Annotated in this window: 221 protein-coding genes, 3 tRNA genes and 5 pseudogenes (2 of these 229 cut by a window edge); 111 read left to right on the top strand and 118 right to left on the bottom strand. The window is 64.6% G+C overall.

Translation table 11 applies throughout. The features are described 5' to 3' along the window. From J2X38_RS13425 to J2X38_RS13415, 3 genes are all read left to right on the top strand, one after another. Positions 1 to 1,214: the 3' portion of a PAS domain S-box protein gene (locus tag J2X38_RS13425; RefSeq protein ID WP_310254866.1), read on the top strand. The gene continues 661 nt to the left of window position 1, outside the view; only the last 1,214 of its 1,875 coding nucleotides appear in the window; the start codon falls outside the window, past its left edge; its stop codon occupies positions 1,212 to 1,214. Continuing rightward, positions 1,204 to 1,818: a response regulator transcription factor gene (locus tag J2X38_RS13420; protein ID WP_054733988.1), complete on the top strand. Its 615-nt coding sequence runs from the start codon at positions 1,204 to 1,206 to the stop codon at positions 1,816 to 1,818. The genes J2X38_RS13425 and J2X38_RS13420 overlap by 11 nt, the downstream gene beginning before the upstream one ends. A 72-nt stretch (positions 1,819 to 1,890) precedes the next feature. Continuing rightward, positions 1,891 to 2,214, top strand: a complete 324-nt coding sequence (locus tag J2X38_RS13415; RefSeq protein ID WP_310254788.1) for a LuxR C-terminal-related transcriptional regulator — start codon at positions 1,891 to 1,893, stop codon at positions 2,212 to 2,214. Here the strand turns inward: J2X38_RS13415 and J2X38_RS13410 are convergent. Genes J2X38_RS13410 through J2X38_RS13395 form a run of 4 tightly spaced genes read right to left on the bottom strand, consistent with a single transcriptional unit; the run spans position 2,211 to position 5,466 of the window. Continuing rightward, positions 2,211 to 3,530, bottom strand: a complete 1,320-nt coding sequence (locus tag J2X38_RS13410; RefSeq protein ID WP_310254787.1) for a divalent metal cation transporter — start codon at positions 3,528 to 3,530, stop codon at positions 2,211 to 2,213. The genes J2X38_RS13415 and J2X38_RS13410 overlap by 4 nt on opposite strands. Positions 3,531 to 3,590: 60 nt before the next feature. Then, entirely contained in the window at positions 3,591 to 4,868 is a 1,278-nt protein-coding gene (locus J2X38_RS13405; RefSeq protein WP_310254785.1) for a DUF4010 domain-containing protein, read from the bottom strand. A 20-nt stretch (positions 4,869 to 4,888) separates the two neighbouring features. After that, positions 4,889 to 5,218 carry a TraR/DksA C4-type zinc finger protein gene (locus tag J2X38_RS13400; protein ID WP_310254863.1) on the bottom strand — a complete coding sequence of 110 codons (330 nt, stop codon included), beginning with the start codon at positions 5,216 to 5,218 and terminating at the stop codon, positions 4,889 to 4,891. Then, positions 5,218 to 5,466, bottom strand: coding sequence for a YdcH family protein (locus J2X38_RS13395; protein WP_062185537.1), 249 nt, complete (start codon positions 5,464 to 5,466; stop codon positions 5,218 to 5,220). Before J2X38_RS13395 ends, J2X38_RS13400 begins: the two co-directional genes overlap by 1 nt. 264 nt (positions 5,467 to 5,730) lie before the next feature. Here J2X38_RS13395 and J2X38_RS13390 point away from each other — a divergent pair, with 264 nt between their 5' ends. Both J2X38_RS13390 and J2X38_RS13385 read left to right on the top strand, forming a co-directional pair. After that, positions 5,731 to 6,414 carry a Crp/Fnr family transcriptional regulator gene (locus tag J2X38_RS13390; RefSeq protein ID WP_310254782.1) on the top strand — a complete coding sequence of 228 codons (684 nt, stop codon included), beginning with the start codon at positions 5,731 to 5,733 and terminating at the stop codon, positions 6,412 to 6,414. A 43-nt stretch (positions 6,415 to 6,457) separates the two neighbouring features. Continuing rightward, positions 6,458 to 7,396: a L,D-transpeptidase family protein gene (locus tag J2X38_RS13385; protein ID WP_310254780.1), complete on the top strand. Its 939-nt coding sequence runs from the start codon at positions 6,458 to 6,460 to the stop codon at positions 7,394 to 7,396. A 24-nt stretch (positions 7,397 to 7,420) separates the two neighbouring features. Here J2X38_RS13385 and J2X38_RS13380 read toward each other — a convergent pair whose 3' ends face one another. Next, on the bottom strand, positions 7,421 to 7,549 hold the full coding sequence (locus J2X38_RS13380; RefSeq protein WP_310254779.1) for a hypothetical protein: 129 nt from the start codon (positions 7,547 to 7,549) through the stop codon (positions 7,421 to 7,423). Positions 7,550 to 7,628: 79 nt separating this feature from the next. Beyond that, positions 7,629 to 8,114: an Hsp20/alpha crystallin family protein gene (locus J2X38_RS13375; RefSeq protein ID WP_238586763.1), complete on the bottom strand. Its 486-nt coding sequence runs from the start codon at positions 8,112 to 8,114 to the stop codon at positions 7,629 to 7,631. 284 nt (positions 8,115 to 8,398) lie between these two features. Here J2X38_RS13375 and J2X38_RS13370 point away from each other — a divergent pair, with 284 nt between their 5' ends. The 3 genes from J2X38_RS13370 (at position 8,399) to J2X38_RS13360 (ending at position 10,542) form a co-directional block, all read left to right on the top strand. Continuing rightward, the gene (locus J2X38_RS13370; RefSeq protein ID WP_310254776.1) at positions 8,399 to 9,058 is read left to right on the top strand and encodes a BON domain-containing protein; all 660 of its coding nucleotides are present in this window, start codon (positions 8,399 to 8,401) and stop codon (positions 9,056 to 9,058) included. Between the two features lie 139 nt (positions 9,059 to 9,197). Next, the gene (locus J2X38_RS13365; RefSeq protein ID WP_310254774.1) at positions 9,198 to 9,992 is read left to right on the top strand and encodes a universal stress protein; all 795 of its coding nucleotides are present in this window, start codon (positions 9,198 to 9,200) and stop codon (positions 9,990 to 9,992) included. A 136-nt stretch (positions 9,993 to 10,128) separates the two neighbouring features. Beyond that, complete coding sequence (locus J2X38_RS13360; RefSeq protein ID WP_054733980.1) at positions 10,129 to 10,542, top strand: response regulator; 414 nt, start codon at positions 10,129 to 10,131, stop codon at positions 10,540 to 10,542. Between the two features lie 22 nt (positions 10,543 to 10,564). Here J2X38_RS13360 and J2X38_RS13355 read toward each other — a convergent pair whose 3' ends face one another. From J2X38_RS13355 to J2X38_RS13345, 3 genes are all read right to left on the bottom strand, one after another. Next, a complete protein-coding gene (locus tag J2X38_RS13355) occupies positions 10,565 to 10,765 on the bottom strand; it encodes a hypothetical protein (RefSeq protein WP_310254769.1) in 201 nt (66 codons plus the stop codon). Between the two features lie 65 nt (positions 10,766 to 10,830). After that, positions 10,831 to 11,847, bottom strand: coding sequence for a zinc-dependent alcohol dehydrogenase family protein (locus tag J2X38_RS13350; RefSeq protein ID WP_310254768.1), 1,017 nt, complete (start codon positions 11,845 to 11,847; stop codon positions 10,831 to 10,833). 51 nt (positions 11,848 to 11,898) lie between these two features. Further along, positions 11,899 to 12,444 (bottom strand): GNAT family N-acetyltransferase, encoded by a 546-nt coding sequence (locus J2X38_RS13345; protein WP_310254767.1) that lies wholly within the window; start codon positions 12,442 to 12,444, stop codon positions 11,899 to 11,901. Positions 12,445 to 12,779: 335 nt separating this feature from the next. Between J2X38_RS13345 and J2X38_RS13340 the strand changes: the two genes are divergently transcribed. Then, positions 12,780 to 13,589: a universal stress protein gene (locus tag J2X38_RS13340; RefSeq protein ID WP_058538802.1), complete on the top strand. Its 810-nt coding sequence runs from the start codon at positions 12,780 to 12,782 to the stop codon at positions 13,587 to 13,589. 31 nt (positions 13,590 to 13,620) lie between these two features. Then, a complete protein-coding gene (locus J2X38_RS13335; RefSeq protein WP_310254764.1) occupies positions 13,621 to 14,310 on the top strand; it encodes a Crp/Fnr family transcriptional regulator in 690 nt (229 codons plus the stop codon). 25 nt (positions 14,311 to 14,335) lie between these two features. On the opposite strand, the gene J2X38_RS13330 is transcribed toward J2X38_RS13335, so the two are convergent. After that, complete coding sequence (locus tag J2X38_RS13330) at positions 14,336 to 15,007, bottom strand: OmpW family protein (protein WP_058538804.1); 672 nt, start codon at positions 15,005 to 15,007, stop codon at positions 14,336 to 14,338. Between the two features lie 171 nt (positions 15,008 to 15,178). Between J2X38_RS13330 and ccoN the strand changes: the two genes are divergently transcribed. From ccoN to J2X38_RS13275, 11 genes are all read left to right on the top strand, one after another. Next, a complete protein-coding gene (gene ccoN / locus J2X38_RS13325) occupies positions 15,179 to 16,837 on the top strand; it encodes a cytochrome-c oxidase, cbb3-type subunit I (RefSeq protein ID WP_310254762.1) in 1,659 nt (552 codons plus the stop codon). A gap of 12 nt (positions 16,838 to 16,849) precedes the next feature. Continuing rightward, positions 16,850 to 17,614, top strand: a complete 765-nt coding sequence (ccoO, locus tag J2X38_RS13320; protein WP_058538806.1) for a cytochrome-c oxidase, cbb3-type subunit II — start codon at positions 16,850 to 16,852, stop codon at positions 17,612 to 17,614. Next, positions 17,611 to 17,769, top strand: coding sequence for a cbb3-type cytochrome c oxidase subunit 3 (locus J2X38_RS13315; RefSeq protein ID WP_054731544.1), 159 nt, complete (start codon positions 17,611 to 17,613; stop codon positions 17,767 to 17,769). The genes ccoO and J2X38_RS13315 overlap by 4 nt, the downstream gene beginning before the upstream one ends. Then, the gene (ccoP, locus tag J2X38_RS13310) at positions 17,762 to 18,688 is read left to right on the top strand and encodes a cytochrome-c oxidase, cbb3-type subunit III (protein ID WP_310254756.1); all 927 of its coding nucleotides are present in this window, start codon (positions 17,762 to 17,764) and stop codon (positions 18,686 to 18,688) included. Before J2X38_RS13315 ends, ccoP begins: the two co-directional genes overlap by 8 nt. Continuing rightward, entirely contained in the window at positions 18,675 to 20,132 is a 1,458-nt protein-coding gene (ccoG, locus tag J2X38_RS13305) for a cytochrome c oxidase accessory protein CcoG (RefSeq protein WP_310254754.1), read from the top strand. Before ccoP ends, ccoG begins: the two co-directional genes overlap by 14 nt. After that, positions 20,129 to 20,599, top strand: coding sequence for a FixH family protein (locus J2X38_RS13300; RefSeq protein ID WP_310254752.1), 471 nt, complete (start codon positions 20,129 to 20,131; stop codon positions 20,597 to 20,599). Before ccoG ends, J2X38_RS13300 begins: the two co-directional genes overlap by 4 nt. Then, complete coding sequence (locus J2X38_RS13295; RefSeq protein ID WP_310254750.1) at positions 20,596 to 22,710, top strand: heavy metal translocating P-type ATPase; 2,115 nt, start codon at positions 20,596 to 20,598, stop codon at positions 22,708 to 22,710. The genes J2X38_RS13300 and J2X38_RS13295 overlap by 4 nt, the downstream gene beginning before the upstream one ends. Beyond that, positions 22,707 to 22,859, top strand: coding sequence for a cbb3-type cytochrome oxidase assembly protein CcoS (gene ccoS / locus J2X38_RS13290; RefSeq protein ID WP_310254748.1), 153 nt, complete (start codon positions 22,707 to 22,709; stop codon positions 22,857 to 22,859). The genes J2X38_RS13295 and ccoS overlap by 4 nt, the downstream gene beginning before the upstream one ends. Next, positions 22,856 to 23,086 (top strand): hypothetical protein, encoded by a 231-nt coding sequence (locus tag J2X38_RS13285; RefSeq protein ID WP_310254746.1) that lies wholly within the window; start codon positions 22,856 to 22,858, stop codon positions 23,084 to 23,086. The genes ccoS and J2X38_RS13285 overlap by 4 nt, the downstream gene beginning before the upstream one ends. A gap of 58 nt (positions 23,087 to 23,144) precedes the next feature. Further along, positions 23,145 to 24,440, top strand: coding sequence for an oxygen-independent coproporphyrinogen III oxidase (gene hemN, locus J2X38_RS13280; RefSeq protein WP_310254744.1), 1,296 nt, complete (start codon positions 23,145 to 23,147; stop codon positions 24,438 to 24,440). A gap of 158 nt (positions 24,441 to 24,598) precedes the next feature. Next, positions 24,599 to 25,234, top strand: coding sequence for a glutathione S-transferase (locus J2X38_RS13275; protein WP_310254742.1), 636 nt, complete (start codon positions 24,599 to 24,601; stop codon positions 25,232 to 25,234). 153 nt (positions 25,235 to 25,387) lie between these two features. On the opposite strand, the gene J2X38_RS13270 is transcribed toward J2X38_RS13275, so the two are convergent. Next, positions 25,388 to 26,467, bottom strand: coding sequence for an AraC family transcriptional regulator ligand-binding domain-containing protein (locus J2X38_RS13270; protein ID WP_310254740.1), 1,080 nt, complete (start codon positions 26,465 to 26,467; stop codon positions 25,388 to 25,390). Positions 26,468 to 26,610: 143 nt separating this feature from the next. Here J2X38_RS13270 and J2X38_RS13265 point away from each other — a divergent pair, with 143 nt between their 5' ends. From J2X38_RS13265 to J2X38_RS13240, 6 genes are all read left to right on the top strand, one after another. Then, positions 26,611 to 29,253, top strand: a complete 2,643-nt coding sequence (locus tag J2X38_RS13265; RefSeq protein ID WP_310254738.1) for a TonB-dependent receptor domain-containing protein — start codon at positions 26,611 to 26,613, stop codon at positions 29,251 to 29,253. A 125-nt stretch (positions 29,254 to 29,378) separates the two neighbouring features. Beyond that, positions 29,379 to 31,409: an acetoacetate--CoA ligase gene (locus tag J2X38_RS13260; RefSeq protein WP_310254736.1), complete on the top strand. Its 2,031-nt coding sequence runs from the start codon at positions 29,379 to 29,381 to the stop codon at positions 31,407 to 31,409. After that, entirely contained in the window at positions 31,406 to 32,251 is an 846-nt protein-coding gene (locus tag J2X38_RS13255) for a 3-hydroxyacyl-CoA dehydrogenase family protein (RefSeq protein WP_310254734.1), read from the top strand. The genes J2X38_RS13260 and J2X38_RS13255 overlap by 4 nt, the downstream gene beginning before the upstream one ends. A 23-nt stretch (positions 32,252 to 32,274) precedes the next feature. Continuing rightward, positions 32,275 to 33,609 carry an MFS transporter gene (locus tag J2X38_RS13250; protein ID WP_310254732.1) on the top strand — a complete coding sequence of 445 codons (1,335 nt, stop codon included), beginning with the start codon at positions 32,275 to 32,277 and terminating at the stop codon, positions 33,607 to 33,609. Then, positions 33,609 to 35,261: a tannase/feruloyl esterase family alpha/beta hydrolase gene (locus tag J2X38_RS13245; RefSeq protein WP_310254730.1), complete on the top strand. Its 1,653-nt coding sequence runs from the start codon at positions 33,609 to 33,611 to the stop codon at positions 35,259 to 35,261. Before J2X38_RS13250 ends, J2X38_RS13245 begins: the two co-directional genes overlap by 1 nt. A 7-nt stretch (positions 35,262 to 35,268) precedes the next feature. Continuing rightward, positions 35,269 to 36,333: an alpha/beta hydrolase-fold protein gene (locus tag J2X38_RS13240; protein WP_310254861.1), complete on the top strand. Its 1,065-nt coding sequence runs from the start codon at positions 35,269 to 35,271 to the stop codon at positions 36,331 to 36,333. 90 nt (positions 36,334 to 36,423) lie between these two features. On the opposite strand, the gene J2X38_RS13235 is transcribed toward J2X38_RS13240, so the two are convergent. Beyond that, the gene (locus J2X38_RS13235; RefSeq protein ID WP_310254728.1) at positions 36,424 to 36,879 is read right to left on the bottom strand and encodes a hypothetical protein; all 456 of its coding nucleotides are present in this window, start codon (positions 36,877 to 36,879) and stop codon (positions 36,424 to 36,426) included. Then, a complete protein-coding gene (locus tag J2X38_RS13230) occupies positions 36,876 to 37,847 on the bottom strand; it encodes a hypothetical protein (protein ID WP_310254726.1) in 972 nt (323 codons plus the stop codon). Before J2X38_RS13230 ends, J2X38_RS13235 begins: the two co-directional genes overlap by 4 nt. A 266-nt stretch (positions 37,848 to 38,113) precedes the next feature. Between J2X38_RS13230 and J2X38_RS13225 the strand changes: the two genes are divergently transcribed. The 3 genes from J2X38_RS13225 (at position 38,114) to J2X38_RS13215 (ending at position 42,051) form a co-directional block, all read left to right on the top strand. Further along, positions 38,114 to 38,449 (top strand): response regulator, encoded by a 336-nt coding sequence (locus J2X38_RS13225; RefSeq protein WP_310254724.1) that lies wholly within the window; start codon positions 38,114 to 38,116, stop codon positions 38,447 to 38,449. Positions 38,450 to 38,533: 84 nt separating this feature from the next. Continuing rightward, positions 38,534 to 40,048 carry an ATPase domain-containing protein gene (locus J2X38_RS13220; RefSeq protein WP_310254722.1) on the top strand — a complete coding sequence of 505 codons (1,515 nt, stop codon included), beginning with the start codon at positions 38,534 to 38,536 and terminating at the stop codon, positions 40,046 to 40,048. Next, on the top strand, positions 40,045 to 42,051 hold the full coding sequence (locus J2X38_RS13215) for a response regulator (protein ID WP_310254720.1): 2,007 nt from the start codon (positions 40,045 to 40,047) through the stop codon (positions 42,049 to 42,051). The genes J2X38_RS13220 and J2X38_RS13215 overlap by 4 nt, the downstream gene beginning before the upstream one ends. A 270-nt stretch (positions 42,052 to 42,321) precedes the next feature. On the opposite strand, the gene J2X38_RS13210 is transcribed toward J2X38_RS13215, so the two are convergent. From J2X38_RS13210 to J2X38_RS13195, 4 genes are all read right to left on the bottom strand, one after another. Continuing rightward, on the bottom strand, positions 42,322 to 43,317 hold the full coding sequence (locus J2X38_RS13210; RefSeq protein WP_310254718.1) for an ionic transporter y4hA: 996 nt from the start codon (positions 43,315 to 43,317) through the stop codon (positions 42,322 to 42,324). Between the two features lie 148 nt (positions 43,318 to 43,465). Continuing rightward, positions 43,466 to 43,888, bottom strand: a complete 423-nt coding sequence (locus tag J2X38_RS13205) for an NADH dehydrogenase ubiquinone Fe-S protein 4 (protein ID WP_310254716.1) — start codon at positions 43,886 to 43,888, stop codon at positions 43,466 to 43,468. A gap of 67 nt (positions 43,889 to 43,955) precedes the next feature. Then, the gene (locus J2X38_RS13200; protein ID WP_310254714.1) at positions 43,956 to 44,471 is read right to left on the bottom strand and encodes an Hsp20/alpha crystallin family protein; all 516 of its coding nucleotides are present in this window, start codon (positions 44,469 to 44,471) and stop codon (positions 43,956 to 43,958) included. 75 nt (positions 44,472 to 44,546) lie between these two features. Next, positions 44,547 to 45,026: an Hsp20 family protein gene (locus tag J2X38_RS13195; protein WP_310254713.1), complete on the bottom strand. Its 480-nt coding sequence runs from the start codon at positions 45,024 to 45,026 to the stop codon at positions 44,547 to 44,549. Positions 45,027 to 45,439: 413 nt separating this feature from the next. Between J2X38_RS13195 and J2X38_RS13190 the strand changes: the two genes are divergently transcribed. Beyond that, positions 45,440 to 46,036, top strand: coding sequence for a response regulator transcription factor (locus J2X38_RS13190; RefSeq protein ID WP_197411472.1), 597 nt, complete (start codon positions 45,440 to 45,442; stop codon positions 46,034 to 46,036). Here J2X38_RS13190 and J2X38_RS13185 read toward each other — a convergent pair. After that, on the bottom strand, positions 46,022 to 48,271 hold the full coding sequence (locus tag J2X38_RS13185; protein WP_310254711.1) for an ATP-binding protein: 2,250 nt from the start codon (positions 48,269 to 48,271) through the stop codon (positions 46,022 to 46,024). The genes J2X38_RS13190 and J2X38_RS13185 overlap by 15 nt on opposite strands. Before the next feature lie 351 nt (positions 48,272 to 48,622). On the opposite strand from J2X38_RS13185, the gene J2X38_RS13180 reads away from it, so the two are divergent. Continuing rightward, entirely contained in the window at positions 48,623 to 54,574 is a 5,952-nt protein-coding gene (locus tag J2X38_RS13180; protein WP_310254709.1) for an autotransporter domain-containing protein, read from the top strand. Between the two features lie 217 nt (positions 54,575 to 54,791). Here J2X38_RS13180 and J2X38_RS13175 read toward each other — a convergent pair whose 3' ends face one another. Further along, positions 54,792 to 55,238: a hypothetical protein gene (locus J2X38_RS13175; RefSeq protein WP_238586604.1), complete on the bottom strand. Its 447-nt coding sequence runs from the start codon at positions 55,236 to 55,238 to the stop codon at positions 54,792 to 54,794. Between J2X38_RS13175 and J2X38_RS22975 the strand changes: the two genes are divergently transcribed. Then, the gene (locus J2X38_RS22975; protein ID WP_405053454.1) at positions 55,218 to 55,364 is read left to right on the top strand and encodes a DUF1993 family protein; all 147 of its coding nucleotides are present in this window, start codon (positions 55,218 to 55,220) and stop codon (positions 55,362 to 55,364) included. The genes J2X38_RS13175 and J2X38_RS22975 overlap by 21 nt on opposite strands. A gap of 7 nt (positions 55,365 to 55,371) precedes the next feature. Here J2X38_RS22975 and J2X38_RS13170 read toward each other — a convergent pair whose 3' ends face one another. The 4 genes and pseudogenes from J2X38_RS13170 to groEL form a co-directional block, all read right to left on the bottom strand. Beyond that, positions 55,372 to 55,719, bottom strand: coding sequence for a response regulator (locus J2X38_RS13170; protein WP_310254705.1), 348 nt, complete (start codon positions 55,717 to 55,719; stop codon positions 55,372 to 55,374). 43 nt (positions 55,720 to 55,762) lie between these two features. Further along, a complete protein-coding gene (gene trpB / locus J2X38_RS13165; RefSeq protein WP_310254703.1) occupies positions 55,763 to 57,037 on the bottom strand; it encodes a tryptophan synthase subunit beta in 1,275 nt (424 codons plus the stop codon). 115 nt (positions 57,038 to 57,152) lie between these two features. Further along, on the bottom strand, positions 57,153 to 57,752 hold the full coding sequence (gene folE, locus J2X38_RS13160; protein WP_310254701.1) for a GTP cyclohydrolase I FolE: 600 nt from the start codon (positions 57,750 to 57,752) through the stop codon (positions 57,153 to 57,155). A gap of 281 nt (positions 57,753 to 58,033) precedes the next feature. Beyond that, positions 58,034 to 58,198, bottom strand: a pseudogene (gene groEL / locus J2X38_RS13155) (chaperonin GroEL); the annotation flags it as partial. Between the two features lie 182 nt (positions 58,199 to 58,380). Here groEL and hemH point away from each other — a divergent pair. Next, positions 58,381 to 59,370: a ferrochelatase gene (gene hemH, locus J2X38_RS13150; RefSeq protein WP_310254699.1), complete on the top strand. Its 990-nt coding sequence runs from the start codon at positions 58,381 to 58,383 to the stop codon at positions 59,368 to 59,370. A gap of 60 nt (positions 59,371 to 59,430) precedes the next feature. Here the strand turns inward: hemH and J2X38_RS13145 are convergent, their stop codons facing one another. Then, a complete protein-coding gene (locus J2X38_RS13145; RefSeq protein WP_171013724.1) occupies positions 59,431 to 59,985 on the bottom strand; it encodes a fasciclin domain-containing protein in 555 nt (184 codons plus the stop codon). Positions 59,986 to 60,204: 219 nt separating this feature from the next. Here J2X38_RS13145 and J2X38_RS13140 point away from each other — a divergent pair, with 219 nt between their 5' ends. Continuing rightward, on the top strand, positions 60,205 to 60,627 hold the full coding sequence (locus J2X38_RS13140) for a nuclear transport factor 2 family protein (RefSeq protein WP_310254696.1): 423 nt from the start codon (positions 60,205 to 60,207) through the stop codon (positions 60,625 to 60,627). Continuing rightward, positions 60,624 to 60,962: a putative quinol monooxygenase gene (locus J2X38_RS13135; RefSeq protein WP_310254694.1), complete on the top strand. Its 339-nt coding sequence runs from the start codon at positions 60,624 to 60,626 to the stop codon at positions 60,960 to 60,962. The genes J2X38_RS13140 and J2X38_RS13135 overlap by 4 nt, the downstream gene beginning before the upstream one ends. Before the next feature lie 18 nt (positions 60,963 to 60,980). On the opposite strand, the gene J2X38_RS13130 is transcribed toward J2X38_RS13135, so the two are convergent. From J2X38_RS13130 to J2X38_RS13120, 3 genes are all read right to left on the bottom strand, one after another. Continuing rightward, entirely contained in the window at positions 60,981 to 62,354 is a 1,374-nt protein-coding gene (locus J2X38_RS13130; protein WP_310254692.1) for a deoxyribodipyrimidine photo-lyase, read from the bottom strand. Positions 62,355 to 62,583: 229 nt separating this feature from the next. After that, entirely contained in the window at positions 62,584 to 64,146 is a 1,563-nt protein-coding gene (locus J2X38_RS13125) for a phytoene desaturase (protein WP_310254691.1), read from the bottom strand. Then, complete coding sequence (locus tag J2X38_RS13120; protein ID WP_310254689.1) at positions 64,143 to 65,087, bottom strand: FAD-dependent oxidoreductase; 945 nt, start codon at positions 65,085 to 65,087, stop codon at positions 64,143 to 64,145. Before J2X38_RS13120 ends, J2X38_RS13125 begins: the two co-directional genes overlap by 4 nt. Before the next feature lie 201 nt (positions 65,088 to 65,288). Here J2X38_RS13120 and J2X38_RS13115 point away from each other — a divergent pair, with 201 nt between their 5' ends. Together J2X38_RS13115 and J2X38_RS13110 are read left to right on the top strand one after the other, a co-directional pair. Continuing rightward, positions 65,289 to 65,876, top strand: a complete 588-nt coding sequence (locus J2X38_RS13115; protein ID WP_062179426.1) for a PAS domain-containing protein — start codon at positions 65,289 to 65,291, stop codon at positions 65,874 to 65,876. A gap of 100 nt (positions 65,877 to 65,976) precedes the next feature. Next, positions 65,977 to 66,702, top strand: coding sequence for an SDR family NAD(P)-dependent oxidoreductase (locus J2X38_RS13110; RefSeq protein WP_062179430.1), 726 nt, complete (start codon positions 65,977 to 65,979; stop codon positions 66,700 to 66,702). A gap of 253 nt (positions 66,703 to 66,955) precedes the next feature. On the opposite strand, the gene J2X38_RS22970 is transcribed toward J2X38_RS13110, so the two are convergent. Next, positions 66,956 to 68,842 (bottom strand): PAS domain-containing protein, encoded by a 1,887-nt coding sequence (locus J2X38_RS22970; RefSeq protein WP_405053453.1) that lies wholly within the window; start codon positions 68,840 to 68,842, stop codon positions 66,956 to 66,958. Between the two features lie 102 nt (positions 68,843 to 68,944). Next, positions 68,945 to 69,430, bottom strand: coding sequence for a GAF domain-containing protein (locus J2X38_RS13095; protein WP_310254685.1), 486 nt, complete (start codon positions 69,428 to 69,430; stop codon positions 68,945 to 68,947). A 205-nt stretch (positions 69,431 to 69,635) separates the two neighbouring features. On the opposite strand from J2X38_RS13095, the gene J2X38_RS13090 reads away from it, so the two are divergent. Then, positions 69,636 to 71,333, top strand: a complete 1,698-nt coding sequence (locus J2X38_RS13090; protein ID WP_310254683.1) for a histidine kinase famiy protein — start codon at positions 69,636 to 69,638, stop codon at positions 71,331 to 71,333. A 429-nt stretch (positions 71,334 to 71,762) separates the two neighbouring features. Here J2X38_RS13090 and J2X38_RS13085 read toward each other — a convergent pair whose 3' ends face one another. Further along, complete coding sequence (locus tag J2X38_RS13085) at positions 71,763 to 72,209, bottom strand: carboxymuconolactone decarboxylase family protein (RefSeq protein ID WP_056350192.1); 447 nt, start codon at positions 72,207 to 72,209, stop codon at positions 71,763 to 71,765. A gap of 566 nt (positions 72,210 to 72,775) precedes the next feature. On the opposite strand from J2X38_RS13085, the gene J2X38_RS13080 reads away from it, so the two are divergent. Continuing rightward, positions 72,776 to 73,150: a glycine zipper 2TM domain-containing protein gene (locus J2X38_RS13080; protein ID WP_056350194.1), complete on the top strand. Its 375-nt coding sequence runs from the start codon at positions 72,776 to 72,778 to the stop codon at positions 73,148 to 73,150. 89 nt (positions 73,151 to 73,239) lie between these two features. Here the strand turns inward: J2X38_RS13080 and J2X38_RS13075 are convergent, their stop codons facing one another. Next, entirely contained in the window at positions 73,240 to 73,521 is a 282-nt protein-coding gene (locus J2X38_RS13075; protein ID WP_056350196.1) for a DUF1153 domain-containing protein, read from the bottom strand. A gap of 238 nt (positions 73,522 to 73,759) precedes the next feature. Between J2X38_RS13075 and J2X38_RS13070 the strand changes: the two genes are divergently transcribed. From J2X38_RS13070 to J2X38_RS13060, 3 genes are all read left to right on the top strand, one after another. Next, positions 73,760 to 74,215 carry a hypothetical protein gene (locus tag J2X38_RS13070; RefSeq protein ID WP_310254677.1) on the top strand — a complete coding sequence of 152 codons (456 nt, stop codon included), beginning with the start codon at positions 73,760 to 73,762 and terminating at the stop codon, positions 74,213 to 74,215. Positions 74,216 to 74,573: 358 nt separating this feature from the next. Next, complete coding sequence (locus tag J2X38_RS13065; protein WP_310254676.1) at positions 74,574 to 75,554, top strand: hypothetical protein; 981 nt, start codon at positions 74,574 to 74,576, stop codon at positions 75,552 to 75,554. A 172-nt stretch (positions 75,555 to 75,726) separates the two neighbouring features. Further along, entirely contained in the window at positions 75,727 to 78,552 is a 2,826-nt protein-coding gene (locus J2X38_RS13060) for a CHAT domain-containing protein (protein ID WP_310254674.1), read from the top strand. A gap of 186 nt (positions 78,553 to 78,738) precedes the next feature. On the opposite strand, the gene J2X38_RS13055 is transcribed toward J2X38_RS13060, so the two are convergent. The 4 genes from J2X38_RS13055 to J2X38_RS13040 all read right to left on the bottom strand — a co-directional run bounded on the left by J2X38_RS13055 (position 78,739) and on the right by J2X38_RS13040 (position 82,182). Beyond that, positions 78,739 to 79,206 carry a hypothetical protein gene (locus J2X38_RS13055; RefSeq protein ID WP_310254672.1) on the bottom strand — a complete coding sequence of 156 codons (468 nt, stop codon included), beginning with the start codon at positions 79,204 to 79,206 and terminating at the stop codon, positions 78,739 to 78,741. 244 nt (positions 79,207 to 79,450) lie between these two features. After that, the gene (locus J2X38_RS13050; RefSeq protein ID WP_310254670.1) at positions 79,451 to 79,858 is read right to left on the bottom strand and encodes an NAD(P)H-dependent oxidoreductase; all 408 of its coding nucleotides are present in this window, start codon (positions 79,856 to 79,858) and stop codon (positions 79,451 to 79,453) included. Between the two features lie 404 nt (positions 79,859 to 80,262). Next, positions 80,263 to 81,054: a BON domain-containing protein gene (locus J2X38_RS22965; RefSeq protein ID WP_405053452.1), complete on the bottom strand. Its 792-nt coding sequence runs from the start codon at positions 81,052 to 81,054 to the stop codon at positions 80,263 to 80,265. Between the two features lie 195 nt (positions 81,055 to 81,249). Continuing rightward, positions 81,250 to 82,182, bottom strand: coding sequence for an ATP-grasp fold amidoligase family protein (locus J2X38_RS13040; protein ID WP_310254669.1), 933 nt, complete (start codon positions 82,180 to 82,182; stop codon positions 81,250 to 81,252). A gap of 838 nt (positions 82,183 to 83,020) precedes the next feature. On the opposite strand from J2X38_RS13040, the gene J2X38_RS13035 reads away from it, so the two are divergent. The 3 genes from J2X38_RS13035 to J2X38_RS13025 all read left to right on the top strand — a co-directional run bounded on the left by J2X38_RS13035 (position 83,021) and on the right by J2X38_RS13025 (position 84,281). Further along, positions 83,021 to 83,581 carry a type 1 glutamine amidotransferase domain-containing protein gene (locus tag J2X38_RS13035; RefSeq protein WP_252170996.1) on the top strand — a complete coding sequence of 187 codons (561 nt, stop codon included), beginning with the start codon at positions 83,021 to 83,023 and terminating at the stop codon, positions 83,579 to 83,581. Positions 83,582 to 83,743: 162 nt separating this feature from the next. After that, on the top strand, positions 83,744 to 83,926 hold the full coding sequence (locus J2X38_RS13030) for a hypothetical protein (protein ID WP_310254666.1): 183 nt from the start codon (positions 83,744 to 83,746) through the stop codon (positions 83,924 to 83,926). A gap of 151 nt (positions 83,927 to 84,077) precedes the next feature. Continuing rightward, positions 84,078 to 84,281, top strand: coding sequence for a hypothetical protein (locus tag J2X38_RS13025; protein WP_054727962.1), 204 nt, complete (start codon positions 84,078 to 84,080; stop codon positions 84,279 to 84,281). Positions 84,282 to 84,346: 65 nt separating this feature from the next. On the opposite strand, the gene J2X38_RS13020 is transcribed toward J2X38_RS13025, so the two are convergent. From J2X38_RS13020 to groES, 3 genes are all read right to left on the bottom strand, one after another. After that, positions 84,347 to 84,529, bottom strand: a complete 183-nt coding sequence (locus J2X38_RS13020; RefSeq protein WP_137892609.1) for a hypothetical protein — start codon at positions 84,527 to 84,529, stop codon at positions 84,347 to 84,349. A gap of 72 nt (positions 84,530 to 84,601) precedes the next feature. Further along, positions 84,602 to 86,221 (bottom strand): chaperonin GroEL, encoded by a 1,620-nt coding sequence (gene groL / locus J2X38_RS13015; RefSeq protein ID WP_310254662.1) that lies wholly within the window; start codon positions 86,219 to 86,221, stop codon positions 84,602 to 84,604. A gap of 46 nt (positions 86,222 to 86,267) precedes the next feature. Further along, positions 86,268 to 86,582: a co-chaperone GroES gene (groES, locus tag J2X38_RS13010; RefSeq protein ID WP_310254660.1), complete on the bottom strand. Its 315-nt coding sequence runs from the start codon at positions 86,580 to 86,582 to the stop codon at positions 86,268 to 86,270. A gap of 260 nt (positions 86,583 to 86,842) precedes the next feature. On the opposite strand from groES, the gene J2X38_RS13005 reads away from it, so the two are divergent. Next, a complete protein-coding gene (locus tag J2X38_RS13005; RefSeq protein ID WP_252170992.1) occupies positions 86,843 to 87,070 on the top strand; it encodes a hypothetical protein in 228 nt (75 codons plus the stop codon). Continuing rightward, on the top strand, positions 87,067 to 87,336 hold the full coding sequence (locus J2X38_RS13000) for an usg protein (protein WP_252170991.1): 270 nt from the start codon (positions 87,067 to 87,069) through the stop codon (positions 87,334 to 87,336). The genes J2X38_RS13005 and J2X38_RS13000 overlap by 4 nt, the downstream gene beginning before the upstream one ends. A 90-nt stretch (positions 87,337 to 87,426) precedes the next feature. On the opposite strand, the gene J2X38_RS12995 is transcribed toward J2X38_RS13000, so the two are convergent. Continuing rightward, the gene (locus tag J2X38_RS12995; protein ID WP_252170990.1) at positions 87,427 to 87,906 is read right to left on the bottom strand and encodes an Hsp20 family protein; all 480 of its coding nucleotides are present in this window, start codon (positions 87,904 to 87,906) and stop codon (positions 87,427 to 87,429) included. 226 nt (positions 87,907 to 88,132) lie between these two features. After that, complete coding sequence (locus J2X38_RS12990; RefSeq protein WP_054733396.1) at positions 88,133 to 88,318, bottom strand: YdcH family protein; 186 nt, start codon at positions 88,316 to 88,318, stop codon at positions 88,133 to 88,135. A gap of 419 nt (positions 88,319 to 88,737) precedes the next feature. On the opposite strand from J2X38_RS12990, the gene J2X38_RS12985 reads away from it, so the two are divergent. Beyond that, positions 88,738 to 89,541 carry a class I mannose-6-phosphate isomerase gene (locus J2X38_RS12985; protein WP_310254654.1) on the top strand — a complete coding sequence of 268 codons (804 nt, stop codon included), beginning with the start codon at positions 88,738 to 88,740 and terminating at the stop codon, positions 89,539 to 89,541. Between the two features lie 130 nt (positions 89,542 to 89,671). Here J2X38_RS12985 and asd read toward each other — a convergent pair whose 3' ends face one another. Together asd and J2X38_RS12975 are read right to left on the bottom strand one after the other, a co-directional pair. Next, positions 89,672 to 90,394, bottom strand: coding sequence for an archaetidylserine decarboxylase (gene asd, locus J2X38_RS12980; RefSeq protein WP_310254652.1), 723 nt, complete (start codon positions 90,392 to 90,394; stop codon positions 89,672 to 89,674). Positions 90,395 to 90,695: 301 nt separating this feature from the next. Further along, on the bottom strand, positions 90,696 to 91,580 hold the full coding sequence (locus J2X38_RS12975; RefSeq protein ID WP_310254650.1) for a GNAT family N-acetyltransferase: 885 nt from the start codon (positions 91,578 to 91,580) through the stop codon (positions 90,696 to 90,698). A gap of 123 nt (positions 91,581 to 91,703) precedes the next feature. Here J2X38_RS12975 and J2X38_RS12970 point away from each other — a divergent pair, with 123 nt between their 5' ends. Continuing rightward, on the top strand, positions 91,704 to 91,946 hold the full coding sequence (locus J2X38_RS12970; protein WP_310254648.1) for a KTSC domain-containing protein: 243 nt from the start codon (positions 91,704 to 91,706) through the stop codon (positions 91,944 to 91,946). Between the two features lie 38 nt (positions 91,947 to 91,984). Here J2X38_RS12970 and J2X38_RS12965 read toward each other — a convergent pair whose 3' ends face one another. The 4 genes and pseudogenes from J2X38_RS12965 to ligD form a co-directional block, all read right to left on the bottom strand. After that, positions 91,985 to 92,869 carry a Ku protein gene (locus tag J2X38_RS12965; RefSeq protein WP_310254646.1) on the bottom strand — a complete coding sequence of 295 codons (885 nt, stop codon included), beginning with the start codon at positions 92,867 to 92,869 and terminating at the stop codon, positions 91,985 to 91,987. Between the two features lie 182 nt (positions 92,870 to 93,051). Continuing rightward, positions 93,052 to 93,429 carry a hypothetical protein gene (locus J2X38_RS12960; RefSeq protein ID WP_310254644.1) on the bottom strand — a complete coding sequence of 126 codons (378 nt, stop codon included), beginning with the start codon at positions 93,427 to 93,429 and terminating at the stop codon, positions 93,052 to 93,054. After that, positions 93,426 to 94,229, bottom strand: coding sequence for an exodeoxyribonuclease III (xth, locus tag J2X38_RS12955; protein ID WP_310254642.1), 804 nt, complete (start codon positions 94,227 to 94,229; stop codon positions 93,426 to 93,428). The genes J2X38_RS12960 and xth overlap by 4 nt, the downstream gene beginning before the upstream one ends. Next, positions 94,229 to 95,950, bottom strand: a pseudogene (ligD, locus tag J2X38_RS22960) (non-homologous end-joining DNA ligase); the annotation flags it as partial. The pseudogene ligD and the gene xth, both read right to left, overlap by 1 nt. Positions 95,951 to 96,210: 260 nt before the next feature. Between ligD and J2X38_RS12940 the strand changes: the two are divergent. Further along, positions 96,211 to 96,474, top strand: coding sequence for a DksA/TraR family C4-type zinc finger protein (locus J2X38_RS12940; RefSeq protein ID WP_293644102.1), 264 nt, complete (start codon positions 96,211 to 96,213; stop codon positions 96,472 to 96,474). Positions 96,475 to 96,505: 31 nt separating this feature from the next. On the opposite strand, the gene J2X38_RS12935 is transcribed toward J2X38_RS12940, so the two are convergent. Beyond that, complete coding sequence (locus J2X38_RS12935) at positions 96,506 to 97,537, bottom strand: sugar phosphate nucleotidyltransferase (protein ID WP_310254639.1); 1,032 nt, start codon at positions 97,535 to 97,537, stop codon at positions 96,506 to 96,508. 350 nt (positions 97,538 to 97,887) lie between these two features. On the opposite strand from J2X38_RS12935, the gene J2X38_RS12930 reads away from it, so the two are divergent. Next, positions 97,888 to 98,112, top strand: coding sequence for a hypothetical protein (locus tag J2X38_RS12930; RefSeq protein WP_054727930.1), 225 nt, complete (start codon positions 97,888 to 97,890; stop codon positions 98,110 to 98,112). Between the two features lie 36 nt (positions 98,113 to 98,148). Here the strand turns inward: J2X38_RS12930 and J2X38_RS12925 are convergent, their stop codons facing one another. Together J2X38_RS12925 and J2X38_RS12920 are read right to left on the bottom strand one after the other, a co-directional pair. Continuing rightward, the gene (locus J2X38_RS12925) at positions 98,149 to 98,445 is read right to left on the bottom strand and encodes a hypothetical protein (protein WP_056350235.1); all 297 of its coding nucleotides are present in this window, start codon (positions 98,443 to 98,445) and stop codon (positions 98,149 to 98,151) included. A 190-nt stretch (positions 98,446 to 98,635) separates the two neighbouring features. Continuing rightward, positions 98,636 to 99,463: pseudogene (locus J2X38_RS12920) on the bottom strand (SDR family oxidoreductase). A 319-nt stretch (positions 99,464 to 99,782) separates the two neighbouring features. On the opposite strand from J2X38_RS12920, the gene J2X38_RS12915 reads away from it, so the two are divergent. The 4 genes and pseudogenes from J2X38_RS12915 to J2X38_RS12905 all read left to right on the top strand — a co-directional run bounded on the left by J2X38_RS12915 (position 99,783) and on the right by J2X38_RS12905 (position 101,760). Further along, the gene (locus J2X38_RS12915; RefSeq protein WP_293644108.1) at positions 99,783 to 100,448 is read left to right on the top strand and encodes an alpha/beta hydrolase; all 666 of its coding nucleotides are present in this window, start codon (positions 99,783 to 99,785) and stop codon (positions 100,446 to 100,448) included. A gap of 166 nt (positions 100,449 to 100,614) precedes the next feature. Then, a pseudogene (locus J2X38_RS22955) lies at positions 100,615 to 100,830 on the top strand (DUF1206 domain-containing protein); the annotation flags it as partial. Positions 100,831 to 100,931: 101 nt separating this feature from the next. Then, a complete protein-coding gene (locus J2X38_RS12910) occupies positions 100,932 to 101,405 on the top strand; it encodes a DUF1206 domain-containing protein (protein ID WP_310254857.1) in 474 nt (157 codons plus the stop codon). Positions 101,406 to 101,484: 79 nt separating this feature from the next. Then, positions 101,485 to 101,760, top strand: coding sequence for a hypothetical protein (locus J2X38_RS12905; protein WP_310254635.1), 276 nt, complete (start codon positions 101,485 to 101,487; stop codon positions 101,758 to 101,760). Positions 101,761 to 101,891: 131 nt separating this feature from the next. Here the strand turns inward: J2X38_RS12905 and J2X38_RS12900 are convergent, their stop codons facing one another. From J2X38_RS12900 to J2X38_RS12865, 8 genes are all read right to left on the bottom strand, one after another. Beyond that, positions 101,892 to 102,038: a hypothetical protein gene (locus J2X38_RS12900; RefSeq protein ID WP_310254633.1), complete on the bottom strand. Its 147-nt coding sequence runs from the start codon at positions 102,036 to 102,038 to the stop codon at positions 101,892 to 101,894. A 60-nt stretch (positions 102,039 to 102,098) separates the two neighbouring features. Beyond that, positions 102,099 to 102,758 carry an alpha/beta fold hydrolase gene (locus J2X38_RS12895; protein ID WP_310254631.1) on the bottom strand — a complete coding sequence of 220 codons (660 nt, stop codon included), beginning with the start codon at positions 102,756 to 102,758 and terminating at the stop codon, positions 102,099 to 102,101. A gap of 27 nt (positions 102,759 to 102,785) precedes the next feature. Next, positions 102,786 to 103,328, bottom strand: a complete 543-nt coding sequence (locus J2X38_RS12890; RefSeq protein WP_310254629.1) for a PRC-barrel domain containing protein — start codon at positions 103,326 to 103,328, stop codon at positions 102,786 to 102,788. Between the two features lie 7 nt (positions 103,329 to 103,335). Then, entirely contained in the window at positions 103,336 to 103,818 is a 483-nt protein-coding gene (locus J2X38_RS12885; RefSeq protein ID WP_310254627.1) for a GFA family protein, read from the bottom strand. A 114-nt stretch (positions 103,819 to 103,932) separates the two neighbouring features. Next, complete coding sequence (locus J2X38_RS12880) at positions 103,933 to 104,364, bottom strand: pyridoxamine 5'-phosphate oxidase family protein (protein ID WP_310254624.1); 432 nt, start codon at positions 104,362 to 104,364, stop codon at positions 103,933 to 103,935. Positions 104,365 to 104,455: 91 nt separating this feature from the next. Further along, a complete protein-coding gene (locus J2X38_RS12875; RefSeq protein ID WP_310254622.1) occupies positions 104,456 to 104,995 on the bottom strand; it encodes a DUF1543 domain-containing protein in 540 nt (179 codons plus the stop codon). After that, entirely contained in the window at positions 104,992 to 106,644 is a 1,653-nt protein-coding gene (locus tag J2X38_RS12870) for an FAD/NAD(P)-binding protein (RefSeq protein ID WP_310254620.1), read from the bottom strand. The genes J2X38_RS12875 and J2X38_RS12870 overlap by 4 nt, the downstream gene beginning before the upstream one ends. A 146-nt stretch (positions 106,645 to 106,790) precedes the next feature. Beyond that, the gene (locus tag J2X38_RS12865; RefSeq protein ID WP_310254618.1) at positions 106,791 to 106,967 is read right to left on the bottom strand and encodes a hypothetical protein; all 177 of its coding nucleotides are present in this window, start codon (positions 106,965 to 106,967) and stop codon (positions 106,791 to 106,793) included. Between the two features lie 259 nt (positions 106,968 to 107,226). Between J2X38_RS12865 and J2X38_RS12860 the strand changes: the two genes are divergently transcribed. The 5 genes from J2X38_RS12860 to J2X38_RS12840 all read left to right on the top strand — a co-directional run bounded on the left by J2X38_RS12860 (position 107,227) and on the right by J2X38_RS12840 (position 109,508). Beyond that, on the top strand, positions 107,227 to 107,409 hold the full coding sequence (locus J2X38_RS12860) for a DUF3606 domain-containing protein (RefSeq protein WP_152682330.1): 183 nt from the start codon (positions 107,227 to 107,229) through the stop codon (positions 107,407 to 107,409). Further along, positions 107,406 to 107,969 (top strand): hypothetical protein, encoded by a 564-nt coding sequence (locus J2X38_RS12855; RefSeq protein WP_310254615.1) that lies wholly within the window; start codon positions 107,406 to 107,408, stop codon positions 107,967 to 107,969. Before J2X38_RS12860 ends, J2X38_RS12855 begins: the two co-directional genes overlap by 4 nt. Continuing rightward, positions 107,969 to 108,451, top strand: coding sequence for a DUF421 domain-containing protein (locus J2X38_RS12850; RefSeq protein WP_056350254.1), 483 nt, complete (start codon positions 107,969 to 107,971; stop codon positions 108,449 to 108,451). Before J2X38_RS12855 ends, J2X38_RS12850 begins: the two co-directional genes overlap by 1 nt. 69 nt (positions 108,452 to 108,520) lie before the next feature. After that, positions 108,521 to 109,021 (top strand): hemerythrin domain-containing protein, encoded by a 501-nt coding sequence (locus J2X38_RS12845; protein ID WP_062179512.1) that lies wholly within the window; start codon positions 108,521 to 108,523, stop codon positions 109,019 to 109,021. A 1-nt stretch (position 109,022) separates the two neighbouring features. Beyond that, on the top strand, positions 109,023 to 109,508 hold the full coding sequence (locus tag J2X38_RS12840) for a nicotinamide-nucleotide amidohydrolase family protein (protein WP_310254610.1): 486 nt from the start codon (positions 109,023 to 109,025) through the stop codon (positions 109,506 to 109,508). Between the two features lie 68 nt (positions 109,509 to 109,576). Here the strand turns inward: J2X38_RS12840 and J2X38_RS12835 are convergent, their stop codons facing one another. Next, positions 109,577 to 109,792, bottom strand: coding sequence for a DUF2945 domain-containing protein (locus J2X38_RS12835; RefSeq protein WP_056350261.1), 216 nt, complete (start codon positions 109,790 to 109,792; stop codon positions 109,577 to 109,579). A 125-nt stretch (positions 109,793 to 109,917) separates the two neighbouring features. Between J2X38_RS12835 and J2X38_RS12830 the strand changes: the two genes are divergently transcribed. Beyond that, positions 109,918 to 110,175, top strand: coding sequence for a hypothetical protein (locus tag J2X38_RS12830; RefSeq protein WP_310254607.1), 258 nt, complete (start codon positions 109,918 to 109,920; stop codon positions 110,173 to 110,175). Positions 110,176 to 110,194: 19 nt separating this feature from the next. On the opposite strand, the gene J2X38_RS12825 is transcribed toward J2X38_RS12830, so the two are convergent. Then, positions 110,195 to 110,548 carry a response regulator gene (locus J2X38_RS12825; protein WP_310254605.1) on the bottom strand — a complete coding sequence of 118 codons (354 nt, stop codon included), beginning with the start codon at positions 110,546 to 110,548 and terminating at the stop codon, positions 110,195 to 110,197. Between the two features lie 261 nt (positions 110,549 to 110,809). Here J2X38_RS12825 and J2X38_RS12820 point away from each other — a divergent pair, with 261 nt between their 5' ends. From J2X38_RS12820 to J2X38_RS12810, 3 genes are read left to right on the top strand one after another with little or no spacing between them, the layout of a single operon-like run. After that, positions 110,810 to 112,312: an ATP-binding protein gene (locus J2X38_RS12820; protein WP_077029163.1), complete on the top strand. Its 1,503-nt coding sequence runs from the start codon at positions 110,810 to 110,812 to the stop codon at positions 112,310 to 112,312. Continuing rightward, the gene (locus J2X38_RS12815; protein WP_056350270.1) at positions 112,305 to 112,751 is read left to right on the top strand and encodes a response regulator; all 447 of its coding nucleotides are present in this window, start codon (positions 112,305 to 112,307) and stop codon (positions 112,749 to 112,751) included. Before J2X38_RS12820 ends, J2X38_RS12815 begins: the two co-directional genes overlap by 8 nt. Then, a complete protein-coding gene (locus J2X38_RS12810; RefSeq protein ID WP_310254602.1) occupies positions 112,748 to 113,821 on the top strand; it encodes a response regulator in 1,074 nt (357 codons plus the stop codon). The genes J2X38_RS12815 and J2X38_RS12810 overlap by 4 nt, the downstream gene beginning before the upstream one ends. On the opposite strand, the gene J2X38_RS12805 is transcribed toward J2X38_RS12810, so the two are convergent. The 3 genes from J2X38_RS12805 to J2X38_RS12795 form a co-directional block, all read right to left on the bottom strand. Then, positions 113,818 to 114,828, bottom strand: coding sequence for a cation diffusion facilitator family transporter (locus J2X38_RS12805; protein ID WP_405053457.1), 1,011 nt, complete (start codon positions 114,826 to 114,828; stop codon positions 113,818 to 113,820). The two genes, J2X38_RS12810 and J2X38_RS12805, sit on opposite strands and share 4 nt — an antisense overlap. 158 nt (positions 114,829 to 114,986) lie before the next feature. Further along, a complete protein-coding gene (locus J2X38_RS12800) occupies positions 114,987 to 116,330 on the bottom strand; it encodes a sorbosone dehydrogenase family protein (protein ID WP_310254599.1) in 1,344 nt (447 codons plus the stop codon). Continuing rightward, a complete protein-coding gene (locus J2X38_RS12795; RefSeq protein ID WP_310254597.1) occupies positions 116,327 to 116,773 on the bottom strand; it encodes a DUF2231 domain-containing protein in 447 nt (148 codons plus the stop codon). Before J2X38_RS12795 ends, J2X38_RS12800 begins: the two co-directional genes overlap by 4 nt. Before the next feature lie 92 nt (positions 116,774 to 116,865). Here J2X38_RS12795 and J2X38_RS12790 point away from each other — a divergent pair, with 92 nt between their 5' ends. Both J2X38_RS12790 and J2X38_RS12785 read left to right on the top strand, forming a co-directional pair. Continuing rightward, entirely contained in the window at positions 116,866 to 117,579 is a 714-nt protein-coding gene (locus J2X38_RS12790) for a cytochrome c oxidase assembly protein (RefSeq protein WP_310254595.1), read from the top strand. Beyond that, a complete protein-coding gene (locus tag J2X38_RS12785) occupies positions 117,576 to 118,238 on the top strand; it encodes a cytochrome b (protein WP_077029166.1) in 663 nt (220 codons plus the stop codon). Before J2X38_RS12790 ends, J2X38_RS12785 begins: the two co-directional genes overlap by 4 nt. Positions 118,239 to 118,272: 34 nt before the next feature. Here the strand turns inward: J2X38_RS12785 and J2X38_RS22950 are convergent. Further along, positions 118,273 to 118,650, bottom strand: a pseudogene (locus J2X38_RS22950) (c-type cytochrome); the annotation flags it as partial. On the opposite strand from J2X38_RS22950, the gene J2X38_RS12780 reads away from it, so the two are divergent. From J2X38_RS12780 to J2X38_RS12755, 6 genes are read left to right on the top strand one after another with little or no spacing between them, the layout of a single operon-like run. After that, the gene (locus J2X38_RS12780) at positions 118,546 to 118,863 is read left to right on the top strand and encodes a hypothetical protein (protein WP_171013845.1); all 318 of its coding nucleotides are present in this window, start codon (positions 118,546 to 118,548) and stop codon (positions 118,861 to 118,863) included. The pseudogene J2X38_RS22950 and the gene J2X38_RS12780 overlap by 105 nt on opposite strands. Before the next feature lie 26 nt (positions 118,864 to 118,889). Beyond that, complete coding sequence (locus tag J2X38_RS12775; RefSeq protein ID WP_310254855.1) at positions 118,890 to 119,225, top strand: c-type cytochrome; 336 nt, start codon at positions 118,890 to 118,892, stop codon at positions 119,223 to 119,225. Continuing rightward, the gene (gene coxB, locus J2X38_RS12770; protein ID WP_310254591.1) at positions 119,218 to 120,165 is read left to right on the top strand and encodes a cytochrome c oxidase subunit II; all 948 of its coding nucleotides are present in this window, start codon (positions 119,218 to 119,220) and stop codon (positions 120,163 to 120,165) included. Before J2X38_RS12775 ends, coxB begins: the two co-directional genes overlap by 8 nt. Continuing rightward, positions 120,162 to 122,693: a cbb3-type cytochrome c oxidase subunit I gene (locus tag J2X38_RS12765; RefSeq protein ID WP_310254589.1), complete on the top strand. Its 2,532-nt coding sequence runs from the start codon at positions 120,162 to 120,164 to the stop codon at positions 122,691 to 122,693. Before coxB ends, J2X38_RS12765 begins: the two co-directional genes overlap by 4 nt. Further along, complete coding sequence (locus tag J2X38_RS12760; protein WP_310254587.1) at positions 122,690 to 122,980, top strand: hypothetical protein; 291 nt, start codon at positions 122,690 to 122,692, stop codon at positions 122,978 to 122,980. The genes J2X38_RS12765 and J2X38_RS12760 overlap by 4 nt, the downstream gene beginning before the upstream one ends. 60 nt (positions 122,981 to 123,040) lie before the next feature. Further along, positions 123,041 to 123,424, top strand: coding sequence for a nuclear transport factor 2 family protein (locus tag J2X38_RS12755; protein ID WP_310254585.1), 384 nt, complete (start codon positions 123,041 to 123,043; stop codon positions 123,422 to 123,424). A gap of 283 nt (positions 123,425 to 123,707) precedes the next feature. Here the strand turns inward: J2X38_RS12755 and J2X38_RS12750 are convergent, their stop codons facing one another. Both J2X38_RS12750 and J2X38_RS12745 read right to left on the bottom strand, forming a co-directional pair. Further along, complete coding sequence (locus tag J2X38_RS12750) at positions 123,708 to 123,866, bottom strand: hypothetical protein (RefSeq protein WP_187140414.1); 159 nt, start codon at positions 123,864 to 123,866, stop codon at positions 123,708 to 123,710. A gap of 14 nt (positions 123,867 to 123,880) precedes the next feature. Further along, positions 123,881 to 124,795 carry an endonuclease gene (locus tag J2X38_RS12745; protein ID WP_310254582.1) on the bottom strand — a complete coding sequence of 305 codons (915 nt, stop codon included), beginning with the start codon at positions 124,793 to 124,795 and terminating at the stop codon, positions 123,881 to 123,883. Positions 124,796 to 125,137: 342 nt separating this feature from the next. Between J2X38_RS12745 and J2X38_RS12740 the strand changes: the two genes are divergently transcribed. Next, positions 125,138 to 125,560 (top strand): VOC family protein, encoded by a 423-nt coding sequence (locus J2X38_RS12740; protein WP_310254580.1) that lies wholly within the window; start codon positions 125,138 to 125,140, stop codon positions 125,558 to 125,560. Between the two features lie 9 nt (positions 125,561 to 125,569). Here the strand turns inward: J2X38_RS12740 and J2X38_RS12735 are convergent, their stop codons facing one another. The 9 genes from J2X38_RS12735 to J2X38_RS12695 all read right to left on the bottom strand — a co-directional run bounded on the left by J2X38_RS12735 (position 125,570) and on the right by J2X38_RS12695 (position 129,723). Further along, on the bottom strand, positions 125,570 to 125,845 hold the full coding sequence (locus J2X38_RS12735; protein WP_310254578.1) for an HU family DNA-binding protein: 276 nt from the start codon (positions 125,843 to 125,845) through the stop codon (positions 125,570 to 125,572). Positions 125,846 to 125,925: 80 nt separating this feature from the next. Beyond that, positions 125,926 to 126,516: an alpha-ketoglutarate-dependent dioxygenase AlkB gene (locus J2X38_RS12730; protein WP_310254576.1), complete on the bottom strand. Its 591-nt coding sequence runs from the start codon at positions 126,514 to 126,516 to the stop codon at positions 125,926 to 125,928. After that, complete coding sequence (locus tag J2X38_RS12725) at positions 126,513 to 126,692, bottom strand: DUF6961 family protein (protein WP_293644166.1); 180 nt, start codon at positions 126,690 to 126,692, stop codon at positions 126,513 to 126,515. The genes J2X38_RS12730 and J2X38_RS12725 overlap by 4 nt, the downstream gene beginning before the upstream one ends. After that, positions 126,692 to 127,366 carry an SOS response-associated peptidase family protein gene (locus J2X38_RS12720; RefSeq protein WP_310254574.1) on the bottom strand — a complete coding sequence of 225 codons (675 nt, stop codon included), beginning with the start codon at positions 127,364 to 127,366 and terminating at the stop codon, positions 126,692 to 126,694. The genes J2X38_RS12725 and J2X38_RS12720 overlap by 1 nt, the downstream gene beginning before the upstream one ends. A 60-nt stretch (positions 127,367 to 127,426) precedes the next feature. Continuing rightward, positions 127,427 to 128,086 carry an SOS response-associated peptidase family protein gene (locus tag J2X38_RS12715; RefSeq protein WP_310254572.1) on the bottom strand — a complete coding sequence of 220 codons (660 nt, stop codon included), beginning with the start codon at positions 128,084 to 128,086 and terminating at the stop codon, positions 127,427 to 127,429. Positions 128,087 to 128,096: 10 nt separating this feature from the next. Then, a complete protein-coding gene (locus J2X38_RS12710; protein WP_310254570.1) occupies positions 128,097 to 128,372 on the bottom strand; it encodes a hypothetical protein in 276 nt (91 codons plus the stop codon). A gap of 239 nt (positions 128,373 to 128,611) precedes the next feature. Beyond that, the gene (locus J2X38_RS12705) at positions 128,612 to 129,232 is read right to left on the bottom strand and encodes a TIGR02281 family clan AA aspartic protease (protein WP_310254568.1); all 621 of its coding nucleotides are present in this window, start codon (positions 129,230 to 129,232) and stop codon (positions 128,612 to 128,614) included. A gap of 42 nt (positions 129,233 to 129,274) precedes the next feature. After that, a complete protein-coding gene (locus J2X38_RS12700) occupies positions 129,275 to 129,541 on the bottom strand; it encodes a hypothetical protein (protein ID WP_310254566.1) in 267 nt (88 codons plus the stop codon). Next, positions 129,538 to 129,723 carry a DUF3606 domain-containing protein gene (locus J2X38_RS12695; protein ID WP_310254564.1) on the bottom strand — a complete coding sequence of 62 codons (186 nt, stop codon included), beginning with the start codon at positions 129,721 to 129,723 and terminating at the stop codon, positions 129,538 to 129,540. The genes J2X38_RS12700 and J2X38_RS12695 overlap by 4 nt, the downstream gene beginning before the upstream one ends. A gap of 366 nt (positions 129,724 to 130,089) precedes the next feature. Between J2X38_RS12695 and J2X38_RS12690 the strand changes: the two genes are divergently transcribed. Then, positions 130,090 to 130,260, top strand: coding sequence for a DUF1328 domain-containing protein (locus J2X38_RS12690; RefSeq protein ID WP_077029184.1), 171 nt, complete (start codon positions 130,090 to 130,092; stop codon positions 130,258 to 130,260). A 469-nt stretch (positions 130,261 to 130,729) separates the two neighbouring features. Here the strand turns inward: J2X38_RS12690 and J2X38_RS12685 are convergent, their stop codons facing one another. From J2X38_RS12685 to J2X38_RS12660, 6 genes are all read right to left on the bottom strand, one after another. Further along, the gene (locus tag J2X38_RS12685) at positions 130,730 to 131,224 is read right to left on the bottom strand and encodes a hypothetical protein (protein ID WP_310254561.1); all 495 of its coding nucleotides are present in this window, start codon (positions 131,222 to 131,224) and stop codon (positions 130,730 to 130,732) included. Between the two features lie 70 nt (positions 131,225 to 131,294). Then, on the bottom strand, positions 131,295 to 132,419 hold the full coding sequence (locus J2X38_RS12680; protein ID WP_310254559.1) for a GGDEF domain-containing protein: 1,125 nt from the start codon (positions 132,417 to 132,419) through the stop codon (positions 131,295 to 131,297). 278 nt (positions 132,420 to 132,697) lie between these two features. Then, the gene (locus J2X38_RS12675; RefSeq protein WP_187140408.1) at positions 132,698 to 133,141 is read right to left on the bottom strand and encodes a glycine zipper 2TM domain-containing protein; all 444 of its coding nucleotides are present in this window, start codon (positions 133,139 to 133,141) and stop codon (positions 132,698 to 132,700) included. A gap of 112 nt (positions 133,142 to 133,253) precedes the next feature. Next, the gene (locus tag J2X38_RS12670) at positions 133,254 to 136,574 is read right to left on the bottom strand and encodes an error-prone DNA polymerase (RefSeq protein WP_310254555.1); all 3,321 of its coding nucleotides are present in this window, start codon (positions 136,572 to 136,574) and stop codon (positions 133,254 to 133,256) included. Positions 136,575 to 136,671: 97 nt separating this feature from the next. Beyond that, entirely contained in the window at positions 136,672 to 138,219 is a 1,548-nt protein-coding gene (locus J2X38_RS12665; protein ID WP_310254553.1) for a DUF6504 family protein, read from the bottom strand. Beyond that, complete coding sequence (locus tag J2X38_RS12660) at positions 138,140 to 138,871, bottom strand: damage-inducible mutagenesis protein (protein ID WP_310254551.1); 732 nt, start codon at positions 138,869 to 138,871, stop codon at positions 138,140 to 138,142. The genes J2X38_RS12665 and J2X38_RS12660 overlap by 80 nt, the downstream gene beginning before the upstream one ends. A 464-nt stretch (positions 138,872 to 139,335) precedes the next feature. Here J2X38_RS12660 and J2X38_RS12655 point away from each other — a divergent pair, with 464 nt between their 5' ends. From J2X38_RS12655 to J2X38_RS12610, 10 genes are all read left to right on the top strand, one after another. Beyond that, positions 139,336 to 139,932, top strand: a complete 597-nt coding sequence (locus J2X38_RS12655) for a DUF736 family protein (protein ID WP_310310858.1) — start codon at positions 139,336 to 139,338, stop codon at positions 139,930 to 139,932. Continuing rightward, complete coding sequence (locus J2X38_RS12650; protein WP_310254547.1) at positions 139,929 to 141,155, top strand: TrbI/VirB10 family protein; 1,227 nt, start codon at positions 139,929 to 139,931, stop codon at positions 141,153 to 141,155. The genes J2X38_RS12655 and J2X38_RS12650 overlap by 4 nt, the downstream gene beginning before the upstream one ends. Continuing rightward, positions 141,152 to 141,376 (top strand): DUF2274 domain-containing protein, encoded by a 225-nt coding sequence (locus J2X38_RS12645; RefSeq protein WP_310254545.1) that lies wholly within the window; start codon positions 141,152 to 141,154, stop codon positions 141,374 to 141,376. The genes J2X38_RS12650 and J2X38_RS12645 overlap by 4 nt, the downstream gene beginning before the upstream one ends. Further along, entirely contained in the window at positions 141,373 to 141,573 is a 201-nt protein-coding gene (locus J2X38_RS12640; RefSeq protein ID WP_077029207.1) for an AlpA family transcriptional regulator, read from the top strand. Before J2X38_RS12645 ends, J2X38_RS12640 begins: the two co-directional genes overlap by 4 nt. Positions 141,574 to 142,543: 970 nt before the next feature. Next, positions 142,544 to 143,221, top strand: coding sequence for a response regulator transcription factor (locus tag J2X38_RS12635; protein ID WP_058536225.1), 678 nt, complete (start codon positions 142,544 to 142,546; stop codon positions 143,219 to 143,221). Continuing rightward, entirely contained in the window at positions 143,221 to 144,243 is a 1,023-nt protein-coding gene (locus J2X38_RS12630; RefSeq protein WP_310254539.1) for a HAMP domain-containing sensor histidine kinase, read from the top strand. The genes J2X38_RS12635 and J2X38_RS12630 overlap by 1 nt, the downstream gene beginning before the upstream one ends. Before the next feature lie 148 nt (positions 144,244 to 144,391). After that, positions 144,392 to 145,135, top strand: coding sequence for a response regulator transcription factor (locus J2X38_RS12625; protein ID WP_082639303.1), 744 nt, complete (start codon positions 144,392 to 144,394; stop codon positions 145,133 to 145,135). Between the two features lie 330 nt (positions 145,136 to 145,465). After that, positions 145,466 to 152,566, top strand: a complete 7,101-nt coding sequence (locus J2X38_RS12620) for a peroxidase family protein (protein WP_310254537.1) — start codon at positions 145,466 to 145,468, stop codon at positions 152,564 to 152,566. Positions 152,567 to 152,640: 74 nt separating this feature from the next. Next, positions 152,641 to 154,395: a type I secretion system permease/ATPase gene (locus tag J2X38_RS12615; RefSeq protein ID WP_310254535.1), complete on the top strand. Its 1,755-nt coding sequence runs from the start codon at positions 152,641 to 152,643 to the stop codon at positions 154,393 to 154,395. Then, positions 154,392 to 155,750, top strand: coding sequence for an HlyD family type I secretion periplasmic adaptor subunit (locus J2X38_RS12610; RefSeq protein ID WP_310254533.1), 1,359 nt, complete (start codon positions 154,392 to 154,394; stop codon positions 155,748 to 155,750). The genes J2X38_RS12615 and J2X38_RS12610 overlap by 4 nt, the downstream gene beginning before the upstream one ends. A gap of 30 nt (positions 155,751 to 155,780) precedes the next feature. Here J2X38_RS12610 and J2X38_RS12605 read toward each other — a convergent pair whose 3' ends face one another. The 4 genes from J2X38_RS12605 to J2X38_RS12590 are packed head-to-tail and all read right to left on the bottom strand — an operon-like array spanning position 155,781 to position 159,304. Continuing rightward, positions 155,781 to 156,401, bottom strand: a complete 621-nt coding sequence (locus J2X38_RS12605; RefSeq protein WP_310254531.1) for a GNAT family N-acetyltransferase — start codon at positions 156,399 to 156,401, stop codon at positions 155,781 to 155,783. Further along, positions 156,398 to 157,270, bottom strand: a complete 873-nt coding sequence (locus J2X38_RS12600; protein WP_310254529.1) for a thioesterase family protein — start codon at positions 157,268 to 157,270, stop codon at positions 156,398 to 156,400. The genes J2X38_RS12605 and J2X38_RS12600 overlap by 4 nt, the downstream gene beginning before the upstream one ends. Next, positions 157,260 to 158,141, bottom strand: coding sequence for an alpha/beta hydrolase (locus J2X38_RS12595; RefSeq protein ID WP_310254527.1), 882 nt, complete (start codon positions 158,139 to 158,141; stop codon positions 157,260 to 157,262). Before J2X38_RS12595 ends, J2X38_RS12600 begins: the two co-directional genes overlap by 11 nt. Beyond that, positions 158,138 to 159,304: an SRPBCC family protein gene (locus J2X38_RS12590; RefSeq protein WP_310254525.1), complete on the bottom strand. Its 1,167-nt coding sequence runs from the start codon at positions 159,302 to 159,304 to the stop codon at positions 158,138 to 158,140. The genes J2X38_RS12595 and J2X38_RS12590 overlap by 4 nt, the downstream gene beginning before the upstream one ends. A 107-nt stretch (positions 159,305 to 159,411) precedes the next feature. Between J2X38_RS12590 and J2X38_RS12585 the strand changes: the two genes are divergently transcribed. Next, on the top strand, positions 159,412 to 159,990 hold the full coding sequence (locus J2X38_RS12585; RefSeq protein ID WP_310254523.1) for a helix-turn-helix domain-containing protein: 579 nt from the start codon (positions 159,412 to 159,414) through the stop codon (positions 159,988 to 159,990). A gap of 43 nt (positions 159,991 to 160,033) precedes the next feature. Here J2X38_RS12585 and J2X38_RS12580 read toward each other — a convergent pair whose 3' ends face one another. The 8 genes from J2X38_RS12580 to J2X38_RS12545 all read right to left on the bottom strand — a co-directional run bounded on the left by J2X38_RS12580 (position 160,034) and on the right by J2X38_RS12545 (position 168,747). Further along, positions 160,034 to 162,388: a TonB-dependent receptor domain-containing protein gene (locus J2X38_RS12580; RefSeq protein ID WP_310254521.1), complete on the bottom strand. Its 2,355-nt coding sequence runs from the start codon at positions 162,386 to 162,388 to the stop codon at positions 160,034 to 160,036. Between the two features lie 101 nt (positions 162,389 to 162,489). Then, entirely contained in the window at positions 162,490 to 163,488 is a 999-nt protein-coding gene (locus J2X38_RS12575; protein ID WP_310254519.1) for a putative sulfate exporter family transporter, read from the bottom strand. An 11-nt stretch (positions 163,489 to 163,499) separates the two neighbouring features. Then, on the bottom strand, positions 163,500 to 164,798 hold the full coding sequence (locus J2X38_RS12570; protein ID WP_310254516.1) for an MFS transporter: 1,299 nt from the start codon (positions 164,796 to 164,798) through the stop codon (positions 163,500 to 163,502). Positions 164,799 to 164,843: 45 nt separating this feature from the next. Then, positions 164,844 to 165,227 (bottom strand): carboxymuconolactone decarboxylase family protein, encoded by a 384-nt coding sequence (locus J2X38_RS12565; protein ID WP_310254514.1) that lies wholly within the window; start codon positions 165,225 to 165,227, stop codon positions 164,844 to 164,846. Next, positions 165,224 to 165,808 (bottom strand): alpha/beta hydrolase, encoded by a 585-nt coding sequence (locus J2X38_RS12560; protein ID WP_310254511.1) that lies wholly within the window; start codon positions 165,806 to 165,808, stop codon positions 165,224 to 165,226. The genes J2X38_RS12565 and J2X38_RS12560 overlap by 4 nt, the downstream gene beginning before the upstream one ends. A gap of 15 nt (positions 165,809 to 165,823) precedes the next feature. Then, on the bottom strand, positions 165,824 to 166,888 hold the full coding sequence (locus tag J2X38_RS12555; RefSeq protein ID WP_058536241.1) for a 3-keto-5-aminohexanoate cleavage protein: 1,065 nt from the start codon (positions 166,886 to 166,888) through the stop codon (positions 165,824 to 165,826). Between the two features lie 20 nt (positions 166,889 to 166,908). Further along, on the bottom strand, positions 166,909 to 167,757 hold the full coding sequence (locus tag J2X38_RS12550; RefSeq protein WP_310254509.1) for a TauD/TfdA family dioxygenase: 849 nt from the start codon (positions 167,755 to 167,757) through the stop codon (positions 166,909 to 166,911). Between the two features lie 12 nt (positions 167,758 to 167,769). Then, positions 167,770 to 168,747 carry a quinone oxidoreductase gene (locus J2X38_RS12545; protein ID WP_310254507.1) on the bottom strand — a complete coding sequence of 326 codons (978 nt, stop codon included), beginning with the start codon at positions 168,745 to 168,747 and terminating at the stop codon, positions 167,770 to 167,772. Positions 168,748 to 168,858: 111 nt separating this feature from the next. Between J2X38_RS12545 and J2X38_RS12540 the strand changes: the two genes are divergently transcribed. Further along, positions 168,859 to 169,896, top strand: a complete 1,038-nt coding sequence (locus J2X38_RS12540; protein WP_310254505.1) for an AraC family transcriptional regulator — start codon at positions 168,859 to 168,861, stop codon at positions 169,894 to 169,896. 49 nt (positions 169,897 to 169,945) lie between these two features. Here J2X38_RS12540 and J2X38_RS12535 read toward each other — a convergent pair whose 3' ends face one another. The 10 genes from J2X38_RS12535 to J2X38_RS12490 form a co-directional block, all read right to left on the bottom strand. After that, positions 169,946 to 171,592 (bottom strand): FAD-dependent oxidoreductase, encoded by a 1,647-nt coding sequence (locus J2X38_RS12535; protein ID WP_310254503.1) that lies wholly within the window; start codon positions 171,590 to 171,592, stop codon positions 169,946 to 169,948. A gap of 14 nt (positions 171,593 to 171,606) precedes the next feature. Further along, complete coding sequence (locus tag J2X38_RS12530; protein WP_310254501.1) at positions 171,607 to 174,528, bottom strand: TonB-dependent receptor; 2,922 nt, start codon at positions 174,526 to 174,528, stop codon at positions 171,607 to 171,609. Positions 174,529 to 174,606: 78 nt separating this feature from the next. Beyond that, the gene (locus tag J2X38_RS12525; protein WP_310254499.1) at positions 174,607 to 175,572 is read right to left on the bottom strand and encodes a FecR domain-containing protein; all 966 of its coding nucleotides are present in this window, start codon (positions 175,570 to 175,572) and stop codon (positions 174,607 to 174,609) included. Continuing rightward, positions 175,556 to 176,095 carry an RNA polymerase sigma factor gene (locus J2X38_RS12520; protein WP_310254497.1) on the bottom strand — a complete coding sequence of 180 codons (540 nt, stop codon included), beginning with the start codon at positions 176,093 to 176,095 and terminating at the stop codon, positions 175,556 to 175,558. Before J2X38_RS12520 ends, J2X38_RS12525 begins: the two co-directional genes overlap by 17 nt. Positions 176,096 to 176,280: 185 nt before the next feature. After that, positions 176,281 to 177,123 (bottom strand): 5-dehydro-4-deoxy-D-glucuronate isomerase, encoded by an 843-nt coding sequence (gene kduI / locus J2X38_RS12515; protein ID WP_310254495.1) that lies wholly within the window; start codon positions 177,121 to 177,123, stop codon positions 176,281 to 176,283. Positions 177,124 to 177,238: 115 nt separating this feature from the next. Further along, positions 177,239 to 179,389, bottom strand: a complete 2,151-nt coding sequence (locus J2X38_RS12510) for a hypothetical protein (protein ID WP_310254493.1) — start codon at positions 179,387 to 179,389, stop codon at positions 177,239 to 177,241. A gap of 42 nt (positions 179,390 to 179,431) precedes the next feature. Next, positions 179,432 to 182,218, bottom strand: a complete 2,787-nt coding sequence (locus J2X38_RS12505) for a TonB-dependent receptor (RefSeq protein ID WP_310254491.1) — start codon at positions 182,216 to 182,218, stop codon at positions 179,432 to 179,434. Between the two features lie 110 nt (positions 182,219 to 182,328). Next, positions 182,329 to 183,102, bottom strand: a complete 774-nt coding sequence (locus J2X38_RS12500) for a FadR/GntR family transcriptional regulator (RefSeq protein ID WP_310254490.1) — start codon at positions 183,100 to 183,102, stop codon at positions 182,329 to 182,331. Between the two features lie 338 nt (positions 183,103 to 183,440). After that, on the bottom strand, positions 183,441 to 183,935 hold the full coding sequence (locus J2X38_RS12495; protein ID WP_310254488.1) for a YdeI/OmpD-associated family protein: 495 nt from the start codon (positions 183,933 to 183,935) through the stop codon (positions 183,441 to 183,443). 12 nt (positions 183,936 to 183,947) lie between these two features. After that, on the bottom strand, positions 183,948 to 185,276 hold the full coding sequence (locus J2X38_RS12490; protein WP_156419582.1) for an MFS transporter: 1,329 nt from the start codon (positions 185,274 to 185,276) through the stop codon (positions 183,948 to 183,950). Positions 185,277 to 185,445: 169 nt separating this feature from the next. Here J2X38_RS12490 and cyoA point away from each other — a divergent pair, with 169 nt between their 5' ends. From cyoA to J2X38_RS12455, 7 genes are read left to right on the top strand one after another with little or no spacing between them, the layout of a single operon-like run. Beyond that, entirely contained in the window at positions 185,446 to 186,627 is a 1,182-nt protein-coding gene (gene cyoA / locus J2X38_RS12485) for a ubiquinol oxidase subunit II (RefSeq protein ID WP_058536251.1), read from the top strand. Positions 186,628 to 186,642: 15 nt separating this feature from the next. Beyond that, positions 186,643 to 188,655 (top strand): cytochrome o ubiquinol oxidase subunit I, encoded by a 2,013-nt coding sequence (gene cyoB / locus J2X38_RS12480; protein ID WP_310254486.1) that lies wholly within the window; start codon positions 186,643 to 186,645, stop codon positions 188,653 to 188,655. 4 nt (positions 188,656 to 188,659) lie between these two features. Beyond that, positions 188,660 to 189,286: a cytochrome o ubiquinol oxidase subunit III gene (gene cyoC / locus J2X38_RS12475; RefSeq protein ID WP_310254483.1), complete on the top strand. Its 627-nt coding sequence runs from the start codon at positions 188,660 to 188,662 to the stop codon at positions 189,284 to 189,286. Continuing rightward, positions 189,283 to 189,681, top strand: coding sequence for a cytochrome o ubiquinol oxidase subunit IV (gene cyoD, locus J2X38_RS12470; RefSeq protein WP_058536254.1), 399 nt, complete (start codon positions 189,283 to 189,285; stop codon positions 189,679 to 189,681). The genes cyoC and cyoD overlap by 4 nt, the downstream gene beginning before the upstream one ends. Continuing rightward, positions 189,678 to 190,379, top strand: a complete 702-nt coding sequence (locus J2X38_RS12465) for an SURF1 family protein (protein WP_310254480.1) — start codon at positions 189,678 to 189,680, stop codon at positions 190,377 to 190,379. The genes cyoD and J2X38_RS12465 overlap by 4 nt, the downstream gene beginning before the upstream one ends. Further along, positions 190,379 to 191,686 carry an ATP-binding protein gene (locus tag J2X38_RS12460; protein ID WP_058536256.1) on the top strand — a complete coding sequence of 436 codons (1,308 nt, stop codon included), beginning with the start codon at positions 190,379 to 190,381 and terminating at the stop codon, positions 191,684 to 191,686. Before J2X38_RS12465 ends, J2X38_RS12460 begins: the two co-directional genes overlap by 1 nt. Then, a complete protein-coding gene (locus J2X38_RS12455; RefSeq protein WP_058536257.1) occupies positions 191,683 to 192,216 on the top strand; it encodes a response regulator transcription factor in 534 nt (177 codons plus the stop codon). The genes J2X38_RS12460 and J2X38_RS12455 overlap by 4 nt, the downstream gene beginning before the upstream one ends. A gap of 12 nt (positions 192,217 to 192,228) precedes the next feature. Here the strand turns inward: J2X38_RS12455 and J2X38_RS12450 are convergent, their stop codons facing one another. From J2X38_RS12450 to J2X38_RS12430, 5 genes are all read right to left on the bottom strand, one after another. Continuing rightward, a complete protein-coding gene (locus tag J2X38_RS12450; protein ID WP_310254477.1) occupies positions 192,229 to 194,340 on the bottom strand; it encodes a prolyl oligopeptidase family serine peptidase in 2,112 nt (703 codons plus the stop codon). Positions 194,341 to 194,415: 75 nt separating this feature from the next. Continuing rightward, the gene (locus tag J2X38_RS12445) at positions 194,416 to 194,841 is read right to left on the bottom strand and encodes a DUF4112 domain-containing protein (RefSeq protein WP_310254475.1); all 426 of its coding nucleotides are present in this window, start codon (positions 194,839 to 194,841) and stop codon (positions 194,416 to 194,418) included. A gap of 42 nt (positions 194,842 to 194,883) precedes the next feature. After that, positions 194,884 to 196,401: an ABC transporter substrate-binding protein gene (locus J2X38_RS12440; protein WP_310254473.1), complete on the bottom strand. Its 1,518-nt coding sequence runs from the start codon at positions 196,399 to 196,401 to the stop codon at positions 194,884 to 194,886. A 61-nt stretch (positions 196,402 to 196,462) separates the two neighbouring features. After that, positions 196,463 to 197,833, bottom strand: coding sequence for a serine aminopeptidase domain-containing protein (locus J2X38_RS12435; protein ID WP_310254471.1), 1,371 nt, complete (start codon positions 197,831 to 197,833; stop codon positions 196,463 to 196,465). A gap of 18 nt (positions 197,834 to 197,851) precedes the next feature. Further along, positions 197,852 to 197,937, bottom strand: a tRNA-Leu gene (locus J2X38_RS12430). A 90-nt stretch (positions 197,938 to 198,027) separates the two neighbouring features. Here J2X38_RS12430 and J2X38_RS12425 point away from each other — a divergent pair. Further along, positions 198,028 to 198,975 (top strand): ABC transporter ATP-binding protein, encoded by a 948-nt coding sequence (locus J2X38_RS12425; RefSeq protein ID WP_310254469.1) that lies wholly within the window; start codon positions 198,028 to 198,030, stop codon positions 198,973 to 198,975. Next, positions 198,972 to 199,739, top strand: a complete 768-nt coding sequence (locus tag J2X38_RS12420) for an ABC transporter permease (protein WP_058536261.1) — start codon at positions 198,972 to 198,974, stop codon at positions 199,737 to 199,739. The genes J2X38_RS12425 and J2X38_RS12420 overlap by 4 nt, the downstream gene beginning before the upstream one ends. Before the next feature lie 164 nt (positions 199,740 to 199,903). On the opposite strand, the gene J2X38_RS12415 is transcribed toward J2X38_RS12420, so the two are convergent. From J2X38_RS12415 to aroA, 4 genes are all read right to left on the bottom strand, one after another. Beyond that, positions 199,904 to 200,182: an integration host factor subunit beta gene (locus J2X38_RS12415; RefSeq protein ID WP_058536262.1), complete on the bottom strand. Its 279-nt coding sequence runs from the start codon at positions 200,180 to 200,182 to the stop codon at positions 199,904 to 199,906. Positions 200,183 to 200,385: 203 nt separating this feature from the next. Continuing rightward, complete coding sequence (rpsA, locus tag J2X38_RS12410; RefSeq protein ID WP_058536263.1) at positions 200,386 to 202,098, bottom strand: 30S ribosomal protein S1; 1,713 nt, start codon at positions 202,096 to 202,098, stop codon at positions 200,386 to 200,388. Between the two features lie 276 nt (positions 202,099 to 202,374). Next, positions 202,375 to 203,004, bottom strand: coding sequence for a d(CMP) kinase (locus J2X38_RS12405; RefSeq protein ID WP_310254465.1), 630 nt, complete (start codon positions 203,002 to 203,004; stop codon positions 202,375 to 202,377). Then, a complete protein-coding gene (gene aroA / locus J2X38_RS12400) occupies positions 203,001 to 204,329 on the bottom strand; it encodes a 3-phosphoshikimate 1-carboxyvinyltransferase (protein WP_310254463.1) in 1,329 nt (442 codons plus the stop codon). Before aroA ends, J2X38_RS12405 begins: the two co-directional genes overlap by 4 nt. A 124-nt stretch (positions 204,330 to 204,453) precedes the next feature. Between aroA and J2X38_RS12395 the strand changes: the two genes are divergently transcribed. After that, the gene (locus J2X38_RS12395) at positions 204,454 to 204,777 is read left to right on the top strand and encodes a TIGR02300 family protein (RefSeq protein ID WP_056370418.1); all 324 of its coding nucleotides are present in this window, start codon (positions 204,454 to 204,456) and stop codon (positions 204,775 to 204,777) included. A gap of 131 nt (positions 204,778 to 204,908) precedes the next feature. Then, positions 204,909 to 204,984 (top strand) — tRNA-Ala (locus tag J2X38_RS12390). A 54-nt stretch (positions 204,985 to 205,038) separates the two neighbouring features. Here the strand turns inward: J2X38_RS12390 and J2X38_RS12385 are convergent. Continuing rightward, positions 205,039 to 205,485, bottom strand: coding sequence for an Rrf2 family transcriptional regulator (locus J2X38_RS12385; RefSeq protein WP_056369487.1), 447 nt, complete (start codon positions 205,483 to 205,485; stop codon positions 205,039 to 205,041). Positions 205,486 to 205,634: 149 nt separating this feature from the next. Here J2X38_RS12385 and J2X38_RS12380 point away from each other — a divergent pair, with 149 nt between their 5' ends. Genes J2X38_RS12380 through J2X38_RS12370 form a run of 3 tightly spaced genes read left to right on the top strand, consistent with a single transcriptional unit; the run spans position 205,635 to position 207,531 of the window. Then, positions 205,635 to 206,195 carry a hypothetical protein gene (locus tag J2X38_RS12380; protein ID WP_231732554.1) on the top strand — a complete coding sequence of 187 codons (561 nt, stop codon included), beginning with the start codon at positions 205,635 to 205,637 and terminating at the stop codon, positions 206,193 to 206,195. Then, positions 206,179 to 206,895, top strand: coding sequence for a hypothetical protein (locus tag J2X38_RS12375; protein WP_310254457.1), 717 nt, complete (start codon positions 206,179 to 206,181; stop codon positions 206,893 to 206,895). Before J2X38_RS12380 ends, J2X38_RS12375 begins: the two co-directional genes overlap by 17 nt. Before the next feature lie 33 nt (positions 206,896 to 206,928). Next, the gene (locus J2X38_RS12370; RefSeq protein ID WP_310254454.1) at positions 206,929 to 207,531 is read left to right on the top strand and encodes an HD domain-containing protein; all 603 of its coding nucleotides are present in this window, start codon (positions 206,929 to 206,931) and stop codon (positions 207,529 to 207,531) included. An 87-nt stretch (positions 207,532 to 207,618) separates the two neighbouring features. Here the strand turns inward: J2X38_RS12370 and J2X38_RS12365 are convergent, their stop codons facing one another. Beyond that, entirely contained in the window at positions 207,619 to 208,422 is an 804-nt protein-coding gene (locus tag J2X38_RS12365) for an enoyl-CoA hydratase-related protein (protein ID WP_310254452.1), read from the bottom strand. 285 nt (positions 208,423 to 208,707) lie between these two features. Next, positions 208,708 to 209,346 carry a hypothetical protein gene (locus J2X38_RS12360; protein ID WP_310254450.1) on the bottom strand — a complete coding sequence of 213 codons (639 nt, stop codon included), beginning with the start codon at positions 209,344 to 209,346 and terminating at the stop codon, positions 208,708 to 208,710. Between the two features lie 77 nt (positions 209,347 to 209,423). On the opposite strand from J2X38_RS12360, the gene J2X38_RS12355 reads away from it, so the two are divergent. Further along, the gene (locus tag J2X38_RS12355) at positions 209,424 to 211,019 is read left to right on the top strand and encodes a peptide chain release factor 3 (RefSeq protein WP_310254448.1); all 1,596 of its coding nucleotides are present in this window, start codon (positions 209,424 to 209,426) and stop codon (positions 211,017 to 211,019) included. 25 nt (positions 211,020 to 211,044) lie between these two features. Here J2X38_RS12355 and J2X38_RS12350 read toward each other — a convergent pair whose 3' ends face one another. Next, on the bottom strand, positions 211,045 to 212,898 hold the full coding sequence (locus tag J2X38_RS12350; protein ID WP_310254446.1) for a hypothetical protein: 1,854 nt from the start codon (positions 212,896 to 212,898) through the stop codon (positions 211,045 to 211,047). Between the two features lie 177 nt (positions 212,899 to 213,075). Next, a complete protein-coding gene (gene dinB, locus J2X38_RS12345; RefSeq protein ID WP_058536299.1) occupies positions 213,076 to 214,212 on the bottom strand; it encodes a DNA polymerase IV in 1,137 nt (378 codons plus the stop codon). A gap of 101 nt (positions 214,213 to 214,313) precedes the next feature. On the opposite strand from dinB, the gene J2X38_RS12340 reads away from it, so the two are divergent. The 3 genes from J2X38_RS12340 (at position 214,314) to J2X38_RS12330 (ending at position 215,729) form a co-directional block, all read left to right on the top strand. Then, positions 214,314 to 214,387: transfer RNA gene (locus J2X38_RS12340), tRNA-Gly, on the top strand. A gap of 204 nt (positions 214,388 to 214,591) precedes the next feature. Next, on the top strand, positions 214,592 to 214,891 hold the full coding sequence (locus tag J2X38_RS12335; RefSeq protein WP_037514816.1) for a hypothetical protein: 300 nt from the start codon (positions 214,592 to 214,594) through the stop codon (positions 214,889 to 214,891). Positions 214,892 to 214,979: 88 nt separating this feature from the next. Further along, complete coding sequence (locus J2X38_RS12330) at positions 214,980 to 215,729, top strand: hypothetical protein (RefSeq protein ID WP_310254442.1); 750 nt, start codon at positions 214,980 to 214,982, stop codon at positions 215,727 to 215,729. On the opposite strand, the gene J2X38_RS12325 is transcribed toward J2X38_RS12330, so the two are convergent. Next, positions 215,642 to 216,145, bottom strand: a complete 504-nt coding sequence (locus J2X38_RS12325) for an FKBP-type peptidyl-prolyl cis-trans isomerase (RefSeq protein ID WP_310254440.1) — start codon at positions 216,143 to 216,145, stop codon at positions 215,642 to 215,644. The two genes, J2X38_RS12330 and J2X38_RS12325, sit on opposite strands and share 88 nt — an antisense overlap. A 238-nt stretch (positions 216,146 to 216,383) precedes the next feature. Between J2X38_RS12325 and J2X38_RS12320 the strand changes: the two genes are divergently transcribed. Next, entirely contained in the window at positions 216,384 to 216,557 is a 174-nt protein-coding gene (locus tag J2X38_RS12320; protein WP_037514818.1) for a DUF1328 domain-containing protein, read from the top strand. 144 nt (positions 216,558 to 216,701) lie between these two features. Here J2X38_RS12320 and J2X38_RS12315 read toward each other — a convergent pair whose 3' ends face one another. Further along, on the bottom strand, positions 216,702 to 218,519 hold the full coding sequence (locus J2X38_RS12315; RefSeq protein ID WP_310254437.1) for a DUF885 family protein: 1,818 nt from the start codon (positions 218,517 to 218,519) through the stop codon (positions 216,702 to 216,704). 213 nt (positions 218,520 to 218,732) lie between these two features. On the opposite strand from J2X38_RS12315, the gene J2X38_RS12310 reads away from it, so the two are divergent. From J2X38_RS12310 to J2X38_RS12290, 5 genes are all read left to right on the top strand, one after another. Next, positions 218,733 to 218,960 (top strand): hypothetical protein, encoded by a 228-nt coding sequence (locus tag J2X38_RS12310; protein WP_310254435.1) that lies wholly within the window; start codon positions 218,733 to 218,735, stop codon positions 218,958 to 218,960. Positions 218,961 to 219,134: 174 nt separating this feature from the next. Next, positions 219,135 to 220,079, top strand: a complete 945-nt coding sequence (locus tag J2X38_RS12305) for an alpha/beta hydrolase-fold protein (protein WP_310254433.1) — start codon at positions 219,135 to 219,137, stop codon at positions 220,077 to 220,079. A 132-nt stretch (positions 220,080 to 220,211) separates the two neighbouring features. Beyond that, positions 220,212 to 220,802 carry a hypothetical protein gene (locus J2X38_RS12300; protein ID WP_310254431.1) on the top strand — a complete coding sequence of 197 codons (591 nt, stop codon included), beginning with the start codon at positions 220,212 to 220,214 and terminating at the stop codon, positions 220,800 to 220,802. Positions 220,803 to 220,942: 140 nt separating this feature from the next. Further along, positions 220,943 to 221,677 (top strand): response regulator, encoded by a 735-nt coding sequence (locus J2X38_RS12295; protein ID WP_056369508.1) that lies wholly within the window; start codon positions 220,943 to 220,945, stop codon positions 221,675 to 221,677. Further along, positions 221,674 to 222,244, top strand: partial view of an ATP-binding protein gene (locus tag J2X38_RS12290; protein ID WP_082639289.1) — the beginning only. The gene runs 782 nt beyond the window's last position; the window shows 571 of its 1,353 coding nt (coding positions 1-571); it begins with the start codon at positions 221,674 to 221,676; its stop codon lies beyond the right edge, outside the window. The genes J2X38_RS12295 and J2X38_RS12290 overlap by 4 nt, the downstream gene beginning before the upstream one ends.

Here is a 222,244-nt window from a genome sequence, read left to right as displayed (position 1 = left end):
CGATCACGGCGCTTCGCACCGCGGGCGGCGATCTTCGCGGTTTCGCCAAGGTCGTCTCGGACATCACCGGACGGCGCGCCGCCGAGGAGGCGCTGCGATCGCAGGAAAGCCATCTCCGGTCGATCCTCTCGACGGTGCCCGACGCGATGGTCGTCATCGACGATCAGGGTTCGATCGTGTCCTTCAGCGCGGCCGCCGAGCGACTGTTCGGTTATCAGGAGGCCGAACTGCTCGGGGTCAATGTCAGCCGGCTGATGCCCTCACCCGATCGCGAGCGCCACGATGCCTATATCCGGCGCTTCCTCGAAACGGGAGAAAAGCGCATCATCGGCATCGGACGCGTGGTGTTCGCCGAGCGCAGGGACGGCTCGACCTTTCCGATGGAATTGTCGATCGGCGAGGCGTCAAGCGACAGCCACCCGCTCTTTACCGGCTTCATCCGCGACCTCACCGAACGCCAGCAGACCGAGGCCCGGCTCGAATCGCTCCAGTCCGAGCTGATCCATGTTTCGCGCGTCAGCGCGATGGGGACGATGGCCTCGACGCTCGCGCACGAACTCAACCAGCCGATCACCGCGGTCGCCAATTATGTCGAAGCGGTGCGCGACCTGCTCGCCAATCCCGATCCCGACGATATTCCGATGATCCGCGATGCGCTCGACGATACGGCGAAGGAAGCGTTGCGCGCAGGGCATATCGTTCGCCGCCTGCGCGACTTCGTGGCGCGCGGCGAGGTCGAGAAGACGATCGAGAAACTGCCGGTGCTCATCAACGAGGCGGCGGTGCTCGGACTGATGGGCGCGCGCGAGAAGAGCGTCGAGCCGCGCTTCGACCTCGATCCCTATGCCTCGCCGGTGCTCGTCGACAAGGTCCAGATCCAGCAGGTGCTGATCAACCTCATTCGCAACGCTGTCGAAGCGATGGCCGACAGTCCGGTGCGGCAGCTGACCGTCACGAGCCGTCCCGACCAGCGCGGCTTTGTCCGCGTGATCGTCGCCGATACCGGACCCGGCGTGACGCCGGAGGTCGCCGAGCAGCTCTTTACGGCGTTCGTCAGCACCAAGGCAGAAGGCATGGGACTCGGTCTCTCGATCTGCCGGACGATCGTCGAGGCCAATGGCGGGCGTATCTGGATGGAGCCGCGCACCGGCGGCGGGACCGAATTTCACTTCACACTGGTGAGCGCGAAGGCGGAGGAAAATGATGTCGGATAGGAAGCTCGTGCATATCGTCGACGATGAGGAGGCGATCCGGCGGTCGGCGAGTTTCATGCTCAAGACCTCGGGCTATGCGGTCGAGACCTGGGCCAATGGTGCGCTGTTCCTGAAGGAAATCCGGCACGTGCCCGAAGGCTGTGTCCTCCTCGACGTGCGCATGCCCGAAATGGACGGGCTCGAGGTCCAGCAGGCGATGCTAGAGCGCGGCGTCACCATGCCGGTGATTGTCCTTACCGGGCACGCTGACGTCTCGATCGCGGTCCGGGCGATGAAGGCCGGCGCGGTCGATTTCCTCGAAAAGCCCTTCGAAAAGGCGGTGCTCATTGCCTCGATCGAGGCCGCTTTCGCCCGCATGGCGGCGGCCGATGGAGCGGTGGCGCGCGCCGCCGAGGCCGAGGTCGTTCTTGGCATCCTGACCCCGCGCGAGCGCGAGGTTCTCGAAGGGCTCGCGCAGGGACTGCCGAACAAGACGATCGCCTATGACCTCGGCATCTCGCCGCGTACCGTCGAAGTCCACCGCGCCAACCTCATGGCGAAGCTCGATGTCCGCAGCCTGTCCGACGCGCTACGGCTCGCCTTCGCCGCGGGTCTCGGCGCCTGAAATCTGCGGACATTACGTAACGACCGCAGGACGCCCGAGCGCTAGACGACAGTCCATCGGAGGATGGACCGCATGACGACAGCCCGCCGCGAACACCCACAGGCCGCAATCCGCCGCCCCGCGCCGGACCGCGCTGCGCGGTCGGGGCATTCGCCCCCTCTCATCGAACAGCTCACACATCGCGAGCTCGAAGTCGTGGGCGGGCTCGTGCGCGGTCTCACCAACAAGCAGATCGGGCAGGAGCTCGGCATCAGTCACCGCACCGTCGAAATTCATCGCTCGCGCCTGATGCGCAAGCTCGGCGCCGCGACGCTCGCCGGGCTCCTCAGTATCATCCTGCCCCAGCGCGACCGGATCGACGCACTGATCGGGCGGCAGGCCCGCGCCACGCGCTAGATATCGCCCGTCACGAGGAAGAAGAAAAACAGCAAGGTTGCTGCCGTCATCACCGTGGTTGCCGCCCAGCCCGACCAGCTCTGGCGGCGCGAAATGACGAGACGTCCCATCGCGCGCGGATTGCGGGCGATCAGCATCATCACCAGCATGAGCGGCGCGGCGAGCACGCCATTGACCACCGCCGCCCAGTAAAGTGTGCGTGCCGGGTCGATGCCGATCGCCGAGAGCGAGGCGCCGGCAAGCGTAGTGGCGGCGATCGTTCCGTAGAAGAGACGCGCCGAAAGCGGCTTGGCGTCGAGGCTGCCTGCCATTCCCGCCATCTCGGTGACGGCATAGGCGGCCGATCCGGCCAGTACCGGGACGGCGAGAAGGCCGGTGCCGATGATTCCGAGCGCGAACATCGCGAAAGCAAACGGCCCGGCGAGCGGACGCAGCGCTTCGGCGGCCTGCGCCGATGTGGCGATATCGCGTATTCCCTCGGCATGCAGCGTCGCCGCGGCCGCGAAGACGATCGCGAGCGAAATGAGCGTGCTGAACGCCATGCCCGTCAGCGTGTCGACACGAATGCGCCTGAACTCGCCATCGGCTGCCGCGGGCGTCAGGCAGAGCGGCTTGGCATGATGGCGATGCTGTTCCTCGATCTCCTGCCCCGCCTGCCAGAAGAAGAGATAGGGGCTGATCGTCGTGCCGAGGATTGCGACGAACGCCGTGGCATAGGCTGCATTGAGTTCGATGGCGGGGAGCAGCAGCGCCGTGCGCGCCGTCGCCCATGGGACATGCACCACGAACAGGACCGCGACATAGGTGAAGAGGGTGAGCGTCGTCCATTTGAGGATTGCGGCGTAGCGTGGGTAGCTGAGACCGACCTCGAGGCCGATGCTGAGGATCCCGAACAACAAGGTATAGAGCCCGGCCTTGCCCCCGGCGAGCAGGGCCAGCGCCGCACCCATCGCGCCGAGATCGGCGCCGAGATTGATGATGTTCGCGACGAGCAGCAGCGACACCATCGACCAGAGCAGGGGACGCGAATAATGCCGGCGGAGGTTGCGCGCGATCCCTGCGCCCGTAACGCGCCCGATCTCGGCGGCGATCTCCTGGATCGCCACCATCAGCGGGAAGCTCAGCACGAAGGTCCACGAGAGCCGGTAACCGAATGCCGCGCCGATCTGGCTGTGCGTTCCGATTCCGCTGGGATCGTCGTCGGCGGCGCCGGCGATCAGGCCCGGACCGAGCGCGCGAAGAAATGTCCGCGGGTTTGACGAGACGTGCGCCGGCGCCGCCGGCAGTGCTTCATTATGGTCTATTGCTGCAGTCATCGAAGGCCCTTTTTTGAAATCATTCCACCTCTGGCCACTCCATGCGGCGTCCGATCGGGCTCAGACGAGAAGGGTCGGCAGGACCGCGAGGCTGGCTGCAACGCTCAGGACAAGCGGCAAGGCGAGCTTCCATCCTTTGCGCGGCCCTGCGATCGCCAGGGCGGTGGCGCCCTTGAACAGCGTGTTCGCGAGCACCGGTGCAATGATGACGATCGTCGCGATCTGGCCCTCGAGCAGACCCGGAGGTAGCGATCCGACCGTTATGATCGCCGAGTCGACGTCGGCCAGGCCCGAAAGCGCGATGACCAGCGCGAGGCCGCGTTCGCCCACCATCGCCATCATCCAGCGTGCGGCGACGGTCAGCACCATGACGAGCAGCATGAGGCCGATCGCCGGCGCGAGCCGGAAAGGGTTCTTGAGCTCGACGCGACGGTTGGCAGCGCTTTCCTTGCGGCGGCTCCGCAAAGCCCAGAACATCGCGCCGCCGCTCACCAGCGCGGCGGGTGCCGCGAGCCAGCCGAAGGCCGGCATCGCTGCTGGCGCGAGGAACAGGGTCAGGATGATCGCGCGGATCAGCATGACAGCCGACGCCGCGCCGATGCCGGCAATGGCCATCGCCTCGCTCTCCTCCCCGTCGCGCACGCGCATCGCGAGCGCTGCGGTCACCGCGGTCGAGGAAACCATCGCGCCGGTCGCGGCCATGACGAGCGTGCCCCGCGAGGCGCCAAAGCGTTTCGCGGCGATATAGCCGAGAAAGGAGAAGCCGGAGACGAACACCACGACCAGCCAGAGCTGGCGAGGATTCCAGGCGTCATAGGGGCCGAAGCGCTGGTCGGGCAGCAGCGGCAATATGGCGAGCGCGATGAGCGCGAACCGGACGATCGCGCCGACCTCGATATCGCTGAGACCGGAAACCCAGCGATGAAGCTCGGTGCGCAGCGCAAGCACCAGCGTCATGGCAACGGCGACCACCGTCGCCATCTCGCTCCGACCGCTGGCCGCGAGATAGCCGCAACCGAGAGTGATGAGGGCCGCGAGGCTCGATGTCCCGCTCAGCTGCTCGGGCGCCCGCGCGGTTTTCGCATAGCCGATGAGGGTGAGGACAGCTGCAGCCCCGGCGACGATCGCCGCGATCGCCGGGCTTTGAGATCCGGTCGCTCCCGCGATGCCGCCCGCAAGGCCGAACAGCGCAAAGGTCCGCACACCCGCGAAGCGGCTGCCCGCGGTCTCGTTGCGCAGGCTCCAGCCGCGCTGGATGCCGACAAGCAGCCCGAGAAGAAGCGCCAGTCCGATGCCGGCGAGTTGCTGCAGGTTGGCGTCTGGAAGGGATTCGATCATGTCGTTCGCCGGGCGTATGTTCAGCCGCCGAACTCGCGCTCGCAGTCGATGCAATGCGCGGTGTGCGGAACGGCTTCGAGGCGTGCGGCATCGATCGGGATGCCGCACGCGGTGCAGAGACCGTAATGGCCGGCATCGAGACGCGCGATCGCGAGCCGGATTGCCTTCATCTGCTCAGTTGCGGCGCTTTGCCGCGCATCGATCGTCTCGTCGTCTTCGCGCTCGATAGCCTGCTCGGCGGAATCGTCGTCGAGCGGCACGCGCTGCTCGCTTTCCAGCCGCTCAACCTCCGCTGCGAGCTGGTCGAGGCGCACGACCAGGCCCGCGCGTATTTCGGAAAGACTGTGCATCACGCCTCCTCCTCGATCGCGATGAGCGCGGCAATCTCGTCGAGGGTGAACAGCCGCCGTTTCTTGAGGTCCTCCAGCTGGTCGTCGGCGACCGCCGCAAGACCGGCCTCGACTCGCTGAATCCGGCTCTGAAGGTCATGATGCTCCTCGGCGAGCTGGCGAAAATTCGAACTGCCAAGCTTGAGTGCATGGAGCGCCGGCCCGTGGTCCGGAAACAGCGCATGAAGATCGTGGCCGGCTTCGCTCATCTTGGGTCCTTTCGTCGCGGATTTGTCTCGCCGGATTGCGCCGGGACGCGCGCCCTGTCGTTACGCAATAGCCCTTACGCCCCTGGCGGTTCGCGCCGGTCGGGCCTTTCCTCGCCATACGTACAGTTGCGTAATCACGGGCGCATGCGGAGCCGCTATTCCCGGGCGCATGAGGGGTCAGCCACATCTTTTCCGCCATCCAGGCCGCGACCGCCAAGCAACGGAGTGGCGTGCGGAGCGCGCGTCGCTTGCGGGTGCACGGCGATGAGCGATTGCGCATCCTGCGCCGTACGCTGCCGCGCCATCTGCGCCAGCCTTGCCGCCGACGAAGCCGCCGAACTCGGCCGCATGGGGCGGCGGCAACGCGTGAAGGCGGGTCACACCCTGCTCTGGGAAGGCGACGAAGCCCCGACGGTCGCAAATGTCCTGTCGGGCGTCCTGAAGCTGGTCGTCGCCACCGCCGATGGCCGCGAGCAGATCGTCGGGCTCGTCTTCCCTTCCGATTTTATCGGCCGCCCGTTCGGCAAGCAAAGCCCCTACCGGGTCACCGCTATGACCGACGCCGAGGTCTGCATCTTCAATCGCCAGCAGTTCGACGATTTTGCGGGTCGCCATCCGCATCTCCAGCAGAAACTGCTCCATCGTACGCTCGACGAGCTCGACCGCGCGCGCCACTGGATGATGCTGCTCGGCCGCAAATCGGCACCCGAAAAGGTCGCCTCCTTCCTTCTCGACATGGAAGAGCGGCTGCCCGCCGACGCCGGCGAGGCCCCGGGCGGGTTCGAGCTCCCCTTCGGCCGCCAGCAGATCGCCGATATATTGGGGCTGACGATCGAAACAACCTGCCGGCAGCTGACGCGCATGCGCAGCGACGGTCTCGTCGACTTGCCGTCGCGGCGCGCCGTGCGGATCAACGACCGCGCCCGAGTGGCTGCGATGGCCGGTTGAGAAAGTGGGAACGTGGGCGAAGCTCGCCGGAAGGGCAGCGCTTTTGCTGGGAGCGGCGCTGCTGTTGCCACTCGCGGCCTCGTCCGAGCCCTCAAGCCCGCAGGGGAGCGTGCTCGATGCCGCCGAGCGGTTGAAGCCCGGAGATTATATCTGGGCGCCCGAAATCGCGCCGCGCGGGCCCTTGATGATGATCGTAAGTCTCGCGACCCAGCGCGGCACGCTGTACCGCAATGGCGTCCCGATCGCGATTACCACTGTCTCGACGGGCAAGGCCGGCCATGAAACCCCGACCGGTGTCTTCACCATCCTCCAGCGCGACGTCGACCATCGCTCGAGCCTCTACGACGATGCGCCGATGCCCTATATGCAGCGGCTGACCTGGGGCGGCGTGGCGCTGCACGGTGGCACTTTGCCCGGCTACCCCGCTTCGCACGGCTGCATTCGCCTGCCGCATGGCTTCGCCCGTCTCCTCTATGGCGTCTCCCGGCTCGGCATGACGGTCATCGTCACCGATGCCGCAGCGGTGCCGCGTGCGGCCCCGACCGATCCGCTCGCCATGACCGAAACGCGCCCTTCCGATGCCGCGCTGCTCTGGACGCCCGAACGCGCGCCCAGCGGCCCCCTGTCGATCATCGCCAGTGCCACAGACCAGCGGATCCTGATTCTTCGCAACGGAACGATCATCGGCTCGGCGCCCGCGCGCATCGAGGGATCGATGACGGGCACTTCCGCCTTCATCCGGCGGTCGGGCGCCGAGGGGCCGGCAGCCTGGACGGAAGTCCCCCTCCCGGGCGCGATCGCCGCGAGGACACCGACGTCGTTCGCCGGGCGCGTCCACATCGCGGCCGATCTGCGCGCGCTGCTCGGCCCGCTTCTGGTCGCGGGAACGAGCGTGATCATCACGCCCGATTCGCTGCGCGCCGGAAGCCCGGTGCCAGCGGAGATTCTCGGCGGGGACGAGGAAGGCGCGCCGGATCGCTAGGCGCCGATATCGGCGCGTCCGGTCCTACGGCCACAGCCGCGGAGCGAGCGACAGGATCAACGACGTGCAGATCACAAGCGAAAGCATCGCCGATCCGAGCTTGAGCCGAAGCAGCGCCTCGCCGTGCCGGTCGGTGTGAATACCAAGGGGCATGATATAACTCCGGTGCGAGGGAATCGCGCGAGATCGAGCGGGAGGGCCGGAGCCGCGTCTGCGGTTCCGGCCCGTTTGCCTAGCTGGCGATCTTGATCTTGCGAGCGTGATCGCGCGCCTTTTCGGTCTTCGCGATCTCGACGCTGAGCAAGCCGTGCTTGAACTTCGCTTCGATCTTGTCGGCATCGGCGTCGGCGGGCAGGGCGATGCGGCGCCGGAAGCTGCCGTGACGCCGCTCGCTGATCAGATGTCCATCCTCGCGGCGCTCGGAGGATTCCTCCTTTTCGCTCGCGAGCAGGAGGACCCCGTCGGCGACCTCGAGCCGGATGTCCTTCTCGGTGAGGCCCGCGAGCTCGGCGGTCAGCTTGTAGGCCGGGCCGGTATCGACGAGCTCGACCGCCGGGAGCGGGCTCACGAGCCGCGGGACATAGCTCAGCAGGCTGCGGCCGGGGCGAGCGAATTCCTCGAACATGCGGTCGAGCTCGCCGCGCAGCCAGTTCATCGCGCCAAGCTCCGCCTCAGCGGGCTGGCTACCCGCGGTGCGGGTCGGGGTCAGATCGTTCATCAGCTTGCTCCTTCTTGAAAATCGAGAGGGATCGCGGCGGCGGGCTGTGCCGGGCGGACCCTCGTCGCCGCGATGCGCCGGAGCGCAATCGGGACCTAGCGAGCAGGCTGCGACGGCAGAATCGGGGAAGCTCCCAAGCGGAGCTCTCCTTACGGAAAGTTGCGGATAAGCCGCACCCTTCGTCCCGGGTAAGGCTGCCCGCACGCGCCGGCGGCTCCTGCCGATGTTCGCCGGCTTCGGTCCGCTCGCAACGCGAGCCGGATTTCTTTCGAAGGAGAAAGATCATGCAGAAGAAGAGTGACGGCCAGCTGCAGGATGACGTGGTCGCCGAACTCGAATGGGATCCGAGCGTCGATCACGCCGATATCGGCGTCTCGGTCAATGACGGCGTCGTGACGCTGGCGGGCTATGTGAAGAGCTTTCCGCAGAAGGTCGCGGCCGAGCGCGCCGTACGGCGCGTCGCGGGGGTTCGCGCGCTCGCCGAGGAACTGAAAGTGCGCTTCGCGTCGGATCCCAAGACCGCCGACCATGAAATCGCCAAGCGGATCGTCGACATGATCGGCTGGACGGTCGCGATCCCCGAGGGGCAGGTCAAGGTGAAGGTCGAGCGCGGCTGGGTCACGTTGACCGGCACCGTCGAATGGCACTTCATCGCGAAGGAAGTCGCGCGCGCCGCGGGACACATATCGGGGGTCACCGGAGTCTCGAACCTGATCAAGGTCGGCGATATTCCGACCCCTGCGGACGTCAAGGCGCGGATCATGGCGGCGTTCAAGCGTCAGGCGGGTCTCGATGCATGCGGCGTATCGGTCACCACCGAGGGCAGCACGGTCACACTTCGCGGCCGGGTCAAGGCGTGGGGCGAGCGGCGCATGGCCGAGCTCGCGGCCTGGTCGGCGCCCGGCGTGACCGACGTCGAGGATTATCTCGCGGTCGACAGCTGATCCCGCTCGCCTGGGGAAGAGGCGACCCCCCCTGCGGCCGTCCGGACATCCGGGCGGCCGCCTTTCTATCCGTATCATTGCGCATATCGGCCTGGGCTGACGACACATAGTCTCGGCGCAGAAACCAAGGAGACGGCTCATGAAGAATATCCTGTTGCTCGTACATGACGACCATGGCCAGGAAGCTCGCCTGCAGGCGGCGCTCGATATCACCCGGGCGGTCGAAGGCCATCTGACCTGCATCGACGTCACGCCCTATCCGCTCATCGCCGGTGACGGGTTCGGCTTTGCCGAAACCGTCGTCGTCCTCGACGAGCGCGAAAGCGAGGCGAAGAACAAGTCGGTGATCAGCGACCGCCTGTCGCGCGAGGATGTCAGCTGGAGCTGGATCGACGCGATGGACGAAATCGCGAATGCGGTGCTCGATGCAGCCGACCTCGCCGACCTCATCATCCTCAATCGCGCGCTCGACGGCTTTCCGATGCCCGACATGCGCGACATCGCGAGCCGCATTGTCGCGCGCGCGAGTGCGCCCGTGCTGGCGGTGCCCGAGACGCTCGAACGCTTCGAGCTCGAGCGCGCGCTCGTCGCGTGGGACGGCCGCCCCTCGGCGGCGGCCGCGCTCCGCGCTGCTGTACCGCTCCTCGTCTTCGCGAAGGAGGTCGAGATCTTCACCGCGCAAGGGTCCGACAATCATATCGTGCCCGAGGATGCCGCGGCCTATCTGTCGCGCCACGGCATCGCGGCAAATGTGCGCAAGACCGACATCGGCAAGTTTCACGCTGATTTCCTGATCTCGGACGAGGCAAAGATGTTCCGCGCCGATTATATCGTGATGGGCGCCTACGGCCGTGGCCGGCTGCGCGAGACCTTCGGCGGCACTACGAAGAATCTGCTTTCGAAGAGCAAATTCCCCCTGCTGATGAGCCATTGATCGATGGCCCCCGGCCCTGTTTTCCAGCTTCGGGCTCGCACCTCCGAAAGGGCTAGCCCGACAATCTTGCAAGACCTGAGCGGTAGCTGCCTGAAACGTGCCGCCCGGCCAGAGCTTCGATAACGGGACCATGGACATGTTGATCGCCCGATCGGGTTGGAGCGAGGCACCGCCGACCATTCTTATCGTCGAGGATGACCCGGCAGTGCGCCGCTCGCTCCTCCTGCTTCTGCAGGGACGCGGATTTGCGGTGAAGGCCTGGCCCGCCGCCGATCCCGCGCTCGCCGAGGCGGCGCGTGCCGCGCCCGACTGCCTGATCGTCGATTACCGGCTCGAGAGCAGCGACGGGATCGCGATGCTGGGCGCGCTGCGCGCGCAGGGCTGGGATGGGCCGGCCATCCTGATCTCCGCCTATCCGTCCGGGGAACTGAGCGCGCGCGCGCGCGAGGCGGGCTTCGCGCTCGTTCTGGAAAAGCCCTTGCGCGAGCATATGCTTGTCGACGCCGTGACGAGGCTCACGCGCAGCGGCACGCCGCCCGCAAGCCCTTGAGGTCTTGTCCGGCCGCGCGCAGCTATTCGGGATATTCGCGCGGCGTGGTTTCGGGATGGCTGTCGGGAAGCACCGGTGCCTCCGGCGACGTGCGCAGCGGCTGGCGATCGGGGTCCGGTGCCGGCGTCTCCGGATAGGCCTTGTCGGGCCGCGTCGGCGGGTCGCAATCGGGACATTCGGGAGGGCGCGCCGCGCTGGCGGGGTCTCGCTCGAAACGATCCATGGCAGTCTCTCCTGACAGGCCGATCTGGCCTTCGCCACTTTCGCGCCGCTGGTGCGGGCACGCCATTAGGGATTCCCCCTAGCCGCGCCCTCGGGGACGAGGACGAGCGCGCCTTCGACTTCGCCGGCGCGCAACCGGTCGAGCGCGCGATTGGCGTCGGCGAGCGGCAGCGCGGTGATATGCGTCCGCAGGCCGCAGCGCGCCGCGGCTTCGAGAAACGCCGCGCCATCGGCACGGGTCAGATTGGCGACCGACCGGATAGACCTTTCCTCCCAGAGATCGGCATAAGGAAAGGACGGGATGTCGCTCATATGAATGCCGGCGCAGATGACGCGTCCGCCCTTGCGGACATGGCGTAGCGCTTCGGGAACCAGTGCTCCAACCGGCGCAAAGAGGATCGCTGCGTCGAGCGGGTCCGGCGGTGCTTCGGTCGACGCGCCCGCCCAGGCGCAACCGAGGCGGCGGGCGAAATCCTGACCAGCGGTATCGCCTTCGCGTGTGAAGGCGTAGACATCGGTGCCGTCGGCGATCGCGAGCTGCGCGAGAATATGTGCGGCGGCGCCGAAACCATAGAGGCCGAGCGCCTTCGCGCTGTCCGCCATGCGATAGGCGCGGTAGCCGATCAAGCCGGCGCAGAGCAAAGGCGCCGCATGAAGATCGTCGAAGGCGGCAGGGATTGCGAGGCAGAAGCGCGCATCGGCGACGACATGCGAAGCGAAACCGCCGTCGCGCGTGAGGCCGGTGAACTCGGGCGCGTCGCAGAGATTTTCATGGCCCGCAGCGCAAGAGGGGCACGTGCCGCAGCTCTGCCCGAGCCAAGGCACGCCGACCCGCTCGCCAAGCCCGAACTGGGTGACGCCCGCGCCGAGTGCGTCGACGCGGCCGACGATCTCATGTCCCGGGACAATCGGAAGCCGGCCGCTGATGTCGCCGTCGGCGATATGGAGATCGGTCCGGCACACGCCGCAAGCGGTGATCGCGATCCTGATTTCGCCGTCTGCCGGGGCCGGCATCGCGCGTTCGACGCGGTGCAGCGGTGCGCCCGGCATGTCGAGCTGCATGGCATGAAAGCCTTGGTCCATTGGGAGTGTCTCCAGCCGGCTGCCTGCCGGGCGCCGACCCGATGGCCAAGGTCAGCGAAGCTCGAGTTCGAGCAGAGCGAGCGTGGCGTTGCCATCATAGTCGCTCGCCTTGAACCCCAGCGTCCGCTCGACCTCCATCGCGCCTCGATTGGCGCGGCTCTCGATCGACCGCAACGTCTTGAGGCCGCGGGCGCGGGCGAGATCGACGGCATGGTTGAGGAGGGTCCAGCCGACGCCGCGTGTCTTATACGCCGGCGCGACCGAAATCGCGACCTCGGCGGTCACGAACGCATCGTCGGCAGCAATCAGCAGGCTCGCAATCAGCTCCGAGGTCGCGGCATCGAACGCGAGCAGATGCTCGCGGTGGCGATGATCGACACCGATCATCGCCGCGAGCTGGGCGCTCGACAGGTGCGACTGGCCGCTCAGGAAGCGGAACTGCATATCGTCCGCCATCAGGCCGTCGAAGAAATGATTGACGATATCCGCGTCGCTCTCCGCGACCGGCCGGAGACGAAGGTCGACGCCGCTGCGGGTCTGCAGGCAAGTCTCGGTCGCCTCGCTGAGCGTGGTGTCGGGCGCATTGGTGAGCGTCATCCTCTGTCTCCTTGATTTGGATCGGACCGCCGGAGCGGCGAAGGGCGAAGGGTGAGGGTGCCCGCGATACGGCTTTGCTCGCGCCGCGGGTCCGCCGGCGCGCGATTCACCGGAGTCCGGCGCGGGTGCGCGCGAAATGGGGTCAATGGACTGGGTCTCGGCATCGCTTGCTCCTTTGCGACGTCAGGCTAACGCCCCGCGCGGTCGGCGCATTTCGTAATTATACGGAGCGACCGCAGTATGGCGCCCGGCCTGAAGGGCGCGGTTTATTGACCGGTGTCAATGAAGCCGGTGCGCATAAGCGCTTCCCTCTCCATCATGAAGGAGAGCAAGACATGCGAAATCTTTTGATTCACGCCGACGCGAGCCCGGCCATGGCCGCGCGCACCGAGACGGCGCTCGCTATCGGACGGCGCCTCGGCGCTCATCTCAGTTTCCTGATCTGCTCGCCCTTCCAGCAGTTCATCGCCTCCGATCCCTTTGGCGGCATGTATCTGGCGCGCGAACAGCTCGCCAAGGCGCAGCTTGCCGATGCCGAGCTCGAGACCCGGCTCGCGGCGCAGCTCGCGCGCGAGGATGTGCCCTGGGACGTCGCCATCGCCGACGGCGATGCGCTCGCGGCGCTCTCGCTCGCCGCGACGCTAGCCGATCTTGCCATCGTATCGCTCGGCCCCCGCGACCGGCGCGGTCTCGCTCAGCCGACGCTGGCGGGCGACCTCGCAATGACTGTGCCCGCGCCCGTGCTCGCGTTGCCCGCCGAAGGCCAGCCGCTCGACCTTGATGCCCCGGTGATGATCCTGTGGAACGGCAGCCCGCAAGCCGCGCACGCCTTGCGCGCCGCTGGGCCGTTGATGGCGGGCGCGGGCAGCGTGACGATGGTGCAGGTCGGGCCGGATGAGGGACGGGTGCCGGCCGAGGACGCGCTCTGCTATCTGTCGCGGCACGGCATTCATGCTGAGCTACGCCGCCTCGATTGCGGGGCGCTTACGCCCGAGGAGATACTCGAGCGAACCGCGAAGGAAATGGCACCGGGGCTCATCGTGATGGGCGCCTATGGGCGTCCGCGGCTGCGCGAGACTCTGTTCGGCGGGGTAACGCGCTATCTGCTCGAAGCCGCGCCGGCGCCGCTCCTCCTCGCCCATTGACCGCGATGCCTGCCTGCCGGGCACCCGGCGCATGACCGATTGCCTGTCCTGCATCGTGCGCAACCGTGCCATTTGTGCAAGCCTGCGGCCGGACGAGCTCCTGTCGCTCGGCCGGATGGGCCGGCGCCAGCGCGTGAGCAGCGGGCATACGCTCCTGTGGGAGGGCGACGACGCGCCGGTCGTCGCCAATGTCCTTGAAGGCGTCCTGAAACTCGTCGCCGCCACCGCCGACGGGCGCGAGCAGATCGTTGGTATCGTCTTTCCCTCGGACTTCATCGGGCGGCCGTTCGGGAAGGAAAGCCCGTATAGCGTCAGCGCGATCAGCGCTGCCGAGCTTTGCATCTTCCATCGCGACCAGTTCGACGAGTTCGCCGCCGACCATCCCGATCTCCAACAAAAATTGCTGCGCCGCACGCTCGGCGAACTCGATCGCGCGCGCCGCTGGATGCTTCTGCTCGGGCGCAAGTCGGCGTCCGAGAAGGTTGCTTCCTTCCTGCTCGAAATGGCCGATCGCTTGTCGTCACCTCCCGGTGCGGCGGATACGGCGCGAGGCTTCGAGCTGCCCTTCGGCCGTCAGCAGATCGCCGACATCTTGGGTCTCACCATCGAGACCACGAGCCGCCAGTTCACCAAAATGCGCGCCGATGGCCTGATCGACCTTCCATCCCGCCGCAAGATCGTCATCAACGACCTTGCGGCTCTGAACGAAATGGCAGGCTGACCGGCCACCGGCGCCAGTTGGGAGGTCAGAAACGAAAAGCGACGCCGGCGCTGATCACCCAGGGATCTAGCTTGTGCCGCGTCTTCAGCACCTCGGTCGTCCCGGCATACCATGTCGCGGTCGGACGCAGGAAATAGCGTTTGGCATCGAAGGATAGCGCGAGTCCCTTGTCGTTCACCGGAATATCGACCCCGGCCTGGAGCGCGGCGCCGAGCTTGTCGCCCATCTTCTGGCGGGTCGCGCCGAGCGACCGGGTCGTGGCGCCGGGCTTTTCGTCGATGAAGATGAAGTAGCTCGGACCCGCCCCCACATAAGGCTGGATGCCGCCTTCCTTGCCGAAATGATATTTGAGCGTCAGCGTCGCGGGGACGATCTTGGCGTTCGACACCAACGTCGCGCCGCTCAGCGCGCCACGGCCGTTCACGTCATGCTGGGTCACCCCGGCAATCGTCTCGAGCGAGATATGGTCGGCGACATAATATTCGATCGCGACCGTCGGCGTCACATTGTCGTCGGCTTTCGTCTGCGTCCCGGCCGGCAGGCCGATCCCGTCGAGCTTGACGTCGCTGATCTTGCCGTCGGGCGCGACATAGGTCGCGAAAATCTTGAACTGGACATCGCCGGCCTTGGCCGCGGCCTGCCCGGGAATTGCGGCGGCGGCCGCCAGCGCGATCAGCGAGAGATGCTGTTTTTTCATGGTCGTTGCTCCTTGCGTTGACCTGGGCTCCCTGCACCCGGCGTGGCCGCCGGGCATTGATGCCGCGCAATCTATTCGTTGATCCTGGTCAATGTTTTTGCCCCGCCGCACGGCCAAGAGCGGTCCTGAACCATGCGGCGTCAAAGCCGCGCGAAAACAGGGACAAGCGATATGGACACTCTGGTAGCAAAGGCGGGGGGCTGGCTCGGCCTGGCCCTGCTCGCGCTGGTGATGGCGGCGGTCGCGGTCGATGCGCCCTTCGCCGTCCATATGATCATCGTCGCGCTGGCCGCTTTGCTGATGCTCTGGACGACCGTGTCGCGCGCCGATTATGAGGCGATCGCGCGCGGGATATTGAAGATGCCCGCCGATCAGGGCGTCTATGACGACGATCCGGTGCGTTGGGGGGTCGTCGCCACGCTGTTCTGGGGCATCGCCGGCATGGCCGCAGGGCTCTTTATCGCACTCCAGCTCGCTTTCCCGGCGCTGAACCTCAACCTCGAATATACGACCTTCGGGCGGCTGCGGCCGCTGCACACCTCGGCGGTCATCTTCGCCTTCGGCGGCAACGCGCTGATCGCGACGAGCTTTTACGTCGTCCAGCGCACCTGCCGCGCGCGGCTCGCTTTCCCGACGCTCGCGCGTTTCGTCTTCTGGGGATACCAGCTCTTCATCGTGCTTGCCGCCACCGGCTATCTGATGGGCGTCACCGAGGCACGCGAATATGCCGAGCCCGAATGGTATGTCGACCTATGGCTGACGATCGTCTGGGTCGCCTATCTGGTCGTTTTCACCGGCACGATCGTCAAGCGCCGCGAGCCGCATATCTATGTCGCCAACTGGTTTTACCTCAGCTTCATCGTCACCATTGCGATGCTCCACATCGTCAACAATCTGTCGGTGCCGGCGAGCATCTTCGGGTCGAAGAGCTATGCCGCCTTTGCCGGGGTGCAGGATGCGCTGACGCAATGGTGGTACGGGCATAATGCGGTCGGCTTCTTCCTGACCGCGGGCTTCCTCGCGATGATGTATTATTTCGTGCCGAAGCAGGCCGAGCGGCCGGTGTACAGCTATCGCCTGTCGATCATCCACTTCTGGTCGCTGATCTTCCTCTACATCTGGGCGGGGCCGCACCACCTCCATTACACCGCGCTGCCCGACTGGGCGCAGACGCTGGGCATGGTCTTTTCGGTGGTCCTGTGGATGCCGAGCTGGGGCGGCATGATCAACGGTCTGATGACGCTCAACGGCGCGTGGGACAAGATCCGCACCGACCCGATCATCCGCATGATGGTGATGGCGCTCGCCTTCTACGGCATGAGCACCTTCGAAGGCCCGATGATGTCGATCAAATGGGTGAACTCGATGTCGCATTACACCGACTGGACGATCGGCCACGTCCACAGCGGCGCGCTCGGGTGGAACGGCATGATCACCTTCGCGGCTGTCTATTACCTCGTGCCGCGCCTGTGGGGACGCGAGCGGCTCTACAGCCTGCGCATGGTCAACTGGCACTTCTGGCTCGCGACCGTCGGCATCGTTTTCTACGCCGCGTCGATGTGGGTCGCGGGCATCATGCAGGGCCTGATGTGGCGCGAATATGGAGCCGACGGCTACCTCGTCTACAGCTTCGTCGAAAGCGTCGCGGCGATGCACCCGATGTACCTGATCCGCGCCGCGGGCGGGGCGATGTATCTCGCCGGCTTCCTGATCATGGTCTTCAACGTCTGGGCGACGCTCAGCGGCAAGGTGCGCGCCGAAAAGCCGATGACCGAAACCCCGTACAACGCCGCAGCGGACTGCCCGCTCGCGCCCGTCCCTGCCGAATAAGGAGCCCGGATCATGGCCACCAGACCCGCCAAACAGGGCTTCAGCCACAAGAAGATCGAACGCAATGTGACGTTGCTCGGCGCGCTCGCGCTGCTCACCGTCACCATCGGCGGCATCGTCGAGATCGCGCCGCTTTTCTGGATCGACAACACGGTCGAGAAGGTCGAGGGCATGCGCCCCTATACCCCGCTCGAGCTCGCCGGACGCAACATCTACATGCGCGAGGGCTGCTACACCTGCCACAGCCAGATGATCCGTCCGTTCCGCGACGAGGTCGAACGCTATGGCCACTACAGCCTCGCCGCCGAGAGCATGTACGACCACCCGTTCCAATGGGGGTCGAAACGCACCGGGCCCGACCTGGCGCGCGTCGGCGGCCGCTATTCGGACGAATGGCACAAGGCGCATCTGATCGACCCGCGCAGCGTCGTGCCCGAATCGATCATGCCGCCCTATGCCTTCCTCGCCGAACGCGATCTCCAGACGGGCGACATGGCGAACGACCTGACCGCGCTCTATCGCGTCGGTGTGCCCTATACGAAGGCCGACATCGCCAAGGCGAACGATGACATCCGGGCGCAGGCCGACCCCGATGCCGGCGCGGGCGATCTGCAGAAGCGCTATCCGAAGGCGCAGGTCCGCGACTTTGACGGCGACCCCGCGCGCGTGACCGAGATGGATGCGCTGATTGCCTATCTTCAGATGCTCGGCACGCTGGTCGATGTCGACAAGGCGGCGCCGCAGGAACGCGCCGGCGAAACGGAGGCGGCGCGATGAGCTACGACGCGCTTCGCCATTTCGCCGATAGCTGGGGGCTGCTCGCGATGGCGCTGCTGTTCCTCACCCTTATCGCCTGGCCGTTCCGGCCGAGCGCGCGCGCCCGCAACGAAGAGGCCGCGAACATGATCTTCAAGGACGACGAGCATGGCTGATCTGAAACAGCGCATCGACGAGGCGACCGGCACGAGCACGGTCGGCCATGAGTGGGACGGGATCGAGGAACTCGACACGCCGATGCCGCGCTGGTGGCTCTGGACCTTTTACGCCACGATCGTCTGGGGGCTGGCTTATGTCGTCCTCTATCCGGCGTGGCCGATGGTCGACAGCGCGACCAGGGGCGTCCTCGGCTGGTCGAGCCGCGGCGACCTTGCAAAGGAAATGGCGGCCGATGCTAAGCGCCGCGCGCCGACGGTCAATGCCATCGCCGCAACCGCGATTACCGATCTGCCCGCGAAGCCCGAACTGATGCAGGCGGCGGTGCAGGGCGGCGGCGCGGCGTTCCGCGTCCATTGCGTCCAGTGCCACGGCGCTGGCGGTGCGGGGGTGAAGAAGCTCTATCCGAGCCTGACCGACGACGACTGGCTGTGGGGCGGCGATCTGGCGACCATCGAATATACGGTCACCCACGGCATCCGGAATCCCGACCACAAGGCGACCCGCACCAGCCTGATGCCCGCCTTCGGCCGCGACGGCATTCTCGACGCGGCGCAGATCGGCGATGTCGTCAGTTTCGTGCGCACGATCAGCCGGCAGGAAAAGGTCAGCGCGTCGTCGTCGCGCGGCGCGACGCTGTTCGCGGACAATTGCGCGGTCTGCCACGGCGCGGGCGGCGAAGGCGGGCGGCAGGTCGGCGCGCCGAAACTGACCGATGCGATCTGGCTGTACGGCGGCGATCGCGACAGCCTGACCGCGACGATCACGCAGCCGCGAAACGGCGTGATGCCGCGCTGGGGTGGCCGGCTCGATCCGGTCACGATCAAGATGCTGTCGGCCTATGTCTATTCGCTGGGCGGCGGCGAAAAGGGGCTTGCTCCCCTGACCGAAGGGCAGGGAGCCGATGGCCAGCCCTGAAGATATCTCCGGCCAGCCGGCGCCGCTCTACGAAGCGCGGAAGGGCGTTTACCCGAAAGCGGTGAACGGTCCCTTCCGCCGCTTCAAATGGGCGATCATGGCGGTGACGCTGGCGATCTATTACGGCACGCCTTGGATCCGCTGGGATCGTGGTCCTTACGCGCCCGATCAGGCGGTGCTCGTCGACCTCGCGAACCGGCGTTTCTACATGTTCCAGATCGAGATCTGGCCGCATGAATTTTACTATGTCGCGGGCCTGCTCATCATGGCGGGGATCGGGCTGTTTCTTGTCACCAGTGCGGTCGGGCGCGCCTGGTGCGGCTATGCCTGTCCGCAGACGGTGTGGACCGACCTGTTCCAGCATGTCGACCGGCTGGTCGATGGCGACCGCAACGCGCAGGTCCGGCTGGCGAACGGCCCGTGGACAGCCGAAAAGCTGGCGAAGCGAGCGGTCAAATATGGCATCTATCTGGCCATCGCCTTCTGGACCGGCGGCGCGTGGATCATGTATTTCGCCGATGCGCCGACGCTCACGCTGGACTTCTGGACGGGGCAGGCGGCGCTCGTCGCCTATGGCACCGTTGCCGTGCTGACCGCGACGACCTTCATCCTCGGCGGATTTATGCGCGAGCAGGTGTGCGTCTATATGTGCCCTTGGCCGCGCATCCAGACCGCGATGATGGACGAAAAATCGCTGCTGGTGACATACAAGGACTGGCGCGGCGAACCGCGCGGCAGCGTCAAGAAGGCGCAGGCTCACCCCGGCGGCTTCGGCGACTGCATCGACTGCAACCAGTGCGTCGCCGTGTGCCCGACGGGAATCGACATTCGCGAAGGGCCGCAGATCGGTTGCATCACCTGCGCACTCTGTATCGACGCGTGCGACAGGGCGATGGCGCAGGTCGGTCGCCCGCGCGGGCTGATCGACTATTGCACGCTCGACGATGCGGCGACCGAAAAGGCAGGCGGCACCGGGCAGTCGATCCGCAAGACGCTGCTGCGTCCGCGCACCTTGATCTATTTCGGCGTCTGGACCGCAATCGGTGCGGCGATGCTCTTTTCGCTCGGCCAGCGGACGCGGCTCGACCTTGCCGTCCAGCACGAGCGCAGCCCGCTCTTCGTCCAGCTTTCCGACGGCCACATCCGCAACAATTACACGCTGAAGCTGCGCAATATGGAAACGCGCCCGCGCCGGGTCGCGGTGAGTGTCAGCGGGCTTCCCGGTGCGGTGCTGTGGACCGACGCCGGTTCGCGTGAAAAGGCCGGGCAGCGTATCGAACTGGCGCTGCCCGCCGACAGCGTCACGAGCGTCAAACTTTTCGTCGCGGCGCCCGCCATCGGTCCGGCGCGGCAGGATTTCACGATCGGTACGCGCGGGCTCGACGGCGATCCGCGCGGCGACAGCGACATCATCCAGTTCGACCGGCCGGAGGCAGGACAATGACCGACACACGCAAACCCAAGGCCTTCACCGGCCGGCATATGACGGCGATCCTCGTCGGCTTTTTTGCGGTCGTGATCGCGGTCAATCTCACCATGGCGCGCTTCGCCATGTCGACCTTTGGCGGCAAGGTAGTCGAGAACAGCTATGTTGCGAGCCAGCATTATAACGAATGGCTAAAACGTGCCGACGCGCAGGACCGGCTGGGGTGGAATGAGAGCATCACGCTCGATGCGGGGCGTCATGTCCTTCTGACGATCCGCAAGGACGGAGCCCTGCTCGATGGCGTTCAGGCCTCTGCGACCATCAATCACCCCGTTGGGCGCATCGCGCCCGCTGCGCTGCGTTTCGAGCCGGCGGCGGGCGGCGTGCTGCGCTCGGTCGAGCCGCTGGCGATAGGGCGCTGGCGGCTCGACCTTATCGTCCGGCACGGCGCCGACGAAGCCCGCTATCGCGAGGATCTGCAATGACCGCCACCGCTCTCGTCGAACGTGACTTCGCGGTGCCCGATATCCGTTGCGCGGGCTGTATCGCCAAGCTGGAGCAGGGGCTGGTGCGCGACAGGCGCATCGCCGCCGCGCGCGTCAATTTCACCGAAAAGCGCGTGCATCTGTCCTGCACCGCCGACACCGACATGCCCGACCTGATCGGCGCTTTTTCGAACCTGGGGTTCGAGGCGCATCCGATCGGGAGTGGCACCGACGAAGCCGATGCCGAAGCGGAAACGAGCCGCGAACTGCTGCGCGCGGTCGCGGTATCGGGCTTCGCGATGATGAACATCATGCTGCTGTCGGTGTCGGTCTGGTCGGGGGCGGCCGGGGCGACCCGCGACCTGTTTCACTGGCTGTCGGCGGCGATCGCCTTGCCAACCGTCGCCTATGCCGGGCGGCCCTTTTTCCGCTCCGCGTGGCGGGCGCTCCGTCACGGCCGGACGAACATGGACGTGCCGATCAGCATCGGCGTTGCGCTCGTCTGCGCGATCAGCCTGTACGAGACCGCGACCAGCGGCCCGCATGCCTATTTCGACGGCGCGGCGATGCTGCTTTTCTTCCTGCTCTGCGGCCGCTGGCTCGACAGCGTGATGCGCGACCGCGCGCGCGGCGGCGTGATGGCATTGCTGCGCAACATGGGAACCGGCGCGATGGTGCTCGGTGACGATGGCCGCAGCCGCTGGGTCGACGCGACCGCGCTGGAGCCCGACATGGTGATGCTTGTCGCGGCGGGCGAGCGGCTGTCCGCCGACGGGGTCGTCATCGGCGGGGCCAGCCAGCTCGACCTGTCGCTGCTGACGGGCGAAAGCGCACCGCAACCGGTCCATCCCGACGACCGGGTGCATGCCGGCACGTTGAACCTCGACGCGCCGATCCAGGTGCGCGTGACCGCAGCGGGCGCCGACACCGCCATCGCCGACATTGCGCGGCTGATGGGCGAGGCGGCGCAGGGCAAGTCGCTCTATGTCCGCATCGCCGACCGCGCCGCGCGACTTTATGCGCCTGCGGTTCATTGCCTCGCGCTGATGGCATTCGCGGGATGGATGATCGCGGGGGCGGGGTGGCATCACAGCCTGCTGATCGCCGCCGCGGTGCTGATCATCACCTGCCCCTGCGCGCTCGGTTTGGCGGTTCCGGCGGCACAGATCGTCGCGGCGGGCGAACTGATGCGCGCGGGCGTGCTGATCAAGGACGGATCGGCGCTCGAACGGCTCGCCGAGGTCGACCGCGCGCTCGTCGACAAGACGGGCACGCTGACGCTCGGGCGCCCCGAAGCGATCGGTCTCGAACGGCTCGATATCAGGGTGAAGTCGCTGATCCTCGCGCTGTCGCAGGCGAGCCGTCACCCGCTGAGCGAGGCGCTGACGCGGGGATTGCAGGCATATGATGTCCAGCCCGCCGAGGTGACGTCGATCCGCGAGACACCCGGCTTTGGCATCGAAGCGCACTGGGCGGGGCGCATCGTAACGCTTGGCCGACCGCAGGCGGGGGACCTCAGCGACGCGCTCGCGACCGGACTGTCGGTCGACGGCAAGGCGGTTGCGACGATCCGCTTTGCCGACCGCCTGCGGCCCGACGCCGCCGAAGCGATCGACGCGTTGGGGCGTCAGGGTATCGAAGCGATGATCCTGTCGGGGGATCGTGCCGAGGCCGTCGCGCCGGTCGCGCGCCAGCTCGGGCTGACCGCACAGACGGGGATGAGCCCGCAGGACAAGCTGGACGCGATCGACCGGCAGGTCGCGCTGGGCCGCAAGGTGCTGATGATCGGCGACGGCCTCAACGATGGACCCGCGCTCGCGGCGGGCTATGCGTCGATGGCGCCGGGATCGGCGAGCGACGTCGGCAAGAATGCGGCCGACTGTATCTTCCTCGGCGACCGGATGATGCCGGTGGCGCAGGCGGTGCATATGGCGCGTCGGACGCAGGCGATCGTGCGGCAGAATTTCCTGCTCGCGATCGGATATAACGCCGTCGCGGTGCCGCTGGCGTTCCTCGGCTTCGTCACGCCGCTCGTCGCGGCGATCGCGATGTCGGGCTCGTCGCTGATCGTGGTCGGCAATGCGCTGCGGCTCAAAAGGGCGATCCGGTGAACGGGCTGGCCTTCCTGATCCCGATTGCGCTCGGTCTCGGCCTGCTCGGTCTCGCCGCCTTCTTCTGGTCGCTGCGCAAGGGACAGTTCGACGATCTCGACGGCGCCGCGCTGCGCATCTTTGTCGAGGATGAGGAGGAGCGGGCATGAAGCTGCGCAACCTCCTCGTCGCAATGGGCGCCATTGCGCTGATGCAGCCGCCGGTCGCGGCCGATGCGCGCATCCTGTCCGTGCCCTCGTGCGGCGGGGCGACACACCGGATGATCGTCCCTGGCGATCCCGCCGATCCCGACCAGCGGCGCGACTGCGCCAAGGCGTGCCACGCCGTCACCGACCGGCGCAGCAAGGCGGCCGGCGTCAAAAAGGGCTGCTGCTGACGTACCTGCGTTGATCCCGGTCAATGTTCGGGCGCAGGCGCGGGGGTAGGAGGCTTGCATGTGGTCCTATCATCCTGATCTGCTCGCCAAGCCGGTGCCGCGTTACACCAGCTATCCCACCGCGATGGAATTTACCGACGCTGTCGGCGCCGACGATTATGCGCGCGCGCTCGACGCGATCGAGGCGGCGACGCCGGTCTCGCTCTATGTCCACATCCCCTTTTGCGAGCAGATCTGCTGGTATTGCGGCTGCAACACGGGGGCGGCCGGGCGCAAGCAGAGGCTGGCTGACTATCTGGTCGCGCTGCGCGCCGAAATCGCGCTTGTCGCAAAGCGGCTCGGCGGCCGCGGGCGGGTGCAGCGCATCGCCTTTGGCGGCGGCAGCCCGAATGCGATCGCGCCCGTCGAACTGGTGCGGCTGCTCGACCGCATCCTCACCGTTTTCGACGCGCACCGTCCCGAGGTGTCGATCGAACTCGACCCGCGCGGCTTTTCCGCCGAATGGGCGCTGGTGTTCGCGGCGGCGCACGTCACGCGCGTCAGCCTCGGCGTCCAGACCTTTGCGCCTCACGTCCAGCAGGCGATCGGCCGCATCCAGCCGCTGTCGCATATCGAACGCGTCGTCGCGGCGCTGCGCCTGCGCGATATCGATGCGATCAATTTCGACCTGATGTACGGACTGCCCGGCCAGTCGCTCGCCGACCTCGACGCCACACTCGATGAAACGATCCGCCTCGAACCGAGCCGGATCGCCTTGTTCGGCTACGCCCATCTTCCCGACATGATCCCGCGTCAGCGGCGGATCGATGCCACCGGCCTTCCCGATCAGCGGCTGCGGTTCGAACAGGCGGAACTGGGATATCGCCGGTTGACCGACGCCGGCTATGTTCCCGTCGGTTTCGATCATTTCGCGCGGCCGGACGATCAGCTAGCCGTCGCGGCGGCGGCGGGACAGGTCAACCGTAATTTCCAGGGGTTCACCGACGATGACGCACCGGTGCTGCTCGGCTTCGGAGCAAGCGCGATCAGCCGCTTTCCCGACCTGATCGTCCAGAACGAAAAGCGAGCAGGGCCGTACCGCGATTTGGTCGGTGAAGGCCGCCTGACTGTGGTGCGCGGCGTAGCGGTGGACAATGCCCAGCAGGTGAGAGGAAAGAATATCCGCGACATTTTGTGCAGCGGTCGCACCCGCATCGGAATGGGTCGCGGGAAGCATGTCCGGAATATTCTTGCCGATTACGAGCGTCGCGGAGTTGTCGAATGGGACGCGGACGATCTCGTGATCCGCGACGAAGGCTTGCCCTACGCACGCCATGTCGCGGCACAATTCGACAGCGTGAGGGGCGCGATCTAGTTCGTCAAAGCCGCGTCTGCTTTTCGCGCGCTCTGACCCAAAGCGGACAGTCTCCAACCGGCCAAATCGGGCCCAATTGGCCTGAAAACACTCCGTGCCCTTGCGTCGCTCGTCATCTTCGTCGAGCAAGAGCCGAACCGGGAAAACAGGAGAGCGACATGCTGACAGTCCATCATTTGGGGATTTCGCAATCAGAGCGGATCGTGTGGCTCTGCGAAGAGCTTGGGCTCGAATATGAGCTAAAGCGTTATGACCGGAGAGCGGACAACCGTCTGGCGCCCGACGAGTACAAGGCTCTGCATCCGATGGGGATCGCACCGGTGATCGCCGACGGCAATCTTGTGTTGGGAGAGAGCGGCGCGATCTGCGATTACATCTGCGCCCGCTACGGTAACGATCAACTGGTACCTTCAGTGGACTCCCCGGATTTTGCCGACCACCTATTCTGGTTCCACTGGTCAAACGGGACCTTCATGACGATCCTCATGATGCAGCTTGTGCGCGGTGACGTAGACGCGAGCGATCCCCGCTCAGCTTTCGTGGACGCCCGGAATTCTGCCGCTTGGTCCATGATCGAAACGAGGCTCGGCGAAGCTCCCTTTTTCGGTGGCGCGAACCTGACGACCGCGGACATCATGATGGTCTATTGCCTGACCACGAGCCGCGCGTTTCGCGGGACATCGATTGACGCGTATCCCAATGTGAAGGCGTACCTCCAGCGGATCGGGGCGCGGCCTGCATATCAGGCAGCGATGGCGAAGGCTGAGCCCGGCATGCAACCCATGTTGGCATGAACTGGACAACGGACCGGTTGGCGCAAGGGCAATTCCGAGGTCGATCGCTGAAAGCCAGCCTTCCGCGCTCGGCCAGCCAACAGCGGACTTTCCGCAAACGGCCACTCATACGCTTGAGATGATCTCTCTGGCGTAAGCCGGGCAGTTGGCGCTTCATCGCTCCGCGCGGACTTGGTTGATGGTCTTTCCTGTCCATCGCCTGACGGCACGGCGCAGGTTCGCGCTGTCGCTGAAGCCTACTTTCCACGCGACGTCGTCGACGCTCATCCGGGTGGTCTGCAGATACTCGATCGCAAGCTTGCGGCGGACATCATCGACGATCTCGCCATAGCTCGTGTCTTCTGCGGCGAGCCGACGGCGCAGGGTTCGCTCTTGCAATCCCAGCTGCTCCGCGATCGAAGTCATTGAGGCCGACTGGTTCGGGGCGAGCAGCAGGAGCTGATAGACCTCGCCGGACAATCCCGATGCGATCCGCGACTGGCCGATCAGCCGGTCGCAAGTCTCTTCGAGCATCGCTCTTGTGAGCCGGTTGCCGAGTTCTGGTGTCTGCTCCAGAATTCCGATCGGATAATGAAGCTCGTTGGCATCCTGCCCATAGGAGCAAGGACAGGACAACGCCTGTTCGTCGGCGGATGCCTGCCCGTCTTCGGGCAAGGCGAATATCGCCTGCACGGGCAAATTGTCTGCCCCGGCGGTGTCCCGGATATGGGTGTAGGTCATCTTCATCTGCTGGCGGACGAGGAAGGTCCGGACCTCGTTGCTCATGACGTCGCGATAGATTTCCTCAAAACGCCAGATCGCGAACGCGCCTTCCGTTCGCCATCCGAGCCTCACCGTCGGCGTGGCGAGCGGTTGGTATCGCACGGCGAAGTCGAAGAACTCGCGCATCGTGGGCGAGCACATCAGCGCGTAGCCATACATGCCGTAGGCCGAAAGATGGAGCCGCGACCCGATTTCGAATGCGTCGCCGAATTCAGCGCCCGCGGCGACGATGTTTTCGCACGCAACCAGATATTGGCCGATCGAGGTCAGCGTGTGGGGATCGCGTACATCCGCGAGTGTCAATCCCGTGCGATCCAGAACTGTCTCGGGTTTGATGCCGCGGCCGGCGACGGCCTCAATGACGGTCGCCAGCTTGAAAGGCGCAAAGATCCGCTGGTTCAGCGAAGGAAAACCGGCGCGCGTGCTGCTGGTCGCAGCCCCTGCCTGCGCATCGACAATCGACATCGTCATTCTCTCAACCTTGTCCGCCAAAGACACATCGTTGTCCGTCCGGGCGCTTACAAACCTCTCTGGCAGACCATAAGCAGGGCATCAAGTCGGCAAAGTCCGGCCGCGGCCCCGGCCGCATTCGAAGAGCGAGGGAGAGGACCATCATGTCGAACAACATCCTATTCATGGCGGGCCGCGCATGTCTGCTATCGGGCTCCGCAATCGCGGCGGTGCTTCTCGTGCCGACGGCCGCGCGGGCCCAGTCGGCCGAAGACATCACGCAGTCGAACGCGGACGGCGAAACTGACACCGAAATCGTCGTGACCGGCACAAGCATTCGCGGCATCCCGCCGACGGGGTCGGGGCTCATTGGCGTCACGCGTGAGGATGCGAAGCTGATCGGCGCGGCGAGCACCCCCGAACTGCTCGCAACCGTCCCACAGCTCAACAGCTTCAACACGGCGCCGCGTACCAGCAATGGCGGGCTGGGATCCTTCGCGCCGGGCCTTCGCGGACTCCCGCCTGCCGCCACCCTGCCGCTGATGAACGGGCATCGCCTGATCTCGGGGAGTACGCAGCAGACCAACCCCGACTATCCGTTTCTTCCCGAACTCGCAATCGAGCGGGTCGAGATCGTCGCCGACGGGGCTTCGGCCATCTACGGCTCGGATGCCGTGGCCGGCGTCGTCAACTTCATCACGCGGAAGCGCGTGTCGGGACTGGAGGCGAATGTCCGCTACGGCTTCGCAGACGACTATGACGCCTTCAACGCGGGGGGCATCTTCGGCCATGACTGGGGTAGCGGCTCGTTTGTCGCGGCCTATCAATATTCCGAGAACAGCAATATCACTGGCGCCGACCGGCGATATCGCTCGCTCGACTTCCGGGCCGCAGGCGGCGTCGATACGCGCTCGGCCGTCTGTCCGGATGCGAACGTCAATCTGTTCACCGGCACGATCTATGCTGCGCCTAGCCTGGCGCCCGGGCTCAACACCTGCGACCCGCGCGGGCCGGTCGATCTTGTGCCGGAAAACCGCACCCACGCCGCCTTCGTCTCGGCGCGCCAGGACCTGTCCTCGAACGTGACCCTTTGGGCCGATCTCCTCTACTCTGATCGACGGGATATCGTTCAGGCTGCGCTGCCCGGGCAGACCTTTGTCCTGATCACCGCGGCCAATCCCTTCTTCCGGGCTCCGCCCGGCACCGGGGCGACATTTGAATTTGTCGACTTCAGGCCCGACAACCTCGTTGGCGCGGATCATTTCGACCAGACATTCCGCGTCAGGAGCGGGAACGCCACGGCCGGGCTCGACATCAAATTGCCTGGCGACTTCAAGGCCAGCGTTTTCGGTACATTCAACTGGGCGCGAAATGATACCTTCCAGCCCGGCATCAACACCACAGCCCTGACGGCAGCGGCAGCCGGCACGACGACCGCGACCGCACTCGACCCGTTCGGTACCCGCACCAATCCGGCGGTTGTCGCCGCAATTCTCGACAATCCGACCGATTTCACCAACCGCCAGCGCACCCGGATCGGCGCCGTGAAGATCGACGGACCGCTGGCCAACCTACCCGGCGGGGATCTCAAGGTCGCGCTTGGCGCCGAATATCGGCGCGAAACCTACATGCAGCGCGGATCAAGCGGAGGCGTCGGCTTTCCGGAAGATCTGAGCCGCAACATCGCGTCGGTCTATGGCGAGCTGTTCGTGCCGATCGTCGGCGAGGGCAATGCGGGGCCGATGGCCCATAGCCTCGCCCTGTCGCTCTCAGGGCGCTACGATCATTACAGCGACTTCGGCTCGACGACCAATCCGAAGGTCGGCATCACCTGGGAGCCGATCGAAGGCGTCAACTTGCGCGGCAGTTACGGCCGGTCGTTCCGGGCGCCCGGACTTCGCGACCTCGGCTCGACCGTGGGCTCATATTATGCCGCAGCGGCGCTAGTCGACGCCTTCGGCGTGCGCGATCCCTTGCGCGGGGCAACTCAGGTCAACACGATGCTGCTCTTCGGCGGCAATCAGAATCTGAAGCCGGAAAAAGCCCGGACCTTCTCGTTCGGGCTTGACCTGAAGCCGGCCTTTGCGCCGGGCCTGACGGCCGGTGCGACTTTCTATGACATCAGATACCGTGATGTGATCGGAACGCCGTCGGGCCTCGGCGCGCTTGTCTTCACCGATCCTACCTTCGCTTCGCTGGTCATCCGCGACCCCAGCGCTGCGCAGGTCACGTCCGCGATCACGAATACCGTTCCCTTCTTCTATACCTTCTCGGCGGTTCCGACGATCGGCAACATTCTGGACCTGCGCCAAGGCAATTTCGGTATTCGCAAGACGAACGGCATCGATTTCGACGTGCGGTATCGGCATTCGGCGGACTTTGGGACAATCTTCGGCGGGATCGCGGGCAACTACATCCTGAAATATCGCACCCAATTGTCGCCGACCTCGGCGGTCAGCAACTCGCTCGACGCCGGGATTCCCCGAACGACCCTGCGCACCACGCTCGGGTTCACGGCCGGTCCGGTGACGTTCGTCAATTTCGTCAATCATCGCAGCGGCGTTACCGCGTCCTTCGCGACCCCGACGGGCTCGAGCCTCTATCGGTCGAAAAGCTATACGACGGCGGACCTGCGCCTTTCTGTCAAGCTGCCTGACACGGGCTTCATGAAGGGAACCGAGATCGGCCTGCAGATCAACGATCTGTTCGACAAGACGCCGCCCTATTTCCCCGGAACCGACGGTATCGGCGGCACTTATAATGCGATCGGTCGTTATGCGGCGATGAGCCTCCGGACCGCCTTCTGACCTTTTGAGGCGGCGCACCTCGACGAGATCGCCGCCTCTCCTTCGTCGTCGAAGCCCGGAGGGATCGGCGACGCCCGACTATGCTCGTTATCTTTCCCGCCATTTCAACAAGGCCCTCCCAGTCGATGAATCTTTCCAGCAACAGCGCAGATGTTTCGGGTCCGGTTCCGCAGATGCGCCTGTACTCAGATTGGCTCAAGGCGACGCAGGGCCTCGACTTCGCGAGCTTCGAGGATTTGCGGCGTTGGTCGGTGGGTGACCTTGCTGCCTTCTGGCGCAGCATCTGGGACTATGATGAAATCGAATCCCCGGCACCGTTCGTCGCGGTGCTGAGCGACGACGCCATGCCGCAGGCGCGCTGGTTCGAGGGCGCCGAGGTCAGTTATGCGCGCCACATATTCCGGCATGCGGCCGCAGCCGATGAGGCCGGCCAGCCGGCGATTGTCGCCATGAACGAGCGCGGCGACACTGTCGAACTTAGTTGGGCCGAGCTTCGCCGGCAGGCGGCGTCGCTGGCGCTTGAATTGCGCCGGAACGGGATAGGGAAGGGGGATAGGGTTGCGGCCTACCTGCCCAACATTCCGGCGGCAGTCATCGGTCTGCTCGCCTCGGCGAGCCTCGGCGCGATCTGGACACTGTGCTCGCCCGACATGGGAACGAGCGCGGTGCTCGACCGGTTGCTGCAGACGAAGCCCAAGGCCCTGATCGCGGTCGACGGCGTCTTTTATGCGGGCAAGGCGATGGACCGTAGCGCCGCCGTCGCCGAAATATGCGCCGAGTTGCCGTGTATCGAGCGATTGTTCCTTGTCACCAGCGGATATGGCGCGGCCGCCGTTCCCGGTGCGCTCGACTTCGCCGAGGCGGTCGGCCGCGCCGATGCCGCGGTGGCGGCGTTCGAACCCGAATGGCTGCCCTTTGATCATCCGCTATGGATCCTCTACTCGAGCGGGACGACCGGGCTGCCCAAGGCGATCGTGCACGGGCACGGCGGTGTGCTCCTCGCGACGGCTGCGGGCCGGCTCCATTTCGATCTCGGGCCGAGCTATTCCGCGAACAACTTCGGCGACCGGTTTCACTGGTTCAGCGCAACGGGCTGGGTCATGTGGAATATCCAGGTCGGCGGACTGCTCAGTGGCACGACCATCTGCATCTTTGACGGCTCGCCGAGCGGAACGAAGGCCGATCCCGACTGGAGCCGGCTCTGGGACTTTGCCGCGCGCACCGGCGTCACCTGGTTCGGTGCCGGCGCGGCCTTTTTTGCAAGCTGCCGCAAGGCCGGCTTCGAGCTGGCAGGTGTAGAGGGGGTCGCAGGCATTCGCGCGCTCGGGAGCACCGGTTCGCCGCTTCCCCCCGATGTGCAGCGCTGGGGATCGGCCCAGTTCGAAGCTGCCGGGCGGCCCGACATCTGGTGGTGCAATGTCAGCGGTGGAACCGAAATCGCCGCCGCCTTCATGGCCGGAAGTCCCGAACTGCCCGACACGCCCGGCAGGCTTCAGTGCCGCCATCTCGGCGCTGCTATCGAGGCATGGAACGAGAACGGCCAGCCCGTGACCGACGAGGTCGGCGAGCTTGTTTGCACGCGGCCTTTCCCAAGTATGCCGCTCTATTTTTGGGGCGACGACGAGGGAAACCGCTACCGGGAAGCCTATTTCTCCGAATGGCCGGGTATCTGGCGCCATGGTGACTGGCTCACGATCGGTATCGACGGCGGCTGTACGATCTCGGGCCGCAGCGACGCGACGATCAACCGGCACGGGCTGCGTATGGGCACCGCCGAGATCTACGCGGCGGTCGAAGGCCTGCCGGGCGTTGCCGATACGATGATCATCGATGTCGAGGATGGCGCGGGTGGCAGCCAGCTGATCATGTTCGTCGTCCCGGACGAGGGGGAGCACCTTCATTCCGCCATGGAAACAGCGATCGCATCGGCTATCCGCACCAGCCTCTCGCCGCGCTTCGTGCCCGATCGCCTAATCGCCGCGCCGGCTATTCCCCTCACGCTGTCGGGCAAGAAACAGGAGCTGCCTATCAAACGGCTGTTTGCCGGCTGGCCGGTTGCAAAAGTGATCAATGCCGACGCGACTGCCACGCCAGACATTCTGCCTTGGTACATCGACCAGGCACGGCGCTGGCAGCGTGCGGGAGATGCCGCATGAAGGCGGCCGTCGTCGGAGCAGGGCTGATGGGGACGGAAATTGCGCTGGTCTTCGCGTTGGCCGGCCATGATGTCCTGTTGACCGATCTGTCGGAAGAGGCGCTTGATCGCGCGATGGCGCGGCTCGGCAGCCTCATCGAGAAAGGCATCTCGCGGCAAGCCTATGCTGCCGACACAGCGCGCGAGGCGCTGACCCTTATTCGGCCGACGACGAAGATTGTTGAACTTGCCGACCGCGATCTCGTGACCGAGGCGGTTTTCGAATCGCTGGACGCCAAGGCGGGCGTCCTCAAGACGCTCGACGATTTGTGCGCGCCGCACTGCATCCTCGCGTCGAACACGTCGACGCTCCCGATATCGACGCTCGCGGCTTCTTTAAGGCCCGGGCGCCGTCCGCTCTTCCTCGGCACGCACTATTTTTCGCCCGTGTCGCGAATGCAGCTTGTCGAGATCATCCCGGCCTTTGGTACCGAGCGCGCGACGGTCGAACAGGTTGCGGCGTGGCTGGAAGGCGTGGGCAAGCAGCCTGTCGAGATCAAGGATGTGGCCGGGTTCGCCGTCAATCGCATGCTCCACGCCCTTCTCATCGAAGCTGTCCGCCTCGTGGAGGAGGGGGTGGCAACGCCGGCCGATCTCGATACGGCTTGCCGTCTCGGGTTGGGGCATCCGATCGGTCCGTTCGCGATGATGGACGTCGTGACGTCGGATCTTTGTCTGCAGGTGCAGAATATTTTGCACGATGCTTATGGCGAGCGGTTCAGACCTCCGGCGCTGCTTAAGCAGCGCGTCGCGGCGGGGCTGGGTGGTGGCAAGGGGCGCGCGGGCTGGGTGCAGAACGGATAAAGAGCAGCGAAGGGAGGAGGCTTATGGACAGCATGCAACATCGGGGCGGAGCCGCGCCCACTGTTCCCCGCAAGCCGGGCAACCGGGGGCTGGTGCTCGGCATGCTCTGCTTCGTCTATGTGCTGAACTTCCTCGACCGGCAGCTCGTGTCGATCCTTGCAAAGCCGATTCAGGACAGCCTCCAGATCAGCGACAGCCAACTCGGCCGGATCACGGGCTTCTATTTCGCACTCTTCTATTGCTTCATTGCCATCCCGGTCGGGTGGCTCGCGGACCGTACGAACCGGGTGAAAGTTCTCTCGATCGCCTGCGGCCTGTGGAGCGCCGCAACCGCCGCGTGCGGCATGGCCGCCAATTATGGCCAGCTCGTCGTCGCGCGTATGGCGGTCGGCGTTGGGGAAGCGGGCGGAGTGCCGCCGTCCTATGCGATCATCTCGGACACTTACCCCCGCGAGCAGCGCGGGACCGCCATGGGCATTTTCAATCTCGGGCCGCCGCTCGGCTCGGCGCTCGGGGTTGCCTTCGGCGCATCGCTGGCAGCCGCCTATGACTGGCGCATACCCTTTTATGTCGTTGGCGCGATCGGCGTGTTCACTGCCGTCATCGTCTATCTGGTTATTCCCGAGCCCGAGCGGGGTCGGTTCGATCCGGTGCCGGCGCCCACGGCAACTGCCGCTCCCGCGCAAAGCTTCGGATCGGCGATCCGTGCCTTCTTCGGCAACCGTGTTCTGGCCGTCGCGGCGCTGGCGAGTGGTGCGGCCAACTTCATCACCTATGGCCTCAGCAATTTCGCGACGCTGTTCCTCATGCGCGAGAAGGGGATGACGCTCGAAGATGTCGCGATCTGGTATGCGCTGGCGGTCGGGTTCGGAATGGGCGCCGGCATCTTCGTCGCCGGTCGTCTGATCGACCGCTTCGCCGTCAAGAACAAGGCCGCCTATGCCAGCATTCCGGCGCTCTCGCTGCTCCTCGCCTTGCCATTCTTTCTCGGCTTCGCGGCTGCTGATCGCTGGGAGACCGCGCTCGCCCTGCTGTTCGTTCCGCTCTTCCTCAACTCCTTCTTTCTTCCCGCGACGGTCACCTTCGTCCAGGGCGAAGTCGATCCCGGCGCGCGGGTGATTTCCGGCGCCTTGCTGCTCCTCGTCATGAATCTGATCGGCCTTGGCCTCGGTCCGACCTTCGTCGGCATGGCAAGCGACTATTTCCGTGCCGACCATGGCGAGCATGCGCTGCGGATGGCCTATTATGCGCTGGCGCCGATGTATCTCGTCGCCGCGCTGCTCTTCGTCTGGCTCGCCCGGTTGATCCGGAAATCGGAGGCCGGTCCGGCGGACGCATCAACTTTCGGGAGACAATAATGAAGCGGATATCTGGCATCGCTCTGCTGGCGGGCGTCGCGGCGGGATCGCTGGTTCCGGTGAGCGTTGCGGCGAAAGCGCCGGTTTCCAGGGCCGCGTCCGCGATCGAGGCGGCGCCGGCGCGATGCGCGAGCCTCGCCGGTCTCAAGCTTGCCGACACCAGCATAACGAGCGCGGTCCTTGTGCCGGGCAAGCTGGCGGAGACGTCGATCGCCGGCGATGCGGCGGGATATCGAAGCTTCTGCCGCGTCGTCGCGCATGTGCGCTCGGCGCCCGGGTCCGACATCGGCGTCGAAATCTGGTTGCCGGTGGAAGGGTGGGCCGGCGTCTTCCACGGCAATGGCAACGGAGGCTTTGCCGGCATTCTCGCGGGCGGCTATTCGGGGATGGCGGATGGTCTGCGGCGCGGCTTTGCAACCGCGACGACCGACGCCGGTACGGCGCCCGCGACGCCGCTGGAGGGCGATGCCCTCATAGGACAGGACCGCAAATGGCGCGACTGGGGGCGGCTCTCGACGCATGTGATGACGACCACCGGCAAGGCGATCACCAAGGCCTTTTACGGGCAGCCGGCAAAGCGCTCCTACTACACCGGCTGCTCGACCGGGGGACAGCAGGGGCTGATCGAGTCGCTCTATTATCCCGACGATTATGACGGGATCCTCGTTGGCGCGCCGGTCATGAACCGAACCTGGGGCCATGCCGCCGTCCTGTGGGACTATGCAGCTGCACATCGCACGCCGGGCAGCCTGCTATCGGACGCCAAGCTCAAGCTGCTCAATCGGACCGCGGTCGCGACCTGCTGGAAACAGGGGCACGGCCTTGCGGGCGACCGCTTCATCTCGGATCCGATGAGCTGCACATTTGATCCCGCTGTCCTCGCATGCAAAGCCGGGGCATCCGACGCCTGTCTCACGCCGGCTGAGGTAGAGACCGCCCGCGCCTTTTACTCGGGGCCGGCAACTGCGGAAGGCAAGGCAAGCTATTTCGGCTGGTTGCCCGGTAGCGAGATGCCCGACACGTTCGGCTGGGCTTTCCTCCAGAAGCCAATCAACGAAGAACCGCCGTTCGGCGCCCTGTTCAAATGGGTGTTCGGCGCGGACTGGGACTGGAAGAACTTCGACTTCGACCGCGATATGTCTTTGGTGGATCAGCGGTTAGACGCGATCGTCAATGACGCGACGCGGGGTAGCCTCAAGGCCTTCGCCGCCCGCGGCGGCAAGTTGATCGTCTATCATGGGCTCGCCGACACGCTCGTCGCGCCGGGGCAGTCGGTCGCTTTTTACGAACGGCATGCAAAGGCGTTCGGCGGCATGGACAATCTGGCGAACAACGCGCGCCTGTTCCTCGCGCCCGGAATGATGCACTGCGGCGGTGGCGCTGGTCCCGACGCCTTCAATGGCACGCTCGGTATCCCGCCGCAGCCGCCCAGCTATGATGGGAGGCACGACATCTTCTCGGCGCTGATCGACTGGGCGGATGGCGGCAAGGCGCCTGAAAGCATCATCGCGACGAAGTTCGCAAGCGACGATGCCGGAAGGGTGGAAATGCAGCGGCCGCTCTGCCCCTATCCCAAGAAGGCGGTCTACCGCGGCTGGGGCTCGACGGCTTCAGCGAGCAATTTCAGCTGCGTTGCGCCGGACGCCCGATGAGGGACGCATGCTGAACCGCAGGGCGTTTACGAGTTTTGCGGTGTTGGGCGCGGCGGCCTCGGTCGCGCCGTCAGCGTCGGCATCCGCGCCGACCGTTGAAGGCACGATCGGGTTCCACGATTTGGCGTCGTCCAACGTGCCGGACAAGGTGGGCGTCGCGATCTACAAGCCGCCGGGCTATGACCCGGCGCGCGCGGAGGCCTATCCGCTTCTGCTTTGGCTTCACGGCGGGAATGGCAGCGAAAAGGATATGCTCTTCTTCAAGAGCGTCTTCGACCGCGAAATTGCATCTGGCCGCGTCCCGCCGCTCGTCATCGCGAACCCGAGCGGGCGCCGTTCACTCTATATGGATTACCTCGACGGCAGCGAGCGCTGGGAAAGCTATATCCTGTCCGACGTGCTGCCTTTCGTTCGCCGAACGGCACATGTCGCGGCGTCACGCGAGCGGACTTTCATCGGAGGGGTTTCGATGGGCGGCCTCGGCAGCCTGCGGATCACCTTCAAGTATCCCGAATTGTTTGCCGGAGTCATCGCGCTCGAGCCTGCGATCGAGGCGGCGCTGGAATGGAAGGGGGCGGGAACAAGCACGCGCTTCTGGCGGCCGGAGCGCGCCCTGTTTCCGATGTTCGGCGACCCTATCGATTCGAGCTATTGGGCCGCGAATAATCCCGCGACGATCGCGAGCGTTGCGCCCGAGCGATTGCTCGATCTTCGCATCTATCTTGAGGTCGGCGATCAAGATGCACTCTATCTTTACGAAGGCGCGGAATATCTGCACCGGATTCTGTTCGATGCCGGGCTCGCTCATGAATATCGGCTGGTACACGGCGCCGATCATGTCGGTCCGTCGCTCCTGCCGCGCATGGCGGATGCGCTTGGCTTCCTCGGGCGGCAGCTGTCGCCTCCCGGCTGGATCGATCGGAGCGTTCTCGATTTTCGCAGCGCAATGGACAATGGCAAACGAGCAGCGGGAATCGAGGTCGAGCAGGCGGACCCTCGGAGATTGAAGCGCCTGGGAGAGAGGCCGTTAGATGATCCCGCCCAAGCGGGTGGGCAGCAGGGCGAACCTTAACCGATGAATGTCAGTTTACCCCCGCCAAAACCCAATAGCCGACGGTCTCCATACGGCCATTCTCTGATAAGTGTATGTATCGCTCATTCGCTAGTCGAGACCTTCGGATATGCGCATTGCCAGCTCCGCTCTGTCGTCTTGCCTGAGGGCGATCTGGAGGTTTCTGCCACTCGGCTCGTCATAGCTGCCGATCAGTACTTGAAATCCATATTCGCTCATCTGCGATATGGCAGCGCGAATATCCTCGTCCGCGTTGGCCTGCCGGACGATGTGGTCGAGGCCGATTTCCGTCGCTTCCTTGGTGGAAAACCGGCGGAAGACGATGTTGCAATATCCGTAGTCGGGCCGACGTGCCCGCTGCTCGCGCAAGCTGCCGAGCAAGCGATCGGGCCGCAGGCTTTCGACAATGAACGCTCTGAACTCGTCCGGATCAACCGATTGGACGGAAAATGCGCTGGCGACCGCAGGATCATCTGCGGCGTCCTGCGGCGCGGGAGGCTTCTTCTTCCCGAACGATGGTCCGGAACTGACTGGCGGCATCGTCATAGGGGCGCCTGTGCCACCAGGTACGGACCATCGGCCATCTGGACCAAGTCGGCCAGGATATCGCTTGGGAAACGCGTGGCGAGCGCCGCCGGCATGGTAATTTCGAGGCGGTCGATCGGCACGACTGGTCGCCCGGGCATTGCACCCAACATGTCGGCCCAAGTGCTTTCATGGCGCGCGAGTCCTTGGATTGAGGCAATGACCAGCGCCGGTGCACGGTCGCCGAGCGCCGGCATGGTTTTCTCTAACGATGAAAACAGCCAAGTCGGGTCATTAAGACGCTCCGGCATCTCGAAACGCAGGACGGAATGTTGGCGCGTGGCTCGTCCGAAGATATTCAGGCTGTAGATTTTTTCTGGCCGCTTCCACACGCGCACCCGCTTTTCTTCCTGCATGCGCTCTTTCCAAGCTGCTAGATCGGCATTCGCAGCGGGAGCGCCGGGCATCCCGGCCGCCCATTCGGGCGCATGCCAAATATGAATTTGAGGGAAGAAATCGTCGAGCCTGCCGCTGCTGGCAAATAGGCATAATCCCCAGCGGGCCTCGTATAGAGTTCCGTTGATTGGAACGAATGAGAAATCCTCGGCCCATGAGGGGGCTGCGCGCGGGTCGGGATAATGTGGTGGGGGAAAGCTCACGGTTTCCGAGCTTGTGTTCTTGGGTCCGAAATCTTGGATTTGACCGGTCGCCCTCGACGGACTTTCAAGCCAGCAAAAGAACATTCCTACAACGAGGGCCGCGATCCCGAGCACCCAGACGGCCGCCGTCCTGCTGAAAAGACCTATATGAAGTGGGATTTCGGGATAAGGGTCAAGCCGGCCGGCCGGGCAGACCATCTCGAGGAATGCAAGCGTCGTAAATTTCTCCGCGCCGCTATAATTGTGGCACTCCCACATAGTCGTGCTCAGCGCGATGAAGAGGACGAATATCCCCAGTCCGATCAGTGTCTTCCCGGGAATAGGGAGCATTGCCAAAACTCGTGCTGCGATGTCCCTGTCACCCTACCGTCGATGTCTGACGAAGTCGTAAAATTGGCGAGTCCGGTTCGGATCTACTGACCAAGCATGCAGTGTCTGCTTACGACCCGTCTGGCAAGAAAGCCGAATGGCCGTTTTCGGCCATTAGAGACAAGCCTTTACGGAACATTCTGGATCGCCCGCTGGTTCTGGCTTTTCCTGCGCGTTGCATACCGCCGATCTTAGCTGGAGCTAGAATGCAAATATTGCGGCGTATATTGATCGTCGAAGATGATGCGATCATAGGCATGCTTCTCGAAGAATATGTCATGATGATGGGGCGAGAGCCGATCGCTGTTGTCGATGGAGTTACGCCTGCGCTTGCCCGGATTGCGCAAGGCGGCATCGATGCGGCGATCGTCGATGTTCATCTTGCCAATGGCGATAACGGCGATCCGATCGCGGCAGCGCTGGCGGAGGCGAATATCCCGTTTCTGGTGGCGACCGGAGGTTTTACAGGCGCGCTAGGGCCAGCGTGGCGGGACCGCCCGGTTCTCGCAAAACCTTTCACGCTAGCGAGCCTGAGCGAAGCCCTCGGGGCGCTCGATCGATAACCTCCTCATTCGAGAATTTGGGAACCGCATTCGCGTATCGATCATTTTGAATGGACGATGCGACGATCAATGGAGCGGAATTGAATGACGGAACAGAGCGGCTTGGATCGTGCGAACAAGGCCGAAACGGGGGTCTCCGGGCTGGACGACATCACCGCTGGCGGTCTCGCGCGCGGACGAATATTCCTCATGGAAGGCGATCCGGGGACGGGAAAGACGACGATCGCCAATCAGTTTCTATTGGCGGGTGCCGCAAAGGGCGAGCGCTGCCTCTACATCACGCTGTCGGAGACCGAAGAGGAACTGCGCGAAACCGCTAAATCGCATGGCTGGGACCTTCCCGACAATTTTCATATCTTCGAACTCGTGCCGCCCGAGGCGCTCCTCAACGACGAACAGCAGCAGAGCCTCCTCTATTCGTCTGACCTTGAGCTTGGCGAGACGACCAAGCGTATCCTCGAAAAATACGAAGAGGTGCAACCCGACCGCGTCGTGCTCGACAGCCTCTCGGAAATCCGTCTGCTGGCCCAAAGCTCGCTTCGCTACCGCCGCCAGATCTTGTCGCTCAAACATTATTTCGCGCGTCATGACGCGACGGTGTTGCTCCTCGACGATCTGACGTCGGAAAGCGCCGACAAGACCGTGCACAGCGTCGCGCACGGGGTCATCCGGCTTCAGGAGATGTCGCCCGAATATGGCGCCGAGCGTCGGCGCCTGCGGGTGCTCAAATATCGCGGCCAGCGTTTCCGCGGCGGCTATCATGATTTCATCATCGAAAGAGGCGGGGTACGTGCCTTTCCGCGCCTTGTCTCGCTCGAACACAAGACCGACTTCGAGCGAAAGGTTGTCGCGACTGAGAATGGCGAGCTCAATGATCTGCTCGGCGGCGGCTTCGATACCGGATCTAGCGCGTTGATTCTCGGTCCGTCGGGCACGGGCAAGTCGCTCTTCGCGCTCACATTTGTCGAGAGTGCGGTCCGCCGCGGCGACAAGGCCGCAATGTTCATCTTCGACGAAGAACTCGGTCTTCTCTTCGCCCGGGCCAAGGGAATGGGGATCGACATCCAGCAGATGGTCGACAGTGGCAATCTTATCATTGAACAGGTCGATGCTGCCGAACTGTCGCCGGGCGAATTCTCGCAGCGCGTCCGCAACTGTGTCGAGCAATATGAAGCGAAAACGGTTGTGATCGACAGTCTCAACGGTTTTCAGGCCGCGATGCCCGAAGAGACGGCTCTCATTCTTCACATGCACGAGCTGCTGCAATATCTGAACAGGCAGGGCGTGATGACCTTCCTGACCGTCGCGCAGCACGGCCTGGTAGGTGACATGAAGGCCCCAGTCGATGTGACCTATCTCGCCGATACCGTCGTGCTGCTCCGCTATTTCGAGGCGGCCGGGCGGGTGCGCCGCGCGATATCGATCATGAAAAAGCGCACCGGTGCGCATGAATATACGATCCGCGAATATCGCATCGGGTCGCAGGGCATTTCCCTTGGCGCGCCTTTGACCGGTTTCCAGGGTGTACTTCGCGGCGTTCCCGAAATCATCGGTTCGGCAGAACTGATGGACACACCGCAGGCACTTCCCGCCGGATGAACCGGACCTTTTCAGAGCGGGCGATCATTCTCGCGCCGCGCGGAAGGGATGCCGATATTGCCGCCTCGATGCTTCGCGAGGCCGGCATTGAAAGCGGGATCGCCAAAAGTCTTGACGATTTTGTCGACATCCTGCGGAACGGGGCGGGCTTCGGGCTCGTTACCGATGAGGCTCTGCGCGGCGCTGACCTTCGGGGGCTCGATAGCTTCATTCGGGCGCAGGGCGAATGGTCCGATTTCCCCTTCATCCTGCTTACCGAGCGCGGCGGCAGCATCGAGCGCAATCCCGCCGCGGGCCGCTATCTCGAGCTTCTGGGCAACGTCACCTTCATTGAACGGCCCTTCCATCCGACCACGCTCATCAGCATCGTGAAGGCGGCGCTGCGCGGGCGACGCCGTCAGTACGAGGCACGGGCGCGCCTCCAGGCGATCCGCGAAGGCGAGCAACAGCTTCGCATCGCGCTGTCGGCCGGAAGGCTGGGCGCTTGGACATATGACGTTGCGTCGATGCGGCTCGATGCATCGCCTGATTGCAAGAGCCACTATGGCAGGTCCGCCAACGACCCGTTCCCGTATGAAGACCTTATCGCCAGCGTGCACGACGATGACCGGGCGACAATGCAGGCGGAGGTTCGCCGAGCCCTTGAGACCGGCGCCGACTATGACATCGAATATCGCTGCGTCTGGCCTGATGGTTCGGTGCATTGGGTGCAGGTTCGCGGCAAGCCCGAGCTCGATGCGCGTGGCCGTGCGCTCGGTATGATCGGCGTCAGCCAGGAGATTACCGAGCGGAAAGCGGCCGAAGAGACGCTCCGCAACTTCGCGGTCGAGCTCGAGCAACGCGTCGAGGAACGTACGCGCGAACATGCCGAAGTGATGATGCAGCTTCACGAGGCCCAGAAACTCGAGACGCTCGGCCAGCTCACCGGCGGCGTCGCTCATGACTTCAACAATTTGCTCACCCCCATCGTCGGTAGCCTAGACATCTTGCGAACCAAGATTACGGAACCGCGGCTGCAGAAGCTTCTCGATGGCGCTCTCCAGTCGTCCGAGCGCGCGCGGACCCTTGTCGCCCGCCTGCTTGCTTTTGCGCGCCGCCAGAATCTCGAGACGCTTCCCGTCGATGTGAAGGAACTGATCGCCGGGATGGAGGAACTCGTTCACCGCTCGATCGGTCCGACCATCGACCTGTCGGTTGATCTTGCGGTCGATGTCCCTGCGGCGATGGTCGATCCCCACCAGCTCGAGCTCGCTATTCTGAACTTGGCCGTCAACGCACGCGATGCGATGCCCGATGGGGGGCGTCTCGCGATTTCGGTCGATCGCTGGGAGGCAGCCGGTGAGGATGGGGGCCTTCCCGATGGCATCTATGTCCGCATCGCGGTAGCCGATAGCGGGGCGGGCATGGATACCGAGACGCTCGCGCGGGCCGTCGAGCCTTTCTATTCGACCAAAGGTGTGGGCAAGGGCACGGGGCTCGGTCTGTCGATGGTGCATGGTTTGGCCGCTCAGTCGGGCGGGCGACTGTCGTTACATAGCAAGGCCGGCAGCGGCACGGTCGCCGAAATTCTGCTACCCGCCGCCTCTTCAGAAGCTTTATCACATGTCTCCCCGGCCGATGCGCCTCTTCTCGAAACCGCGCCGCTGCGGATATTGCTGGTCGATGACGAAGAACTTGTTCGCGAGGGAACCGCGGCCATGCTCGAAGAGATGGGGCATCTGGTGACGCAGGCCGCCGCGGGCGCGCAAGCTCTTGGCCAGATTCGATCGCAGCCCTTCGACATCATCGTAACTGACTATCTGATGCCATCGATGAGCGGGCTGGAACTCGCGCGCGAAGCACGCAGGGTTCGCGCCGATATTCCCGTCCTGATGATCACCGGCTTTGCCGATCTTGCCGAGGATACGGCGAGCGAAGTGCTTCGCTTGCCGAAGCCGTTTCGCGCGGCCGAGATGGCGCGTGCAATCCATGACGCCATGGCGGAAGACGCGCTCGCTAGCTGACGGAACATCTTTATCAGCCCCTGCTCTGCTCGGAATATTTGCGAGCCGCATCGGCAGAAGCGCTAGGATAGGGATGTCCGATTCCCGTGTTCAACCCATAAGCAGACCGTCTTCCATCGGCCACGTTCCGATAAGGAGGCCAGCTGCGAATGGCACGGCGGCATTAGAGCGTCAGCGAGGCGCTAGTTGCATTTCATACAGGAGGAAGCTGATTGTCGATCGGTCAGGTTGTCGAGCCAGCCGAATGATACGATGAAGCGTCGGCGAAGATCAGGAAAAGACCGTCGAGAAGATATAGGCGGTCAGGAGCACGAGATGTACCGCGCCCTGCAAGATCGTCGTTCGACCTGTTCCAAAAGACAAGATGGCGACCCCGAGGGAGAGCGTGAGCAGGGTGATGCCCTTGGGATCGAGGCCGAGCGATAGCGGCCAGCCCATGACGAGCGCCGCAATCGCGACCGTCGGGATTGTGAGCCCGATCGTCGCGAGCGCCGAACCCAGTGCGAGATTGAGACTTGTCTGCAGGCGGTTCCGCCGCGCCGCGCGGAGCGCTGCAAGGCTCTCGGGCGCGAGCACGAGCGCAGCGATCGCGATGCCAACAAGCGCGCGCGGTAACGCCGCCGTGGCGATGGCCGTTTCGAGCGGTTCGGAGAGGCTTTTGGACAGAAGGACTACGCTGACCAGCGCAAGGAGAAGAAGGCCAAGAGATCCAGCCGCGGTGCTCGCGCTCGGCGGCGACGCGTGCGCATCGCCGGCGAGCACGCCTTCACCTGCGGGAAGGAAATAGTCGCGGTGCCGGATGGTCTGGACGAAGACGAAGGTTGCGTAGAGTAGCGTCGATACGATCGCGGTAAATGCAAGCTGCGCCTCCGAATAGTGGGCGGCGGCGCCCCCGCTCACGCTTGGCAAAACGAGCACCAGCGTGGCCATCGCCGCCAGTACGCACAGTGCGGCATTCACGCCCTCAAGCACGAAACGCTGTTCGCCATGACGTATGCCCCCCACCAGCAGGCATCCGCCTACGACGCCGTTGAGGATGAGCATAATTGCTGCGAACACCGTATCACGCGGCAGAGCCGGATTCGCCGACCCGCTCAGCATCATCGACAATATCAGCGAGGCCTCGATGATTGTCACCGCACCTGCAAGGATCAATGTGCCGAATGGCTCGCCGACGCGGTGGGCAACGACCTCGCCATGATGCACCGCCGCGAGGATGCAACCGACGAGGATAGTCCCCGTTGCCGCAAGCGCGATGTTATTCATCTTGTCTAAATGGAGCAGAGCCGCCCCGAAGCCCGCGGCGGGCATCCAGCGAGGCCAGCTCGATATCTCCGGAAAACGGGCCCGGATTCTCATGAGGGGCACATATGGGGACAGGCCGACGTGCCCCGGAGGAACGTCGCGCCCGCAGCTAATTCCATGTCGCCGCGCCCTGCACTGGATAATTGCCGCAGCAGAGCGCGTGCGGACCGGTTGGCGAGCAGCAAAGCAGGGGCGGCGCTTCGCCGATCAGGTAGGGCGAACCTGACCTGCGCATCTCCGCGGGGTCCCGGATCTCGAACGGGATGCCTTCACTCCGGCAATAGCGCTCGGCGGCATCGGGGGTCGCAAACCGAAGCTCCACTTGCGCCAGCGGATCGCCACCCCCGGTCCAGCCGGTGAGAGGATCCGCTCTGGGACGCCATCGCGGTGCAAAACGCAATCGCCACCCGCTCGCCTGCGCGCGGCCTGCACGGTTGGTGCCGATGGGCAGGGGCTCGAGAACCGCCCGGGCCTCGGGCGGCAGCGCGCAAATGCGATGTTCGGCTTGCCATTGATTATCGTTGGCTGCCACCGCCGGCACGACTTCTGCTGTGGCGCCCGGTAGGCTCGGCCCGGGACCGAAGTCCCGGGCCTGCCCGTCAAGCCGCCCGCGCATTGACCGGAATGCGGCGGACGTTCTCGTTCGCCGCCTCGGACTTGGGCAGGGTGATGGTGAGCACGCCATTCTGGAACGTCGCGCTCGCCTTGTCGCGTTCGACACCGCGCGGCAGGCCGATGCGCCTTTCGAAGCGGCCGTAGCTGCGTTCGGTATAGCCGCGGTCCTTGTCCTCGACCTCGGATTTCTTCTCGCCGCGGAGCGTCAGAACGCCTTCCTCGACGGTGATTTCGACGTCCTTCTCATCAAGACCCGGAAGTTCGGCAACTACCCGAACTTCGGTGTCGGTCTCGCCGAACTCGAGGCTCGGCCACGACGGTTCGCGACCGAGGCCGCCGAACGACGGCATACCGAACCCGCGGAAGAGATCGTCGAACAGGCGATTGACGTCGCGGTGAAGCGACACAAGCGGATGATCGCCCCGATCGCGCTCGGCGCTGACCGGAACGGGGAGCCGGTTCTCCTGCCGGCTCCAAGGGATCAAATCACGAATAGCCATGATAGCATCTCCTTTCTGGCTAGAGAGTTTCAGCGTGGCTCGCCGCCGCTGCGGGCGGGGAGCCGATGGCCCGGGTCAGGCCGCCTCGAGTTCTTTCTTCTTCGCGGCTTCCAGGCGATCATTGGCAGGCGGGCTGCCGCCGATCTCGATCTTGCGCGGCTTCATTGCCTCGGGGACGACGCGCCGCAGATCGATTTTCAGCAAACCATTCTCGAAGTCGGCGGAGGCGACTTCGACATAGTCGGCAAGCTGGAAGCGCCTTTCGAAGGCGCGGGCCGCAATGCCGCGGTGCAGATACTGCCCTTCGTCCTTGTCCTCGCCGCGTTTGCCGCTGATGATGAGCTGATTCTGCTGGACGACCACCTCGATATCCCCGGGGCGGAAGCCCGCCACCGCAAGCGTGATGCGGTAACTGTCCTCACCCTGCCGCGAAAGATCGAAAGGCGGATAGCCTTCGCCGCCGTCGCCGCGCAAATCGGTCTCAAGGAGATCGAACAGGCGGTCGAAGCCGACCGTGGAGCGCCGATAGGGCGCAAAATCAAAACTGCTTCTCATTTTCCAAATCCTCCAAGTTGAGCAATTTGGGCGTGAGAAACGCCGGAGAGAGCCGGCGCTCTCATTTGACCCACCGGGCCCGGTTTCGGCACCCGGCGATAAAAAGTTAGGAAGCCGAAAAACGCTTTCAAGAGATTTTTTGCTATCGGACTCCGCTCAGACGGATTGACGCGCGAGCGACGAATGGCCGCTATATGCGATTGGTACCAAAAGCTGCCTGACGGCAATCGGCCAGTACCGGTTCCGGTATCGCCCAGAAAGAGCGCTTGGCCGTAATGTGAAGCGCGACCCTTTTTCGCGCCCGGAGTCCGACCCCCAACCACCCCGCATTATTTCGGGTTGCGGCAGGTGAATAATCTGCGGAGAAGCATCTGGGGAGGAGAGAGTGGGGCATGACGGTGCAGCATAATGTCTTGATCGTCGACGATCACCGCATCACCCAAAGCGGTCTGCGGTTCCTTTTTGGTTCGCTCGATCGCTTCGTCGTTGTCGACGCGCTCGATTGCGGCGCGATGGTCAATGCTTTCGTACAGTCGCAACCGATCGACTTGGTTATCCTCGATCTCAACTTGCCCGACGTGCGGGGTATAAATGTTCTCGCCGAGATCGTCGGGTCGCGCGACATGACGGTTATCATCCTGACTGGTGAAACGAACCTTGCCGAGATTCATTCGGCGCTCAAACTTGGCGCGCGTGCTGTCGTGAGCAAATCGGACCCGCTCGATCACATTGTCGCCGCCTGCGACGCAGCGCTGGCGGGCGAGGTCTATATTTCGCCGCATATCGAAGAAGCGCTCGGCAAGTTTCAGCAATCCCCCGTTGCGCTGTCCTCGCGGCAGATGGCCATCCTCCACTATCTGGCACAGGGTGAGACAAACAAGGAGATCGCCTATCGTCTTGCGATCGCACCCCCGACCGTATCTTTCCATATCGCCGAACTGCGGCGTAAACTCGACGTCCCGCATAACCGCAGGATCGTCGAGCGCGCGAATGAGCTAAACCTTCTCTGACGCGGCCAACAGCAGGGGATGGTGCGTCAGTTCACGGCAAACGGGTTTGATCGCCACCATCGTGACAAGCTGGCTGAGTCGGCCGCGCGTGACTGTGCTGTCATCATAGGTCACAGCGAGGACAGGTTTTGTTTCGCTGTCCGATGCGGCCAGCCCCAACTCGAAATCTTCGCGCTGGTCGAAGTCGAGAATCGTCCATTCGTATAAGCCCGCTTGCAATTCGTCCGTCGAGATCGGCGTAACGGCAGTGGAGGCTGCGGGGAGGGCTATCCGGATTTCCGTGCCGTGGCTGGTCGACGAACAGATTTCGAGGGTTCCCCGAAGCATTTCGATGATGCGCTTGGCCGACCCGAAACCGGAGCCGGTTCCCTCCGTGGTTTCGTTTCCTCGGAGGCGCGCCCTGCCTCCGCTGTTCAAGGCGGCCATGATGGCCGCAGGCATTCCGCTGCCGGTGTCACTGATTGTGATTATGGCACGGCCCGCGTCGAGCGCGAGGGTAATGCGGGCTCCGCCGGTCTGGGTATATTGGTAGCAATTGCTCAGCAGATTTGCGAGCGCGCGCATCAGGAGCGGTTTGTCCGAAATGATCATGACGTCGTCCGCGACGCTGACCTCCAGTGTCAGCTTTTTGTTCGCGAAGGGCGTCTTGAACATCATCGTCAGCGGCTCGATCAACGCCTGGCCGCGAAAGGCACCGAGTGCGACGAATTCAGCATCGCCCGCGGCGATGTTGGCGCCGGAAATGGTCGTCGTCACGATTTCGTTCAGATAATCGGCGGAGCTTTCGAGCATCGCGATCAGCGCCGGGTCGCCGCCCGGCGTTTCCTGCCGCTTCAGAACCGCGACTGCGCTGTTGAGCGCCAGGATAACCTGCCGGCTGTCGTGGCCCGACGCATGAAGCAGCGCATTCTGACTATGTACGGTTTCGAGCGCATAGGCTTTTTCTTCAGCGAGGCGCGTCGCCCGTTCGCTGATTTCGAGGCGTTCGCCAAGCGACTGCGCATAATTGGTGTCGGCTACCAGCTTTTCCCGTTGGATCTTCTTGAGGTTCAGTCCGAGCGCCAGCGTTACCATGATCGATTCGAAGAGCCCGACGGGCCCGGAGAGGTGCCAGTTGATCGGCAACCAGGTAAAGAAGCCCATCGACGCGATCGCGGCATAGAAAATGAACAGCGCGAGGCTGGCCCAGCCGACGAAGAGGGGCCAGAGCTGGGACCCAAGCTGCTTCATCGCCGCATAGCCCACAAAAGGCAGGAATAACGCCACCCCGACCGCGACGATCCATCCGGACAGGTGGAGAAAAAAGCGAACATCGGCGGGGTAGAGTGATAGGCCGGGCTGGACCAGCATGACGGCGACGGCGAAAAGGATCAGCGCCTTCAGGGTGAGGTCGCTCCTAGGGAAGTTGTCCGCAGTCTTCACGAAGCTTCGGCAAAACTGCGCCATCGCCGCCGCAAATCCGCATTTGAAGAAATCTTCCACGGCGACGCCGGTCAGCGGCTTGTCGTACAGGAAGAATATGGTGATGTAGCCCTCGGAATGGACCGTGTTGAGCGCAAAAAAAGCTTCCGCGACGGCCAGCCAGAGAAATTCCTTGAAGCCTGTGATCGAGAAGAAGAGGAAATTGAGGAGCAGTAGCGTCAGCGCGCCGACGACGACACCCGACACCATCGATACGTTGGCGCGCCGATCCTTGAAGAAGGTGCCATAGGTTTCGATGCGGAGCGGCATATAGGTCGAATTTTCGGAAACAAATTCGATGACGACCAGCTTTTCCTGCCGCGGTGCAAGCACAAGCTCGGAGCTGAACGCCTGGTAGGTCCCGAGATTTTCGCGGGCGACCTGCGGATCGGTAGCATCGACGATCAGCTTGAGCGCGTGACCTTCGGCTTCATAAAGACGGAAGTGCTTCAGCGAGCCGCGGCCGGTGGTCAGAATCCAGCTTCCCTGCGCGTCGCTCGCATTGCGAACGTTGAGGAGGACGACGGTCCGGGTGCCCGGGGGGCCGAAGTGGATCGTCGATCCCTTTATATGCTGCAGCGGACCGCCGAGAATCGCTTCCAGTTGCGGAGTCCTTGCGACGCCGGGGCGCTTCGCGAACCGAACAAACGAGGCGAGTGCGGGTGCATCTTCTCCAGCCCTGAGATCGAGCAGCGGCAATTTGTCGGAGTTTGCGCGCGCCGGTTGAGCGGCCAGCAGGCAAAAGAACCCAAGGATCGCGTATAAGATCTTCATTATCACCCCCGCCGCCGGGCGGGGACCGAACGCTTATCTGCGTCCAACGGGCGCACGCACAGGTTCGCCCAAGACAAGTTCAACCCACCCCCCGGTGATCTGTCACCCGTAACGGCCAGACACTTCGGTGCAAGCACCCCGGCAACGGTCCGTCGCAAATTCACCCTAAATAACATTGGGTAGACGTCCCGCCGTCCACGCCACTAGTCATCGCACGCAAAGCCGATGGGTATTTTTGCCCGAACGGCTGGGGGCGCAAATTTTCGAGGCGGGGCGGATGAGCCGGAGAGCGCAAATGCTCTCCGGTGAACCCTTTGCCTTGCCTGCAACGTCAATGGGGGACTCCAGAATATGTCACGCATCTCGAAATCTCGCCTGCTTGCCACCAGCGCGATCGTCGGCCTCGCAATCGGACATATGGCGCCCGCAGCCGCGCAGAATGCGTTCGGCGTTCATAATGACCAGCCCGAGCGGCTAGAGCTCGAGGTCGATGTAGGGGAGACGATCGAGGGGGAACTTATCGGGGTTTATGCCGACAATGGTCCGGTCACGCTCGGCAATGCCGGTGTCATTCGCGGCAACGGCGTTGACGTCGGCGGTATCGACAGCCGACCGAGCGGCGGCATCGTGATCGCGCAACCGAATTCCATCGTCACCAATGCGGGCCAGATCAGCGGGGCGGCGAACGGCGTCGTTACATCCTATTTTTTCAGCGAAGACGTAAATGGCGACGATCTGCCCCCGCAGCCGCTCGCTGCGAACACGCAGGTTTCGAACAGCGGTGTGATCCGCGGCGAAGCAGGGTCGGGCGTCGCCCTCGTCGGCGGCGGTACCGTCACCAACGGTGGCACGATCTCGGGGACCAGCGGGGCGCCCGGGAGCATGATCAACGGCACCGGCGTATCGATCTCGGAATTCCCCGGCGCGGCTGCCGGGAACATCACGGGCGTGGGCTCGATCACCAACAATGACGGCGGCGTGATCGAAGGTCAGATGTTCGGCGCGGTGCTGCAGGGCGGCGGCACCGTCACCAATATGGGCACGATCCGCAGCACCGGTAATCCGAACCCCGCGACCCCGAACGTCAGCCCGTTCGGACTCATTCTCGGTGCAACCACCGAACAGACCGGCCGCGCCGCGACGGTGGTGAACACCGGCAACATTTCGGGGTTTCTCGGGGTTCTGGCTGGCGGTGCGCTGGAAAGCGCGACGATCAACAACGATGGAATGATCAGTGCGACCGCGATCGCCATCATCGGCCAGTCCACCGGCAACCTGACCGTCAATAATTTCGAGAATGGCGAAATCCTTGCAAATGCGACGGCGATCGCGTCGAACGCCGGCACGCTGACCGTCGATAATAAGGGCTTCATCTTCAGCGCCGGTCAGAATGCGATCAACATCACGACCGCCGACGCCGTGATCAACAATAGCCAGGGCATTGTTGGCGCCCTGTCGGGCATTACGACCGCCGTGTTTCAGAATGCCGAGGGGACGCAGGCGCGCGCGCGCAACACTGCGGTCACGAATTCGGGCACGATCGAAGGCCGCGCAGGCAGCGGCGTTTCGCTCGCGGGCGGCGGATCGGTGGTCAACAGCGGCGTGATCCGCGGACTGAACGGCAATAACGGGTCGGGCACCGGTGTCGCCCTTTCCGAATTCGCCCAGTCTGTCGCGACTGATGTCACCGGTATCGGCTCGGTGACCAATGCTCCGGGCGGCCTGATCGAAGGCCAAATGTTCGGCGTGGTCGTCCAGGGTGGCGGGACCATCGATAATGAAGGGACCATTCGCAGCACCGGGACCTTCAATCCCGCCAATCCCAATGTCAGCCCGTTCGGCGTCATCCTTGGCGCGACCGCAGACCAGACTGGTCGCATCGGCACGCTCAACAACAGCGGCACCGTTCAGGGTTTCTTGGGAGTCCTTGCCGGAGGCGCGCTCAGCAGTGCCGTGATCGAAAACGAGGGTCTGATCAGCGGCCAAGCGGCCGCCATCATCGGTCAGTCGACGGGCGCCCTCACCATCAACAACCATGACGACGGCGAGATCGTCGCCAATGGGACCGCGATCCGTTCCAACGAAGGCTCGCTGGCTCTCAATAATGCGGGGTTGATAAGCGCTGGCGCCCAGGATGCGATTGTCATTACGACGGCGGACGCGGTGATCGTCAACAGCGGTCGGATCATCGGCGGCCAATATGGGATCGTCACCACGCCGATGGCGGATGGGACGGGCCGCGCAATCAATACCTCGATTACCAACAATGGCGAGATCATCGGTCTCAATAACGACGGCATTCGCCTCGCCGGCGGCGGGAGCGTGATCAACAGCGGCTTTATCGTGGGTGTCAATGCAGGTGCGCAGGGCACGGATGGCATCTCGATGTTTGCGCATGTCGACCAGTCGAACGAAGATTATTCGGCCCACGTCACCAACGATGAGAATGGCCGCATCGAGGGCCAGCGGTTCGCAATCATCCTGTCGGGCGGCGGCGAGGTCGTGAACGCCGGGGAAATCGAGGGCGTTAATGGCGGCGTCTATGTCCAGGGGACTGCCCTCAATACAGATCCAAGCGAGGATCGCAGTGGATTGACCGCCAAGGTCGTGAACACAGGCGACATTCGCGGCACTGGTAATCTCGGCGGCAGCGGCGGCGACGGCTATGGGGTTGGCTTCGGCAGCGACATGTCCAGCGCGACGCTCGAGAACAGCGGCACGATCGGCAGCGATTTTGGCGCCGGCGTCTCGCAGGGATCGCGTGCGGACGTAACGATTACCAATGCCGAGGGGGGCACGATCACCGGCGGCACGTCGGGCATTTATTCCTTCGCGACGGGCACACTTGCCGTGAACAACGCCGGTGTGATCCGCGGCGAGGGCAGTTACGACGGGTTCGACGCTGCGCCCGACGCCGGCATCACGATCACCACCGCGTCGTCGAGCGTGACCAACAGCGGGACGATCACAGGTGCGGGCGCCGGCATCACGACCGCCTATCAGTTCGACGAGGCGATCGGCGATATCGTCGGCATCGCGGTCGGCACGCAGGTGACGAACAGCGGCACGATCCGAGGCGAATCGAACGATGGCGTGCGCCTGATTGGCGGCGGCAGCGTGAGCAACAGCGGCATCATCCGCGGCGAGGGCAGCGTGCTGGCCGATGGCATCTCGATCTATCCCTATGACGGTCAGACGCTGGCGAACGATGTCGGAACCGTTGCGAACAGTTCCACCGGCGACATCAGCGGTACGCGGTTCGGGATCATCATGTCGGCCGGCGGCGCGGTCGACAACGCCGGCAAGGTCACCGGTGAGGGGCCGGGCGGCGTTCTTATCCAGCGCGGGGCAGGGCTTGTCCAGGAAACGGGCTTTGACGGCACGCTCACCAATACGGGGACGATCACGGGCTCCAACGGCTATGGCGCGGTCGTCCTCGTCACCGATACCGCAACGATCACCAATAGCGGAACGATCACTGGCGCAACATCGGGCGCTGTCGTCGAAGGGCTGCAGGTCTCGCAAGAAATCGCGCAGACCGGCACGATCAGCAATAGCGGCACGATCACCGGAAGCGGGACCTTTGGCGCTGCGGTCGCGGGCTTCCTCGATACTGCCGAAATCACCAATAGCGGCACGATCACTGGTGCGACAGACGGCGTCATTCTCGGTAATTTCGGGACAGCGACGCTCGTCAACACCGGGGCAATCACGGGCGGCGGCCGGGGCGTCTGGGGCGATGACAGCGGCGCGGTCATCCTCGACAACGCAGGGACGATCACCGGTTCAAGCGGGATCGCGGTCCAACTCGGCAGCTTCGACGACCGTGTCACCCTGCGAACCGGCAGCGCGATGTCCGGCGCAGTGGACGCAGGCGGCGGTAACGACAGCCTGACGCTCGATGGGGACGTCCTTGAACTGACCGAGGCGCAGCAACTCACCGAAGCGACCGGGTTTGAGACGCTCGACGTTGCGGCAGGCTATTGGTCGACCGCAGGGATGGTCGGCGCATTCGATAACGTTTCGATCGCCAGCGGTGCGTCGCTGCAGGTCAATGAAATTGACTTGGGCGCGGGCGATACCTCGTCGCCGATCCTGACGCCGTCGGTTCGGACTGACGGCCTGCTTGTCTTGAACTTCGGCACCGACGACGTCGTGTCCGATCTCGCGGACCTGACGATCGATGGGACGGGGCAGTTGCAGCTGATCGGCGACGCCGTGTTTACCGTCGACACCTCCAACATCGCCCACACTGGTGGAACGATCATCTCCAATGGCGGCCTTGTTCTGACCGGTCTGCTCCAGGGTGACGTGAAGACCGAAGGGGCCGGCTTCTTCGAGCTGGGCGCCGGCGGAAGCGAGGGCAGCTTTGCGGGCAATATCGTCAACGATGGGCGCTTCGTCTTCAATCGTTCGGACGATTATGATTTCCTCGGCGCCTTCTCGGGCAGCGGTACCCTCGACAAGATGGGCGACGGCGCGCTGACCTTCATGGGTGACTATGCCTTCCAGGGGGTGACGAACATCCTTGGGGGCTCGGTACGCATCGGCGGCACGATCGATCCGGGCACCGAATTCGACCTAGGCGACGGCGGCACGCTCGACATCACGGGCAAGGACCAAACGATCGGCGGCCTCGAAGGCGATGCGGGTTCGAACGTCGTGATCGGCGACAGCCAGCTCACCGTCGATCAATCTGGCAACACTGCTTTCGGCGGCGATATCTCGGGCACGGGCAGCCTGGTAAAAGAGGGCGCCGGCACGCTCAACCTTACCGGAAACAGCAGCTATACCGGCCCGACGTCGGTTAACGGCGGCACGCTCGCGGTCAATGGTTCGATCGCCTCGCCGGTGACCGTCAACAGCGGCGGAACCCTTGGCGGCAACGGCGCCGTGGGATCGACGACCGTCGCCAGCGGCGGCACGATCGCACCGGGCAACTCGATCGGCCAGCTCACCGTGAACGGCGATCTCGCCTTTGCTCCCGGCTCGATCTACGAAGTCGAAGTCAGCGCGGCGGGCGCCGCAGATCGCCTCGACGCGACGGGCGCCGTGACGATCGCCAGCACGGCGAGCGTTGCGGTCCTAGCCGAGGACGGCAACTATAACCCGCGCACCGACTATATCATTCTGACAGGCGGTGCGGGAATCACCGGGACGTTCGGTTCGGTGACGACCGATCTCGCCTTCCTCGATCCGCTGCTGCGCTACAGCGCCAACTCGGTGACGCTGTCGCTCTATCGCAACGATATCGATTTCGCCGATATCGCGGTCGGCTTCAACCAGGCGAGCGTGGCGGCCGCAGTTCAGGCACTTGGCGTCGACAATCCGCTGTACGAAGCGGTGCTGGTCCAGAATGCGGCGACCGCACAGGCGAGCTTCGGCGACCTGTCGGGCGAAATTCTGGCTAGCACGATCAGCGGCCTGACCGACGACAGCCGTCATTTGCGCAACGCCTTGATGGGTATGAAAGCATCCGAAGAGGGTGGTGCGTTCGTGTGGGGCTCGGCCTTTGGTGGCTGGGGCGAGTTTGACGCAGCGCGCGGCAATTACGCGATGGACACCGATCACAAGGGATTGGTCGCGGGCGTCGGTTTTGGCGGCAACGGCTTCGCCGCAGCGCTTTCGGCGGGTATTGGCGGATCGGACTTCCGCTTCGGCGGGCGCAGCGACCATGCGGATGTCGAAAGCAAATATCTGGCTGCCCACGCCACTTATGGCGCCGACGGCGGTCTGCGGGGTACGATCGGTGTAAGCTATGCCTGGCACGACATTGACACGACCCGCGCGATTAGCGGCGCGCCGCTGGCTCAAACGCTTTCGTCGAACCGTGACGCTGATACGCTGCAGATCTTTGGCGAGATCGGTTATGACATTGTCACCGGCAAGACGGCGATCACGCCCTTCGCTCGACTGGCACATGTCGATACCAGTAGTGATGCTTTCGCTGAAACCGGCGGCAACGCGGCGCTCACCGTCGCGAAGGGCGATCAGAAGACCACCTTCGTCAGCTTGGGCGGGCGCGCGCAGTTCAATGCCGGTCAGTTGGGCTTCCAGCCCTATGTGTCGGCCGCCTGGAACCTCGCCCTTAACGATCGCAGCGCGCCGGTCGTCTCGCGGTTCACCTCCGGCGGACCGGCGTTTGGTATCCTGGGCACGGCTATCCCGAAAAACTCGGCAGAGGTCGAAGCCGGATTTGAATATGCTACAGGCTCGTTCCGCCTCGGGGCCGCTTATACCGGAACCTTGGCCTCTGACCGCAGCTCTCATGGTGCAAGGGTTACCGCACGTATCGCCTTCTGATTAGCGACCCGTCAGAAGAGCGAAACGCGCGGTATGTGGCCGAGACGACTTACGTCGTCTCGGCCTCATTAATGCCGCATTTTATTCGTCGCGCCGCAGGAGCAAGTTGCGAACGGCGGCTTTCGCAGATCTTCGCTTGAAAGCGGTCAGGCAGCAAACGGCCAAGCGGCGCCGCGAGAAGCGCAGTTCGTTCGATGACGGCGAAATGCCGTCGCGCTCATCGTCCGCTGTAAGGCTCATCTCTTCGGGTTCGCGCGCCGATCAGCACCCGGGGCATGTTTCCTCGTTCCTGAACTGTTAGAAAGACGAGGTAGGGAAGCAGGAAACCCGCGCCTCCGAAAAAGGCGATGAGCGCGAGGAGCAGGGCGATCGCACTGAATCCATTCCGCCAAGCCGTCCAAAGCGCAGAGAGGACGAGAAAGCAGAGAAAATCGAGGTTGAACTGCCCGGGCCATCCCAGCTTCGCCACGTCTCCGAAAAAGATCGGTAACAATCCAAGGCCGTGGCGGGAAATGACTACAGCGGTGTAGGCGGCCAGCGCCAGCCAAAGGATGATCAAAAAAGTACGAAACGACCCCATGGACGACAATCTGCCAGGAGAATGCTGCGGCTGCAATCGCGGCTTTGAGTCCGCGACTGGATCATGCCAAATTTCTACTTTCATGCGACGATGGCTTACGCGCCGCTGTGCAACGCAGGTCTTGCCATCGGCAAGATGGATTTCATGCCGCACATGGCCCGTCACCAAGTCGCGCCCGAATACGACCGTCGAGCAGGCTCCGGCCTGTGACCGCGGGCTACCCCGTTATAGCGGCGATTGCCCGTTCGAGCTCGGCAATCCTGAAAGGTTTGCGAAGAACTGGCCGGCCATCAAATTCAGCCGCCATGATCGTCGCATCTCCGCTCGTCGCTATAAAAGCCTTCCCGGCATCGCTCAACGCGGAAGCGACCGCCTCGCTCGTTTTGCCATCGGCAAGGTGAACATCCAATATTGCGAGGTCGAAATCTCGCTTCGCGACGAGATCCAGCGCCTCCGCGACGGTCGCTGCGGTTACCACGATCTCGTGTCCAAGTATGTCTAGATACCCCTCGAGCATCATCGACACCAGCGGATCGTCTTCTACAAGAAACACCTTTATCATCATCCGTCCCTCATAGATCCGAAATCTGTAGCGCCAGTGTCTTCGATCACACGTCCCGTGCCCCTACCTTTCGTCGCGCTCGAAGTTCCACGCCGAGATGCTTGGCCACCGAGAATATGTCCTTGTCCCCGCGTCCGCACATGTTGACGATGATGATACTATCTTTCGGCATCGCCGGCGCGATCCTGACAACCGCGGCGACGGCGTGACTGGGCTCAAGCGCGGGGATGATACCCTCTGTTCTGCATAGAAGCTGGAACGCCTCGAGCGCTTCCGCGTCGGTCGCGGAGCTATAGTCCACCCGTCCGATTTCCTTGAGCCATGCATGCTCGGGGCCGATGCCGGGATAATCGAGACCTGCGCTGATCGAATGGCCTTCGACGATCTGCCCGTCGTCATCCTGCAGTAGATAGGTCTTGTTGCCGTGAAGAATGCCGGGACGCCCGCCGGCCAGTGACGCGGCATGTTCCTTGTCGAGGCCATGGCCGGCGGCCTCGACGCCGAGCATCTTGACCATCGGGTCGTCGAGGAACGGGTGAAAGAGACCGATCGCATTCGATCCGCCGCCGATCGCGGCGACCAGGAGATCGGGTAGGCGGCCGGCACGGGCCAGCATCTGGGCCCGCGCTTCTCTTCCGATGACGCTCTGGAAATCACGCACAAGCTCCGGATAGGGGTGGGGACCGGCTGCGGTGCCGATGATGTAGAAGGTGTCCTCGACATGGGCGACCCAGTCGCGCAGCGCCTCGTTCATCGCGTCCTTCAGCGTCGCGGCGCCGGCCGTGACCGGCACGACCTCGGCGCCTAGCAGTTTCATGCGGAAGACATTGGGCGCCTGGCGCGCGATATCGGCGGCGCCCATATAGACGACGCAGGGCAGGCCAAAGCGCGCGCAGACGGTGGCCGTTGCCACCCCGTGCTGGCCCGCGCCCGTTTCCGCGATGATGCGGGTCTTGCCCATCCGGATCGCGAGCAGGATCTGACCGACGCAATTGTTGATCTTGTGGGCGCCGGTGTGATTGAGTTCGTCGCGCTTGAACCAGATCTGCGCGCCGCCGAGCGCAGACGTCAGGCGCGGCGCGAAGTAGAGCGGACTGGGGCGGCCGACATAATGTTCGAGCAGGTCGTCGAACTCGGCCTGGAAAGCCGGGTCGCGCTTTGCGGCTCGATATTCGCGCTCCAGATCGAGGATGAGGGGCATGAGCGTTTCGGGGACGAAGCGGCCCCCGAATTTCCCGAAATGACCCGCGTCGTCTGGCTGCCCACGCAGGCTGTTAGGAATATGACCAGGATCGTCGGAGGGTTGCGACCCCTGAGTCATGTCGGTGCAACCCCGGCAGGAGACCGGCGCGAGGCGGCGGCGTGCAGGATCCCGGCGCGCGCCTCACGCCGGCAGATAAATCCCGCGAGACCGGTCCGGATTCTCGACCGGCGCATCAATAGCCCATCAGTGCCAGCACTTCCTTGCGGCTCCGCTGGTCGTTGAGGAAGCAGCCGAGGAGCCGGCTCGTGACCATGCCGACGCCGGGCGTGCGCACGCCGCGCCCGGTCATGCAGCCATGCTGGGCGTCGATCACCACGGCGACGCCGTGCGGACGGAGATTGTCCCAGATGCATCGGGCGACCTCGGCGGTCAGGCGCTCCTGCACCTGCAGTCGCCGCGCATAGCCGTTCAGTACGCGCGCGAGCTTGGAGATGCCGACGACGCGGTCGCGGGGAAGGTAGGCGATCGACGCCTTTCCGGTGATCGGCGCCATATGATGCTCGCAATGCGACTGGAACGGGATGTCGCGCAGCAAGACGATCTCGTCATAGCCGCCGACCTCTGCAAAGGTGCGCGACAGGTGCACCGCCGGATCCTCGTCATAACCCTCGCAATAATTCCTCCAGGCACGTGCGACGCGCTGCGGTGTGTCGAGCAGGCCTTCGCGCTGAGGGTCCTCGCCGACCCAGCGGAGCAGCGTCTCGACCGACGCGAGAACCTCGGGGGGTATCGCGCCGTCAACTGTGGGACTGGAAGGGGGCACGTGAAGCATGGTCCTGGCCTCCTGACGGCGAAGGGTTGGCGGTCCGGGAGGGGAGGAGAGGGAGGTGGACCGTCGGATCGGCGCATGCCCGAGCGCAGCATGGCGTCGCAACATGTCCCTTGGGGCAGATCGTCGGTTGGAAGCGCGTTGGGTGCACGGACCTCGGGCGAGCCCGGAATGCAGAAATGCCCTTCGCTCGCTTGACGAGGCGTGGCGCGGTGCGCGGTGGTTGGGTGAATAGGGCGGTACGGAAATGCGGGGGCGGCGGTGGCCCCGCCGCCCCCGGCCTGTTAGAAGGCCATCGCCGGCATCGGCGCGGCCTTCTCCTCCTTCGGCAGTTCGGCGACGAGCGCCTCGGTGGTGATCAGCAGCGACGCGACCGACGCGGCATCCTGCAGCGCGGTGCGAACGACCTTGGCGGGATCGATCACGCCGGCCTTGACGAGGTCCTGATACTCGCATCCAGTCTGCCCCTTGGTGCAGCTTGGCGGCGCGGGACAAGTCGGAGACATGCGGTCAACATCGCGCGGCACGGTCGCCGCAAGGCGTCCTGTCCGCGGAGATTGCAATGAATGACGAAGGGCCTCTGGTAACGGCTAAAAGCGGGGACCGTTACGAAGAAGCGAATCTCGCCCGAATGCCAACGGGTCACCCTGCCGGGCCGGTCGACCGCATCGGCGTGCTTCTCGTAAACCTCGGGACGCCAGACGCGCCGACGAGCGGTGCGGTGCGGCGCTATCTCGCGGAATTTCTCTCCGACCGGCGCGTGGTCGAACTGCCCTCGCTGATCTGGCAGCCGATCCTCCGCGGGATCGTCCTTGCCGTTCGGCCGCGGAAATCCGCGCGTGCCTACCGCGAAATCTGGACGTCAGAGGGCTCGCCGCTGGCGGCGATCACCCGCCGCCAGGCAAGGGCGCTTCAGGCTTCGCTGGGAGGTGATGCGGTGGTCGCGCATGCGATGCGCTATGGCAGCGGCTCGATCTCGGACGGCATCGACGCGCTTCTTGCGGCAGGATGTCGCCGCATTCTCGTTGCGCCTCTTTATCCTCAATATTGCGCCGCGACGACCGCAAGCGTTGGTGATGCGGTCCAGGCGCATATGGCGCGCCTGCGCTGGCAGCCGGCGCTGCGCATCCTTCCTCCTTATTATGATGACGATCGCCATGTCGAGGCGCTGGCGTCGTCGCTCGGACGTGCGATCGGCGGCCTCGCCTTTGTACCCGACACGATCGTCGCGAGCTTCCACGGCATGCCCGAGCGCACTCTGCATCTTGGCGATCCCTATCACTGCATGTGCCTCAAGACCGCGCGTCGGTTGGGCGAGGTCTTGGGGAAGAGTGTCGTTCCGAGCTTTCAGTCGCGCTTCGGCAAGGCCAAGTGGCTGACACCGGCAACCGACATGACGCTCGAAACGCTCGGGCGAGAAGGCCGGTCGGTGGTCGTGATCGCGCCGGGGTTCGCTGCAGATTGCCTCGAGACCCTCGAGGAAATCGCCATCCGCGGCCGCGAGCAGTTCCTTGCCGCCGGCGGACGCCATTTCGCTTATGTGCCCTGTCTGAATGACAGCGATGTCGGGATGGATATGCTCGCCGCGCTGATAAGGAGCGAACTTTCCGGTTGGCTTTGAGGGCTTTTGATTATCGGGGCCGCGCTGCGCCAACAAGTGTCGCGCGGCCCCGATATCGTGTCAGGCGGGAAGCAGCACGCCGTCGATGACGTGGATCACGCCGTTCGACTGAAGAACGTCGGCGGGGCCGATCTTCGCCGTGCCACCCTTGGCGTCGCTCACATACCAGCTGCCATCCTTCTCCCAGACGGTGAGCTTGGCACCCTGCACCGTGGTAAGCATGGCCTTGCCGCCATTGGCTTTGGCCTGCGCGGCAATATCGGTCGCGGTCAGGCGGCCCGGCACGACATGATAGGTAAGGATGCCCGTCAGCATCGCCTTGTTCTCGGGCTTGAGCAGCGTGTCGACGGTGCCGGCGGGAAGCTTGGCAAAGGCAGCGTTGGTGGGCGCAAAGACCGTGAACGGGCCTGCCCCCGAAAGGGTCTCGGCGAGGCCGGCGGCCTTGACCGCCGTGACGAGTGTCGTGTGGTCCTTCGAATTGGCGGCATTTTCGACGATGGTGTTGGTCTCGTACATCGCGGCGCCGCCGACCATCGGGTTCTTGGCGGCCGCGATGCCGCCCGCGAGCGCAAGCGCTGCTGCGGCGAGCGAAAGAGAGATACGGGAAATAGCCATTGGTCATTCCTTTTTAAATGTTCGTCCCGGGGGGATAGGACGGGCATGAAATTAGGCGCGCCGCGCCGCCGGGGCGACCTGTCCTTTGGGGCGGGTTATCCGGCCCGCCCTCCGCGGCCCTTCGCCGCTAGCGATAACGGCAGTTCTCCCTCCCATCAGCTGCAGGCAAACCCGCGGCAGGCTGGACCATCGACGCAGCCGGGCGAGAAGGAGGCTTCCATGCCGTTTGAGGGGTCGTTCGAAGACCGGCTGGCGCTTCGCGACCTGCTCCATGCCTACGCCGACGCGGTCAACCGTGCCGACAGCGAGGCTTGGGCGGCGACCTGGGATCAAGGCGGCCTATGGTCGCTTCCCGGTTTCGGGATCTTCGAGGGCAAGGCGAAGATCGTCGATACCTGGCGCGCGGCGATGCGCGCCTTTCCCGACATCGTCTTTCGCGCCTGGCCCGGATCGATCGAGGTCCATGGCGAGACCGCGGCCATTCGGTCCTACACCGAGGAAATCTTCTTGCGCGACGGCGCCCTTCACCGGACCCTTGGCATCTATGACGACGTCTGCCGCCGGATCGACGGCCGGTGGCTGTTTGCAGAGCGGCGGTTTCGGCCGTTGCCTCAGCTTTCAAAAGGTGAGGTGCAGGCATGAAGATACTGATCCAGGCGGTCATCGATATCGATCCCGAGACGCGCGGGGAGGCGCTGGCGGGTGCGCGCGGCTGGATCGCAGGCGCAATTAAGCAGCCGGGCTGTCTCGCTTACGCCTGGACCCTCGATCCGCATGTGGCGACGCGCATCCACGTGTTCGAGGAATGGGACGGCGAAGCGGCGCTCGCAGCGCATCTGGCCGGGCCGCAATACAGGGGAATGCTGGGGCATATCGGCGCGTTTGGTGTACGTTCCTCCTCAAGCCGCAAGTTCGGTGTGTCACGCGAAGGCCCTGTTTACAACGGCCACGGCGTGGCAAGCGCCGCCTTCGACTAGCTTGGTGATCCTCGTTCGCTAGCTGCGTAGCGCTTCCCAGGCAGCGAGGGCGCGCGCCCGCGCCGCTTCGTGACCGACAAGCGGTGGCGGATACTTTGGTACCCGCACATCCTGTCCATGGGCCGCGACGATCTCGGCGTCCGACAGATGCGCAAGCTCCGGCACATATGTGCGGACATAATCCCCCATCGTAAACCGCTCGCTCTGGAGCAGCGGCGACATGATGCGCGAGAAGACCGGCGCGTCGACGCCGGTGCCCGCAACATATTGCCAGTTCATCGCGTTCGAGGCGAGATCGGCGTCGAGCAGCGTGTCCCAGAACCAGCGCTCCCCGCGGCGCCAGTCGATCAGCAGATGTTTGACGAGGAAGGAGGCGGTGACCATCCGGACCCGGTTGTGCATCCATCCCGTATTCCAGAGCTCGCGCATGCCCGCGTCGACGATAGGATATCCGGTCCGTCCCCGGGTCCAGGCAGTGAAGTCCCGGTCGGCTTCGGAGCCGCTCCGCCAGCCGAAATCATCGAAGGTGGGTCGCCCGTTCCGATCGCCATAATCGGGCATCTGGTCGACGAGATTGATGCCATGTTCGCGCCAGCCGAGTTCCGACCGAAAGGTTTCGGCGCCCGCATCGTCGCGCTCGCCGAGCGCATGCCAGATCGACCGAGGGCTGATCTCGCCGAAATGAAGATGCGGCGACAGCCGCGATGTCGCGGGGAGCGAGGGAAAATCGCGGCGGGCCTGATAATCGCCGGCAAGCGGCAGCCAGTCGCGCAGCGCGCGCCATGCGCCCTTCTCGCCGGGGCGCCAGTCGCCAAATCCTCTGGCCCAGTCGGGGCTGGTCGGGGTCAGACCCCAATCGGCAAGATTGTCCGACGCCGGCCAGACGCTAGGCGCCGGAATATGGTCGGGCGCCGCATAGGGAAGGGCAGGCGGCATGCGCCCCAGAAGCGCGCGATACCAAGGCGTGAAAACGCGGTAGCGGGCGCCTTGCGCATTGGTGATACTCTCGGGCGGCGCAAGATAATTGCCGTCGTGGAGCTGCAGCTCAAGCCTGGCGTCCAGCGCTTCTTCGCAGTGCCGCCACCAGGGCTCGTAGCAGCGGGTCGCGTGGACCCTTGCGCTCCCGGCTTCCGCCGCGAAGCGTTCAAGCATTTCAGCGGCAGGGCCGCGGCGCAGGACGAGCCGGCTGCCGCGTTTGCGAAGGCTCGCATCGAGCGCGGCGAGGCTGCGATGGAGCCACCAGCGCTGCGCGCCGCCGATCGCGCGTGTTCCGGGGCTCGCGTCGTCCAATATGTAGAGCGGAATGACCGGACCTTCGGCGATCGCCGCGAGAAGCGCCGGATGGTCGGTGGTGCGGAGGTCCTGACGAAGCCACAAGATGGCGGGGGGCATGGCGGCGGTTCCCTTTTTGGCGGCCTGTGGGTGCGGGCGATCGCGGGGTTCTTCATCTGGCAGGATCCGACCCCGCAAAATATGACCTTTCGGGAAGTCCAGGCAATGAAGAGCTGCTTTGCGAGCGCGAGCAAGGGGAAGGTTGGGAGATGAGCAATCACCGCCGCCGCCGCGGCCAGGCGCGGGTCGCACGGCGCTGGCAGCCGGCAGAACCGGAATGTCCGTGCGATCAGCCGGGCATGACAGCACCTGCCGCGTCATCGGGCCCGGAGAATATTCGGTCGCGTGCGCCCGGATCGCGGGCTGCCGCAGTTCTGATGCCGAAGTCGTCGAGAATGAGGCTCGCCGTCGCCTTCGCGCTCGCGACGACCCCCGGAATGCCCGCGCCGGGATGGGTGCCAGCACCGGTAAAATAGAGGTTCTCGATGCGCGCGTCGCGATTGTGCCCACGAAAATAGGCGCTCTGCAGCAGCGTGGGTGTGAGGCTGAAGGCGCTGCCGAGATGCGCGGCGAGATCCTGTTCGAAGTCCGGCGGCGCATATTGGATTTGCGTGACGATCCGCGCGCCAAGGTCCGGGATCAGGCGCCGCTCGATCTCGGCGATGATGCGCTTCGCCAATCTGGGTCCTTCGACCTCCCAGTCGAGCGGGGCGTGGCCGCGATGGGGAACCGGAGCGAGCGCGTAGAAGCTGCTGTGACCCGCGGGCGCGACGTCCGGATCCGTTGCGCTCGGATGATGAAGGTAGAGCGAGAAATCCTCGGCGAGCGTCCCGTTCCGATAGATGTCGTCGAGAAGGCCGCGATAGCGCGGACCGAACAATATCATATGATGAGGTATGGCGGGGAAGGTACCGCGAACCCCCAGATGGAGGACGAAAAGGCTCGGCGACCAGCTCTTGCGCGCAAGGCGCTTCGCCTCGCGCGCCCCGCGCGGATGCGCGAGCAGGTCGCGGTAGCTGTGCATGAGATCGGCGTTCGAGGCGACAAGATCGGCGCTTGCGGTAAACCCGCTCCGCGTCACGATGCCCGTGACCCGGTCGCCCTTAGTTTCGATGCGGGCGACCGGATCGCCGAGCCTCAGCGTGCCGCCGAGGCGCGCGAACAGCGCGGCCATGCCGGCGACGAGCCGGTTGGTGCCGCCGCGCGCATACCAGACGCCGCCATCCTGCTCGAGTTTGTGGATGAGCGCATAGATGCTGCTCGTCGCCATCGGGTTGCCGCCAACAAGCAAGGTGTGGAAGGATAGAGCCTCGCGCAGCTTCTCGCTCCGAACATAGCTCGCGACGGTTTTATAGACCGAGCGCCAGGCCCGGTGCCGCAGGAGCGCGGGTGCCGCCTTCAGCATCGAGCGGAAATCGAGGAAGGGCACGGCGCCGAGCTTCACATAGCCTTCCTCGTAAACCGACGCGGAATAGCGAAGAAATCGCTCATATCCCGCCACGTCGGCGGGATCGAGCGCGGCGATCTGACGGGCGAGCGCCTCCTTGTCATTGCCATAATCGAAGGTCGATCCGTCGGGCCAGCTCAGCCGATAAAAGGGCGACACCGGGACGAGGTCGACATCGCGCTCGAGCCGCTGGCCGCTCAGCTCCCAGAGCTCGGCGAGGCAGGCCGGGTCGGTGATCACCGTTGGCCCGGCATCGAAGGTGAAACCATCCTTCTCAAAGACATAGGCGCGGCCGCCCGGCCGGTCGCGCGCTTCGACGAGCAGCGTATCGAGGCCCGCCGACTGGAGACGGATGGCCAGCGCAAGGCCGCCGATGCCGGCTCCGATCACGATCGCGCGCGTCATCGCGGCGCCTCTGCCGCAATCGCCGCGCCGAGTACATGGCCCGACAGCCACGCATATTCGGCAAAGCCGTGATAGAGCCAGTCTCCGCAAGCGCCGAGGCCTATGGCAGGGTTCCAGAGCAGCTTCAGATCCTGTCCCGAGGGCTGCGAGAATAGCCAGCGATGGGCCGCGATATGGCTTGGGGTTGGCAAGTCGCGTCCGGCGATCTTTCCCAGCTCGGCGAGAAGCGCTGGCGCCACGCTCGCGCTGTCGGAGGCGAGGTGCGTCTGCGACCAGGTCCAGTCGGCTTGCACGACCCACCGCTCGCCCGGCGCGCGGCCGGGCTTCGCGCTGTCGCGCGCGGCGGTCACGATGGCACCCGAGCCGCGGAGGAAATCGGGGAGCTCCTCGATCCGCTCCTCAAAGGCGAACATTGCGGTCCAGCATGGGTTATAGCGCGCCGCCATTGCGGCGCGCGCCATCTCGAAATCATGCAGCGACAGAAGCGGAGCCGCCTGTTCGGCCGGAATGGCGATTACTGCCGCATCATATTTGCCGAGCCGTTTTGCCTCGCTGTGTAGCGTCCAGCCGGCACGCGATTTGGTCAGGGCCGTGACCGGTCGCGACAGGCGGACATCGAGATCGCTCGCGAGCGATTTCAGCGGCGCGGTCATTGTCGGCGTGCCGACCCAGCTGTCCGCGCCCGCGGCCGGCCAACGCGCCGCGAGGCCTGCCTTCTCCCAAGCAGCGAGCAGCCTGGTAAAGCCTTCCGAGCGCGCCGTGAAATGCGTGGCGCCATGATCGAATGCGACCCCCGGAGTGCCCGTATCCGCGCGGCGGGTCGCGAGGCGGCCGCCGAGGCCGCGGGATTTGTCAAAGAGTGTCGCCTCAATCCCGGCGTCGTGCAGCCGCCGTGCACAGGCGAGCCCCGCAATGCCGGCTCCGATGATCGCGACCCGCATCAGACCATGGCCTCGCGGTCACCAAGGGGGCTCGCACAATGTCCTACGCCCGCCCGTAGGCATGACTGTGCCGTCAATCTGCTGGGCGTCATACGTAATTTTTCCGGTTCGTCGCAATTGTCATCGACGCAGGCTTGCATGAGCGAGGGGAAGTGTCGCAACATGTCCCTTGGGGCACCCAGGGGAGAGCAGGCAGATACTATGTCATTGAAGACAATGATCGCGGCCAGCCCGATCGCCGCGGTGATCAGCGACCCGCGTCTGCCTGACAATCCGATCGTCGAGTGCAACGCTGCCTTCTCGGCGCTCACCGGCTATGGGTCGGACGAAATTCTTGGACGCAATTGCCGCTTTCTCGCCGGGCAGGGCACCGAGCCCGAACTGACCGAGACCTTGCGCGCCGCCATCCGGGAGCAGAGGCCGGCGCTCGTCGAGATCCTCAACTACCGGAAAGACGGAACGCCCTTCCGCAATGCCGTGCTGGTCGCGCCAATCTTTGGCCCCGGCGGCACTCTCGAATATTTTCTCGGCTCGCAAATCGAGGTCGACGAGACCGGCGAGGCGGTTGGAGGACGGAGCACGCGAGCGCGCGCCCATATTGAGGCGCTCTCGCCGAGGCAGCGCGAGGTGTTGAAGCTGATGGCGAGCGGACAGCTCAACAAGCAGATTGCCTTCACGCTGTCGCTGTCGGAGCGGACGATCAAGATGCACCGCGCTGCGCTGCTGCGCGCGCTCGGCGTCGAGACCACGGCCGATGCGATCCGGCTCGCGGTCGAGGCCGGCTTCTAGGCACCGCTCCAGCTTCCCTTTGAGGCATATGGGATATCGCGCCGCCGCCGTTTAAGCTTCAGGCAGCCGGACCGGCTTTGTGGCCGTGAGGAGCAGGCATTTGAACGGCAAGCGCGCCTTGGTGATCGGAAGTGGCGGCGGTATCGGCGCCGCGCTTGTCGAGCAACTTGTCGCATCGGGCCGATTTGACCGCATCTATGCCGGGACCAGGCGGCCCGATGCTTCGCGTCATCCCGATGTGACAACGCTGACGATCGACATATTGGACGACGGCACGCTTGCCGAGGCAGGTCGCCAAATTGCCCAGGATGGCGCGCTCGACTTGTTGATCGTGGCGACGGGGCTGCTGCATCGCGGGGCTGAGATCCGTCCTGAAAAGAGCCTTCGGCAGCTCGATGCATCGGTTATGGCCGAAGTATTCGCGGTCAACAGCATCGGGCCCGCGCTCGCCGCAAAGCATTTTCTTCCACTGCTCGGCCGAAGACACCGGGCCGTCGCCATATTTCTTTCTGCTCGCGTTGGTTCGATTGCGGATAACAGACTTGGCGGATGGCACAGCTACCGCGCTTCCAAGGCGGCGCTCAATGCTCTGGTGCGATGCTTCGCGATAGAGCTCGGCCGCAGCAATCCGGAAGCGATAGTCGCGGCACTGCACCCCGGAACAGTCGACACGCCGCTCTCGGAGCCGTTTCAGGCGCGAGTAGCTGAATCATCGCTCTTTAGTGCGAATAATAGCGCGATGCACATTCTAGGCGTCATCGATCAGCTATCGTCAACGGATAGCGGCGGGTTCTACGGCTGGGATAGAAGGCCTATCCCGTATTGACGAGCCAGCAGGCGCTTCAAGAGGCTCCGCCTCTTTGCCTGTCCGCTTTAGCGAATATTGTGCCAGAAGCAGACCGACGGCAAGCGGCCAAGCGGCGCCGCAAGAAACGCAGTTCGTTCGATGACAGCGAAATGCCGTCGCGCTATATCTGGAAAATCGGAGGCGGCGAGCAGCGCAGTTTATAGCGCACCCTTACACAGCGGCATCGAAGCAGCGTTGCGGCTGGGCGAGCAACACGTATGTATGAGCGCATTCAAGCCATGATTTCGCGAATCCGGTGCGCGAGCGCGTCCATCCCAAAAGGCTTGGTAATGAGCGCCATGTTAGGCGCGAGCCTCCCGCTTCCGATGACAGCATTCTCCGCATAGCCCGTGATGAAAAGAATTTTAAGGCTAGGGCAGAGGCTGAGAGCGGCATCGGCTATCTGCCGTCCGTTCATGCCGCCAGGTAGACCGACGTCGGTGATCAGAAGATCGATGACCTCCTTTGCCTGCAGGATCCGCATCGCGCTCGGCCCGTCGAACGCCTCGAGAACCTGATAGCCCAATTCCTCGGCCACTTCGGCGACGAGCATGCGGATCGTCGGCTCATCGTCGACGACCAACACATTGCCGCGTGCCGGCGCGGAGCCATCGATCGATGTTGGCGCGGGCGGATCGGAATCGACGGTTTCTGGTTCCTCAACGCTCATGTAGCGGGGAAGATAGATGCACATGGTCGTACCCATCCCGACCTCGCTGTAGATACGAACCTGTCCCCCCGATTGACGAGCAAACCCGTAAATCATCGACAGGCCGAGGCCTGTTCCTTCGCCAAGTGGCTTGGTCGTGAAGAAGGGATCGAAAGCGCGCGCGGCGACATCGTCGGTCATGCCCGTCCCGGTGTCGGTCACGCAGAGGGACACATATTGGCCGGGTTCGAGATCGCGTTCTCTTGCGCCGCGTCCGTCGAGCCATTTATTAGCCGTCTCGATCGTGATCCGTCCGCCCTCGGGCATCGCGTCGCGCGCGTTGATGCACAGGTTAAGAATGGCGTTCTCGAGCTGATTGGTGTCCACCAGCGTCGTCCACAATCCCGCCTTGCCTACCGTCTCCACCGTGATCGAGGGGCCCACCGTTCGGCGCACCAATTCCTCGATGTCGAAGATCAGCCGGTTCACGTCGCACGGCTTGGGATCGAGCGTCTGACGGCGCGAGAAGGCGAGTAGGCGGTGCGTGAGCGCAGCGGCACGCCGGACCGCGCCCTGCGCGGCAACCGAATATTTGTCGATCTCGGCGACGCGCCCCTGAGCGATGCGAACCTGCATCATTTCGAGCGACCCCGAAATGCCGGTCAGCAGATTATTGAAGTCATGCGCGATGCCGCCCGTGAGCTGGCCGACAGCTTCCATCTTCTGCGATTGCCGGAGCGCCTCTTCGGCACGGTCACGCTCCGCCGCGGTTTCTTTCACTTCTTCAACCAGCCGCGTGCGCTCCTGCTGAAGCCGGCGCTCTACCGCTTTGCGAGCCGATACATCAAGCATTGCGCCCACCATCCGGATCGGCGCGCCATCTTCACCGCGAATGACATAGCCTCTGTCGAGAATGTCGGCGAAGCTGCCGTCCGCACGGCGAAAGCGATATTCGTCGGTCCAGTCGCTCGCGCCTCCGTCGATCACATGATGGATGCTCGCATCGATCCGCGCGCGGTCTTCAGCGTGGATCTGCCCAAGCCACCATTCGCCGGTGGGCACGACGTCGTCGGGACCGTGGCCGTAAGCGCTTTCGAGAGCGGCGTTCCACGTCACATGATTGGTCCGAAAATCCCAGTCCCAGATCGCATCGTTCGTCGCGCGTCCCGCGAGACGAAGGCGCTCCTCGACCTCGCGCAGCTTTGCGCTGGCCTCGCGGTCGCGCGTGACGTCCTGCACGGTGCCGATGAGCCGAACAGGCTCTCGGCCGTCGAAAAAGGCGAGGCCTTGGGCACGAATGTGACGAAGAACCCCGTCTTCGATGCCGACCGTGCGATACTCGACATCGAACCGGTGACTTCCATCGGGATCGAGCGCCGCGGCGACGGCGCGGTCTGCGCGCTCGCGATCATCGGGGTGAAGGCCGGCGAGAAATGCGCTTTCGTAGCTGACCGGAACTCCCGGTGACATCCCGAAGAGTGCACGGCACCGGTCATCCCAGGATAGACTCATCTCGCGCGGGCGATAATCATAACGACCAAGCTCGGCGGCGCGTGTCGCGAGCTCGAGTTCTTAGCGACTGGCCTTGAGCGCCGCGTCGCTGCGCGCACGATCGACCGCCTCGCGAATGCGAAGCGCGACATCCTCGACGAGCGCGATTTCGCCCGTCGTCCATGCGTGCGGCGCGTCCTTTTCGACGTAAAGCACCGATTCCAGCACGCCTTCGCGTGTCATGGGACAGAGAATCTCTGCCGCAATATCGTGCCGCGAATGGTCATCTGATTTGTGTCCCGTCGTGACTACGGTGTCACCTTTGGCGAGCTCGCCGTTCGTCGCCCCCTGCAATCGTGAAACCTCGCCGCTGCGCGACGCGCCGTCTTTCGTCCATTCAGACGCGATTCTCATGCCGGCCTCGCCGGCGTTCGAAGCGAATCCGCACCGTGCCGCGCCGAGATGGGTGCCGAGCCGCGTGGCCGCTGCCGCGAGGATCGCCACGGGGTCCGCGAGATCGCGCAGCTCTGTAAGCAGGGCGAGTTGAAATGCCTGACGCTCGAGCAATTCCTCGCGACTTAGCTGATCGGATCGTGGCATGCGTCTCCCGTTCGCATGGGACGATCCGCCACCTTGGCCGACCCTTGACAATTTCCCCGCGGATGAACGTTATAGGGACGATTTCGTTCCGGTAAGAGCCACGCCACTTTGCAACAAAATCCGCACGGGGGCGTATGGGGTATCACGATGAGCCGCCCGCTAAGCGGGCGAAATGGAGGCTGTTGACCGCGTGACAGATCATGAGGAGCTCGACGCCGGAGCGAGCGGGACCGAACCTTCGGCTGGGGCCACTCTTGGCGATCATCGACGCGAAACCACGCTGACCCATTCTGGCCTCGACGAGCGAAGCAATATCTTCTTCGCCGCAATCGAGATGACCAGGATGCCGATGATCCTGACCGATCCGAACATTGCCGATAATCCGATCGTCTTCGCGAACAAGGCCTTCCTCGATCTGACCGGCTATGAAGAGACCGAGGTTCTCGGGCGGAACTGCCGTTTCCTGCAAGGGCCGCAAACCGATCGCGAGCTTGTCGCGGACCTCCGGTCTGCAGTCGCGAACCGCCAGTCGATCGCCCTCGAGATATTGAACTACAAGCGCGATGGGACGCCGTTCTGGAATGCGGTCTTTATCGGACCGGTTTATGACACTGGCGGCAAGCTTCTGCATTTCTTCGCAAGCCAGCTCGATGTGACGCGGCGGCGAGAGAGCGAACAGGCGTCGCAGCAGGCCCAAAAGATGGAGGCAATCGGTCAGCTCACCGCCGGGCTCGCGCATGATTTCAACAATCTGCTTCAGGTCGTGAACGGTAATCTCGAATTGCTCGGGACCCGGATCGAGGATGAAAAACAACGAACCTATCTAGCGCGTGCGCGCGGGGCAGCGGAGCGCGGCGCCAAACTCACGGGCCAGCTCCTCGCGTTTGCGCGCAAGACGAGGCTGACGCCCAGGGCTGTCGATGTGAACGATTGCATCAATGGCTTCGCCGACATGCTTGAGGCTTCGCTCGGCGGCCGCATCGAACTGCACCTGTCGCTCCGGCGCGGCCTTCCAAAGGCGGTCGTCGATCCCGAGCAGCTCGAAATGGCGATCCTCAATATTGCGCTAAACGCGCGCGACGCCATGCCGGGAGGCGGCGTCCTGACGATTGCAACGGCGAAGGTCCATCTGAACGGCGATGCACCGGCCCGGGGACTCTCTCCGGGTGACTATATCTCGGTCGAGCTCGTCGACGAGGGCGAAGGCATGGCGCAGCATGTGATCGCGCGGGCGGTGGAGCCGTTTTTCACGACCAAGGCTACCGGGAAGGGGACAGGGCTGGGCCTTGCAATGGCGAGCGGCTTCGTTCTGCAATCGCGGGGACGGCTCGAAATCGAGAGCGAGGTCGGCAAGGGCACCACCGTTCGCATTCTTTTCCCCGTCTCGACATCTGACGAACCCGAATTGTCGGTTGCGGGTCCGAAAAAGTCTTTCGAACGCGGCGAGGCCCATATTCTCCTGGTCGAAGACGATGCCGAAGTCCGTGCGCTGGCGCGCGAAAATCTCGAAGATGCAGGATATCGGGTGACGGTCGCCGAAAATGGCGACGCAGGGCTCAAGGCATTTGAGCACCTGCTTGCCACCGACATGGTGGATCTTGTCTTCACCGACTTGGTGATGCCCGGAAACCTGGATGGCATTGCGCTCGCGGAAGCAGTCCGGCGGCTCGCGCCTCAAGTGCCCGTGTTGATGACCACGGGCTATAACGAGGACTTAGTCGTAGAAGGACCACTTCGCAGCGAGCGTGACGTGCTTGGCAAACCCTATCGCCGGGCCGACCTGCTCGATCGCATCGCACAGGCGCTGGCGCACAGGGATGAAAATTCTGCTCGGCGACGCCCGTCTGACTTCGGTGCTGCCGAGGAATGATCGTTTCAATCGCCCGGTGGGTAAACGGCCTGTTGCACTTCAGAAACCAAGCCCCCGGTCTCGGTCAATGCCTCAACGGCTGACGTTGCGACCTCGCACCCAAGCGCACTTGCAGCGTCGCACCTGTAAATTGTCCAGACCGCGGGACCGTCGCTGACCATTCTCGCCAACGAAGCCGGAGCTGCAATCTGCCGCAACGGACCTAATGGCAGCTCCTTGCATTCTGATGCCATCAGCAGACTGTCTCCTGTCGGCCACAACGAACGATTTGCCGAAAAAGAACACCCGCCCGATCGAAATCGGACGGGCGTAAGATGAAGAGCTGAGTTTCCTGAAAGGAAGAGCTCTCTTGGGTCGCATGGCGCGCCTAGCTTCGCTGGTAGACCTGATATTGTACCGCGACGCCAAAAAGGTAGCAGCTCTCGCGCCTCAGGGCTTGACCGCAACCGGAAGACGGAATGGTGCGCCAAGCCTGTTGAAGGCGTTCATCGCCGCGATCGCGATCGTCAGGTCCACGAGGTCTTTCGGCTCGAATGCCTCGGCTGCTGCTGAATAGGCCTCGTCGGAAGCGTGGGTCTCGCTGACACGCGTGACTTCCTCCGCCCAGGCCAAAGCCGCGCGATATTGGTCTGGGAACAGATGCGGGACTTCATGCCACACCGGAAGCAGCGCGATCTTGTCGATCGGCATGGTCTTGAGAAGGTCCCGGGTATGCAGATCGATGCAGTGAGCGCATCCGTTGATCTGCGAGACCCGGAGGAAGACGAGGTGAATCAGTTCTTCAGGCAGGGCCGTGCTGGTGGTGACATAATGGTGCACACCGTAAAGCGCCTTCGCTCCAGCGGGAGCCACTTCGGACCAATTCAACCGGTTCATCTGATCTTCCTTTCTTCCTGAGCCAAAATCGGCGTCACCATGCCTGACGAGCGGGATTCTTCCGCTGTGACATCCCGCGCAAAAAATGCCGGTGGACCGAATGCTGTCGAATGGGATCGGAAGAAAGGTCCGAGATTGATCTAGCGCAGTGTACCGATCAGGCCGCGCCAAGAAACGAGGGGCCACGGCATTGTCGTACTGCGACGGAATGTCCGCATATCTGGAATTGGAGTTGAAAGCCGCCCGACCCAATCGGCCATTCCAATCGCCAACCGGCAAGCGCCAAAAAAGACGCCCGCGCGGCCGAAACCGTGCGGGCGTCAGATGAAGATCTCGGTTTCCTGAAAGGACGAGGTCTCCTGGGTCGCACGGCGCAGATAATGTCGAGGGCCGGGTAATTATTGTACCGCTGCGCCAAAAGAGCTGCCCTGGCGCGCATTGGACGTCGACCACCGGTTGCTTCAGATAGGAACCGTTCGGTAGGCAATCGGCCGCTCATGCGGTTTGTTCAGCCGGTGTTCGGCTGCGCGCCGCTACGTCCGGTGCCTGATTGAAGGAGACGGGTCATGAAAGAATATATCGCCGCTGCGGTCCTCGCTGCGCTCGCCGTTCCCGCCGGCCCGGCGCTGGCGGATCCGCCGCCCTGGGCGCCGGCGCACGGCAAGCGCGCCAAGGATCGTGGCCTCTATGACGGATATGGGCGCTATTACGAGCCTCGCCGCATTTCGCACAATGATCGCATTTGGCGGAGCAAGGATGGCCGCTACCACTGCCGCCGCGAGAATGGCACGACCGGATTGATCATTGGCGCCGCCGTCGGTGCGCTCGTCGGGCGCGAACTCGATGGCGGGCGTGATCGCACGGTCGGCACGATCATCGGCGCGGCCGGCGGCGGGCTGCTCGGGCGGGCTATCGATCGCGGCGAACTGAAATGCCGCTGATGTGAAAGGACGGCGCGAGAGGGACCAGTCTGCTCGCGCCGTCCCCTTGGACACCGCACGCAGTGGGGGTGCGGGCGGTGACGAAGAATCTATCCGACAGTCTGATCCCGCGGGCGAGGTGCCTTCGTCACGCGCAGACCGGCTATGCCCGCGCGGTCGATAGTGCGGCGCCACGATTCCAGCTCTTCGCCGCTGAGGCGGTATCTTGCGCAGGCGTCGGCCAGCCCGATCAGTCCGCCATCGATCGCGGCAAGCAACTCCGCCTTGCGGCGCGCGACCCAATAGCCTGCCGTCGATGAAGGCAGGTCGTCGATTGTCAGCGGCCCGACCGGCCCGGCGACCGATGTCGGCCTCGTCGTAAATTCGAGCACTGCGAACTCTCCATTCGCTCGGCTGCTGCCGTATGAGTGCCCCCCGCGGCAAAAATGCGGTTTCGAGGTTAACAAAGGGTTGCGGAGGAGCATTGGATGCGGCCAACCGTTCGCCGCTCATGGGAGGCAACGGGCCAAATTGTGTGTCAAAGGGAGCGCTGTGGTCCTCCCAACGATCGCCGCTATTGCCAGTCTGGGCGGAATGCTGCAGCCTCAATTCTGTAACGGGGGAAAACAGATGCGAACTGCGAATATGATGGTGGCGTTGGCGCTGATGGCAGTCCCGGCGCAGGCTCAGACGGTACCTGACTTGCCGGCAAATCCGGTCAAGGCGATCGATGGCGAATGGTACGGCGTTGACCACAAGATCAAGCTGTCCGTGGCGAATGGCGTTGTGACTATCGTGGAGAATGACACCGCTGATCCCTACCTCAAGAAGATCGCGGCACCTGCTGGAACCGTCATCGCTCGCATCGCGGGCGTGGAATCGACCGGACCCAAGTCGGCACGGTTCGTCGGCCAATGCCTCGAATTGATCGACACCTCGCGGTCGGACAACATAGCTTGTCCTACGCATGCTTTCGTGCAGTCGGCAGCCTACGGCGGCAAGCCGGGATTGACGATTAATTTCTGGACCGCCGCTTTCCTTCGCAAGGGCAATATTCCCGAGTATCAATGGCAATATCGCAAGTGAGCGATAAAGGAAGCGAAGGCTAATCGCTGCGCAGCAAAACGATAGCGCTCACGTCAAATCCGGCCTGATTTTTTTGCACGGGAGTTCTCGCCGCAAAACAGGCGAATCAGCTTGCTCCAATGAAAGGTTTCCGATTTTTTTGTTCCGCCGGCCGGGGTGCGAGAAGCGGGCGCGGGTGAGGGAACTAGGGCAGTAAAATGATGGGGGGTCGGTGATGAGAATGGATGCGCCGCGGCCGGGCGGGATAAAGGCTCACCTTGTGAGGCATCAGGCGAAGCGAGGCGCGACCCATTGCCGGCATGTCATCGCCGGGTTCCTCCTCGCGGTCATCGGCCCTTCCGTGGCAGTCGGTGCTTCCGTGCCTCCAGCCGTTGACGTCAGCCAGGCCGACAGGGATGCTGCTGCCGCTCGGATTGCAGCGCAAGCGATCGACGCGGGTCACCCCGCCGAAGCGGCGGGCATCCTAGAAACGCTGGTCGCACCGCGTCACCATATGCTCTCTATCCTGCCCGAGTGGCATCGTGATCTCGCGCGCGCCTATGCCGCGCTCGGCCTGGTCGATGGCGCCGCTGGCCAGTATCGGCTCGCCTTGGCTGCCGCGCCCGACAACGAAGCGGTCTCTCTTGGCGACGAGCTTGCGGCGATCCTTGCCAAGGAAGGGAGCGCAGACATCGTGCCGGACACACTGGGTCCGAACGGCGCCAAATATTTCGATCTCCATTGGGTCGACCGCGGCAACGCGACGCTCGATTTCGCGGCCGCCTTCACGCTGCCGCAGGACGATGCCGACGGCGCGGCGTTTACAACGGCGACCTATCGTGCCGACTGTCTTACGCTCAAGTCGCAGCTGCTCGGGGGCGCCGCCTTCTCGAGTTCAGGCGCGAAGCTGCGGTCGTTCGGCGAGAGTGAGGCCGCGAAGCCGGCTAACGACCTTGCGGACCATAGTCTGAGAATGATCTGCCGTCGCGATCCGGCCCAGCAGGTGAAGCATGTGCCCGCAATCGACGGCCGCACGCTGCTCGCGCGCTACCGCGCGCAACGCGCGCAGCGGACCGCTTCGGCGCCATCCGGCGGCGAGCGCGGCGCCCACGAGGCCGCCTGCCGCGCGCATGTGGAAATGTTCGTCGGGCAGCTCGCCGCCGAGGGACAGGTATCGGGGCCGAGCTGGCAGGTGCGCGACTGGTGGGACATCCGGACGGAAGATTTCTCCGAGGGACGCCGCGCCGCGGCCACGTCGGCGGTCACCGCGCTCGCTCGCGCCGACCCGGGCGCCGCACGCGCTTTCCAGCAGGCCTGCGTGCAAGAAGCGCTGTCGGGCGGAGCCGTCCCCGGAATGTAGCCGTTTGCCGCTGCTGGGCTTGCACATATCGGTTTTACGAGCACTGCGGGTGTTCGAAAAAGTGCTTTGGCGCCCGAGGCGGCGATCGCGAGGCCGGTGAGGCGCAGCGATCTTGCTTGCGTCCTTCGCGCGCCGCGGTAGGTCGGTCAGGGGTCGCGCTAGGGCAGGGGGCGTGCAATTGATCCGGTATAAATCATGGTTGCTCTTCGGGGCGCTTGCCTTGGCCGCGCCCGAGGTGTCCGCCAAGCTTTCCGTCGACCCCGTTCCCGCGAGTGCCGAGCTGAACGATGCGCTCGCCGCCAAACGCTATGACGAAGCGATGACTTTGGCACGCCGCGAGCATGAAGCTTGCGCCGCGGGCAAAGGGTCCGATCCTTGCGTCGGACTGCTCGCCTTGCAAAGCGATGCGCTGACCGCCTGGGCGGTGGATCATGGTGATTTCGATCGCGACGAAAAGGGCGAAGGTATGGCCCTTCGCACCGCGCGCCTCCTCCACGCCCAGGTGAACAGGCTAAAGGGCTTCGATGGGCCGATCTTCGCGTCGGCGTTCGGCAACCTCGGTGAAATGCTGTCGCTCTACGGCCGGCCGGTAGAAGGCGAGCAGTATTTGCGGGACGGGCTGCGATACAACATCGTGCGGGCAATGGAGTTCCAGGGAACCGAGCGGCTCTCCGATGCGGCGCTCCGCACATCGCTCCTGCGGCTGACCCGCAACCTTGCGCTGCAGGGCCGCAATGAGGAGGCGCGCGGTTATCTCGCTGCCGCCGATAGCCTGCTCTCGACGTTGGCCATGATGGGCTCCCCCGAAGCTAAACGCGCGCTCCCCGATTTTCTGGCAGTTGCGGCGCTGGTGCCGGGCGAAGCGAGCGGTGGCGCTGCGGATTATGTCGAGGCGGCGGCCGGGTATGAATGGGAACGCGAGCACAACGGTGAGGGATGGGACCCCGATGACTGGGCGGCAGTCCGGGGTCGCCTCGCCCGCGACGAGATCGCTTTTCTCGCGCGGAGCGGGAACATGGCAAAGGCGGTGGCGCGCTTCGATGCCGAGCCGGACCTGCTCCGCGGCGGGCGAGGCGCGTCGCGTCTCGAATTTCTCACCCGGCTCGGCGCTGCGCTCGTCGCTGAGGGGCGCGCTAACGAAGGTGCCCCGATTCTCGCCGAGGCAATGCCGGTCGTCGATACGACTTGGGACAGGAGCGACGACCGGCGCATCGATGCGCATGCGGCGCGCGGCGCCGCCATCCTCGCGCTCGATCCAGGGCAGCACGCCGATGCCGCGGCCGAATATCGGAAGGCTGTCTCAGGCGCGGTGGCGCGGGTCGAGGCGGCCGACACAACCGAGGGGCTTGTTCGCGCCGTCCGGCGCTACCGTCCCGTCTTTGAGGGACTGCTCGGCGCCCTTCCTCCCGAAGCGGCAAGCTCGCTCACGCGCGGAGAAGCGTTCGAGGCGGCCCAATGGTCGTCGATCGGCGAGACCGCGGCGACACTCGCCAAGGTTTCGGCACGCACATCGCGCAGCGACGGTCCGGTCGCGGAAAAGGAGCGGTTCCGCGAGGAGGTGCGCGCGAGCGTTGCGTCGCTCAACCGCGAGATCGCGCAATGGCTATCGGTTCCCGGCAGCCCCGATACCGATCGCGAGTTGCTCGGAAAATTCTATTTGCGCGACGTTGATGCCGTGATGGACGAGATGTCGACGGAGGAGATCGCCGCGATCGACCCCGCCTATGATCAGCTCGTCAAGCCTCGGCCGATCGCCGCCGAACGAGTGCAGGCGCTGCTCGACAAGGACGAAGCCGTTCTTTTCTTCCTTTCTGACGAGCGCGGCACGTCGGTCTTCGTTCTGACGCGCTCGGGATTTACATGGCATCGGTCGGCCCTGACCCGCGATGCCTTGGCGAAGAGCGTTGAGCGGCTGCGTGGTCAGATCAAGCGCGACCTTCGCGAGCGCTGGGCCGGGAGCGTCGACAATTTCGACGAACAGCTCGCGCACAGCCTGTATCTCGAGCTCATTGCGCCCATCGAAACGTCCCTCGGCGGCGCAACACGTCTGATGACCGTGACGCCAGTTCCGCTGAGCAGCCTGCCGTTGACCTTGCTCGTCACAGCCGGCGCCGACACGCAGAAGCCGCAATTTCTGATTGATCGTTACGAGATTTCGACGCTGCCGTCGGTTTCAAGCCTTTACTCGTTGCGTTGCCTGCTTCGGCCTGCGGGTGATCGCCCGGCCGGTTGCGGCCCTGGACCCGGACGCAATCGTCCGCCATCGCAGACGATCCTGTTCGCTGCGGGCGATCCGGCGCTCAAGGGTCATTCAGGCGACGACCGGGGTATCGTGGAATATTCGGAACTGTTCCAGCGTGGCATAGCGGACCCGGCCCGGATCATGGCGATGCCTTCGCTTCCAGGCACGCGCCGCGAGATCGAGGGCGTGCGATCGATGTTCGATCCTGGACAGACTATTGCTCTTATGGGCTCCGCGGCGACCGAGGGATCGGTCAAGTCGAATCCCGGGCTGGCCAATGCACGCTATGTCCTCTTTTCGACGCACGGTCTGCTGGCGAGCGAGACGGGGCTCGATGGCGAGCCGGGTCTCGTCTTCACGCCGCCATTAGCGGGGGCGCAGTCCGACAGGGACGATGGTCTTCTCACCGCCTCGGAAGCCGCGCAACTGAAGCTCGCAGCGGATATCGTCGTACTGTCGGCGTGCAACACGGCAAGTTCGAACGGCAGCGCCGAAGCGGACGGGCTGTCGGGCTTGGCGCAGTCTTTCTTTTATGCTGGCGCGGGTTCGCTTCTGGTGTCGCATTGGCCGCTCGACGATGAGGCCGGGGCCGAAATCGTCACGCATCTCTTTGCAGGCATCGAAAAGCATCCCGGCGCTCCGGGGGCTGCGTTCCGGCAGGCGATACTGGCGCTTCGTGCAAAAGACGATACCTCGTCTCCGGCGGTTTGGGCGCCGCTCGTGTTTGTCGGGACCACCGACCGGGGCGTGCGGTAGCGGGAGTTCGGGTGCTCGCAGTGCGTTATGAGTTCAGGTCGCCCTCCAAACGTCCGCTGAGAGCAAATTTGGTCTTGAATCCGCCCGTCTGCTACCGGCCAGGTCAAGCGTCGGCGCTGGCTCGCAGCGAACAGGTGGCTGAATGGGATGGCAAGCGGATGCAACAGTCGGCTGCTCAAGAGCGAGTTAGTCTCGTTCCAGAAAAATAGCCTCCGGTATCTCTTGGGCCGGCCACAGAGCGCCATAACTAATCATATTCATCAGAGCGATCTGGTCTTGGTCGAAATGGAACGAGTAATAAGCGTGGACCGTGACGAACGGATTGCACTCATTCTCGGGCGTGGCTTCAATTCCTCGTGCACGCGCGATCACCAGATCGCCCACTGGCGTGGCTTCCAGCAGTTGGAACGGTTGCGGAGCGGGCCACCGAAAACTGGCCCGTCGCATGCTCTCGGTCGAGCGCTCGATTTCTTCGAACGACCCCGCTTGACCGATCTTCTCAAAAAACCTTTCGACGAGTCTCAAACGTTTTTCTTGCGCCTGCTTATCAAATACAGGGTCTGGGCGAGGCGATGATATCTGACAAGACATTGCCGTTCCCGGCATAAACGTGGCGCACGCCACCGCTGTGATTGCCTTCCGCCTGCCGATCATCGGTCGCTCCCCAAACATATAGTGGAGGATACATACAAAGCAGGTGTCCGCAATCGGTCGCTTCCGGTCGTGGCTATCCGGCGCGCCGCGGATGTCCGCCTCTCTCCGTCTCCCGCCAAAACCGGACCGTTCTTAAATGGCCACAAGCGGTTGACGCGCCAAAGAGCGCTTGCTGATTGTCTCGTAGCATGTGCGGGTCAAGGCAGCAGGATAAGAGGTCGGACGGCTCGCGCGATCGACCTGCTCAGCCGGGATAAGGCGATTCCCTCAATAGTCGGGCAAGATGCGTGGCATTAGCGGCCACCATTTTGGCGGTCTCGGTTACTTTGCTGGGGCGATGCTGAAGGTCCTTGAAATCGACTGAACCCATCGCCTCACCGACCCAGTAGCAGGCGGCCACGGCGGGAATCGTCCATCCCACATCGTTCAGCGCCTGAAAGATTTGCGACGAAGCATTATGCGCGCCGTCTTCATTGCCGACGATCGCGGCAACAGCCACTTTCGAAAAGCTTGGCATCCGCCCCTTGTCGTCGGTCTCCGACAGGAAGGCATCCATTCGTTCCATCACAAGCTTGGCGACGCTTGATGCTTGACCCATCCAGATCGGTGTGCCGAAGATGAGAATATCGGAGGCGAGGATCGCCTCGGCCATTCGTCGCCAGCACCCTCGTTCGAGGTGACACCCCATTTGATGCTGTGCGCGGCGATACGGATGGGCTTGCCGACACGAACGCCTTCCGCCTCGAAATGTTCGGTAAGCACCGCGAGCATGGCATCGGTCGAGCTCGTGCGGCCACGGGCCGACAGCGAGCAATTGATCGCGGTAGCGGTAATCGGGCCATATCGTCTCCTTTACCCCGCCGGGGTGAAGCGCGCGCCGGTCGCGGTTGGTTCCGATGTTATACTGGCGGGGTACTCAAAATGACGATGAGCGTCTGCTCTCGACGCGCCATGGGCGAGTTCCGACAGGGAATTCATGTTGAAAATATCGGTGCCGCCGAGCGCGGGCAGCAAGAAGGGGCCGCCAAAGCGGCCCCTTCCTGTCGGCTTGCCGGGTCAATCGAGCTTGGGACTGACGACGCCCGAGCTGTAGCGCAGATTGTTCTGCACATGTTTGACGCCCGTGACGTCGTCGGCGACATCTTCGGCGCGGCGCTTCGACCGGCGATCCTCGACCGTGCCGGAGAGCGTGACTTCGCCATCTGCGACGCTGACCTCGATCTCGGAGGCGTCGATCCAGACATCCTCGGTAAGACGGTCGTTCACGTCCTCGCGGATGCGCTCGTCGGAGCGGATATAGCTTTTGGGACCGCGGCCGCGGTGATCGAGTTCCCGGCGACGGCGCGCGTCGCGATCGCCGAACCAGGAAAGCACTTCGTCGCCGGCGCGGTCGAGGAAGCCGCGTTCGCCCGGGTCATAATCGGGGCTGCGCGTCCGCGGATATTGGCCGTAAGGCGAATAGCCCTCGACCGGGAGATAGCCGAACTCGCTCGGCCAGTAGTTACCGCCGCGCGAACGATCCTCGCCTCGGGCTTCGCCGGCAGCATCGTAATAGGCGTCGCGGCGGGGCGTGCGGTCGTAACGGGGCCAATCGGAGCGCTCAGCGCTGCGGACCGGCCGGCGATAGTCGCCCGCGCGCTCATCCTCCCAATTATCGCGGCGATATTCCTGCTCGCGATAGGCGCGGCGCGGGCGGCGCTGCTCGCGCTCGTCTTCCTCGATCGCCACATAAGCGCGCGAGGCATCCTCCGCGCGGCCGCGGTTGTAGCGACCCGGCGATGCGCCGGTGTCGGGGCTGCTGTTGTCGCTATAATCCCAGAGCGGGGTGCGGTCGTCGAACCTGTCCATGATCCATCTCCATTTGTTGAGGGTGGCGGGCAGGTTGCCGGGAAGGGAGGCAACCCCCCGTCCCGCCGAACCGACGCATGGAGTGGGGGCAAGTTCCCGAACTGGGCGCAATATGTCGCCCTGCGACGTCAACGCATCGACGAATGTGACCCGATCTCTCCAATGGGCGGCTGGCGTCGCCGGCATGCCGAATTCTCATGTAGAATCAAATCTGGAAAGGATCATACCCAGTGGGCCGCGCGTGCTTTGCGTCCGTCGAACTTGCCGCTGGGGAACCGGATCTCTCCAACGCATCTTTCCAAAGCCTTCCCAGCTCGACGTCGATCCAGTCGGCTGCAAAAGGATCGAGGCCAGAGCCGGGATAAAGGCAAAACTCGCCGAAAAGCGGTTGGCAGTCGATTTCGTAAAATCGACCCGAACGAAGGCTAGGTTCCCGGCAAGCGTCTCTGCAGCTTGCAGCATCGCCCCGAGGGAGGAGGGTCTGGAAGGTCGATCGGCGGCAGGCACGAGCTGCCGCCAGTTGCGGTCATGCAATATCCAGCGGTGACGGACACCGCGCCCCAAATGTACCTGGACGTGCGTCGCGACACCGCCAAAGACGTAGATCTTGTAGTCGATGGGGAGAGGACGTGCGCCGCCGAGCAACGGCTCGGCGAAAACGCCACGCGGCACTTTGCGATATGCCCATTCGTCGAGCCAGCGGCCGTACTCCCGGCGCTGCCACCGGCGCGCGGCTCGCTGGACCTGCTTCCAGCGTTCGCAATCCGGAAACGTCTCCAGGATTTGATACTGGTTACACCCATGACGCGCCTTGACGATTGATGGGAGGGCGAACGGAATGAAGCGCGGCAGCATCTGGCCCTGCCAGAGCGTCGGTACGATCCAGTTTGCACCGAGTTGCTCCGAGGCCAAGCGTTTTGCCTCAAGTTTATCCAGCAGCGTCGTTTGCAACGGTGACCGATCATTCAATTTGCGGAGCTGGACGAGCTCGGTGAAGCGCGTCGGATTGAGCAAGTCGGGCAGGCGTCGATGACGCAAGGCGTAGAGAAGGGCAATCCGGTGCGCGGCTATCGAGGAGCCGACATTGTCCACTTTCGCTGGGTCTTCCGAGGCGCGCGAGAGTTTCATGCCATGTCGGTCTCACGGCTGAACGACGTGTGGCCGCTATCGCGGAAGCTCGGCCGACCCAGGTTTATTTCGCGGCAAAGCTGCATGCGGATACGAACGACCCGGCGCAGAAAACGCTCCCGGCAATATCATCGACCGACCTCCGATCATCCAGGCAGCGCTCAGGCGCTCGGGTGCGACCAACCGGTGAGGAACGCGTGATCGCGCGCACCGCTGCGGATCGCGTGCAGCATCGCACGTCTCAACCTCGGATCTTCATGAACGGGCAAAGGAAGATTGCTACCGGTCAGCCGATTCGAGCGAAGGGGGGAGGGAAAGACCCCGGCGTGACTATGCCGAAACACAAAAAATGCTGACCGTGTATCCGATGATTCGATTGCAGCATCCGCTTGCCTCAAACATCAGGCGTGTAGCATACTCCGACGGCCAAACTGAGCGATATGTCGTTGAGCCGGATATGCGCGCCGATATTCGGACAACGTAGGGGAGCGGCCCGGACGACGATTGGATGCGTACGCCGACGGCAATTCGACTGAGACGTGGGATCGAACAGCCGCGGCGATACGCGAAGCGATGCACATGGCGGCGGCAGACCGACCGATCACCGTCGAAGCCCGTGCGCCGTTGAAATGCAGTTGGCGAAGAAAGGTTGCAAAGATGGGCCGCACGGTCGCCGCCATTCTGGAAAATTGTCGAGGCTGCCCTCAACGCGATCACGGCCTCAGGCCTCGGTGCGGCCATTACCGATAGACGAGGACGGAGAGCCGCGCGCGCGGGCACGGGCGGGAACGACGATAGCCGCGGCGCATTGGTCATGAAACAGCAAAGGAGCTTTCCGATGACCAAGGACAATATACTCGCCGGCTGCAGGATCCTGATCATAGCGGCAGATGGCTTCGAACAATCCGAGCTTGAAGTGCCACTTCAGCGTCTGGAGGACGCGGGCGCGGAGGTCGAAATCGCATCGATCGACGATGATGATATTACCGGCTGGGACGAAGACGATTGGGGCGACGAGGTCGAAGTCGATCTCAAGATCGCCGACGTCGACACCGACCGTTATGACGCGCTCGTCCTGCCGGGCGGCCAGATCAATCCCGACTTGCTGCGGGTCGAGGATAAGGCGATCTCGATCATCCGGGCCTTCTCAGGTGCTGGCAAGCCGGTTGCCGCGATTTGCCATGCGCCGTGGCTTCTCGTCGAAGCCGGGCTCGCATCGGGCAAGCGGATGACGAGCTACAAGTCGATCCGCACCGATGTTGCCAATGCCGGCGCGCAGGTGGTCGATGAGAGCGTCGTGGTCGACGGCAATATCATCACCAGTCGCTGTCCCGACGACCTGCCCGACTTTTGCGATGCGATCGTCGCAGCGGTGGCCGACCGGAGGGCGCGGGCGTAGCTGCGCCGAGCTCAATACGGGACTGTTGAATTGTGAAAAGGCGATCGCGTGCGCGAACGGCGATTCTTGCGATAAGCTGTTGAAAGCGGCGGGAACTCGCTGCTTTATGGCGCGTCGCTTCAAACCCTACCGCCCAGGCAGTTTGGAAAGAGGATGACCCACATGGGACAGAACAACCAGCAGGGCGGCCAACCCGATCGCAATCCGAACGAGAACCCCGGCCAGCAGGAACAGCAGGATCAGCAGCGACGCCAGCCCGGTCGGGACAATGACCAGGACCAGAGCAACCAGGTCGGCCGCGACGACGAGGACCGTCAGAACCGCCGACGTCGGAAAGAAGAGTGACGCCGAGGCGTCGTCTCGGGGCAGGGCCGCACTTCGATGCGGTCCGGCCTTTTTCTATTCCCCGGTTGCGCCCATTCCAGGTGCAACCTTCCCAGCACTTTGGCATTCTCCCTTCATCGATCGCGGACAGCGGAATGGGAAGGAGAGGCCCGTGCGAACGATTGAGATATGGCCCGACGAAATCGAGGGCGGCGACACCGAGCGAGAGGGTGTCTTCTACGCGACTATGCGCTTCATCGACAGGGAAGCCGAAACAGCCGTCGTGATCTATCTGCAACCCGAGATCGAGCGAGGCATGATCGCCGATCTTTACGGCTGGGCGCAAAGCCGCGGCATGACCGGCCGAACGAACTGATTAGGAAGCATGGGTTGGCAAGCGGTCGCCCGCCTGGATCGGAGCGCCCCTTGGCGGCCACCTTTTCAATGCGGAGAAGTCGTTCGATGCAAGTCAGTCAGCACGGCGTTCCAGAATGCGATCTCTTCGTCATTGCCCCGGTCGCGCGACCATTGCACCTGCCTGGAGACGATGAAGTCGGCCTGTTTGCCATGCCGCAGCTTGATCTCCGACACACAATTTCGAATGTTATGACCTCCGAACGGCATTGCCGATCTCCTTGATGCTCCGCATAGAAACAGGGCAGGTGAGGGCGGCGGTTTCCCGCCGCCCTCGATATGTCAGAAGTCCATCGCCGGCATCGGCGCGGCCTTCTCCTCCTTCGGCAGCTCGGCGACGAGCGCCTCGGTAGTGATCAGCAGCGACGCGACCGACGCGGCATCCTGCAGCGCGGTGCGTACGACCTTGGCGGGGTCGATCACGCCTGCCTTGACGAGGTCCTGATACTCGCCAGTGGCGGCGTTGAAGCCCCAGCTATACTCCTCGCTTTCGAGGAGCTTGCCAACGATCCACGCGCCGTCCTCGCCGGCATTGTCGGCGATCTGACGCGCCGGGGCGCGGAGCGCGCGGCGGACGATGTCGATGCCTGACTGCTGGTCGTCGTTCGCGGCTTTCAGGCCTTCGAGCGCTTTCAGCGACCGGAGCAGCGCGATGCCGCCGCCCGGAAGAATGCCTTCTTCCACGGCCGCGCGTGTCGCATGGAGCGCGTCGTCGACACGGTCCTTCTTCTCCTTGACCTCGACCTCGGTCGCGCCGCCGACACGGATCACCGCGACACCGCCCGCGAGCTTGGCGAGCCGCTCCTGCAGCTTCTCGCGGTCGTAATCGCTTGTCGTGGTCTCGATCTGCTGGCGGATCTGCGCGACGCGGCCGTCGATATCCGACTTCGCGCCGACGCCGTCGACGATCGTCGTATTATCCTTGTCGATGACGACCTTCTTCGCGCGCCCGAGCATGTTGATCGTGACGCTCTCGAGCTTGATCCCGAGTTCCTCGCTGACGACATTGCCGCCGGTGAGCACGGCGATATCCTCGAGCATCGCCTTGCGGCGATCGCCAAAGCCCGGCGCTTTCACTGCCGCGACCTTGAGCCCGCCGCGCAGGCGATTGACGACGAGGGTTGCGAGCGCGTCGCCCTCAACATCCTCGGCGATGATGAGCAATGGCCGGCCCGACTGGACGACGCTCTCGAGGAGCGGCAGCATCGCCTGCAGGTTCGAGAGCTTCTTCTCGTGGATCAGAATGTACGGATCGTCGAGCTCGACCTTCAGCTTCTCGGCATTGGTGATGAAGTAGGGCGAGAGATAGCCGCGATCGAACTGCATGCCCTCGACCGTTTCGAGCTCGGTCGCGAGGCTCTTCGCTTCCTCGACGGTGATCACGCCCTCATTGCCGACCTTCTCCATCGCCTCGGCGAGGATTTTGCCGACTTCCTCGTCGCCATTTGCCGAGATGGTCGCGACCTGCGCGATCTCGCTATTCGCCTCGACCTTCTTGGCATGCGCCTTGAGGTCCTCGACGACGGTATTCACGGCGAGATCGATGCCGCGCTTGACGTCCATCGGGTTCATGCCCGCTGCGACCGCCTTCGATCCCTCGCGGACGATCGCCTGCGCGAGAACGGTAGCGGTCGTGGTGCCGTCGCCGGCCTTGTCGTTCTGCTTCGAGGCGACCTCGCGCAGCATCTGCGCGCCCATATTCTCGAACTTGTCGGCAAGCTCGATTTCCTTGGCGACGGTGACGCCGTCCTTGGTGATGCGCGGCGCGCCAAAGCTTTTGTCGATCACGACGTTGCGGCCCTTCGGCCCCAGCGTGACCTTCACTGCATTCGCAAGCGTATCCACGCCGCGCAGCATGCGATCACGCGCGTCCGACGCAAATTTCACTTCCTTGGCAGCCATTCTTACCTCCTTCTTGCTGTCCTTTCAGTTGGTGATGAGTGCGGCATCAGGCCGCCTGCTTGAGCGCCTCGGCCTGCTCGATGACGCCGAGGATGTCGCTCTCCTTCATGATGAGCAGTTCCTCGCCGTCGATCTTGACCTCGGTGCCCGACCATTTGCCAAACAGGATCCGGTCGCCGGCCTTCACGTCGAGTGCGGTGACCGTGCCGTCCTCGGCGCGGGCGCCCGGACCGACGGCGACGACTTCGCCTTCCTGCGGCTTATCCTTGGCGGTGTCGGGGATGATGATGCCGCCCGAGGTCCTCTCCTCGGCTTCGATGCGGCGGACGACCACACGGTCGTGCAAGGGACGGAAATGCATGCATAACCTCCATGTTGCATAACGATATGACAAGCCGGCGCGCCTGTCCGGGACGCGCGGCGCCGATGAGCTAGGGAGCGGAATTTTTTGCTTCAAGAGGGTCGACGAAAATTTTTTCGCCTTCGCGCCAGCGCAAAACAAATGACCCTTATCAAGAGGCTGGGACCTCTTGACTCGACTCGCTTCGCTCCCAAAATCTCTCCCTGCGGCGCTTTGCCGCACGACAAGAAAGGAAAGGCTACAAGGAAGGAGGCACGATCATGTCCGAGCCATTTTCCCGTTTTCTTCATCCCTTCGACGTGGCGCGTCACCCGAGCCTCGAGCCCGAGGTCAAGCGCGCCCTGCTCGCATCCTGGGCATCGGATCGCGCGGCGGTCCGCAACAAGCCCGCGCTTCGCAAACCCCCGGGGGCGAGGCGAGCGGTGCCAGTCGACGATGTGCTCGCGGCGCTTCGGTCGCTCGATGGCGGCGAGACGCGCGCGCCATGACCGACCGCGCGCTGATTGCACAGTTGGATGGCTACGGGCTGACGACCGCCGAGATCCATTATTACCGGCCCGATCACCCCTCGCTGCTCCAGCTCTTCGTCTGGCAGGATTATGATGTGCCACCGGATTTCCCGGTGCTGTTCGACTTTCTTGCCATGTGGCGGCGGCAGATCGAAGCCGCACTCCATTCGGTGCGGATCGCGCACGATATGCTGATCGGACCCGCCGAGTGGAGTGCGGCAGATATCATTCGCTCGCTCGATTGAAATCGGGGCGGCGGCCGCCACCGTTCGGCGTTTAAATGCAATTTGATATTGAAGGGCGGGGCCAACGCTGAACGGCGGCCCCGCCCATTGTTACGCTTTTTCGAGCGTCTTTTCGTTCGACGATCCGATCCGGCGCGGCTCGGTGTCGCCGCCGCCGATCTCGATCTTACGCGGCTTCATCGCCTCGGGGACGACGCGGCTGAGCTCGATCGAGAGCAGCCCGTCGGCGAAGCTCGCGCCGCCGACCTCGATATAGTCGGCGAGCTGGAAGCGGCGCTCGAACGCGCGGCGCGCGATGCCGCGGTGGAGATAGACGAGCTTGGCGTCTTCCTCGGCGGGCTTGCCCGTGACGCTCAGTTGGTTCTGCTGCGCGACGATCTCGATCTCGTCGGGCTTGAACCCGGGGATGGCCAAGGTGACGCGGAAGCGGTCATCGGCATCGCGCACGATGTCGAAAGGGGGAAAGCCATCGGACGTTTCGCCGCGCTGCCCCTTCTCGAGCAGGTCGAAGAGATGATCGAAGCCCACCGTCGAGCGGCGATAGGGGGTGAAGTCAAAATCGGTTCTCATTTCCAAATCCTCCTGATTGAAGCAATTCGGGCATGAGATGCGCCGGGACTTAGAGCCGGCGCTCTCTATGTCCTCAGGACCCGGAAAATCCGGCACCCGGGAAAAAATTAGGAAGCCATTTTTCGATTTCAAGAGGTCGCGCGCGCGAAGATTCTGGATGCGCCATGTTCCGAAAATCCGCAGCGCCAAAGCGCGGAGCCGCAACGCGCGCGGCTCCGCGATCGGGTCAGGCGACGCGACTGTCGCCGGTATCGCGGCTCCATGCCGCGATCTGGTCCTTGATCGCCAGCTTCAGCTTCTTGAGCCGCGCAATCAGGACTTCGTCGGGCTGGCGGCGCTGCGCCTCCCGATCGATTTCGGCGTCGAGGCGGGCATGCTCGCGCCGCAGATAATCGATATGTTTGCTGGACATCTTCTTCTCCATGCCAAGTTGAGGATGTTGCAGCCCGAGCGGCTGCGGCGTGGATGTAGGAAAGCTATGGTCAGAATTTCAAGGGGTTGAAGTGTCCGCCTGTGGGAGACTGTCGGAAGCTGTGAAGAGCATCGCGCGGCGCCCCGCAGGGAAGGCACGACAGCCGGCATTGGGAAGCAAAGATGTAGAGGCGGTCGGCGCGCTACAGCTAAATCGTCACAACATGGGTTAGTCGCTGCAACCCGGCCCGGCGACCATTGTTTCGGTAGCATGCCGACTCGCGAGGAACAGGTTTACCCGCTCTTCCGGCGCGTCGCCGACGCCATTTGCGCTGTCCGCCTTCCTGGCCGCGCCTGGGACTATGCGCTGCGCCGGAGCCAACGGGCATATGCTTCAGAATGGGAGTGATGGATGTGACCATGAAAGCACAGAAGCTTGATACGATCAGGGTCGAGAAACCCTGGGGCGTCGATCGGCTTCCTCCGCCCTTCGATGCACGGACTGGTGGCCGCGTCGGCGAAATCTGGTTTCGTCCGCCCAAATCCAATCCGCTGCTCGTGAAATATATCTTCACGAGCGAGCGCTTGTCGATCCAGGTCCATCCCGACGACCGGCAGGCGCAGGCGCGCGGACTTCCCGCAGGCAAGGAGGAATGCTGGTACATTCTTGACGCTGAGCCGGACGCGGTGCTCGGCATTGGCACGCTTCGCGCGCTCGGCGAGCGCGAACTCGCCGATACCGCCCGCTCGGGTGCTATCGAGGCGCTCATGGAGTGGCATCCGGTGCGCGCGAACATGTTCTTTCATATTCCGCCCGGAACCGTCCATGCGATCGGCACCGGGGTCACACTCGTCGAAATTCAGCAGAATGTGGATGTTACCTATCGTCTCTACGATTACGGCCGCCCGCGCGAGCTGCACCTCGCCGATGGGACGGCGGTCGCGAAGGCCGCGCCAATGTCACGCGATCTCTGCCGCCAAGTCGATATCGCAGAGAGCGCGTTGTTGCTCGACAGCCGCCATCTCGTGGTCGCGCACCTGAACGCCAACGACCTTTCGCCGCTTGCCGATGCGAGGGATGGGGCGATGATCGTCCCACTCAGCGGCACGATCGCGGCTGACGGCGTGACCGCGCAGGCGGGCGAGTGCCTGTGGGCCGAGGACGTCGCTACCATCGAGGCGGGAGCCGGCGCGCGTTTTCTGGCGGGTTGGCACAAGCCTTGACGCCCTGCGCCACCTTGGCGCGTCACCGATGGAGGGCGATCCGCCTGCGCCAACTGGCCTGGCACCGTCCTGCCGCCCGAGACGCCTAGCGAGGCGCGTCGGCTGCCGCACATGTTACAGGGTTGATCGGCTATCCGCCCGAGGCTTTCTCTACGGCGCTTCCCATCTCCTCTCCGAGGCGCACCGGCCGTTCGGGAAACCAATCGGGGTTGAACGCGATCGCTTGCTTCTTGAACAGCATCACGATCGTGGAGCCGAGGAGAAAGCGACCCATCTCGTCGCCCTTGCGCAGCAAGACTTCATCGGGGGCGTAGGACCATGACGATATCTTGCCCGATCGCTTTGCATTCACCGCGCCATGCCATGACGTTGCGATGCTGCCGACGATGGTCGCACCTACGAGTATCATCGCAAAATGGCCGTGAGTGGGGGACTCGAACAGGCATATGACCCGCTCGTTACGCGCGAAAAGGCCGGGCACCCCTCGCGCGGTCGTCGGGTTGACGGAAAAGAGCGAGCCCGGGACGTGGATCATGCGTCTGAGCTCGCCGTCGCACGGCATGTGCAGCCGGTGATAGTCCTTGGGCGAAAGATAGAGATTGGCGAAGCTGCCGTCGCGAAACGTCGCGGCGAGCGCGGTGTCGCCGCCCAGGAGTGCGGCGGTGGTGAACCCATGGCCCTTGGCCTGGACGATGTGATGATCGTCGATGGCACCGAACTGGCTGATGGCACCGTCGACCGGACAGATGAAATCGGCCTCCGCCCGCGGGCGAGCGCCGGCTTTCAGCGGGCGCGTGAAGAAGTCGTTGAAGTTTGCATAACTGCGGATGTCCGGATTTTCCGCTTCGCTCATGTCGACGCCATATTTGGCGACGAACCATTGGATCAGTCGCGGGGTCAGCGGGCCCGACGACGCGGCAACACGGCCGGCGAATTCGGTCAGCCGCCGCTTCGGCATCGCATGCTGGGCAAGAATTGTCAGGCGCTCGAACATGATATCATCCGTTGGTCGATCCTTCGGAGGGAAAGCCGATCGCCTGGGGAGAGACGACGGCGCCCGCCTCTTCGTTCCGGCGGTGATGCTTTATCCCGATGTCGTGGGGCAAGGGAAGGCGCATGGCCGGAAGCGGAAAATAATCGGGTAGGGCGCGCGCTCAGTCTCGCCGGGCCTTTGGCGCCCCTCCCGCCGAACGGACGAAGCGGTAACTCTTCTGCTCATAGTTCCGCGCGCGCAGGAAGTTGTGGGCGTTGTTGATCATGATGTCGCTCATGATCTCGATCGTGCCGCATCCGCCCTTGGCGAGAGCCGTTTCGGCGGCGGTCAGGAGCGCCGTCCCGATGCCGCGGCGCCGATGGTCGCCGTCGACCAGCAGCAGGGTGACGCGGCCGACAAGGCCGTGCTGCAAGGTCGGAACGACGCCCCAGGCGCAGCATCCGACCAGCCCGTCGGCATCGGCGACGAGAAGCCCGGCCTTCGCTTTGCCGATCGCCTCAACGTTCGCATCGATCGATATGCGCTTGGGCGGCTCGGCAAGCTGGGCGAGCAGACGGGCGAGAGCTTTTCGGTCCTTGCCCGTCGCGGGCCGCAGGCTGAGCTCGGGTTCCGGCAGGACTTCGGGTTTGACGATCCTCAGCACCGGCTTGGCTTTCGGCGGCGGCGGCGGCGGCGGATCCTGCCGCCTTCGTGCAGGCTCGGGTGACGGTGGCGGACTCGTTTTTCCGCGTCGGCGGATAGGCGAATGCTCCTCGATGGGTTCGGCGGCTTTCGGTGCCTTCTTGGGAGGCTTCGCCGCGGGTTCGCGTTCGGCCGAGAGTTTCCAGCTGTCGGCCGCGCCGCCGCGAAGATAGTGCGCGATGTCGGCGGCGCTTGCCATGAGCCCTTGTTCGCCGATCCCGAGGAGCGGCTTGCCCGCCGCATCGGTGAGGCCGAACTTCCCATAGTCGCCGACGCCCGGCGTTCGCTTTCGCGACCGGACGAGTTTCATCCCGCGGTGTTCGGCGATTGCGCGAAGCTCGTCGGCTGTCGGCTCGGTTGTCATCGATCAGGGCCGGAGAGGAGAGGCGGGGCGGGTCTGCGGGGAGGGGGCGCTCGCTCGGACCGGCGGCGCGCGCTTGCCTGCGCCCTGGTGGGAACCTGTGCGGCTGCGACGCGCTCTGCCCCTATGCGCGCGCGCCGCTTCACCCGCTCGACCATGATCGACCATGTCGCCTTTGACGAGGCGGCGTCGGTGCTTTCCATCAGCTTCCGGGACAGCGGCAAATATCTTTATCATGGCGTCCCGCGCGCGATCTACGACGGGCTGTGCGCTGCGGAATCGCTCGGCGCCTATTTCAACGCGCATATCAAGGATCGTTTCCGGTGCGAGCGCGACCCGGCGCGCCGGCGGTTCGGTCCCGGTGCCTGAGCGCCCGACTGCGAATGCGGGCATTGTGAAGGCGCGGCTCATGCGCGCTTGCGCGCGGCGGTCTTGGTCGGCGCCTTTTTCGTCGGCGTCTTTTTGGCCGCCGCCTTCTTGGCGCTGGCGGCCTTGGCCTTTCCGCCGCCGTCGCCTATCGACTTCTTGAGCGCCGCCATCAGGTCGACGACGTTCGATCCGCTCGGCGCCTTCTCGTCCTTCCCGTCGTCGAGATTGAGCGTCTTGCCCTTCTTCTTGCGCTCGATGAGCTCCTTCAGCGCCTCGACATAGCGATCGTGAAAGTCGCTCGCTTCGAACTTGCCCGTCTTCTTGTCGATCAGCGTCGTCGCGAGGTCGAGCAGGTCTTCGTCGGGATCGCTGTCGGCAATGTCGCGGAAATAGCTCGCCGCCTTGTTGACCTCGTCGGCATAGCGCAGCGTCTCCATGACGAGACCCCGGCCGCACGCCTTGATGCTGACGACATATTCGCGGCCGCGCATCGCGAGCTGGCCGAGACCGACCTTGCCCGTGCGGCGCAGCGCCTCGCGCAGCACGATGAACGCTTCCTCGGCAAGGTCGTCGGCGGGGACGACATAATAGGGCTTCTCGAAATAGATCTCGTCGATATCCTCGGCCTCGACGAACTGGGTGAGCTCGAGCGTCTTCTTGCTCTCGAGCTTGACCCCTTCGATCTCCTCGTCGTCGAGCAGCACATATTGGTCCTTGGCATATTGGAAGCCCTTGACGATCTCGTCGACGTCGACCGGGCCGACGCCGGGGACGACCTTCTCATATTTGATGCGTTTGCCCGTCGGTTCGTGGATCTGGTTGAACGCGATCGTCGCCCCGCTCTTCGTCGCCGAATAGATCTCGACCGGGATCGAAACGAGCGCCAGGCGGATCTGGCCTTTCCAATAAGGGCGCGCAGCCATCGTCACTCACTCCTTTGCCAATGCTCCTTCAATGCGCGCGGTCGCCGAGCGTTCCGCGCCGGCGATGGGAAGGGAAGCCCGATCGCCGCAACGGGATCGAAAGCAGGAGCTGGAAATGGCCGACAGTCGCGAACGCGCGCGCCTGCCTTTTTTGCCGCCCGCGACTTGCCGATCCGAGCTTGTCAGACGGTCCAGCGCGCGGGCGCGAGCGCGATGGGGATCGGAGGATGCACCCGCTGCCATTTTGTTGCGGCGAGCACGTCGTTGCTCTCCTTCGCCTCGCGGCCCGGCCCAAGCGACCAGGTGATATGATAATGGCTGCCGTCGCCGCGATCGGTGGTGCCGCCGATGCGCACGACGAGCGCCTGGACGCCCGCGCCGTCGTCGACGTCGCCGACGATCTCGCCCGCGTGCGCGGCGGGTAGGGGCGTGTCCTCGGCGGTCCCGAAGCGGAGCGTCACATGATCGGCAACCAGATCCGGATAGCGCGGTTCGAACCGTTCGAGCAGCTGGTCGCGCTCGGCTGGTGGCAGCTTCCAGCCGGCGATGGTGCGCGTCATGACGCCTTGCGCTTTCGCTTTGTGGAGCCCGCGCCAAGTTCGATCCAGGCGGGCGCATGGTCGCTCGTCTTGTCGAGCGCCCGCGGGCGGGTGTCGACGCCGGCTGCCTCGAGCCGCTTCGCCGCGGGCTTGTTCAGCAGCAGATGGTCGATGCGGATGCCGGCATTGCGTTCGAACGAGCGCCGCCAATAGGCCCAGAAGCTGTAGATGCGCTCCCCGGGATGCAAATGGCGGATCGCATCGGTCCAGCCCTGGTCGAGGATGCGCCGGTATGCGGCTTTGGCTTCGGGCGCGAAGAGCGCGTCCTTCTTCCAGTTCTCGGGCTTGTACACATCGAGGTCGGTGGGAATGACGTTGAAGTCGCCGCAGATGACGACGGGGGCATCGAGGTCGACGAGCGTTGTCAGATGCGCGTCGAGCCGCGCCATCCACTGCATCTTGTAATCGAACTTCGGACCGGGCCAGGGGTTGCCGTTGGGAAGATAGAGGCCGGCGACGAGGATGCCGCCGACCGCGGCCTCGATATAGCGGCTCTGCTCGTCGCCGGGATCGCCGGGGAGCCCGCGGCGCGTTTCGTGGATTTCGCCGACGCGGCTCAGCATCGCGACGCCGTTCCAGCGGCTCTGGCCGTGCCAGATCACGTCATAGCCCGCGTCGCGGATCGCCTTCTCGGGGAATTTCTCCTGAGGGGCTTTCAATTCCTGCAGGCAAACGATGTCGGGCTCGGCCTGCGCGAGCCAGCCGAGCAGAATGTCGAGGCGGCCGCCGATGCCGTTCACATTATAAGTCGCGATCTTCACAGGTCGGGCAGCGTCTGGTCGGCGCGGCCCCAGCCTTGCAGCGCCTTGAGGCCGGCGCGCTTCAGAAGCTCCTTCGCGTCGGTGATGCGGAAATGCGACGGCTTGTCGATCGTCTCCATTTCCTTCCAGCTGATGGGCGCGGCGACCGGCGCGCCTTCGCGGGCCCGCGCCGAAAAGGGCATCACCGCAGTCGCGCCGCGCTGGTTGCGGAGATAATCGACGAAGATCCGGCCCTTGCGCTGCGCCTTGGGGAGGGCGGCGGTGAAGCGGTCGGAATCCATCTGGGCGATGGCGCGGGCGAGCCGGTGCGCGAAGTCCTTGACCTCGGGCCATTCGGCGCGCGGCACGAGCGGGGCGATCACATGGACGCCCTTGCCGCCGGTGAGCATCGGGAAGGTCTCGAGGCCCATCTGCTTCAGGATGTCGCGGAACTGGAAGGCGGCGCTGCGGACCGCATCGAAATCGAGACCGACGTCGGGATCGAGATCGAAGACGAGCCGATCGGCCTTCTCGACATCTTCGATGCGCGCGCCCCAGCCATGGAATTCGATCGTGCCCATCTGGACGCAGGTCATCAGGCCCTCGGGCGTGTCCATATAGAGATAGGGCTGGTTGTCGCCATCCTTCTCCTCGATCGCGACCTGTTTCACCGCATCGCCGAAGCTTCCGGCATCATGTTTCTGGAAGAAGCATTTCTTGGCGCGGCCCTGCGGACAGCGCACGAGGCTGATCGGGCGCGAACCCGCCCACGGCAGCATGATCGGCGCGACCGCGGCATAATATTCTGCAAGCTCGCCCTTGGTGAGCCCCGCCTCGGGAAAGATGACGCGGTCGGGGTTGCTGATCGGTACTGGCGAGGCGTGCGCCACCTCGGCGACCGCCGCTTCGCTTTCGATCACGACCGCTTCGGGCTTCTTGTCCTCACGAAGGCCGAGATAGCTCGGGTGGCGGAGCGTGCCATCGTTCGTCATCTCGGTGAAGGCGATCTCGGCGACGAGCTTCGGCTCGATCCAGTGCGCGCCGCGCGTCTCGGTGCGGGGCGCCTTCACCGTCGGCTCCTTTGTTCGAGCGGCTTCATCATCGCCTGGAGGCGGAAGAGCTCCTCGGTATCGAAACCGGTCCCGACCTTGCCCGCGTAGCGCAGCGCGCCCTTCTCATGGACGCCAAGCATCAGCGAGCGGAACGCGCGCGACGTGTCCGAGGGCGTCCAGCCGACGATGACGAACTCCTGCCGCTTGATGCACTTGGCCTTGAGCCAGCTTCCCGCGCGCGCGCCGACATAGCGCGCATCATCCCTTTTCGAGATGACCCCTTCGAGACCCGCAGCGCAGAAACTCTCGAGCAATGCCTCGCCGCTGCCCGCAATATGATCCGAGTAGCGGATATGCCTGGAGGCCTTGGGAAGAATTTTGGCAAGATGCGCCTTGCGGTCGAGGAGGGGGAGGGCGGTCAGATCCTCGCCGTCCAGCGCGAGCAGATCGAAGGCGAAATAGTCGATGCTATCGGGCGCGGACTTCAGGGCATTTTGCAGTGACTGGAAGCTTGAGCGGCCTTCAGCATCGAGCACGACCGCTTCACCGTCGATCAGCGCGCTGTCTACCTTCAGCTTTGCGGCCTCGGCGAGGAGCGGCGCGAAGCGCTCCGACCAGTCGAGACCCGAGCGCGTATAGGCGCGGGCCTCGCCGCCGCCGACCGCGATCAGCAGGCGGTAGCCGTCATATTTCATCTCGTGAACCCAGCCCCTGCCGGCGGGAACGCTGTCGACGAGCGTCGCCAGCTGGACCGGACGAAAGGGCGGGGGAGCCGCAGCCTTTCGTTCGCCGCGCTTCAAAGAGGGGGCGCGGTCTGCAGGGCTCGGTGCGGCGGTCTTTCTGGCCATGGACTCAAGACCATCCGGCGCCGCGATCGTTCCCGGTGGCGGGGCAACTTGCCCGCCCCGCCATGCGTTCCCATTTTCGTCCCCGAAACATGGAGCTTCAACATGGCGAATGGCTGGGCGCGCGACGGCGCCGTTCAGGAGCAGATCGACGACACGGTGAGCGATGCCGTCAAGGAGGCGCGCCTGCGGCTGCTGTCCGGCAAGGGCGCGGACTATTGCGACGATTGCGGCGAGCGGATTGCAGAGGCGCGGCGAAAGGCCTTGCCTGCGAGCCGTACCTGCATCGGGTGCCAGACGCTTCGCGACGCCGAACGCCGTCCGGCCGGTTTCAATCGCCGGGGAAGCAAGGACAGTCAGCTGCGTTGACCCCTTGGGAAAGCGAGCCGCGGCATGGACTTCAGGCGCGCGCCTTGGCTGCGGCGCGGACCTCCTGTGATCGGTCGAGCGCGATAACGAGGATATCGTCGCCGTCGACGATGACGCCGACATTGTCCATGCCGACGAGCGACACGCGTTTTCCGGGCGCGCGGACGAGGCAATTATGGCTGTCGTGTGCGAAAAGATCGTCGCTGCAAGCATTACCGGCCGCGTCGGCTCCTGCGAGCGCGTGCACCGCCTGCCAGCTGCCGAGGTCCGACCAGCCCATCGACACGGGGACGACCGCGACGCGGGCGTCTTTCTCCATCACGGCATAGTCGATCGAATCTGACGGCGCCTGTTCGAACGGCGCGCTTGCCGCGTGCAGGGCATCGCCATCGTGCAGCGCATGGGCGACCGCGGCTTCCGCCGCGCGATATATGGCCGGGCAATGCGTGAGCATCGCCTCGCGCATGCGACCGGCCCGGAAGAGGAAGATGCCGGCGTTCCAGCTGTAGCCACCCTCGCGAAGCATCGCTTCGGCATCGGCGAGGGGCGGCTTCTCGACGAAGCGGGCGACGGCAAATCCCGCGCCGCCGAGCGGTGGGCCGCTGGCGATGTAGCCGAAGCCCGTGTCGGGCCGATCGGGGGCGATGCCGAATGTGACCAGCCAGTCGTCGCGCGCCAGATCGGCGGCTTTGGCGATGGCGCCCCGGAATGCGGCTACATCGGCGATGACATGATCGCTCGGCATGACGAGCAGCAGCACGTCATCGGCCGACGAAGCGACCGCGAGCGCGATGGCGGCAGCGGTGTTGCGCGCCGCGGGCTCGACGATCAGCCGAAGGTCGCGACCCTTGGATTGCTCGCGCACCATCGCGACATGCTCGGCGCCGCACACGATGAGCGGCGCTGAAAAGCCGGCTCCGCTTGCCCGATCGAGCGTTCGAGCGAACAGGCTCTCTTTTCCGATGATGTCGAGAAACTGTTTGGCCCGCGCGCCGCGGGAAGCGGGCCAGAGGCGCGTACCCGCGCCGCCGCAAAGAATGACGGGCTGGATCGTCGCAGACATAGGATCAACCTTCTAGGGTCGGGGCGGAGGCGCGCGAGCTCGACCCGATCGACTTTCCGCCGTTTTCGAAATGAGCGACCGGCTGGACCATGTCCGAATGAACGCCGCGCAAGCGAGCGAGTTGCCCCTGTTTCTGCGCAAAGGCCCGAAATTCGGGGCGGATTAACGCAGGTTATACCGAATTCTCGCATGCGTGATCCGGATTGAGCGCGGTCAGCGTGTCCTGTTGCGCCGGAAAATTGCGAAGTCGGCGATAAGAATGCTTCAACGACGAAGATTGTGGAGGCTTGCCGGTCGGACTTCACTTCCGCCGCATGCAGCCCGCCGGGGCACCGGGGCGTTGAACAGGCATGAACCAGAGCGACACCTTTCTGATGCTGGCCGGGCAAGAATTGAAATTCCTCTCCGACCTCATCGCGCGGATCGATCAAGGACGTCTTGATCCTGTCGGCCTCGACCGGGAGGCCGCGATCCTCCTCCTGCGCGAGGTAGCGGCGGAGCGCCGAAGCCTAGTCGATCGCCTGAAATCTTATGAGGGTGAGGGCGGCGCTGCCTGGACCGGAGCGCCCGTATAGGGGCTCTTTGTCGGTCCTTGCTAATCTCGTCCGCCGCTATCCCTTGGCATTTCGGCGGCGCGTTTCCCAACCCTTTTTCGCGGCCGCCGATCGCTTTTCGCTGCTCTTGCCCGCACCGCTTTTGCGGCCACCTTTTCTCGAGGCCTCATGGGTATCGGGCTGGCCGCGGCCTGAACCCGACTTGTTGCCGCCGCCCGACTCCTTGTTCACCGTTGCCCATGCGCGGCTCTCCGCTTCCTTCTTGCCGACGCCGCGCTTCTCATAACTTTCTTCGATATGCTCGGCCTTGCGCTTTTGCTTGTCGGTGTAGCTCGATTTGTCCCCACGGGGCATGACAATTCTCCCTATCCGGCCCCCTTTGGTCAACCAACGGAACATCTTGGGGTTCCGCTAAAGACGCTAATCGGTGGCATGCAAGACCTCGCTTCCGGAGACGGACACGAGCGCGCTGGCCGTGTCGGCACCGCGTGACAATCGTTGCGAGCGGCGGCGGCGCCCAGATATGATTGCCGCTCGGCGCGGTCTATCCGTTGACGACCGTTCCGCCGTTCGGGTGGAGCACCTGGCCCGACATGTAGCTGCTGTCGTCGCACGCAAGAAAGAGGAAGCTCGGCGCGACCTCGTTGGGCTCTCCCGGTCGCTTCATCGGCGTCGTCTCGCCAAAACTTTCGACTTTTTTGGCTGGCGCTCCGCCGCGTGGATTGAGCGGGGTCCAGATCGGTCCGGGCGCGACCGCATTCACCCTGATGCCCTTCTCGATCAGATTCTCGCTGAGCGAGCGCGTGAAGGCGGTAATGGCGCCCTTGGTCGCACTATAGTCGAGCAGACCACCGCTCCCCTGATACATTGTCACGCTCGTGCAATTGATGATCGCCGCGCCTTTCTTGAGATGCGGCAGCGCAGCCTGCACAAGATAGAACATGCCGAAGATATTGGTGGCGAAGGTGCGCTGCAGCTGCTCCGGGCTGATGTCGCGAATATCGTCCGCCGGATGCTGTTCGCCCGCATTGTTGACGAGAACATCGATGCGCTTCAGCTTGCTCACGACCTTGTCGACGATAGTCTTTCCGGCGCTGGTTTAAGCCACGTCGGCCTTGACGAGGATCGCGGTGCGCCCTTCGGCGCCTACGAGCGAAGCCGTTTCCTCGGCATCGGCCTTGTTGCTCTTGTAAACGATTGCGATGTCCGCACCTTCGCGGGCGAACAATACGGCTACCGCGCGCCCGATCCCGCTGTCGCCGCCGGTCACGATCGCGACCTTGTCCTTGAGCCGGTCGGAACCGGCATAGCGCGGCTCCCATTTCGGCGCGCGGTCGAGATCGGATTCCCGGTCTTTCGGCGGCGTGCGGATCGTCTTCGTCTCGCCGACCTCCTTCCGCAGTTTCCTTGCCGCCGTCTGTTTTCCGCGCTTCTCGGACGCGGTTTCTCCGACCTTTCCGGCCTCTGATTTGCGTGCCATTGCCGACTCCTCCTGTTCTGCCTGTCATCGACAAACCGGCGGGTCCTACACTTGGTTGCGGAGCACTTGGCTCATGCCGAGCTGCGCTGCGGCGGAGCTGTCCGGTACATTCCATGGGCTGGAAATGCGCGGCCGACTTTCTACCTATGCAGCGTTGCAATCCTTACCGCCCGGGGGCGCGCCCTGCGCTGCCGAAGCTGAGAGAAGAAGTTTGTCCAAGATCGTGAACGGTGCCAGCCTGCAACCTCGCTCCGGAGGCGCCCCCAAAAACATCGTGCTGCTGCTCCACGGCTTCGGGTCGAGCGGCTCCGACATGATTTCGCTGGCGCCGGAGTGGCAGGAGGCCTTGCCAGACACGCTGTTTCTTGCGCCGCATGCACCGCAGCGATGTTCGATAATGGGCGGGGGCTACCAATGGTGGGGGCTGTCAGGTTTCGCCCCGGCGGCGTTGGCTGCAGGCGCTGCGTCGGCAGCGCCGGCGATCGACGCGTTCATCGATCGCAAGCTCGCGCAATATGACCTCAGCGAGGCCGATCTCGCCCTTGTGGGTTTCAGCCAGGGCACGATGATGGCGCTTCAGGTCGGCCTTCGCCGCCCCCGCGCCGTTGCCGCTATCGTCGGCTATTCGGGCATGCTCGCGGGCGCGGCGGATCTCGGGCATCATGTTCCGTCGAAACCGCCAGTCCTGCTGGTGCACGGCACGGCCGACCCCGTCGTGCCGATCGCGGCGCTGCACATGTCCGAGAGCCAGTTGAAGCGGCTCGGCGTCGAGGTCGAGACGCATATCTCCTACGGCGTCGCGCACAGCGTCGACCCGGTCGGACTGCGGACGGGCCGCGACTTCGTGACCGGCGCCTTTGTAAAAAGCTGCGGCTGAACCGCGCAGCTTCGTCACGGCGGCATCGGGCGCACGGGTGTCGGCGAGCGACGCGGGGTGGCCGGGAAGGGAGAGGGGGGGGCAGCCGCGGTGGGGTGGGAGCCGCGCGGAACTGCCGGGTGCAGCGGGCGTTGGCCTGATAGGTCAACATTCGGGGACAGGCATTATGAACAAGCTGCGGCGGCTCGAGACATTTGCGCGGACGGGGTGGTTCGCGCGCGGCGTCGTCTATTGCCTGCTGGCATGGATAGCGCTCACCGGTTCGTCGGCCGACGACGCCAGTCCGCAAGCCGTGTTCCGCTCGGTCCGCGATATGCCCGCTGGCTCGACCCTTCTTGCTCTTCTCGCGATGGGTCTGGCGCTTTACGGCGCCTATCGCCTGTACGGGGCGGCGCTCGATAGCGAAAACAAGGGAGCCGGTGCGAAGGGCGTCGCTGTGCGGATAGGCTATGTCGCGAGCGGCATCGCCCATTTCTTTCTCGCCTGGGCGGCGCTTCGCCTTGCCTCGGGCGGCGGCGCCGGAGCGGCCGCGAGAAAGAGGCGGCGGGAATGCTGCTCGACCTGCCGCTTGGCGGCCTGCTCCTCGGGCTCGTCGGCGCCGCCTTCCTCGCGGCGGCCGTGCAGCAGGCGGTCAAGGCCTGGACCACCGAATTTACAAAGGATCTCGATGCGGCAGCACCTGCATGGGCCGTGCCCGTCGGGCGGGCGGGTCTTGCGGCGCGCGCGGTCGTGTTTGCCGTCATCGGCGCCTCGCTCGTGCGCGGCGGCTGGTTCGGCGCTGCCCGCGAGGTCAAGGGCCTCGGCGACGCGCTCTCGGCGCTCACCGACAATCCGCCGCTCTATCTGCTCGTGGCCGCCGGGCTGTTCCTGTTCGGCGTACACAGCTTCGTCGAGGCCCGCTGGCGGCGGCTTCGCGATGAAGACATGATCGCGCGGATCATGGCAGCGCGACGCTGACGATGCCCATTGCACGGGCCCGCGGAACCCTGTGGGCTTCGCCGCGTTTGTAGGGCAGTCATCAACAGGGAGAGTCTCGATGAAAAAGCTGTTTGTAACCTTCGCCGCAACCTCCGCCCTCGCGCTCGGCGCCTGCCAGAGCCCCGCCGCCGACAAGGTCGAGGATCAGGCCGAAGCGAAGGCCGAGGCGATCGACGACCAGGCCGACGCGATGCCCGAAGGTCCCGCCAAAGAGGCGATGGAGCAGAAGGCCGATGTCGTCGAAGAGCAAGGCGAAGAAAAGGCCAACGCGATGGACGACAATGGCGAGATCGCTCCGTCCGAAACCGGCGTCGGCGACACCCAGAAGAAATAAGACTGCCTTCCCTAAGGGCAGGGTGAAGGGCGCCGGTTCCGGCGCCCTTTATCGTTGCGGTGGCCCGGCTCAGGCTGCTGGCAGCTGGCGCCGCTGGGACAAGGCAAGGGAACGCGGTTCGGCGTCGCTTCTCAGCACAGCGTCCGACCGAGAAAGTCCCTGATCAGCGGGACAACCTCGTCGAGGTTGGTTTCGAGAAGCCAATGGCCGCCGTCTAGCAGATGCAGCTCGGCCGCGGGGAGATCGCGCAAATAGGCGCGCGCAGACTTCTCGGGCATGTAGAAATCGTGCGGACCCCAGACGATGAGCGTCGGCGGGTGGTGCTCGCGCAGATAGCGTCAATGCGCGCCGAACCAGGAGCGGTTGGCCTTGAGGCCGGCGATAAGGTCGATCGCGATCTCGCGGCGCCGCGGGTTGATCAGCGACCAGTGCAGCTTCCAGAGGTCCGGCGGAATGCGCGGCACGAGGTCGGGCCGCACGTCGTTCAGAAACTCCTCCCGAAAAACATCCTCGCTGATTGCCTTGCCGATCTCGGCGCGCATCTCGGGTTCGGGAAGCAACCAGCTCTTCTCTATCTCGGCATATTTGTCGCCCAGCGCATCCTCATAGGGAATGTCCCCATTCTGGATGATCTGCGCGAGGATGCGTTCAGGCCGCATGATCGCGAGACGCGCGCCGATCGGCGATCCGAAATCGTGAAGATAGAGCACAAAGCGCTCGACGCCGAGCGCACGCACGAACCCGTCGAGAAGCTGCGCATAGCCGTCGAAGCTATAGTCGAAATGCTCGGGCGTATCGCTGTAGCCCATGCCCGGATAATCGGGTGCGAGCAGCCTCCACCGATCGCCAAGCCGCGGCAGGAGATTGCGAAACTCGAACGACGAACAGGGATAGCCATGCGGCAGCAGCAGGACCGGAGCGTCGGGCGGTCCTGCCTCCCTGTAAAAGATATCGACTCCGCCGACATCCATCCGTCGATGGAGGGTTTCTCCGTTCACAGTCGATGCGCCTCGCGCGTCACGATCTCAAGGGGTTGGCAGTTTCACTTCGGGCAGCGCATCGAGGTCGGCCTTGGTCATGCTCGTCTGAAGATCGGTGTCGTCGCCGCGTACGATAGGTTTGAGGCCCTGCACCGGTACATGAACATAGCGGTCGGGACCGACGCCATCGAGCTCGACGAGGAGACGGTCCACCTTGTCGTCGGCGCCGCGCAGCACCTGCGATACGTCTCCGAGATCCTTCCCGTCCGCGCCGACGATATCGGCGTCGAGAAGTTGTGCCTCGCTGAGGCCGAGCGCCGCAGGGAGGGGGCCGGCGACCGTAGCGCTGGTCTCGGCGGCACGTTCCATCCTGTCCTCGGCAGCTTCCTGCTTGCTGTCGCAAGCAGCGAGAAAAAGTGCGGCGCCGGCACCGAGGATGAGGATGCGCATGTCTTGTCCTTTCAGCAGCGGATCGAGCTCCGGTTCTACGCGGCGGAACTCGAAATCGTCATGATCTGACCAGGAAACGCCCCGCTGCAAAAGCGGTTGCGGTTTTGCCACGTGCGGCTCTTTGGGCGCGGTCTTCATCTACGCCTCAGCCCGCCTCCGTGACACCCTCGTCGAGCCCGCGCGTCTTCGGTCGCAGCGCCTTGTAGCGCGGAAGGAACGCCATCATCGGCATCCAGCTCGGCGCCTCGGCGGTGTAAAGGTGGAAAGCTGGCGCAATCTCTTCCGGATCGTCCAGCGTCCCCGCCGCAATATCGATCTCATCGGCCTGGTGGCGCACATGGATCGTTAGCGGCGAGCCGCACGTCTGGCAGAAGCTGCGCGTTCCGAAGCTGGTCGATGCGAAGCGTCCGATATGCTCTTCGCCCGCAAGGATGCGGTACCGGTCGAGATGGACGGTCGTAAAGACCATGCCGCCCGACCCCGAGACATGCTGACAGACACGGCAGTGACACCAGCCGCTATCATATGGCTTTTCCTCGAGGCGGTACCGAACCGCGCCGCAAGCGCAGCCCCCATCAGGCGCAACCTCTTCGGCGCTTGCATTGTCGCTATCGGAAGCGTTCGGCATGGAGCTCGGCTTTCTCGCGGCGCGGGTATCGGAGAGGGTAATGGCAGACCGATGGGGTGGTGGCTTCTCTTTGTCCTTCACCGACCGTCAACCGTGGCGGGATGTCTTTCCTTGTCAGAGCTGAACTTCGCCCTCATCTTCCCCGTCCCAATAATGCGCGCGGGTGCCCGACACCTTGATGAGGACGATCCCTGGCGTCTCGATGCCGTCCGGCCACCAGCGTTCGAGGCCCTTCGTCCAATGTTCGGCGAATTCGGCCTTGTCGCGGATCAGGGCCGCGTGACCCTCGACGGCGAGGAAGAAGGGCCGCATGCCGAGCAGGCCCGATTTGCCCTGATAGCTCAGATTGACGTTCGGGTTGGCCGCGATATCGGCGACCATGTGGGACGTCTCGTCGGTGAAGAACCAGGCATCGCCGTCATAATCGACTTCGCGATTGTTGCTCATCGGCCGCGACCCGATGGCGCCGCCCGCGGTGTGCGTGGCGAGCATCGCGAAGTCGATATCCTTCATCTTCTCGGAAAGCTGTTCGATCGTCATGGTCATGGGAGGAGCCTTTTGTCTGGAGCGTCTGTATCTGCATCAATGCGCCGCGAAGGCGGGAGTTGCGGAGGGGGGCTGCGCCTCGCGGCTTGGGTCAGGGACCGGTCGCGGCGGTCCGGCTTTGCCGGCGCGGCGCGCGGATCGGGCGATATTCGCAGGTGATCGCGAGCTCGCGCCGCGGGGCGGGCACGAGATGGATGTGGAGCCGGGCTTCGGCGGCCACCGCGTCGAGCGCAAAGGCCTGCTCGGCCTCGTACATCTCGTCGCGGTGCGGCTGCACCCACTCCCGCACCGATGCGAGCGCGCGCGACTTCGCGCGCGCGAGCGTGTCCGCCACAATGAAAAGATTGCGGTGGCGCTCGAGAAATTCGCCCCGGACATAGCCGCCTAGGTTGACATAATAGAGCCGTTCGGGACCCTCGAAGGGCGCGGTCTTCAAAACGATGTCATAGCCATCGGCGTGATCGATCTCGGCCCAGCAGTCGATATGGAGGCTGCCCGGCGTGCCCCACCATTGGCGGCGGAGCGCATCATAAGTGTCGGTGATCGTGGGCGCGGCGACGAAGCGCATGTCGTGCAGCTCGATATTGGCGCCGGCCATCTCGCCTCCGACATATATGGCGAAGAGCTTCACGCGGCCTTCTCCTCGGTAGTCGCCTGGCCGATCGCGGCTGCGAGCTGTTCTCCGACAACCAGGCCCATTTCGTGCGAGCTTGTTATTCCCTGGATGAAAGGGTGGCGGCCGAGCAGGAAGGGCAGGCTGAGGCAGAAGAGGCGGGATTCCGGGATATCGTCTGCAATCGGGTGGAAGGCATCGTCGATCGCGATGCCCCGCGCCTCCGCCTTGCCGGCACCAGGCGCTGCATCGCGCACGATGCCCTGTTGCCGCAGCGAGGAGAATGGAAAGGCTGCGGCGCCGAGTGGGCGCTGGCCCATCGCCTCGATAAACACCTCAAAATGCCGCTGCTTGCCGCCCAAGACCAATCTCGCGCCGGCCTCGTCGCCGCTCGTGTCGATGCGGTAGTCGTCGCCGATCGCCGTGACATCGAGCTTCCCGGCGCGATGGAGCGCGATCAGCCGCCGGATCGATTTGTGGGGAACGGTGGCATAATCGTCGACGAACACCGGCTTGAAGTGGCGCACGAAGCGGCGGTAGTCCGTACCCTCCAGATATGGCACGAGTAGCGCGAGCACTTCGTGCATGCGCAGGATCGCGTAGCGCCAGGCGACGGTGTGCCTTGCGGCATAGTCGTGCTGCGCTTCGGCGAGATTGGCCTCGGCCCACGCGAATGGGTCGCTCGCTGCGCGCCTCGCGAAATAGGCCTCGCAGAAGCCCTCGAGGTCGAGGTCCTCCAGGCCGATGTCCGCTGCGTAAGGGGGATCGGCAGCGGCAAGCTCCGCCTTGAACAGTGCGAAGGCGGCATCGAGCAGCTGGTCTTCTTCGCTCGCACCGAGACGCGTGATCGCTTCTTCGGTACAGATGGCGAGCGGCTCATAGGGAAGCGGCGCATAGAAATCGGCTTCGGGGAGCAGACCCTTCCTCGACATCATCGTCATGTGGAATGCATCAGTGGCGGATGCCGTACGATAATGCGTCTCGCCGTCCCGGGTTTCGTCAAACGAGCCATGGATGTTGGCGAGCGCGATACAGGCGTCGATGGCCGTAAGCGAGCTGCCGCGAATGCCGATATCGCAGGGCGGTACCGTGGCCAGAGCCGAGGCGGGCCAGGGGCTGAGGAAATAGCCTGGCCGAACCTCGGGCTCGGCGGGCCATTGGTGGCCCGTCGCGAGGACGACATGATCGAAAGCCTCGTCGGCGAGTTCGCCCGACCTCATGCGAACCTTGAGTATCATCGCGCCGGACGTGCTGACGACGTCCTCGACGCGGCACCGCGTGCGCAGCTCGAGCTCGATACCGCGCGCCCGCGCCATGTCGATAACGGCGTCGAACTGGTCGCGGAAATATTCGCCGAGCGCGACGCGCGGATAGAAGGTCCGTTCGCCGATCGCATCGGGATCGATGCCGAGATCGGCGAGGCGCTCCGGCGGCTGACGTATCAGCCAGTCGCACAGCGTCTCGGCAAGCGGCAGGATTTCGATGCTGGCGATATTCGCCAGCATGGCGGGGTCGTTCCAGCCGGGCCGATAGGGCGTTCCGCGCCCCGCGCACGCCTGCGCTTCATACACGGCAAGACGGAAGGGCGAGGGGTTGTGGGAGAGAAGCGCATGCAACGTGTAGAGCGTGGTCGGGCCGGCTCCGACAAAGGCTATGCGGGGTGTCATGTTGCGACAATGCTCCGGGCGGGCGGAAGTTCGGCCGACTTGCTCTGGGTCAATGCGAATTCTCCTCAGCTGCTCCGGGGCGCCCAGCCAAAAAAAAAGGGTCCGCATGCGCGGACCCGAAGGGGGCCATCAACTTGGCGGGAGGATTATTTTTCGGTGCCGGGAGTACCCGTCTTCGGCGGCTTGCCGTCTTCGATGCGGCCTTCGTTGCGAAGGTCGCGGCCTTCCTGCGCCTTGCGCTTGGCCTCGGGGCTGTCGCCGTTTTCGAAGGCTTCTTCCTTCACATAGCCGGCAGCTTCCTTGATCTGTCCCTTGACGCTCATGATACTCTCCATTGGCTGTGGGTTCTGGTCCGAGAAACCCTTGGACGCGGGCGAAAGTTGCCTGCGATCGCCCAGATTTATCTTCGCCGCCGTGCGCAACTTTGGCCGCATCGCGGCGTTTCGCGGCGCGCATGAAAGAGTGACGACGGCGAGGCTTGGCCATTCCCTGACGCCTGCGAACGCCCTTCGGCGATCGTCGCCGAACCGCAACTTTTGTACCCTGCAGGCGTTCGCCCGTCATCATCAACGGGAGACGGGCGTGATCCACCAACAGTTCGAATTTGACCGCATCGATCGAAGCGCGCCCGACGCGATGCTCGCCTGGGCGCGCATATTGGGCGTCAGCCAGTCCGAGATATTGATCGCGGTCGCGGCAGTCGGCGATCGCGCCGATGCGGTTCGTACCTATCTCGCGCGGCCGTGGCCGGAGCCCCTCGCTTGACGGCGGGCCCCGAGGGGACGGGCGGCGACGCGGCTGCAGCGAACAGCCGTCGCCCGGACGGAATCAGCCAGAAGATGATCTCCGGGCAGCGCTGGCACCGCCACGCGAGCCCCGTTTCCTTCGTCCTGCTCGCTGCCATCGTCGCCGTCGCGCTATCGGGCCTCGTCGGTGGCCAGCCTAGTCCACTGCGCGTCGAGGATTTTGGAGCAGCGCGGCTCGAGGTGAAGACGCCCTCGGTCATTCGCAACGGCGAGTTTTTCGAAACCCGCATTCGTGTCGAGGCGATCCGCGATGTTTCCGATGCGGTGCTTGCGGTCCCCCCGTCGCTCTGGACCGACATGACGATCAACACGATGCTCCCCGCCGCCGCCGAGGAAAGCTACAAGGACGGCGCCTATCGTTTCTCCTATGGGGAGCTTCGCGCGGGCGAGACGCTGGTCGTCAAGATCGATGGCCAGATCAACCCGCCGCTCTTCGCAGGAACCAAGGGCGAGATTGCGCTGTTCGACGGCGAGCAGCGGCTCGGCAGCATGCCGCTAGAGATCAAGGTCCTGCCCTGATGGATATCGTCCTTCGCGCGAGTGCGATGTTTTTCCTGCTCTATGCGCTCCTCCGTCTCATGGGGAAACGCGAACTGGGGCAGATGACGCCCTTCGAGCTGGTTCTGCTCGTGGTGATGGGCGACCTCATCCAGCAGGGCGTCACCCATAATGATTTCAGCCTGACCGGCGCGTTGCTCGCGATCGTGACCTTCGCCTTCTGGGCGCTCACCCTGAGCTGGGCGACCTATCTCTTTCCGCGGCTCAAGAATCTGCTCGAAGGCCATCCGCGCGTCGTGGTGAAGCAGGGCGAGATCATCCGCGACAATCTTCACCGCGACCGGCTTACCGCCGACGAGATCGAGTCCGAGATGCGGCTCGCGGGCATTGCCCACATTTCCGACGTGGAATGGGCGATCCTCGAGCCGCAGGGCAAGATCAGCTTCATCAAGCGGTCCGAAGGCGCGTCGCGCCAGCGCGATGCCGACGACGGCGCGGTTTGAGCGGATCGAGCGCAACTTTCGGGCTCGCCGCGCGCTGAACAGGCGCGGGGCATGACGATGGAGACTGCCATGAAACCGACCGAAGTCGACACCGACGCCACCCATATCCTCGCGGCCGATCACCGTGCCGTCGAAGCCCTGTTCGAGGAATTCGAGAAGGCCAGCGGCACCGACCGCAAGGCGAAGATCGCCGACCGGATCTGCACCGAGCTCAAAATCCATGCGCAGATCGAGGAGGAGGTCTTCTATCCGGCGCTCAAGGGAAAGATCGACGACGATCTCCTCAAGGAAGCCTATGTCGAGCATGATGGCGCCAAGATCCTGATCAACGATATCGTCGCCTCGGGACCTGACGACGAATTTTTCGAGGCGAAGGTCACGGTGCTGTCGGAAGAGATCAAGCATCATGTGAAGGAAGAGGAAAAGCAGCACGACAATATGTTCCAGCAGGCGCGTGCCGCCGACGTCGACCTCGACGCACTCGGCGAAAGGATGCTTGCCCGGAAAGAGGAGCTGAAGCGTCAGGCCGAGACCGCGGGTCTTCCCCCCGCCGAACTCGCCACGATGTAGGGTGAGCGCTGCAACGCTGATCGAACGGCGGACGCGCAAGCTGGCCCGGCATCTGGCCGGAACGACGCTGCGTTTCGTGACAGCCGAAAGCTGCACCGGCGGTCAGCTCGCAGCGGTTCTCGCAGCCGATGCCGCGCTCGGAGTTCATCTCGAGCGCGGCTTCATCGTCTATTCGGTCGAGGCCAAATGCGAGATGCTCGGCGTCGCCCGAGAAGACGCCGAGCGAGATGGAGCGGTGAATCCCGAGGTCGCCGCCGCGATGGCGACTGGCGCTCTTCGGACAAGCCATGCCGACATTGCAATTGCGATCACGGGGTTCTGCGGCCCTCGCGAAGGCCGCGAAGAGGTAGGCCTTGTCTACATTGGCGCGGCCGACGCCGACGCGGTGCGGGTCATGGATTTTCATTTCGGCGATATCGGGCGCCGCAATGTGCTCGATCAGGCCGTGGCCGCAGCGCTACAGATCATGATCGATGCGGCATCGTGAACGAGGATCGCGGGCGCTCCGGCGGGCGGGATCGGAGGCGGGAGCAGAGCCGAGTTTGGCAGCCGTCCTTAGCGCGGCGCTTTCCGCTTCAAGGCCCCAGCCTTGTGGGCCGCCCGCTTGCCTTCGGCCGTTTCGACCAGATATTCGGGGTTCGCCGGCGATGCCGCGACATGATGGCCTTTGATGTCCATTGCTTTCGTCACTTTTCGCACGACCTTGCCCTCGGCGCGTCCGCCGTGGCTCTTCCACGTCACCTCGTCGCCCTTCTTGGGTTCGTCTTTCATGGTCGCTCTCCTTTTAAGAAACAGTCCGCGTGCGCGGGAAAGGTTCCTCTCTTGGAGCGGCGAGCAGGAAGACATCTGTCGCAGGCTCTTTCGATGCGATTGCCGAATACGGTGGGGAGGCTGCGATGAATGACGATCACGCGCGCGGTCGGCGCGACGGTCTGCGGCTTGCTCTGGCCGTGCTTGCCGCCGAAGAGGCGAAATGGGCCGCGCTGCTCGGGGAGAGCCGATCCTGGCGGACCAATCGCGAACGCGAGGTACGCCACAAGGCTCTGCACGTCGCCCAGAAGCGGATTCAGACATTGCTCAATCGGCTGGCACCCCAAGGGTCGGATGCGGCCGATCGCGAGGTCGCCGCCGCCCTTGAGAAAGCAGGTCTCTGATCGGCGGTGCGATCTTGCGTCATTTTGAAGCGAGGCTGGCTAGCGCGGCTTCGAGGCTGTCGACGGTGAAAGGCTTCGCAAGGATCGGCCGATCGTTCCAGCAGGGGCCGGGCTGACCGACAAAACCGCCCGTCGCGACAAGGAAAGGGATCGAGCGTGCCGCGAGAGCCTCGGCTACCGCATCGCAAGGCAAGCCGGATTCGAGGTAGACGTCTACAATCGCGGCATCGAATTCGCCTGTCGCGATATGTCTGAGCGCCGATGCGATATCGCCGGCGTCCCCGACAATATCATGCCCCAGCGCGCCCAGCGCATCTTCGAGCATCATGGCGACAAGTGGATCATCTTCGACGACCAATATCCTTTTGGGCATATTTTTCCTGCATTATCTGCGAGGCGCTTGCGGCGCGCTCACGAAGCTCGACTTACGGCGGCATCCGAGTGAATGTCCTCCCGGTGCCGCGCCTACGCCTGAGCATCGGCGACCCTCATCCAAAATCATATTGATCCATGTTAATCGCCACCCAGACCGCCTGCAATCTCGGCTGATAGGGCTAGCAAGGCTGCTTGCCACGAAGGGCATGGCAGTGCATGCAACGGCACAAATTGTTCGACCGGGCCGAGGGGCATATCGATGGAATCGGCCAGGATCTCGTCGCTCGGCCGCGACACGCGGGCGAGTCGCCTCATCATCCTTCTCCTGACGATCGGATTTGTTGCGCTCCTCGCGGCGGCATTGACTGCTTTTTATGTGCAGCGCCAGAATGAGGCCGACGCCCGAAAGGTGGCGCACACGCTCGCTGTCGAGGCAAATCTCGGGGCTTTCGCCAGCGCGACCGAACGAATGGAAACGGCGCGCCGCGGGCTGATCCTCACGCAGAACCCGGCCTTCGCGGCGATCATGGATGAGGCCGAGGACCGGTCGCGCGCCCAGCTCGCCTCGCTCGAGGCGCTGATTAGCGACAATCCAAACCAGCGCGGCCGCGCCGCCAGGCTCCGCGCGCATCTCGACGCCTATGGCCGTCATTACCAGGCGACTCTCGGCCTTCGCGGCACGGACCGCTCGGCACTGATCGCCGACTTCGCGAACGACAAGGGGGTGCTCGAGGTGCGCGCTGCGCGCGCGGTCGTCGAGACGATGCTCGAGAGCGAACTCGCCCTCCTCAAGGATCGCGAAGCACGCCAGCAGCGCACACAGTCGCTGTTCACCCTGACGCTGATCGGAACCGGCATTCTCCTGCTGGTCGTTGCAGCCGCCACGCTGCTCCTCGTTCGCAACAATCTCGTCGAGCTCCGCGCATCGCGCGCGGAACTTCGCCGTCTCAACGAAGGGCTTGAGGAACTGGTCGATGCGCGCACGGGCGAACTCAAGCGCGCCAATGCCGAAATCCAGCGCTTCGCCTATATCGTGTCGCACGATCTGCGTTCGCCACTCGTCAATGTGATGGGTTTCACGGCCGAACTCGAGACCGCGCGCAAGGCGATCTCGGGCTATCTCGAACAGGGCGATGCGCAGGGCTGGAAGGCGCCCGACGCCGCGACGCGGCTCGCGATCGAGGAGGATCTGCCGGAATCGATCGGCTTCATTCGCACCTCCACGCAGAAGATGGACCGGCTGATCAACGCGATCCTCAATCTCTCGCGCCAGGGTCGCCGCACGCTCGCGCCCGAAACGCTTGCTCTCGGCGACGTCGTGGGCGCGATCGTCGGCAGCCTGCAGCACCGCATCGACGAGACCGGCACGACGGTCGAAGTGTCGGACCTGCCGACCGTGATCAATGACCGGGTCGCGGTCGAGCAGATCCTCTCGAATCTCATCGAAAATGCCCTCAAATATTCGCAGCCGGGGCGGGCGGGGATCATTCGCATAGCCGGGGGCGCCGATCTCGGGCGCGCTTGGGTGGCGGTCGCCGACAATGGTCGCGGCATCGAGCCGCGCGATCACGAACGTGTGTTCGACCTCTTCCGAAGGTCGGGCGTCCAGGACCAGCAGGGGGAGGGGATCGGTCTTGCCCACGCCCGCGCGCTTGCCTATCGCCTCGGCGGTAATATCGAAATCCAGTCCGAACTCGGTGCGGGTTCCACCTTTCGGCTGATCCTGCCCCTCGTGTGGCAAAGCGGAGAAGAAGATGCCTGACCAACTGCCCGTAAACATCGTGATGATCGAGGACGACGAGGGGCATGCGCGCCTTATCGAGAAGAACATCCGGCGCGCCGGCATTTCCAACAAGATCCATCATTTTCTCGACGGCACCTCGGCTCTCGAGTTCCTGTACGATGCGGCGGAGGGCCCGGTGCGCAACGGGCCGGCGCTCGTGCTGCTCGACCTCAATCTGCCCGACATGAGCGGGACCGACATTCTCGCCAGGCTGAAGGCCGACAGCAGTCCGCTGCGCCGCACGCCCGTCGTCGTGCTCACGACCACCGACGACAAGATCGAGATCCAGCGCTGCTACGACCTCGGCTGCAACGTCTATATCACCAAGCCGGTGAACTATGAGAATTTCGCCGACGCCATTCGCCAGCTCGGTCTCTTCCTGTCGGTGATCCAGGTTCCCGATCCCGACCCGGCTTGAGACCCGCCCTGGCCCACATTCTCTATATCGATGACGACGACGGCATGCGGCGGCTTGCGTCGCGCGCGCTTGGCCGGAAAGGTTATGAAGTCAGCGTCGCGGCAAGCGGCGGCGAGGGCGTCGACATGGCGAAGGTCACTGCCTTCGATCTCGTTGCCGTCGATCACTATATGCCCGGGCAGGACGGGCTTGCCACGCTCGAGGCGCTTCGCGCCCTGCGCGACTGCCCGCCCGTCGTCTATGTGACGGGCTCCGAGGAGAGCCGCATCGCCGTGGCGGCGTTGAAGTCGGGTGCCGACGATTATGTGGTAAAGTCGGTCGGCGAGGATTTCTTCGATCTCTTGGCCTCGAGCTTCGAACAGGTGCTCGAGCGTGCCCAGCTTCGGCGCGCGCGCGCCGAGGTGGAGAGCGAGCTGCGCGCGACCAATGCGCGGCTGGAAGCGCTGCTCAAGGAAGTGAACCACCGCGTCGCGAACAATCTCCAGATGGTGATGTCTTTCGTCGCCCTCCAGTCGAAGACGATCGCCGATCCCGCCGCCCGCGAGGCGCTGCAGAAGACGCAGCAACGGATCGCGACGGTCGCGCAAGTCAACCGGCGCCTCTACACCACAGACGACGTCGAATATGTGGCGATGGACGACTATCTGGGCGGCCTTGCCGAGGATCTCTCGGCAACCTGGTCGACGGGGGTCGCCGCGCGGCGTGTCATCGCCGACGTCGAGCCCATGCGTGTGGCCACCGACAAGGCCGTTGCGCTCGGCATGATCGCCAACGAATGGGTGAGCAACGCGTGCAAATATGCCTATGGCGACAGCCATGATGGCGAGATTCGGATATCGCTTCGCCGGGCCGACGAGACATTGCTCGAACTCGCGGTTGTCGACGACGGGGCAGGGATGCCGTCCGACGGAACGGCGCGCGGCACAGGTCTCGGAACGCGCCTCATCGAAGCTTTGGCGCGGACCCACAAGGCGGCTGTCTCTTACGGCGCGGTCGATGCATCGCGCGATATGCCGGGCACGAGCGCGCTCATCCGGATCCAGTTGCGACCGGGCGAGCTCAAAGCCTAGTTTGCGCCGCGCGGCTGCCGCGCGGGTTCGGCCGCCGCTGACGGGCCAGGCTGGACGAGCGCATCGGACTGCTTTTCGGGGCGGATGTAGATCGAGCTGATATCGCTCGACGCGGCCTTGAGCTCGGCCTCGATCGCCTCGATCAACGTCTCGGCCTCACCCATGGCGAGACGATCCTCGAAGTCGGCGCTTACCGCGACGAAGATCGAATTGGGTGCGGTGTGGATCGTGCGCACATGATTGACCGCTGTAATTTCGCGGCGCCGTTCGACGATGGTCCAGATACGCGCGATCAGTTCGGGGTCCGCAGCCTCGCCGATCAACAGCTCCTTCGCCTCGCGGGCTAGAAGGATCGCGACCGCCGCCAGGATTGCGCCGATCGCCATCGAGGCGATGCCGTCGATCCGCGGATCCCCTGTCGCATGGCTCAGCCATATGCCGCCGGCGGCGATGGCGAGGCCGGCGAGCGCGGCGCTGTCTTCGAACAGGACGATGAAACCTGCAGGATCCTTCGACCGCCGCACCGCCGTCCACCAGCCGAGCCCGCGCCGCCCGGCGTTGAACTCGCGCACCGCGATCCCCCACGACGCACCCTCGAGCAGGAAGGCGATGGCGAGCACCACATAGTTGATCGTCGGATCGCGAAGCGGCTCGGGATCCCGGTAGTGAACCCAGCCTTCGTAGATGGAAATGCCGGCTCCGACGGCAAAGATGAGGATTGCGACGACGAACGCCCAGAAATAAAGTTCGCGGCCGTAGCCGAAGGGGTGACGATTGTCGGGCGGCCGCTTTGCCTTCGCCTGGCCGTAGAGGAGCAGCATCTGATTGCCGCTGTCGACGAGCGAATGGACCCCTTCCGATAGCATCGACGAGGAACCACTGATCGCCGCGGCGACAAATTTGGCGACGGCGATGCCGAGATTGGCAAAGAGCGCACCGTAAAGCACGATGTTCGCCCTGATATGATGCGCCCTCGAGCGCGGCTTGCCCGTATCAGACTGGTCTATCACCGAGCTACCTTCGCCATCGCGGCCCAAGGGGCCGCGCAGGCTCTCGATATCGATAGACAGGGGATGGGACGCGTCATGGGTCAGCTACGCCCGGCGGGGCGGCACGTTCCCGAGACGCGTCGCTATGTCCCAAGCCGGGCGGCTCCGCCTGATTATCATTTGCTGGCTGCAGCAGCGACCGGTGATCCCATCGCGAGCGCGCGAGGTCCGGTGACGCGCCACACCGTGTTCGAGAGATCGTCGGCGATCCAGAGCGCGCCGCGCGCCGGGTCCCAGGTGACGCCGACCGGGCGGCCGCGCGCTTTGCCGTCCTTGATGAAGCCGGTCACGAAATCCTTCGGCTTGCCGGCAGGACGTCCGTTGGCGAAGGGGATGAAGCTGACCTTGTAGCCGGCGAGAGTCTGGCGGTTCCAGCTGCCATGCTCTCCAACGAAGGCGCCCGTCTCATAGCCCGGCAGCCCGCCTTCGGTCGCAAAGCTCAGCCCGAGCGGCGCGACGTGCGAACCGAGCGCATAATCGGGAGTGACTGCGGTCCTGACGAGCTCGGGCTTTTGTGGATGAACGCGCGGGTCGGGATGGCGTCCCCAATAGCTGTAGGGCCAGCCGTAGAAAGCGCCCTCGCGCACCGAGGTCAGATAATCGGGTACGAGCTCGGCGCCAAGCTCGTCGCGTTCGTTCGCCACCGCCCAGAGGATGTTCGACGATGGCTCGAAGGCGAGGGCGGTCGGGTTGCGGATGCCCGAGACGAAGATGCGGCTCGCGCCGGTGGCGGCATCGACCTCCCAAATGACGGCGCGATCCTCCTCGATGCTCATTCCCCGCTCGCCGATATTGCTGTTCGAGCCGATGCCGACATAAAGCTTCGACCCGTCCGCGCTCGCGGCGAGCGATTTCGTCCAGTGATGATTGATCGCTGCCGGGAGCTTGGTCACTTCCTCGCCCTTGCCCGCGATGCGCGTCGCGCCCGGCGTGTAGGCGAAGCGCAGCAGCGCACCCTGATTGGCGACATAAAGGTCGTTCCCGACGAGCGCGAGGCCATAGGGCGCGTCGAGATCCTCGATGAAGCTGGTACGAAGTTCGGGTTTGCCGTCGCCATTCGCGTCGCGCAGCAAGGTGATGCGGTCGCCGCCCTTCACCGAGGATTTTCCGAGGCTCTTGATATAGCCCGCGATCACATCCTTAGGGCGGAGCTTCGGCGCATGGCCGCCGGACCCTTCGGCGACGAGGATATCGCCATTTGGGAGCACGAAAATCTGGCGCGGAATCTTGAGGTCGGTCGCGACCGGCACGATCTTGAAACCGGCGGGAACGGTCGGAAGCTCGCCGTTCCATCCTGCAGGCTTGGCGATCTTCATCGGTGGGACGAGCGTCTCGTCGATCCTCGGCAGGCTCGGGCTGGTGCCCGTCTGGTCGAGCTTTTCATCGCCTTTGCCGCAGCCGGCGAGCGCGGCTGCTAGCGCCGCCGCAGCGACGAGGCCAAGCGAGGTCTGGCGGTTCATGCGCGGGGCTCCTTCGCTGCGTGGAGAAGCCAGGCGGCGGCAATCGCTGCAAGTGTGGATAAGGCCGAGAGGGTCACGCCGGTCGTGCCGACCGAACTCCAGGCATCCTGGCTATGCTTGAAGGCGTTCACGAGGCCCGCGATCCACATAACGAGGATCAGCAGAAAATAGGCGATGGCAGGCCCGCGCTTTAGCTGCTTTCGGCCTCGGATAAATGCTATGGCGGACCACAGGAGCACCGGAGCCCCGAATATCAGCCCGCCCGTGATCAACCAGGCCGAGAAATTGCTCCACTGCATCTCGGCGCTGTTGAGATAGGTGATGTCGGAAAGGAGCGCGCTGCTGAACAGGGCGACCGGAAAGGCGAGGAGAATGGCGTGCAGCGGATGGGGCGCGTGTCGGCGATAGGGCGGGTCGGTGAGAGGCGATGGGGCCGTTGCCATATTGATCTCCATGCAGGCCCCCGTCTGGATAATGCGCCGACCGCCCAATAGTTTCCCGGAACCCGCGCGCCGGGCGCGACGTTGGCAATTGGATGGATCCGTCCTCGATTCCCTATTGTGGTCCCGCGCCGATCCCGGCTGACTGGATGCTGCGCTGGAATCTCGATCCCGGGCTGTTGGCGGCGCTGGGCGCCGCGGCGCTGATGGCGTGGCGATGGAAAGCGCGCGGTCCCTTCTGGGCCGGGTTCGCGCTGATCGTCCTGCTGTTCGTGTCGCCGCTATGCGCCCTGTCGTCGGCGCTCTTCTCGGTGCGCGTCGCGCACCATATCATCCTGACCGCGGTTGCGGCTCCGCTGTTTGCGCTCGGCCTGCCGCGGTTTCGGCCGCGCGGCGGTGCGCCGCTATGGGCGGCCGCGCACATTCTCGCATTCTGGATCTGGCACGCGCCGGCGCCCTATGCTCTCGCGCTGGCGAGTGACGGCGCCTTCTGGTTGATGCAGCTTTCGTTGCTCGCGACCGCGTTCGGCTTCTGGGCTTCGCTCCGCTCGTCGTCGCCGCCGCTCGCGATCGGCCTGCTGCTTGCCATGATGGTGCAGATGGGGCTGCTCGGGGCGCTCATCACCTTCGCGGGCGCGCCCCTCTATGCGCCCCATCTCGCGACGACGATGGCCTGGGGGCTGGCGCCGCTCGAAGATCAGCAACTGGCGGGGCTCATCATGTGGGCTCCTGCCGCGGCTCTTTATCTCGGCGCGGCGCTCTGGACCGGCTGGCGCCTCCTCGGCGAGCCGCCCCCGGTGGCAGCATGATCGAGGCGATCCAGGCGTGGGCGGCGCGCTATGCCGCCGACCGCCGCTACTCGCCCGTCGGGCAGCTATTCCACTGGACGATGGCCGCGCTCATCCTCTTCCAGCTCGGCTGGGGCTGGCGCATGAGCCGCATCGACGCGGGTGGCGACAAGTTGGAGGCGTTTCGGGTTCATGCCGAACTCGGCCTGCTGATGCTCGTGCTTGCTGCGCTGCGCGCGATCTGGCGGATGATCGTGCCGGGTCCCATCAACGATGCCGACCGGCTGGGCTGGCAGACGGCCGCAGCCTATGTGACGCACATACTCTTTTACGTCTGCTTTTTCGGTCTGCCGCTCTCGGGCTGGGCGATGTGGTCGGTGGTCGGCGGCGAGCCGCTCGAAGTGGCGGGGCTCCTTCCCTGGCCGCACATGCCCTTCGACAGTCTGGAAAAAGGCATTCAGTGGTGGATTCTCGACTGGGCGGAGGGAATCCATGCGCTCCTGATCATTCTCCTCGTCGCGATGATCCCGCTGCACGTCGGCGCGGCTCTGAAACATCATTTCTGGGATCGGCACGACGTGCTGCGGGGGATGTTGCCCGAGCTTCCGGAGGATGGGGCGGAAAGGACGCCGCATGACGGGACACCGCCGCAAGCTCGGCGACCGAGAGCAGGCGGCTGACGCGGCGCATCTCGGATAGCGGGTCATTGTTGCGCTTCGCTTCGCGCCACGCGCGAAGCTGGCCCGAGATATAGGCGGCGGGCTGACCGGCCAGCGGCGGATTGGCGGCATCGCCCACGCCGCCCACACCGTGGCACGAGGCGCAGGACGGCAATCCCCGCGCGGGATCGCCCTCGTCGTAGATGCGCGCACCCGCCGGATTGCCGGCTTCAACCTGCCACGCCGCGGGCTGGATCGCCGCGTAGAATGCCGACACTTTCGATCGGTCGCCGTCGCCGAGTTTGCGGGCGATTGCGCGCATCGCGGCATGCTCGCGGCGACCATTTGCATAATCGTCGAGCTGCCGATGGAGATAGCCCGCGTCGAGCCCGGCGAGGCGCGGCGCGTCGCGCCCGTCGCCTTCGCCCTGCAGCCCGTGACAGGTGAAGCAGGCCGCTTCGGCGCCCGCATCGCCGCCGCTCATCGCGATCGTCTCGCCCGTCGCGCGAAAGCGGTCAGTCGGCGCGGGCGCTTGGCATGCGGACAGGAGGAACAGGAGGAGGAGGGGGGCTTTGCGCACGCTTCGGGAACCAATGGCCGCGCGAGGTGGTTCCCAAAGCGAAACGAGGACGGTGAACGGCTATGAAAGGGGGCGCTGCGATTTCGGTCTTGATGCTGCTCGGCGCCTGCGCGCCCGCCCCGGTTGGGACGGCACCCGCAGACCCCGCCGCCATCGCGCGCGGGCGCGATGCGGCGGCGCGGCTTGGTTGCGGCGCCTGCCATGCCATGCCCGGGATCGCCTGGCCGAAAGGGCGCGTGGGACCCCCGCTCGCGGGCTTCGGGGCTCGCCCGCTGATCGCCGGCGAACTGCCCAATCGCGCGCCGCAACTTGCCAACTTCGTCACCGACGCGCCGGCAATGGTGCCGGGGACCGGGATGCCGGCGATACCGATGAAAAGAGCCGAAGCCGACGACATCGCCGCTTGGCTGCTGAGCCTCGATGACTGACCGGGCGCTGCCTTCCGAAGGCTGGCCGCCGGCCGTGCTCGATCCCGCCGGCCCCTATTCGGAGCCTGTGACGGTGCTCGCGTGGGTGCTGCTCCTTGGCGGAACCTTGATATTGGTGATCGTGCTTGGAGCACTCTGGGTCGCGCTGCGCGGATCGCCTCGGCTCAAGACCGGGCTCGGCGGCGAGAAGGCGATCTGGATTCTGGGATTTGCCTTTCCCTCGGTCGTGCTTACGGGTCTGCTCGTGTGGGGCCTGTTGCTCACCAGTTCGCTTTCGGCGGCGCGCGTTCCCGAAGGCGCCATGCGCGTCAAGGTCATCGGCGAGATGTGGTGGTGGCGCGTCCATTATCAGGACGGACAAGGCCGCGAGACGCTGCGCGATGCGAACGAACTCCACATTCCGATAGGACAGCCCGTCCTGCTCGAACTCGAGGCGGCCGACGTCATCCATAGCTTCTGGGTGCCGCGGCTTGGCGGTAAGATGGACATGATCCCGGGGCGCACCAATCGCCTGCTGATCGAGGCCGATGCGCCGGGTATCTACAAGGGGCAATGCGCCGAATATTGCGGCGGCCCGCACGCGCTGATGGGGTTTGTGGTGGTGGCCCACACCCCGGCGGACTTTGCGCGGTGGCAGGCTTCGCGGCTCCCGTCGCAAGGCGCCGGCGGCGAGGGGCTTGCACTTTTTCTGTCGAGCGGCTGCGCCGCCTGTCACACGATCCGCGGCACGCCGGCGCGCGGACTAGCCGGTCCCGATCTGACCCATGTTGGCTCGCGCAAGACGCTTGGTGCGGGCATATTGCCCAATAATCCGGGAACGATGGCGGGCTGGGTCGCCGACAGCCAGGCGATCAAGCCCGCGAACCGTATGCCCGCCTATCACCAGTTCAGCGGCGAGGAACTGCAGGCGCTCACCGCCTATCTGGTCACACTCAAATGAGATGGGAAACGGGGTTCGATCCCGCGCTTTACGATCGCTTTCCGACCAGGGACGAGCGGCCGAAGGAAGAGGAGGAAGAACTCCGCCGGATCTGGTACAAGCCCAAGGGCTGGGAATATCTGTTCGCGGTCAACAATAATTATATCGGCATCTACTATCTCGGAACCGCTTTCCTCTTCTTCCTGATGGCGGGCGTCCTCGGTCTGCTCATGCGTGCGCAGCTCGCCGCGCCGATGCTCGAAATCCTGCCGCAGGGCACCTATAATCAGGTCTTCACCATGCACGGCACGGTGATGATGTTCCTCTTCGCGGTGCCCGCGGTCGAGGCGGCAGGCGTGCTCCTGCTCCCGCAGATGCTCGCGGCGCGCGATCTGCCGTTCCCGCGGCTGTCCGCCTATGCCTTCTGGGCCTATGCCGTCGGCGGACTTTGTTTTTTCGCTTCGATCTTCGTCGGGCTCGCGCCCGACGGCGGCTGGTTCATGTATCCGCCGCTGACGTCCAAGGCCTATTCGCCGGGAATCAACACCGACTTCTGGCTGCTCGGCATCGGCTTCATCGAGATCAGCGCGATCGCGGGAGCGATCGAGATCATCGTCGGCGTGCTGCGGACGCGCGCGCCGGGCATGCGCCTCGACAGGATGCCGATCTTCGCCTGGGCGATGCTCGTCTTCGCAGTGATGATCGTGATCGCCTTTCCGAGCATCATTCTCGGCACCTTGCTGCTCGAGATCGAGCGCGCGTTCGGCTGGCCCTTCTTCGACGCGACGCGCGGCGGAGATCCCTTGCTCTGGCAGCATCTCTTCTGGTTCTTCGGCCACCCCGAGGTCTATATCATCTTCCTGCCCGCCGCCGGGATGATGAGCATGATCGTCGCGACCGTCGCGGGCGAGAGGCTCGTCGGCTACCGGCTCATCGTCCTTGCGATGATCGCGACGGGCTTCATCAGTTTCGGCGTGTGGGCGCATCATATGTTCACCACCGGCATGCCGCCGATGACGACGGGCTTCTTCTCGGCCGCCTCGATGGCGGTCAGCGTGCCGGCGGGCATCCAGGTCTTCTCGTGGATCGCGACGCTCGCGATCGGCAAGCCGAAGTTCAATGCGCCCGGCCTGTTCGTGATGGGCAGCATCGTCATTTTCGTGACGGGGGGGCTAACGGGTGTGATGGTAGCGATGGTGCCCTTCGACTGGCAGGCGCACGATAGCTATTTCATCGTTGCGCACCTCCATTATGTCCTGATCGGCGGCATGGTCTTTCCGCTGTTTGCGGCCTTCTATTACTGGATTCCGATGGTGAGCAAGCGGGCGCTGTCGGAGCGGCTCGCGAAATGGGTGTTCGGCCTCATGTTCCTCGGCATGAATGTCGCCTTCCTGCCGATGCATCTGGCGGGGCTGCAGGGCATGCCGCGCCGCGTCTACACCTATCTGCCGGGGCAGGGTCTCGAACTTCCCAACCTCGTCTCGACGATCGGCGCTTTCATGCTCGGGCTCGGTGTGCTCCTCTTCCTCATCGACCTGGCGCGCAATTTCCGGCTCGCGCCGGGCGAGGGCAATGCCGGAAATGTGTATGGCGGCGGCACGCTCGAATGGTTGCCGAGCGAGCTCTATTCGACGCGCTCGATCCCGGTCGTCACGAGCCGCGAGCCCTTGTGGGACGATCCTGCGCTCGCGGATGAGGTCGAGGAGGGGCGCTATTTCCTGCCGCGCTCGGCGACGGGCCTTCGCGAGACGATCGTCACCAGTCCGCTGCTCGCCGAGCCCCAATATCTGCAGATCATGCCGGGGCCGTCGCCATGGCCGTTCGCCGCCGCGATCTTTACTGCGGGCTTCTTCCTCGCGCTGACGGTGCAGGCCTATATGTTCGCATGGGTGAGCGGCGTGCTCGCGGTGATCTCGGTACTGCGATGGCTTTGGGAAACCGACCGGCCGGTCGAAATCGAGGGTGTCGACATTGGCGCCGACATCCGCGTCCCGACCTACGTTACCGGGCCGTCGAGCCATGGCTGGTGGGCGATGGTCATCCTGCTTGTCGTGATGGGCATGATCTTTCTCATGGCGCTGTTCAGCCTTGCCTTCCTGTCCTCGAACCAGCCGGGCTTCTGGCGGCCGCCGCCGCCCCTCGGCGAGGCAATATCGATCCTGGGGCTCTACGCTGTCGCAATCGGTCTCGCGCTCACGGCACGCGCATGCCTTCGACGCTCGCCCTTCTGGTCGGTATTCGCGCTTCTTTTGTCCGCGGCGGTTTCGAGTGCGGCGCTTGGCTTGGATTACGTGAGTTGGTCGAGTAGCGAACTTGGTCCCACTGCTAGCGGGCAGGGGGCTGTCGTATATGCGCTGCTGGCCCTTCAGGTATGCGCAGCGGCGATTGCAATCTTGATGGCGCTTTACTGCGCGGCGCGTGCTGCGCGCGGCCTTGTCCCGCAGCCTAGGAACAACAGCATCGACCTCGCGATGCTCTTTCTCGTCTACACCGCGGCACAGGGGGTGACGGGCGCACTCGTCTCGCGACTGGTCGGCGCTGGCGGATGAAGAGCTGGTTCATCATGATGGGCGGTCTCGTCCTGTGGGCCGTACATTTCTTCCTTCTCTACCTCCTCGCCGAGTTTGGGGGCAGCGGGTCCGGCGTACGCCTCGCGGCATCGCTCTTTACCTTGGTTATTCTCGGCGGCGTGGCATGGATGTTCGTAGCGGTGCGGCAAAAAACGCCCGGCGATCCCTTTGCCCGGTGGCGACGGCGTGTCGCCATGCTGACGCTGACGTTCGGCGGGCTCGGAATCGTCTTTCAATATTTGCCCATCTTGCTCGTTGATCGATAGGACGGCGGGAACGAGGGCCGCGCCGGATCGGGCCGGCGGCCAAATTCGGGAGTTGGATGGATGCCGCTGATCGAGGCTATTGCGAGGTGCGAAGAAGAACTGCGGGCCGCGATGCTGGCCGGCGATGTCGAGGCACTGGAGCGGCTGCTTGCGGAGGACATGATCTTCGTCGATCAACAGGGGGTCAGGCGATCGCGGGAGGGTGATATAGCGGCGCACCGTTCGGGCCTGCTCGACCTGAGTTCACTCGACTTTCGCGGCGACCGCCGCATTTGGTCCCACGGTGACGTGGCGAGCGTCGTCGTAACGGCCGATGTCGCGGGAACCTATGCCGGCGCGGCTTTCTTCGGGACTTTTGCCTATCTCCGGCTCTGGAAGCAGCAGGGCGACTCTTGGCAGATCATTCTCCCTCAATGCACGGCTTGTTCCTCGTCGGAGCTGTGATCGAAGTCTGCCTCGGGGAGGTTGAGCGCGGCATCTGTCGAGCGCGCTCTGGCCTCGCAGGCTCGGCCAGGGGTCGCACGGATGTAGGGCCGCGCGTGCACACTTGCCTCGCTTCTTGCCGGTGCGGGCGCGCGCTTTCACGGCGGGCAAGCCGCGCTGCGCGCGGCTCCGGCCACGGCTCCGCCGCGTCCGACCCGCCGCTTCCGCCCGCACGCCGCCCCGGCTGCGGCTCCGGCAAGAGTGCGGCTTTCGGCCCTTCGGGCCAGCGTTCTCGCTGCCAAGGTCAATCCGGCCTGGCGCGAAGCTTGCGGCGGATCGTTTTCAGCGCGTTCTCGAGACCTTGCGAGCGATATCCGCCTTCCGGCGTTTCGCGATCGAACAGGGCGCCGTCGTCATCCCGGCCAAGCAAGAATTCAAGCGCTTCGACAAGGTCCTGATCCATGGTTGTTCTTCCCGTCACCGCGCCAGCGTCACCGATATGGGACAATGATCGGAGTAATGCTTGGTGCCCGACCCGTAGAGCGTCTCGGCAAAGCTCAGCATGTCCGCGCCGGCGCGCCGGTCAAGGACGATATGATCGATGAAACTGTCGTAGCGCGGATCGCATTTCGGTCCCGTCCCGGCATCTGCGAGACGGAGATCGGCGTTCAAGGGCGTGCCATCATCGAGCTCGGACCAGACGCGGTCGGCTGCAAAGCCGAGCCGGCGGTTCCAGTCGCCGAGCAGGGCGAAGCGCACAGGCGCCTCGGCAGCCGCATCGACCCACGCCTCGAGCGCGGGGATCTGCTCGGACAGGATCGGGCACGCCTTGGCGGTATCTCCGGCAAAGCAGCCCGACTTCAAGTGAATCGAAAGCAGACGGAGCGGCCTCGCGCGCTCAGGTCGGAGCGTGATGTCGACGCCCGAGCGCAGTTGAGGATTGCCGAGCATGAGGCTGGTCACATCGGGGTGGCGGTCGAACGCGATGGTCTTGCGGATCGCGAATCCGACAGCCTGGCGGATCACGCGCTGCGACTTGTGCTCGCCGCCGCAGGTCCCGCTGGGCGCACCGGCGCGCTCTTCCATGACGACGGTATAGCGGGCGGGGTCGAACACGCGCTCTGCCGCCGCGACACTCTCCGCTTCCTGAAACGCGATCACGTCGGCGTCGAGCCCATCGGCGATCTGCCGCATGGCGGCATAGTCGGCGTCGGTTCGCGGCTGACATCCGTCGCCGTTACGCTCGGCAAGGAATTCGAGGTTCCAGCTCGCAAGGGTGAGCGGCCGGTCTTGCAGGACAGAGGGCGAAAAGGGCTGCGAAGCTTGCTCGGCCCCCGCGCAAGCGCTGAGCGAAAGGAGAGTAGCAGCTATAAAAAGGAGGCGCTGGTTCATCGGGCGCTTCTGGCCGCGACGCGGGGCGCTTTCAACCTCTTCGTTGGCAGCAATATTATCTGGGGAGAGAACCTCGTCTCCCGGGAACCAGGGGGAGAGACGAGGCAGTACAAGAATGCGCACCTACGAGGAATTGTTCCGAATGACGTGTAATATGATATTGATTTCGATCAAGTTTACCCGAATTGCCGTGCGGTACTCGACTTTCCAACAAGGAGGTTCGTGATCCATTGTTCGGCGCGAGCTGATGTCTGGCTTCGGCGATTCATAGGGACTTCGTGATCGCGGGAACAAGGCTGGCTCCCTTGCCGTTGTTAAAGAGCCTATATCGGAGACCGATGCATGCAGCAGCAGATTGCAGTCGTGACGCTCGGGATCGCGGATCTCGTCCGGTCCCGCCGCTTCTATAGGGAAGGCTTCGGCTGGACGCCGGTGTTCGCGAACGAGGAAATCGCCTTCTATCAGATGAACGGTCTGATCCTCGGCACATGGCTTGAGGCAAGGCTCGCCGAGGACATGACGCGGACCTCGTTCGGCGGCCCGGGGGCCTTCGCGCTCGCCCATAATGTCGGGTCGGCGGAAGAGGTCGATGCGGTGATCGCGGCCCTGGAAGCCGCAGGCGGGCGGGTGCTCCGGCCGGGCGATGCGCCGCCGCATGGCGGCTATCGGGGCTATGTCGCCGATCCCGACGATCACGCCTGGGAAATCGCTTGGAATCCGGCTTGGCCGATCGACGCCGAAGGCCATGTGACCCTCGGCGCCTGACGTCGGGTCTTAGCCGTTGAGGCGATCCTTGACCGCCTTCGCCGCGCCGAAGCCGAGCTTTTTCGAGGCCGCGATCTGGATGGTCTCACCGGTCGAAGGGTTGCGGCCCTCGCGGGCTGCGCTTTCCTTGACCTTGAACTTGCCGAAGCCGTTCACCGATACTTCCTCGCCCTTGGCGGCGGCGTCGGCGATCGCGGCGAACACGGCGTCGACAGCCTTCTTGCCGTCGGCCTTGCTGGTTCCGAGCGTGCTAGCAACTGCATCCGAAAGGTCGGCATGGTTCATTCAATATCTCCCTTATGCGGTCGGCCCCTCGCCGACCGGGCTGTCTCTATAGGAGCGAATATTTGCCTTCGCTATCGCGATCAACTCGCGAGGCTGCGGAAGGTGATCGACCAGCGCGCCGTCTCGATCGGCGCAATGCTATGCTCCCACTTGTGCCGCGCTTCGCCAGCGAGACGATAGATCGAGCGCGGCGCGAGCGGCAATGAGAAGCGGTCAAACTTGTCATGGCGGCGGCGCCGGAAGCGCATCGCCGCCTCTGCCCCCAGCGAAATGCCCACGACATGCTCGAAGACGGGCCGGTCTTTGTGCCAGCCGATACCGGCCCCCGGGCCATATGAAATCAGCAGCGCCTGCGCGAGGGCGCCCGGCCGCAGATGTGCAAAGCGCTCGGCGCGAGCGGCGATCGGCGCGAGCCAGTCGGGGATCGGCGCGGCGCGTGCGAAAACCCCCGTCTGGAAATCATAGCTCCATCCAAATGAGCGGGTGAGGCGTTTGCCCTCCCATTGCTGGAACTTGAAGGCCTCGAGCCCAGCATGTTCGATATGGGCTATGAGCGCGGCTTCCTCGGCTTCCGTGACGAAGGCTTCGGCCGCTTCGAGACCGGGAAGCAGTGCACCGCCAAACAGATCGGCCTGCGCCGCGGCACTTTTGCTGACAGGGCCGTGCTTCATGTCCTTGCGAGTGCGTTCAGTTTCGCCGCGATTGCTTTCCAGCGCTCGACGCCCGCTTTATCCCCCGCGAGCGCGAGCGCACCGATGCGCGCTGCGACGAAGCGCGGTGCGCCCGCTCCATGCTGCTTTTCGACGGCGAGGGCGCAGGCCCAGAGATGGCGGTCCTCGGTGAGCATCAGAGCAGGATCGGCATATCGGGGAGCGGGGGCGACGTCCTGCCGCGGCTGCTCCAGGGGTCGTTGCTATGCTCGGCAACGAGGCGGTCGCCCGGATATTTGCGCACGAGCCCGAATGCTTCGTCGACGGGCGCATGTAGCCAGGTCTCATGATTTTCGGGACGGAGGATCACCGGCATGCGGTCGTGGATATCGTGCAGTTCCTCGGTCGCGTCCACCATTACGCCGGTATAGGCGTCGCCCCATTCGTCGGTGGGGCGCCATAGTCCCGCCCAAGCCGCAAGCGGCTGATCGGTGACGCTGATCCAGGTCTTCGTCATTGCGCCTTTTTCGCCGACGGCTTCGGCAAATGCGGTGAACGGGATCAGGCAGCGATGCGCCGGCTGGGCAAACCATTGGCTCCACATACCATAAGGATTGAAGAGCTGATCGTCGCGTGCGTTGTTCGTCGGGCTCGGCTTGTTGGGCAGACCTGTCTTCTTGCTTTTGGAGTGGCGCGGAAAACCCCAGGTCATCGAACGCAGGACGCGCTTTCCCTGCTCTTCGCGGACAACCATGCCCGAATAGCCGGGATACACATCCTCGGCGCTGTTGAAAGCCGGTACGGGGAGGTCGACGCCGAAATGCGCCGCAACCTCGGCCGCGCTTTTGCGCTCGGTGTAGAGATTGCACATGGACGTCAGTCTATCAGCATCGGGCCGGGAAGGAAGGGCATGGGCGGAAACGGCGCTCTGCTAGAGCAGCGCTTGCTGGGGCTGCGCGCTCGGCGGCAATTTGCCGCTGCGCCAAAGATCGTCGGTATGCTCGGCGACAAAATTTTCTGCGGGCGGTGGCGGACGAAACTGGAAGCCGATGACATCCTTGATCGAGCCGTGGAGCCAGCGCTCATATTCATGGGGCATGAGGAGGACGGGCATGCGATCGTTGGTGGGATGCACGAGCTCGTTCGCGTCCATCGTCATGCCGGCGTAAACGGGACCCAATTCGGGGGTGTTCTTGGCGAAGCCCGCCCAGGCCATGATCGGCTGGCCTTCGGCAGAGAACCAACTGCGTGTCTTCTCGCCCGGCGAGCCGTTGGGGTTCGCGAAGTGGGTCAGCGGAATGAGGCAGCGATAGCGGGGCTCGACGACGAGACCTTCCCACATCGGGTTGGTGAGATCGGCGACGAGACCGATGCGGCCCGGCGGATCGCCGCGCAGCCGCATCTCGCGGGTGAGGCGCGGGAAGCCCCAGAGCATCTGGCGAAGGTGCCGTCGGCCGTTCGTTTCGTGGACGACGAGGCCGGGGAGGGCCTCGATCGTCTCCGAGGGAACGGCGATATCGGTAAAGCCGCCGGCGCCGAAATGATCGGCGACGTCCGAAGCCGTGGCGGCCAGAGTGTAGAGGCGGCTCATCTCTCGGCGTTCAGGCGAAGATCTTCGTCCATTTTTCGACTTGTTCCGCAAAGCTCGCCGGCTCGAAACCGAGACCGATCTCGGTCTCGACGAGCGGAGCGCTGCCGCCGGCGGCGTAGAAGCCGCTGATATCGCTCTCGCCGAACGGGTCGAATTCCTGCGCCCAGCGATCGACGGCGATCGCGCGCGCGTGAAGCGCGGCGCCGCCATAATCGCCGAGCCCGTGCTCACGCGCGAAACGCTCGAGCAGCCGGCCATGCTCTGCAATGTCGCTGGGGCTCTTCACCACAATATGCCGTATCGTCTCGATCGCGCGCGCTAGATGCGCGCCGGTGATATGGACCGCATTGACTGCCGCGAGAAAACCGCCGGGAGCGAAAAAAACATGGCGGGCGTATGACCGCGGATGCGGCTGCCTTCGGATCTGTCGAACTGAATTACGTCGCCCATGGCCGGTCCTTCGCTGCGAGTCGGTCAGGTAGTATAGAACAAAAATAGAACAAGGGCGAATCTGCGCCGTGTCGATCAGCGGTCGACGTCGGCGGGCGGAGGAACAAGGAAGAGTGTGCGGCCCTCGACGCGCCAGGCGGAGAGCTGGGACAGAAAATTCATACCGAGGACGTCCGTATTGCGGAGCGCGGGCGAAATCACGACTTTCAGCCGCCGCGCTTCGATGGCACCGACCGCGAGCGCATCGACCGTTCCCGCCTTGGCGCGCACCGTCCCGTTTGCGGTCTGCATAAGGAGCGGCAGCAGCGTTGCATCGGCTTCAACCCCTGCTTCGCGCGCGGTTTCCGGCGACAGGGCTGTCACGGTGGCGCCGCTGTCGACAAGCATCTTTCGCTTGATGCCATTGATTTCGGCATCGACCCAGAAATGCCCGTCGCGCGCCATCGGGATTCGCACCTCGCTGCCGACCACCTGCTGTCGATCGAGACCGATCGCAGAGGTGAGTCGACCGAGGTTCGGATCGAAAGGGGCGTGCTGAAGAATGAGGAAGATAGCGAAGGCAAGGAGCGCGAAGGAGAAGAGGCCGCGCAGCACGCGGCCGACATAGGGGATTTTGAACAGCAGAATGAGGACCAGCGCCGCGCCGGCCGCATAGATCGCGAGCTGTTCCCAAGCGAGATCGGTGGTGAGGGACATATCAGGCTTCTAGCGCTGGCCTCGTGTCGCGGGGCTGAACGATCAGCTCTCCGAGATCGTCTCGTCCTCGATCGCTGCGGCGATCATGCGTTCCCAGACCTGGGCATCCCCGACCGCCAGCATGCGCCCGCTCGGCTCCCGCATCGTCTTGAGAATGGCAAGCGCCGCGGCCGTGTAATCCGGCCAGAGAACGTCCACGGCAGCGGCCGCCGATTCCAGTTCGCCTTCGCCGTTCCGGCTGACCTCATGTCCGGCAAGGACCCGGGCGATGCGCTCGATCGGCGCCGTTGCGGCAGCGTCCCAAGTCATCGGCCGTTGTTCAGATAGGCGCGAACGGCGTCCGCGCTATTCCCAACGGCATCGACCGCCTCGCGCAGTTCATCCTCGCCCACGCCGAGGCTCTGGGTCCAGTCGCGGATCTCATAGTCTTCGGAAAGGCTGATCCGATCACGATCGGGGGCGCCCGTCAGTCTCTTGTCGTCCGCCATCATGATCTCCTGCGTGAGAGGCCCGCGAAGCCGGGCCGCGCGGGAGCTGCGGCCCGGCCCAGAAGGCGCAGAATTTCCGCGCCGTCTGTGCCGCGATCCTGTCGGTACTTTGCCTTCCATAGGCCTTCCCGCCGGTTCAGGGGAAGGCATCTCAACCTCGAATGACGCACCGATGGCGGCAAGCGTTCCCGAGGAAATTTTCGGATTAACACAGGTTATTCGGGAGAGCGGATGCTCTTGTGGCGCGGAACCTTCGAAGCGAGCCAGCGTTACCCGGACATCCACCAAGGATGAATTGGCGCAGCTTTCATCGTCCCCCGCAAGTGCGGTCGGGCGAGTGGCGGACTGCGTCCAGACGGGAGATTTATCATGTTCAGATGGGCTATCATCTTTGCCGTCGTCGCGCTCGTCGCGGCGCTTCTCGGCTTCGGCGGCATCGCCGGCCTTTCGGCCGACTTCGCCAAGATCTTGCTCGTGATCGGCGTCGTCCTCTTCATCGTCGCCTTCGTCTTCGGGCGCGGACGCCGCACATTGCCCTGAGTTTCCGGGATGGCCGAAGTTTCCGACTTTGCCATCCTCACGGGTGCCGGCGATCACAAACCCCTCGGTCGCCGGCACACGACTATATCCCCTCCCTATAGCGGCCGTGTCTGAGCAGCCGCCCGGCAGACTCCAAGTCACTCCCGACGGCCGCTATTTCGTTATTCGCGGCCGGCTTTGGCGTATGTCGAACCCGGCGCTGGGGCCTGACCAGCGCGAGCGACTTGTATCCGAACTGATGACTGGTCGGCGAGACGTGCGAGCGGCGCTCGCAGCAAGGGACGGCGTTGCGCTTCGGCGGGCTCGCTCGGCGGTCGATCGGTCCAAGCGAGCGCTTGGTGAGCGCGGACCGGTGTGGTGGGACGATGGAGCTCCGGACTATAATCGGCGCATGGCAGTTAACACGCCCTATGCGCAGTGGTTCGAGGATTTGACCGACTAAAGTCGGCCTTTTTTGCCTGACAAAGATTCAGGACTTCGCCGTCATCAGCGGAGACATGGAGCCGCGATGGAGCGTCAGCATCGCCGTTCCGATCCCGGCCGCCGGGACGATCTTCAACCGTTCGGATGCGATGCCGCGATCCTCGAGCAAATGGGCGAGGAGGCTGATCTGGGCTTCGTCGCCGGCGATTTCGATCGTCGCGGCCGGAGCCGCGCGAAGGACGGTGGCGAGGTCCGCGGCTCGGCCGAGACCGATGCTCGTCAATTTGGGCCTGTCTTCTTCGAAGCCATGAAAGTTGAATGTCCTGATCTGGCCCTCGCGCGATGCAAGCCAATCGGCCATCTCGCGCGTCAGCGATCCTGATGCCGCCGCCATGGTCGAGCCGTCGGGCAGGGTGACGAGCGCACTCGTCGCTGCCTCCGGCTGGGCGGCCTCTACCGGTTCACTGCCGCAGGACTGGAGCGAGAGCGTCGCGGCACCGATTGCGAGAACGGACGTCATGAGCAATAGAATACGGGGCATCATTCATCCTCGATCCCCCTCGCAGCACCAACGCGCGACGTGAACGGATGTTGCTGCTCCCTGGCCGTTTTTAAGCCGCTGCCTGTACCTCGGCAGCGTCCTGATATCGGCATATGCCGCGGCCGCTTCGCTTTGCGGTGTAGAGCGCCTCGTCGGCGAGGCTGATCAGTTGTTCAAGGTCGCGCGACAGGTCGTCGCAGACGATGTAACCGATCGACGCCGAAACCCGGACATCATGGCTTCCGACGGCGAAGGGACGCGCGATCGAAGCTGCGACGCGTTCCGCGAGCATATAGGCCTCGTCGGGATTGCCGATCTGAAGCTGCACGATCACGAACTCGTCGCCGCCAAGGCGCGCGGCAATGTCGCCTTCGCGCAAGGTTCCCGAAATTCGTCTCGCGACCGCTGTGAGCAACGCGTCGCCTGCGGGATGGCCGAAGCTGTCGTTCACAGGTTTGAAGCCGTTGAGGTCGAGGCAATGAAGCGCGATCGGGCGGACCTTAGCGGCGCGCACATTGCGATCGAACCATTCGCGCAGCGCCAGCCGATTGGGCAGGTCAGTGAGCCCGTCGCTTCGCGCGAGCGAGGCGAAGGTGAGCCGGCGACCGATGTCATCGAGAGCGCGGGCGTGTCTTTTTCGCAAGCTGAAGATGCCGCCGGCGAGGAAGGCGGCGGTCATCAGCGCGGTTGCGATGTGGAGCGGCGTTCCGGCAGCGAGCATCGTGACGACCGGCGGCAGGACGGCGAGAAGGAGCGAGGCTATGGCGATGCGCGGGCGAAGGCTCGTCCCCGCCGCGACACCGGCCGCATAGCCGATGACGAGACAGATCGCGAGCTTGTCGATGGCTGGATCGGGTAGGGCAAGCGCCCGCGCGGCGAAGAAGCCGAGCATGGCTGCAAAGACGGTGTAGCTCGCCGCGTAGCGGCGCTCGAGCCGGCGGGCCTCACCGAGTGCGATCGCGGGATTATCCGCGGCGGTTGCGTCGCGTGAGGCAACGAGGAGCCGGGCGATCGAGGCGAGGACGCCGATCGCATAGGGTCCGGCGATCAGCATGTCGCCCGATTGTTCGATGATCAGCGCCCCGCATAGGAGAAAGCCGAGCGACATGACGAGCGAGGGCAGCAGGCCATCGTAGAGACTTCGGATCAGTTCGATTTCGATCGCGTCGGGCGAATATTTGACCGGGGTCGACATCGCTCAGCTCCATGCCGAGAATTACCGCCCACCGGGAGGATCGGTTCCTCCTGCGGACGGCCGAACCTCCTGAAATCCCGCACGCTTCAGCCTAGACGCCGAGCGTTAACAAAGTTGGAAGCGTGGGAGCATTCGCCGAACATTCGATGCCCGAAAAGGTAAAGCCCCGCTGCACAAGGCTGCGGGGCTTTCCTGAAGTCGGGTCCTGAGACCCGAGCTTGCAAATTATCGACGCGCGGATGGCCGGATTGTTCCCGTGGCCGTCGATATTATTTCAATCATCGGCAGCGCACATTGCTGCGATCGATTTCGCGCCCGACGGCTGCCCCGCCGAGCGCGCCGATCACGGTGCCGAGCGTTTCCGACCTGCCGTCGGCGATCACGTTGCCGAGCACGCCGCCCGCGATCCCGCCGACGATCAGGCCGGTCGATCCGTCGTTGCGGCGGCAATAATATTTGTTGTCGCGGCCGCGATAGATGCGGTCGTTGTCGCTGAGGCGGCGTTCGCGATAGCGCCGGTCGTTGCGATAATAATTCTCCGCATAATAGCCGCTGTAGCGCGGGTCGGGGCGATCATAGTCATAGCGGCCATATTGGTCGTAATAGGCGCGATCATAATAGCCATAGCCGCCATCGTCATAGGCATAGCTGCTGCCGGTCGAGGCGCAAGCCCCGACCATGGCGGTCGCGGCGGCGAGAGGAAGGATCATCAGGCGGTTCATCGGCATCACTCCATTTGGTTGCGTGCCGGGCCGACTTGGCGGGGCATGCGCTGGCCCCTCATGATCTAGACCCCTGAAACCATGTCGAGTTCCGCCCCCTGCCATTTGAAAGCTAACGGAAATCCCGAGGTTTGATCTTGATGCCTTCGGTGGGTTGGCCGGGAATGATACCCGACCCAAGGCGGAGGTCGGGAATATAGATGTCGCGCGGATTGCGTCCGAGCGGCTTCGTTTCCGGATCGCGCGGGTCGGGGCCGACGGGGCTCTTGACGACGTCGGCGCGGCCGACCCTGTAGATATCGGCAATATCCTTGCGTTCCCCGACACTCGCGAGCAGCGGGGAGAGGTCGTCGAGCCTTTGCGCGACGATATGGATGACCTCGCCCTCGCGCTGAACCTGACCGCGCACACCCATCATCGCGGCGCCAAGGACAACGCGGCGATATTTCTCGAAGACATTGGTCCACACGACGAGGTTCGCGACCTCGGTCTCGTCTTCGAGGGTGATGAACATGACGCCCTTCGCCGAGCCCGGCTTCTGGCGGACGAGGACGACCCCGGCGAGGTTGACCCAGCGGCCGTCCTTGATGCCTTGAAGCTCCCGGCAAGTAATGATCTTTCGCGCGCGAAGCTCGTCGCGGAGGAAGGCAAGCGGATGGGCTCTCAGGGAGAGACCGGAGGCTCTGTAGTCCTCGACGACCTCGGCGCCTTCGCCCATCGGCGCGAGCAGCGCCGCTGGTTCCAGCGCTTCGCGCTGGAGCCGTCCGGCGCGTTCGTCGGCAGCCTGGAAGAGGGGAAGGGCGGCAGGTCCCAAGCCCTTCACCTCCCACAACCCTTCCCGGCGCGAGCTTCCAAGCGAGGCGAAGCCGTCCGCATCGCCGATCCGGTCGAGCGCTCCGCGCCCGACGCGTGCGCGGCGCTGGATTTCCTCGGCGCTGCTATAGGGTACGCCGGCACGGGCCGCGGCGATCGCGGCGCCATCTTCGTTGGCGAGGCCGCGGACCATGCGCAGGCCCAGACGCACCGCATGATATTTGCCGTTGGCAGTCTCTTCGAGCGTGCAGTCCCAGCGGCTGTGATTGACATCGATGGGCCTGATCTCGACGCCATGATTGCGGGCATCGCGGACGATCTGCGCGGGCGCGTAAAAGCCCATCGGCTGGGCGTTGAGCAGCGCGGCGCAGAATGCGTCGGGATGATGGCATTTCATCCACGACGAGGCATAGGCGATGAGCGCGAAACTCGCGGCATGGCTCTCGGGAAATCCGTAGGAGCCGAAGCCCTCGATCTGCTTGAAGGTCTTTTCGGCAAACTCGCGGTCGTAGCCGCGGCCGACCATGCCATCGATCAGCTTGTCGCGGAAATGGCTGACCCCGCCGGTGAGCTTGAAGGTCGCCATCGCTCGGCGGAGGAGATCGGCCTCGCTCGGCGTGAAGCCGGCGCATTCGATCGCGACGCGCATCGCCTGCTCCTGGAAGAGCGGGACGCCCAGCGTCTTCTCGAGCACGCGCCGTAGCTCGGGGGTCGGATACGTGACCTCCTCCTGTCCGTTTCGGCGGCGGCGATAGGGATGGACCATGTCGCCCTGGATCGGGCCCGGCCGGACGATCGCGACCTGAATGACGAGATCGTAGAAGGTGCGCGGCGCCATAAGCGGGATCGAGGCCATCTGCGCGCGGCTCTCGATCTGGAATACGCCGAGCGTGTCGGCCTTGCGGATCATCGCGTAGGTCGCGGGATCTTCCGCGGGAATGGTGGAAAGATCGTGCTTCAGTCCCTTGTGATCGTGCAGGAATTCAAAAGCGCGGCGCATGCAGCTCAGCATCCCCAAAGCAAGGATGTCGACTTTCATGAAACCGAGGGCGTCGATGTCGTCCTTGTCCCATTCGATGACCTGCCGGTCTTCCATCGCGGCGGGCTCGATCGGCACGAGTTCGTCGAGCCGGTCGCGCGTCAGCACGAATCCGCCGGGGTGCTGCGACAGGTGGCGGGGCGTGTTGATGAGCGTGCGCGCCAGCTCGAGCGTCAGCGCGAGGCGCTTGTCCCCGAGATCGAGGTTCAGGGCTTCGGCATGCTTTTCCTCGACGCCCTCGCGGCTATAGCCCCAGACCGCGCCGGCGAGCCCCGCGGTGATGTCTTCGCTAAGCCCGAGCGCCTTGCCGACTTCGCGGACGGCGCCGCGCGAGCGGTAACGCGTGACAACCGCGGTCAGTGCGCTGCGGGTCCGGCCATAAGTTTCGTAAATCCACTGGATAATTTCCTCGCGCCGCTCATGCTCGAAGTCGACATCGATATCGGGCGGCTCCCGGCGCTCGGCGCTGACAAATCGCTCGAACAGGAGTTCGGACCGCACCGGATCGATCGAGGTGATACCGAGGACGTAACAGACCGCGCTGTTCGCCGCGCTGCCTCGGCCCTGACAGAGGATCTCCCGGCGACGTGCTTCTGCGACGATCGAGTGCACCGTCAGGAAATAGGGTGCGTAATCGAGTTCGCCGATCAATCTGAGTTCATGCTCGAGCTGGGTACGGACCGCCGGGCTGACGCCTTCGGGGTAGCGGAGTGGGGCCTTTTCCCATGTCAGTCGCTCTAGCTCCTCCTGCGGCGTGCGTCCGGGAGCCTGAATCTCGTCGGGATATTGATAGCGCAGCTCTTCGAGACTGAAGCTGCAACGCTTCGCGAAATCGACCGTGCGCGCGACCGGCGAACTATCCTTGAGGTAGCGGAGAAACAGGCGTTCCATCTCGGCCGCCGTCTTGATGTGGCGGTCGGCGAAGCGTTCACGGCGATCGCCAAGCTCGTCGATCGTGCATTTCTCGCGGATGCAGGTGACGACATCCTGCAGCAGGCGCCGGTCGGGCATGTGATAGAGGACGTCGCCCGTTGCGAGCGTCGGCACTTTCGCTTTGGCGGCCAATGCTGCGAGATCACGCAGCCTGATCGCATCGCCGGGGCGGCGCCGGATCGTGAGGGCGAGATAGAGGCGATCGTCGAAGATGCGCCTTGCGCGAGCGATCGCCGCCTCGGCTGCGCCATCGGCGCGGTCGGGAAGCAGGATTGCAAGCAGGCCTTCGGTCCAGTCCTCGAGATCGGGCCAGTCGAGATGGCAGGAGCCCTTGCCGGCGCGCGTCTTGCCGATGCTGAGCAGCCGGCACATCCGGCCATAGGCCAGCTTGTCGGTCGGATAGACGAGAAGGGCGGTGCCGTCGGCAAGATCGAGGCGCGTGCCGGTGAGCGCGCGGACCCCGGTAACCTTTTCGGCGTCCCACGCGCGCACGATCCCGGCGACGCTGTGCCGGTCGGCGACGCCGAGCGCGGGTAGGCCGAGCATTGCAGCGGCGGTGAAGAGCTCCTCGGGCGAGGAGGCGCCGCGCAGGAAGCTGAAATGCGTCGTGACCTGCAGCTCGACATAGGCCGGTCCTTCATCGGTCATGCTAAGGCGCCGCTATTGAGCGGCCGCACTCTCAAGCGAATGCGATTTGATGCCGGCCGCATTCTCAAGCGAATGCGATTTGATGCCTGTCGCATTCTCAAGCGAATGCTCCGTGAATAAACCAGCGCATGGAGCCGGTGGCCGGATTGACCCCGTCGCCGAGGCGGAAGAGCCAGTAACGGCCGCCCGTCTCGGTCTCGACCTGATAATAGTCGCGGACGGTGAGGTGGGTTTCGCCTTCAATCCCGCCCTCGCGCCACCATTCGCCCTGCAGTCGCTCGGGTCCGTCGCCCTGCGTGACCCGGTAGCGTTTGCGGCGCCAGATGAAGAGGCGCGGCGCATCATCGGGAAGCAAGGCGACGACATCGACCGGTTCGGGCCGCGCGAGCATACGCGAGGGGCGCGGCCAGTCGCTCCAGCTCTCGCCTGTCCCGGGCGCGAGCGCGGGGAGGGCAGCGACCGAGCGCTCGGGCATTGCGCTCGGTCGCGGCGCCGCGCGCTGGAGCGCGCGCTGCCCGAAGCGGTTGACGAGCGTGTCGACGAGCGCGGGAAGATCGGGTCCGCGCCGTCCAATATTTTCGAGCGCGTCGGCCTGGCTCCCTTGCTGCCGTTCGGCGAGCGCAGCGATGAGCGTCATCGCCTCGATCCCGAGACCGGGATCGACGCTCTCGATCCGCGCGGCGAGCAGTTTTGCAAGATGCCTGGGATCGCGCGAGGGGGAGGCGGTTCCGACGCGGATGGCCTGGGTCTGCCCATCGACGCGGTGGAAATAGCAGTCGAGGCGCCGCGCGCCCGTTCCGGCGCGGGTGAGCTGGCCTGCGATATCGTGCGCAAGGTCGCCGATCACCTGCGCCAAGGCATCCGCCGTCGCGAGCGGCTCCATGAAGCCGCGCCTGGCCTGCGGCAGCTCTTCAGGGAAGAGCGGTTCGATGGGCTCTGGGAGCGTGCCGAGTGCCTGGTCGAGGCGGCGATGCAGTTCGCGCCCGAACCGTTTAGCGAGCGGACCGCGGGAGCTCCCGATCAGCTGTTCGATCCGTTCGAAGCCCAATTTGCGCAGGCCTTCGACATCGGCGGACGGCAGGCGGAGCGCTGAGACGGGCAGGAGCGCGATCGCCTTGCGATGCGCCCCGGGTTCAACCGTGACGGGCCGCCCGGCGGGGACATGGCGGGCGGTCGCATGCGCGCAGCCGGCCGTGTCCGCGACCGCAATTTGCAGGCTGAGACCTAAGGCTGCGACGCGGCGGTGAAGATCCGCGAGCAAGGCTCGCTCGCTGCTGAAGATAGCCGCGCAGCCGGTAATGTCGAGCCAGAGCCCGTCGGGCGGATCGGGCGCGACAATCGGCGAATAACGCGCGCCTGCCCAGAGGGCGAGGCGCCGCAGCCCGTCGAGGTCGGCCTCGGGCTCGCCGTCGACGACATCGAGCTCGGGCGCGAACGCCCGCGCTTTCGTGATCGTCATGCCCGTCTGGATGCCAAGCAGCTGCGCCTCGCGGCACGTCGCCGCAACGATACGCCGGCCATGGTCGGGGATCGCGGTGACGAGCGGGCGGAGCGGGGCGCTGCCGTCAGGCTGCCGCTTGCGCATCTTCCTGCGCAGCCGGTCGGTCGACCAGTGCGGCAGGAAGAGCGATACGACCCGTCGCATCGCAGCCCTCCACGATCCAGTTGTGCGGATTGCCGCCGCGCGCGCGCTCGAGCGCGACGCGCCAGCGCGCGCGTCCGATCGCGGGGATGCCGAGATCCTCGGTCGGACTCGCGGTGATGCGCCAGCGGGTCACGGCGGCGCTGCTTTCGGCAGGCTCGCCGGCCTTGCAGGCACGGCGGAAGATGAAGGCGGGGACCCCCGAGGCCTCGGCGGCGAGCTGCAGCCGCTTCGAAGCGGTGGTGCTGTATTTCTTGACCTCGCCGACGACCCCCGCGAGCCCCGGATGGCGGAGGCATTCCTCCATCGCGAGGAGGACGTTGGTGTCGCTGCCCGCTTCGAGATGAATCAGCCGGTCGGGATGGAGCCCGGCGAGATGGAGCGCGGGGGCGAAGAGATCGCGCCAGCGCAGGCACCAAAAAACCGGGCCGTCGCTCCTGGCGAGGATACCGGCAAGGAAGATCGTGGCGCTCGCATCGTCGGCCAGTTCGGGACTGCCGGCGAGCTCGTGGAGCGCGCCGGTGGCGATTCCGCGCGCGGGAATTCGCGAGTCGAGATCATCGATCCCGAACGGGATGACGTCATGGCGTGCGCCCACGCCTTCGATTTGCGCGATTTTGGCGCGAATTTCTTCAAGGATGGCGGACTGGCGCATAGGTGCGGATAACTCGGTAAGCTGGCCTTATGTTCCTTCTTTGTTCTCATTGCCTGCTCTTCGTCAAGGCGCGCTGCGGCGAAGCGATATCATCGCTGTGGATGAAAAGCCGGAAAGCGAGGGTGCCGGGGGGTGCAGCGGGGCGGAGATACGAGCCGGCGGTGCGGCAGATCGAAGGTGCGGGGCATTGCGCCGGGAAGCGGGGACGGGGCGTGGAGCGGGGGTGGGCCGGGCAGCCGTGAGCCCCGGCTTTCGCATCCGGAGTCATGAGTTCCGCTGTGACCCCTCGGCTCCCGTTGCATGGGACCTTTCCCTCATTGGCTGCCTGATTGCGGGGCTCGGCTCGCCTAATGCCGTCAACCCCCTGCGGGGGTTCGCCCTCGCATGCGCTCGGTGACGGCGGCTCACGGCCCCTCCTTCTGGCGCCATCGGGGATGGTCCCCGAGCATCAAAGGAGACTGGACATGGGTACCACCATCGGAAATCTGACCCTCAAGGACGACGGCAGCTATGAAGGCACGCTCGCGACCCTGATGGTCACCGTGCCGATCGCAATCGTCCCGAACGGCCGCAAGATGAAGGAAAGCGAGCCCGTCATCAACACGAGCCGCCGAACTTACCACATTGAACTGCGCGCGACGCCTTCGACCTATATGGCCGCAGTCTCGTGGCGCTATCCGCAGGACGAGCTGATCGCGCTTCGCGCGGCCGAAGCCGAGCGTGTGAGGGCCGCGCCCGTCGCCAGCGGGATCAATCTGCCGTCGCTCAACTTCGCCTACCGGATCAGCGGCGACAAGGTGCCATGGCGCCCGGTGCGCGCGTTCGACGACGGCCGACAGCTCTTTGTCGAGTTCAGCCCTTCGATCGCGACCGGCGAGATGCCGCCGCTCTTTGCGGTCGGCGAGAAGGGCGTGGCCGAGCTTCTGAACTACCGTGTCGACGGCCGCTTCATGATCGTCGACCGGTTGTTCGATCGCGGCGAGCTTCGCCTGGGCGCCGGAAAGGCGGTGAAGAAGGTCCGTATCGTTCGCGATGCGTCGGCTGCGCGGGTACGCCCGTGAGCCGGCCCGAGGACGCCGAAGGCGAGGCTCCGACCGCTGAAATGGCACCTGACGCGGCAGCGGTAGCGCCTGCGAGCCCCGACGGCTTTCGTCTTGAGGGCGAACTGCCTCGCGTCATGCGCCTTTCGCGCAAGACGCTTGCGGTGCTCGGCGGCACCGCCGGGATCGCAATCGGCGGCGCGCTTCTCTGGGCGCTGCGCCCGGTCGATCCGAAGGCGGCACAGGAGCTCTACGAGGTTACGTCGCCGAACCGGTCCGAGGCCGTGACCGGGGCGCCCGCAGACTATGGCGCCGTCCCCAAGCTCGGGCCGCCGCTCCCCGGGGACCTGGGTCGGCCGATCGTGTCGGCTCAAAAGGCGGGCGAGCCTGTTCCCGTCCCGGCGATGGGGCCGCCAACCGCCGATCCGCGCCAAACCGCGCGGGAGCAGGCGAGGCAGCGCGCGCTGCAGGAGCGCGAGGTGGCCGAGGGAAGCCGCCTGTTTCTGGGCGGCGGCAGCGCGGCGGCCGCCGTGTCCGGAATTCTTGATGCCCAGCCGTCAGCCGCAGATCCGGCCAAGGAGGCGGGTACGCATACGGCGGCGCGCAAAGCCTTTCTCGCCCGCGGGCCGCAGCGCGCGTTCGAAAGCTCCGAGCGGGTCGTCGCGCCGAGTTCGGCGGCCGTGGTTCAGGCTGGCACGGTTATCCCCGCCGCTCTGATCACGGGAATCCGGTCCGACCTCCCCGGCCAGATTACCGCGCAGGTCACGCAGAATGTTTACGATAGCCCGACTGGGCGGCTGCTCCTCATTCCGCAAGGCGCCCGGCTTGTCGGCGAGTATGACAGCGACGTGGCGGCGGGCCAGCGCCGCGTCCTGCTTGCATGGGATCGTCTCATTCTTCCGGGCGGCGGGTCGATCCGGCTCGATCGCGAGCCGGCGGGCGACGCCTCGGGTATGGCCGGTGCCGAGGACCGGGTGAACAATCACTGGGGCCGGATGCTTCGGGCAGCGGTGGTGTCATCGTTCCTTGGGATCGGAACGGAACTTGCCGCGGACGGCGATGGTGACCTCGTCCGGGCCCTACGCTCGGGTTTGCAGGACAGCACGAACGAGGCCGGGCGTCGGCTCGTCGAACGCGAACTTTCCGTTCCGCCGACGCTCACAGTGCGGCCGGGTTTCTCCTTGCGAGTGATCGTGACCCGAGATCTTATTCTCGAGGAACAGCTGGCGAGTAGCCGGCGATGAGCAAGCTGCGCCTCGGTCCGGTCGTCGAGGAGCGGCCGGTCAAGCTGAGTGTCGAGCTGCCAGGATCCCTCATGCGCGATCTTGCGGACTATGCGGCCATCCACGCAAAACTGACCGGGTTGGCGACCCCGCTCGCGCCCGAAAAATTAATCGCGCCGATGGTGGAACGGTTCATCGGCAGTGATCGGGAATTCAGCAAGCAACGCCGGAGGAAAGCATGAGCGGCGGAACGGACCGACTCGTACGCCTCCCGACAGTTATTTCGCGAACGGGACTGTCGCGATCGACGATCTACGAAAAGATCGCTGAAGGGACTTTCCCGAAGCAAATCCGTCTGAGCAAAAGCTCGGTCGGCTGGCGTGAATCCCAGCTTGATCAATGGATTGAGGACCCACCTTCTTACCGAGCCGACATCTGAAAACAGGTTGCCCCGCGCCTTCTCACCCGCGTGGATAGTTGATTGGCCTGACGATAAGGCTCGGCCCTCGCCAAGCCGCACTCAAACAGCGTCGCGCGCGCGCGAGACAAGCGCTGCCCGCTGTCTCCATGCGGCGCATCATCCGGTTCGCGCGGTCGCCGCAACTCTCGAGTCTGCCCGAATGGTCGCCGCAACACTCCCCAGCAGAATTCAATCAGAGGCTCTCGCCGCCCACTCGTCGACGGGTGTTCCGGCCGGAGCAACGCTGTGACCGCTCGGGCCAACTCTCATCGGTTGCATTGATCAGACGAGCGAGTGTTCTCTCATTCGAAACGGGGGTTGATCGAGAAGAGATTTTCCACGAAAATGGATGCGCTTCTGAATACGGTCGTTCGAATCTTTTCGCCTAATGAACGAAAGTGTGGGGGAAAGTGTGGGGGAATTAAGCCCTCTTGACGACCTAACCTATTGTTAAATTAGACGCAAATTTTTGCGTTCGATACAAGCCCTGCCACCATTTTCCCAGATCGCATATCGAACCAGCGACTTTTCGCTGGCGCGCATCGGCAAGCGGTGCAGGCGGGCCGCGCATCTGATGGTGCCCGATGTGTTGTCGGAAATCTGGATGACGAAGCCGGAGCCAGCCCGTCGGGTAAGGGAGGCGACGGGCAGGCTTGCTCACCAATTCGCTATCGCGACTGCCGCGCGAACGGTGTGAGCCTACAGGATGTCGAACGCGTGCAGCACCAGCCAAAGCAGCGACGACACCGCAAGGACGCAAAGGAACCAGCCTTCTTTGCGCATAGTTTTCTGTCCCCCCAGCCCAATGTTACAATTGCTACCCCTGCTCCAACAATTCAAGCGCGATCGCGTCCGGCCGTCCATCGACCTATCGGATTAAGCCATAGGGATTAGGTTGTTGCGCTTGACCAACGCGGGGAGGGGTGCTGCACTCGCCTGGGGGAACAGCGTGCGCATACTCATCGTCGAAGATAACGCCAGGATCGGCGCTTTGACCGCCGAAGGGCTTTCGGCGATGGGGTTTTGCTGCGACATCGCGCCGATACTGTCCGAAGCGTCCGAACTGATTGCCGCGACCAGCTATGATATTATCGTGCTCGACCTCGGCATGCCCGATGGCGACGGGCGCGCATGGCTGATGGTCGAGCGTGCGCACGGACTTGCGACGCCGGTGATCATGCTCACCGCGCGGTCGGCGTTGGGGGATCGCATCGACGGCCTCGATGCGGGTGCCGACGATTATCTGGTCAAGCCATTCGCGATCGAGGAGCTTGCCGCGCGCGTCCGCGCGCTGCTTCGCCGGCCGGGGGCTCGCTCGAGCCCGGTCCTCTCCGTGGGGCCGGTCGATTTCGACACCATCGCGCGCGTGGGTAGGTGCAAGGGCGAACCGCTCCACCTCAGCCAGCGCGAAGCGGCGCTGCTCGAATTGATGATGGTCAAGGCGGGCAGCGTCGTCAGCCGCGAACAGATCGAGGCGTCGCTCTATTCCTTCGACGAGCCGGTAACCCCGAACGCGATCGAAGTGCTGGTCTCGCGGGTGAGGAAAAAGCTCGCGACGCTGGGTGTGCACGATCAACTGGTGACGCTCCGCGGCGTCGGTTATCTGATGCTCGAGCCCGTCGATTGATGCAGCAGGGGCGCTCGATCATCGACGAACTGCGGACAGGCTTTGCCTGGATGGCGGCCGCGGGCAGTGTCGTGCTCGCTGTCTTTCTGGTCGTCGATTTCGAACTGGTCCGAAAGGATGTCCGCGAAAGCTACGGGCATATCGGCCTCGTCCATGAGGTGATCGATCATGTCATTTTCCCGATCATCGTCCTGCTTGCCCCGCTGGCGATCGCGACGCGGTGGCTGATCGCCCGCGCGCTCAAGCCGCTCCATGACGCCGCGGAATTCATTCACCAGGCAACGGGCCGCGAACGCGGTTTTCGCGTGACGCTCGCCGATTTCCCGACCGAAGCCATGCCCTTTGCCGAGGCCGTCAACGCCCTGTTGTCGCGGCTGGACGATGCGGCGCGGCGGCAAGAGGGATTTGCCGCCGATGTCGCGCACGAGCTCAAAACGCCGCTTGCGGTCGCCATGCTGGAACTGGGGCGGTTGAAGACCGCCGATACCGACCGCGTGAGCGCCGATCTTGGGGGAATGAACCGTCTGGTCGAGCAGTTGCTGGTGCTCGCCCAGCTCGACGCCTATGCGGCGGCGCCGCAGCCCTTCCGGCCGATCGATCTGGCGGATGCGGCGCTCGATGCGATCAAGCTTTGCGCGGTCGAAGCGGCGCAGAAGGGGGTCGCGCTCGCGTACCGCGACGAGGGCGGGCCACCGGTGATGGGCCGTATCGAAGCGGTGACCGCGGCGCTGCGCAATCTCGTCGAAAACGCCGTGCGGGTGACCGCCGCGGGCAAAGAGGTGGTTATCGTTCGCGGCCCGGGACCCAAAATTCGCGTCGTCGATGGCGGACCCGGGATCGAGCCCGCCCGGCTGCTTGCCCTGTCGGACCGTTTTCGGCGCGGCGAACATGCGAGTTTTGGCGGCGCCGGCCTTGGCCTGTCGATCGTCGCGCGCATTATGGAAGTGCATGGCGGAGCGATGAAAAGCCATCCGGGCGAACCATCGATCGAGCTGGATTTCGACAACATTGTAGCGACTTGATACAGATTTCGTGCCCGTCAGCTTTCTGTAAGCAAAATCCGCTACATCTCGAACTGAAGGATTCGGTAGGGCGGATCTTTCCGGCGGACTAGCTCAAGACAAAAGAGGGGAGCAGCTATCCGGCGTTCACAGCGGGTCGCAACCGTTGATGAACTTTGGGGGAAATATTTTGTCCGCTGTATCAAGGGCACTGGTCTGGGAACGGCAGCTACTTTGCCGAAGCGGTCTCGCTTCCATCATCCGGCGCGAATTCATTCATTGTGACGTTGCGACCGCGGGAGATGCCGAACAGGCTCTCGACTGGCTGGCCGCAACCGGCGCGCATGACATGCTGGTTCTCGATGGCGGGATCGACCTGAAGTCGGTGGTCCCCGGTGGTATTCGCGGATTGCGTCACCGCTTTCCGCAGCTTTCGCTGGTGGTCGTCGACTGGCGGCGCGATCGCGACGCGGTGCTCCGCGCCATCTCCGACGGCGCGCATGGTTTTATTCCGAAGGACATGGAGCAGGATGAAATGCTCCAGGCCTTCCGGCAAGTGATGGCCGGGCAGGTCTATGTTCCGCCGATCGTCAGCGACGTCGACGCGGAAGTACGGGCGACAGGCTCTTCTGGTTCGCACCAGGCCTCGCTATCCAGCCTCACCGAACGGCAGCGCGAAGTGCTGGCGCATATGTCGATGGGTAAATCGAACAAGGAAATCGCGCGCTCGCTGCGCATTTCCGAAAGCACGGTGAAGGTCCATGTGGCGGCGGCATTCCGCCTGCTCGGCGTGCATAATCGCGTTGGAGCGGTGGCCGCGCTGCAGAGCCGCGGAGACGCGTCCGCTTTTATCCGGGACCAGTTCCTCGGCCGCCGCGCGAACGACGATTTCAGCACGCGCGCTTTCGGTTAAATTTCATCGATAACAGAATATTTTTATCCCGCTTGTCCCGGGAAAAATATTTGTGTCCGTATATTGCCCAAAAGTACTAAATAGTCCCGCCATCAGGATAGTGAAGAAGACTCATAGAGTCCCATATCGGGCTAGTACGTAAAGTCCAATCGACTCCATATCCCGATTTTACTTAACCTGTTTTTAAGCCGTCGGGTGAGTCGATTCGATTCGCGACGTCGGTCTTGCTGGCGGGGGGCCGCACCAGCTTTCTGTTCAACCTTTCGTCCGCACGATTTTGCGGATGAGGCCGTGTGCGTCCGTCGCATGCGGCCGGACCGGAGACGCGACATGGTACAGCTTACGAAACACGACCTGAACTTCATCCTCGCCCAGATCAAGATCGCAGAGGCGCACGCAGCGGGGGGCGATCTCGCCGCGCTGGTCGCCGGCTATAACGGCAATGACGGGTTCGCGCAGGCGCATCTGCTGCCCTATGGCCTCAGGACCGTCGACGGCAGCTATAACAACCTGCTGCCGGGCCGCGAGAAATGGGGCGCGGCGGATCAGTCCTTCCCGGGGATCTTCACGCCCGAATATATGAACGACGCCGACGGTGATCGCTACGACTTCAATCCCGCGCCCAACGGACCCGGCGCGGATGGCATCATGGGTACGGCCGACGACACGGGCGTAAGCTGGTACACGAACAATAATTACGCCAACGCCGGCACCGGCAGCGGGTCGTCACCCGGCCCGGGCAGCGGCACCGTGATCGACGCCGATCCGCGCATCATCTCCAACCTGATCGTCGACCAGACGCTGAAGAATCCCGCCGCCATTGCCGCGGCGCTGACGCACGCCGGCCTGTCGGGCCAGCCGCTGATGACCGCGCTGACGCAGATCGTTGCGGCACGCGACGCACTCGACGCCGCCATCGCGGCGGCCGAAGCGGCCGAAGGGACGATCGGCGACCTCGCTGCCGCCGTCGCGGCTGCCCAGCTCGCGCTGACCGGCGCAGCGGCGGCCGATGCCGCGGCTGCGGCGCAGGCGGCGACCGACCAGGCCGCCTTCGAAGCCGCCGACGCCGAAGTCGCCCCGGCGATGGGGACGCGCGACGTGAGCCTCGCCGCCTATGTGGCGCTCCTTGCCGACAATACGGATAACAGCGAGCAGGCCGCCGAGATCGCCGCGGCTCTGGAAGCATATGGCGCGGCCGAGGCCGCCTACCAGCTGGCGCAGGACAATGCCGAGGCGGCGGAGGCGACCTCGACCGCGTCGGCCGCCGCCGCCGCTGCCGCCGCCGCCGCGCTTGTGGCGGCACAGGCCGCGCTGACCGGCGCCGAAACCGCGCTGGCAGAGGCGCAGGCGGTCGATGTCGTCGTCGCCGAAGCCAACGCCGCGCTCGACGCGGCGCTCGCCGAACATGGGGTGGAGATGGACGGCAACACCGTCTTTCTGCCGAACGTTTCGCCCGACGAAGGACTGTCGTCGCCGTTCAACGGCTGGATGACGATCTTTGGACAATTCTTCGATCATGGCCTCGATCTGGTCGCGAAGGGCGGCAACGGCACGGTCTATGTGCCGTTGTCGCCCGATGATCCGCTCTATGTTCCGGGCGGCCAGAATTATATTCCGCTCACCCGCGTGACGGTGAATGCCGGCGCCGACGGCGTCCTCGGCACCGCCGACGACGGTCCGGGGCCGAAGAATCTGACGACGCCGTGGGTCGACCAGAACCAGACCTATGCCTCGTCCGCGTCGAAGCAGGTCTTCATGCGCGAATATATCGCGGGTCCCGACGGCAAGCCGGTTTCGAGCGGCCTGCTGCTCGAAGGCAGCAACGGCGGTCTTGCCACCTGGGCCGACATCAAGGCGCAGGCGCGTGACGTGCTGGGGATCGAGCTTACCGACCTCAATGTCGGCAATATTCCGCTGATCGCCACCGATCCCTATGGCAATTTCATCCCCGGCGCGAACGGCTACCCGCAGCTCGTCGAAGGCATGGGCCCCGATGGTCAGTTGGGCACGGCCGATGATGTTCTGCGTGAGGGCAATCCCACCGCGCCCGTCAGCGCGCAAGGCGTCGTGCTGACCGGCCATGCCTTCCTCGACGACATCGCCCATGCTGCGGCGCCGGTTGTCGCGGGCGGCGTGCTGCAGGCCGACACGGACTCGGCGCTCGGCTATGCCAATGCCGACGGTACGCCGGGCCCGCAGGGCCAGCGCGGCCCCACGGCGTATGACAACGAGCTGCTCGACCGCCACTTCATCGCGGGCGACGGCCGCGCGAACGAGAATATCGCGCTGACCGCGGTGCACCAGGTGTTCCACGCCGAACATAACCGCATCGTCGAGCATACCAAGGATGTGACGCTCGCATCGATGGACCGCGCCTTCATCAACGAATGGCTGCTGACCGACCTGACCGATGCGCAGTTCGCGACGCTGACGAGCGGCAATCCGACCGCGATTGCGACGCTGTCGGAATCGCTGGTTTGGGACGGCGAGCGCCTGTTCCAGGTCGGCCGCTTCACCAACGAAATGGAATATCAGCACCTGGTGTTCGAGGAATTCGGCCGCATGATGCAGCCCGACATCGACGCTTTCGTGTTCGAGCCTTCGGCCGACATCAATCCCAGCATCGCCGCCGAATTCGCGCATGTCGTGTATCGTTTCGGCCATTCGATGCTGCGGCAGGACATCGCGGTCATCGAAATGGATGAGAACGGCAATCCGGTGCAGAACGACATCTCGTTGTTCGACGGCTTCCTGAACCCGGTCATGTACGACTCGCTCGGCACCGCCGAGCAGGCGTCGGGCGCGATCATCCGCGGCATGAGCCGCCAGACGGGCAGCGAGATCGACGAATTCGTCACCGACGTGCTGCGCAACCAGCTGCTCGGCATTCCGCTCGATCTCGCGACGATCAACCTCGCGCGCGGCCGCGACGTCGGCATGCCCTCGCTGCAGACTGCACGCGAACGCTTCTTCGACGCGACCGGCGACACGTTGCTGAAGCCCTATGAAAGCTGGGCCGATTTCGCGCTTAACCTCAAGAACCCGGCGTCGATCATCAACTTCATCGCGGCCTATGGCACACATGACACGTTGATCAACACGCAGGCGAATCCGAAGACGGTCGAACAGCTTCGCGAAGCGGCGACTTTGCTCGTGCTTGGCGGCGCCGGCGCACCCGCGGACCGGCTCGACTTCCTCAATGCCGAGGGCGCCTATGCCAATGACGCGAAGCTCGGCGGGCTCAACGACATCGATTTCTGGATCGGCGGCCTCGCCGAAAAGAAGATGGCGTTCGGCGGGATGCTCGGTTCGACCTTCAGCTTTGTGTTCCAGATGACGATGGAAAATCTGCAGGACGCCGACCGCTTCTATTATCTGTCGCGTACGCAGGGCCTCAACCTGCTCAACGAGCTGGAGAATAACAGCTTCGCCGAACTGGTGATGCGCAACACCGACCTCGGCGACGATCATTCGACCGCGCTGCCGGGTAATCTTTTTTCCGCATTCGAAATGCCGACGCTGGAAATGGATATCAGCAAGCAATTGGGCGCCGATCCGGTGTCGGACGATCCCTTCCTCGGCGGCTTCTCCAACCTCGTCGAGCGCATCGACGCGAACAATGACGGCGTCGCCGAATATATCCGCGTCAACAGCAACGAGCATTTCACCATCGGCGGCACCGAGAACAACGACACGATCGTGTCGGGCGGCGGCGACGATGCGATCTGGGGCAAAGGGGGCAACGACCGGATCGAAGCCGGTTACGGCGTCGACAAGGTGTTCGGCGGCGAGGGCGACGACATCATCACCAACGCCGGCACCGACATCGGCGAGGCCGACTTTCTCCACGGCAACGAGGGCAATGACGTCATCCATGGCGGTTCGGGCCTGTCGCTGCTGTTCGGCAACCAGGGCAATGACTTCATCATCACCGGCCCCGACGGCAAGGAAGCGTTCGGCGGCACCGGCGACGACTTCATCCTCGGCGGTTCGGGCGGCGACTTCCTGCTCGGCAACGAAGGCAATGACTGGCTGGAAGGCGGGCAGCGCTTCGATACGCTGGCCGGCGAGAATTCGGAGCTGTTCTTCAACTCCTCGATCATCGGCCACGACGTGATGAATGGCGGCAGCGGCGATACCGACTATGACGCCGAATCCGGCGACGACATCATGTTCCAGAATAATGAGGGCATCCAGCGCTCGAACGGGCAGGCCGGTTTCGACTGGGGCATCCACAAGGGCGATAGCACCGCCGCCAATTCCGACCTCGGCATCCCGATCTTCGAGACGCAGGAAGCGTTCATCCTGCGCGACCGCTTCGACCTTGTCGAAGGGCTGTCGGGCTGGATCCACGACGACACGCTGACGGGGCGCAGTCGCAGCACCAATGCGCGCGGCGAGTTGCAGAACACCGCCGCGATCCCGGGACCGGACTCGCCGCTCGACTCCTACTCCAACGATCTGCTGGCGAAGAACGTCGATCTGATCGATGGGCTCGACGTGCTGGTCGCCCACCTTGGCGCGGGCATCCCGGTGACCAAGGTGGTCAATGGGCAGACCGTCCCCGTGCTCGACGAGAATGGCGTGCAGGAACGCGTGATCTTCAGCACCGCGCAGGCGGGAGACATCCTGCTCGGCGGCGGCGGCAACGACGTCATCAAGGGCCTTGCGGGCAACGACATCATCGATGGCGACCGCTGGCTCAATGTCCGCATCCTCGTCACCCCCAAGCCGGGCGACGGCTGGGCGGCGTTCAGCGTCGACAGCATGACCGAAATCGCGCCGCGCATGGTCACCGGCGAGATCAATCCCGCCCAGCTGTCGATCGTCCGCGAGATCCTCGACGGCGATGCGGCAAACGCGAGCACCGACATCGCGGTCTACACCGATGTCGTGGAAAATTACACGTTCACGCGCAATGCCGACGGCAGCATCACGGTCGATCACACCGGCTTTACCGATCCTGGCGACGGCGAGGATGGGAATGGCGAGGACATTCCCGAAGAGACGCTCCAGAACCGGCCCCTGTCGGATGGCACCGACCGGCTGTTCAACATCGAGAAGCTGCGCTTCTCCGACGGGAATGGCGGCACGGTGGAATATACGATCAGCCAGTTGATCAACGAACCCGCCACCGGCGCACCCGTGATCAGCGACTTGACCCCGACCGAGGGGCAGGCGCTGACCGTCGATACCAGCGGCATCGCCGATGCCAACGGCATCGCCAGCGGCTTTTCCTATCAATGGCAGGTGTCGGAAGATGGCGGCACGTCCTGGTCCAATCTCCAACTCAACGCCAATGGCGCTTCGTTCACACCGAACGAGGGAGTCCTGGGTGTCGGCAGCCAGGTCGGGGATATCCTCCGGGTGGCGGTCAGCTTCACCGATGGCGGCGGCAATGCGGAGACCGTCTACTCGGTGGCGACCGGCGTCGTGGGTGACGACTGGAACGGCCTGCCGCTCGTAAACAACGTTTTTAATGGTACGGCTGGCGACGACATTGCGGACGGCGCGAATGCCGTCGCCATCCTGGGCGGCGGCAACGACACGTTGAATGGCAACGGCGGGAATGATGTGCTTAATGGCGCTGGCGGTGCCGACACCCTGAACGGCGGTTCTGGCAACGATCGCCTCGATGGCGGCACGAGCACCCCGTTTTTAAGTCCCACCCAGCACAATGATGTCGCGGTGTGGGCTGGCGGCGTGGGCAGCTTTGCCTTGGGGTCGAGCGGCACCAATCTGGTCGTCACGGACCTGACTGGCGCCGAGGGCACCGATACCCTTAGCACGATCGAAACGCTTCGCTTTGCGGGTGTGTCCTACACGGTGGTGGCAGGCACGACCGGCAACAACGCCAATCTGAATGGCGCAAATGGCGCCGCCGGATCGCAGGCGGTGTTCGGCCATGCCGGCAACGACTCGCTCAACGGCGGTGCGGCCAACGACCTGCTGATCGGTGGACAGGGCGACGACACGATCCGGGGCGATGCCGGGAACGACATCATCTACTGGACGGCGGGCGACGGCCGCGACGTCATCAACGGCGACACGGCTGCGGCGAATATTGCCGGGACGACGGACACGGTGAAGATCGTCGGTGACAGCTCGGCCGAAACCTATCGCATCTACTCGCGAGCGGCAGCGCTGGCGGCCGGCATCACTGGCCTCAACGCGAACACCGAGATCGTGATTACCCGCAATGGCACCAACAACGCCGCGATCATCGCCGAAATCGATAATATCGAGGAGATTGTGATCAACGGCATGGGCGGCGGCGACACCTTCACGCCGATCGGCACCTTTGTGGGCACCAGCCTGCTGACCAGCACGATCACCATCGAGGGCAGCGAGGGCGACGACACCGTCGATATCACGGCTCTCCAGTCGGCGCATCGCATCGTGTTCCGATCGAACGGCGGCAACGATGTGATCATCGGCGAAATGCGCGCGCAGGACCGCTTCGAACTCGCCGATGGCAAGACCATCGCCGATTATACGGCGACCGATAACGAGGATGGCAGCACGACGCTGGCGACCGAAGGGCATAGCGTGACCTTCTTTGGCACCACCGCCAACGCACAGAATGCCGGGACATCGCATGACGACGACGATGGTGACGACCATGAGGACGATCATGGGCACGATGACGACGATCATGACGACGATGACGATGCCGTCGTGGTCCCGCCGTCCGACGACGACACGCTGACCGGCGGGGCTTCCGATGATGTTCTGAAGGGTGGATCGCGCGACGACGTCATACGCGGCCGCGGCGGCGACGACGTCATCGGCGGCGGCTCGGGCGACGATCGTCTCGACGGTGGTGCCGGCGACGACGATCTGGCCGGTGGGTCGGGGGACGATGTGCTGCTCGGCGATGCCGGCGACGATAGGCTCGCGGGCGGATCGGGTGACGACCGGCTCGACGGCGGCGACGGCGATGACGTCATGGCTGGCGGCAGCGGCGACGACATATTCGTCTTCGGCGAAGGCGACGACCGGGTCACCGACTTCCAGCTCGGTGAAGACATCGTCGACCTCAGCGGGCTTGGCATCACGGCGCAGAGCTTCGCCTCGCGCGTCGTCATCAGCCAGTCGGGGAACGACACGCTTGTCCGCATCGACGGGAATGAGCTGCGTCTCGACGGTGTCTCCGCCGCCAACATGCAGACCGCCTCGTTCGCATTTGCTTCGGCGGGGCAGAATTCGGCGACAAATGGCGCGCCGCCGGCCGAGAGCGAGGCGACGGCGAACGATCCGTCACCGCAGCCCGTCGATCAGGGCGGAACAGGCGCGCCCGACCCCTCGACGTTGAGCCATGATCGCTGGAGCGACGGGTTCGACAGTAGCCTGGGACCCTGGTGGCTGAAGTCGCGGTTCGAAGCGAACGGACACCACGAGCAGGCCCATTATGAATGGAGCCTCCTCTAAAATCCCGCGCCCCCGGGAGGTCCGGGCCGGCCCCCGCCGGTCCGGACTCGACCGAACAGGAAAGAACCAGGGTCATGCGAACCGATTCCGCCGTTCCGCCGCAGATCAGACAGGCCTTTGCCGCGTGCCGTCAGCATTTTGTGGCGGCCGCCGCGTTCAGCGCGCTCGTCAACATCCTCTACCTCGCGCCGACGATCTACATGATGCAGGTCTATGACCGCGTCGTTCCGACCGGCGGGGTGCTGACCTTGTTCTGGATCACCGTCATCGTCGCGCTCGCCATCGCCTGCCTCAGCGCGCTCGACATGGTGCGCAGCCGGTTGATGCTGCGCGCCTCGCTGCGGCTCAACCGCCAGCTGGCGGCCCCGATCCTCGATCGCCTGCTCGCCCGCGCAAAGGGCAATGCCGACCCGGCGGCGGCACAGGCGATGCGCGATTTCGACACTTTCCGGGGGGCGGTCGCCAGCCCATCGGCGATTGCCCTGTTCGACCTGCCATGGACGCCGCTCTATTTCGTGGTCGCGTTCATCATTCATCCGGCCCTCGGACTGCTGATCCTCGGCGCCGGTGTCGTGCTCCTCGGCCTCGCGCTTCTCAACGAGCGGGCGACCAAGAAATCGGCCGCGACGGGCCATCAGGCGATGGCGGCCGCTTATGCAAAACAGGAGTCGATGTTCGAAAAGGCCGAGATCGTTCGCGCGCTCGGGATGCGCCGCGCGCTGGTCGCGCGCCAGATCGCCGATCGCCGCGCGGGGCTGGAGGCCAGCGCAAACACGCAATTGACCGCCGCCCGCTACACCGGGCTGGTCAAATTCGCGCGCATGTTCCTGCAGTCGCTGGCGCTCGGCGTCGGCGCCTGGCTTGCGATCAACGCCGAAATTTCGGTGGGCGCGATCATCGCCGCGTCGGTGCTGCTGGCGCGTGCGCTTCAGCCGATCGAGCAGATGGTCCAGGCGTGGCCGACGATCGGGCAGGCGCGCCAGGCGAAGGCATCGATCGAGGCGCTGTTCCGTTCGACCGACAATCTGGTCGGCGATCGCGTCGCGCTGCCGGCGCCCGAGGGTTATGTCGAGCTGTCCAACATTTCGCTGCGTTCGCCCGACAACAGCGCGCTGATCCTGCGCGGCGTGTCGACATGGCTGATCCCCGGCGAGGTGCTCGGCGTGATCGGTCCCTCGGGTGCGGGCAAGACCACGCTGGCGCGCATCGCCGCGGGGGCGATCCCGCCCGACGGCGGCGAAGTCCGTATCGACGAAGCGCAATATGGCGACTGGGATGCCGAACGCCTCGCGTCGCACATCGGCTATCTGCCGCAGGAACCGACGCTGCTGCCGGGCACGATCGGCGAAAATATCTCGCGTTTTGCGGCGGCACGCGGCGAACATGCGGTCGACATCGACGACAAGGTGACACGCGCCGCGATCGCCGCAGGCATTCACGACCTGATCCTGCATTTGCCCGGTGGTTATAACGCTGCGATCGGCGATGGCGGATTGCGCTTGTCGGGCGGGCAGGCGCAGCGCATCGCGCTGGCCCGCGCACTTTATGGCGATCCGAAGGTTCTCATTCTCGACGAACCCAACGCCGCGCTCGACAGCCAGGGCGAAGAGGCGCTGAACGATGCCATCGCCGCCGCCAAGCTGCGCCAGACGGCGATCATGATCGTCACGCATCGCCAGTCGGCGCTGCGCGACGCCGATCGCCTCGCGGTGCTGAAAAATGGCGTGATCGAATATCAGGGGCCGCGCGGCGAGGTGATGGAATTGCTGCGCGAGAGCGCGGCCGCCGCGGCGAATGTCATCAAGATGACGAGGAACAAAAAACCATGAACGCGATGAGCTTTGGCGACGATTTGCACGGCGAACCGCTTCCCGTCGATACGATCGATTCCCCCAAGCGCGAGCTGCGCACGGGGATATGGATCGCCGCGGCCTTTTTTGTCGGCTTCCTCGGCTGGGCGGCGTTCACGCCGCTCGACGCCGGCGCGATGGCGCAGGGATCGGTGTCGGTTTCGGGCAATCGGCAAGCGGTGCAGCACAAGGATGGCGGCATTGTTACCGCACTTATGGTGACCGAGGGGAGCGAGGTGCGCCGCGGCGACGTTCTGCTCAAAATCTCGGCCTCCGATATCGTCGCCGCCGAACGCGGCCTGACCGGCGAAGTCGTGGCCTTGCTGGCGCAGCGCGCGCGATTGACCGCCGAACGCGACGGCGCGCGGCACATCGCGCGGCCGGCCGAATTTTCATCCTATCTCGCGGGCGATCGGGTGCTTGCTGACGAGGCAATGCGCGGCCAGCGTCTGCTTTTCGATGCGCGGCAACGGTCGGGCGTTACCGAACGGGGCATGCTGGGCCAGCGGATCGCGCAGCATAACCAGCAGATCGGGGGCTATGGCGCCCAGATGGAATCGAACCGGATTCAGCAGCGGCTGATCAACGAGGAACTGACCGGCCTGCGCACGCTGTCCGAGCGCGGTTTCGTTTCGACCAACCGGCTGCGCGCGGTGGAGCGCAGTTCGGCGCAGCTCGACGGCGATTTCGGCGCGCTGCAGTCCGACGTCGCGCGGCTGGAGGAGGCGATCGGCGAATCGCGCTTGCAGATGGTATCGCTCGACCGGCAGGTGATCGAGGAGGTCGCGACCCAGCTGCGCGAAGTCCAGGTCCGGCTCGACGAGCTGCAGCCGCGGCTGTTCGCGACGCGCGAGAGGCTGACCCAGTCGGTCGTCCGCGCGCCGTCCAACGGCCGCGTCGTCGGGCTGAAGGTCTTCACCGTCGGCGGTGTCGTCGCGCCGGGAGAAATGCTGATGGAAATCGTGCCGCAGGACAAGGCGCTGGTCGTGCTGGCGAAAGCCTCGCCGAACGACGCCGACGACCTGTCGTCGGGCATGCAGACGCAAGTGCGCTTTTCGGGCATCCAGGAACGCAGCCTGCCGATCCTGAAAGGCCAGATCAGCAAGGTGTCGGCGGACAGTTTCGAGGACAATCGCACGGGGATGGAATATTTCGAGATCGAGGTTGTCGTTCCGCCCGCCGAAATGAAAAAGATTGCGGCTCTCCGGGGCGATGGCAGCTTGCGCGCGGGCATGCCCGCGGAGGTGATGGTGCCGCTGCGCGAACGGACCGCGCTCGGCTATCTGATCGAACCGCTCACGCAAACATTGTGGAGGGCCGGCCGGGAACATTAGGTGTGAGCCCTGTTGAGCTGGCCGCTTGCTTCAGCCGCGGTTCGACTGCAGGATCCGCCATTCGTCGCGGGCGAGTTCCCAATAGTTGGAGATGCGGACCGATCCGTCGGGCCTGATACTCTGTCGTTCGCCTTTTGCCTGGAACCCGGCCGCCTCGATCACGTGCGCGGATCGTATATTGTCCTTGGCGGCCGTGAGGCCGATCAGGCGAACGCCGAGATGCTCGAACATCCAGGCGAAGCTGCGCGCGGCGCCTGCCTTGCCCCGGCCGCGACCCTGCACATCGGCCCGGCTCGCTCCGGCGAGTTCGGCGGCCGACCGCTCGGGCCAGATGGTGAAATAGGAATAACCCGACACCTCGCCCCGTTCGTCGAGCGTCACCGCCAATATCGCTTCGCCGCGTGTTTGCCGCTTGCGAGCTTCTGAAATCCAGTGCGCTATGACGTCGGCCGTAAAAGGCCGGGGAAGGTCATAGATCGGGTCGGATATGGCCGGGTCGGCGAGCAGCGCGATCAAACCCGGGATATGATCGGGGCTCGCGAAGCGATGCGTTGGGCCGAGGAGCGAGAGGTCGGCGGTGCCAACGGCGGTGCGGATCGCCGCCGCTTCGTGTGCGGTCACCGCCAGTTTCGTCGTCGGCGGTGCGCTCATTCTGCCGACGCGCTTTCTTTCGCCATGGCCGCTATCGGCGACGGCAGGCGTTCGCGCAGCACCAGGGTTTGGGTGGCAAAGCCGATCGGACCCCGTTCGTCGTAAAGCCGCGACAATGCGGTGCCGACCCCGCCGGCATGGACTTGCGTTTCGGACAGCAGCCCGATCCATTCGCCGTCCGCGGGACGGTGCAGGTGCAGGCTGAGATCGGCGTTGGCGAAAAGATAATGCTCGGCCGACAGCACCCAACTCACGCCGCTGCCAAAGTCGGCGGCCGCCGCGGCGCGCATGGCGGGAGATGTCGGTTGGTCTTGTATCAGCGGGACGGTCAGGCGGAACCATGTCGCGGCAGGGCCGGGCCGGGTCGAATCGCCTTGCGCCATGCGATGCTCCATCGCGCTATGGTAGAAGGAGGTGCCCGCCGACATGCCCGGAATAGTGAGAGGATCGCGGCATTCGTCCGGCGGTGGCAGCAGTTGTGCGGGTCGCCAGCCTGGCGTTTCCGGCGGGAGACCGAGAGTCTGACCGCGTACGAGAAGCGCATGGGCGCGGGCGACCAGGGTCTCGCCGGCGAACAGGTCGATCGTGACGCGCGTGGTGGAACGGCCGGGATGAATGTCTTGATGCGTCGTCAGCGGCGCGACGGGCACCGGCTTGATCAATTCGATGCTCAGGCGCGAGAGCTGCCATTCGGGATCGGGCAGGGCGTTTTCGGCGAGATACGCAAATAATGCGCCGGGGGCTCCGCCATGCTGCGCACGCGCGTCCCATGGGCCGCTCGACAGGATGGTCGGGTGCCAGACATCGCCCTGCCGGGCGAATACCGTAGCGGGCTGACCGCGCGACGCCGAGGCCGGATTATGAGGCATGATGCTCCCTGTGCAGCGTATGTCTGGAAAAGGCGATGATGGCATCGTTGAAGATATCGTTGCGGTCGCCCGCAACCATGTGACCCGCGCCGGCGATATCGGCGACCTCGAGCCAGGGGAGCCGGCGGCGAAACGCCGCGACGCTGGCATCGCTCACGACATCGCTCGACAGGCCGCGAACGAGCAGGACGGAAAGGTCGGGGAGGGTGGCCAGTGTTTCGGCGGCTTCCGGCAGGGCGCCGAGTGAGTCCGACCGCTGCCTGTCCAGCATCCGCGGATCCCAATGCCAGTAGAGCCGCCCGTCGTCGCGGCGGCGGAGATTCTTCATCAGGCCGCTCGTATCGCGCGTCCGGGGCCGGTGCGGATTATAGGCATCGACGGCGGCGGCGGCTTCCTCGACCGAGGCGAAGCCGCTCCGGTGACTGTGCATGAAGGAGAGGACGCGCTCGATGCCGCGGGGCTCGGGTTCGGGGACGATATCGACCAGCACCAGTCCCGCGGGTCGCAAGCCCTCGTGGATCGCGTGAATTGCGGTTGCGCCGCCGAGCGAGGCGCCGACGAGGATGAACGGGACGTGCAGGAGGCTGGCCACGGCCTTCAGATCATTGGCCCGGTCGCCGATGAAATAGGCACCATCGGGCGACCAGTCGCTGTCGCCATGCCCGCGCGCGTCGAAGTTCAGGGTCTGCAAACCCTCGGTGCGCAAGCTCGCCACTGCGCGACTCCAGCTATGTCGCGTCTGCCCCCCGCCATGGAGCAGGATCACCGCCGGGGCGCTCGCCGGGCCGCCATGATCGACGACGAGATCGAGACCGTCCGCCGAGCGAATGATGCGCTGTTGCATCGGTAGGATATGCTGGACGTCGGTCATGCAGGCTTCCTTGTGGCGGCGGTGTCGAGATGCTCCATCACCGTTTGATTGAACCGGTCGAGCGCTCCCTCGAACCGTCCGAACAGGAAATGATCGTTCGCGCCTGAAGCCAGCCCGGCGTGAATGCCCTCGCCGATCCTGATGTCTTCCTCGAGCGTCTTGATGGTGATCGCGTGGTTGCGCTGCCAATGGTCGCTGCTCTTTCCTTCGCGCGGTTCGCTGCCGGTCGGGGCGAGCGTAGCCAGGCGAAGACTGGTGCGGCCGGGCGCGAGCGGCTCCTGCCTGATCCAGACCACATGATCCTGCTGGACGAGCAACTGGGTCGTCGGAAACAGCGTGTAGACGAGGTTGGCATGGTCGCGCATCCGCCAGCCATCGCGCGAGGTATCGGTGAGCGCTGCCATGCCGGTGCGCGGCAGGACCGAGCGCAGATGCGGCCCCAGCGCGCGATAGCCGGAGAGATTGTCCTCGAAATAGGGGCCGATGGTGTCGCGATGCGCGACGCGGAAGTGATAGGATTCGATTCCGCCTTCGATCAGGAGCTTCCAGTTGGCGTTGCAGACCATGCGATCCTCGGCCGCGATCGTCATTGCCGCCATTCCCAGCGCGTCGAGTTCGTCCGCGAGCGGCGCGAAATAGCCGTCGAAGTCGAAGCCGCCGCCGGGATTTCCCGCCACCCAGACGAAACCGAAGGCTTCGTGCACCGGCAGCGGCTTCAGGCCGATACCCGCCTTGTCGATCCCGCCGAAGCCGCTCTCGAAATGGGGGGCGCCGACAAGCGGGCCCGAATTGGCATAGGTCCAGCCGTGATAGGGACAGGTGAAGCGATGCGCGCAACCCGATGCGGCCTCGACCAACCGCGCACCGCGGTGGCGGCAGACGTTGAGAAAAGCATGCGCGGCGCCCTGCCTGTCGCGCGTCAGCAGGACGGGAAGGCCGTGGACGTCGCAGCGCAGGAAGGCGCCGGGGCCAGCGAGCTCGCTGACATGCGCCGCGGCCTGGGGCAGGCGGCGCATGATCGCTTCGCGCTCGCGGGTGAAGCGTGTTTCGTCGAGATATTGTTCGACCGGGCTCTGCGCGACGGTCTCGTCGAGGAAAAAGCTTCGGGTCGCGGCGAGCGACCGCAATTCATCGATCAGTTCAAGTTCGACCCCGCGGTCCATGCGAATCCCCTTACCGGTTGGTAGGGACGTTGACTTACCGATCGGTAGGCGTCAAGCCATGGCGCATGGCCACGGCTTTCAAAACCTCCGCCTCCACCCGCGATCGCATGATCGAGGAAGCGCGCGCGCTATTCGCGGAGCGCGGCTTCTACGGAGTCAGCATCGCCCAGATCGCGGCGGAACTTGGCCTGACGAAGCAGGCGCTGCTCCATCATTTCGGAACCAAGGAACGGCTCTATGGCTTGGTGCTGGAACAGATCGCGGGCGAGCTGGCCGGTCTGAAGGCTTCATCGGAACCGGGGGCCGACGCGGCCCGGCAGTTGCAGGACTGGCTCGTCGCGATGATTTCCGACACGCCGCCGCGGATCGAGCGGTCGCGACTGCTGATGCGCGAAATCCTCGACAATCAGGTCCGGGCTGAACGCGCCGGATCCTGGTATCTCAAGCCGTTTCTGGGCGAGCTTGTAACGATGCTTCGCGGCGTACCGGGCTGGTCGGGCGCCTCGGACGCCCAATTGCGCGCCACCGTGGTTCAACTGCTCGGCGCGGTCAATTATCATGCCGTCTCCGGCCCGACCTTTCGGGGCATCTTTGGCACGGAGGCCGCGCAGGCGATGAACGACATATTCGCATCGCAGTTGCGGCATATGGTGCATGCTGTGCTGGCGGCAGGACCGGAGGCGTAGACGCTGCGGCACGGCGTCGCTGGACCGTGCCGCAGCGATCGCTTTAGAAGCGGACGGTTGCGTTTACACCATAGGTTCGGGGTTCGTTCGCAAGGATGCGGTTTGCCGTGCTCCCCGGAAAGGCGCCGTTGTTGAGGCCGAGCGCCGCGCCGAGCGGTTGATAGACCGCGAGCGGGCGATAATGGGTATTGGTGAGGTTGCTGCCGAAGATCGCGAGCGACCAGCGGTCGTCGGGGCCGCTCAACGTCAGCCGCGCACCGAGCAAAGCATAGCCGTCGGCGATCGATTGCGGATTGGCGTCGTTGACCGTGCCGACATATTGATCGGACACGAACGAGACATTGGCGTTGGCCGCCCATGTCCAGCCGCTCGATCCGATATCGCCGTTCCAGTCGACTGCGACATTGCCCGACCAGGGGGGCGAGAAGCTGTTCGGCTTGCCGGTCAGATCCTGCGTCCCGCCGATACCGGGCAGGCCCGAGGCGCCCGCAAAATCGGTGAATTCGGAGTCGAGATAGGCGAGCGAGCCCGAGAGCGAGAAGCGGTCGCTCGGCGCGAGCTTCAGGTCGAGTTCGAAACCCTGCTGGCGCAGGTTGCCGGCGTTGCGGACGACGAAGCTGACCCCGTCGAAGGCGCGATCCTGAAAGCCGGCGATGTCCATGCGGAAGAAGGTGATGTTGGCGGTGAGCGCGCGATCGAGCCAGCTTGTCTTGGCGCCGAACTCGTAATTCTTGACCGTCTCGCGGTCGAAGACGCGGCGCGTCGAGATCAGATTGCCCTGCGGGTCGAAAGTCGAGAGCGACGGTATGCCGCCGCCCGAATTATAGCCGCCCGATTTATAACCGGTCGAATGGGTGGCAAAGAGCATCACGTCGTCGGCCGGCTTGTAGTTGAGGCTGACGCGATAGGTGAAGCGGCTTTCGGAGAGGCCGGGATAGTCGAGCACTTCGGGCGCGCGGATCGTCTGGGTGAAGGGGCTCGATAGCTGCGAATAGCTGCCGCGTTTGCGGTCGTTGGTCCAGCGGCCGCCGAGGGTCAGCGTGAGCGCGTCCGAAAGATAGATATTGCCCTGCGCATAGGCGGCGATGCTGCGGACCTTCTGATACACGTCCTGATCGGTCGCGGCGACGCCGCCGGTGCTGGCGAAATAGGCGGCGCATGCGGTGCGTCCCGGCCCCGCCGGGACGAGGACGTTGCAGAACTGCGTGTCCATGTTGAGCTGCTCGCCGAGCGCGAATTTCTCCTCGAAATAATAGACACCCGCAACCATGTCGAAATGGCCGCCCAGCCATTCGCGTTCGGGCGAGATAAATTGCAGTTCGTGGTTCTGGCTGCCCGAATCGAACAGGTTGCGCCGCGTCGCGAGCGGGACGGGCAGAAAGATGATGTCGCCGTCGAGCTGGTCGTTCGTCCATTTGCGATAGCTGTTGACGAGGCGCAGCGTCGATCCGCCGCCGATTTCGAGCGAGGCGGTGCTCGACACGCCCCAATTCTTGTCGAGCAGGCCCGAGGCGACCGACTGGTTCATCACCCGGTCGTTCAGGTTGGTGTCGGGGCCGCCGCTGAACGCCGCGCGGAGGAAGGCAAGCCGTGCCGGGGCGACCGAGGCGGGGTCGAAATCGAAATTGACGACGCCGTCGCCGTCGAGCCGCGTGTAATCGCCGCGCACGATCCATTCGAGGTTGCCGAACTCGGCCTTCACCGTGCCGCGCACCGCGACGTCGTCCGACCCGCCGTAAGTCTTGCCGTCGTAAACGTTCTTCCACGGCCCGTCGTACCATTGGCCCATCGCCGCGACGCGTGCCGAGACATTCTCGCCGAGCGGGACATTGATATGGCCCGACAGCTTGTAGCGGTCGAACGATCCGGCTTCGGCCGAGACTGCGCCCGAAAATTCATCCTCGGGCAGTGCGCTGCGGATCGACAATGCGCCGACGCTCGCGTTGCGCCCGAACAGCGTGCCTTGCGGCCCGCGCAGCACCTCGACCCCGTCGATATCGAGGAAGGCACCGAGGATCGAGCCCGAGCGCGGGACATAGACGCCGTCGACGAACACCGCGACGCTTGGTTCGATCAGCGTGTTGGCGAGGCTGCCGACACCGCGGATGCCGATGCGCGTCGAGCCGGTGTTCGACGAACGGACGGTCTGGAAATTGGTCGCGACGCGACCGAGGTCCATCACGGTGAGGATGTTGGCGCTTTCCATCGTCTCGCCGCTGACCGCCGCGATCGAGATCGGCACGTCCTGGATATTCTCGGCGCGCTTCTGCGCGGTGACGACGATCGCGTCGCCCATGTCGTTCGCGGTGTCGGCGGGTTTCGCCTCCTGCGCGTCGGCAGGCATGGCCGCGAGTGCGACAGCGAAGGCGGCAAGGCTCGTGCAGGCAATCCTCTTCATATTTCCCTCCCAGGATGATCTATTGGTGATCTTTGATCGAAGGCTATCGGCGCTCGGGCGGCGATATTTCACATTTCGTGACAGGTTTTTTGCAATGCGCGTCACATGGGCACGAGCGCGAGCCAACCGAGCACCATCGCGGCGAGCAGCGCCGTCTCGCCGATCATGAGTGCGACGGGCTTCCAGCCGACCTGCACCAGATCGCCCAGCCGGGTCTTCATACCGATCGCCGCGATCGCGGTGACGAGACACCAGTGGGATAGCCTGCTTCCGGTTTCGGTCACCGCTGTGGGCAGGGGGACCAGACTGTTGAGCGCGACCAGCGCGACAAAGGCGACGACGAACCAGGGCAACAACGGCGGGCGTTCGCCGCCCGCTGCGCCGGCTTCGCGGCGGCTGATCTGCCCGGCGACGAGAATGACGGGCAGCAGCATCGCGACGCGCAGCAGCTTGACGATCGTCGCGGTATCGCCGGCATCGGGCGAGATTGCGTAACCGGCACCGACGACCTGCGCGACGTCGTGGATCGTCGCACCGATGAAGACGCCGGCGGCATGATCGTCGAGCCCGAGCGCACGCGTGATCAGCGGGTACAGGACCATCGCGGACGTCGATAGCGCCGACACGCCGATGACGGTGAACAGCGTTGCCTGTTCCTTCTTTGGGTTCGGCGGCAGCGCGGCGGACAGCGCCATCGCCGCCGAGGCGCCGCAGATTGCGGTCGCGCCGCCCGACAGGAAACCGAACAGCGGGTTGAACCCCATCGCGCGCGCCGCGAGGGTCGAGATGAGGATCGTCGCGCCGACAAGCGTCACGACCATCACCACCGGGGCCCAGCCGAGCGCCGAAACCTGATCCCAGCCGATGCGGAAACCGAGCAGCGCGACGCCGATCCGCATCAGCCCTTTGGCGGCGAAATCGATCCCCTCCCGGCCGCGCGGCGCCTCGGTCACGAAGTTGAGCGCCATGCCGAGCAGCAGCGCATAGAGCATGACCGGCGCGTCATAATGTTCGGAGAGGAAGGTCGCGGTCGCGGCGACGACGAGCGCGACGGCAAGGCCCGGCGCCGGGGCAGCGGCGCGCGCAGCGAATGATGGCATGATGCTGGTTCCTAGGGTTGGGAGGCGACCGTATCGAGGTCGGCGAGATAGCTGCGCCGTGCGGCGAGGAAGAGCAGCGCGGCGATGACGGCCGCGATCGGCAGGAAGCGCAGCGCGTCGAGCAAGCCGATCGCGTCGGCGATCCGTCCGGTAGCGATCGGGCCCGGCGCGAGGCCGAGGAGATTATGCGCGAGCGTCAATGTCGCAAAGGCCGAGCCGTGGAGCGCGGCGGGGGTGAGGTTCGCGACCATCGCGCCCGCTGGCCCGGTCGTCCCGGCGACGAAGAACATGGCGATGCCGAGCAGGACAAGCTGGGGCAGTCCCGGCGGGAGCATCAGCGCGACGGTGAGTGCGATCGCGCTACCGAAGCCATAGCCCGAAGCAAGCAGGATTTTGCGGTCGGGCCGGCCCTGCGCGGCGCGGTCGCTCGCCATGCCGCAAAATACCATGCCGCAGCCGCAGATCAGCAGGAACAACGCTGCCATCCGTCCGGCCGCATCGACCGGCATCGCATAATAGCGGTTGAAATAGCTTGGTAGCCAGGCGGGAAGCGCGCCGGCGGCGAAGAGCTGAACGCCGCTTGCGCAATAAGCGAGGCGCACGCTGCGGTTGGCGAAGAGCGCGCGGAGCGAGGTGCGCGGCGCGGGCCCCGATGTTTCGGCGGTGCGCGCGGTCGATCCGGCGATCTCGGCGATCCGTTTCTCGCGCACCACCAGCGGATAGACGATCGCGAGCGCGAGGCCGCCAAGCCCGATCACGGCGAAGGCGGTCCGCCAGCCGTGGCTCGCGGCGATTTCGCCGCCGATCGCGACGCCGAGCACCTGACCGAACAGCCCGCCCGCCATGAAGGCGGCCGAGAGGGTCGCGCGGAGGCGCTGCGGAAAGACGCTGATCACCACCGCGATGCCGACGCTGCCATAGGCAGCCTCGCCGACGCCGACCATCACGCGGCCGAAGAGCATTTGCTCATAGCTCGCGGCAACCGCGCAAAAGAGCGTCGCAAAGCTCCACAGCGCCGCCATCAACGCGAGGCTGCGCACCCGGCCCCAGCGGTCGGCGGCTAGCGAGAGCGGGAAGGTCAGCAGCCCGACCATCAGCGCGACCACGCCCGACAGGAGTCCGAGCTCGGCGTCGCTCAAGGCCCATTCGGCCTTGAGCAGCGGGAAGACCGCGTTGAGCACCTGCCGCGCCATATAGTCGGAGATGAGGAGCCCGAAGCTCAGCGCGAAAACGATCCAGCCATAGAGCGTCGTGTCGCGCGGGCCGCCGGCCGCGATGCCGCCGTTCGCCGTGGGTGCCATTACCGCCATGCCCGTCTCCAATCCGTTGTCGGGAAGCCGGTGGGCGCGATCATGTCAATCCTGCGCCGCGGCGGGCATCGCCAGCCCGCGCGCCTTCATTTCTTGAACAAGCATCGGCGCGCCGAGCGCGACCGAATGCAGTCCGAGTACCGCGACCGCTTCGAGCACCGCCATCACTTCCTCCGGCGTCGCGCCCTTGTCGAGCGCGGCGGCGATGTGGCGGCGCGTGCCCGGTGCGTACATATGCGTGCAGGAGGCATCGACCGCGATCGCCAGAAATTCATAGATTTTGGGATCGAGTACCCCGCGCCGCAGCGGCAATGTGCCCGCGGCGAGGAAGGTTTCGAGCCACTCGGGATCGAGCGCCGCCATCTCGTCCCACGCGGCGTTCCACTGGCCGCCCGCGCGCATCGCGTCGCTGACGGGGGTGGCGCTCATTGCACCGTGCTCCGCGCATGATCGTCGAGCCGGTCGAGCAGCCCGAACACCTCGGGCCACGGTCCATAGCCCGCCGCGGGATTGAGATGCCCGACCTCGCCGGCGTCGTGCAACGCTGCGCCCCACGCATCGGCGAAGCTCGCGACCCGGTCGAACGCCGCGAGCGGGTCGTTGCGGCTCGCGACGGTGATCGCGGGGAAGGGCAGGGTCTTGCGCGGGATCGGCAGCCAGCCGCCTTCCTTGAGCGCGCCGGGCTCGGGATAGCCCGCGGGCAGCGGATTTTCGATGTCGGCGGGGGCGACGAGCAGCGCCGCGCGGATCGTCCGTGTTGGCGCGAGCGCCCAATGCACCGTCGTCAGGCACCCGGCGCTGTGCGCGACGATCACCACCTCGCCGGCTATGGCACGAAGCGCGGCGTCGAGCGCCGCCACTTGCCCCGCGCGGCTGAGCCGGTCGGCGGCGAGTGGTGCGACCGTTACCGCGCCGGGGATCGCCCGCGCGGCATGGGTCTGCCAATGATCCTCGACATGATCCCGAAGCCCGGGAACGAAAAGGATCGTCGTCTCGCCGCCGAAAGCCATCGCCTTGCTCCCGCCTCAGGCCGCGTAGCGCAGCGGCAGCGCGCGCTGGCCGGGTTGGCGGTTGGGTGCCATGCCGAGCTTGGCGAGCGTTTCCTCGACCGAATTATATTGCACGCCGATCTTGTAGATCTCGCGCGCTTCCTTGCCAGTCGCGACCTCGCGGCCGAGTTCCTTCGCGATCCGGACGATCTGCTCGATCCCCTGCACCGAGGTCATCTTGTTGCCGTGCTGGTCGTAAAGCGTGTCCTCGATGCCGCAGCGGACATGCTGGCCGAGGCACATCGCCATGACATTGACCGGCAGCACGTGGCGCATCAGCGATTCGAGCGTCACCGTCGATCCGTCGGGCGCGCGGCGGATGAATTCCATGAAATTATTCGGGTTCGGCCCGTCGAAGCCGCCGCCGATGCCGACCCAGGTCAGGTTCAGCGGACCCTTGTAGAGCCCGCGGCGCACGAGCCGCTCGACCGTTTCCATGTCGGGCATGCAGGTCAGCTGGAAATGCGGCTGGATACCCGCCGCGGTCAGCCGGCGCAGATGCTCCTCGACCCACTGCGGCCCCGCGGGCACCACCATCTCGCGATAGGCCTGATACAGCGCCGGATTGGCGAGCGAGGTCTGGCCATATTCCTCGTCGGTCATCAGATCCATGATGTTCATCTGGGTCGTGTTGACCGCGATCGTCACCTGATCGGGCGCGGGCTTCAGGTCGGCGAGCATGTGACGGACCTCGTCCGACAGCCATTTCGCCTCGGCACCTTCCTCCTCGCTTTCGGGAGCAAAGGAGATCGAGCCGCCGACCTGGATGATCATGTCGGGCACGCGTTCGCGCACGCCGGCGATCAGCTCGTTGAATTTCGACAGGCGCTTGCACCCCGACCCGTCCTCTTCGCGGACATGGAGGTGAAGCACAGTGGCGCCGGCGTTGTAGCAATCGACCGCCTTCTGGATATGCTCTTCCATCGTGAGCGGAATATCCTCGGGGAAATCGTCGGGGTGCCATTCGGGGCCATAGGGCGCGACGGTGATGACCAATTTGTCCTGCGTTTCGGGAAGCAGGCTGTCGTCGAGAAATTGCATCGTCTCTCTCCTTTTCGTTATCAATAGGGGCGATCGCCGACGATGCCCGCGCGCTCCATGCGGCGGATCGTGGGCGGGTAGTCCATGACGGCGTAGTGCTGGGTCGACCGGTTATCCCAGATCGCGACGCTGTTCGGCTGCCAGCGCCAGCGCACCTGATATTCGGGGATCGCGGCGCGGCCGATCAGCCAGGCGAGAAGCTGGCTCGCGCCCGGCGCATAATCCTGACCATAGCGGACGTTTTCGGCGGTGTGGAAATTGGTGAAATGGGTCGTGAAGCCGTTGACGAACAGGATTTTCTCGCCCGTTTCGGGATGCGTGCGGACGACCGGATGCTCGGCGTCGGGGAAGCGTGCTTTCAGCGCGTGGCGCTGATCCTCGCTCATCCGTGCGCCGAAGCTCGCCTCGATCGAATGGCGTGCCTTCAGGGGCGCGATGGTCGCCTTCACAGGGTCGGGCAGGTCGGCATAGGCTTTCGCCATATTGGCCCACATCGTGTCGCCGCCGACCGGCGGGCAGGCGACACAGCGCAGCACCGCGCCCAGCGGCGGCGCGTCGCGCCAGGTCGCGTCGCAATGCCAGCTATTCTCATAATAATCGGGCGGCGACGTCTCGTCCTTGTAGATCTGGACGAGTCCAGGATGCTTGGGATCGCTGCCGACCACCGGATGATCCTCGAGCGCGCCGAAGCGGCTGGCGAAGGCGACATGGTCGGCGCGGGCGATGTCCTGATCGCGCAGGAACAGGACCTTGTGTTCGAGCAGCGCGGCGCGGATCTCGGCGAACAGATCGTCGCTGCGCGCCGCTTCGGCGAGGTCGATGCCGCGGACTTCGGCGCCGATATGCGTGGTGAGCTTTTCGATCTTCATCGTCCCTCTCCCTCAGAGCACGAAGATGGATGATCCTATCGTCTGGCCGGCTTCGAGTTCGCGATGTGCGGCGACGCAGTCGTCAAGGGCATAGCGCTGGCCGATTTCGACCTTGACGCGGCCCGCGGCCAGATGGCCGAACCACAGGTCCGACAGTTCGGCGCGCTCGGCGGGGTCGGCATAATAATCGGCGAAGCCGGGGCGGGTGAAATAGACCGACCCCTGCATCAAAAGCTGGAAGGCGTCGACCGGCGGGAAGGGCCCCGACGCGGTGCCGCAGGCGACGAACACGCCGCGGCGCTTGAGCGATTTCAGCGAGCCTTCGAACGTGTCCTTGCCGACGCTGTCGAACACCGTCGTCACGCCTTCGCCATCGGTCAATTCCTTGACCCGCGCGGCAACATCCTCGCGGCGATAGAAGATGATCTCGTCGCAGCCGAGCGAGAGCGCCTTTTCGGCTTTCGCCTCGCTCGACACGGTGCCGATGACGCGCAGCCCCATCAGCTTGGCAAGCTGCACCGCGAGCAGCCCGACCCCGCCCGCCGCGGCGTGGAGCAGGATCGTGTCGCCGGCCTTCATCCGCGGATTGGTCTTCGCGAGCCAATAGGTTGCCGACAGGCCGCGCATCGTCGATGCGGCGGCATCCTCGAACGAAATGGCATCGGGGAGCTTGAACAGCGGCGCGGCGGGCATGACGCGCGCCGCGCTATAGGCGCCGAGCGGGCTGCCGTTATAGGCGACGCGGTCGCCGGGCGCGAAACCGGTGACGCCTTCGCCGATGGCTTCGATCACGCCCGCGCCTTCGACGCCGATGCCGGCGGGAAGCTGCGCGGGATAATAGCCCGAGCGGAAATAGGTGTCGGCAAAATTGCAGCCGACCGCAACATGGCGGATGCGGACCTCGCCCGGACCGGGGTCGCCGACCGCGACATCCTCGATCCGGAGCACTTCCGGTCCACCGGCTTCATAAAAACGAACGGCTTTGGCCATCTCTCACTCTCCCATTACGATGGGGGTAGAGCAGCGCCCGCTTGCACTTTTCACATTTCGTGACATAATTTTGGCATTAGACGCCAACGGGCGCGATCAGAGGAGAGAAGCGTGGCGGAACTCGTCCGCGTTGCGGCGCTGACCGGCTATTTTCCGGCGATGCGGGGACTCGGGGTCGACCCGCGGCCTTTGCTGCGCGAATGCGGGCTGTCGCCAGAACTGTTCGCGAATCCTGAACAATTGATCTCGGCGCGAGCGACCATGCGCCTTCTGGAACGCAGCGCCGAGTTTACCGGCTGCGAGACATTGGGCCTTCGCATGGCCGGGGAGCGTGCGCTCGCCAATCTCGGTGTCGCCAGCCTGTTGATCGCGCACCAGCCGACGCTCCGCCTGGCGCTTCAGGCGATCACCGAATTTCGCAACCAGATCAACTCGACGCTCGTCCTGCATGTCGAGCCTTTCGGCGAGGAGGTCGTGCTACGCGAAGATTTTGCGCTGAGCAGCCCCGAGCCGCATCGCCAGTCATCCGATCTCGCGCTGGGCGTTCTCGTGCGCCTCTGCGCGAGCGTGCTGGGCGACAATTGGTCGCCGCTCTCGGTGTGCTTCTCGCGCGGCAAGCCGCAGGCGTCAGAAATGCAGGTCTATCGGCGGCTGTTCCATTGCGATGTTACGTTCGACTGCGAGTTCAACGGCCTTGTCATCGCCGCAGCCGACCTCGACCGGCCCGCGGCGCGCGCCGATTCCGCGCTTGCCGGACATGCCCGCGAGCTGATCTCGTCGGTGATGAACCCCGCGATGCGCACGGCTGCACAGGAGGTTGAGCAGTTGATCATGCTCCTGCTGCCTTCGGGACGCGCCACGGTTCAATATTGTGCCGAATCGATGGGAACCACAGTGCGCACGCTGCAACGGATGCTCGACGCCGACGGGACGAGCTTCAGCGATCTTCTCAACCGTGCGCGAATGCAACTTTCTGCGCAATATCTCGCCAATCCGCGCACGCGGATCACCGATGTTGCCGAGATGCTCGGCTATGGATCGATCGGCGCCTATACCCGCTGGCATGGTCAGATATTCGGCGTGTCGCCACGCCAATGGCGCATTTCGGCGAACCAAAGGCAACCCATATCGTCCGCTCCTGGTAACTAGGCGGCGGGACCCATGCCGAGCGGAACGCGTTTAGCGTCCGGGGTTCCTGTCAGTTCGCAAGTTCGAGGATTTGCCCTTCCGACGTCAGTCTTGCGCGAAGCTTGTCGTAGTCGACGTCTTGCACGGCGACCTGGTCGTCGATCGCGATCGATGACGCCGCGGCCGCGGACTGGCCGAGGATCATGAACACCGGCTCCATCCGGATCGAGCCATAGGCGATATGCGACGCCGACAGCGCGACCGGCACCAGCAGGTTCGCAGCTTCGCGCTTTCTCGGCACGATCGCGTCGTAACTGATCGGATAGGCGCGACCGGGGCTGATCTCGATATTGCCCTCGTTGCGCGCGAAGCCGCGTGCGTCGACGATCCGCTGCACATTATGCGAATCCATGTTGTACGAGCCCATGCCGACCGGCCGCGGCGTCGGTTTGGTGCCGCGCAAATGCGGCTCGGCCATCACGAAGTCGGAGACCATGCGGCGCGCTTCGCGTACATACATTTCGCGCGGCCAGTGGCCGGTGCCGGTGAACTCATCCTTGCAGAGCCCCCATTTCGACATTTCCGCGCGGGTCTCGGCGGGCACGCCGGGGTCGTTCGCCATGAACCACAGCAGCCCCTGCTGATAGGTTGTGTGCTCGCGCGCAATCGCGGCGCGATCGGCATCGCTGCCCTCGGGATAGCCATAGTTCATCCCGATATTGTCGAACGAGAAGGCGCCGAAATTGTTCGTGTCGGTCTTGCCGTTGGGGATGCGGTCGAACTTGCGGAAATAGTCGCGATAGCCGGCGTCCATGTAGCGCTGGAGCAATATATACTGGCTCGCGTCATAGCCTGCTGGCTTGGGGAAGGGCACCCGGTTCGCCGGCACGTCGGTCAGGCACATGCGATAGGTATAGGCCTGGATCTTGCGGTCGGCCGTGCCGTCGCGCGCCGGGCGTTCGGCGCTGATCCGTGGCACCAGCCCGCTCGAGGGATCGCCCGGCACGCGATACGGATCGATGGCGAGCGTGAACTGGTGGTTGGTGGTGTTCGCGAGCTGGACGCCGTTGAGCGTCTCGCCATAGGTCGCGTTGCCCTCACGCCCGACGGTAAAGCTGATGCCCGCGCCGGCCATCAGGTCGCCCTCATAGGTCGCGTCGATGAAGATCTTTCCCTCGAAACGCTGCCCGGTTTTAGAGCGGAACGCGGTGATGCGATTGCCGTCCATCTCGACGCCGCGCTTCGACCGGTCGAGCGGCTGATTGCGCACGATGGTGACGCCCGCCTGCTTTGCCCAGTCCTCGAAGATGCGCTCGGCAACCTTCGGCTCAAACTGCCACATCGCATCGCCGTCGACGAAATTCTCGGCCCGGGCGGGGCGCGGGGCGTGGACCCAGACCGACGGGTCGTCATAATATCGCTTCACCTTGCGGTAGAATTCGAGCGACAGGCCGCCGATCGCGCGATGGTTGCCGGTGTCGGACCAGCCGAGGCCGTTGGTCGACATGCCGCCAAGATAGTCTTCGCGGCACACCAGCAGCACCGACCGGCCGAGGCGCCGCGCCTCGATCGCGGCGACAACCCCGCCCGAGGTGCAGCCATAGATGACGATATCGGCGCGTGGATGCGGCTGGGCGGCCACGGGTGAGGGGATGGCCGCCATCGGCATAAGCCAGGCGGACAGGGTGGCGAGGGCGCGGAAGCGCTTGCGATCCATGGTGATCCTCTTGCTCAGAAGCTGGCGGCCACGCCGAAGAAGATCCGGCGATCCTCCTGCGCGCTGAACGTCAGGCGATCGGGTTCGCCCAGATACTGGCGGTCGATCGCCTTGGTCAGATTGATGCCCTCGAAGGTCAGGCGCAGATTGGGCGTCAGATTGATCTGCGCCGATGCGTCGAGTTGACCGCGCGCGGAGATATAGGTGTTGCCGCCGCTGGCCGCGCCGCCGACCGAGTTCAGATATTTGCTGCGATAGGTATAGGCCGCGCGCACCGAGAAGATGTCGTCCTCATAATAGCCGATCAATGTGTAACTGTCGCGCGACAGGCCGGGGAGCGGGAGCTTCTCGCCGGTGATCGAATCGACCAGCGGCGTCGAGCTGTCGACATAGGTGTAGTTCGCCTGGATGCCGAGATTGTCGAACGGTGCGGGCAGGAAACGGAAGGCTTGCTGATAGGCGAGCTCGAAGCCCTTGATGTCGCCATCCTCGCCATTTTGCGGCTGCGATATGTCGAACAGCCCGAACCGCTCGGAAAAGCCGGGAATGAACTCGCGGGTCACGGTGTTCACCGTGAAGGAATTGACCTTCTTGTAAAAGACCGCGCCGGTAAGCGAACTCGAGGGTGCGAAATACCATTCGAGCGTGGCGTCATATTGCGTCGCCTCGAACGGCCGGAGATTGGGATTGCCGCGCGAGCCGGTCATGCTGACGGTGTTGGGCACGAAGCTGGCGCTGACCTGATTGAGGCCCGGCCGCGCAACGACCTCCGCCCCGGCCAGACGCAGGGTCAGATCGTCGGTGAAGTCGATCGACAGATTCGCGCTGGGCAGCCAATAGCTGAAATCGGCCTTGATCATGGTCGTGGCGGTCGGCGACAGAAATCCCTTTGTCGCGCGCGCCGTGCTGACATAGCGCACCCCGGCGTTGCCCGAATAATGCAGGCCGCCGATTTCGCCCTCGAAATTGCCCTTCACATAAGCGCCGAGCGTATCCTGCTTGACGTCCTTGATCGAGGTCGGGCCGACGGTGATCGTCGTGTCGGAGGGATCGGGCCTCGCAAGGCCCAGCCCATCGCGGGCGGCCCATTTGTCGAGCGTGCCGCCGAGGAGATCGCGGGGAAAGGCGCCGTCGGCGCCGGGGAAGAAGGCGCCATAATCCTTGCCGTAGCTGAGCCCGGGTAGCTCGTCGACGGTCAGGATGCCGTCGCCGTTCGTGTCGCCGGCCGCGAGCAGGCTGGCCGCGACAGGCAGGTTCTGCGGATCGGCGGCGAGCAGCTTTACGCGCTCGTAGCGCACCCCGGTCTCCACCGAGGACAGGATGCCCCCTTCGGTCTGATACTCCCAGTCCAGCCGCCCGTCATAGCCGCTGTTCTCGGTCACCGCGTCATAGTCGAAGATCGACAGCAGCCGATATTGCGACGGATCGTTCGGGTTGAAATTGGCGTCGATCGAGAGATCCGGCACCGGATTGCCGGTCCTGAAATCATAGCTCGCGTTCGCGGTGTTGCCCGTGCGCGGCACGACCACATAAGCGAACGACGCACCCGGCCCGCCGTCGCTGCCCTTGCCATGGGCATAGGACATATCGAAGCTCACCCGCGCGCGGTCGCTCTCCCATTTCACCGATCCGCCGAGCAGGGTCGATTTGAGGTCGGTCGGCTCGTCATAGATCAGCGGCCGGACGGTCACGCCGGTGAAGGTGCCGGCGACGACCGTGTTGCTGTCGTTTACGATCGCATCGGTGTCGTTGTTGTTGAACAACACCTGGTAATTGACGCTGTTCCGCTGGCGCTTGAGGTGGTTGAAGGTCGCGTCGAGGATGATTTCGAGCGTGTCGGTGGGGCGCCACTGCGCAGTGCCGTTCACCGTCAGCCGCTGTTCGGCGCGATCGAAGATGCGCGCCATGAAGCGGTTCGGGCGGTACAGGCCCGGATCGTCCACGCCGTCGCCATTGCCGTCGATCGCGCCGGTCTGTGTCCAGCCGCCGGCATCGAACGAATGACCCTGCGTCTTCGTGTCCGAATAGGCGACGCTGGCGAGCAGCCCGAAGCGCTCGCCGAAACTCTTCGAAACCATCGCCGAGCCGCGATAGCCGACATGGTCGGCCTGATCGGCATAGGCGCCCTGGAGGCGTCCGGCGGCGACGAAGTCCTTGAGGTCGAGCGGGCGCTTGGTCTTGAGGTTCACCGTCGCGCCGAGCGCACCCTCGGGCATGTCGGCGGTGGGCGATTTGATGACGAGGATCGAGGAGATGATCTCGGGGCTCACCGATTCCAGCGCCGCGTTACCGCCATTGCCCGGCCCGATATAGTTGCGGCCGTTGATTTCGAGCCGGTTCTGCGAAATCCCGCGCACGGTGAAGTTCGATCCATCGCCCTCGCGCCGGCTGATCTGGACGCCCGTCACGCGGCTCATCGCTTCCGCCACATTCTGGTCGGGCATCTTGCCGATGTCCTGCGCGGTGATGACGTCGACGATCGACTGTGCTTCGCGCTTGGCGTTGATCGACTCCTGAAGCGACGCGCGGATGCCGGTGACGACGATGTCCTCGCCGGCTTGCGTGCCGGCTGCAGGGCCGGAAGCTTGTTGTGCGGGAGTCTCCGCCAGGCTTGCCTGCGTGACCGCCGCGCGGCGCTTCAGCACGAACGCTTTGCCGACCTTGACCGGGACCAGGTCGGTGCCGGACAGGAGCAGCCGCAGCGCCGCGGCTACTTCCATCGATCCCTTGACGCGATTGACCCGCAAGCCTTCGGTAATGGCCCCGGGTGCGAGGATCTGGATGCCGGCCTGATGCGCGAACATCGGGATGCCGGTCTGCGCGGCCTGCGCGGGAACGTCGAAACGGCGGACTTGTGCGGCCGCCTCGGCGGGCGAAGCCACGCCGCATATGATTGCGGCGGCGGTCCCCAGCAGATGAATACGCGCGTGCGTCAATTCGATCCTCCCCTTTTCATCGGGCGCCCTATTGCCGGTGCGCTCTCGATACCAAGAGTCCGCGCCGGCGGGTTTCCGTCAGGGTAGCGGGTTCTTTTTTCGCGCCAGCCGGATCTCGCCAGGGGTGGTCGTGACGGCGACGTCGAGCGAGGCGCTCAACGTTGCAGCGAAATCGGCGGGGCGGTCGATCTGGAAAAGCCCCACCAGCCGCGCGCTCGCCAGATCCGGGTCCGCGATCACCAGCTGTTGGCGATTGTAGCGGTTGAACTGTTCGACGGCGCTGCCCAGCGTTTCGTTTTCCAGCGAGATCTCGCCGCTGCGCCACGCCAGCGATCGCTCGATCGCGGCGGGCTCGGTCGCGATTTCGGGCGCCGCCGCGCCGGGCCGGAAGGTGGCATATTGCCCCGCCTCCAGGATCGTCATCGTCCCGCCGCTGTCGGTTGCCCAGGCGGCGACCCTGCCTTCGGTGACGGCGACGCGCACGCCGCTGTCCGTGCGGCGCACCGAGAAGGCGGTGCCGACCGCGCGCACCTGCGCGATGCCGGCATCGACGACGAAGGGGCGCTTGCGATCCTTGGCGACCTGAAACCAGGCCTGCCCCTCCCGCAGTGCTATGCGGCGGCTGTCGTCCGCCATCGCGACGCGCAAACTGCTGCTGGTGTCGATCGTGGCGACCGAGCCGTCGGCGAGCGGCAGCCGCCTGATCTCGCCGCGCGCGGTCGTCACGCGCTCGACCATCAGGTGCGGCCAGGCGACGATCCCGGCAATCCCCGCCGCCATCGCGCCGCCGGCGCCCGCGAGCAGCCACCGCCGCGTCGGGGCGGTGGCGGGGGGAAGGGGGCGCGCAACATCGATAGGCGCGCCCGCTGCCACCGTGCCCCCTGCCACCGCACGGTCGATCGCACTCAACCCCGCCTGCGCGCGGAGCAGCGCACCGGCATGGCGGCGATCCTGTGCCAGCCATGCCTCGAGCTCGGCGCGTCCGGCCGCATCGAGCGGGTGACGCAGCGCCCAGGCGGCGGCCTCTTCAGCGTGATCGCGCATGCGCAACGCCTCCGTCCGACAATCTTGCCTGCTCGGGTTCCGGCTCGGTGATCAGCTTCAGGATCGCGCGCAGGCTGCGGCTCGCGTCATTCTCGACCACCGCCTCGCTCACGCCCATCGCCGCCGCGATTTCCTTTTGGGTCAGCCCTTCGACCCGGCGCATGAGGAAAATCCGCCGGGCGCGCTCGGGCAGGGTGGCGAGCGCCGCCTGTACGCGCTCGAGTTCCTGACGCGCGGCGGCGAACCGTTCGGGCGAGAGCTGGTCGCTTTCCGATTCGGCATCGAAGGTTTCCGCCAGCGCTTCGATCCGGACGACGCGTGCGTGCTTGCGCTGCCGCTGCGCCAGGTTGCGCGCCATGGTGAACAGATAGGCGCGCGGCGTCGTGACGTGCGCGACGTCATCGAGCTGGGCAAGGCGACAATAACATTCCTGCACGATGTCCTCCACGTCGGCCGCGGCGACGAGCCGTCGCTGCAGCCATAGCCGCAGGTCGCGTTCGTGCGGCAGGATCTCGCGTCCCACCCACTCGGCTAGCGCCTCGCGTTCCGTCGTTTCACTCCTCTCACCCTCTAAGAGGCCCGACCGCGACGTTTCCGTCAACCGAGATGCTGAATCAGGTTGTTTAATTCCGCTCGATCCGCCTCCGCTGCGACGCCTGAAGGCCGTCGCTCGCCGTTTCCGGCGATCGCCGGTTAAATATCAGCAGGTTAGGCGAGCTGACAGATGTCGAGGACGTTCATGTCGTCATAGTCCTGGTTCTCGCCCGCCATGACCCAGATGAACGCGTAGGCGCCGGTGCCGGCGCCCATGTGGATCGACCAGGGCGGGGAGATCACCGCCTCGCCGTCCGCCATGACGATATGACGCGTGGCGTCGCCCTGACCCATGAAGTGCATCACCCGGCCTTGCGTGGGATCGTCGAGATCGAAGTAGAAATAAATCTCGCTCCGGCGTTCGTGGACGTGCGGCGGCATCGTGTTCCACACGCTTCCCGGCTTGAGGATCGTGAGGCCCATCGCGAGCTGCGCGCTGTCGCACACGCCCGGAATGACGAGTTGATGGATCGTCCGGTCGTTCGCTTCCTTAAGGCTGCCGCGCTCGAGTATCTTCGCGCTGGCGAGCGGCAGCTTTCGTGTCTCGAAGGCGCGATGGGCGGGGGAGGAGGCGAGGTAGAAACGTGCATCGTCGCCGGAAAAGCTGACGTCTTTCGCGCCCATCGTGACGTACAAGCTGTCCTTCGCGCCTAGCGCGAACGGCTCGCCATCGACGGTGACCGTCCCCACGGCGCGGCCGACGTTGACGATGCCGAGCTCGCGCCGCTCGAGGAACGCGTGGCCGGCAGCGGAGGCGGGCTCCGACTGATCAGGCAGGCGGACACTCCCGCTCTCGACCAGCACACCGCCGATCACCAGCCGGTCGGCATGGGTGTAGTTGAGCACGCATTGGTTGGGGCGAAACAAATTCTGAATGAGATAGCGATCGCGCAATTCGTCATTGGACACGCCCGCCATCATGTCGGGATGGGTGGCGTAATAGGTTCGATCGAACATGGCTGCTCCGAAGAAGGACCGGGCCGGGTCTGTATGTTGGGGGCACCGCTCCGCGTCAAAAGGCCACGTGCAGTCGCCATCGAAGCGATGACGACTGCACGGGCAGGGGAGGTTCTTATTTCCCTTTCAGGAATACCGGGGGCGTGTAGGCGCCGTTCGTCGCGACGTCCCACACCTCGATGCGCGCCCATTTCCGGCCGCTGAGGTTGACGCGCTTTTCGATCGTGCGCGTCCCGAACGGCGCCCCGCCGGTCAGGTCGATGCGATCGCGATAGACTTTTTTGCCGTCGCCACTCACGACTTCGGCGAAGGCGGGCGGGAAGGTCCATTCGATCTTCGCCCGCACCACGGCATTGCGTCCGAATGCGGCTTCTTCGCCGCTCTTCGCCCCGTCGATCGTGAATTCGGGGATCAGAACTTCGCCGGTGGTGGTGAAGAAGCGGCCACCGCGCAGCGCGTCGAGCACGCTCTGCCAGCCATCGGTATAGCGCGGCAACGGTCCGTCGAGCCGGAGATAGTTGATGTTCATATGCGCGTAGAGCTCGCTCTCGTCGGAGAGCTGGAACACGTCGACCTCGCCGGGGGCGAATTTGCGCTCGGACGGTTTCGCCGCCCAGTTGTTCATGTCGTCGAGCGTGTCGAGCACGCGGGTGCCGAGGCGCGGCAGCGAATAGTCCGACGGCATATTCTTCCACGCGCCGCCGAGGAAGCGGTCGCTCTTGAAGAAGGGCGTGTCCTTATGTTTGTCAGGAAAGCCATACGAACCCTTGATCCGCGGGTGCGCGGTCCACATCAGGCCGTTCTCGTCCTGCATCAGCTTCAGGACATCCTCCGGCGAGCCGACATGATAGATCTTGCCCAGCTTGGGATCATTCTCGACGAAGGGCTGCCCCTCCTTGCGGTCGAGCGTCCAATAGACCGGCTTGGGGAAAAAGCTGATCCAGTGCCCGCCGAGCTGGACGTTGGGCTCCTCGCCCGGAAGCAGCAGCAGCTTGTCATCCGACAGCCGCGCGGTCTCGGCGTGCATCGTCTTGAGCAGGGTCAGCCGGTCGCCGGCGCGATCGAGCGCCTCGCGGCCGAGGTGAAGCTCGGCGAGATGGACGATCTCGACGTTCATGTCCTTGAAGCGCTTGACGAAGGCGGGGGACTCCAGCCCGTCGGGCACGCCGGTCGATTGCTGGAAGCGCGCCGTGTTGAGGAAGGCTTCGGTATGCTCGACATGATAGTGGCTGGTGAAGGTGCGGTGCCCGTCGAGCGCCTTGAAGCGGTCGCCGCGGGTATAGGCGAGTGCGGCCTTGGTGACGCTCGCGGCGTCGCCGCTGTCGGGCAGCAGGAACACGCCCATGTCCTGCGTCGTGCCCGGCGGGGCGTTGACCCACGGGACGTAGCGCCGGTCGCCCTCGAGCGTCTGACGCACGCCGAAGCTCGTGCGACCGGCAAGGTTGCGATAGTCGCTGCCGTACCACGCCGAATTGTCGTTGTTGGCATAGTCGAGCGGATAATAGAATTGATGCGGCGGCGGGACCACGCCCAGCGACCCGCCCGCGGTGCCCTCGGCAACGATCATGCGCGCGCGCACCTTGGGCGAGACCGCGGGTTTGCGCGATGCCTCGCCTTCCTTGCGCACGATCGTGTCGGACAGATCGGTGAAGGCGATCGATTGCCACGGCAGCGCCGCCGATGTCGCGACGCTGAGCCCGGCATCGAAGGTGTAGGCGGTGGCGGGGCGCTGCGTCGACATCACCATCGCCGCACGCACCAGCCGCGAGCCCGGATAGATGGTGAACTGATAGGTGCCCGAGAAGGGCCCGGCCGCCGCGCCGCCGACGATCACCTTGGTATAGCCACCCTCCGCGCGCACGCTGATGTCGCTGCGCGCGAGGGTCAGCGGGAAGCTTTCGAACGGCCGCGTGCGCGGATTGTCGAAGAAGACCGTCCAGCCTTCCTTGAGATCGCGCGTGCCGACGGTGACAACCCCGGCGGGATCGATCCCGCCGAGGATCGGCTTGCCCGCGATCGAGACCGCCTCGATCAGCGGCTTGCCGGGATCGAGCGACAGGACGAGCTGCGCGCGCTCACCCTCGGCCGAGGGCCAGTCGATCGCCACCGAGCCCTGTGTCCGCGCAACGCGCACGTCGCCGGGCAGCGCCTTGCTGGGCGCGTTGAGAACCGTCGCCGGTGCCTGCGCGTGCGCCGCGCCCGCCAAGCCGACAGCGGTTAGCGCGGTTGCCAGCGCCAGCGCGGTGAAAATCCGTTTCCTGTTCAAACCATCCTCCTGTTTTTCGTCATTCGCGGGGCCGTCATCGGGTCAGAAGTTGAAGCGGACGCCGAGCGAATATGTCGTGTCGTCGTTCCGCACTTCGCGGACGAAATCCTGGCGCGATTCGAAGTTGCGCGTTTTCTGGCCGGTGATGTTCGTACCGGCGAGGCTGACCGTGATATTCGGCGTCACATCGTAATTGAGGCCGAAGTCGAGCCGCCCCGCGGCGCGAATGCCATTGAGCCCGACGGGGATCGAAACCGGGCGGAGCGATAGGCCATTGGTGATGTCGCCATCGAAATATCTGGAGCGATAGGTGTAGATCATCCGCGCCGAGATGCCGTATTTCTCGTAAATCAGGCCGATGTTGTAATTATATTTGGAGACGCCGAGCAGCGGCAGACCCTGAAGCCGGTCGCCGGGGGTCGTCACCTCGCTGTCGATGATCGTGAAGTTCCCGATCACGCCCGCGCCGTCGAGACCTTCGGGAAGGAAGTCGAGGAACAGCTGGCCGCCGACTTCGACGCCCTTGATCTTGGCGGACCCCAGGTTGCGGGGGGTCGAGATCACATATTGCAGGCCGTCGATCGTCCGCACTTCGGTCCCGTTGATGATGCGGTCGGTGATGTCGCGATAGAAGCCGACCACCGAAACATAATTGCTGCGGCCGAAATAATATTCGAGCGACGCATCGAAGCTGTCGGCCTTTTGCGGCCGGAGGTCGGGATTGCCGCCCGATCCGGAGTTCTGGATCGTGCTGACGTAGGACACGACATAGCTGAGCCCGGGGTTGAGCTGGCCGAAGCTGGGCCGCGAAAGCGTCTTCGAATAGTTGAAGCGTGCCTGAAGGCCATCGCCGAACTGGACGCGCGCGCTGGCGTTGGGCAAGAGATCGGTGTCGCTGGTCGAGCGCTGAACCAGCACGACGCGCGAGGTGCTCGTTGCCGGATCGGTCACGCGCCCCGAGCCCGCAATATCGCGATCGGTGCGGGTGAGGCGGGCACCCACCATGCCGTCGACCGAGATCGCATCGGTCAGCGAGAATTCATACCCCGCCTGCAGGAACCCGGCATAGCTTTTCTCCTGCGCATCATAGTCGCGCGTCGGATCGAAAGCCGGGGTGTCGGGCGAGATGCGGTACAGCGTCCTGAGCTGCCGCTTGATCGATTCCTGCGTCAGATATCTAGGGTCGATCTGCAGGAAGGATGCGCCGTCGTTCATCTGCGGCACCCCGGGGGCCTGCGACAATATGTCGGAGGGGAGGCCGGCGTCGGTGAGCGGCGTCACGAACGAACCGCCGGGTGCGGGTGGGCCGCCGAGATATTGCTCGAACCCGGCCTTGCGCCGCGCGACGCGAACGCCAGCCTGGACATAGTCGAGCAACCCGGCGTCAAAGTCGTATTTGGCGTCGCTCATCACCGACCATAACGTGCCGCGGCTGCGGTTGATGTCTTCGGTCATGCCGTTGGCGAACGCGAGGCCGGCGGGGTCGTTCATCGGGTTGCCCGGCATCGTTGCCTGCACCTCGTGATTGTTATCGCGGACCTGAACCAGCTCGGCGATGCGCTTGCCGATATCGACGCGAAAGCTGTTGTTTCGGTTGGTCGAGGATTCATAGGAGATGTCGGTATTCCAGCTGAGCGCGCCGATTTCCTTGTTGAAGCCGGTGGCGATCACATAGATGTCGGTGCGCGCCTTGTTGGCGACGGTCGCGGTGTAATATTCGAGGTTGCGTGCGGTATAGCCGGTGGCGTTGCACAGCTCGCGGATCGTGCCGGTGCCCGTCGGATTGGTCGGGCTCCGCACGTTGCCCGAATAATAGCCGTCGGGACCGACTGCGAAATCCTCGCAGGTGTCGCCCGCGGTCGCCTCGAACGACGTTCCGGTGAAGGCACGGAAGGTCGGGCGCGCCTGATAGACGTTGCCGCGAAAGCCCGCGAACAGGCCCTCGACATAGATTTTGGTATCGGTATCGGGCGCCCATTCGAGCGAGAAATTGCCCTGCGGGCGCTCATATTTGCCGAATTCGATCGCGGCGGCGAAGCCGGTCGGCGCGTGCAGGTTCTGCGGCGAGCCCGCGGGGCCGGCGCTGGTGGCGCGCGTCCAGTCGTTCCACGCGACCGGCCGGGCATATTTGTTGCGCTGATAGGAGACGCTGGCCATCGCCGCGATCTCGCCTTCCCCCGCGTCCCAGCGGTTGGCGACGAGCAGGCTCAGCGCCGGATTGAGCGTATTCTTCGAACCGGCTTCCTGCAGATAGGTCGCGCGTGCGCTGCCGGCGATCGTCAGTTCCTTGAAGTCGAGCGCGCGGCGCAGGCGCATATTGACGCCGCCCGCGACGCCGCCTTCGAGCCGCTCGGCTGAGTTGGACTTGTAGACATCGACGCCCGCAAGCGCTTCGGCCGGCAGATCCTGAAACGAGAAGCCGCGGCCGACCCCGGTGAAAATCTCGCGTCCGTTGAGCGTGGTGATGATGTCGTCGAGGCCGCGGATGCGCGCGCCGACGATCTCGTTGTTGCCGCCGACGACGACCTGCACGCCGGGCACGCGCTGGAGCGCCGACGCCGTGGTCATGTCGGGAAGCTTGCCGATATCCTCGGCGACGATCGAGTCGACCACCGCGGTCGACTCGCGCTTGATTTCGGCGGCGCGAGCAAGGCTCTGGCGGATGCCGGTGACGACGATGGCGTCCCCGTCCTGAACATCACTTGCCGCCGGATCCACGGCCGCCTGATTTGCGGATGGTTCGGCGGCCGGCGCGGTCTGCGCCTTTGCCATATGAGCGCCGCTGGCGAGCGCGATCAACGCCACGGAAGCGCGAAGACTGATCTTCAATGGAACTCTCCCTGTAAGACATCATATAAGTTAAGCGGATTGATCATATAATTCTGTCGGACGTAATACGGTGCCTGAGTTGGCCTTCAGGTCATTGCTGTTGGTGTGGTTCAGCCCGTCGGGCTGTGGGAGGACATAAAGTCTTGCAGATCGCGGTGCCGTTTGAGGCTGCTGCTCATGTGGCTCCGCGCCGCCACCCGTGCGGCGTCGGGATCGCGGCGGATGATGGCGTCGAGTATCGCCTCATGCTCTTCGCTGATCACCGCCTTGTAACGCGCGCCGACATAGCTTTGCCCCTGGCGCAGATAGAGCGAACGCGGCGGGACGAGGCGGACGCCGAGAAAATCGATCAGCTTGGCGTAATAGGTGTTCTTGCTGGCCCGCGCGATGACATTGTGGAACTCGACATCGGCCTTGACCGAATCGTCGAGGCCGATCGCCGCCTCGCCAAGGATCTTGAGCTGCTGGCGCATGCTCATCACATCGACCTCGCTGCGCCGTTCGGCGGCCAGCGCGGCCATCTCGGTTTCGACGCTGAGCCGCAGCTCGAGCAACTGGATCACGTCGCTGAGATTTTCGACCTCTTCGCGCGTGATCTGGAATGCCTGATAATGTGCGGTCTCGCTGACGAAGAGCCCTTTGCCCTGGCGGGCCTCGACCAATCCGGCGGCGGCGAGGCGGGCGACCGCTTCGCGGACCACCGTGCGGCTCACGCCCAGCACATCGACGAATTCCGCCTCGGTCGGAAGCTGCGAGCCGGGCCAGTGCGCGCCGGACAGGATGCTTGCGCGGATATGTTCGCACGCGGCGTCGACCAGCGACGGCCGCCGCTTGCGAAGCGCCAACCGCTCGTCGTGCACAGCGTCGGTTCCGCCCTGCCTCACGCGCCCATTCTCCCGCCGCCAGCGCTTGATGCGCCATACGCGACTCACATTACCAGTTATAAGTTATATGACAACTTAAATAATTTCATTTCATTTTAGAAATATGTTCGAGACGCGCAAGGTCAAGCGCGTGCGGCTTTTCACCGAGTTCACATCCCGAAGGCTCGCTGCCTACGCTCCGCTTCTCGCGGGATTGTCCGTATCATGCGACTGAGGCGGGGAGGTCACCCGCATATTTTTTGTAGAGGGCAAGCACCTCCCAGTGGACATCGGATCGGTCGATCCTCGATAGACCGGGCATTATATCATCGGCGATGTCGCCGTGTGGGACGCGTCGCTCAGTTCCAGTCGCGCGCCAGAAAACGCGCCTTCGCACCGCCGAGGACGCCGATCGCGCGATCGATGTTGCGCCGCCTTGCCGCGTCCGATTTCAGATTGGCGAGGTAACGCAGGATTTCCTTCTGGAGACTGGGCGTGAGGCCGTCCCATCGGGCCCTGACCCCGGGGTCTTCATCGAGGCGAGCCGCAAATTCGGGCAGCATCTCGTCTTGCGGGCCGCTGCGGTAGGCGGGGTCGAAGGCGACCGACACGTCGACCGTGTCGCCGACATCGGTGCCCGACGCCTTGCGGACGATGCCGTCGAGATAGAGGTAAAAGCTCCCGTCGCCCGCCGGCATCATGTTAACCCGCCATGCCGGGTCGGGCTGGCCGTTCACCTGGACGAGGACGGGCAGGGGCTTTTTCCAGCCGGCCTTGATCCGCCGCGCCCGCGCGGCGCTGACGAGCACATAGGGATTGATCCCTTTGCGTTCGATCTTCGCCCTGAATTCCATGCGGTGCGCGGGTTAGCCGATCGTGCTGGCGAGTTCGCGGTTGAGCCAGAGTGCGACGAGCGTGCCGATCGCGCCCGAGAGCAGATAGGCGCCCGCGGCGATCAACCCGAACTGGCTGGAGAGCCAGAGCGCGACCATCGGAGCGAAGCCGGCGCCGAACAGCCAGGCGAGGTCGGAGGTGAAGGCCGAGCCGGTGTAGCGGTGGCGCGGCTGGAAGTTCGACGAGAGCGCGCCCGACGACTGGCCAAAGGAGAGGCCGAGCAGCGCGAAGCCAAGGATCATGAAGGTCGCTTCGCCGATTTCGCCGGCGTCGAGCAGCTGCGGCGCGAAGCCGCTGAACGCCGCGATGGCGGCGGCGGTGGCCGCGAGCAGCGTGCGGCGGCCGAAGCGGTCGGCGAGCGCGCCCGAGGCGATGATCGTCCCGATGCCGACGACCGCGGCGATCGCCTCGATCATCAGGAAGCGGACCGGGCTTTCGTCGGTGAACAGGAACACCCAAGACAGCGGATAGACGGTGACCATGTGGAACATCGCGAAGCTGGCGAGCGGCGCGAAGGTGCCGATGACGATCGTCTTCCATTCCGACCGCACCGTTTCGAGAAGCGGCGCGGGCTGGAGTGCGCGGTTCTCGAACAATTCGGCATATTCGGGGGTCACGACGATGCGCAGCCGCGCGAAGAGCGCGACGACGTTGATCGCGAAGGCGACGAAGAAGGGATAGCGCCAGCCCCACGCCAGGAAATCCTCGGCGGGCAGCGCCGCGATCAGGAACATGAAGAGCAGGCTGGCGACGATCAGGCCGAGCGGCGCGCCGAGCTGCGGGATCATCGCGTACCAGCCGCGCTTGTTCTCGGGCGCGTTGAGCGCGAGCAGCGAGGCGAGGCCGTCCCACGAACCGCCGAGCGCGACGCCCTGACCCATGCGGAACAGCGCGAGCAACAGCGCGGCGCCGATGCCGACCGATTCATAGCTGGGGACGAAGGCGATCGCCGCGGTCGAGCCGCCGAGCAGGAACAGCGCGATGGTGAGCTTGGCGCCGCGGCCATAGGCGCGGTCGATCGCGGTGAAGATGATCGTGCCGACCGGGCGCGCGACGAAGGCGAGCGCGAAGATCGCGAACGACCAGAGCGTGCCCGTCAGCGGATCGAGGTGCGGGAAGACGAGCTTCGGAAACACCAGCACCGACGCGATCGCATAAACGAAGAAGTCGAAGAATTCGGAGGTGCGGCCGATGATGACGCCGATCGCGATCTCGGCGGGGTCGATGCGGTGGCCGCCGTCTTCGTGGAGGGCGCGGGCGTCGCGTTCGACCTCGGTGGTGGGCACGGTATCGGCAGCCATGGTAACAATCCTTGAGCTGGCGCCCTCCGCAGGACAGGATGCGGCGGCACGAGTCGGTCATAGGGCAAAATTACCCCGAATGAAAATGCCCCTGCGCGATCAGGAACGGTCGCGGGATTGGACAAAATGTCCTATGTGCAGTGCAACAAAGGAGGCCTAGGCGCGCATCATGCCAAGCAATCTCCCCCGTTTTCCCGCCCGATTGCGGCTCTTGCCGCTGCTCGCCGCGCTGCCTTTGTTGTCGGGCTGCGGGCTGGTCGTGCTCGATCCCGCCGGCGACGTCGCGCGCCAGCAGGGCGACCTGATCGTCCTGTCGACCGTGCTGATGCTGCTGATCATCGTGCCGGTGATGGCGCTGACGATTTTCTTCGCGTGGAAGTATCGCGCGTCGAACAAGGAGGCGACGTACAAGCCCGACTGGGACCATTCGACGCAGCTCGAGCTGGTCATCTGGTCGGCGCCGCTCCTGATCATCATCTGCCTCGGCGCGGTGACGTGGGTCGCGACGCACCTGCTCGATCCGTACCGCCCGCTCGCGCGGACGGCGCCGGGCAAGCCCGTCGCGGCGGAGGTGAAGCCGCTTGACGTCCAGGTCGTCGCGCTCGACTGGAAATGGCTGTTCATCTACCCCGAACAGGGCGTCGCGACGGTGAACGAGCTGGCACTGCCGGTCGACCGGCCGATCCGGTTCCGCATCTCCTCCTCGTCGGTGATGAACAGCTTTTACGTGCCCGCGCTCGCGGGGCAGATTTACGCGATGCCGGGCATGGAAACCAAGCTGCACGGCGTTTTCGACAAGACCGGCGAGTTTGAGGGCTTTTCGGCCAATTATTCGGGCTGGGGCTTTTCGAACATGCGCTTCGCGGTGAAGAGCCTGCCCGCGGGCGAGTTCGACAAATGGGTCGCGACCGCCAAGGCTTCGGCCGAAGGCGATCTCAGCCGCGATACCTATTTGAAGCTCGAAAAGCCGACGCACAAGGAGCCGGTCCGCCGTTTCGCCGCGAGCGATCCGCAATTGTTCGACGCGGTCGTCAACATGTGCGTCGAGCCCGGCAAGATGTGCATGCACGACATGATGTCGCTCGACGCCGCGGGCGGCGCGGGCATCGCGGGTATCGGCAATGTCCGGCAGGTGACTTATGACAAGTTCGCCGCGCGCGGTACGGTCGACGCCGCACGCTGGAGCATGCGTTATGTCGCGGCCGCTTGCAGCTCGCCGGTGATGTCGAACGACCGCCCCGACGCGAAGCCGGTCGCACCGGCGATGCTGAAAGGCGAGGGGCTTCCCCATCCTTCCAAGCCCGAACGCACCGCGCTGCGCGCGCCCGCCGCCGACCGCCCGCTGTCCTGAACGAGCCGAGATCCCATGACCATCCCGCATCCCGCACCCGAAACCGGTCCGATCCTTGGCAAGCTGTCGCTCGAGGCGCTGCCGCTGCACGAGCCGATCCTTGTCATCACCTTCATCGGCGTCGTCCTTGGCGGCATCGCCGTGCTCGGCCTGATCACCAAGTTCCGCCTCTGGGGCTATTTGTGGACCGAGTGGTTCACCACCGTCGATCACAAGCGCATCGGGATCATGTATATGATCCTGGGGCTTATCATGTTCCTGCGCGGCTTTGCCGATGCGATCATGATGCGGCTGCAGCAGGCGATGGCGTTCGGCGGGTCGGAGGGATACCTCACCCCGCATCATTATGACCAGGTGTTCACCGCGCATGGCGTGATCATGATCTTCTTCGTCGCGATGCCGTTCATCACCGGGCTGATGAACTATGTCGTGCCGCTGCAGATCGGCGCGCGCGACGTCAGCTTCCCCTTCCTCAACAATTTCAGTTTCTGGATGACGACCGCGGGCGCGGTGCTGACGATGATTTCGCTCTTCGTCGGCGAATATGCACAGACGGGCTGGCTCGCCTATCCGCCCTTGTCGGGGATCGCTTACAGCCCCAATGTCGGCGTCGACTATTATATCTGGGGCTTACAGATAGCCGGCGTCGGCACCACCCTGTCGGGCATCAACCTGATCGTCACGATCCTCAAGCTGCGCGCGCCGGGCATGGGGCTGATGAAGATGCCCGTCTTCACCTGGACGTCGCTCTGCGCGAACATCCTGATCGTCGCCTCCTTCCCGATCCTGACCGCGACGCTCGTGCTGCTCACGCTCGACCGTTATGTCGGCACCAATTTCTTCACCAACGACCTCGGCGGATCGCCGATGATGTATGTGAACCTGATCTGGATCTGGGGGCACCCCGAGGTCTATATCCTCGTGCTGCCGCTGTTCGGCGTCTTCTCCGAAGTCACCTCGACCTTCTCGGGCAAGCGGCTCTTCGGTTACACCTCGATGGTCTATGCGACGATCTGTATCACGATCCTGTCGTATCTCGTGTGGCTGCACCATTTCTTCACCATGGGATCGGGGGCGAGCGTCAACAGCTTCTTCGGCATCACGACGATGGTGATTTCGATCCCGACGGGGGCCAAGCTGTTCAACTGGCTGTTCACCATGTACCGCGGCCGCATCCGCTTCGAACTGCCGATGATGTGGACGGTCGCCTTCATGCTGACCTTCGTCATCGGCGGCATGACCGGGGTGCTGCTCGCGGTGCCGCCCGCTGACTTCGTGCTCCACAACTCGCTGTTCCTGATCGCGCATTTCCACAATGTGATCATCGGCGGCGTCTTGTTCGGCCTGTTCGCGGCGATCAACTACTGGTGGCCCAAGGCGTTCGGCTACAAGCTCGACGTGTTCTGGGGCAAGATCAGCTTCTGGTGCTGGGTCGTCGGTTTCTGGGTCGCCTTCACGCCGCTCTATATCCTCGGCCTGATGGGCGTGACGCGGCGCATGCGCGTGTTCGACGACCCGAGCCTGCAGATATGGTTCGTGATCGCAGGGATCGGCGCGCTGATCGTCGCCGCGGGTATCGGCGCGATGCTGGTCCAGTTCGCGGTGAGCATCTGGCGCCGCAAGGAGCTGCGCGATGAAACCGGCGGCGATCCGTGGGACGGCCGCACGCTCGAATGGGCGACCAGCTCGCCGCCGCCCGACTATAATTTCGCCTTCACGCCCGTCATCCATGACCTCGACGCGTGGTACGACATGAAGACGCGCGGGCACCAGCGGCCGGTCGATGGCTATCGCGACATCCATATGCCGAGCAATACCGGCACGGGGATGATCCTGTCGGGCTTCTGCCTCGTCATGGGCTTTGCGCTGGTCTGGCACATCTGGTGGCTCGTCGCGCTGAGCTTTGCCGCGACGATCGTCGGCGCGATCTATCACACCTTCAACTACAAGCGCGATTTCGACATCCCGGCGGCGACGGTCACCGCGGTCGAGGAAGCGCGCACCCGCCAGCTGGCGGCCGGAGCCTGATGCGATGAGTGCCAAGACGATAACCGCCGACGCGCCCGTCCAGTTCTACGACCTCGACGAGCATGCGCATCCCGAGGGGCACAGCACGATGCTGGGCTTCTGGATCTATCTGATGAGCGACTGCCTCATCTTCGCGATCCTCTTCGCCTGCTATGCGGTCCTCGGCGGCAGCTATGCCGCGGGGCCGGCGCCGAAGGATCTGTTCGACCTGAAGCTCATCGCGCTCAACACCGCGATGCTGCTCTTCTCGTCGATCACTTACGGCTTTGCTGTGCTGCAGATGCAGCAGGGCAAGGTGCGGGGCGTGCAGATCTGGCTCGCGGTCACCGCGCTGTTCGGGCTCGCCTTCCTCGGGATCGAACTTTACGAGTTCCACCATCTGATCGAGATCGGCGCGACGCCGCAGCGCAGCGCCTTCCTGTCGAGCTTCTTCACGCTTGTCGGCACGCACGGGCTGCACGTCACCTTCGGTATCATCTGGCTGGTGACGCTGATGTTCCAGCTGTCGAAGCACGGCCTGATCGCCGCGAACAAGCGCCGCGTGATGTGCCTGTCGATGTTCTGGCATTTCCTCGATGTCGTGTGGATCGGCGTCTTCACCTTTGTCTATCTGATGGGAGTGCTGCGATGAGCCACGATCCTCACGCTGCTCACGGCCATCACGAGATCGAGATGCCGCACGCGTCGATGCGCGATTATGTCATCGGCTTTGTCCTGTCGGTGATCCTGACCGCGATCCCCTTCTGGCTGGTGATGACGATGCCATTGAGCGCGGGCGCGACGGGCGCGATTATCATGGGTTTCGCCGTGGTCCAGATCGTCGTCCACATGGTCTTTTTCCTCCACATGACGCCAAAGGCCGAGGGTGGCTGGTCGCTGACCTCGCTGATCTTCACCGTGATCGTCGTCGTGATCATGCTCGCGGGCTCGCTGTGGGTGATGCATCACCTCAACACCAACATGATGCCGATGCCGCACGAGCCGACGAGTCAGACGGTAGGTACGACGACGGGTCAGGTGCCGTGACACGCACCCGCCGCGCGGCCTTTGCCGCGGCGGCGCTGGTCGCAGCTATCGGTCTCGCGGCGCTCGGCGTCTGGCAGCTCGAACGGCGCGTGTGGAAGCATGAGCTGGTCGCGGCGGTCGAGGCGCGCATTCATGCGGCGCCGGTCGCTGCGCCGGGACCGGGTGCGTGGGATGCCGTCGATGCGAAGAATGACGCTTATCGTCGCGTGACCGCGACCGGGCAGTTCCGCCATGATCGCGAGACGCTGGTGCAGGCGGTGACCGATCGTGGTCCCGGCTTCTGGGTGCTAACCCCGCTTGAAACGCCGGGGTTCACGTTGCTCGTCAATCGCGGCTTCGTGCCGAAGGATCGGCGCGATGCGGCGGCGCGCGCGGCGGGCAATGTCGCGGGGTCGGTGACGGTCACCGGGCTGCTGCGCGTCACCGAGCCCGAGGGCGCCTTCCTTCGCTCGAACGACGCGGCCGCCGACCGCTGGTTTTCGCGCGATGTCGCGGCGATCGCGAAGGCGAGGGGATTGCAGGACGCCGCGCCCTATTTCGTCGACGCCGATGCCAGGCCGAACCCCGGCGGTTATCCCGTGGGTGGGCTGACCGTGGTGCGGTTTCCCGACAATCATCTGGTCTATGCGCTGACCTGGTTTGCGCTTTGTGCGCTCAGCCTCTTTTTTGCGTGGCGGCTGTGGCGTATTCGCGATTGATGACCCGCCCGACCATCCCGCCGACCACGCCTTCGAGAGCGCCCGCCGGTCGCCGCAACATGACGCTGCTGATCCAGCTGCGCTGGATTGCGGTCGGGGGGCAGCTTGCGACGATCGGCATCGTCAGCGGGCCGATGGGGATCGCGCTGCCGCACGCGCCGCTGCTCGCCGCGATCATGGTGCTGATCGCGATCAACTTCGCGAGCATCGCGTTGCTCCGCCGCGGCCGCGCGGTGACCAATGCCGAGCTGACCGCGGTGCTGCTGTTCGACGTCGCGGCGCTCGGGTGGCAGCTCCACCACAGCGGCGGGCTCGCCAACCCCTTCGCCTCGCTGTTCCTGCTGCAGGTCGTGATCGGCGCGATCCTGCTCACCCCGCGCTCGTCGTGGGCGATCGTCGTCGCGGCGCTTGCCGCGCTCGCGGCGCTGCGGGTCGATCCGACGCCGCTCGTGCTGCCGCCCGCCTATGCGGCCGATCCGATGGGGCTGTATCTGAAAGGCAGCTTCGTCTGCTTCCTGCTCATCGCGGTGCTGTTCGTCGCCTTCGTCACGCGGATCAACCGCAATTTGCGCGACAGCGATGCGGCGCTCGCGACGAGCCGCCAGCGCGCGGCGGAGGAGGACCATATTGTGCGCATGGGGCTGCTCGCGTCGGGCGCGGCGCATGAGCTCGGGACGCCGCTGTCGACACTGTCGGTGCTGATCGGCGACTGGAAGGCGGCGCCGCGGCTCGCAAAGGATCGCGAGATGCAGGAGGATCTCGCCGACATGGACGCCGCGGTGCAGCGCTGCAAGGCGATCGTCAGCGGCATCCTGATGTCGGCGGGCGAGGCGCGCGGCGAGGCGCCGCAACTGACGACGATGCGTGCGTCGTTCAACGAGATCGTCGCGCACACGCGTGCGGTGCGCCGCCCCGGCACGGTCGAATTCAACGACCGCTTCGGCGCCGATGTCGCGATCGTGTCGGACCCCGCGCTGCGACAGGTGATCGGCAACGTGCTCGACAATGCGGCCGAGGTGTCGCCCGACTGGACAAGCTTCACGACGTCGCGTGACGGCGACATGCTGGTGATCGAGATCGCCGACCGCGGCCCGGGCTTCAGTCCGGAGATGTTGGAGAATTTCGGCCAGCCCTATCGTTCGACCAAGGGACGGCCCGGTGGCGGGCTTGGCCTGTTCCTGCTCGTTAATGTGCTGCGCAAGCTCGGCGGCGGCGCCAGCGTCGCCAATCGCGATGCGGGCGGCGCGCTGGTGCGGATGTTCCTGCCGATTTCGGCGCTCGCCCCGCCCGGTGGAGACAAGGCATGACCGAGACGCGCCAATTGCTGATCGTCGAGGACGACGACGCCTTCGCCCGCACGCTGAAACGCTCGTTCGAGCGGCGCGGCTATGCGGTAGAGGCCGCGCACAGCCCCGAGGAGATGGACACGCTGCTCACGACGTTCCGGCCGGGCTATGCGGTCGTCGACCTCAAGCTCGGCGGCGCATCGGGACTCGCGTGCGTGCAGACGCTGCGCGCGCTCGACCCGGAGATGCGGATCGTCGTGCTCACGGGCTTTGCGAGCATCGCGACCGCGGTCGAGGCGATCAAGCTCGGCGCTTCCTATTATCTCGCCAAGCCGTCGAATACGGACGATATCGAGGCGGCGTTCGACCGCAGCGAAGGTAATGCCGAAACGCCGGTGGGCGACCGCCAGTCGTCGATCAAGACCGTCGAGTGGGAGCATATCCACCAGGTTTTGGTCGAGACCGATTTCAACATTTCGGAAACCGCGCGCCGGCTCGGGATGCACCGGCGCACGCTGGCACGGAAGCTGGAGAAAAGGCAGATCCGTTAGGCTGCGGCGGCGCTATTTCTTCTCGACCAGTTCGCGCGTCAGAAAGCCGTGGAGCATCGCGGCGCGCACCGCGTCCTCGGCGTGATCGGCGCCGACCGAATGGCCGCCTTCGATATATTCGTGATAATAGACGCGGTTGCCGTTTTCCATCAGCCGCGCGGCATATTTGCGCGCGTGGCCGGGGTGGACGCGGTCGTCCTTGGTCGAAAGATAGAGGAAGATCGGCGGATATTTCACGCCCTTGCGGATGTTCTGATACGGCGAATATTTCGACAGGAACGCCCAGTCTTCCGGCACGTCGGGATCGCCATATTCGGCGACCCATGAGGCACCCGCGAGCATCTTGTCGTACCGCCACATATCCTTGATCGGCGAGCCCGAGATCACCGCGCCATAGAGGTCGGGGCGCTGCGTCATCGCCGCGCCGACGAGCACGCCGCCGTTCGAACGGCCCGAGATCGCTATCTTGCCCTTCGCGCTGACGCCGGTCTTCACCAGATCCTCGGCGACCGCATGGAGATCGTCGAAGCTCGCCTGGCGCTTTTCGCGCAGCGCCGCCTGATGCCAGGCGGGGCCATATTCGCCGCCGCCGCGGATGCCCGCAAGGACATAGGCGTTGCCGTCCTCGACCCAGAAGAGGCCGAGCGGGCCGGCGCGATACGGCTGGCCGGTGAGATAGCCCGGCGTCTGCGCGGCGCGGAAGCCGCCATAGGCGTGGACGAGCGCGGGGACGGGGCCGGTCGAGCCCTTCTTGCGCGCGAGGAAATAGGGGATTTTCGTGCCGTCCTTCGACGTCGCGAAACGCTTTTCGACGGTCATGTCCTTCGCGTCGAAGGTCGCGGGCAGGCTCTGTACGGCTTGCGGCGCCTTTCCTTCGGACACGGCGTAGAGCGTCGGGGGCATCAGCATCGTCTCGGCCGATGCGAGGACGATGTCGCGTTTGCCCACGGTGCCGGCGATGGTGACGGTGGCGTTCGCGGCGAGCGGAACCTCCTTCTGGCTCCAATGGCCGGTCTTCGGGTCGCGGCGCAGCGCGAACAGCTTGCCCTCGACATCGTCGAGCGCCTTCACCCACAGGATATTGTCGGTCGCCGAGACATTCTCGATCGCCTGCGCCTTCGTCGGGGTCATCGCGGTGACGATCGGGACCTGCCGGTCGGCCGACATATCGGCGAGCGACAGCGAGGCGAGCGAGCCCGCGGGGATATTCGCCCAATCCTTGTTGAGGAAGATGATCAGCTGGCCGTCGACGACATCGCGCACGCTGGCGGTGTCGGGGACGATTGACGAGATATAGCGCGACCCGTCGGCGTTCGGCAGCTTGATGTCGCTGGTGTAGAAGGTCTTGCCGCGGCTGATCATCGGCCAGCGCTTGTCGCCGTCGGTGAAGGCGAAGACGTTCATGCCGACGTCCTCGGTTTCGCCTTCGGCAACGGTTTCGGCCGACGTTAGCGGCGTGCCGCGTTTCCAGCGCTTGACGATGCGCGGATAGCCCGACGCGGTCATGCTGCCCGCGCCATAATCGGTCGCGACGAGCAGGGTGTCGGCATTTTCCCACGTGACGCTGCTCTTCGCCTGCGGCAGGGTGAAGCCGTCGCCCACGAAGCTTTTGGTCGTGCGGTCCCATTCGCGGACGATGTCGGCGTCGGTGCCGCCGGGGCTCAGCGAGACAAGGCAGCGTTTGTAATCGGGCGCGAGGCAGTCGGCGCCGTGCCAGACCCAGCTCTGCTTTTCCGCCTTGCCGAGCGCGTCGACGTCGATGAGCGTCGTCCAGACGGGCTTGCCCGCGAGATAGGCATCGAGCGGGCTCTGGCGCCAGATTCCACGCGGATTGTTCGCGTCGCGCCAGAAATTGGTGATGGTTTCGCCCATGACCTCGCCGGGCTCGGCGATCTGCCGGTCGTCGTCGAGGATTTCGCGCGCGCGCTTGCGGTCGGCCTCGAACCCCGGGCGGCTCGTGATCAGCTTGTCGGTTGCCGCATTTTCCTTTTTGACCCAACCCAGCGCTTTCGAGCCTTCGATATCCTCAAGCCAGAGGTAGGGGTCTTTTGCGTCCTGCGCGGCTACCGCGACGGCGGTGATGGAACAGCTGAGGGCAAGCGCGGCAAGGCTGGCGCGGATCATTCGGAAAGTCTCCCCTGGGGTGTGGAGGCGCTGTGCTAGCAGCATTAGACACCCCAAGGGAAGGAGGCGCAGCGCCTATTGATCGATGATGATCGTGCCCGGGTGATGCTTGTCGAGATGCCTCTTGATGATCCGAAGGTTGCGCGTGTTCGAGCGGAAGAAGAAGTCGAACGCGTCGCCGACGAGCGGGATTGCGCCGAGCGCGGTGTCGACGCCGAGATTGCCGACCATGCGCCAGATCTTCCACTTCGGCATGCCGAGGTTGCGCGCTTCCCAGATGAGGTAGGCGCCCATTGTCGCGGCGATGACGTCGCCGACGACGGGGACGAGGCCGACGATCGCGTCGAGGCCGACCGGGCGGTTGATACCGGGGATGATAAAGCTGCGTTCGAGCAGGATCTCCAGCGTCTCGACGCGCTTGCGCAGCGCCGCAGGATCGTTCCGATTGGAAATCAGCGCGTCGAAGATCGCGTCGGGATTGGGCGGCGTCGAAGGGGCCATCGGGGTCCTTTCACAAGCGCTCGAAGGTGCAGCGCCACTGTATTAGTTAGGTAAGGCGATCAGATGATTCAATGGGTGCTGTGCGCGGCCGTTGGCACGCAGCCCGGTCAGGCGCTGCGACGCGACCGACCAGCGGAGCGGCGTGGCGAGCGGAATGAAGGGGGCATAGCGGGCGAGCACCGCCTCGGCCTCGCTCACCTGCACCCGGCGCTGGCCGGCGTCGATATTGGCCGTCGCCTGGTCGATCAGCTCCTGCGCCTCGCGGTTGCAGAGCGTGTCGCGGCGGCACGAGAGGCGGCGGAGCGCCCACAGCGCATCGTCGTTCGGCGCGATTTCGTCGATCAGGCGGAGGTCGGCGGCCGACGCCATCGGGACGCGCTGGCTCGGCACCCCGATCGCTTTGAAATCGGCCGAGACGTAGGCGAAAAGGATGCGCCCGCCGGGGGTGTCGGGGACGGCGATGCGCAGCGGTTCGATCTCGCGTCCGGCGGCGCGCCAGGCGTCGACGGCGCGCTTCGCCTGCGCGAGGCGCGACGCCTCGTCATATTCGGCCCAAGTGGGGACGAGCGGCGCGGGGCCGCCGTCGCGCGCGTAGAGCGACGGGCGGAGCGTGACCTGCGGCTGCCATTCGGAGAGCCCGAACGCCTCGATCAGCCGCTCGCGCCGGATCGCGCGGACGAGTGCGTCGCGGTTGGCGTCGATCGCGAGGAAGCCCTCGGCGCGGACGAACGACAGGCCGAACAGGCCGGGGACGGGATCGACGACCAGGCGCGAACGGCCGATGTTCGACGCCGCGAAATAGGGCAGGGTCGAAAAACGCCCGCCGATGACGCCATCGGCATAGCCGTTCTTGAATCGCGCGAGCGCGCCCGCGGTCGATGTGCCGACCAGCTCTATCGAGGCGGCGGGGTCGTTCGCGGCGGCTTCGGCGGCCTCGGGGTCTTCGGCGAGCGGGTCGGGGACGGGCGAGAGCAGCACCGCACGCCCGATCCTGCGCGCGCGCATCGGTCCCCAGCCCATGCCCTTGTTGACGATCGCCATCGAGGGCTGCGCGAGCAGTTCGAGGATCGCGGGCTGCGGCACCGAAAGGCGGATTTCGATCACGGTGTCGGTCATCGCCTTGATCGTCTCGATCTCGGGGAAATCATTCTTCAGGACGTGACGGCTGGCTGGCGCCAGATAGGAGCGCAGGATCGCGGCGACATCCTCGGCGGTGACCTTGCGCCCGTTGGTCCATTTGGCTTCGCGCAGGCGGAAAATATAGCTGCGCCCGTCGGTGGTCACGGTCCAGCGATCGGCGAGCCCGGTGTCGATCTGACCCTCGCCGTCATAGCTGACGAGTCCTTGCGAGGTCGCGTTAAGCAGCGCCGCGTTGGCGGACGAAAGTTCGCCGTTGAGCGGAGTCGCCGCGCGATTGAGCGAGCCCATCGCGGCGATCCTTACCGGGCCGCGCTCGCCGAACAGGCCGCAGCTGGCGAGCGACAGGATCGCGAGGCCGGCGATGATCCTGTGCAGGCGTGCTTTCGTCCCGAACGTCGACATGTCTGTTTTTAGCGGCATCGGCGGCCATCATAATGATGCCGGGCAAAACCGGAAGTGGGCATCCGGGCGATCGGCGAACTCAATTCGCCGCTGTGGGGCGTGTGATGTCGGCGTTGCCATAGGCGTCCGCGAGTTTGCCGCCCTTTGCATAGTCGATGAGCAGCTGGAAATAGCCCGGCGTGTAGCGGGTCGAAATCCGGCTGCCGTCGGGCGCGGGCTCGAATTCGGTCATTCCGTGCTCGCCCTTCGGAAAGACGGCGAGGGTGATTGGCTTGCCGGCATCGATGAGCCCGGTGACCCGCCGCGCGGTTTCGCCGGCCGGTGCGTCGATATCCTGTCCGCCGAGCGCCCAGAGCTGCGGGACGGTCACCGCGCGGAGCGTCGGCATCGGATCGTAGTGGATGGGCGTGCCGAAGGCGTATGCCGGTGCTTTCGCCCTTATTTCTTCAGCCGTCATGCCGAGGACGATGTGCGTATAATTGCCATAGACGTCCTTGTACCACGGCTCGTTTCGATAGCGTGCCCGCACCAAATCCAGTTCGTCGAGCCCGTCGACTGTTCCACCCGCCACGACACTTTCGAACACGCGCGTCACGGCGGCGCTGATTTCCTGCGCCTTGGCGATGACGTCGGGGCCATAGCCTTTGAGACCCATCTGGAACGCGATCGCCTCGCGATCCTCGTCGGCGACCGAGACGGCGAGACCGAAGCTGACGATGAGGAAATCGACCGTAGTGCGCGTTGCCGCGAGCGGCGCGATCCAGCCGCCCTGGCTCGGCCCCTGGAAACCGAAGCGCGCGCCGCGTGGGCCGGCCATGCGACGCGCCTCGGCGAGCGCGGCGGCCGCGTCGTCGGCGAGCAATGAAAAGACCTGGGTATATTTGTCGCCCGATGCGCCGGTGCCGCGCTTGTCATAGACGAAGGCGCCGATGCCCGCGGCGGGGAGCATGCGTTGGAGCGCGTTGGTATCGCGCGCCGAATCGGGTTCGGCGCCGTGGAGCAGGACGACGATCGGGACGGGCTTGTTGCCAGCCGGCAGCACGAGGCGGCCGACGAGGCGCGTGCCGTGGCTGGTGAAGCTGGTGTCACGCGTCTCCAGCTTTATCCGCGTTGCGACGCGGTTGCCGAAATGCATCCTACCCGAAGCGCAATCGCCGAACCGCACTTGCACGCCATCGGGGCGGTCGGTCCAGCCGGTGCTGCTGACCCAGATATCGCCGGTCTGGACGAGTTTCCCGCTTGTTCCGTCGAGATTGCGCCAGCGGAGCGCGCCTGCGGTCGAGGTCGCAATGTCGACCGTCCCGCCGTCGGGCAGGCGATAGGCGCCGACCTTGCAATCAACCTCTTCGGCAGCCGCCGGAACCGCGAGCCCTAGCGCGATCAAAGCGAATATCGCCGCCCGCCACACTTGCCGAATCTTGCTGGTGGCCGGTGATTGTGCGTCGGGCATTCTGATATCCTGCAAGGCTGGTGCGGACGGCGGGACTTGAACCCGCATACCCAGAGGATGGCAGATTTTAAGTCTGCTGCGTCTACCGATTTCGCCACGTCCGCATGATCCGGAGGGTCAAGCCGATGGGTTCATGGAGGTCAAGCGATGTTTGCCGCTTCCCGTCGCCGGGCGGCTCGGCTAGACCGCCTGCCATGACTCCAGTTCTCGAAATTTCCGGCCTCGGAAAAACTTATAAGAGCGGTCACAAGGCGTTGAGCGACGTCGACCTTACGATCAACAAGGGCGAGATTTTCGCGCTGCTCGGGCCGAACGGCGCGGGCAAGACGACGCTGATCAGCATCGTCTGCGGCATTGTGACCGCGACTACGGGGACGGTGACCGTCGGCGGGCACGACCATGCGCAGGGCTATCGCGCGGCGCGGACGATGATCGGGCTGGTGCCGCAGGAATTGCACACCGATGCGTTCGAAACGGTGATGGCGACGGTGAGTTTCTCGCGCGGGCTGTTCGGCAAGCCGCGCAACCCCGCGTTTATCGAGCAGCTGCTGCGCGACCTGTCGCTCTGGGACAAGCGCGATTCGAAGATCATGGAATTGTCGGGCGGCATGAAGCGCCGCGTGATGATCGCCAAGGCGCTCAGCCACGAGCCCGAGATCCTCTTCCTCGACGAGCCGACTGCGGGCGTCGACGTCGAGCTGCGCCGCGACATGTGGAACATGGTGCGCGGCCTGCGCGAGCGCGGCGTCACGATCATCCTCACCACCCATTATATCGAGGAGGCCGAGGAAATGGCCGACCGCGTCGGGGTGATCACCGGCGGGCGGTTGATCCTGGTCGAGCAGAAGGACGCGCTGATCAAGAAGCTGGGGCGCAAGACGCTGACGCTCAATCTGGCCGACCAACTGGAGGCAGTGCCCGCCGAACTTGCCGACTGGAAGCTTGCGCTCGCGGGCGATGGGCACGAGCTCGTGTACGAATTCGACAGCCAGGCCGAGGCGACCGGCGTGCCCTCGTTGCTGCGGCGGATGACCGACATCGGGGTCCAGTTCAAGGACCTGCACACGCGGCAAAGCTCGCTCGAGGATATTTTCGTCGGGCTGGTGCATGAATCGAACGGCGCAAAGGGAGAAGCCGCATGACCGCGAACTGGCGCGGCGTCCGCGCGATCTACGCCTTTGAAATGGCGCGCTTCGGGCGCACCTTCTGGACCAGCCTGATGCTGCCGGTGATCACCACCGCGCTCTATTTCGTCGTTTTCGGATCGGCGATCGGCAGCCGGATGACCGAGGTCAGCAACGTCCCCTATGGCGCGTTCATCGTGCCCGGGCTGATGATGCTGACGATGTTCACCGAAAGCATCAGCAACGCCTCGTTCGGCATCTATATGCCCAAATGGACGGGGACGATTTACGAGATGCTGTCGGCGCCGCTGTCGCCGCTCGAAACGGTGATCGCCTATGTTGGCGCGGCCGCGACCAAGTCGGTGGTCATCGGGTCGATCATTTTCGCGACCGCGCACCTGTTCGTCGACGTGCAGGTCGCGCACCCGCTGTTGATGGCGGCGTTCATGATCCTGATGGCGGTGACCTTCTGCCTGTTCGGCTTCATCATCGGCATCTGGGCGCAGAGCTTCGAGCAGCTGCAGGTGATCCCGATGCTCGTCATCTATCCGCTGACCTTTTTGGGCGGGGCTTTCTATTCGCTCGACATGCTGCCCGCGGCGTGGCGGACGGTGACCCTGTTCAACCCCGTCGTCTATCTGATCAGCGGCTTCCGCTGGACCTTTTTCGGCAAGGGCGATGTCGGGATCGAAGTCAGCATGGGCGCGGTGACGCTGTTCCTGGCGCTGTGCCTGGGCGTCATCTTCTGGATGTTCCGCACCGGATACCGGCTCAAGAACTGATTTTGCGACCGATCTCTCTAACATCGTCATGCTGAACTTGTTCAGCATCCATGATCCATTGCTGCCTTCCGCGCTGCGCTGAAGGAGAGAATACGCCATGGACCCTGAAACAAGTTCAGGGTGTCGAAAATGGTGGACGCGAAATCCTGTTCGGGGGGGCGCGTTCAGCCGTTCAAACGTTCGCGCATTTCCTTGCCCGGTTTGAAATAGGGCACGTTTTTCGCCTTCACATCGACCGCCGCGCCCGTCCGGGGATTGCGGCCGGTGCGCGATTCGCGCGACCGGGTGGAGAAGGCGCCGAAGCCACGCAGTTCGACACGCCCGCCCGAGGCGAGCTGTTCGACGATGGAATCGAAGAAAGTGTCGACGATGCGCTCGACTTCCTCGAGCCGCAAATCGCTGTTTTCGCTCGCGATCTTTTGAACCAGTTCTGACCGGATCATGTGCTTCCCCTAATATATACAGTCACGCATTCCCCGCCGAAGCGGGTCCCGGTCGTTGCCGGCTCATTGTGCGTGAGACCCCTCCCAACGCGCGGAGAAGGTATCACGAATCCTTGTTTGATCAAAATATATCGCGACACGGAAAAGGCCCGCAGAGGGACACTCTGCGGGCCTTTGTTTCGCCTGTCGGCGGAAGGAGGAAATTAATCCTTCTTGCCGGCCTTCAGCGCCTCGCCGAGGATGTCGCCGAGCGACGCACCCGAGTCCGACGAGCCGTACTGCGCGACGGCTTCCTTCTCTTCGGCGATCTGCATCGCCTTGACCGAGAAGTTCGGCTTTTTCGAACGGTCGAAGCCGATGACCATCGCATCGAACTTCTGGCCGACCTGATAACGTTCGGCGCGCTGTTCGTCGCGGTCGCGGCCGAGGTCGGCGCGCTTGATGAAGCCGGTCGCGCCATCGTCGCCGGCCTGAACTTCGAGGCCGTTGTCGCGGACTTCGAGGACGGTAACGGTGATGACGTCGTTCTTCTTCACCGAACCGGCAGCGGCGACACCGCCGCCAACGGCCGGAGCACCCTTTTCAAGCTGCTTGATGCCGAGGCTGATGCGTTCCTTCTCGACGTCGACGTCGAGAACGACGACCTGCACGGCCTCGCCCTTGCGGTGGAGGTGCAGCGCTTCTTCGCCCGAGATGCCCCAAGCGATGTCCGACATGTGAACCATGCCGTCGACGTCGCCCGGCAGGCCGACGAACAGACCGAATTCGGTCGCGTTCTTGACTTCGCCTTCGACGACCGAGCCCACCGGGTGGGTTTCGGCGAACGCGCCCCAGGGGTTCGACTGGGCCTGCTTGAGACCCAGCGAGATGCGGCGCTTGTCGCTGTCGACTTCGAGGACGATGACGTCGACTTCCTGGCTCGTCGAAACGATCTTGCCGGGGTGGACGTTCTTCTTGACCCACGACATTTCGCTGACGTGGACCAGACCTTCGATGCCGGCTTCGAGTTCGACGAACGCACCATAGTCGGTGATGTTCGTGACCGTGCCCGACAGCTTCGCACCGACGGGGTATTTGGCGGCGACGCCTTCCCACGGATCGCTTTCGAGCTGCTTCATGCCGAGGCTGATGCGCTGCGTGTCGCGGTTGATGCGGATGATCTGGACGCGGACATTGTCACCGATGTTGATGACTTCGCTCGGGTGGTTGACGCGCTTGTAGCTCATGTCGGTGACATGCAGCAGGCCGTCGATGCCGCCGAGGTCGACGAACGCACCATAATCGGTGATGTTCTTGACGGCGCCTTCGATGATCTGACCTTCTTCCAGGTTCTGGATCAGGCCCGAGCGCTGTTCGGCGCGCGTTTCTTCGAGGATGGCGCGGCGCGACACGACGATGTTGCCGCGGCGGCGATCCATCTTGAGGATCTGGAAGGGCTGCGGCAGGTCCATGAGCGGGCCGACGTCGCGCACGGGGCGGATGTCGACCTGCGAACCCGGAAGGAACGCCACGGCGCCGCCGAGGTCGACGGTGAAGCCGCCCTTGACGCGGCCGAAGATGACGCCTTCGACGCGGGCTTCCTTGTTGAATTCTTCTTCCAGGCGGTCCCAGGCGGCTTCGCGGCGAGCGCGGTCGCGCGACAGCATGGTTTCGCCATTGGCGTTTTCGACGCGGTCGACATAGACTTCGACTTCGTCACCGACATTGATGTCGGCCTTCTGGCCCGGCATCGCGAATTCGCGAAGCGGCACGCGGCCTTCGCTCTTCAGGCCGATGTCGATCACTGCCAGGTCGTTTTCAATCGCGGTCACGGTGCCCTTGACGACGCGGCCTTCAAAGCCGCCGTCGGCACCACCAAGCGATTCATCGAGCATCGCGGCGAAATCGTCGCGCGTCGGGAAAGCCGTAGTGGCCATATGTGTGTTTCCTTACTTCATTTGTTCCGGCCAAGCGGTTGGTTCCGCTGGTCTTAATGGCCGATCTGCCATGCCTGCCGGATGCAGGACACAGCATCCTTCGAACCGTTGGCGAGCAAGCCATGGGCAAAGCAAAATGGGCGCGACGGGTGCATCCCGTCACGCCCGACGCTCGGTTTCGAGCGGCGGTTTGACCATGCCTCGACCTGCCAAAAAGCCCGTCGGACGGCGCGCATATAGTCCGCAAAGCCTGTCAAGGCAAGGTCGAAAGGCCGGTCAGGCGCGGCGCTTGCGGCGCTCTTCGACGAACGCGATCGCGGCGGCGAGTGCGGCGTCCTTGGCCATGCCCGTGTTGTCGAGCAGCATGGCGTCTTCCGCCCGGAGGAGCGGGGCGTTGGCGCGGCCGGTGTCGCGCGCATCGCGGGCGTGAACGTCGGCGAGCACAGCATCGAAACCGACGTCGACGCCGCGCGCGAGCATCTCGGCGTGACGGCGGCGTGCGCGTTCCTCGGGGCTGGCGGTGACGAACAGCTTGGCATCGGCGTGCGGCGCGATGACGGTGCCGATGTCGCGCCCGTCGAGCACGGCGCCGCCCGGCTGGTTGGCGAAATCGACCTGGCGCTGGAACAGCGCCTGACGCACGGCGGGATGGATCGACACGCGGCTGGCGAGCCCGCCGGTGGTTTCATAGCGCAGCGCCGGATCGTCCAGCAGGCTGCCCGGGAAGCTGCACGCGGCGAGCGCATCGGCGGCATTGTCGGCGTCGCCATGGTTGAGCTGCGTCTGGTAACCGACCGCGCGATAGAGCAGGCCGGTGTCGAGCACGGGCAGGCCGAAATGCGCGGCCAGCCCCTTGGCGACCGTGCCCTTGCCCGACGCGGTGGGGCCGTCGACCGCGATGATCATTGCTGCAAGCCCGCGAGCAGTTCCTCGAAATTGGGGAAGCTGGTCGCGACGGGGGCGATGTCGTCGATCGTCACCGGCGCCTTGCCGACGAGGCCGGCGACGGCGAAGCTCATGCAGATGCGGTGGTCGAGGTGGCCGGCGATCGTCGCGCCGCCGGGAAGCGGGTCGCCGCCGGTGCCGTCGATGATCAGGCCGTCTTCGGTTTCTTCGACGCGGGCGCCGATCGCCTGGAGGCCGGTGGCCATCACCGCGATGCGGTCGCTCTCCTTGACGCGCAGCTCATCGAGTCCGGTCGTGACGGTGCGGCCCTCGGCGAGCGCGGCGGCGATGAAGAGGATCGGGAACTCGTCGACCATGCTCGGCACGATGGCGGGGTCGACGGCGATGCCCTTGAGCGCGCTGTGGCGGACGCGGAGGTCGGCGACGGGTTCGCCGCCCACCTCGCGCGCATCGAGTAGCTCGATGTTGCCGCCCATCTGTTGCAGCACCTCGACCAGACCGGCGCGGGTCGGATTGAGGCCGACATTGGCGATGGTGACGTCCGACCCCGGAACGAGGAGCGCGGCGACGATGAAGAAGGCGGCCGACGAAGGGTCGCCGGGGACGGTGATCGTCTGCGGCTTCAGCTCGGCCTCGCCGCGGATGCGAATATGGCGGGTGCCGTCGGCGCCCAATTCGACGGTCAGGTCGGCACCGAAACCCTTGAGCATGCGTTCGCTATGGTCGCGGGTCGGGACGGGCTCGATCACTTCGGTAATGCCCGGCGTGTTGAGACCTGCGAGCAGGACCGCGCTCTTCACCTGCGCTGAGGCCATCGGCAAGCGATAGGCGAGGGGGATGGCGGGCGCGAGGCCGCGCACCATCAGCGGCAGGCGGCCCCCCGGCGAGGCGCTGATGTCGGCGCCCATCTGCGACAGCGGATCGATGACGCGGCCCATCGGGCGGCCCGACAGGCTGGCATCGCCGACGAAGGTCGTGGTGATCGGGTGGCTTGCGACGAGGCCCATGAGCAGGCGTGTCGAGGTGCCGCTGTTGCCCATGTCGAGCGCTCCCTGCGGCTGCAGCAGCCCGCCGACGCCGACGCCGTAAATGCGCCATTCGCCGTCGTCCTGGCGTTCGATCGTCGCGCCCATCGCGCGCATCGCGGCGGCGGTGGCGAGCACGTCATGCCCTTCGAGCAGACCGGTGACACGGCTTTCCCCGACGGCAAGCGCGGAGAGCATCAGCGAGCGGTGCGAGATGCTCTTGTCCCCCGGAATCGCGATCCTACCTTTGAGCGGAACGGAAGCGGAAAAGCTGCGCGGCGTGGCGGTTTGATCGGTCATGGCGTGCGGCTTTTGACAGCGGCCTTGCAATCTGGCAAGGCGCACGCCGATTTGACGGATAGCTATTCAACTTCCGTCGCTCTTCCGATATTTTTATCCTGTTCCAAAGGGTTACGAGGCATATATGATCAAGGCTGAATGGGGCACGAAGCGTAGCTGCCCGAAATGCGCAACCCGATTCTATGATTTGACCAAGGACGACCCGATCAACTGCATCAATTGCGGTTACAACTGGATTCCGGAATCGGTGCTGAAGTCGAAGCAGCCGATGCCGTTTGAACAGATCGAGAAGCCCGGCAAGGTCGTCAAGGAAGAAGGCGTCGACGAGGATCTGGATCTGGACGTCGATGTCGACGAAGACAGCGATTCGCCGGACAATGATGTCGACCTGGGCGGCGACGACGATCTGGGCGTCGCGACCGCGGACGACGACGACGTCGAAACCTGATAATTTTCGCGGGGGGCCAAAAAAGCATCGGATGATGCATTTGGCCCCTTGCATCGGTCGCCTGCACTGGTAAAGGCGGCCTCCCGATCGCAGCAGCCAAGAATATTGGCCGGGGCGATCCAGAATGGTACGGGGCCTTAGCTCAGCTGGGAGAGCGCCTGCATGGCATGCAGGAGGTCAGCGGTTCGATCCCGCTAGGCTCCACCATTACAAAAAAGGCCCGCGAAAGCGGGCCTTTTTTGTTGCGCAGCTGATCGGTGGCTATTCGGCCGCCTCGTCCTTCTCGAACACGGGTTCCAGCGCGATCGGATCGGCGAGTGTGATGCGATCGAGGATCGACGCGGTGTCATCGCGGACTTTCAACATCAGGCTGCGCAGCCGGCATTCGGATTCGGGCAGGCAATTCTTGCAATGTTCGTGCGCGTTGCGCGCGGCGCACGGGACGAGCGCGAGCGAGCCGCGCGTCAGGCGGACGAGATCGCCATAGCTGATGTCGATCGGGGGCAGCGCGAGCTGATAGCCGCCGTCGCGCCCGCGCTGCGAGATGAGCAACCCCTCGCGCGCCATTTCGGACAGGATCACGGTCAGGAATTTGGGCGGGATATTCTGCGCCTCCGCAATATCCGCAAGCTGCACCTGCCCCTTGCCCCAATGGTCGGCAAGGTGCTGGAACGCGCGGATCGTATAGCGGGTTTTTTGCGAGAGCATGGCGGCGTTACTGTGACATATTCAGCCTTAATTCAACCTGTCTGGATGACATAAGTTGCAGAGTTGATGAAAATCACAGCGGGTGGCATGAACCGTCAATAAGAGGGTCGCTGGATAGCCCGGTTTCGGGCGCGGCGGAGGTGGATCAAATGATGCGGAAAATATTCGCGACTCCCGCGGTGTTGGCAGCCTGCTTGCTGGCCGTCACCCCGGCTCAGGCGCAGTTCGGAAGCCTGCTTCGCAAGGTGACGACGCCCGCGCCGAAACCGAGCGAAGAGGGCAATGGCGGCTGTCCCAAGGGCAAGAAGGGCAGCAGTGCGGGCCGGAGCATTTTGGGCGGTGTGCTCAACGAGGCGATCGGCAGCGCGGCGAGCAAGGCCGGTGTCTATAGTTATGTTCCGATTTCGGAGGTCAGCGGGACGCTCACCGACGCCATCGCCTGCCGCCTCGATCCCGCCGAACAGGTGCAGGCGGCGGCGGCGACCGAGGAGGTGACGCGCGGCGAAGAGGTCGGCGCGACCGCGAACTGGACGAGCGAGACGCGTCAGAATGTCAGCGGATCGTCGACCATCGCGGCAAAGAATGAGCTAGCCGACGGCTCGCAGTGCATGAGCGTCACCGATATCGTGATTGTCGAGGGTGAGGAAACGCGCGTGTCGAAACGGATGTGCAAGGGCCCCGGCCAGGCGCGCTATGTCCTCGCGGCGTAAAGCGTTTCGCGTCGCGGCGGCGGCGGGCCTGATCGCGTGCCTGACCGGCGCTGCCAAGCCGGCGATCGACCCCGCGAACCCGACCTGCCCGCTGACCCCCGACTGGTCGGCGAACCCGACGATGAAGCTGACCCCCGTTGCCAAGAAGAATGGCAAGGTGCTGCTCGCCGAGGGGCGGATCGATGCGGGGCTGCCCGATCGGCTGAAGGCGGCGCTTGCCGCCAATCCCGACGTCAGCGAAGTCTGGCTGCGCTCGCCCGGCGGCGACGCGCGCGCGGGCAATGCCGCGGGGCGGATCATTCGCTCGAACTTTGGCCTCACGACACGCATCCCGGCGGGCTGGGCCTGTTTCAGCGCGTGCAATTTCATCTTCATGGGCGGCCAGCCGCGCGTGATCGACCCCGGCGGGCTGTTCATCGTCCATATGTTCACGCGCACCGGCGACCGCAGCGCGATCGACATGAGCGTCGCGATGGGGACCGACGCGACGAAAGAGCTGATCGGCGACATCGAACAGGACGCCGCTTTGCTCGCGAGCGAGGACAATGATTTCCTGATCCGCATGGGGGTGTCGCGCAAGCTGCTGACCGAGGTCATGTATCAGCAGAAAGCGCTGGCGAACGCCGACGACAAGTCGACGCGCCGCTGCCTGACGCAGGCCGAGGTGAAGACCTATAACGTTGCAAATAACAACGAATAGGATAGGCTGTTTCTCAAAATAGGAGAGGCTGCCATGAACGAGATGACGCACGATCACGCCACTTTCCGGTCGATGATCGACGGAACGCAGGAAGATTGGGACATTATCGCGCGCGAGCAGAAAGAGTTCGCGCCGAACAATGGCAAGCGCATCCTCGACCATCTGAAGCTGCTCGGCGGCGATTATGGCGGCTTTCCGGTCGACCGGCTCGAACATTGCCTGCAGACCGCGACGCGCGCGCACCGCGATGGGCGTGATGAGGAATATGTCGTGATGGCGCTGCTCCACGACATCGGCGACACGCTCGGGGCGTTCAACCACCCCGACGTCGCGGCGGCGATCCTCAAGCCCTTCTTGTCAGAGGAGAACCTCTGGATCGTCCAGCATCATGGCGTGTTCCAGGGCCATTATTTCTTCCACTATCTCGGGCTCGACCGCGACATGCGCGACCAGTTCCGCGACAGCCCGCATTATGCCGCCTGCGCCGAATTCTGCGAGAAATATGACGCGCCGGCGTTCGATCCCGATTATCCCAGCGAGCCGCTCGAATTTTTCGAACCGATGGTGATGCGCCTCTGCTCCTATCCGCGCACGAGCATCTACAAGAAGGTGATGGTCGAGGAAGCCGCGGAGTAGTTTGGGTCGTCATCCCAGCGAAAGCTGGGATCGCTCGCGTCCAGGATGAACGATAGCGGCCCCAGCTTCCGCTGGGGCGACGGTCGCTTACTTCCCCTTGAACTCGGTCTTGCGCTTCTGCTGGAAAGCCATGATGCCTTCCATCGCGTCGGCGGTGCCGCCCGCGATGAACTGGCCCTTGGCTTCGGCGTCGAGCGTGGTCGAATAATCCTGTGACATGCCGTCGCGCAGGATCTTGCGCATCGTGCCGAGCGCGATCGTTGGGCCGTTGGCGAGGCGCGTTGCCAGCGCCTTGGCCTCGGCCAAGAGGTCGGCATCCTCCACGCTCTTATAGATCATGCCCCAGTCGGCCGCCTGATCGGCCGAAATCTTCTCGCCCAGCATCATCATCTGCAACGCGCGCGGCACGCCGACGAGGCGCGGCAGCAACCACGACGAGCCGCCGTCGGGGACGAGGCCGATGTTGACGAAGGCCTGCAGAAAATAGGCGCTCTTGCCCGCGATGGTGAAGTCGCCCGACAGCGCGAAGCTGCACCCGACGCCCGCCGCGGGGCCGTTGACCGCGACGACGACGGGGATGTCGAGATTGGCGAGCGCGAGCAGCATCGGGTTGTAATGCCCGCGCAGCGCGTTGCGGCTCCGCGCCCCGCCGCTGACCGCACCGCCACCCGAACGATCGCCCGCGAGGTCGGCGCCCGAACAGAAACCGCGGCCTTCGCCGGTGATCAGCAACGCGCGCGCGCCGAGGCCCGGCAGATGATCGAGCGCTTCGCGAATATCGTCCGCCATCGCGGGCGGCATCGAATTCAGCCGGTCGGGGCGGTTGAGCGTGATCGTCGCGACATGGTCGGCGAGTTCGAGCTTGATCGTGTCGAAGGTCGGAAGGGTCATGGGGAATTATCCTCTCGCGGGTGCTTTACCTTTACGTTCACGTAAAGGTGTGACTCATTTGGCGGGCGAGTGCAAGGGGGAAGGGTGCTCAGGTCGGGTTGGCCGGTTTCGACCGGAAGCTGTCCTATCGATCATCGTCACCCCGGACTTGATCCGGGGTCCCGCTTGAGGTCGAAGCCAGTCCGTCCGTCAAAAAAGCGGGATCCCGGATCAAGTCCGGGATGACGAAAGAAAATCGAGCAACGGCAACTCTCCACCCTCAAAGCGGTCACTTGAGCGATACGGCTACTCGCCGCCCAGACGCCGAAACCGCATATCGCCCTCGGCGCGGTGGAGGGTGAGGCCGCGTTCGGTCTTTTCGGCGCAGGCGCCCTCGAAATTCACGACGCCGATATCGTTGGGCTTGATGATGACGTGCAACTTGCCGCCATCGGCTTCGGCGAGAATGAAGCGCGGCGCGGTGATGCCGTAGATCGGTTCGCGCACCTCGATCCAGCGCGGGATGCGCCTGTCGTCCTCGGGCATCGTCCAGCCATAAACCTGGGTATAGTCTTCGGCGGGGTCGCCGCTATCGAAGCCGATCGTGAAATCGACGCCAGGGACGCCCTTGCCGTTGGGCCAGGTGACGAGCAGGGTGGGGACGGCGCCCTCCACCTCGATCAACGCGCCCTTCTCCATGGTGGGGGGTATGGGTTTCGGGTCGGTGGTGAGGCAGATCGTGGCGCCGCGCGCTTCCCAGCGCCCCTCGGCGCGCTCGTCGAGCGCGCCCGCGGCGAGCATATATTGGAAGCGGCCGTCGTTGCGGATCAGGAGTCCGCCGCCGACGTCGGGGCCTTCGGCAAGGCTATATTCGCCCACCCAGGGTGAATCCTGCGCCCCTGCGGGGGCGGCGACCAGGGCGGCGGCGAGGAGCAGGGTTCGCATGACCCGATCATGCGTCCGCCGGGGCGCCGACGCCAGCCCCTTTCCACATGTCGCGCCACCTGCTAGGCGCCCGCGCCATGTCCCAGAAGCACCCCGACCGCCGTACCTTCGCCATCATCTCGCATCCCGACGCGGGTAAGACGACGCTGACCGAGAAATTGCTCGTCGCGGGCGGCGCGATCCATATCGCGGGCGAGGTCAAGGCGCGCGGGCAGGCGCGGCGCGCGCGCTCCGACTGGATGAAGATCGAGCAACAGCGCGGGATTTCGGTGACCTCGTCGGTGATGACCTTCGAACATGCGGGGCTCGTCTTCAACCTGCTCGACACGCCGGGGCACGAGGATTTCAGCGAGGATACCTATCGCACCCTCACGGCCGTCGACAGCGCGGTGATGGTGATCGACGCCGCGAAGGGCATCGAGCCGCAGACGCTGAAGCTGTTCGAAGTGTGCCGCCTGCGTTCGGTGCCGATCATCACCTTCATCAACAAGGTCGACCGCGAGGGCCTGCCGCCGTTCGAACTGCTCGACGAGGTCGCCGACCGGCTCGCGCTCGACGTCTGCCCGATGAACTGGCCCGCGGGTATGGGCGGACAGTTCGAGGGGATCTACGACCTCGCCGATCCCGCGATCATGCGGCCGGGCGGCGATGCGTCGCGCATGTATGAAGGCCACCGCGCGAAGGTCGCCGGGCTCGACGACCCCGCGCTCGCGGCGGAGCTTTCAGAGCGCGGGCTGGCGCACCTCAAGGAAGAAACCGAACTGGCCTCGGCCTGCTATGCGCCGTTCGACGCCGCCGCTTACCGCAATGGCGACCTGACCCCGGTCTATTTTGGGTCGGCGCTGAAAGAATTCGGCATCGGCGACCTGCTTTCGGCGCTCGCGAACCACGCGCCGGGGCCGCAGCCGCAGCCGGCCGAGCCTGCGCCGGTGCAGCCGGGCGACGATGCGGTGACCGGCTTTGTGTTCAAGGTGCAGGCGAACATGAACCCCGCGCACCGCGACCGCATCGCCTTCATGCGCCTGTGCTCGGGCAAGTTCGAACGCGGGATGCGGCTGATGCAGGGCGGGACGGGCAAGGCGATCGCGATCAGCCGCCCGATGCTGTTCCTCGCGCAGGACCGCGAGATGGCGGAGGAAGCGTTCCCCGGCGACATCATCGGCATTCCGAACCATGGCACGCTGCGCGTCGGCGATACGCTGTCGGAGCGCACCGACATCACGATCACCGGACTGCCGAACTTCGCCCCCGAACTGCTGCGCCGCGTCGCGCTCGTCGATCCGACGAAGACCAAGCAGCTCAGGAAAGCGCTCGACGACATGGCCGAGGAGGGGATCATCCAGGTCTTCTACCCCGAAATCGGGTCGAACATGATCGTCGGCGTCGTCGGCCAGTTGCAGCTCGAAGTGCTGATCAGCCGCCTCGACGCCGAATATAAGGTCGAGGCGAAGCTCGAGCAGTCGCCGTGGGACACCGCACGCTGGATCGCGAGCGACGACGCCGCGGCGCTGAAGGCGTTCCAGGCCGACCATCGCGGCGCCAGCGCCACCGATCGCGACGGTGCGCCGGTGTTCATGGCGAAGGATGCGTGGGAGGTCGGCTATGTGACCCAGCGCCATCCGTCGATCCGGTTTACGGCGACCAAAGAACGGCGCTTCGCTCCGGCCGATTGACGCCGGGATCGAAGCGGGCGTCCATTCAGCCGGGTGTTGCCACGGGCGTTTCGACCACGGCATTACTCGCCGGAACCTGAACCGGAACCGGCGGATTGACGATCGTCTGGAAATTGGGGCGGTCACAGCCGTCGCCATTTTTCAGTGCCGCCAATTTGGTACGGATTTTCTCCCAATTGGTCGCGCCGACCTCGGCGGGCGGACCGATCCAGAAATGGCTCAGCACGGGTTTCGGGTTAGCTTGGCCCGGCGCAATCAGTTGCCCGGCAAATCCAAGCGCGATCACGATGACACGACCCTCGTTCATCAAACCAAGGTGGACTGCGACCCCGTCGACGGGAGTGTCGCCGGCGGGCGTGTCGGGAAAGGCAAAATCGGCGTTCCCGCCGGCGAGCGTCACGGCCCGGCAGCGCGCCACCGACAGGGCGGGAATGCCGCTCATCAGGCCGGCAAATTGCGCACGGGTGGCGACAGTGCCCTTGTTTCCGATAACGGCGTCACCCAGCTTTGCCTTCAGAATATTGTCCATGTCATATATGGTGACGCCGCCGGCGACATATGCCGGCAGGGCGGTCTTGTTCGCTCCGATCACGAACTGCTGGCTGTCGCCCGCGGCTGTCATCAACGGGGCTTTGTCCTTGATCGGCTGATAGAGGTCGAAGGGTATCGAAAAGCGTTCGAGCGTATCGATGGCTTCGCGGGTCGTCAGGCATTTGATGTTGGCTATGTCGGCGGCGACCGCCGAATTGCGGGCATGGGCAAACAGGATGATGCGTGCATCGTCCGAAGAGACGCCCATGTTCGTCAACTGGATGAATGCCGGTGCGCATGCGGCGTCGAAACCCGCTGCATTCCCTGCGTTATTGCTCTGCTCAGCCAGATTCTTGAATGCACCGCCCAGTTGTTTCCAACTTTTTCCGGCGTCTTCCTTCATTCCCGCTGGAATCGTGGCATCCAATATGGATGCAAGATCGTCGGCGTCCGACAGATTTGGATATTCGCGGTTGCCCGACAGCAGGCTGCCTTGATATTCCAAGCTAAATTCGAAACTGGCATATTGGGGTGCCGCATTCCCGCCCGGCGCGGACCACGACCAGGGAAATTTCTTGGGAAGGAAGCTGGTCGCAATGTCGGAATCAGCCGGCTTGACCACAAGCGGCCGCGAGAATGTGTAAGGGTCCCCGGCCGCTGTGGCGCCGGTAAGAACCGGTTTGCTATTTCCGAACAGGCTCAGTTCGGTTTGCGAGCGGATAGAGTATTTATCGCTTTGCGTGTCGCCGAAGAACAGATTGCCGACCGGACCGAGCAGGTTGGCGAAGGCTGATATGCCGGTCCAGAAGGCGGCCTTTCGCTCTTCATTTTCGGAAACGACCACCCAGGGCCGAAATTTAATCTCGGCTGCGATTGCCTGCGGCGTGCGGTGATCGATAGCGATCCAGGGACCGGCATATCGGTCGTTCGCTTGGTCGAAATAGGAAATTTCGAAGCGGCATGCTTTCTTGCCCGATCGCTTCCAGTGGAAAAGATTGACCTCCGCGGTCATTTCCTGACCGTCTTCGGATTTTCCGAGCGGCAAGATGGCGGCCATCCCGGCCTCGTATTTCGTCTCGAACAGCGTGTGCAGAAACTTATAGTCCGGAAGCTTCTCGAAGATGCTGTTGCAATTCTGGATATCGTCGATCGAAGGCTTCTTGTGAATGATAAGCCTGTAATATCCAGCGTTTATGCTCTTCTTTTTACGAGGGATGGCCACATCGTTCTGATCCGGCCAAAGCTTCTTTTTCATTTCTTGGAAAAAGTCGGCCGCCGCTGGCGGAAGAGGGGCTGCGGCGGACGCCGTGCCTGGAAACAATATTATGGGGCCGATCGCGGCGAGCAACCATCGCCGGTGCGGATATTGGTTTGTCCGCCGATGGAATCTAGATCCTTGCTTGTGCCACATAACTGCCCCCACAGTCATTCCACTAATGGATATGGTCTAGCCGGCTAAATCTGCTCTTGTCAAAGCGATCACCAACCAATTTGGCCGGATCAAGGTGAGAGCGCGTGGTAACTATTATCCGAGCAGACTCAAAAGATCGATTGTCGTCGCGGCGGCGGCGTCCTCCTCGTCATCCTCCTCGCCTTCGAACTTGCTCAGCGTGACGCCGAGCAGGCGGATTCCTTGTTCGGTGGGGAGCAGAGGCGCCAATATCGCTTCGCCCGCGGCGAGCAGCGAATTGCCGTCGAGGATCGGCGCGGCGACAGACTTCGCCCGCGTGATCGTGCGGAAATCGGCGTAGCGCAGCTTGAGCGTCACCGTGCGGCCGCGCGCGCCCTTCTTGGCCGCGCGGTCCCAAACGACGGTGCAGACATGCGCGAGCGCCTCGCGGATTTCGGTGTCGGTGATCAGGTCGTTGAAGAAGGTCCGTTCGCCGCCGAGCGATTTCAGCGGCCGGTTCGACTTGACGCGCCGATGATCGATCCCGCGCGCGAGATTATAGAGCCATTCGGCGCTGTTGCCGAAATGTGTCGCGAGCCACATCGGGTCTTTTTCCGCGAGGTCGGCGCCCGAAAAGACGCCGAGCCCCTCCATCTTCGCCGCGGTCACCGGGCCGATGCCGTGGAAGCGGCGGATCGACAGCGTCTGGACGAAGGCGGCGCCCTTGCCGGGCGGGATGATCGTGATGCCGTCGGGTTTGTTCTGGTCCGAGGCGAGCTTGGCGATGAATTTATTATAGGACACGCCGGCCGAGGCGGTGAGGCCGGTTTCGGCGCGGATGCGCTGGCGGATCAGTTTTGCCGTCGCGGTCGCGCTGCCGAGCCCGGCCTTGTCGGCGCTGACGTCGAGATAGGCTTCGTCGAGCGACAGCGGTTCGACCTCGTCGGCATAGTCGCGGAAGATCGCGCGAATCTGGTGCGAGATGTCGCGATAGACCTCGAAGCGCGGGGGCACGAAGATCAGGCCGGGGCACTGGCGCTTTGCGGTGATGCTGGGCATTGCCGAGCGCACGCCGAACTTGCGCGCTTCATAGCTGGCGGCGGCGACGACCCCGCGCCGCGACGAACCCCCAACCGCGACGGGTAGCCCACGCAGCGCGGGATCGTCGCGCTGTTCGACCGAGGCGTAAAAGGCATCCATATCGACATGGATGATCTTGCGGACGGGGGTGTCCGCGCCGTTATCGGGGCCATGATCGTCGCCGTCTTGCACGGCGCATCTTTAACATGTTGCCATGATGTTCTCAATGGCGCGCTTGACGAACCGCTTGACGCAAAGGTGGCAAAATGGCAATCGCCGCCGACCTTGGGAATGCGGGTATAGCATAGTGGTAATGCTCTAGCCTTCCAAGCTAGCTAGGCGGGTTCGATTCCCGTTACCCGCTCCACCAAAATCCTGCATCGATGACGCGATAAATCCCGGCTTCGGCTGGCCGCCGTTCGCGCCGGTCGGGCCCCGGAACCCGCCGCAACATGCCGGCGTTATCCATCTGCCTGAACCGATGCACAGCCGGACAGAATCGCGTTGTTTGCGCGGCGTCGCTCGGCTTGGACCGGCCGGGTGGGGGGCTTTAACGATCAGGAGAATTCCTATGTCCCCGTCTCTGAAAAAATTGGCACCCGTGGTGGTTATTTTGGCCGGCTCCCTGGGTTTGGGCGGCTGTGCGACCAAAGGCTTCGTGCGCGAACAGGTCGCCGTTGTGAGCCAGCGCGTCGATGCGCTCGAAGCGCAATTGCAAGCGACCGACGCCACCGCGAAGCAGGCATTGACCGAAGCGCAGGCCGCATCGGGGCAGGCACAGAATAATGGCCAGCGCCTCGATCAGCTGAGCGGCCGCGTCGACGGCATCGAACAGCGCATGCAGGCGCAGCAGAAGCGGCCGCGCAATTGACGCCATATGGCGTCAAAAGCTGATCGACCGTGATTATCGGCGTCGTCGCCCGCGGGCGACGGCGCCCACTATTTGAGTGCATCGACCTATGATCAAAACCTTTGTGGCGCTTGCGGGATTCGCGCTGACCGTTCCGGTGTCCGCAGGATCGGCGGAGCCGGCCAGCGAGGCCGAAACCGCGGATGCTGCAATTCGCTCGGAGGCGGCGACGCGGGTCGCCGATTGGGTTGCCGCGTCCGGCGACAATGGCGGCTTGCCGTACATCATCATCGACAAGCCCGCGGCGTCGCTGTTCCTGTTCGATGCGAAGGGGAAATTCCTCGGCCGGGCACCGGTCCTGATCGGCGTTGCGCTCGGCGACGAGGCCACCCCCGGGATCGGATCGAAGGATCTTGCCGAGATTGGCCCCGCCGAGCGAACCACGCCTGCCGGGCGCTTCCTGGCGAAATTCGGGATGGCGGCGGGGCGGCAGAGGGTGCTCTGGGTCGATTATGCCACGTCGGTGGCGCTCCACCCGATCCCAAAGGGCAGCCAGAAGGAACGCCGCCGCCAGCGGATGTTGTCGCCCGGCATCGACGACAACCGCATTACATTCGGATGCATCAACGTCCCGCTGGCGCTCTACAACAAGAGCGTTCGCCCGCTTTTCCAGAAGAAGGGCGGATATGTCTATGTACTGCCCGACACCAAGCCGCTCGAGGCGGTCTTTCCGCGCCTGCACGTCCAGCCCCGCCCCGGCGCCCCGAAAGATTATCCGGCCGGCTCGACGCCGAGCAGCTCGACCGTGAACAGCAAGGTCGCGCCGCCGGGGATCGGACCCTTGCCGACGGGGCCATAGGCGAGCTGCCAGGGGATCGCGAATTCGACCTTGTCGCCGACGCCTATCAACTGCACGCCTTCCTGCCAACCGTCGATGACACGATTCAATGGAAAGCTCGTCGGTTCGCCGCGCCGCACCGAGCTGTCGAATTCGCGGCCGTCGGCAAAGGTGCCGACATAATGAACGGTGACGTTATCGGCCGGGCCGGGGTGCGCGCCGCTGCCATCGCCCGCGATCCGGCGCCAGCGCAGTCCGCTGGGCGTCACGCGCCAGCCGTCGGCGCCATGACGCTCGGCGAGTGCCGCCATCTGCTTGTTGAGATAGGCGGTGCCCTCGGTGGACGGCGTTTCGCCCTGCTGGGCGGTGGCGGACGCCGGAATGCAGCTGCCCAATGCGGCCGCCGCGAGCAGCCGGTTCAAAGACGATATGTGCATGAAAACTCCCTCGATCGTTGCACGCATAAACGCACCGCGGGCCGAATAGGCAAGAGCCTATCGGTCGGAAGGTGCGGGAGCGGCAGGAACCTTCATCGGCATCCGTCGTTTCACCTTCGTACACATCAATCAGAGACTTGATACGCGGCCACCGGCCGTTTCGTCTTTCGAAAACCCGTTTCGCGGGCTTTCGAAACCGGTGCCGTGTGTCCTGCTCTGCAATCGAAGGAGACGTCGGATGTTCAAATGGGCTTTGATCTTTGCAGTGATCGCGCTGGTCGCGGCGGTGCTCGGCTTTGGCGGCGTTGCAGGCACCGCGGCGGGGATCGCCAAGATCCTGTTCTTCGTCGGCCTTGCGCTCGTTGTCCTGTTCCTGATCCTCGGATCGGCCGCGGCGCGAAAGATCACGTAAAAAAATCGAGCGCCGCGGGAACCAAATCGAGCCTGCGGCGTTTCACTCATCTACTAGATCGAAAGAGAAGGTAGAATCTGGTTCCTGTCTTCGGACGGAACCTAGGGAGCCCCGCCGCAGAAATGCGACGGGGCTTACCTGTTTCTAGGCTGGAAATGCCGCGCGAACGCGGCGTTCGAGCACCGCGAGCGGGATGCGCCCGGCGCCCAGCACCACGTCGTGGAAACGCTTGATGTCATAGCCCCGCCGCCGCGATACTTCGTCGCGCACGCGGCTGATCGCGATCTGCCCAACCTTGTAGGCGCAGGCCTGTCCCGGATAGACGATATAGCGGTCGATCTCGGTGCGCGATGCGCTCGGCGAGTTCGACGAATTCTGGGTCATATAATCGATCGCCTGTTCGCGGCTCCACCCCATCGCATGGATGCCCGTGTCGACGACGAGGCGCGAAGCGCGAAACGCGTAAGAGGCGAGATAGCCGATCTTGCCGAGCGGATCGTCTTCATACATGCCGAGTTCGTCGGCGACCTGTTCGGCGTAGAGGCCCCAGCCTTCGCCATAGGCGGTGACCGACGCCGCCTGCCGATAGAGCGGCAGTTCGGCGTCTTCATATTTCAACGCACCCTCGAACAGATGCCCCGGCGCGCCCTCGTGATAGGCGAGGGTCGGCAGGGTGTAGCGCGGCCATTCGGCGGTATCGCGCAGGTTGATGAAAAAGATGCCGGGGCGCGAGCCATCGGGGGTTCCCGCCTGCGCCGACCCGCCCGGCGCACCGATCTCGATTTCGGGTGGGACGCGGCGGATTTCATAGGGGGCCTTGGGAATGCGGCTGAAGACCCGGGGCAGGCGCCCGCGAATCTTGACGAGCAGGCCGTTGAGATAGGCGAGCATCTCGGCGCGGCCGGTGTCGTCATTGGCGAACAACTGGCCCTCGGCCTTGCCGAGCGCGTTCAGCCGGTCGCGGATGCTGCCGTCCTTATAGCCCTGCGCTTTCAGCAGCACATCCATCCGCGATGTCAGGTCGGCGACCTGCTCGCGGCCGATGCGATGGATTTCGGCGGCGCTGAGGCTGGTCGTCGTATGCTGTGCGAGCGTCGCGGCGTAATAGGCCGCGCCATCGGGAAGGCGCGCGACGCCGGCGTCGGTGCCGGCACGCGGGAGCAACGCGGTCAGCGTGTCGATCTGGCGGGTGAGCGCGGCGCGGATCGGACCCTCGAAAACCTTCGCGGCGCTCTCGCCATATCCCGAAAGGCCCAGCGCGGCGCTGCGTTTGGCGATCGAGGCGACAAGCGTTTTGCCGCCGACGTCGCCGTCGCGGAGGCGTGCGAGTTGTTGCAGCGCCTGGTCGAGGATGAAGCGCGGTGCGACGACGCCCATTGCGGCATTCGCCTTTACGATTTCGGTGTCCGCGTCGAGCAGCGTCGGGATCGCTTGAAGCCGCGTCATATAGGCGTCGGCGTCGGCCTTGGTCTTCACGGGGTGCTGGCTGTCGAGGAAGGTGCTGACCCCCGTGTAAAATCCGCCGAGCTGGGTGACGCCATAAGGGCCGGGGCGGTGGCCGAAGCCGCCCGTATGATAGGTGAAACGGGCAAGCCGCTGGCGCGTGACGAGGTCGAATTCGGCGCTGTCATGCGCGATGCGCGCGGCATCGCCGAGCGTCTCGCCCTTGATCGCGCGCACGGCGGCAAGGTCGCTGTCGATCTGGCGCGTTCGCGCGGCACGCGCAGCGGGCGACCAGTCGGGAAATTGCGCGCGGAGGGCGGCGCGGGCGCCCGTGTCGATACCGAGCGACGTGGCGCGGGTCGGGTCGTCGCGCAGGCCTTGCTCGAATTGCGCGGAGAGCAGCGCGTCGAGGCGGGCGTCGCCGCTTTCTTTTGCGGTGGCGGGCCCCGCGACGCTGGCGACGGCGAGGCCGCCAATCCCGGCGAGGACGGTCCGTCGATCGGGCACAATATCGGTCATGCGATTCTCCCCTGTTCGTTTCGCCAAGCGTAGGAGCGCGCCGTTATCGGCGCAACATGCTGACGCAATTGCGAAACTTTTGGCCGCTGCGTCGTCAGCCGATCGGCTGACTCGTCCGCCTTTCGCGATGAACAGCCATTAAAACGCATCCATCGCCCGGAAGGTGCGTTGGTCAGTTTCGGTCGGGATACCCCCGGGTGGATGGAGAATGACATGAGCATACTCAAAAAGGCAGCAATCTCTTTTGCGGCGTTATCGGTGATCGCGGCGCCTGTTGCGGCGTCGGCGGCGGGCGTGACCCGTGCAGCTTCGGCGGCCGGAGGTGAAAACGAACTCGAAGGCAATTCGAGCTGGATCATCGGGCTTGTCGGCCTGCTCGTCGGCATCGGCGCGATCATCCTGGTCGCCGACAAGGACGACGATTCCCCCGTAAGCCCATAGGGCATATTCGCGGGAGGGCAGCCGGACCGGCTCGGGCTGCCCTCTTGCAACGCTCTATCGCTCTGCCGCGCGGCATGAACGGCCGACCTGTTCGGCCCCGCGGTGCCATTGCCAGCCGGTCGCTGATTGCGGATTGGCGGGCCGTGAGGGATGGGCGGTGGAGATTCGGCAGCGATGGCAAGGGGATATAGGGCGGCGGCTTTGGGCGTGGCGCTGCTTGGGGGATGTAGCGGTGCAGCTACAGGACATGCCGACGGCAAGACAGCCGCGGCGCAGGTCGTTCAGGAAGGGCAGGGGAAGCCCTATGCCCTGCTGGGCAGCGAGGTCTGGGACGTGCCTGACCCGGTTTCGGACCGCGTTTATCAGGTCTTCGTCAGCCTTCCGTCCTCTTATGCAAAGGATCCACAGCGCGCCTATCCGGTGCTTTACGTCACCGACGCCGATTATGCCTTTCCGGTCGTCCGGCAGATCGCGCGGCGATTGAACGTCGAGGGCCCGAAAGTGCAGGAGTTCATTCTGGTCGGATTGTCCTATGCCAAGGGCGACGATCCGGTGCAGAGCCGGCGGCGTGACTATACTCCGACCGCCGAAGGGCCGAGCGACGCGCCGGCCGACGCGGTCCACGGCGGGGGCGCGGCGTACCAGACCTATTTGCGCGATCAGGTCCTGCCTTTTGTCGCGCGCCGCTATCGAACCGATCCCCGGCAAAAGCTGTTTCTCGGCCATTCCTACGGTGCCCTTCTGGGGACACAGATATTGTTCACCGAACCCGAAATGTTCAGCGGCTATATCCTGGGAAGCCCGTCGCTTTGGTACGGCAAGCGGCATATGTTCGCGCTGGAAAAGGCCTATGCGGCGGCACACCGCGACATGCCGGCGAAAGTCTATGTCTATACCGGCGAATATGAAGCGGCGCGTGCCGCCGATCCGCGCTTCAACAAGCGCGTGGATATGGTTGGGGACAGCGATGCGCTGGTCGAAACGCTGAAACGGCGCGCCTATCCGGGGCTGCAAATCCGGGCGGACGTGCTGAATGACGAGGACCATGTGTCGGTCGCGCCGCGCGGCTTCACCAAGGGGATGACTTATCTGCTCCCGGTGCCGCTTGCGGCGAAATGAACGGCGCGCCGGTTTTGCGACAATTTGCGACAATTTTCCGTCGATCCGGCACGTCGCTGGGACAAACCGCGCCTAGAACGGCTTCATCGGGTTCCGGCTCTTTCCCGGAAGGCCCATGAAGGAGTTCGTTACGTGAACAAGAAAATCTCGCTCTTTACGCTCGCCGCCGCATTGGTGGCCGTGCCCGTTCTCGCCGCGCCCGGCGCCGACGGCAATGCCGGGCAGACGCGCGCCGACGCGCAGGCCCGGGCCACGCAGATGTTCGCCAAAATGGACGCGAACAAGGACGGCAAGCTCGACGCTACCGACCGCGCCGCGCAGCGTGCCGAGCGGCAGGCGAAAATCTTCGCCAGCCTCGACGCCGACGGCAATGGCAGCATCAGCAAGGCCGAATGGGACAAGCATGGCGCCGATCGCGCCGCCAAGCGCGCCGAACGCGGTGAAAAGCGTGCCGAAGCCGGCGAAGCCGGCGAAGGCAAGCGCCACGGCATGCGTGGCGGTCATGGCAAGCGCGGTGGCCATCACGGTATGATGATGGGCAAGGCCGACACCGACGGCGACAAGGCGATCAGCCAGGCCGAGTTCCAGACCGCCGCGCTGGCGCGCTTCGACGCCGCCGACGCGAACAAGGATGGTCAGGTCACCGCCGAGGAACGCCAGGCCCAGCGCGGCGCATGGCGCGCCAAGCGTGGTGCGGCTCCGGCGGCTCCCGCGAACCAGTAAGCATTTGGCAGGGGCCTGGCGGCAAAGCGTAGGGCCTTCCTCCCCTCCCGGCATTGCCTTTGTTGCCGGTCCCTGTCAGCTATCGCCCATCGGCCCCCGCGGCCGGTGGGCGAACTAGCATTTCTTTTGACGGAAACCCGATGACCGATAGCGACACGCCCCGCATCCTGCTGATCGACGACGAACCGTCGATCCGCGAGCCGCTGGGCGAATATCTGACCGCGCAGGGCTTTGCGGTGACCGACGTCGCGAGCGCCGCCGAGGCACGATCGGTGCTGCGCGCGCAGGGCGTCGATCTGGTCGTCAGCGACATCATGATGCCCGGCGAGGACGGCCTGTCGCTGACCCGCCATTTGCGCGAGACGAGCAGCATTCCCGTCATCCTGCTGACCGCGCGCGCCGAGGATACCGAACGGATCATCGGGCTGGAGATCGGCGCCGACGATTATGTCGTCAAACCCTTCAACCCGCGCGAACTTGTCGCGCGCATCCGTACCGTATTGCGCCGGACGCAGCAGGGCGGGCGCGCACTCGATCCGGGCGGGACCTATTATGCCTTTGGCGACTGGGTGCTGCGCGAAGTCGAGCGCGTGCTGGTCGATGGCGAAGGCAATGAGGTCGCGCTGTCGTCGGGCGAATATCATCTGCTCCACGCGCTGGTGCGCCATCCGCGGCAGGTGATGAGCCGCGACCGCCTGCTCGACATGGTGCGTGGGCGCGAGGCCGATATTTTCGACCGCGCGATCGACAATCTGGTCAGCCGGCTGCGCAAGAAGATCGAGGTCGATGCCGCGCATCCGCAGATCGTCAAGACGGTGTGGGGCGGGGGCTATACGCTGGCGTGCGAGGTCAAGCGGATGGGCCCGGCGGCGTGAAACTGCGGTTGTGGCCCAAAAGCCTTGTCGGCCAGCTCGTTTTTGCGGTCGCGGTGATGCTGTTCGTCGCGCAGGCGATCAATTTCGTGCTGCTGTCGCGCGGGATGCGGCAGCAGACGCTGGCGCACGGCGGCGGCATGGCCGTCGCGCGGATCATCGATGCGATCGAGCGCGACCGGCGTGGTGACTTCAGGCCGCCCCGCAACGAACGCGAGCGGCACGAGGCGCGCGAGCGTGCGCAGAAACTCGTGATCTCCGATCATCTCCCGCCGATGCCCGTCGGCGCCGTCCGGGTGCCCGACCTTGCGGCTTATGTCGAAGGCCTGCTCGGCGAGACCAATGTGCCTGCCGCCATGGTCGACGCGTGGGCGCTCCCGCCGCGCGAGCGGCAGCGGCTGCGCCGGCCCGCCTTTCCCGACCGGGCCGTCATCGTCGTCGCGAAGGTCGACGGGCGCTATTTTGCGGTGCGCACGCGGATCGCGGCGGGGGGCAATCGGCTGCAGGGTTTCCTCGTCTGGCAGACGCTGTCGCTCTATCTGTTGCTGCTGGTTCCGATCATGCTGATCG

The organism is Sphingopyxis sp. BE235 (genome assembly GCF_031457175.1).
Classification (GTDB): Bacteria; Pseudomonadota; Alphaproteobacteria; order Sphingomonadales; family Sphingomonadaceae; genus Sphingopyxis.
This window is presented reverse-complemented; position numbering and strand designations above follow the sequence as displayed.

What these genes read in the sequence shown, in the direction of transcription:
- J2X38_RS13420 (WP_054733988.1), top strand. Translation starts at nt 1,204, where the DNA reads ATGTCGGATAGGAAGCTCGTGCATATCGTCGACGATGAGGAGGCGATC.
- J2X38_RS13415 (WP_310254788.1), top strand. Translation starts at nt 1,891, where the DNA reads ATGACGACAGCCCGCCGCGAACACCCACAGGCCGCAATCCGCCGCCCC.
- J2X38_RS13410 (WP_310254787.1), bottom strand. Translation starts at nt 3,530, where the DNA reads ATGACTGCAGCAATAGACCATAATGAAGCACTGCCGGCGGCGCCGGCG.
- J2X38_RS13405 (WP_310254785.1), bottom strand. Translation starts at nt 4,868, where the DNA reads ATGATCGAATCCCTTCCAGACGCCAACCTGCAGCAACTCGCCGGCATC.
- J2X38_RS13400 (WP_310254863.1), bottom strand. Translation starts at nt 5,218, where the DNA reads ATGCACAGTCTTTCCGAAATACGCGCGGGCCTGGTCGTGCGCCTCGAC.
- J2X38_RS13395 (WP_062185537.1), bottom strand. Translation starts at nt 5,466, where the DNA reads ATGAGCGAAGCCGGCCACGATCTTCATGCGCTGTTTCCGGACCACGGG.
- J2X38_RS13390 (WP_310254782.1), top strand. Translation starts at nt 5,731, where the DNA reads ATGAGCGATTGCGCATCCTGCGCCGTACGCTGCCGCGCCATCTGCGCC.
- J2X38_RS13380 (WP_310254779.1), bottom strand. Translation starts at nt 7,549, where the DNA reads ATGCCCCTTGGTATTCACACCGACCGGCACGGCGAGGCGCTGCTTCGG.
- J2X38_RS13375 (WP_238586763.1), bottom strand. Translation starts at nt 8,114, where the DNA reads ATGAACGATCTGACCCCGACCCGCACCGCGGGTAGCCAGCCCGCTGAG.
- J2X38_RS13370 (WP_310254776.1), top strand. Translation starts at nt 8,399, where the DNA reads ATGCAGAAGAAGAGTGACGGCCAGCTGCAGGATGACGTGGTCGCCGAA.
- J2X38_RS13365 (WP_310254774.1), top strand. Translation starts at nt 9,198, where the DNA reads ATGAAGAATATCCTGTTGCTCGTACATGACGACCATGGCCAGGAAGCT.
- J2X38_RS13360 (WP_054733980.1), top strand. Translation starts at nt 10,129, where the DNA reads ATGTTGATCGCCCGATCGGGTTGGAGCGAGGCACCGCCGACCATTCTT.
- J2X38_RS13355 (WP_310254769.1), bottom strand. Translation starts at nt 10,765, where the DNA reads ATGGATCGTTTCGAGCGAGACCCCGCCAGCGCGGCGCGCCCTCCCGAA.
- J2X38_RS13350 (WP_310254768.1), bottom strand. Translation starts at nt 11,847, where the DNA reads ATGGACCAAGGCTTTCATGCCATGCAGCTCGACATGCCGGGCGCACCG.
- J2X38_RS13345 (WP_310254767.1), bottom strand. Translation starts at nt 12,444, where the DNA reads ATGACGCTCACCAATGCGCCCGACACCACGCTCAGCGAGGCGACCGAG.
- J2X38_RS13340 (WP_058538802.1), top strand. Translation starts at nt 12,780, where the DNA reads ATGCGAAATCTTTTGATTCACGCCGACGCGAGCCCGGCCATGGCCGCG.
- J2X38_RS13335 (WP_310254764.1), top strand. Translation starts at nt 13,621, where the DNA reads ATGACCGATTGCCTGTCCTGCATCGTGCGCAACCGTGCCATTTGTGCA.
- J2X38_RS13330 (WP_058538804.1), bottom strand. Translation starts at nt 15,007, where the DNA reads ATGAAAAAACAGCATCTCTCGCTGATCGCGCTGGCGGCCGCCGCCGCA.
- ccoN (WP_310254762.1), top strand. Translation starts at nt 15,179, where the DNA reads ATGGACACTCTGGTAGCAAAGGCGGGGGGCTGGCTCGGCCTGGCCCTG.
- ccoO (WP_058538806.1), top strand. Translation starts at nt 16,850, where the DNA reads ATGGCCACCAGACCCGCCAAACAGGGCTTCAGCCACAAGAAGATCGAA.
- J2X38_RS13315 (WP_054731544.1), top strand. Translation starts at nt 17,611, where the DNA reads ATGAGCTACGACGCGCTTCGCCATTTCGCCGATAGCTGGGGGCTGCTC.
- ccoP (WP_310254756.1), top strand. Translation starts at nt 17,762, where the DNA reads ATGGCTGATCTGAAACAGCGCATCGACGAGGCGACCGGCACGAGCACG.
- ccoG (WP_310254754.1), top strand. Translation starts at nt 18,675, where the DNA reads ATGGCCAGCCCTGAAGATATCTCCGGCCAGCCGGCGCCGCTCTACGAA.
- J2X38_RS13300 (WP_310254752.1), top strand. Translation starts at nt 20,129, where the DNA reads ATGACCGACACACGCAAACCCAAGGCCTTCACCGGCCGGCATATGACG.
- J2X38_RS13295 (WP_310254750.1), top strand. Translation starts at nt 20,596, where the DNA reads ATGACCGCCACCGCTCTCGTCGAACGTGACTTCGCGGTGCCCGATATC.
- J2X38_RS13285 (WP_310254746.1), top strand. Translation starts at nt 22,856, where the DNA reads ATGAAGCTGCGCAACCTCCTCGTCGCAATGGGCGCCATTGCGCTGATG.
- hemN (WP_310254744.1), top strand. Translation starts at nt 23,145, where the DNA reads ATGTGGTCCTATCATCCTGATCTGCTCGCCAAGCCGGTGCCGCGTTAC.
- J2X38_RS13275 (WP_310254742.1), top strand. Translation starts at nt 24,599, where the DNA reads ATGCTGACAGTCCATCATTTGGGGATTTCGCAATCAGAGCGGATCGTG.
- J2X38_RS13270 (WP_310254740.1), bottom strand. Translation starts at nt 26,467, where the DNA reads ATGACGATGTCGATTGTCGATGCGCAGGCAGGGGCTGCGACCAGCAGC.
- J2X38_RS13265 (WP_310254738.1), top strand. Translation starts at nt 26,611, where the DNA reads ATGTCGAACAACATCCTATTCATGGCGGGCCGCGCATGTCTGCTATCG.
- J2X38_RS13260 (WP_310254736.1), top strand. Translation starts at nt 29,379, where the DNA reads ATGAATCTTTCCAGCAACAGCGCAGATGTTTCGGGTCCGGTTCCGCAG.
- J2X38_RS13255 (WP_310254734.1), top strand. Translation starts at nt 31,406, where the DNA reads ATGAAGGCGGCCGTCGTCGGAGCAGGGCTGATGGGGACGGAAATTGCG.
- J2X38_RS13250 (WP_310254732.1), top strand. Translation starts at nt 32,275, where the DNA reads ATGGACAGCATGCAACATCGGGGCGGAGCCGCGCCCACTGTTCCCCGC.
- J2X38_RS13245 (WP_310254730.1), top strand. Translation starts at nt 33,609, where the DNA reads ATGAAGCGGATATCTGGCATCGCTCTGCTGGCGGGCGTCGCGGCGGGA.
- J2X38_RS13240 (WP_310254861.1), top strand. Translation starts at nt 35,269, where the DNA reads ATGCTGAACCGCAGGGCGTTTACGAGTTTTGCGGTGTTGGGCGCGGCG.
- J2X38_RS13235 (WP_310254728.1), bottom strand. Translation starts at nt 36,879, where the DNA reads ATGACGATGCCGCCAGTCAGTTCCGGACCATCGTTCGGGAAGAAGAAG.
- J2X38_RS13230 (WP_310254726.1), bottom strand. Translation starts at nt 37,847, where the DNA reads ATGCTCCCTATTCCCGGGAAGACACTGATCGGACTGGGGATATTCGTC.
- J2X38_RS13220 (WP_310254722.1), top strand. Translation starts at nt 38,534, where the DNA reads ATGACGGAACAGAGCGGCTTGGATCGTGCGAACAAGGCCGAAACGGGG.
- J2X38_RS13215 (WP_310254720.1), top strand. Translation starts at nt 40,045, where the DNA reads ATGAACCGGACCTTTTCAGAGCGGGCGATCATTCTCGCGCCGCGCGGA.
- J2X38_RS13210 (WP_310254718.1), bottom strand. Translation starts at nt 43,317, where the DNA reads ATGAATAACATCGCGCTTGCGGCAACGGGGACTATCCTCGTCGGTTGC.
- J2X38_RS13200 (WP_310254714.1), bottom strand. Translation starts at nt 44,471, where the DNA reads ATGGCTATTCGTGATTTGATCCCTTGGAGCCGGCAGGAGAACCGGCTC.
- J2X38_RS13195 (WP_310254713.1), bottom strand. Translation starts at nt 45,026, where the DNA reads ATGAGAAGCAGTTTTGATTTTGCGCCCTATCGGCGCTCCACGGTCGGC.
- J2X38_RS13185 (WP_310254711.1), bottom strand. Translation starts at nt 48,271, where the DNA reads ATGAAGATCTTATACGCGATCCTTGGGTTCTTTTGCCTGCTGGCCGCT.
- J2X38_RS13180 (WP_310254709.1), top strand. Translation starts at nt 48,623, where the DNA reads ATGTCACGCATCTCGAAATCTCGCCTGCTTGCCACCAGCGCGATCGTC.
- J2X38_RS22975 (WP_405053454.1), top strand. Translation starts at nt 55,218, where the DNA reads ATGCCAAATTTCTACTTTCATGCGACGATGGCTTACGCGCCGCTGTGC.
- J2X38_RS13175 (WP_238586604.1), bottom strand. Translation starts at nt 55,238, where the DNA reads ATGAAAGTAGAAATTTGGCATGATCCAGTCGCGGACTCAAAGCCGCGA.
- J2X38_RS13170 (WP_310254705.1), bottom strand. Translation starts at nt 55,719, where the DNA reads ATGATGATAAAGGTGTTTCTTGTAGAAGACGATCCGCTGGTGTCGATG.
- trpB (WP_310254703.1), bottom strand. Translation starts at nt 57,037, where the DNA reads ATGACTCAGGGGTCGCAACCCTCCGACGATCCTGGTCATATTCCTAAC.
- folE (WP_310254701.1), bottom strand. Translation starts at nt 57,752, where the DNA reads ATGCTTCACGTGCCCCCTTCCAGTCCCACAGTTGACGGCGCGATACCC.
- hemH (WP_310254699.1), top strand. Translation starts at nt 58,381, where the DNA reads ATGCCAACGGGTCACCCTGCCGGGCCGGTCGACCGCATCGGCGTGCTT.
- J2X38_RS13145 (WP_171013724.1), bottom strand. Translation starts at nt 59,985, where the DNA reads ATGGCTATTTCCCGTATCTCTCTTTCGCTCGCCGCAGCAGCGCTTGCG.
- J2X38_RS13140 (WP_310254696.1), top strand. Translation starts at nt 60,205, where the DNA reads ATGCCGTTTGAGGGGTCGTTCGAAGACCGGCTGGCGCTTCGCGACCTG.
- J2X38_RS13135 (WP_310254694.1), top strand. Translation starts at nt 60,624, where the DNA reads ATGAAGATACTGATCCAGGCGGTCATCGATATCGATCCCGAGACGCGC.
- J2X38_RS13130 (WP_310254692.1), bottom strand. Translation starts at nt 62,354, where the DNA reads ATGCCCCCCGCCATCTTGTGGCTTCGTCAGGACCTCCGCACCACCGAC.
- J2X38_RS13125 (WP_310254691.1), bottom strand. Translation starts at nt 64,146, where the DNA reads ATGACGCGCGCGATCGTGATCGGAGCCGGCATCGGCGGCCTTGCGCTG.
- J2X38_RS13120 (WP_310254689.1), bottom strand. Translation starts at nt 65,087, where the DNA reads ATGCGGGTCGCGATCATCGGAGCCGGCATTGCGGGGCTCGCCTGTGCA.
- J2X38_RS13115 (WP_062179426.1), top strand. Translation starts at nt 65,289, where the DNA reads ATGTCATTGAAGACAATGATCGCGGCCAGCCCGATCGCCGCGGTGATC.
- J2X38_RS22970 (WP_405053453.1), bottom strand. Translation starts at nt 68,842, where the DNA reads ATGTCACCGGGAGTTCCGGTCAGCTACGAAAGCGCATTTCTCGCCGGC.
- J2X38_RS13090 (WP_310254683.1), top strand. Translation starts at nt 69,636, where the DNA reads ATGGAGGCTGTTGACCGCGTGACAGATCATGAGGAGCTCGACGCCGGA.
- J2X38_RS13085 (WP_056350192.1), bottom strand. Translation starts at nt 72,209, where the DNA reads ATGAACCGGTTGAATTGGTCCGAAGTGGCTCCCGCTGGAGCGAAGGCG.
- J2X38_RS13080 (WP_056350194.1), top strand. Translation starts at nt 72,776, where the DNA reads ATGAAAGAATATATCGCCGCTGCGGTCCTCGCTGCGCTCGCCGTTCCC.
- J2X38_RS13070 (WP_310254677.1), top strand. Translation starts at nt 73,760, where the DNA reads ATGCGAACTGCGAATATGATGGTGGCGTTGGCGCTGATGGCAGTCCCG.
- J2X38_RS13055 (WP_310254672.1), bottom strand. Translation starts at nt 79,206, where the DNA reads ATGATCGGCAGGCGGAAGGCAATCACAGCGGTGGCGTGCGCCACGTTT.
- J2X38_RS13050 (WP_310254670.1), bottom strand. Translation starts at nt 79,858, where the DNA reads ATGGCCGAGGCGATCCTCGCCTCCGATATTCTCATCTTCGGCACACCG.
- J2X38_RS22965 (WP_405053452.1), bottom strand. Translation starts at nt 81,054, where the DNA reads ATGGACAGGTTCGACGACCGCACCCCGCTCTGGGATTATAGCGACAAC.
- J2X38_RS13040 (WP_310254669.1), bottom strand. Translation starts at nt 82,182, where the DNA reads ATGAAACTCTCGCGCGCCTCGGAAGACCCAGCGAAAGTGGACAATGTC.
- J2X38_RS13035 (WP_252170996.1), top strand. Translation starts at nt 83,021, where the DNA reads ATGACCAAGGACAATATACTCGCCGGCTGCAGGATCCTGATCATAGCG.
- J2X38_RS13030 (WP_310254666.1), top strand. Translation starts at nt 83,744, where the DNA reads ATGGGACAGAACAACCAGCAGGGCGGCCAACCCGATCGCAATCCGAAC.
- J2X38_RS13020 (WP_137892609.1), bottom strand. Translation starts at nt 84,529, where the DNA reads ATGCCGTTCGGAGGTCATAACATTCGAAATTGTGTGTCGGAGATCAAG.
- groL (WP_310254662.1), bottom strand. Translation starts at nt 86,221, where the DNA reads ATGGCTGCCAAGGAAGTGAAATTTGCGTCGGACGCGCGTGATCGCATG.
- groES (WP_310254660.1), bottom strand. Translation starts at nt 86,582, where the DNA reads ATGCATTTCCGTCCCTTGCACGACCGTGTGGTCGTCCGCCGCATCGAA.
- J2X38_RS13005 (WP_252170992.1), top strand. Translation starts at nt 86,843, where the DNA reads ATGTCCGAGCCATTTTCCCGTTTTCTTCATCCCTTCGACGTGGCGCGT.
- J2X38_RS13000 (WP_252170991.1), top strand. Translation starts at nt 87,067, where the DNA reads ATGACCGACCGCGCGCTGATTGCACAGTTGGATGGCTACGGGCTGACG.
- J2X38_RS12995 (WP_252170990.1), bottom strand. Translation starts at nt 87,906, where the DNA reads ATGAGAACCGATTTTGACTTCACCCCCTATCGCCGCTCGACGGTGGGC.
- J2X38_RS12990 (WP_054733396.1), bottom strand. Translation starts at nt 88,318, where the DNA reads ATGTCCAGCAAACATATCGATTATCTGCGGCGCGAGCATGCCCGCCTC.
- J2X38_RS12985 (WP_310254654.1), top strand. Translation starts at nt 88,738, where the DNA reads ATGAAAGCACAGAAGCTTGATACGATCAGGGTCGAGAAACCCTGGGGC.
- asd (WP_310254652.1), bottom strand. Translation starts at nt 90,394, where the DNA reads ATGAGCGAAGCGGAAAATCCGGACATCCGCAGTTATGCAAACTTCAAC.
- J2X38_RS12975 (WP_310254650.1), bottom strand. Translation starts at nt 91,580, where the DNA reads ATGACAACCGAGCCGACAGCCGACGAGCTTCGCGCAATCGCCGAACAC.
- J2X38_RS12970 (WP_310254648.1), top strand. Translation starts at nt 91,704, where the DNA reads ATGCGCGCGCGCCGCTTCACCCGCTCGACCATGATCGACCATGTCGCC.
- J2X38_RS12965 (WP_310254646.1), bottom strand. Translation starts at nt 92,869, where the DNA reads ATGGCTGCGCGCCCTTATTGGAAAGGCCAGATCCGCCTGGCGCTCGTT.
- J2X38_RS12960 (WP_310254644.1), bottom strand. Translation starts at nt 93,429, where the DNA reads ATGACGCGCACCATCGCCGGCTGGAAGCTGCCACCAGCCGAGCGCGAC.
- J2X38_RS12940 (WP_293644102.1), top strand. Translation starts at nt 96,211, where the DNA reads ATGGCGAATGGCTGGGCGCGCGACGGCGCCGTTCAGGAGCAGATCGAC.
- J2X38_RS12935 (WP_310254639.1), bottom strand. Translation starts at nt 97,537, where the DNA reads ATGTCTGCGACGATCCAGCCCGTCATTCTTTGCGGCGGCGCGGGTACG.
- J2X38_RS12930 (WP_054727930.1), top strand. Translation starts at nt 97,888, where the DNA reads ATGAACCAGAGCGACACCTTTCTGATGCTGGCCGGGCAAGAATTGAAA.
- J2X38_RS12925 (WP_056350235.1), bottom strand. Translation starts at nt 98,445, where the DNA reads ATGCCCCGTGGGGACAAATCGAGCTACACCGACAAGCAAAAGCGCAAG.
- J2X38_RS12905 (WP_310254635.1), top strand. Translation starts at nt 101,485, where the DNA reads ATGAAAAAGCTGTTTGTAACCTTCGCCGCAACCTCCGCCCTCGCGCTC.
- J2X38_RS12900 (WP_310254633.1), bottom strand. Translation starts at nt 102,038, where the DNA reads ATGCCCGAGAAGTCTGCGCGCGCCTATTTGCGCGATCTCCCCGCGGCC.
- J2X38_RS12890 (WP_310254629.1), bottom strand. Translation starts at nt 103,328, where the DNA reads ATGAAGACCGCGCCCAAAGAGCCGCACGTGGCAAAACCGCAACCGCTT.
- J2X38_RS12885 (WP_310254627.1), bottom strand. Translation starts at nt 103,818, where the DNA reads ATGCCGAACGCTTCCGATAGCGACAATGCAAGCGCCGAAGAGGTTGCG.
- J2X38_RS12880 (WP_310254624.1), bottom strand. Translation starts at nt 104,364, where the DNA reads ATGACCATGACGATCGAACAGCTTTCCGAGAAGATGAAGGATATCGAC.
- J2X38_RS12870 (WP_310254620.1), bottom strand. Translation starts at nt 106,644, where the DNA reads ATGACACCCCGCATAGCCTTTGTCGGAGCCGGCCCGACCACGCTCTAC.
- J2X38_RS12865 (WP_310254618.1), bottom strand. Translation starts at nt 106,967, where the DNA reads ATGAGCGTCAAGGGACAGATCAAGGAAGCTGCCGGCTATGTGAAGGAA.
- J2X38_RS12850 (WP_056350254.1), top strand. Translation starts at nt 107,969, where the DNA reads ATGGATATCGTCCTTCGCGCGAGTGCGATGTTTTTCCTGCTCTATGCG.
- J2X38_RS12845 (WP_062179512.1), top strand. Translation starts at nt 108,521, where the DNA reads ATGAAACCGACCGAAGTCGACACCGACGCCACCCATATCCTCGCGGCC.
- J2X38_RS12835 (WP_056350261.1), bottom strand. Translation starts at nt 109,792, where the DNA reads ATGAAAGACGAACCCAAGAAGGGCGACGAGGTGACGTGGAAGAGCCAC.
- J2X38_RS12830 (WP_310254607.1), top strand. Translation starts at nt 109,918, where the DNA reads ATGAATGACGATCACGCGCGCGGTCGGCGCGACGGTCTGCGGCTTGCT.
- J2X38_RS12825 (WP_310254605.1), bottom strand. Translation starts at nt 110,548, where the DNA reads ATGCCCAAAAGGATATTGGTCGTCGAAGATGATCCACTTGTCGCCATG.
- J2X38_RS12820 (WP_077029163.1), top strand. Translation starts at nt 110,810, where the DNA reads ATGGAATCGGCCAGGATCTCGTCGCTCGGCCGCGACACGCGGGCGAGT.
- J2X38_RS12815 (WP_056350270.1), top strand. Translation starts at nt 112,305, where the DNA reads ATGCCTGACCAACTGCCCGTAAACATCGTGATGATCGAGGACGACGAG.
- J2X38_RS12800 (WP_310254599.1), bottom strand. Translation starts at nt 116,330, where the DNA reads ATGAACCGCCAGACCTCGCTTGGCCTCGTCGCTGCGGCGGCGCTAGCA.
- J2X38_RS12795 (WP_310254597.1), bottom strand. Translation starts at nt 116,773, where the DNA reads ATGGCAACGGCCCCATCGCCTCTCACCGACCCGCCCTATCGCCGACAC.
- J2X38_RS12790 (WP_310254595.1), top strand. Translation starts at nt 116,866, where the DNA reads ATGGATCCGTCCTCGATTCCCTATTGTGGTCCCGCGCCGATCCCGGCT.
- J2X38_RS12785 (WP_077029166.1), top strand. Translation starts at nt 117,576, where the DNA reads ATGATCGAGGCGATCCAGGCGTGGGCGGCGCGCTATGCCGCCGACCGC.
- J2X38_RS12780 (WP_171013845.1), top strand. Translation starts at nt 118,546, where the DNA reads ATGCTCGCGGCGACCATTTGCATAATCGTCGAGCTGCCGATGGAGATA.
- J2X38_RS12775 (WP_310254855.1), top strand. Translation starts at nt 118,890, where the DNA reads ATGCTGCTCGGCGCCTGCGCGCCCGCCCCGGTTGGGACGGCACCCGCA.
- coxB (WP_310254591.1), top strand. Translation starts at nt 119,218, where the DNA reads ATGACTGACCGGGCGCTGCCTTCCGAAGGCTGGCCGCCGGCCGTGCTC.
- J2X38_RS12765 (WP_310254589.1), top strand. Translation starts at nt 120,162, where the DNA reads ATGAGATGGGAAACGGGGTTCGATCCCGCGCTTTACGATCGCTTTCCG.
- J2X38_RS12760 (WP_310254587.1), top strand. Translation starts at nt 122,690, where the DNA reads ATGAAGAGCTGGTTCATCATGATGGGCGGTCTCGTCCTGTGGGCCGTA.
- J2X38_RS12755 (WP_310254585.1), top strand. Translation starts at nt 123,041, where the DNA reads ATGCCGCTGATCGAGGCTATTGCGAGGTGCGAAGAAGAACTGCGGGCC.
- J2X38_RS12750 (WP_187140414.1), bottom strand. Translation starts at nt 123,866, where the DNA reads ATGGATCAGGACCTTGTCGAAGCGCTTGAATTCTTGCTTGGCCGGGAT.
- J2X38_RS12745 (WP_310254582.1), bottom strand. Translation starts at nt 124,795, where the DNA reads ATGAACCAGCGCCTCCTTTTTATAGCTGCTACTCTCCTTTCGCTCAGC.
- J2X38_RS12740 (WP_310254580.1), top strand. Translation starts at nt 125,138, where the DNA reads ATGCAGCAGCAGATTGCAGTCGTGACGCTCGGGATCGCGGATCTCGTC.
- J2X38_RS12735 (WP_310254578.1), bottom strand. Translation starts at nt 125,845, where the DNA reads ATGAACCATGCCGACCTTTCGGATGCAGTTGCTAGCACGCTCGGAACC.
- J2X38_RS12730 (WP_310254576.1), bottom strand. Translation starts at nt 126,516, where the DNA reads ATGAAGCACGGCCCTGTCAGCAAAAGTGCCGCGGCGCAGGCCGATCTG.
- J2X38_RS12725 (WP_293644166.1), bottom strand. Translation starts at nt 126,692, where the DNA reads ATGCTCACCGAGGACCGCCATCTCTGGGCCTGCGCCCTCGCCGTCGAA.
- J2X38_RS12720 (WP_310254574.1), bottom strand. Translation starts at nt 127,366, where the DNA reads ATGTGCAATCTCTACACCGAGCGCAAAAGCGCGGCCGAGGTTGCGGCG.
- J2X38_RS12715 (WP_310254572.1), bottom strand. Translation starts at nt 128,086, where the DNA reads ATGAGCCGCCTCTACACTCTGGCCGCCACGGCTTCGGACGTCGCCGAT.
- J2X38_RS12705 (WP_310254568.1), bottom strand. Translation starts at nt 129,232, where the DNA reads ATGTCCCTCACCACCGATCTCGCTTGGGAACAGCTCGCGATCTATGCG.
- J2X38_RS12700 (WP_310254566.1), bottom strand. Translation starts at nt 129,541, where the DNA reads ATGACTTGGGACGCTGCCGCAACGGCGCCGATCGAGCGCATCGCCCGG.
- J2X38_RS12695 (WP_310254564.1), bottom strand. Translation starts at nt 129,723, where the DNA reads ATGATGGCGGACGACAAGAGACTGACGGGCGCCCCCGATCGTGATCGG.
- J2X38_RS12690 (WP_077029184.1), top strand. Translation starts at nt 130,090, where the DNA reads ATGTTCAGATGGGCTATCATCTTTGCCGTCGTCGCGCTCGTCGCGGCG.
- J2X38_RS12685 (WP_310254561.1), bottom strand. Translation starts at nt 131,224, where the DNA reads ATGCCCCGTATTCTATTGCTCATGACGTCCGTTCTCGCAATCGGTGCC.
- J2X38_RS12680 (WP_310254559.1), bottom strand. Translation starts at nt 132,419, where the DNA reads ATGTCGACCCCGGTCAAATATTCGCCCGACGCGATCGAAATCGAACTG.
- J2X38_RS12675 (WP_187140408.1), bottom strand. Translation starts at nt 133,141, where the DNA reads ATGAACCGCCTGATGATCCTTCCTCTCGCCGCCGCGACCGCCATGGTC.
- J2X38_RS12670 (WP_310254555.1), bottom strand. Translation starts at nt 136,574, where the DNA reads ATGACCGATGAAGGACCGGCCTATGTCGAGCTGCAGGTCACGACGCAT.
- J2X38_RS12665 (WP_310254553.1), bottom strand. Translation starts at nt 138,219, where the DNA reads ATGCGACGGGTCGTATCGCTCTTCCTGCCGCACTGGTCGACCGACCGG.
- J2X38_RS12660 (WP_310254551.1), bottom strand. Translation starts at nt 138,871, where the DNA reads ATGCGCCAGTCCGCCATCCTTGAAGAAATTCGCGCCAAAATCGCGCAA.
- J2X38_RS12655 (WP_310310858.1), top strand. Translation starts at nt 139,336, where the DNA reads ATGGGTACCACCATCGGAAATCTGACCCTCAAGGACGACGGCAGCTAT.
- J2X38_RS12645 (WP_310254545.1), top strand. Translation starts at nt 141,152, where the DNA reads ATGAGCAAGCTGCGCCTCGGTCCGGTCGTCGAGGAGCGGCCGGTCAAG.
- J2X38_RS12640 (WP_077029207.1), top strand. Translation starts at nt 141,373, where the DNA reads ATGAGCGGCGGAACGGACCGACTCGTACGCCTCCCGACAGTTATTTCG.
- J2X38_RS12630 (WP_310254539.1), top strand. Translation starts at nt 143,221, where the DNA reads ATGCAGCAGGGGCGCTCGATCATCGACGAACTGCGGACAGGCTTTGCC.
- J2X38_RS12625 (WP_082639303.1), top strand. Translation starts at nt 144,392, where the DNA reads ATGAACTTTGGGGGAAATATTTTGTCCGCTGTATCAAGGGCACTGGTC.
- J2X38_RS12620 (WP_310254537.1), top strand. Translation starts at nt 145,466, where the DNA reads ATGGTACAGCTTACGAAACACGACCTGAACTTCATCCTCGCCCAGATC.
- J2X38_RS12615 (WP_310254535.1), top strand. Translation starts at nt 152,641, where the DNA reads ATGCGAACCGATTCCGCCGTTCCGCCGCAGATCAGACAGGCCTTTGCC.
- J2X38_RS12610 (WP_310254533.1), top strand. Translation starts at nt 154,392, where the DNA reads ATGAACGCGATGAGCTTTGGCGACGATTTGCACGGCGAACCGCTTCCC.
- J2X38_RS12605 (WP_310254531.1), bottom strand. Translation starts at nt 156,401, where the DNA reads ATGAGCGCACCGCCGACGACGAAACTGGCGGTGACCGCACACGAAGCG.
- J2X38_RS12600 (WP_310254529.1), bottom strand. Translation starts at nt 157,270, where the DNA reads ATGCCTCATAATCCGGCCTCGGCGTCGCGCGGTCAGCCCGCTACGGTA.
- J2X38_RS12595 (WP_310254527.1), bottom strand. Translation starts at nt 158,141, where the DNA reads ATGACCGACGTCCAGCATATCCTACCGATGCAACAGCGCATCATTCGC.
- J2X38_RS12590 (WP_310254525.1), bottom strand. Translation starts at nt 159,304, where the DNA reads ATGGACCGCGGGGTCGAACTTGAACTGATCGATGAATTGCGGTCGCTC.
- J2X38_RS12585 (WP_310254523.1), top strand. Translation starts at nt 159,412, where the DNA reads ATGATCGAGGAAGCGCGCGCGCTATTCGCGGAGCGCGGCTTCTACGGA.
- J2X38_RS12580 (WP_310254521.1), bottom strand. Translation starts at nt 162,388, where the DNA reads ATGAAGAGGATTGCCTGCACGAGCCTTGCCGCCTTCGCTGTCGCACTC.
- J2X38_RS12575 (WP_310254519.1), bottom strand. Translation starts at nt 163,488, where the DNA reads ATGCCATCATTCGCTGCGCGCGCCGCTGCCCCGGCGCCGGGCCTTGCC.
- J2X38_RS12570 (WP_310254516.1), bottom strand. Translation starts at nt 164,798, where the DNA reads ATGGCGGTAATGGCACCCACGGCGAACGGCGGCATCGCGGCCGGCGGC.
- J2X38_RS12565 (WP_310254514.1), bottom strand. Translation starts at nt 165,227, where the DNA reads ATGAGCGCCACCCCCGTCAGCGACGCGATGCGCGCGGGCGGCCAGTGG.
- J2X38_RS12560 (WP_310254511.1), bottom strand. Translation starts at nt 165,808, where the DNA reads ATGGCTTTCGGCGGCGAGACGACGATCCTTTTCGTTCCCGGGCTTCGG.
- J2X38_RS12555 (WP_058536241.1), bottom strand. Translation starts at nt 166,888, where the DNA reads ATGCAATTTCTCGACGACAGCCTGCTTCCCGAAACGCAGGACAAATTG.
- J2X38_RS12550 (WP_310254509.1), bottom strand. Translation starts at nt 167,757, where the DNA reads ATGAAGATCGAAAAGCTCACCACGCATATCGGCGCCGAAGTCCGCGGC.
- J2X38_RS12545 (WP_310254507.1), bottom strand. Translation starts at nt 168,747, where the DNA reads ATGGCCAAAGCCGTTCGTTTTTATGAAGCCGGTGGACCGGAAGTGCTC.
- J2X38_RS12535 (WP_310254503.1), bottom strand. Translation starts at nt 171,592, where the DNA reads ATGGATCGCAAGCGCTTCCGCGCCCTCGCCACCCTGTCCGCCTGGCTT.
- J2X38_RS12525 (WP_310254499.1), bottom strand. Translation starts at nt 175,572, where the DNA reads ATGCGCGATCACGCTGAAGAGGCCGCCGCCTGGGCGCTGCGTCACCCG.
- kduI (WP_310254495.1), bottom strand. Translation starts at nt 177,123, where the DNA reads ATGTTCGATCGAACCTATTACGCCACCCATCCCGACATGATGGCGGGC.
- J2X38_RS12495 (WP_310254488.1), bottom strand. Translation starts at nt 183,935, where the DNA reads ATGGAATTCAGGGCGAAGATCGAACGCAAAGGGATCAATCCCTATGTG.
- J2X38_RS12490 (WP_156419582.1), bottom strand. Translation starts at nt 185,276, where the DNA reads ATGGCTGCCGATACCGTGCCCACCACCGAGGTCGAACGCGACGCCCGC.
- cyoA (WP_058536251.1), top strand. Translation starts at nt 185,446, where the DNA reads ATGCCAAGCAATCTCCCCCGTTTTCCCGCCCGATTGCGGCTCTTGCCG.
- cyoB (WP_310254486.1), top strand. Translation starts at nt 186,643, where the DNA reads ATGACCATCCCGCATCCCGCACCCGAAACCGGTCCGATCCTTGGCAAG.
- cyoC (WP_310254483.1), top strand. Translation starts at nt 188,660, where the DNA reads ATGAGTGCCAAGACGATAACCGCCGACGCGCCCGTCCAGTTCTACGAC.
- cyoD (WP_058536254.1), top strand. Translation starts at nt 189,283, where the DNA reads ATGAGCCACGATCCTCACGCTGCTCACGGCCATCACGAGATCGAGATG.
- J2X38_RS12460 (WP_058536256.1), top strand. Translation starts at nt 190,379, where the DNA reads ATGACCCGCCCGACCATCCCGCCGACCACGCCTTCGAGAGCGCCCGCC.
- J2X38_RS12455 (WP_058536257.1), top strand. Translation starts at nt 191,683, where the DNA reads ATGACCGAGACGCGCCAATTGCTGATCGTCGAGGACGACGACGCCTTC.
- J2X38_RS12450 (WP_310254477.1), bottom strand. Translation starts at nt 194,340, where the DNA reads ATGATCCGCGCCAGCCTTGCCGCGCTTGCCCTCAGCTGTTCCATCACC.
- J2X38_RS12445 (WP_310254475.1), bottom strand. Translation starts at nt 194,841, where the DNA reads ATGGCCCCTTCGACGCCGCCCAATCCCGACGCGATCTTCGACGCGCTG.
- J2X38_RS12440 (WP_310254473.1), bottom strand. Translation starts at nt 196,401, where the DNA reads ATGCCGCTAAAAACAGACATGTCGACGTTCGGGACGAAAGCACGCCTG.
- J2X38_RS12435 (WP_310254471.1), bottom strand. Translation starts at nt 197,833, where the DNA reads ATGCCCGACGCACAATCACCGGCCACCAGCAAGATTCGGCAAGTGTGG.
- J2X38_RS12425 (WP_310254469.1), top strand. Translation starts at nt 198,028, where the DNA reads ATGACTCCAGTTCTCGAAATTTCCGGCCTCGGAAAAACTTATAAGAGC.
- J2X38_RS12420 (WP_058536261.1), top strand. Translation starts at nt 198,972, where the DNA reads ATGACCGCGAACTGGCGCGGCGTCCGCGCGATCTACGCCTTTGAAATG.
- J2X38_RS12415 (WP_058536262.1), bottom strand. Translation starts at nt 200,182, where the DNA reads ATGATCCGGTCAGAACTGGTTCAAAAGATCGCGAGCGAAAACAGCGAT.
- rpsA (WP_058536263.1), bottom strand. Translation starts at nt 202,098, where the DNA reads ATGGCCACTACGGCTTTCCCGACGCGCGACGATTTCGCCGCGATGCTC.
- J2X38_RS12405 (WP_310254465.1), bottom strand. Translation starts at nt 203,004, where the DNA reads ATGATCATCGCGGTCGACGGCCCCACCGCGTCGGGCAAGGGCACGGTC.
- aroA (WP_310254463.1), bottom strand. Translation starts at nt 204,329, where the DNA reads ATGACCGATCAAACCGCCACGCCGCGCAGCTTTTCCGCTTCCGTTCCG.
- J2X38_RS12395 (WP_056370418.1), top strand. Translation starts at nt 204,454, where the DNA reads ATGATCAAGGCTGAATGGGGCACGAAGCGTAGCTGCCCGAAATGCGCA.
- J2X38_RS12385 (WP_056369487.1), bottom strand. Translation starts at nt 205,485, where the DNA reads ATGCTCTCGCAAAAAACCCGCTATACGATCCGCGCGTTCCAGCACCTT.
- J2X38_RS12380 (WP_231732554.1), top strand. Translation starts at nt 205,635, where the DNA reads ATGATGCGGAAAATATTCGCGACTCCCGCGGTGTTGGCAGCCTGCTTG.
- J2X38_RS12375 (WP_310254457.1), top strand. Translation starts at nt 206,179, where the DNA reads ATGTCCTCGCGGCGTAAAGCGTTTCGCGTCGCGGCGGCGGCGGGCCTG.
- J2X38_RS12370 (WP_310254454.1), top strand. Translation starts at nt 206,929, where the DNA reads ATGAACGAGATGACGCACGATCACGCCACTTTCCGGTCGATGATCGAC.
- J2X38_RS12365 (WP_310254452.1), bottom strand. Translation starts at nt 208,422, where the DNA reads ATGACCCTTCCGACCTTCGACACGATCAAGCTCGAACTCGCCGACCAT.
- J2X38_RS12360 (WP_310254450.1), bottom strand. Translation starts at nt 209,346, where the DNA reads ATGCGAACCCTGCTCCTCGCCGCCGCCCTGGTCGCCGCCCCCGCAGGG.
- J2X38_RS12355 (WP_310254448.1), top strand. Translation starts at nt 209,424, where the DNA reads ATGTCCCAGAAGCACCCCGACCGCCGTACCTTCGCCATCATCTCGCAT.
- J2X38_RS12335 (WP_037514816.1), top strand. Translation starts at nt 214,592, where the DNA reads ATGTCCCCGTCTCTGAAAAAATTGGCACCCGTGGTGGTTATTTTGGCC.
- J2X38_RS12330 (WP_310254442.1), top strand. Translation starts at nt 214,980, where the DNA reads ATGATCAAAACCTTTGTGGCGCTTGCGGGATTCGCGCTGACCGTTCCG.
- J2X38_RS12325 (WP_310254440.1), bottom strand. Translation starts at nt 216,145, where the DNA reads ATGCACATATCGTCTTTGAACCGGCTGCTCGCGGCGGCCGCATTGGGC.
- J2X38_RS12320 (WP_037514818.1), top strand. Translation starts at nt 216,384, where the DNA reads ATGTTCAAATGGGCTTTGATCTTTGCAGTGATCGCGCTGGTCGCGGCG.
- J2X38_RS12315 (WP_310254437.1), bottom strand. Translation starts at nt 218,519, where the DNA reads ATGACCGATATTGTGCCCGATCGACGGACCGTCCTCGCCGGGATTGGC.
- J2X38_RS12310 (WP_310254435.1), top strand. Translation starts at nt 218,733, where the DNA reads ATGAGCATACTCAAAAAGGCAGCAATCTCTTTTGCGGCGTTATCGGTG.
- J2X38_RS12305 (WP_310254433.1), top strand. Translation starts at nt 219,135, where the DNA reads ATGGCAAGGGGATATAGGGCGGCGGCTTTGGGCGTGGCGCTGCTTGGG.
- J2X38_RS12295 (WP_056369508.1), top strand. Translation starts at nt 220,943, where the DNA reads ATGACCGATAGCGACACGCCCCGCATCCTGCTGATCGACGACGAACCG.